We start from the raw sequence: 218,460 nt of genomic DNA, 5'->3' as shown, positions 1-218,460 counted from the left end.
GAATATTCAATAGATGAACTCAATGAGATAGCCACAATGGCATTAGGTATCTCATAGATGTGTAGATACCTATGCCTAAAAGGAGAGGGAATGTCTATTCATAAATTTATGTCAGCATTTAAATAGTAATGAATGCTCCCTCTCCCATTGGGAGAGGGTCGGGGTGAGGGATTTTGTAAAGTAAATATGAGGTTTGCAGTTCTATCGGCAAAAGCCAATTTTAAATTACATCGTGAATTTTTACTGTCCTGCTGTGAATTTGGTGATTGAGTGCGATGGCAGTCAACACTTTACAAATGAAGGCTTAGAAGCGGATCGGGTCCGAGATGAAGCCTTGGCTCAACTCGGATTGAAAGTGCTTAGGTTTGATAACGGGCAGGTGATCGAACAGTTGGATAATGTGGTAGAAGTGATTTATCGATTTATTCAACAAGAATCTCCCTAAATCCCTCTTTGAGAAAGAGGGACTTCATGCGAATTTTATGATGGTTTTGGATTCGTGCTGTTCCTCCCTTTTCAAAAGGGAGGTTAGGAGGGATTATATTTGCCCTTCATACATTTTTTTAGCTTCAATTACTTTGTCTAATTTTCTATGAATTAAAGATACTGTTGATAATATATCTAAGGCATCTTGTTCATCTATACTCCATGTAATTTTGGGAGCATGGGCTGTAGTATTTCTAAATGTTCCAAATATGCCTTTGAGTAAATGCATAAAACCATTCTGTTCACTCTGATAGCTCGGTGTGGTTAAATTATTTAAGGCTAAATAAGGCACTTTATTTTTATACGAAAAAGCTTGATCAACTAATTCAGCTCCATCAGAAGTTAGATTCGTTTTAAGTCTGATTTTCTCAGCAATACTTTTAGTAGCTTCAAATACTGCATGAAAATAGTTATCTACAAGTAATTCTGCTTTGCAGAAAGTAAGTACATCAGGATGAATTTTTCTATCTAATAATGATTTTCTTAAATTTTGTGCTCGTGCTTCAGCCTCACTGAAAGTTTGAACTTTTTCAGCGTACTTGATTTCCCCACTTTCTGTTAATTCAAAACCTTCGAAAGATAAAGCAAAATTTAAATCATTTTTTATGTATTCAAACCACTCTTTCCTATTTATGTGTCTTGATGGGCGCATAACGTGCTTTATAAAAGCTAAAATATGATTTGAGCAACGGTCATTGTGTTGTTTGCTATTTAAAGCTTCGTATAGACGTTTCCATTTGGTGATATTCGGTTGAAGGTCAGGGATATGACATTCTGCTAGATATTTGCCTATCTCAGTTCCAGAAAGTCCATCATTCGTTTCACCGAGAATTTTACATATTGACTCTAAACTTCCTGAATCTAGAATTTTTATGATAGCCATTATTTAATGTTCAATTTTTAGTATTTATTCATTTTAAGTAATTGTTTTATTTATATCAATTAATCCCTCCCAATCTCCCTTTAAAAAGGGAGGAGTTGTCACGTAAATAATTTGATACGTGGAAGTCCCTCTTTAACCTAGCGACATATATGGCTCAGGATTTAGGGGGATTAAAAGATTAAAAACAAAAATCCCCTCGATTGAGGGGGATTTTTTATTCGATACGAATGGATTCTTCCCCCTTTATCAAAGGTGAGAAGCATCGCTTCGCAAGGAGGGGGATTACACCACAGAATCATCCAAATTCGGTGCTAACCAACGTTTCGCTTCATCTAACGTCCAACCTTTACGCTTCGCATAATCTTCCAACTGGTCGCCAGAGATTTTACCCACGTTAAAGTATTCAGTTTCAGGGTTTGCATAATAGAAACCGCTCACTGATGAAGGTGGCCACATCGCAAAGCTCGTCGTCAAGTACGTACCAATCTTGTCGGTTGTACCTAACCAATCAAAGAGTGGTGCTTTTTCAGAATGCTCAGGACAAGCAGGGTAGCCCGGTGCAGGACGAATACCGACATACTTCTCTTTGATCAATTCTTCATTTGAAAGCTGCTCATCTGCTTGGTAGCCCCAGAACTCTTTACGAATACGCTCATGTAAGTGCTCCGCAAATGCTTCTGCAAAACGGTCACCCAAGGCTTGAACCATAATTGCGTTATAGTCATCGCCTTTGGCTTTGTATTCTTGAGATAACTCTTCCGCACCGAAGATTGACACGGCAAAGCCACCCAAGTAATCCTGAGCTACATCTTTTGGCGCAATAAAGTCAGCCAGAGAGTAGTTTGCTTTGCCAGTGACTTTGTCAGACTGCTGACGTAAGTGTTCGAAGCTGTGCGTTATATTGCCTGATTCATCAGCAACGGCAACTGTATCTGCTGCTACACGGTTTGCAGGATAAATACTAAACGTCGCACGCGCATCGAAACGTTTATTCTCGATGATGTCTTTCAGCATTGCTTGCGCTTGTTCATACAAGTCACGCGCTGCTTCACCAACAACTTCATCTTCAAGGATTTTCGGGAATTTACCCGCCAAGCTCCATGAAATAAAGAACGGCGTCCAGTCAAAATATTCCACCAAAGCTTCAAGCGGATAATTTGTGAAAGTTTCTGAACCGATGAAGTTCGGCTTAACCGGTGCATTCTTGTCGAAGTCGATCTTGAAGCCGTTTTCAACCGATTCTTGATAAGACAATTTAGCCGCTTTCGGTTGCTTGTTCGCAAGACGGGTACGGATTTTTTCATAATCCGCTGCATAGTCAGCCAAAAGCTTAGGTTTCATCTCAGGAGAGAGCAACTGCGTGGCTACACCCACGGCACGCGAAGCATCCGCGGTATAAAGCACGCCATCATTATGATATTGCGGTGAGATTTTCACTGCGGTATGCGCTTTAGAAGTCGTTGCACCACCAATCATCAGTGGAATGTTAAAGCCTTTACGTTGCATTTCTTTGGCAACAAAGACCATTTCATCCAATGACGGCGTGATCAGACCAGACAAACCGATGATATCAACTTTTTCATCAATCGCAGTTTGCAGAATCTTCTCGCAAGGTACCATCACGCCAAGGTCAACGATGTCATAACCGTTACAGCCCAATACTACGCCAACGATGTTCTTACCGATGTCGTGTACATCGCCTTTCACCGTAGCCAGCAGGATTTTACCTTTGGCCTCAGCTTGAGTTTTCTCGGCTTCAATGAACGGGTTCAACCAAGCAACAGCCTGTTTCATTACACGTGCAGATTTCACCACTTGCGGCAAGAACATTTTACCGGCACCGAACAAGTCACCGACCACGTTCATACCGGCCATCAATGGACCTTCAATCACATCCAGTGGGCGTGTAGAGTTTAAACGCGCTTCTTCGGTATCCTGGTCAATATAAGTCGTGATGCCTTTTACCAATGCATATTCAAGACGTTTCTCAACAGACTCATTACGCCATTCCAGGTTTTCTTCGGCTTTTTGCGTACCACTTTGACCACGGTATTTTTCAGCAACAGCAAGCAGTTTTTCTGTCGCTTCCTGACCACTTTCACCTTGGTTCTGGTTTAAAACAACATCTTCAACGGCTTCTTTCAGTTCTTTATCGATGTCATCGTAAATCGCCATCTGACCGGCATTTACAATACCCATAGTCATGCCTTGCTGAATGGCATGGTACAGGAACACTGAGTGAATCGCTTCACGTACCGGTTCGTTACCACGGAACGAGAATGATACGTTCGACACACCACCAGAAATCATCGCATTTGGCAGGTTCTGTTTAATCCAGCCAGTCGCTTCAATAAAGTCCACGCCATAGTTGTTGTGTTCTTCAATACCGGTCGCAATCGCAAAGACGTTCGGGTCAAAGATAATATCTTCAGACGGGAAGCCCACTTCATTCACGAGAACATCATATGAACGCTTACAGATTTCTTTTTTGCGCGCAGCTGTATCGGCCTGACCATCTTCATCAAATGCCATCACGATAACCGCAGCACCATATTGACGGCAGAGGCGGGCACGTTCGACAAACTCGTCATGACCTTCTTTCAGGGAAATCGAGTTCACCACAGCTTTACCTTGCACACATTTCAGGCCCGCTTCGATAATCTCCCATTTAGAAGAATCCAGCATGATTGGCACGCGTGAAATATCCGGCTCAGAAGCAATCAGATTCAGGAAATGCACCATCGCACCTTGCGAATCGAGCATGCCTTCATCCATGTTGATGTCGATGACCTGCGCACCAGCTTCAACCTGTTGACGGGCAACATCAAGCGCTTCGGCGAAGTTTTCTTCACGAATCAGACGCAGGAATTTTTTCGAACCGGTGACGTTGGTACGTTCACCGACGTTCACGAACAGTGAATCTTTGGTGATGTTAAATGGCTCTAAACCACTTAAACGACACGCAGGCTCAATTTCAGGAATTTGACGAGGGGTAATGCCTGCAACAGCATTTGCAATCGCACGTATATGATCCGGCGTAGTACCACAGCAACCACCGGTAATATTAATTAAGCCGCTTTCTGCAAATTCTTTAATAAATGCTGCGGTTTCTTCCGGCGTTTCATCATAACCACCGAAGGCATTTGGCAAACCAGCGTTTGGATGCGCTGAAACAAAGGTATCAGCAACGTCAGACACGGTTTTCACGTGTGGACGCATCGCATCTGCACCTAGGGCACAGTTAAAGCCGATAGATAACGGCTCTGCATGACGCATTGAGTTCCAGAAGGCTTCAGCGGTTTGACCAGTCAATGTACGACCTGATGCATCCGTGATCGTACCTGAAATCATGATTGGCAGTTCATAGCCCAATTCTTTAAAGACTTCTTTCACCGCAAAGATCGCGGCCTTGGCATTCAAGGTATCGAACACAGTTTCGATCAGGATGATATCTGCACCACCTTCAATCAATGCTTTGGTTGATTCGATATAGTCAACTTTTAAAGCATCAAAGGTGATGTTACGGAACGCCGGGTCATTCACGTTTGGAGAAATAGATGTTGTGCGTGATGTTGGTCCGATCACACCGGCTACAAAACGCGGTTTTTCAGGCGTTGAATATTTGGCACAGGCTTCTTTGGCCAGACGCGCTGCTTCACGGTTAATTTCAGGAACCAGATCTTCCATGTGGTAATCCGACATTGAAACGCGGGTACCGTTAAAGGTGTTGGTTTCAATAATGTCGGCGCCAGCTTCCAAGTAAGCTTCATGAATGCCTTGAATGATCTGTGGCTGAGTCAGTACCAGCAAATCATTATTACCTTTGAGATCATAGGCCCAGTCAGCAAAACGCTCACCACGATAATCGGCTTCTTCCAGTTTATGGCGCTGGATCATGGTACCCATCGCACCATCGATAATTAAAATTCTTTTGGCAAGAAGTTCTTTTAAAGTGGTAAGTGTAGACATTCAAACTTTCTCAGCAGAAATCAAAAAAAACGATGCTAATCTTAGCAGATTAGTTGGCTGATTTCTGCTGGCATTGCTCAGAATGATGGATAAGCATGATATGAAAATTTGATAAGTCATCTAGATAAACAACAAGTTTTAAAATCCGGATCAGAAAATATTGCAATTTCGAATCTGATTCGATGTCTTTGAGGCAGTAAACAAAATCAAAAAATTAAGCTGATGCTTTCATTCATGAAATTGTCATATTGATGGCTTATGCTGTGTAACTGAAACTTTTACTCAGCTTGATGACAAGCAGGGTGTGAATCGTTTTAGTAGCAAATTATGTGCGGTTTTTAAGCTTAAATAAGCTGGAATCTTATCTTAAGTAAATGATTTATAAAATCAAAATCTAGTGTTTTAGTCGGAATTAAACAGGACGAATAGCAGCAAGAAAATCCAAATAATTGCTTCATATGACAGCAGTTTGTCATATAATTGTCACAATTTAACTGAACAATATGGGGATTCTTGAATCCTCTATTCCTGCTTGCATGAATCCTAATCAAACTCCCGTAGATTCAGCACACGGGTCGGCTTCCCAAAAGTCGACCAATGTTCATGTGCCAACACCGAAATTTTTTATGCCGGTGTTCCTGACTCTTATTATCACTACGCTGATTTATATCGGCTTCCAGTTGTCTGCAGATTTAGCGCATGTACCGGCCTTGGGCTTGTATTCAGTTATTTTGTTAGCGACGGCACTTTTTATTGCGTTGAGCTTTGAGTTCGTCAATGGCTTCCACGATACCGCCAATGCAGTTGCCACGGTCATTTATACCAATGCACTTTCAGCTCCTGTCGCAGTGATGTGGGCCGGCTTCTGTAACTTCCTTGGGGTTATGGTCGCCAGTGGTGCGGTCGCTTACGGTATTATTGCGTTATTGCCGGTCGAGCTGATCATGAATGTTGGCTCCGGAGCAGGCTTTGCCATGGTCTTTGCCATGCTGATCGCGGCTATTCTCTGGAATCTGGGAACCTGGTTCCTCGGTATTCCGGCATCCAGTTCACATACCCTGATCGGTTCGATTCTGGGTGTGGGCATCATGAACTATATTCTGAATGCCGGTACTGGCGCTTCAGGGATAGACATGGAGCAGGTAATGAAAGTCGGTAAGGCGCTGTTATTCTCGCCTTTAATCGGTTTTGCATTTGCTGCGATTGTGTTCCTGCTGGTGAAAAAAATCTTCAAGCGTCAACTGGAACTGTTCCAGCCACCTGAAGGTAACAAGCCACCACCACCATTGATTCGTGCCATGCTGATCTTTACCTGTACTGGGGTGAGCTTTGCCCATGGTTCAAATGACGGTCAAAAAGGTATGGGCCTGATCATGCTGATCCTGATCGGCTGTGTGCCTTTGGCGTACTCGCTGAACAAGAATCTGGATGCACAACATATTCAGTCTTTTGGTCAGTTATCTGCACAAACAGCGGATGTGATCTATCCAAATCATCAGGATATTCCGGATGAGCAAGCTCGTGATGTCATCACCAAGTACATTCAGACCAAGGAAATTACCCCTGAAGTCGTGCCTGCCTTGGCAAGCTTGACGGATCATCTGGGTGAAAAAGTTGGTAGCTATACCAGTATTAAGGATGTTCCTGAAGCTCAAGTTTCTGAATTCCGTAATGACATGTATCTGAGCACTACAGCATTTAAACGTCTGGATAAAGCAGAAGCTTTACCGGCAATGAGTGCTGCGCAGGAAAAAACAGTGGATGAATACCGTGACAATCTGGATTCATTCCTGCAATACATTCCGACCTGGGTGAAGGTGGCAACAGCCTTGGCACTTGGTCTGGGTACGATGGTCGGCTGGAAGCGTATTGTCGTGACGGTTGGTGAGCGTATTGGTAAACAGCATATGACTTATGGTCAGGGTATGTCTGCCGAGCTTGTTGCGATGTCGACCATTGCTGCAGCAGATGGTTTCGGTATGCCGGTATCAACCACCCATGTATTGAACTCTGCAGTAGCAGGTACCATGGTGGCGAACAAGTCCGGCTTGAACTTCCAAATGGTGAAAACCATTCTGTCTGCCTGGATCTTTACTTTACCAGCAACGATCTGTCTTTCAGGTGGTTTGTACTGGGTACTGTTAAAAGTGTTCTAAAAAGATGTGATGTAAAAAAACGCTGCTACGGCAGCGTTTTTTTATTGGATTTTTAAAGTCCTTTCCCTTTGGGAGAGGATTTAGGAGAGAGAAAATGCTTATGTGGGGCTTCTGTCATTTGCAAAAATGACCTCTGCCTAACCCTCACTTGCGCTTCGTTTTAAAAGCGGTGCTTTAAAACTTGCTCAGGAGAGGGAACTACATTAATTATTCAAATAGACAGTTTAAGTTAAATAGTATTCATTTTATTAAAAAACGTTTCTTTAGATGCTTAATACTAATTTGAATCCATTGGGGAAGCTCCCTCTCCCTTTGGGAGAGGGCTGGGGTGAGGGGATAAACATTAAATAAAAGTTTATCTAACGTAGAAGAAGTCTCGAAAGAAGGAAATAAATTACTTCTTTAACTTACTCAACAATCCCTTTGGTAACTTCTCCATCGTAAAACCATACAGCGCAGCAAAAGGCAATGCAGTACGCGCCAGATAAGCAACCCGCCACAAACCACCATGATTCGCACCATGCATCATTAACTCAAGCGGATGGTTAAGTTTTACTTCAGGATTGGCCACTGATTCTGGATTACGCAGATCATGAATCCATAGTGCTGCCATAATTGCATTGGTGGTTTCAGGCGCGAAAGCTTCAACATCAAACAGGCTGGCGCCATTGAACGCAGCTTTTAATAGCGGATTCTTGGTGACTGAATAAGTGGTCGTAGAAGGCGCAATATTGATGCTAACTCGTTGGCCTTGAGCACGCGCTAAGGTAGCACGCCATTGCTGGATACGTTTTGCCAGCGCGTAGTTTGGGCCTTGTTCAACGACCAGGCAGTCACAGATACCATAAGCCTGATCACCAGACTGAATCAGCTCATGGCCATTTTTCTGGAAAAAGTGTTGACGGCTTAAAGTCGAAACACCTTTGGAAATCAGGGTTTGTACCTTAGAGCGTTCCGCATATTTTTCTTTTGAGGCTTCGATCACTTCAGCTGGAACAGCATATACATCGGTCGGCGTACACATGTACATCAGGCTGGTATTGGCTTTGTGCTGGCTGACATGCTGCATAATGGCATCCATTGCCATCGAAACACGGACATGCTTTTCACCATCAAGATAAGCAATTGCAGCCAGATCCAGATCCTGTTCGAATTGTAATAACCATTTGGCAATTTCGGGAATCTGGGTCAGCAAATTTGCGCCCAATTTTTCTTTTAAAGTATCAAGTGAAGTGTCAGCAGGCAGGTCTTCAGTACATGGCGCATACAGTGTGGCATTGCCTTGGCTAATGGTATCGACAATCTTGCCCCAAACCCGGGTGTTCGGCAGATCAATCGCCACAATATTGGCTTTCCATTTCGCCAGCCAGGTCAAAGGGCCGGCTTCAGATGCTGCACCAAACAGCACAGTGGTCCGATCGGAAAGATCAAACCATTCAGGATGCACGACACATTCACGTAGGGCATTGGCATGACTGGTTTCCACGATGCCTTGGCTTTCCCAGCGCTCAATTTGCTCCAATAAGGCGTCACCTTGCAGTTTTTGACCGTGGTAGGGCACATACCATTCTGATGTCGATTTGCTATTACCTGTCAGCTTGACGGTATGCAACTGACCTGCGGGCAGAGTTAAAGCATCTTGCAATACATACTTTTGACCATCACGGTAAAATTCAAAAGTCTGATGAGCCTTTGCCAATCCATCTTCGGCAATTTTCAAGCTGGCTTCAGGGGAACTTAATCCTTGCTCGACCAGCTGCTTAAAATGCACAGTATACTGTTTGCGCCAGTTTTTTCCTGATTGTGCCTGTTGAGAACTGCGTGAATCGACATTGGCTAAGGCGGCTGCGATGATCGCGCGTCCTGCTTTGGAGCTACTCGGTTTTTGTTGCGGAGACTGAAGAGGAAATTGAAGACCGTCTGGTGTAATGGACATGCAAAATATCTCGTAATTGACAGTAATTAATATACAGATGTATACATTATCGCTGCAAAATTCACTCCAAGATTGGCATTAAGTGACATCATCACTTTCTAATATATTACGAGATGTTTCAAACAAATAAGAGAGCAGTAGCTCTCTTATCAATTTTTAGCAGAAATATAAGGCTTAACTCATATGTAGCTTTATTCCCTCAGTATTTAAAAAACCTAATTAAAACGGAACCTGCATCAGTTTATTCAGGAAATGCGGAATCAGGCGTGGTTCCAGAATAATCGTCATGACCACCCCGTAAGCCGCTCCCCATAAATGCGCGCTGTGATTAATATTGCTATTGCCTTTTTTGCCTGACCAGATGCTATAGGCCACATACAGCACAGCAAAAATAATTGCAGGAACCGGAATGAAAAACACAAAGATCAACTTCCAAGGTTCAAACAGAATATAGGCAAACAGTACAGCCGACACTGCACCGGAAGCGCCTAGACTGGCCCAGCGCGCATCATTTTTATGCTTTAGGTAACTTGGCAGAATCGCTGCGATCAGACCACCGAGGTAAAACAGGATAAAACCCAAGTCATACAGATATTGACGATAAAAGCTTTCAATCACGCTGCCAAAAAAGAACAGGGTAATCATATTGAACAAGAGATGCGCTCCATCCGCATGGATAAAGCCATGCGTAATAAAGCGATCATATTGTCCACGTTGCAGTGCCGGTGGCCAGAAAATCAGGCGATTCATCACCGTCTCTTTGGAGAAAGCAATAAATGACACAATACAGGTGATCAGAATAATGGTAACGGTATGATTAAAAGGTAAATCAAGCATATAAATGATTCTAATGGTGCCTATTTGCCAATTATCATGCCATTAAAATTGAGCTAAAGTTGTACTTTTATAATAAATCCGACAATTTTAGTTGATTTTTAAAAATTACCCCGCATCTTCAGTTAAAATGGCCGCTTGAGCTTGAGGAAATTATTGTTATGTCGACTGAGAACAGCAGCACTCCAGTTGTTGGTGAAATTCCCAACTTATTGATTACACCAACAGCACAAGAGTATTTAAAGGATCTACTGGATAAACAGAACACCCCGGGTATTGGTGTGCGTGTTTTTGTAGAGCATCCGGGTACTCCTCGCGCTGAATGTTGCATGGCCTATAGTGCACCTGATGAAGTTGTACCGACAGATTATAAGCAGGAATATCCTGATTTCCCTGCTTTTATCGACTCGCCATCTATTCCGTATTTACTCGATGCCGTGATTGACTACAACAAAGACCGTTTTGGTGGTCAGTTGACATTCCGTGCACCGAATTCCAAAGTACCACGTGTAGGTCCAGATGCATCGGTAGAAGAGCGTATTACCTATGTATTACAGTCTGAAATCAACCCGGGCCTGGCAGGTCATGGTGGTAACTGTGCACTGGTTGAAGTCAAAGAAGACCCTGAAAAAGGTTTAACCGCTGTACTTAAATTTGGTGGTGGTTGCCAGGGCTGTTCAGCGATTGATATCACTTTAAAACAAGGTGTTGAAACCACATTAAAACAACATGTACCAGAGTTAATGCATGTCGTTGATGAAACGGATCATAGTCAGTCTGAAGGTGCGTATATGAAATAAGCTGTTCTATATAACAGTTTATTTATCGCATTTTAAAAAACCTCGAAATTTCGAGGTTTTTTTATATCTGGCTTAAAAACCAGTGAATGTTAATGATAATAATTATCAATATTAATTGCATTCAATTGAAAAGATGTTACACTTCGCAACCGAATAAACATGATCTCTTCATAAATATTGGGGCGTACAAAGTATGAATAAGCCATTCTTAAAAACAACTTTAGCTTTTGCCGTATTCACAGCAATGACTGTTTCAGTACAAGCGCAGGACCAAGTTACTGAAGAAAAAGAAGGCGTAGTGCAATCTGAGACGACCAAGTTACAAACGATTGTGGTGACTGCGAGTGGGCAGGCGGTGGATGTTAAATCTGCCCCAGCTTCAATTAGTGTCATTACTGCCGAAGAAATTCAAAAACAACCCGTTTCAAGTCTGGCAGATATTTTAAAACGTGTACCTGGTGTAACAGGGGGACTTAGTTCAAATGGGGCTGGCTCAAAAATTCAATTACGTGGCATGCCTGAAAATTACACACTTATCTTAATTGATGGAAAACGTGTAGGTTCATCCAGAGATACCAACTATCGTGCAAACTTGGGTCATCAAGATCTAAACTGGGTTAGACCAGAAATGATTGAACGCATTGAGGTCGTACGTGGGCCAATGTCTTCTTTATATGGTTCTGATGCGATGGGTGGCGTGATCAATATCATTACCAAAAAAATCCCTTCAGAATGGGGAGGGTCTTTTACCTTAAATCATACTGTGCCGACTACATCTTCTGATTTGGGCCGAACGATACAATCAGGACTAGTCGGATATGGCCCTTTAACAGATACGCTCGGCATGCGTGCCACAGTCGGGATCACTGAACAGGAAGCAGATCAAGGCTATCAAATTTCTGATCGTAATATTCCTGGAATGGTGGGCAGTAAGGCAACAGGACAATCGGGTAGCCGTGATCAAAATGCGAATTTAAAATTTGATTATACGCCGAATGATATTCATAGCCTGTCTTTAGAACTGGGCTATGGGTTGCAGCAAGATAACCCGTCTACCACATCACAGGTGGTAGATGGCCAAGAACAGGCTGTATTATCTTGGGGTCCGTCAGAGTTAGAACACCGTTCAATTTCCTTGTCACATGATGCCAAGTTGGCTTTTGGTGATTCAAAAATTACTGCTTACTATAATGATTATGATCAAAGTCAGGTGACAGAGACGGGGCCGACCACACAAAAATCCAAGGAAAGCATTGTAGAGGGTAATCTCAATATTCCGTTTCAGTTAGGGGTTGAGCATATCGCTACAGTGGGAGGCCAGTGGAAATCAGAAGAGTTGATCAATACACGTAATATTGGGCTTTCTATTCCAAGTTATGATGGAAATGAATATGGTTCAGAGCTAGAAGGAGATACTTGGGCGCTGTTTATTGAAGATAAAATTATTTTTAATGATCAAGTACATTTAACACTGGGGAACCGTTTTGATCATCACGATAAATTTGGCACACATAATAGTCCCCGTGCTTATCTGGTGCTGCAACCAAATGAAGCCTTGACTGTCAAAGGGGGTGTTGCTCAGGGCTTTAGAGCACCTTCATTAAAAGAGAATACTGCAGGTGCCGCGACTCGTTCAGGGGGGAATGGATGTACATCACTTAAGCCTTTGGGTTATGTATCGGGCGGATGTTATATGGCTGGTAATGCAGACTTGCAGCCTGAAGAAAGTACTAACTATGAAATTGGATTTAATTTTGCTCAAAATGACTTTGATCTCGGTTTAACCTATTTCCACACAGATTTTAAAAATAAAATTGAATATCGTGCTTTAGGCGAAATTAATGGTGTCTGGTGGACACAATATCAAAATGCTGAAAAAGCGCGTGTACGAGGCTTGGAGGCAAGTGTAGCATTACCACTTTTAGATAGTTTGAGCTAGAAAACCAATGCAACCTATTATTTTGAGTCAAAAAATTTAGTGACAGGCAAAAATCTCTCAACGATTCCAGAGTTGTCAGTTTATAGTGCACTCAACTGGACGCCCACTGATCCACTTTCCTTGGAACTTGCAGCGCAATATACTGGTGAGCAATATACAGCAAGTGCTGAAGATACAGTGGTGATGCAAAAGCCACATACCGTATTTAATCTGTCTGCAAATTATGAAGTGAATGATCAAGTCACTGTTCGAGCCGGATTAAATAATTTATTTGATAAAAAACTGTCAAATGCTTCAAATGATTATTATCTGGATCGTCAGCAAGTATTTGCCGGATTAACCTATAATTTCTAATTTAAGCAGATAAAAAAGCCGCTATAAAGCGGCTTTTTTATCTAAATTTTAAGGATTTTTAAAGTATCTTCATGATAATAAAATTGTTCCAGATATTTGCGTGCACGTTCACGTAAATGACCCTGTGAAACCATCTGCTGGATTACCGGACTGAGCAGTTGCTGCAATTCATTCTGAATTAGCGCTTCATCAATATTCAAATCACGTAATAATTGATCAAAAGTATGTTCCTGATTGCGGACATACCAAGTATGAATTCCGTCATGCACTTGCTGCTGTAAATAGTCTGTCTGACGTATGTGATCCCAGATGTCATGACCTAAGCCGACCGTCTGATTCAGGTCCTGCAACTCAATATAATTCTTCAAGACAGATACTGGCATGTCCTTGATTTTATGCCAGAGATTGGCCTGAAAATGATAGAGTTTCTCGTCGTCAAAATGTTGGTTCAGCACATGCTCACTCATCTGGCTAAGCTTCAGAATGTTCTTTTGCAGATAACGTGCAATGGTGCTATCGAGGTTGGTATCGGTGACATTTTCCAGTACCGATTTGCCCATTTTCATAAAGCGGGAAACCCCGGGTACACTTTTGGCAATCATGGAGTTATCCAGATAATCCTGAATGGAATGCTGGATCAATTGGGTAATCATGGCTGAAAATGCCGGATTATTGACTACGGTTTTAATCAGACGCTGCCGATGGCCACTTTTGCTGGCCACATACTGGGCGATCTTGTCTACGGTCAGGACTGGGATCAGATCGGCAATTGTGGTGGAATCATTGGCCGGATGCACCAGGGCAAAACGGATATGTTCGGCAATCTGTTCAATCAGAAAGCTGCTGGCAGCAGTACCCAGAATCTGTTTTTGCAACAGCTGATTGATCAGTTCACAGTTCCACAGCTCTTTTAGAGTTTGTTTACGCAGCCACAAATAAAACGCATGAAACTCGCTTTGAATCGTTTCAGATTGAGAAAATGCCTGATCGAGAAAATCAAGTTGAGCATCGATCAACTGCTCAATCATCGGGTGTTTCTGCATAGCATCTCTGAAACTTAATTTAAAGGAATGAGTTTATCAGCAAGCGGGTTTTTTAGGGTCTGTGTCTTGGCCAGAAAAGGCAAATAATGTTGTGCGACCTGTTTTTCTGCTTCCAGAATCGGCATATGCCCGACATTATTTAGAATCACCGGTTTTTCGGCACGTTTCAGCAGGGCATGTAGTTCTTTGACCACTTCGACATTAATGATCCGATCCTGTCTGCCCCATAAAATCAAGGTTGGCGCTTCGACCGTGCGGGTCAGGCGGGCGAAGGTTTCCGGTGTATAAATCCGGTTTAGCATCACCACCTGATCAATTGATTTACTGGTTTGTTCAGCGCGTGAAATCAGCAGTTTTTCCTGTGCATGTCGCAACTGATAAGGAATCACTGGCGGGTTCTGCATCAGCTGTTTGGAAACATCTTGAAGATCACCGGGTTTGCTGACGATCAGATCTTTTAAGGCCTGTGGATCTTTGGTATAGGGCGTATTCCCCATTTTATACAGGCCAGCGCTATTGATTAAAAAAAGACTTTGCGTATCGAAAGGGTATTGCGAGGCATAGACTGTGGCAATCGAACCACCCAAGGAATGTCCAGCAATATGTAAATTCTCGTCCACATTTAAGGTTTCAATAAATAAACGTAGCTGAGAGGTCACATTGGGCACAGAAACATCAAAATTGTCCGGAACTTTGGTGTCGCCGTTGCTCGGCAGATCCGGAATAATGACATGATAATAGGGCGTCAGAAACTGCGCGACCCGGTTCCAGTTGTCACGGGTGCCGGCCAGACCATGAATCAGTAGAATGGATGGTTTGTTCTTGGCACCGCCTTCGCTATAGCTCCAGGTGACCTCGCCAATTTTGAGGGTCTTGGATTTGAGTCCGGCAAGATTACGTTCTTGCAACAGATGCTGCTGCAAGACTTTGGCAGAAGTTTCATTTTTCTGGCTAAACAGTATTTGAGCCTGTGTCAGGCCCGGTAATGCCATGCTTAAGGCAACCAAGGCTGAACAGATCATTTTCGAGCGCAATTTTATTATTTTCTTCATTGGCCATTCCCCAAAACAAACCCAGTGAGCAAATTGCTCAATCAAAATACTTCCATGTTATAAATTTGCAATTTTCATTCAAATAAAAACATTATTCTTCACCCTATTTTAAATCAATCCTTGCGCTTGTCACCCATTAGTTTTTTGCTAGATTGCATTAAATGGCTGGAAAGTGTGATGTATTGCGCATAATTTCCCTGCGGAAATGAAATTAAATAAATGCTAAAAATTTAATCAGCTAAGATTTTTTGCAAGTGACATTCAAAAAAACTGGCAGTAAGATATTGCAACTAAAACCATCGGTGATAGAAAAGAATGCTCACAGCTCAAGAAGCTTTAGAACGTCTTAGACAGGGTAACCAACGTTTTGTCAGTGGCGATACCACGCATCCAAAACAACTTAGCCACCAACAGCGCGCAGAAATGGCAGAGGATCAGAATCCGTTTGCGATTGTTTTGGGATGTTCAGATTCGCGCGTTCCAGCCGAAATGGTTTTTGATCAGGGTCTCGGCGATCTTTTTGTGATTCGTGTTGCAGGTAATATTGTTGCACCCTCACAGGTCGGCAGTGTTGAATTTGCTGCGGCACGTTATGATTGCGCGATTGTGGTGGTGTTAGGTCACAGTCACTGTGGTGCGATTAAAGCCACTATTGATACCTTGATGTGCCCAGATTGCCCGCCATCGGCAAACCTGATGTCGATTGTGAACCGCGTACGTCCTTCCGTGGAAACTTTAATGCAAACTGAACTGAAAAATGACTTGGCAAAATTATCCAAGCATGCAGTACGTTCCAACGTATTTGCTTCGGTAAATCAGTTGCGTCATGGTTCAGCCGTTCTGGAAAACCTGATCGGACAAGGAAAATTAAAAGTCGTGGGTGCTGAATATTCATTGGAAACTGGTGAAGTGATATTCTTCGACTTCTAATCACGATTCATCTGAATACATTCTAAAATAAGTTAAAGGCGCTTTATAAAGCGCCTTTAATATACGGATAAGCATTATTTAACAGGATCGTCTGTGCTTTGGCATTCGGATGAATCAGATCCTTTTGCATCAATATTTTATTACCGGCGACACCTTGCATAAAGAAGGGCAATAACTTCACCTTATATTGCTGACTCACCACTTTATAATTATTTTCAAAAGCCTTGCTATAGGCCTGCCCGTAATTAGGCGGCATTTTCATACCAAATACGATGACCTTGGCTTTGGTTTTCTGACTCTGTTGAATCAGGCTGGCTAAATTTTTTTGAATCATTTGCGGTGGTTGTCCACGCAAGCCATCATTGCCACCTAACTCAATGACCACAAGGTCTGGACGATGCGTCTGCAGCAATTTTGGTAGTCTGGCCAGTGCTCCGCTGGTGGTTTCGCCACTGACACTTGCATTGACCACTTTATGCTGTTTCGGATACTGTTGCTCTAAACGCTTTTGTAATAAATGTACCCAGCCTTGCTGGGGCTGGATACCATAACCTGCACTTAAACTATCACCTAAAATCATAATCGTCTTTGCTGAAACCCCAAGAGGTAACAGGCACAGACTGAGCAAAAAAAAGTAAGGCAATAGCCGAGTTTTCTGATTAAGATCTTTCATATAGGACACGTATGATTCAAAGCAGCAACGATTCGACCATCATGCCACAGGCTATTATTTCTGCCCAGAAATTGACACAAAAGATACAACTTTCACAAAAACAGCTCACCATTTTTGAGGATCTTGATCTGGAGATTCAGGCCGGGGAGCAGGTGGCAATTACCGGTCGTTCCGGTTCCGGAAAATCCACATTACTGGGTATTCTGGCGACACTGGATCAGGCAAGTTCAGGTCAGCTTATGGTCTGTGGCGAATCAGTGTCTAACTTGAATGAAGAACAACGTGCACTGGTACGTTTAAGAAATATCGGGTTTGTCTTTCAGTCTTTTCAGCTCTTACCGCACCTGACTGCACTTGAAAATGTAATGCTGCCATTACGTTTGCAACCTGGTTTTAAATATGCAGAAGCTGAGCAAAAGGCGTTGGCATTACTACATAAAGTCGGTCTGGATCGACAGGCGCAGCAAACGCCGAAAGTACTGTCTGGCGGTGAACAACAGCGTGTAGCCATCGCTCGTGCACTGGTCAGTGAACCAAAAATCATTTTTGCCGATGAACCTACAGGCAATCTCGATGGTGAAACGGCCAGAGAAATTGAACAACTACTCTTTCAACTAAACCAGGAACTGGGGACGACTTTGGTGCTGGTCACGCATGATCGCAAACTGGCACAGCAGTGTCAGCGGCATTTTGAACTGCTGAATAGCGAGCTGATTGAACATCCGAGTGGAGGATGAAATGAATCCATTATTTCGTCCTTTACTGACGCAAAGCTTTAAAACCACCGGGATTTATCTGCTGATTATTGCCTTAACACTGGCGATCAGTGCGACTACTGCACTCAAGTTTAGTAACGAGCAGATCCAAAATGCAGTCGCCTTGCAGGCAGCAGAAATGTTGGCTGGTGATCTGGTGCTTTCAGATAATGAGCCGTTGCCAAAGCAGTGGCGTGATCAGGCCAAGCAGCTGGATTTAAAGCAGTCAGAAGTCACTTTCTTTAGCAGTATGGCCTATACCGATGCGCAGTTTGTCATGGTCAATGTCAAAGCCATTGATCAGGCTTTTCCTTTGCGTGGCGAACTGCGGGTGCAACCGGCAAAAAAGTCGATTCAGTCTGGTGAAATCTGGCTCAGTCCACGAGCCATGGATTTGCTCAAAGTCAAATTGGGGGATCAGCTCAATATTGCCGATGCAGCATTCAAAGTCACCGCCAAGATTGAACAGGACTCCAATCAGGAGCTTGGATTTTCCGGATTTTCACCAACGGTGATTATCTCCCAGGCGGATGTGTCACGAACTAATGCCATTCAGGTAGGGAGCCGGATTGAATATCGCTTACTCATGGCTGGCCGTCCGGATGATACCCAACAATATGAAGCCCTGTTCAAGCAGCAGGTCAAGTCAGCAAACGGCTCGGCTGAAACGCCAGCGGAAGTACAAGGGCAGGAGTTTGAGGAGCAAAGCAGTCTCAGGTTACGCAATGCCAGTGAAGGCAATACCCGCTTGATGAAGCCAATCGCCAATCTGGACACTTTCCTGCAACTGGCCAATATTCTGACCATTCTATTATGCGGGATTGCTATAGCCTTAACCGCGCAGCGCTATGTGCAGCAGAATCAGGATCATATTGCCTTGATGCGTTGTATCGGTGCCACCAAGCAGCAGATTCTGTCGGCTTATCTGGCTTTACTCGGGATGGTGCTGTTGATTGCGATGCTAATTGGTACCGTGGTCGGGATCAGTCTGGGTTATGGCCTGTTACAGTTGATGTTGCAGCTGATTCCGAATTTGCAGATTGAGTTTTCCGCTATCGCAATGTTGCTCGGCCCATTGCCGGTCGCGATGCTGACCAGTGCTGTAGTGTTACTCGGTTTTGTGATGCCAAGCTTATTGCAACTGCTGAATACGCCACCGATTCGGGTGATCCGCCAGCAGGAAAAATCAGTGCAATCTATGCTGTGGATGCTGCTGACCGGAACGCTCAGCCTGATTATTTTTAGTGTGATTTTGACTGAAAATCTTTTGCTGACCGCCTGGGTGATTGGCGCGATTATTGTGTTATGTGCGGTGTTGTATCTGACGGTATGGGGGGTGTTGAAACTGCTGCGGAATATGAAGCTGAATCTGTCAGCCTATGTACGCACACCTTCTCAGACCGCCTTGCAGATTACGGCTTTAGCCTTGGGCTTGAGCCTGATTACAGTATTGGCAGTCTTGCGTACCGATCTGCTAGATCGTTGGCAGCAACAGTTACCGGAAGGTACGCCGAACCAGTTTGTTTATGGCTTACCGCCTTTTGATATGCCGGATCTCAAAGCCCAACTTGAGCAGAATGGCTGGAAAAGCACACCGCTATATCCAAATGTCCGTGGGCGTCTGGTCGCCAAAAATGATCAGCCATTTGCCGAAGAGTTGGTTAAAAGTAGCAATACTTTAAGACGTGAGCTGAATCTGACCCAGTCAAACCGCTATCCTCAGGATAATGTGATTGTCAGTGGTGACGCGGTATTAAAACAAGTCGGCACCGTATCGGTCGAAGCCAATACTGCTGAAGAGTTAGGGATCAAGATTGGAGATAAACTCAGTTTCAGCCTGCCGGAAGGGATACTGGAAGCTAAAGTCGTTAATCTAAGAACCGTCGAATGGGAAAGTTTTAGTCCCAACTTTTTCTTTATCTTTGCACCCAATACCATGGATGCCAATGCCGGCAGTTATCTGGGCAGTTTTTATGTCCCGGAGGTAGATAAGGGCAAACTGGTGTCTGTGATCCAGCAATTTTCCAACACGGTGTTTATTGATGTCAGCCTGATTCTGGAAGAGATCAAACGCATTGTGAATGTGCTAGTGCAAATCGTGACCATTCTGGCAGTACTGGTCAGCATTTCCGGTTTTCTGGTGCTGATGGCCTGTTTGAACCTGTTGATGGACGAACGCAAACGTGAAGTAGCTTTGCTCCGATCATTCGGTAGTTCCAAGCAGAAACTGAAAACCATGATGAGTCTGGAAATTGGTTTTATTGGGCTGTTTGCCGGAATAGTTTCCTGCCTGTTTGCCGAAGTGATCAGTGCGATTGCCAGTTATAAAATGGATTTAATGATTCAGCCGCATTGGGAAATCTGGATTATCCTGCCGATCTTTATGACCGCTTTATGTGCGCTGATTGGCCGATATCGTCTGAGTTATCTGTCGGATATTCCGCCTTTACAAAGCTTGCGCGAGATGAATCAATAAGATTCATCTCCGCGGTTTTAAACTGACTGAAAGTTAAAGTTTTAGTTGCTGTTGCATCATTTCCAGAATCTCTTGCCACAGTGGACGAATGGGTTCGAGTAAGGCCAAGTTATGTTGATAAAGCATCACACAAAGGCCGAAACCGACAAGCAGGGCAATCAGATTGAACAGGTGGCTACGCTGCATTTTTTGCCCGATGTACCAGAGCAAGGTGAGAAAAGCCCCCATCAGCATGCCGCCAATATGTGCGGCATTGTTGATTCCGCTGATCATAAAGCCCAGCGCGAGGTTTAGACCCATCACCGTCACCAGGGTTTTTTTATCCAGAATAAAACGTTGCTGTGGCAGCATTGGCAATAAGGCCAGCACCGTAAGTGAAGCCCCGAGTCCCATCACAGCACCAGATGCGCCGGCACTGACTGCAGGCAATAAATCGGGATTAGCCACACCGCCTTCGATCAGGCTATAGCTGTCCTGAATGTTCATATAGCCACTGAGCAGGCTGCCCATCAGTCCGGCACACACATACAGGCCAATAAAATACATCCGGCCAAACAGTTGTTCGGCAACACTACCAAAAATATACAAGGCCCACATATTCAACATCAGGTGAATCAGGCCAAAATGAAAAAACATGCTGCTAAACAAGCGCATGGGTTCCGCTAAATAGGTTAAAGGTGCATAATCGGCACCCCAGAGAATAGCGTCTCGGGTACTCGGCTGGCTAACATCCATGCCATTGATGGCTTGCCAGCCAAATAATCCAACATTGATCCCGATTAAGATGGCGGTGATCCACCAGAGATGCATTTCAAGTTTGCGATGTTCGACAGGGGGAGAGTATTCAGACATGCTATTTTTTTGCTGTGATTGTATATTTCGAATAAGCTTAACACGAAAAATTAAATTTTCAGGAGTAACGCACTGACATGAAAGCCTTTCTGATCCGCACGATGCTCGTCATCGTCAGTGTGATTCTGCTGGTTCAATTGTGGATCTTTGCCAGTCTGGCCTGGTGGCGAACCAATCCGGTGAACACTACCATGATGATGCGGATTGATTACTGGACAGAACCTTCCAAAGCGATTCAGCATCAGTGGCGTCCCTATGACGAAATCAGCCTGAATCTGAAACGTGCCATCGTCACTGCAGAAGATGGAAAATTTATTCATCACCATGGTTTTGACTGGGACGGAATTCAAACTGCGCTGAATAAGAACAGAAATCAGGGCCGTGTAGTGGCCGGTGGTTCGACAATCTCCCAGCAATTGGCGAAAAACCTCTTCCTTGTCAACAAGCGTTCATTTGTACGTAAAGGACAAGAAGCTGTCGCGACCTGGATGATGGAACGCATGTGGTCGAAAGAACGGATTCTGGAAGTCTATTTAAACTCGATTGAGTTCGGGGAAAATATCTACGGCGTTGAAGCGGCGGCCAAACATTATTTTGGTAAAACTGCGCAAAGCCTGACCCGGGATCAAGCCATCTTTCTGGCTGCCATTTTGACCAATCCGAAATATTTCCAGGATCATCGCAATTCCTCTGCATTAAATGCACGTAAGCGGATGATTCAGCGCTATATGCGCTATGCAGAATTACCTTAATTGATGATTTGAAGAGAAAGCCCAATTATTTGGGCTTTTTTTTATGAAATTGTCATCAATTTGAAGCATACTTGGAGCGATAAGCACAATTTTAAATCCGCATAGGTTTGATATGAATACGGCAGCCAGCACAACTTCAGCACAGCCCGAATATACATATAATGATCGTTATATTAATCGTGAACTGTCTATCCTAGACTTCCATTTACGTGTCCTGGAACAGGCTGTCGATCCTTTACATCCATTGCTCGAACGCATGAATTTCCTGTTGATTTTCTCGCGTAATCTGGACGAGTTTTTTGAAATCCGGGTCGCCGGGATGATGGAACAACTGGATCTGGACAATGAAAGCCGGAGTCCGGATGGCTTGACTCCAAAGCAGGTTTTAGAACAGATTTCTAAAACGGCGCATGCCGCCATTGAACGTCAATACCGTATTTTAAATGAAGAAATTTTGCCAAAATTGCGTGAGGAAGATATTTGCTTCTTGCGCCGTGGTGAATTGACCCCAGCACAATCTGCCTGGGTCAAAAAATATTTTCAGGAGCAGGTGGCTCCCGTCCTCACGCCAATCAGCCTAGACCCAGCGCATCCATTCCCGCGACTGGTGAATAAATCACTGAACTTTATTGTCACGCTGGAAGGGAAAGATGCCTTTGGCCGTCAGATTGATCTGGCTGTGGTACCTGCACCGCGTTCACTGCCACGCGTGGTGCGTTTACCGGATGAACTGACCGATGGAAAAGAACATCATGTGATGCTGTCGGCGATTATTCATGAGCATGTGTCTGATCTGTTCCCGGGGATGACGGCGACTGGCTGTTATCAGTTCCGTGTCACTCGAAATGCCGATTTGGCCTTGAATGAAGATGTCGAAGATCTGGCCAAGGCGCTCAAAGGCGAGCTCAGTTCACGCCGTTTTGGTCGTGCGGTACGTCTCGAAGTGACAGAAAATTGTCCGCAGCATATTTATGAATATCTGCTCAATGAATTTGATCTGGACGACGAGCAGCTTTATAAAGTTGCTGGCCCGGTCAATCTGGCACGTTTGCTGTCTAACTTTAAGCGTCCACATTTACGTTATGACTCGCATACGCCGATCATTCCCAAAGTACTGAAAAAATCTGAAAATATTTTTAGTGCGATGCAGAAGCAGGATATTTTGCTGCATCATCCCTTTGAATCTTTTGCGCCGGTGATTTCATTATTACGTGAAGCGGCACGCGATCCGCAAGTGCTGGCGATCAAGCAGACCTTATACCGTAGTGGGCCAGATTCTGAAATTGTCCAGGTGCTGGCTGAAGCTGCTCGTAATGGCAAGGAAGTCACCGCAGTCATTGAATTGCGTGCGCGTTTCGATGAGGAATCCAATATTGAAGTCGCCAATGTACTGCAAGAAGCGGGTGCGGTCGTGGTCTACGGCATTGTCGGTTACAAAACTCACGCCAAGATGATTCTGGTCGTGCGCCGGGAAAATAACAAACTGGTGCGTTATGTGCATCTGGGCACCGGTAATTATCACGCCGGCAATGCGCGAATCTATACCGATTATGGTCTGTTAACGACGGATAAGGATCTGTGTGAAGATGTGCATCGTATTTTCCAGGAACTGACCGGTATGGGGAAAATGGCCAAGCTGAAAAAGCTGCTACATGCGCCATTTACCTTGCATGCCCAGTTACTGAACTATATCGATAATGAAATTGCCTATGCTCAAGCAGGGAAACCGGCGCAGATTATTGTCAAAGTCAATGCGCTGACCGAAATGCAGTTGATTAACAAACTCTATGAAGCCTCTCAGGCGGGGGTGCAGATTGACCTGATTATTCGCTCGATTTGCAGTTTGCGTCCGGGGTTGCCTGGTCTGTCGGAAAATATCAGGGTGCGTTCAATTGTCGGACGTTTCCTGGAACATACCCGCGTGTATTATTTCAGCAATAATGGCAATTCACGTATTTACTGTTCAAGTGCAGACTGGATGGATCGTAACCTGTTTAATCGGGTCGAAGCCTGTTTCCCGGTCGAAGATGAAGCCTTGAAAAAACGTATCTATCAACAAGGTCTGTTGAATTACCTGAAAGACAATCAGCAATCCTGGTTATTGCAAGGTGATGGCACCTGGCTGCGGGCACAGCCAAAAGAAGGTAACAAACCGCATAATGCACAACGTATTCTGTTAGAGCTGTTTAAATAAGTTTAAGTATTTAAAGGGGCTGAATATTCAGCCCCTTTTTTATTCCAAACATAGAATTTAACTGTTCAAGCTGAGTCTGAACAGTTTTCGATAGATGTGTTTGACCCGACTATACATCTGATAATCTTTCATCTCGAGCTGATCTTGTCGCTCGGCTTGCAATTTATGTTGACTCAATAATTTTAATAACTGCAATTCAGCGAGGTTAAGACAGGTTTTAGCAATGGGCTGGTGCAGGATATAGTCTGCCAGTTCAGTATGAATGTAGGCTCCGCCGCGTAAGACAATTTTTAGACTCTCAGCGAACTGCTGTAATGAATCATGATGCTGCATATAGCTATCTGCTCCGGATAATAAAGCAGAATAGATCGTTGCTATGGAATCCGTATTGAATATGGCAATAACAGGCGGGTACGGGCTTTGCTGTTTCAGCTGAAGGATCAAACTGATCTCTGAAGTTGTTGCTGCATGATAAAGAATCAGGTTGGGCAGATGTTCAGTAATCATGGATTGTGCGGACAGCATATTGTCCGCATACAGCAGCATATCTGGCTGATAGCCGAGTTGCTGTAGCACGGTCTGGATTTTTGACAGGTCGAGTCCAGTCGGTGAACGAATCACTAAAACCGGTGCAGGCAAAAGGCTAGCCAATAAAACGCGATCCTGTAGATGCGATAGAGAGCTATACTGTGAATCAGGCAGATGCAAATGCCTATCCCAAAGAATAGTGATTTAGCTGAAATGTAGAGATTCTAAGTTTCTAGGCGGACTGGATGCATTCAATTCAAGATATAAAAAAGGAGCAACATGTGCTCCTTTTTATTATCTATAGATCAGGCAGCATCGTGCTGAGTGATTTTCTGGAAAATCTGTAATAGCACATCAAACTCGCTTTGCAGCGGTGTGCTTTTACGGGTTACCAATGCCAGGGTACGACTTGGGGCTGAATCGATCGCTTTTACCTGAATCTCAGGATTGGCTTTCACCATATTGGTATGAATCGCAATTTCAGGCAGCAGGGTAAAGCCCAGATTTGCAGACACCATTTCGATTAAAGTCGGCAGTGAGCTGGCTTTTAAACGGTGATCATTTTTACGCTCACCAATCGGGCAGGCACTCAAGGCATGATCACGCAGGCAATGACCTTCTTCAAGTAACATCAGGCGAGACAGATCCAGATCTTCTAAAGAGTTTGCTTGTGCAGCATGCTGATCAGATTTTTGGTAAACCAGATACAGATTCTCTTTGGCAATTTCAGCAACTTTCAGACCACGGGTGTCGAAAGGCAATGCCAAAGCCACCATATCCAGGTTGCCATGTTCCAGCTTTTCTACAATCTTTTCACTTTGCGCTTCATGCAGATGCAACTGGATTTTTGGTAATTGCTTATGCACTTCATCCAGCAGCTGGGACAATAGGAAAGGTGCAATTGTTGGAATGACGCCGAGATGTAGATCACCGGTTAAAGGTTCACTCATCTCACGACTTAAACGCATTAGGTCCTGAGCATCGGCCAGTAGAACACGTGCGCGTGCAACCACTTGTTCACCAAGAGGCGTTAAACGAACATTCTGGCGGTCGCGTTCAACAAGTACGCCACCGAGTAAACGCTCCAGCTCCATGATGCCGCCAGACAAGGTAGACTGGGTGACAAAGGAGCGGCGAGCAGCTTCTGTAAAATGTAGCGTCTCTGACAGTGTTACGAGGTATGACAGCTGTCTTAGGGATGGTAATGCAGCCATAGTGTCCTAATGTTTATGATTTAAAATGATCAGCAAATAATTCGCTAAGATATGGAATAAAATGCGGTGGGATATCATGCCCCATTCCATCAATTAATTCAAATTTAGCCCCTGAAATTGCTTTCGCAACGGCCTTGCCATGGCTAGGAGGCAGCAATCGATCTCGAGAACCATGGACCACCAGGGTTTCTTGTTTGATTTGCTTGTCCAGTTGCAGCAATGAGCCTGTACATAATATTGCTAAAAACTGTTGAAGTACACCAGCAGGATAGTAACTTCGCTTATATAATTTACGGGCGGTCTGCACCGCTTCCAGATGATTGACATAACCTGGTGAGCCGATGATCTTAAACAGTTTCAAACTATGATCAACAATGCCATCTTCATCTGTTGAAGCCGGTTTGTCAATCAAACTAAAGAGTTGCTTAGGGAAGGGCGGTGGCAACATCGGCTGGTTATTACTGGTAAACAGTAAGCCCAGTTTTTTGACTTTGTCCGGATAACGCGCGGCCAGAATCTGGGCAATCATACCGCCCATCGAAGCACCCAGCACATAGACTTGTTCCAGCTGCATTTTTTCAATCAACAGACTGACATCTTCGGCCATATCATACAGATCATAAGGTGCACCCTGATTACCCAGACCCAGCACAAACCGGCTCATCATTTTCAGAGTATTCAGGCGTGGACCTTTGTGATGAACTTTTGAAGACAGGCCAATATCACGATTATCAAAACGGATGATGTGATAACCATTGTCAATCAGTGACTTACAGAAAAAGTCAGGCCAGTACAGCATTTGCCCACCCAGCCCCATAATCAGCAAAATGGTGGGATGTTCCGGATTTCCACCAACCTCGACATGTAGTTGGATCCCATTGCCAAGATCAACCTTGGTTTCATGCATGAACGAGGTATAAGGGGAAAGATTAAACTGTGCTGCGCTGTACATAGTCGCTGTCCTAATTAAAGGATATTTCGTTTAAAAAATATCCTTGCTATTAAACCTCTAAACCGCAGCAGGAATCAAGTCAGGAACCTGTTTGGTCAAGGCCAGACGCTGTTTGGCTGCAGTGGCGCCCAAAAGCACGAAACCACGTAAGGTGCCGTTAGCATCGAACGCTTTAGCCAGCATGCCATCGTCAAACTCTTCAGTTTCCCAGGTGACATCAACATCAACTGGTGCAGGTAATACCGTTAAAGGTGCAGCAGGCGTTTTGACTGCCACTGGCATAGCCGGATAATGTACAGCGGTATGTTCACCGTTTAAGGTTTTTGCCAAAGCGCGGGCTTGTTGCATGATCGGCATGACATAAGGCAATAAAGTTCCATTGACCTCGGCACAGTCACCTACAGCATAGATGTCGGCCTGGTTGGTTTCCAGTTGTGCGGTGGTCAAAACTCCGCGACTGGTATGTACGTCTGCCTGTTTCGCCAAAGAAATATTCGGCTGTAAGCCCACCGCAGATAACACTACATCAGCGACCAAAGACTGACCGTTGGCCAGCGTGACCAGATAATCACCATTGTCCGCACGAGAGACTTTTTCGACTGTTGTGCCCAGGACAAAGTGAATGCCGGTTTCTTCAAGATTCTTCTGGAATGCTGTGGCAACATGTTCTGGCAATAAACGGCCAAGCGGCTGAGGCGCCAAATCAATGACCGTAACCTGATGATCGGTATTTTGCAGGTCATTGGCAAATTCACAGCCAATCAGGCCTGCACCTAAAATCACTACACGTTTGTCTTCACGTGCTGCCAGGTTGCTACGGAAAGCTTTATAGTCACTCAAATTATTGACGACATGAATGTCATCGCTGGCATCACCAGCAATCGCCAGACGTACCGGATTGGCACCGACGGCTAATACCAGTTTGCTATAATGTTGCGTGCTTTCCTGACCATCTTTTTCCACAACCAGCTGATGATCTTCCGGATGAATCGCTTTGACCCAAGTATGCTGTTCAATGTGCATATTCAGCTGTGCTGACATTTTAGCTGCATCGCCCAGTGGAATTTGTTCAGGTGCTTTATTGCCGGCCAGAGCGTTGGAAAGCGTCGGTTTGGCATAATTGACCGCATCATCCGCACAGATCATCAGCAATTCATGTTCTGGATTGAGTTTACGAAATTCACGTGCTACGGCATAACCCGCCATACCTGAACCAATAATGACGATAGGATGCATAGTTGTTTCCATATGGTAGAGCTCCATGCTGTATAAATGATTGAAAGGCATAAAAAAAGACCATATGGATATGGTCTTTAACTGGACGTGATTAGACTTCGATCATTTCGAAATCGACTTTAGACACGCCGCAATCCGGACAGGTCCAGTCATCCGGGATATCTTCCCATTTGGTGCCTGCCACGATCCCGTCTTGAGGCCAACCTTCTGCCTCATCATAAATCCATCCACATACGATGCATTGAAACTTTCTCATGTAACTCTCCAAAACTGAGCAACTGTAGGCGTCAGCTTAAAATCCATAAAAGGCAAGACTCTAAAAGAATATGACTTTTTAACAGTGAACATATTTGGCTAAATTTTTACGCAGTTCTATTCAGAAAGTAAAGTGAATAAAAGCTTAATCAGCGAAATTAGCAGCAGAATTGCCCCGAGATAGCCGATTTATGTGGTAATCCGTCTCAGTCCTCGCGCTGGTACAGTTTATTGCAGGATTTGGTGTCGAGACAATGACCAAATTCAGCACAAATAAGCGGCTATAGACCAAAGTCGTGCAGTAAAAATCTCAATATTTAGATATTTTAAGATAAGAAAAATCTATATTAAATATTTTTAAAATAAATCAATATAATAAAATCAATAGCTTGTGATTAAATTTCGGGTTTTTATTAGACAGCTTGGCTTGTCCGCTCTACTCAAATAGGTTTAAAATTCCCATATTCCTTTTCTTTTTTTAAGATCTCCCATGAGCAATTTGTCTACTTCTTTGTGGTCTCACATTCGTACGGTCCAAGATTTTCCAAAACCAGGAATTTGCTTCTTTGATTTGACCCCACTTTTCATGAGCAATATTGGTCCATTGACTGACGCTTTGATTGCCAGCATTCCTGCTGACAAACTGGCAGAAGTAGAAAGCTTTATTGCGGTTGAAGCGCGTGGTTTTGTGTTGGCAAGCTTGTTGGCACAACGTACAGGCAAAGGCTTATTGTTGGTGCGTAAAGCAGGTAAATTGCCACCTCCAGTGGTCGGTGTGGGTTATAGCCTGGAATATGGTCTGGATCGTTTAGAAATGTCTGCGGAAGTTCAGTCCCAGAAAGTAATTATTGTGGATGATGTTCTGGCAAGTGGCGGAACCTTAAAAGCAGTGAATGAACTGGCTCAAAAATGTCAACATGAAGTACTTGGTGCAAGTATCTTCCTTGATCTTCCTGACCTGCATGCTGAATTAGGCCTGGATATCTGGTCAGTATTGGATGACAAATCTCAGCCTGAAGCTGCAGTTGCTTAAGTCATAATTTTTTGTAAAAAAGCCCCGAAATTGTGGGGCTTTTTTATTGCCTGATAAAATGATCTTCGATTTCCTGAATCAGCGTATTAATTTGCTCAGGATGTTCCAGACGATGATGGCCGCCATCAACTGCCTGAATTTGCATATAGTCTTCAAGTTGTGTCTGAACCGCATGCATATCCAGAATTTCATCGCCCAGTTCAAGATAGGCAAATTGAGGAATGTCATGCTGTAAATCGTGATGCCCAATCGGCGGATAATCATCGCGGAAGTTAGGCTGCAAAATGGGATTAGCCACTACACAGGGAATTTGATACGCCTGTGACATTTTCAGTGCCCAATAACCGCCAAGACTGTGGCCGACCAGAATATCTGGTTTGATGGTTTCAATCATCTCATGATAAAACTCGGCGACCGAACTATAGCTCAGATTTCGGTAATCGACATCGATACAGTACTTGTGTACCACATCAATGGCATGGAACTTGGTGGATTCTCTGGAGGAATCTAAGCCATGTATAAACAAAATCTTAGACATAGTACATTACTCATTTTTATGGGACATGCCATATTGGTTATTTGTTGATTGGCACATCATCTTGAAGCTGAGCGTCATTGTAGAACGTCTGGGTATACAAGGCAGTTAGCTATTGGTCTAAGCCGCAGATTTGTAGTGCGATGATTTTATATAAGACCTGTCTGGTTTAGACTTTAATCCCAACAGAGAGCAGCTGGGTGCTGCAAAAGGTTGAAGAAAGGCAATTTAAAAGAGTGACAGAAGGGCTGAACCGAATGGTGTAAATAGCAGGATAGTGGATTTTTCCAAAGAAAAGCCGGTTCCTGAGAGTGTTTACGCTACGATTTGAGAAGGATTTCTGCTATTCTATGCAACTTCTATTTTTTAACTAATCTTATTCGAGGCAGAGATGACGCAAACTAACGCTCAATCGACTTCTGAACAAATCATTTCCGAAAACGATTTAATTGCACAGCGTCATGCCAAGTTAAAGCAAATCGAAGCTCAGGCACAAGAAACAGGTAAGAGCCCATGGCCGAATACCTTTAAGCGTGAGCATTATGCCCAAGATTTACAAGACCAGTTCGCTGATAAATCTAAAGAAGAAATTGAAGCAGGCGAAAAGGTCTACGTCAAAGTTGCCGGTCGTGTGATGTTGAACCGTGGTTCATTTATCGTGATCCAGGACATGACAGGTCGTATCCAGCTTTATGTTGCGCGTAAAGAACTCGCTGAAGATGTACTGGCTACCATTAAAGGTCTGGACCTTGGCGATATCATCGCAGTCGAAGGTTATATCGGTCGTTCGGGTAAAGGCGATCTGTATGTACACATCGAACATTTTGAATTACTGACCAAATCATTACGTCCGCTTCCAGACAAGTTCCATGGTTTGAACGATACTGAAGTAAAGTATCGTAAACGTTATCTTGATCTGATTGTTAACGAAGAAACACGTAAAACTTTTGAGATTCGTGCCAAAGTCGTAGCGGGTATCCGTGCCTTCCTGACCGAAAAACGCTATATGGAAGTTGAAACGCCAATGATGCATGTGATTCCAGGCGGTGCATCGGCACGTCCTTTCGAAACACATCATAATGCACTGGACATGTCATTGTTCCTGCGTATTGCGCCAGAACTCTACTTAAAGCGTTTAGTGGTGGGCGGTTTTGAACGTGTGTTTGAAATTAACCGTAACTTCCGTAACGAAGGTGTTTCTACGCGTCATAACCCTGAATTCACCATGATCGAATTCTACCAAGCTTATGCAGATTACAAAGACTTGATGGAATTGACCGAACAGATGCTAGAGCGTCTGGCGATTGATATCTTGGGTACCACTGATGTGCCTTATGGCGATGAAGTGTATAGCTTCAAAGGGCCATTCAAGAAAATTTCAATGTTCGATGCAATTCTGGAAAATAACCCGCAATTTACCCCTGAAAATGTCAATGACCGTGAGTTCCTGGCAAAATTCCTTCAGGAAGAATTGAAAGAGCCGGTGAAACCAGGTTTTGGTCTGGGCAAACTGCAAACCATGGTATTTGAAGAAACCGTAGAAACCAAATTGCGTCAGCCGACGTTCATTACAGAATATCCAGCGGAAACTTCTCCATTGGCACGCCGTAATGATCACAATCCACACATTACCGACCGTTTTGAATTCTTTATTGGTGGCCGTGAGTTGGCCAATGGCTTCTCGGAGTTAAATGATCCAATCGATCAGGCTGAGCGTTTCCAGGCACAGGTTGCGGAAAAAGATGCGGGTGATGATGAAGCCATGCACTACGATGCAGACTTTGTAGAAGCATTGGAATACGGTCTTCCTCCAACAGCAGGTGAGGGTATTGGTATTGACCGTTTGGTGATGATCTTTGCTAATGCAGCAAGTATCCGCGATGTGATCTTGTTCCCGCATATGCGTCATAAAAATGCTTAAATGCTAAATTCAAAATAACCCGCTCTGGCGGGTTTTTTTATACTTGAAATAAAATAGATTCAAAAATTAAAGACAAAAAAAACGCAATGATTGGGGTTGTCATTGCGTAGAAAAAGGAATGTCTTTCAAACTACTTCATTAACTGTGGAGAAAGTTAAATCTGATTCCTTACTGGATATGACCATAATAGGACGCATTCTCATATGACTCATCAGTATTCATGTTAATACATGTTAAATAAGGTTAAAACTATGGAGATTATGTGGGGATATTTGCATTATTACTGCGCATTTTCAACTTAAATAAAAAAGCTCTTCATCAGAAGAGCTTTTAAAAGCAATTTTTTATATTTAAAAATGGAATACGCCGAGTCCAGATTTAACTTCATCCAGAGTCGCCTGAGTAATATCGCGACATTTATCAGTTCCGGTTTTCAGAATATCCATGATGTAGTCTGGATCTTTAGCCAGTTCAATACGACGCTCACGAATCGGACCGATCAATTCTTTTAAAATGCCTTCCAGACGTTTTTTCACTGTACCATCGCCTAAACCACCACGACGATAATGGGCTTTAAGTTCTTCCAGCTCTTCTTTATTTGGATCAAAAGCATCTAGATAAGTGAATACCACGTTGCCTTCGACCTGACCTGGATCTTCAATACGCAGGTGATTTGGATCGGTATACATGGCGTTGACAGCTTTCTTGATATCTTTATCTGTCGCATCCAGCACAATGGTATTGCCCAAAGATTTCGACATCTTTGCTTTACCATCAAAACCAGGTAAACGGCCTACATTGGAAAGCAATGCTTTACATTCTGGTAGCAGGTCATGACCAATTTGACGGTTTAAACGACGCACGATTTCGTTGGTCTGTTCGATCATTGGAATTTGATCTTCACCCACAGGAACAACCGTTGCCTTAAATGCTGTAATGTCAGCAGCTTGAGCCACCGGGTAGCACAAGAAACCGGCTGGAATATCACGCTCAAAACCACGCATCTGGATTTCAGATTTAATGGTCGGGTTACGCTCAAGACGTGAAACAGTCACAAAGTTGAGATATAGCATGGTCAGTTCATTTAAGGCAGGTAAGCATGACTGAACACAAATTGTGGTTTTAGTTGGATCAATACCGACAGCCAGATAATCCGTCGCCACTTCAATAATGTTACGACGTACTTTTTCAAAATTATCGGCATTATCGGTGAGTGCTTGAGCATCAGCAAGTAACAAGTGTTGATGGTGAGAATCTTGCAGGCCTACACGAGAGCGTAATGAACCGACAAAGTGGCCGAGGTGAAGTTGTCCGGTAGGACGGTCGCCCGTCAAGATCACTGGACGATTATCTTGATTACTCATTATTTATTCCAAAGGGTAGTCAGTACTACAGCTGTATTTTAACGAATGGCAACATTGTACGGTATTCTGTTTTTGATTGTCAGCCAGAAAAAAAGCTGTATTAAAAAAATCTTATTAATTAAACAAGTGAATACAATATTTTTAAGAATTTTGATTAAAATAAACTGAAATATGATAAGGATAATAAATATGGCGAGCAGTTTATTACTATTATTAGATGATATTGCGACGGTCTTGGATGATGTGGCTGTGATGAGTAAAATGGCAGCCAAAAAAACAGCAGGCGTCCTCGGTGATGATCTGGCTTTAAATGCACAGCAAGTGTCAGGCGTACGGGCAGATCGTGAATTGCCGGTAGTCTGGAAAGTGGCCAAAGGTTCTTTTGTCAATAAGCTGATTTTAGTGCCGCTGGCCTTGTTAATCAGCTTTATTGCCGGCTGGCTGATTAACCCCTTATTGGTGCTGGGTGGTTTGTTTCTGTGTTATGAAGGCGTGGAAAAAATCGTACACACCTTGTATACACCGAAGGCCAAGGATGCTGAACAGGCCCGTGAGCAACTGATCCAGACTGAAACAGATTTGCACCAGTTTGAAAATGAAAAAGTCAAAGGCGCGATTCGCACCGACTTTATCCTTTCGGCTGAAATTATCGTGATTACCTTGGGGACGGTGGCAGCAGCCTCTATGCTGACCAAAGTTACCGTTTTAAGCCTGATCGCGATCGTGATGACCATCGGGGTCTATGGTTTTGTTGCCCTGATTGTCAAACTGGATGATATCGGTCTGCATCTGACCGAGCAGCAGTCCGATTTTAAACAACAAATAGGACGCGGCTTGTTGGCATTTGCCCCGATTCTGATGAAAATTTTATCAGTTGTTGGAACTGCTGCGATGTTCCTGGTCGGTGGGGGAATTATTAATCATGCTATTCCTGTTATTCACCACTTTACTGAAGATAGTGTTAGCTATGTACAGGATATTCCCAGTATCGGAAATATTGTAGGTGCCCTGACACCGACCTTGATTAATTTCGCCGTGGGAATTTTAGCGGGTCTGCTGGTGATGCTGGTCATCAGCCTGATTAAAAAAATCTGGCCCAAATCATCAAAAGCTTAAGATGCAAAAATATCTGCAAATTGAGCAGATGAAGAAAAGGAAAAAACTATGCGTTGGAAAGGTCGTCGTGTCAGTAGTAATGTAGAAGACCGTCGCGGTGGTGGTGCCAAAGCTGGCGGAATCAGTATTATTGGGTTGATTGTGGCTTTTGTGGCCTGGAAATTCTTCGGCGTCGATCCACAGCAAGCTTATCAAACCACCAAACAGGTCACCCAAGGCGTATCGGGTACGGCGGAAACACGGGGGCTGGAAAATCCGACACCGGAACAGCAGGAGTCGATTGATTTTGTCGGCACCGTACTGGCAGATACTGAAGATACCTGGACTCAGGTGTTTCAGCAGCAGTTAAATCAGCAGTATGTTCCCCCGAAACTGGTTTTGTTCAATGGCATTGTGAATTCGGGTTGTGGTACGGCTCAGGCGGCGATGGGACCTTTCTACTGTCCGGCAGACCAGAAAGTTTATATCGATACGGCATTCTTTAAAGATATGCGCAGTCAAATGGGCATCACTGGAGAACAGAATGCGACTGAACTTTCTCGTAATGATCAGGCTGGGGATTTCGCGCTGGCCTATGTCGTGGCCCATGAAGTGGGGCATCATATCCAGACGATTTTAGGTATTTCTTCTCAAGTACAGCAAGCACGTCAGCAAGCAAGCGAAGTGCAAAGTAATCAGCTTTCAGTGCGTCAGGAATTGCAGGCAGACTGTCTGGCCGGCGTCTGGGCTTACCATAATCATGAGCGAACCCAATTTTTGGAACAGGGTGATGTGCAGGAAGCGATGGATGCCGCCCATAAAATTGGCGATGACTATTTACAGAAACGTGCTCGCGGACAGGTGGTGCCGGACAGCTTTACTCATGGCAGCAGCGCGCAGCGGGTACAATGGTTTAATACCGGCTTGAAATCCGGTCAGGTTGCGAATTGTGATACCTTCAATCAAAATATTTAAATGACTTCGATAAAAAAAAAGGAGCAGATGCTCCTTTTTTTATTTATTCAGAAAACGCTGGAAGTTTCTTAATATTTTTATACTGACAAATAAGGCAGCCAAAGCAAACAGGGCAATTGCAAAGACTGTATATTTGAGGTTGCTCATGTCATTTTGATAAAATTGCTGAATATCTTGTTTGTTATATTCTAAAGCAGTTGCTTTGCCGGTCCGGCTATCTCTGAACTGGATTTTTTCAATATAGAACAGATTTCCCGCTTTGATTAAGTCAACGCTCTGGATTTGTCGGGTATGCGATTGATTGTCTTCATCGCTACATAAAGCGCTGTAATGCTCACAATTGATTTTGGCCACATAACCATTTCCTGCAATCAGAATAAAAATGGCATTATCTGGTCGCTGGTTATTGGACACCAATACATACTGCTCGCCGGCTGTACTTTTTAAGGGAATGCTGGTGGCTTGCTGATAATGCTGTTCTGCTTGCAGAATTTCCTGAATTTTAGCAAAGCAGGTAAAACATAAGGACAACGTGATCAGAAAAATCACGCTGGCAAAACAGAGACGAAAAATGGTTTTGACAGTTTGATGCATGGGAGAAAAATTCAAAATAGAATGATGGGAAAGCAAAAGCCGAGTGCTGATCTGTATGTTAAATCATCATTCGAAAATACTGAAAAGAAACTTAACTCAATTCGATAAAAAAGCGGACTAAACTTGTTTTGCCAGAATACCTTGCTATTTAAATCTCTATTTTAACAACGCCTCTCGGCGCATAGTGCTCCATATCGCCCGATTTTAGGAAACCGAATGGGAAATTTCTTTTTTCTTCAGCTACTCACGGTGGTCTTTGCTCTGTCTATTGCCACGACCATGTTTAATAAGCGCGTTTTAGGCTTTCCGCAAGCGATCGGTGTCCCTATTGTCTCTGCAATCTTTGTTTTTATTTTGCAGTGGGGCGCCAGTTTACTGCATGGTAATCCATTCTTTAGCATCAATATTGACAATATCGAGCAGGCTGTTCGTCACGTCGATTTCTATGATTTTCTGATCAATGGTGTGATCTGTTTTATCCTGACTTCATCTGCGCTGAAGTTTAAGGTCTCAGATTTGCGTAACCACTGGCGGCCGATCAGTATTCTGGCCGGTCTGGCTTTAGTATTCTGTGCCGTGTTCTTTGGCGTGGTGTTATATGGTTATCAGTTCCTGATTGGTAAGCATGTTGACTTGCTGGTTTTGCTGTTACTTGGGGCGGCCTTGGGCGCCACAGATCCGATCGGCATCAAAGGTGTATTGAGTTCGGTTCGCGCACCGCATCATTTGATCGTCAAGCTTGAAGGCGAATCACTGTTTAATGATGCAATGTGTATTGCCTTATTTATGACCTTGCTCAATGTCCTGCAAGGTGAAAACTTTACGGTACTGGCAGTGCTGCAAACCTTGCTTTATGAAATTGTCGTGGCGGTGCTGATTGGTCTCGGATTCGGTTTTGCGATCTTGCGGATTTTGCGCGGCAAACATGAAATGGAATCTCTGATTCTGACCACGGCCTTGCTGGCTTGTGGTTCCTATCTGGTGGCTTTGCTGGCACATGCTTCCGCGCCAATTGCCTGTGTGATTGGTGGCTTGATTGTTGGCAATAAATGGAAAGAAATTCTGGCAGATGCCGAAATTGGTGACGTTAATCATTTCTGGCATACGGTTGAGGGAATTATCAATTCATTCCTGTTTACCCTGATCGGTCTGGAGTTGTTTATTCTAGACTTGAGCACCAGTCTGGTTCTGGGCGGGATGGTGGCCTTTGTGATTCTGCATTTGGCTCGTTTTGCAGCCAACTATCTGGCCTTTGCCATGTTCCCAAAAGTCAGCAAGAAAAGCTATAACGGTAGTTTGACCATCCTGTCTTGGGGCGGAGTACGTGGCGGGATTTCTTTGGCCTTAATTCTGGCGGTCGCCAATATTCCTCAGCTGGAAGCCTATAGCAGTATTCTGGTGGGCTATACCTTTATTGTGGTGCTATTATCCGGTGTGGTATGTGGCTTGGGTCTGCCTGCGGTGATGAATGCATTTTATTATAATCCCAATGAAGAAACGCAGGGCTTTAAAGGCTGGTATCAACGTATGTGCCACAAGTTGAACCGTAAGGGCTTTCGCTATATTGTCGGGGAAGATGCCAAAGGAAATGAGACCATCACTATCTTTCAGCCAGAGATTCTGATTGATCAGAAAGATGCAGATGGCGTCGCCACGGTGCATCATCCAGATAAGGTTCAGGAAGTAAAACGCTTAGAAAATCCGGATAATTTCTAAAGTTAAAACTTAGAATCTCAATATGCTATGGATTTGTTGTTAGTGAGCTGAGATCGCTTGGGTTAGCGTATTTCATCAGGCTTGATTATTTTCATCTAGCTTTTTGTGGATAGGTTGAGGTGTGATCTTTTATTTAAATGAGCTATTAATGAGATGAAAATGACCCAGACAAGTTCAGCCAATCAGGAAATGACAGAAATGATTTTGGTTGTGGTCAATCAGATTCCATATGCCAAAGTCGCCACCTACGGACAGATTGCCAGACTGGCAGGTTTACCCAAACATGCGCGATTGGTCGGGCGAGTATTAAGTCATCTAGATTCGGACACTAATATTCCCTGGTATCGGGTGATCAATGCCCAAGCGAAAATCAGTCTGAAGCAACTGGACGAACATGGCCAGAATATTCAGCAGCAAAAACTCATGCAGGAAGGAATTTGTTTTAGAGGTGATCGAGTGGATTTAAAACGCTATCAATGGGATGGTCGAGTAGAGATATAAAAATCCCCACTTGGTGAAAAGTGGGGATTTTAAAGATGATTTAGTTGCGAATCACCATTACTGGAATATCCGCTTGGCCGAGAATGCTTTGCGCTACGCTGCCAAGGAACAGTTTTTTGAAGCCAGTACGGCCATGAGAACCAATCACGATCAGGTCAGAATTTAAATCTTTAGCTGCTTTGACAATCTCGCTATAAATTACCTGACCCTCAAGGAGCTGTGTATCCACTTCAACACCGGCACCGGAGAATTTTGCTTTGGCTTCATCCAGCGTTTTCAGGATAGAAGTGCGGGCACGTTCAATCAGGTCATTGGTTTGTGCCGCAGAGATATATTCCGCAGCGATATAAGGGTCCAGCGCCAGCACCTGAACCACTGTGACTTTACTGTTAAATGCTTTGGCAATTTCTACAGCTTTATCCACTGCAGCATACGATGTTTCTGAACCGTCAACAGGTACTAAAATATGTTCAAAAGGCATTAGAATTCTCCTAAGGGGAATTTAGAGTTATAAAATTATGACGCGTTAAACCGGGTACGAATAGTTGTTTATACTTTGATCATAGCCTGTATTGTATAAAAATAAAACCAAGTAAATACATAGGTATAATATCTAATAGATTAAAGAATCAAGCACCTGTTTAGAGCTATTGAACCGAGTTGTTTATTTAGACTAAGTTAATCATTTATATGTAATTAATAAGTTTATTCAAAATGCCAGTTAATCACATCGAATAGAGGTGGAGTCTAATTTTATTTGCGGTGACGGCTGTTCATAGCGATTTAAAATTGTTTGAGTTTCACCTGCATAAATTTTTTGCTGTAGCTGCTGGATTTTATGTTCTGTCACATGCAAGCGCGCACAATGTAATGCAATCTGATTTTCCCAGGTTACCGCCAGTCGTTGAGGCTGCTCATATTCCGGATAGCGCTCGATTTTCTGCTGTGCTCTGCTGAGTTGTGCCAAAGACCTTTTCTGCTGCATGCTCATCAGTTGCTGCTGATTAATCCACTGTGCCACATCACGTCTGACGCCATTATAATCTACGAAAATAGGCGAGATGGTCTGGCAGGCACTCAGACTTGAAAGGCCAATGAGTAAAATAAATATTTTGATTTTATACATCTAATGATTCCTCGAAGAATTAAATGGTGCTATGAATGCGTGAATTACATACTAAAAAAATCTTTTTTGTTTAAAATTTAAAAGTTTATTCGGTATTTGCATAAAGACTGAACATTTGTGTTTTAAAATGCTTGACGATAGAAGCTGAAATTACGATAATGCGCACACAGTTTACGGCTATGTAGCTCAGTTGGTTAGAGCACCGCACTCATAATGCGGGGGTCACAAGTTCAAGTCTCGTCATAGCCACCATTTTAAAAGACCAAGCTCTCAGCTTGGTCTCTTTTTTTGTCTTTTAAAAAGCACTGCAAACCACAAAAAAATATTTGAAGCATCCACTAATTTTTAGTTTCCACAAAACATTATTTTTCCTTCTTGATGTTGGGGCTATTCTTTATTTTACTGCCGCATAAAAAAAATCGTCCAAGCATTCACTTGGACGATTCGAATCTAAATGGTAAAGAAGAAGTCTTAGCTACCTGCTTTCCAGCCATTCACGATTGGATAACGACGCTCACGGCCATAAGAACGTGAACTGATTCGTGGCCCAATGGCACCTTGACGGCGCTTGTACTCATTGATATCGACCAGACGAATCACTTTTTTCACGACTTCAGCATCAAAGCCTTTGGCAATGATATCGTCTTGACTCATATCTTCTTCAATATAAGAGTACAAGATCGCATCTAGAATGTCATAGGCAGGTAAAGAGTCTTGATCGACCTGATCTGGACGCAGTTCTGCTGAAGGTGGACGGGTAATCACACGTTCCGGAATCACTGGAGTTTCTGAAATGCTGTTACGATATTTCGCCAGTTCAAACACAATGGTTTTATACACATCTTTCAGAACTGCATAACCACCGACCATATCGCCATACAGGGTGCAATAACCGACAGCTAGTTCAGATTTATTACCGGTTGCCAGCACCAGATTACCGAATTTGTTAGACAGAGCCATCAACAAGGTGCCACGTGAACGTGCTTGCAGGTTTTCCTCGGTGGCATCGACTGGAGCATTACCAAAGAATGGGAATAGCACCTGCATAAAGCCGCTTACCACAGGGTTAATTTCAGCAATACCGAAAGTCACGCCCATATTTTTGGCTTGAGCTGCTGCATCTTCTACACTGATTTGTGCAGTATAGGTATAAGGCATCATCACAGCCTGAACTTTGTCTGCGCCAAGCGCATCTACAGCAATCGCTAGGGTCAGGGCAGAGTCAATGCCGCCAGACAGTCCCAGAATCACACCTGGGAAGCCAGAACGCTGTACATAATCACGTGTAGCCATGACCAGGCTTTGATAAATCTCAGCCATGGTGTCTAAAGCAGGTGCAATTGCACCTTTACTGAATTGCAGTTGTTCAGCATTAAATTCTGCAATTGCCAGATTTTCCTGGAAAGTTGGTGCCTGTAAAGCCACCTCGCCAGATTTGTTGAGCACAAAACTGGTACCGTCAAAGATCAGATCATCCTGGCCACCGACCTGGTTGCAGTACACCAGATTGATATTTAGCTGTTTGACCAAGGCCGCCATGGTTTCAATGCGATGTTGTGGTTTACCCACTTCATATGGCGATGCATTCAGCACCAAAGCTGTGTCGATATTCAATTTTGCCAGTTGCTGAACAGTGGCTAAAGACCAGACATCTTCACAGATCAGTACGCCAAATTTATGTCCAAGATACTCAAATACCAAGTGCTGATGACCTTCGCCAAAATAACGCTTTTCATCAAATACGCCATAGTTTGGCAATACTTGCTTGTTATAAACACCCAGTACTTCGCCATCTTTCATGACAGCAGCCGAGTTATAACGCTGACCATCTTCAGTCTGATTAACAAAACCAAAGACCATGACAATATCTTTTACTTCAGTCAGTTTTTCAAAAGTAGCTTTGGTGCGTTTCACCAGACTTGGGCGAATTAATAAGTCTTCTGCAGGATAGCCCAATGTTGAAAGTTCAGGAAAGATAATCAGATCTGCTTTATCTTTTTTAGCCTGATTGGCCAGATCAATCATTTTTTGCGTATTTGCATCCAGATTGCCCACATGTGGAGAGAATTGAGCAATCGCAATTTTAAAACTTTTCATTCCAAGTAAATCCTATTCCTATAGGTTGATACACTAAATTACTGATTTTTATAATTATAATTATTCAGTTGAGTGCACTTCGATATTCATAAAATGCCAAATGGCTTAAATAAAAAACTTTTTATCGCATGATCATTGAATCTTAATCTGCGATGCAAAATAATCATACCGGCTTATTTTATCGAAATTTTATCGATAAGCTAGAGCTGATTTAGCAGAACAGGCATTGAGTGAAAAAAGTTATTATATAAACTTAGAAAATATGCTGATTTTTTATGCATCTAGGCGTATATAAATTTAAAGGCTGAAGTCGAAATTTGGGCTTTTAAAATATGCCTTAGCTATATTGCTTAGAATTAAACTGATTAAATATCATCTGTTTATTTGGGGATTTAAAATAATATTCGGGATTTTTTTTAGAAAAATATCCCGGGCAATATCGCCTTGTTGTTCAATATTATAGGTTGAAAATGATTTGTTGGGATTAAATTGATATTTGTACGGATTATATTTTCCCAAGCTGAGAAAATAGGCACTTTGTAAAAATGCCCCTTTTAAAAGCACATTGATCCGGCATTGATGTTGATAAATATGCGCCATCTCATGAATAAATAGCGCCTGATAAGATAAACTCTCGCGCGAATAATCTTCCCGATAATTTAAATTGCGCACATGTATGTAGCCACTGGGCGCCATAATGACATGTTTGGATTGCCAGGGCAGGTAGGGATGATTCATGATTTTAACGCGGGAATAATCGATCAGGTTGCCAAATACTTGTTGGGAAATTTTGATTTCACCAAGCGTTAAACTGCGGCACTTAAACTGTTCAAAATGAACCAATCTCAAAATAAAGGGCAGAAAATACAACAGCATTCAATATACGTCCTGTTTTTAGGTGACTTAATCCGTGAATATGATTTTGATATATTCATTTTAAAACGTTTCAGGTCAATTTTTTGTAGGCTTTTGTCAGCACTAAAAAAACCACCCAAGAGGGTGGTTTTTTTAAGTCTTTCGACGCGGTTCGAATTAACGAACGATATCGCGTTGAACTTCGCCAGTGTAAAGCTGACGAGGACGACCGATCTTGTAAGGACCGCTGTGCATTTCTAACCAGTGGCTGATCCAGCCAACAGTACGTGCAAGCGCGAAGATTACAGTAAACATTTCAGTCGGGATACCAATCGCTTTAAGGATGATACCTGAGTAGAAGTCTACGTTCGGGTAAAGGTTACGCTTGATGAAGTATTCGTCAGAAAGGGCGATACGTTCAAGTTCCATAGCCAATGCAAGCTGTGGATCATTGATGCCAAGTGCACCAAGAACTTCGTCACAAGTTTCTTTCATTACTTTCGCACGTGGATCGAAGTTTTTATAAACTCGGTGACCGAAGCCCATCAGTTTAACTTCTTTAGTTTTCACTTTTTCCATGAAGCCAGCAACGTTTTCTACAGTGCCGATTTCGTCAAGCATCTTAAGAACAGCTTCGTTCGCGCCGCCGTGAGCAGGGCCCCAAAGTGCAGAGATACCAGCAGCGATACATGCATACGGATTCGCACCGGTAGAACCAGCTAAACGTACTGTAGAAGTAGACGCGTTTTGTTCGTGGTCAGCATGAAGCGTGAAGATACGGTCCATTGCTTTTGCAAGGATTGGATCAACTTTGTAATCACGGTCTGCAGGCGTAGCAAACATCATGTGCAGGAAGTTTTCTGCATAACCAAGGTCGTTACGTGGGTAAACGAATGGTTGACCGATGGTGTACTTGTAGCTCCAAGCTGCCAGCGTAGGAATCTTCGCGATTAAACGAATCGCAGTGATTTCACGGTGGTTCACATCTTCGATGTCAAGGTTGTTGTGATAGAACGCAGACAACGCACCAACCACACCTACCATGATCGCCATAGGATGCGCATCACGACGGAAACCATTGTAGAAACGGCTAACTTGATCGTGAACCATTGTATGGTTACGTACTTTAGCGTCAAATTCTTCTTTTTGCTCAGCAGTTGGAAGTTCGCCATTTAACAATAAATAGCAAGTTTCCAGGTAATCAGCTTTAGTCGCCAATTGATCGATTGGGTAGCCACGGTGTAAAAGTACACCTTTGTTACCATCGATGAACGTGATTTTAGACTCGCACGCAGCTGTCGCCATAAAACCAGGATCAAAAGTAAAGTGACCTGCAGCCAACACATCTTTAACGTCGATTACATCTGGGCCCAATGTGCCGCTGTAAATTGGTAGTTCAATTTCTTTGCCATCAAGCTGTAAAACGGCTTTCTTGCCAGTTGCTTCAGACATTCAATAGATCTCCTGTCCTGGTGAATGTATATCCGCTTTGTCTATCAATCTTTTAATGCACAAAACGGACGGATCAAAAATTTGCTATAAGATTAGTGAGTACTGAAATTTTGTCAATTATACTTATGGATGAAAAAATGAAGGCCGCACAGCGGTTAGTCACATTCGCTCAGTATAAAAAGTTCAGTAAAATCACAGCATCAAACCTCTATAATAAGTCAAATTGATGCAGAGGTGCAGAAAAAAATAGACTGCCTGGGGCATTTGTAAGCGTTTTTTCGTAGTAAGAAATGCGGGCGGAAATGGTGAGAGATTAAGGTGAATATGCTTAAAACTATATAAATCTCATAACTTACATCGTTTTTACCAAGCTGAATTTCACAGGTGGAATTATAAATAAAAGCAATTAATTGAATTTTGAATCCGGTTTAATTGATTAAAAAATAGCTTAATAAATGCCCAACTTTGCAGCAAAGGTAGTCAGTATAAAAATAAATGAATGATTTTTTGAATCTAAATGCTTCAAATCGATTGAAAAACCCATCGTCTGATGCACTAAGTCACTATTTAACATCAGGTTATTTGAATCACTGTGCTGCTGATGAATTGGGGTGATTGGTCTGTTAAATATAGGCGCTTGATTTAAATCTGAATTAAAAAGAGATTTAAATAATATTTGTGATGGAACTGTGCGTCTTTAGTCTAAAACTCAAACATGAACTTGCAGGCTGAAAACCGAGTGAATTGATCATCTTAATTATTTAAAAACAATCATATAGATAGGAATTGAAAGGGCGGAATAATATATTAAGCCTGACTTATTTTTGTTAATGATTCTTATTTAATGGTTTTTTCTCCAAAAAGCCAAATTCAGCCGTTTGTATTTTAATAGTTCACGTTTTATAATTCAGTGTCGTTTTGATTTTAGGCATGTATTTGCCTGAGAATGCCAGCTTTCCTTCGAATTAATTCCAACAAACTCCGGATGGAGTTTTTACTTACAGGATGCCCGCTGTGAAAAGCAACAGACCTGTCAATTTGTCCATGGGTCAAGTTTTAGAAGTAAACTTAAAATCACCCGTGGCTATTGCATCAATTCTACACCGTCTTTCAGGTGTTATCGTATTCTTACTCGTACCGGTCCTTCTATGGATTTTAGACAAGTCATTGTCTTCGCCTGAAGGTTTTGCGCAAGTTCAAGAAATCTTTAACGGTTTCATTGTTCGTTTCATTGTATGGGTATTTGTCGCCGGCTTGATTTTTCACTTTATTGCGGGTGTTAAGCATTTACTTGCTGACATTGGCGTTGCTGAAGAACTAGAAAGTGGCCGTGTTGCATCTACTATCGCATTAATCTTGTCTGCAATCGGTATTGTTGCAGCATTTGTATGGATCGTACTCTAATGAAAAGCGCTACTGGTTTAACAGGTTCAGGTTCTCGCGATTGGTTTCTCCAACGTGTCAGTGCTGTAGTTCTAGCTGTTTATACCGTTGTTGTATTGGGTTGGATTCTACTGAATGGTGGTTTCAACTTTGAACAGTGGTACGGCTTTATGATGACAGTTCCAATGAAGATCATGTCTTTGTTGGCGGTCTTATCTCTTGTTGCACACGCATGGATCGGCATGTGGCAGGTATTCACGGATTATGTGACTACTCGTCAAATGGGTCCTTCAGCTTCAGGTTTACGCCTTGTACTGACTTCAGCAGTGATCATTGCTGTACTTGCATATGCAATCTGGGCGATCCAGATTTTTTGGGCGAATTGATAGGAAACAATCATGGGCGCTATAAACCCTAAAGAAGATTACACAAATATTCCGCATGAAACTTTCGATGCTGTCATCGTTGGTGGTGGTGGTTCAGGTATGCGTGCATCTTACCAACTTGCTCAAGCTGGTTTGAAAGTTGCGGTTCTGACTAAAGTATTCCCAACTCGTTCGCACACTGTTGCAGCGCAGGGTGGTATTGGTGCATCTCTTGGTAACATGCAAGAAGATAACTGGCACTACCACTTCTACGACACAGTAAAAGGTTCGGACTGGTTAGGTGACCAAGACGCAATCGAGTTCATGACTCGTGAAGCGCCTCAAGTGGTTTATGAGCTTGAACACCTAGGTATGCCATTCGACCGTAACGCTGATGGTACAATTTACCAACGTCCATTCGGTGGTCACTCAGCAAACTACGGTGAAAAAGCTGTGCCACGTGCATGTGCTGCTGCCGACCGTACCGGTCACGCACTTCTTCACACGCTTTATCAAAGCAACGTGAAAATGGGTACTCAGTTCTTCGTTGAATGGATTGCGCTTGACCTGATCCGTAACGAAAAAGGCGACGTTTTAGGTGTTACAGCAATTGACCAGGAAACTGGTAAAATTGCGGTATTCCAAGCAAAAGCTACATTGTTTGCTACTGGTGGTGCTGGTCGTGTTTACCGTGCATCTACAAACGCTTATATCAACACTGGTGACGGTCTTGGTATGGCAGCTCGTGCAGGTATTCCATTACAAGATATGGAATTCTGGCAATTCCACCCAACGGGTGTTGCGGGCGCAGGCGTATTGTTGACTGAAGGTTGTCGTGGTGAAGGTGCAATCCTTCGTAACAAAGACGGCGAACCGTTCATGGAACGTTATGCTCCAACTTTGAAAGACTTGGCACCACGTGACTTCGTATCACGTTCTATGGACCAAGAGATCAAAGAAGGTCGTGGTTGTGGGCCTAAGGGCGATTACATCCTGCTTGATATGACGCACCTGGGTGCTGACACAATCATGAAACGTCTTCCATCTGTATTCGAGATTGGTAAGAAATTCGCGAACGTTGACATCACTAAAGAGCCAATTCCTGTAGTACCAACAATCCATTACCAAATGGGTGGTATTCCAACGAATATTCATGGTCAGGTGGTTGTTCCTGAGTCTCCTGAAACTGAAACGCTGGTTACTCACTACGACAAAGAAAATGATGTTTATTCAACCAATCAAGAAGGTCGTGACTTCACTAAACCAGTGAAAGGCTTCTATGCAATCGGTGAGTGTTCATGTGTATCTGTACACGGTGCAAACCGTCTAGGTACCAACTCACTGCTTGACTTGGTGGTATTTGGTAAGGCTGCTGGTCAGCACATCATCGATTATGTGACTAAACATCACGGTGATGAATACGAACCGCTTCCAACAACCGTGCTTCAAGAAACTGTTGAACGTATTCGTAAACTTGACGAATCAACTACAGGTGAGAATGCGCAAGACGTTGCTGATGCAATCCGTGACATCGTTCAAGACCACGCTGGTGTATTCCGTACATCTGCGCTTCTAGACGAAGGTGTGAAACAGATTCTTGCAATTGAACCGCGCGTACGCAATATTCACTTGAAAGACAAATCTAAAGTATTCAACACTGCACGTATTGAAGCACTTGAAGTTGAAAACTTGTATGAAGTTGCGAAAGCAACGCTTATTTCAGCTGCTGCTCGTAAAGAATGCCGTGGTGCACATACGGTTGTAGACTTTGAGGAGTCTCCAGACCATGCTGAATACCCATATGGTCGTCGTGATGATGAGTGGATGAAGCACACTTTATGGTTCTCTGCGGACAACCGTTTAGAGTACAAGCCAGTTCGTTACCGTCCATTGTCGGTTGACGCGATTCCACCTAAACCACGTACATTCTAATCAGGAGAATTCAGATGAGTAGAGGTACTCGTACATTTCATATCTACCGCTACGATCCTGACAAGGATAAAGCACCGTACATGCAAACTTTCAAACTTGAACTGACTGATAAGCACCGTATGTTGCTTGATGCACTTCTTGCATTGAAAGTACAGGACGAAACTTTAACGTTCCGTCGTTCATGTCGTGAAGGTATTTGTGGTTCTGATGGCGTGAACATCAATGGTAAAAATGGTTTGGCGTGTCTTTGGAACCTGAACGATTTACCAAATGAAATTACTGTTCGTCCATTGCCTGGTCTTCCTGTAGTGAAAGATCTGGTGGTTGATATGAACCAGTTCTATGATCAGTACAACAAGATCCATCCATTCTTGATCAACAACCAGCCTGCGCCTCCTAAGGAACGTTTACAGTCTCCTGAAGAGCGTGAGCATCTTGATGGTCTATATGAATGTATTCTATGTGCATGCTGTTCAACTTCATGCCCGTCATTCTGGTGGAACCCGGACAAGTTCTTGGGTCCTTCAGCATTGTTGAATGCTTACCGCTTCATCATTGACTCGCGTGATACTGGAACACAAGAGCGTTTGGCTCGTCTAGACGACCCGTTCTCGCTCTTCCGTTGTAAAGGCATCATGAACTGTGTATCTGTATGTCCTAAAGGCTTGAACCCAACGAAAGCAATCGGTCACATCCGTAATATGCTTTTAGATATGGCAGGCTAATAGGCTGCTCTTGGCAGTTTAGAAAAAAGCACACCTTCAGGTGTGCTTTTTTTATGCAAGCTATTGGAAAAATTAAAAAATCATAAGATAAAAATAAAGATACTATACTTAAAATGTATAAAGTTGAGTGAAATAGTGGGGAAGTGGATATTGGCTTTGAGCGCCATATAAGAAGAACATGTGATTATTTTGGGTATTTATGATTTTTAGATGTAAAACTGACCTGAAAAATAGCAAGAACGATGTTATTATATAACGGAAATTTAGGGAGGGAGTGGATTGAAAGGTTTGCTCTCTTTTTATTTATCGGAAATGCTTAGGACTTAAGTCTACATTGAATCTATTTTTGAGATAAAGCACCATATATTAGAGTAAAATATCAGAACTGTATTTAGCCAATTTATGGAAGGTATGTGTCAAAAAAATCAATTGAAAAGTTGAGATCATGTTAGCATTTAGCCCATGACTATGTTTAAAAAATGCCACGTCAGGTACATTTTTTAAACACTGCATAATCAGGGACTGGTATATAAAGGTAGACCCGAGTCGCTTTAGAAAAAATCTTTGTTAATGCTTGCTTTTTTCTAAGTCGATTTGCAAAAAAATTGCCCGGTTTCGATCGGGTATTCAATGAGTGATGATGCCGCTGAGGGGCGTTATTGTTCATTAAACATATCAAGATTTTCTTGGTGTGGTGATAACGCCTCATGGCTTATGCCTTATGGGGGACTAGTATCATATTACCAATTTGATGCTAATAATCCTGGGTTTTGCTTAAAAAGCATCCTGAAAATGTTTTTGCAATAGGAAATGGGTCCACAAATGCAAGAAGTTGCTGACGCTCTGCGTCTTGACACTGAACTTTCCGCTGATAGTGCAGCGTATATTGAAGAACTTTATGAGCAGTATCTGACTGCTCCAGACTCAGTGGGTGCTGACTGGAGAGCGTACTTCGATAAATTCCCAAAAGGTGATCAACCACACAGTAATGTACGTGAGCAATTCCTACTTTTAGGTCGCAATTCAAGCCGTATTCAGCCTATTGTTCAGTCGACAGTCAGCTCAGAGCATGAACGTCGTCAAATTGGCGTGCTACAGCTGATTGCTGCGTACCGTAACCGTGGCCACCAGAAAGCAAAACTGGATCCATTAGGTTTGGCGAAGCGTGAAGTTGTGCCTGATCTAGATCTTGCTGCGCATGGTTTGACTCAGTCTGACCTGGATACAGTATTCAATACTGGCAACCTGGCGATCGGTAAAGAAGAGGCGACTTTGGCTGAAATGGTTCAGTCAATGGAAGCCACTTACTGTGGTTCAATCGGTGCTGAATACATGCACATCGTGGACACCAAAGAAAAACGTTGGATTCAACAACGTCTAGAAAGTGCACGCGGTCAATATGGCTTCAATGCTGATCAAAAGAAACATGTCCTTGAGCGTTTAACTGCAGCTGAAGGCCTAGAAAAATATCTTGGTAATAAATTCGTTGGTGCCAAACGTTTCGGCGTTGAAGGTGGTGAAGCATTCATCCCAATGGTCAACGAAATTATTCAGCGTGCAGGTTCTGTAGGCTGTAAAGAAGTTGTGATCGGTATGCCTCACCGCGGCCGTTTAAACCTTCTTGTTAACATCATGGGTAAAAACCCGGCTGACCTGTTTGGTGAGTTCGAAGGTAAATCTATTCACAAGAAAGGTTCCGGTGACGTTAAGTATCACCAAGGCTTCTCTTCAAACGTCATGACTCCGGGTGGCGAAGTTCACTTGGCATTGGCGTTTAACCCGTCACACCTGGAAATCGTTGGCCCTGTGGTTGAAGGTTCGGTACGTGCACGTCAAGTACGTCGTAAAGACATTGGCGGCGATGACGTATTGCCACTAATCGTACACGGTGATGCTGCATTTGCAGGTCAGGGCGTCAATCAGGAAACTTTCCAGATGTCACAAACTCGCGGTTATACCGTGGGTGGTACAGTGCACATTGTGATTAACAACCAGGTTGGTTTCACGACGTCTGATCCACGTGACGCGCGTTCTACAGAATACTGTACTGACATCGCTAAAATGATTCAGGCCCCGATCTTCCATGTCAATGGTGATGATCCTGAAGCTGTGGTGTTCATTTCACAACTGGCACATGACTTCCGTCATACATTCCGTAAAGACGTTGTGATTGACATGTTCTGCTACCGTCGTCGTGGTCATAACGAAGCAGATGAGCCGGCTGCAACTCAACCAATGATGTATCAAGTGATTAACAAGAAAGCGACCACGCGTACGCTTTATGCGGATCAGCTGGTACAACAGGGTGTTCTTGATCGTGCAAGTGCAGATCAGATGGTTGAAAACTACCGTGCAGACCTGGAAGCGGGTAATCATGTTGCCAATGCACTGGTACTTGAACCAAACAAAAAAATGTTTGTGGACTGGACGCCTTACTTAGGTCATGAGTACACAGATGAGTGGGATACAACTTTCCCAATCGAACGTCTAAAAGAGCTTGGCACGAAAATGCGTGAGCTTCCTGAAGGCTTCGTGATGCAGCGTCAAGTTGCGAAAGTGATCGATGATCGTCTGAAAATGCAAACGGGTGAAATGCCACTGAACTGGGGTGCTGCTGAAACTCTGGCGTATGCAACTGTACTAGATGATGGTTACTTGCTTCGTTTAACGGGTGAAGACGTAGGTCGTGGTACTTTCTCACACCGTCATGCAAAACTGCATAACCAAGTAGATGGTTCAACTTATCTTCCCCTATGTAACCTGAAAGAAAACCAGCCGCGTACTGCAATCTATGACTCTTTATTGTCAGAGATGGCTGTATTGGCATTTGAATATGGTTATGCGACGACTCTTCCTAAGAGTTTGATCATCTGGGAAGCGCAATTCGGTGACTTCGCAAACTGTGCACAGGTTGTAATTGATCAGTTTATCTCATCTGGTGAAACCAAATGGGAACGTGTATGTGGCTTAACCATGCTTCTTCCACACGGTTTTGAAGGTCAAGGTCCAGAGCATTCATCTGCACGTTTGGAACGTTTCTTGCAGCTATGTGCTGAAGACAACATGCAAGTCATCACACCGACCACGCCTGCACAGATTTATCATGCACTTCGTCGTCAAGCACTTCGTCCAATCCGTAAACCATTGATCGTGACTTCACCGAAGTCGCTTCTTCGTCATAAACTTGCAACGTCTACACTTGAAGAACTTGCAACTGGTTCATTCCAAACTGTGATTGATGAAGTCGATAACATCAACAAGTCAGACGTGACTCGTCTTGTACTTTGTGGTGGTAAGGTCTACTACGATTTAGTTGAAAAACGTCGTGAAAAAGAATTGAACAACACTGCAATTGTACGTATTGAACAACTATATCCATACCCAGAAAAACGCCTGGCAGAAGTGCTTGCGCAATATCCAAACGTTAAAGAACTTGTTTGGGCGCAAGAAGAACCGAAGAACCAAGGCGCTTGGTTGTTCATCGCACCGCGTCTATATGACGACGTGATGAAAGCGGGTAAACAAGTACGTATTAGCTATGCAGGCCGTGAAGCTTCTGCTGCACCGGCATGTGGTTCACCATATTTGCATGCAAAACAACAAGCTCAGCTCATCAACGACGCGCTTGCGATCGACGCTGAATAATCCAGGAGATTCTAAGTAATGGCAACCGAAATTAAAGCACCGGTATTCCCAGAGTCAGTTGCGGACGGTACGATCGCAACTTGGCACAAACAACCAGGTGAAGCAGTGTCACGTGATGAAGTGATCTGCGATATTGAGACTGATAAAGTTGTTTTAGAAGTTGTTGCTCCTGCAGACGGTACACTTGCATCTATTATTAAAGGTGAAGGCGATACTGTTCTTTCAGCTGAAGTCATTGCACAGTTTGAAGAAGGTGCTGTTTCTGGCGCTACGCAAACTCAAGCAGTTCAGTCTGAAGAGAAAGTTGAACAAGCTGCTGCGCAAACTGAAGCAGGTAATGCACCGATCGTTGAACGTCAACAAGTACAGGACCAGGCTCCAGCAGTGCGTAAAGCATTGACTGAATCTGGTGTTGCAGCTGCTGATGTTGCAGGTACTGGCCGTGGCGGTCGCATCACGAAAGAAGATGTGGCAAATCATCAAGCGAAACCAGCAGCACCTGCAGCGCAACCATTAAGCGTTGCAGTGGGCGAGCGTATCGAAAAACGTGTTCCTATGACTCGTCTTCGTAAGCGTGTTGCTGAACGTTTACTTGCAGCGACTCAAGAAACTGCAATGTTGACCACGTTCAACGAAGTGAACATGAAACCAATCATGGAAATGCGTGCTCAATACAAAGATGCATTCGAGAAGCGTCATGGTGCGCGTCTTGGCTTCATGTCATTCTTCGTTAAAGCAGCGACTGAAGCACTTAAACGTTACCCAGCGGTAAATGCTTCAATTGATGGTGATGACATTGTTTATCACGGTTACTATGACATCGGTGTTGCAGTTTCATCTGAGCGTGGTTTAGTGGTTCCTGTACTTCGTGATACAGACCGCATGAACTATGCTGAAGTTGAAAACGGCATCCGTGCATATGCTGGCAAGGCACGTGACGGTAAACTGGGTATTGAAGATATGACTGGCGGTACATTCACTATTACTAATGGTGGTACTTTCGGTTCATTGCTTTCTACACCAATTCTAAATACGCCACAAACTGCGATTCTGGGTATGCACAAAATCCAGGAACGTCCGATGGCGGTGAATGGTCAAGTAGAAATCTTGCCAATGATGTACCTTGCACTGTCTTATGACCACCGTTTAATCGATGGTAAAGAAGCAGTCGGTTTCCTTGTAACAATCAAAGAATTGTTAGAAGAGCCAGCGCGTCTTATCCTTGATCTGTAATTTATTCATTAAAAATCTCCCCTAACCCCTCTTTAAAAAGAGGGGAAGGTCCCTCTTTGGAAAAGGGGGATTAAAGGGGGATTAATTGGAGATAAACATGTCTCAATTCGATTTAGTCGTAATTGGTGGTGGCCCGGGCGGCTACGAAGCAGCAATTCGTGCAGCTCAACTTGGTTACAAAGTTGCGTGTATTGAAAAACGTATTCATAAAGGTAAACCATCTTTAGGCGGTACTTGTTTAAACGTGGGTTGTATCCCGTCTAAAGCTTTACTTGATTCTTCACATCGTTATGAAGATACCGTTCAGCATCTAGATGACCATGGTATTACGACCGGTGAAGTGAAGTTTGATCTTGCTAAAATGCTGGCTCGTAAAGACAAAGTTGTAGATCAATTGACTGGCGGTATCGATCAATTACTTAAAGGTAATGGCATCGAGTGGTTAAAAGGTACGGGTAAACTGCTTGCAGGTAAAAAAGTAGAATTTGTTTCTCACGAAGGTGAAACTCAAGTTTTAGAGCCTAAATACGTGATTCTTGCGACGGGTTCTGTGCCTGTAAATATTCCAGTGGCTCCTGTAGATCAAGACTTAATCGTTGATTCTACTGGCGCACTTGAATTCCCAGAAGTACCTAAGCGTTTAGGTGTGATTGGTGCTGGTGTAATCGGCCTTGAGCTTGGTTCAGTATGGCGTCGTTTAGGTGCAGAAGTTGTTGTATTTGAAGCAATGGATGCATTCTTGCCAATGGCTGATAAAGCTTTGGCAAAAGACTTCCAAAAACTATTAACTAAGCAAGGTATGGATATCCGTATCGGTGCGAAAGTTGCAGGTACTGAAATCAATGGTCGTGAAGTAACGGTTAAATATAACCAAGCTGGCGAAGACAAAACTGAAACTTTCGATAAATTAATCGTTTGTGTTGGTCGCCGCGCATATGCTGAAGGTTTATTGGCTGAAGATTCAGGCATTAAGTTGACTGAACGTGGTTTGGTTGAAGTAAATGATTGGTGTGCAACTTCTGTTGAAGGTGTATACGCGATTGGTGACTTGGTACGTGGTCCAATGCTTGCGCATAAAGCAATGGAAGAAGGCGTAATGGCAGTGGAGCGTATTCACGGTCATGCTGCACAAGTGAACTATGACACGATTATTTCTGTAATTTACACACACCCGGAAGCGGCGTGGGTAGGTTTAACAGAACAGCAAGCGGCTGAAAAAGGTCATGAAGTTAAAACCGGCCAATTCGGTTTTGCTGTGAACGGTCGTGCTTTAGCTGCGGGTGAAGGTGCTGGTTTCGTAAAGTTTGTTGCTGATGCGAAAACAGATCGTTTACTTGGTATGCACGTGATTGGACCTGCTGCGTCTGATATCGTACACCAAGGTATGATTGCACTTGAGTTCGTATCTTCAGTAGAAGATCTTCAGTTGATGACTTTCGGTCACCCGACATTCTCTGAAGTGGTACATGAAGCTGCACTTGCGGTTGATGGTCGTGCGATTCACGCGATCCAACGTAAGCGTAAGTAATTCGAAAAAAGAGCGACTTAGGTCGCTCTTTTTACATTTCATGGTTGTTTTTATTGGAACAATCATCTAAAAATAAAGATAACGATTTTAAGAAATGCTGGTACTGCTTTGACGGACGTCTGGGTGCTGGTGGGTTATAACAAGGCAAAGAAGTAATAAAAGGTTATTCAATGAATTTACATGAGTATCAAGCAAAAGCGCTATTAAAAAAATATGGTATGCCTGTACAGGAAGGGATACTTGCCACCAATGCCGATGAAACGGTGCATGCTTTTGAGCAGCTTGGTGGAAAGTTCGCAGTATTGAAAGCACAGGTGCATGCGGGCGGCCGGGGTAAGGCTGGTGGGGTAAAAGTGGTAAAATCGGCTGCCGAGGCTGCTGAATATGCCAACCAGATTATTGGTTCACGCTTGGTGACTTATCAGACTGATGCCAATGGTCAGCCGGTAAATAGCATTTTAGTCTCTGAGGACGTTTATCCGGTTGAGCGCGAGCTGTACTTGGGCGCTGTCGTAGATCGCTCGACTCGCCGCATCACTTTTATGGCGTCGACTGAGGGAGGTGTTGAAATTGAGAAAGTGGCCGAAGAAACCCCTGAAAAAATTATTAAAGTTGAAGTTGATCCTTTAGTCGGTCTAATGCCATTTCAGGCGCGTGAAGTTGCTTTTGCACTTAAACTCAAAGATGGACAAATCAATCAGTTTGTTAAAGTCATGACGGCTGCCTATCAGGCATTTGTAGACAATGATTTTGCACTTTTCGAAATCAATCCGCTGTCTGTGCGTGAAAATGGCGACATTCTGTGTGTTGATGCCAAAATCGGAATTGATTCAAATGCGCTGTACCGCTTGCCTGAAGTGGCGGCACTACGTGATAAGTCTCAAGAAAATGAACGTGAGTTAAAAGCGTCTGAGTTCGATCTGAACTATGTCGCGCTGGAAGGTAACATTGGTTGTATGGTCAATGGTGCTGGTCTTGCCATGGCAACCATGGATATTATCAAACTTTATGGCGGTCAACCAGCCAACTTCCTGGATGTGGGTGGTGGTGCAACCAAAGAGCGTGTAATTGAAGCTTTTAAAATTATCCTTGCCGATACTTCTGTGCAGGGTGTATTGATTAATATTTTTGGTGGAATTGTACGTTGTGACATGATTGCTGAAGCAATTATTGCAGCGGTTCAGGAAGTAAATGTGACCGTTCCTGTGGTTGTTCGCCTCGAAGGCAACAATGCGGAACTGGGTGCAAAATTACTAGATGAATCAGGTTTGAAATTGATTTCTGCACACGGTCTTGCTGATGCTGCAGAAAAAATCGTTGCTGCTGTAAAAGCTTAAAGGGGTATTGATCATGAGCGTATTAGTTAATAAAGACACTAAAGTATTGGTACAGGGCTTTACAGGCAAAAACGGTACATTCCATTCTGAACAGGCTCTGGCCTACGGTACTAAAGTCGTGGGTGGTGTAACCCCGGGTAAAGGTGGTCAAACTCATCTGGAACTGCCTGTATTTAATACCATGCGTGAAGCGGTAAAAGAAACAGGTGCAGATGCTTCGGTGATTTATGTTCCGGCACCCTTTGTACTGGATTCTATTGTTGAAGCGGTTGATTCTGGCATTGAGTTAATTGTGGTGATCACTGAAGGTGTACCGACCATCGACATGCTCAAAGCCAAACGTTATCTGGAAACCAATGGTAATGGCACACGTCTGATCGGGCCGAACTGTCCGGGTATTATTACGCCAGGTGAATGTAAGATCGGGATTATGCCGGGTCATATCCATCAACTAGGTAAAATCGGGATTATCTCGCGTTCAGGCACACTGACTTATGAGGCTGTGGCACAAACCACGAAACTGGGTCTGGGTCAGTCGACCTGTATTGGTATTGGTGGGGATCCAATTCCAGGTATGAACCAGATTGACTGCTTGAAACTGTTCCAGGAAGATCCGAAAACTGAAGCCATCATCATGATTGGTGAGATTGGTGGTACGGCGGAAGAAGAAGCAGCTGAATATATTCAATCGAATGTGACTAAGCCAGTTGTTGGTTATATTGCGGGTGTAACTGCACCTAAAGGCAAACGTATGGGTCACGCAGGTGCGATTATTTCAGGCGGTAAGGGTACAGCAGAAGAAAAGTTTGCTGCCTTTGAGCGTGCGGGTATGGCCTATACGCGTAGTCCTGCCGAACTTGGTTCAACCATGCTGCAAGTACTAAAAGATAAAGGTTTGGTTTGATATCCACATTAGACCTTCAATAAAAAAGCTCCCATCTGGGAGCTTTTTTATATCTCATTCTATTTTCAGGTTTTAGCTTTAAGGCTCTGAGTCATACCGTTGATGTCACCACCCTGAATACCAAGCTCACTCATCAGACTGTCAATAAGCGGTGCCTGGCTACGATAACGCAGGGCACTATTGACTACCTGATCTGACAGGGCAACATTGCTACCTTCATGATGGGCATCCGCCTGACAGGCACCGGGATGACCGCCATGTAGTCCATTAACCTGGAGAATCTTGATATCATCAATATTTTCCATTGGCTTGACACTTTCCCGGATAATTTCAGGCAAGTATTTCAGCATAGCCAGACGAATCTGCATTTCGACCTGTTCAGGTGACAGGACGTTATTGGCTTCATTGACCGCACGGGTACCTTCAGCATCGACTTGATACTGTTTCTCCATTGCCTGAGCCAGTAGAATTTTCGCATCCGCTTCGCCCTTGGCCTTCAGGCGGACTTTTTCTGCTTCGGCCTCAGCCGCAATTCGCACTGCTTCTGCGTCATCTGCTGCCGCCTGTTTGCCAGCTTCAGCGGCAACTGTAATGGCAATCGCATCTTTTTCAGCATGTTCTTTGGCTGCGACTAGTTCAACTGCCTTTTGACGCTCTGCTTGCTGGATTTGACGTACGGTGATGACTTCTTCTTCTGCTTTTACCGCTTGTGCACGTGCCTGATCGGCTTGGGCTTTGGCTTCAGATTCAGCACGTGATTTTTCCGCAATGGCAATGGCGCGATCCTGTTCAGCCAGTTCAATGGTTTTCTTTTGCTCGACCTGTGCTTTTTGAATCAGCTGGGCCTTTTGAATATTTTCATTTTCGACATCACGGGCGGCCAAAATACGCTTGAGTTCGACTTCTCGTTCAGCGGCAATTTGTGCTTCTTCTGCTTCACGTTTTTTGCCGGCTTCCTGAGCGGCAATTTCAGCCAGTTGTTCAGCTCGGCGAATGGCAATTTCACGTTCTTGCTGCAGTTTGGCATATTCTTCTTCACGAATAATTTGCAGGCGCGCCTGTTCAGCTTCCAGATTTTTAGTTTTGATCGCCAGATCGGTATCCTGTTCGATGTGGTTACGCTTGCGACGGCGGTCTTCAATGGTTTCAGTGAGCTTGGTCAGACCTTCGGCATCAAACGCATTTTGTGGATTAAAGTATTTAAATCCGGTCTGATCCAGTCCGGTTAGGGAAACCGTTTCAAGCTCCAGACCGTTTTTGTGCAAATCTTCTGAAACCACTTGTTGGACTTTTTGTACAAAATCGACCCGTTTTTCATGCAATTCTTCCATGGCCATTTCTGCAGCCACTGCGCGCAGTGAATCAACAAATTTACCTTCCACCAGATTTTTTAATTCATTGGGTGACATGGTTTTTTGACCAAGGGTTTGTGCTGCGGTGGCAATTGAATCTGCTGTAGGTTTGACTCGGACATAGAATTCGGCCATGACATCGACCCGCATCCGGTCACGGGTAATCAGTGCCTGATCATCAGCACGGCGGACTTCAAGGCGTAGGGTGTTCATATTTACTGGAATAATTTCATGTAACACCGGAAGCACGATTGCGCCTCCACCTAAAATCACTTTTTCTCCACCCCAACCGGTACGCACAAAGGAAATTTCTTTGCTTGAACGACGGTATAAGCGTGCAATGATGAGACCGAAAGTCACCAGTGCCACAAAAATAATTCCCGCAATAATTAAAATATTATATAAATCAAATGTTAACATTGTTATAAAGTCTCAATTGAGTGCTAGCTAAATAAAATTAAAGTGCAATGGCTTGAAAGCCGTTCTTGGTTTTGTGGGTTAGAACTACATTCTGACCTTGATTTAAAATTTGATTGTTTTCTGGTTCAACTAGAACATAATGAGTCTGGCCATGTTGATCCCGGACTTTGGCTTGTGCGGGAGAATTCACTTTGGCATCTCCGAGAATAATGGTCGCGGTACGTCCGATGAGTTCATCACTATGAATCGCAGAGGTTTCATCTTGAGGCAGGAGCTTGCTGGCGGCCATGGCAAGAAAGCGCACCACAGGCATACACAGAAATAGGCAGGCTGGAGAAATCAGCCAGACGTTAAATAGTTGGCTGGTCAGGCGCTCAAATATTCCCTGAATCAATAAACCGCTTAACCCATAACTGGTCAGGAAAATAATCAGCCAGATAAATAAAGGCAGACGCCCCAGATATAACCAGTCAAATACTTTGCTAAAAACACCGGGAGACTGATCCGGGCTTATTTCCGGTTGCAGGGGATCTTCAGGTAAAAACTGTTCGAAGATATGCTGAGAGCCGCCGAGCAGCAATAGAATACATTCTAGAGCAGCAAACATCAGCATTAGGCTAAGGCTAATACTAAATACGATATTTGATGGATGCGTAAACAGTTCCCACATTTTTTTTATCTCTATAATTATGTTTTTAGGAAAAGTGTCTGAAAGTTTTTATTGATATAACGATAACAGTAATTGTTGATTTTGTATGCAAAAAAATAACAAAAAACCTTATAAACAAGGATTGAATATATTGATTATTTAATAATTATTGAACTATTAAAATTAATAATAAACTATAAGTTAACTGGATGTTTGAGCAAGTAATGTCATAACGGCAATAGGAATTTGGCATTCTGTCTAAGCTTGTCTGAGAGTTTGATAGAGATACATCGAACTGAGTATCTCTAAATTTTTTTGTTCAAGCCTAAAGCAGGGCAGTCTGAATCCGGACTTTCATATCTAAAGTCTGTTGCAGAATATAGTGTTGCATCCATTTAACCTGTTCACCCATAGGATTGACCTTGACTGCAGTATTCAGGAAATCGAGATCAGGCTGCTTAAAAAGCTGCTGTTGCAAGGTTTGCTCCAAAATCTGGCTGTTGGTCGTCAAAGGTAATGCCACCAGATAGAACGCTTTAGGATAATTATAAAAGGCATATAATAAGTTAAAGGCTTTTTGATCACCTTTGAGGTTGCCAGCACCGATTTCGTAAGCTGCGTTCTGGTTGCTATAAGTAACGCCGACTAGAAATTCCCAATGACCTTCTTGCAAACGCAGACCAAACTGTAATCCGATTTGATCCGCGGTCAGCTCGTGTTGCAGATAAATATTTAGAGGCTTGCCATCATCACTGAAGGGTTCTTGCAAGACTAAAATATGTTGCTGATGCTGATAAATATAACCGGCAAGCTGAGCCTGTTCCAGACGGGTTTTTACAGTGATGAGATCAAAAGCGCTATAGGGCATAAACGAAGTATATATAAAGGGGAGAATTGAACTTACTCTAGTAATTTTTCAACTATTTGAGAACCACTACTTTAGATTATTTTTCTAGGATTTTATTGGCTTAGCGACAGGTTAATATATACCTCTACCATACAATATCCTCGCTTGAATTGTGCAAATCATTGATTCATAAAAACTGATATTCATTATTGATGAATTTTTATATGAGCTTTTGATATATCAATATCATAAAACAAGCAATGGATAGGATAAGTAAATCATTATAATGAATATAAATTTTCAAAAGTGTCATAAGTACACGTTTTTCTAAGCTGGTGTTGTCCATGTCGTTAAATGAGGAAAGACTTACTCATCTCAAACAGCTTGAAGCTGAGAGTATTCATATCATCCGCGAAGTTGCTGCCGAGTTTGAAAATCCGGTCATGCTGTATTCGATTGGTAAAGATTCAGCGGTCATGCTGCATCTTGCGCTAAAAGCGTTTTACCCAGCAAAACTTCCATTTCCATTATTACATGTCGATACAGGCTGGAAGTTTAAAGACATGATCACTTTCCGGGACAATATGGCGAAAACCCATGGTTTCGATTTGATCGTGCATCAGAATAAAGAAGGGGTTGAGGCAGGTATTAACCCGTTCGACCACGGTAGTTCTAAATATACCGACATCATGAAAACTCAGGGCTTAAAACAGGCCCTGGATAAATACGGTTTTGATGCTGCTTTTGGTGGCGCGCGCCGTGATGAAGAAAAATCACGTGCCAAGGAACGTGTTTATTCATTCCGTGATTCGAAACATCGTTGGGATCCGAAAAACCAACGTCCAGAACTTTGGAATCTTTATAACGGTAAAGTGAACAAGGGCGAAAGTATTCGTGTATTCCCATTATCTAACTGGACTGAGCTGGATATCTGGCAATACATCTATTTAGAAAGTATTCCATTAGTACCACTTTATTTGGCTGCAGAACGTCCTGTGGTTGAACGTAGTGGCACACTTATTATGGTTGATGATGAACGTATGCCTTTAAAAGAAGGTGAAGTTCCACAAATGAAATCGGTACGTTTCCGTACGTTGGGTTGTTATCCATTAACAGGTGCTGTGGAATCTACAGCCAATACCTTGCCGGAAATTATTCAGGAAATGTTGCTGGCAACCAGTTCTGAGCGTCAAGGTCGTATGATTGACCATGATGAAGCAGGCTCGATGGAGAAGAAGAAGCAGGAAGGCTACTTCTAATTTAATCTCCCCCCCTTGCGCAGCAATGCTGCTCACCTCTTTAAAAAGAGGGGGAACTCCTAAATCAGAACGGAGATAAAGTCCCTCTTTATTAAAGAGGGATTTAGGGAGATTAAAAAAAGATTCAAAACAACCGATTTCTAAAGAATATGTGGAGCTTTGAGCGATGTCTCATCAATCTGATTTAATCAGCCAAGATATCTTGGGCTATCTGAAACAACATGAAAATAAAGACCTGTTGCGTTTCCTGACTTGCGGTAACGTGGACGATGGTAAATCGACGTTAATCGGTCGTCTGCTGTACGATTCAAAATTGATTTATGAAGATCAATTACAGGCTGTGACCCGTGACTCGAAAAAAGTCGGTACGACAGGTGATGCACCTGACTTGGCACTTCTGGTTGATGGTTTACAAGCGGAGCGTGAGCAAGGCATTACCATTGATGTGGCATATCGTTATTTCTCGACAGAAAAACGTAAATTCATCATCGCGGACACGCCGGGACACGAACAGTACACCCGTAACATGGCAACCGGTGCGTCGACGTGTGACCTTGCGATCATTTTGATTGATGCGCGTTATGGCGTGCAAACCCAGACGCGTCGTCATACCTTTATTGCGAGTTTGCTCGGGATCAAGAACATCATTGTTGCAATCAATAAGATGGACTTGGTGGAATTCTCTGAAACGCGTTTCAATGAAATCCAGGCTGAATATGCGGCATTCGTTGCACAATTGGGCGACCGTAAACCAAGCAATATCATCTTTACGCCTATTTCTGCATTGAATGGCGATAACGTGGTGAACAAGTCAGCCAATACGCCATGGTACACTGGTGAAACGCTGATGGGTACACTTGAATCGGTGGAAATTAACCGTAGTTCAGCGAAGCAGGATTTCCGTTTCCCTGTGCAATACGTGAACCGTCCAAACCTCGACTTCCGTGGTTTCTGCGGTACGATCGCACTTGGCGATATCAATGTTGGCGATACCGTAACAGCATTACCTTCTGGTAAATCATCGACTGTCAAAGAAATTGTCACTTTTGATGGCAATCTTGAGCATGCAGTTGCAGGTCAGGCAGTGACTTTAACGCTTAACGATGAAATTGATATTTCACGTGGTAACGTGTTAATTCGTGCGGATCAAGCTGTTCCAAATATTTCCCGTTCAGTTCAAGCGACTGTTGTGTGGATGGCAGATCAACCACTTGTACTGGGTAAGCTGTACAACATCAAGATTGGTACGCAAACCGTTCCGGCAAAAGTAACGGCAATTCATTACCGTACCAACGTTAACACATTGGAAAAAGTTCAGGTGGATAAACTTGAGCTAAATGCAATCGCCAATGTGACTGTTGAATTTGATGCACCAGTGGTCTTTGACCGTTATCAAGACAGCCGTTTCACCGGTTCGTTTATCTTCATCGATCGTTTGAATAACGTGACGATTGGTGCTGGTATGGTGGAAGAATCAGTTGAATGGTCTGCACACGATGAGCCTGTCACTGCAGAAGCACGTGCGGCACGTTTGGGTCAAAAACCTGCTGCGGTGACTGTATCTGGTAAAGCTTTGGAAAATGCTCAGGCGCTAGAAAGCTTGCTGATTCAGCAAGGGATCGTTGCTATTGCTAAAGCAGGTTTGAATGCGGAGCAGGTTGCACTGGTTCGTGAAACTGGTGTGGTTGTGATTACTGATGCTGCTGAAGGTACAGACACGACTTTAACCGTAGATACAGTTGAAGAACTTGCTGAGAAGATTGTGGAATTGGTTCGTCTATAAGACTGGACTGATTTGAAGAAACCCGCTGAAAAGCGGGTTTTTTATTGCCTAAATTTTGATTGCATGAAAATCATTCGATTAGTCAAAATGTGATCTTTCAATTTACTAGTCAATTAATACAATACTCCCTAGATTTGGGGAATATATGAAAAAATTAATATTGCTGGCTGGCTTGTGTGTGGCTTTTGGAGCTGAAGCCAAACAGAGCAGCCAAAGCGTTGAAGCAATCAAGCAAAAAATAATCCAGCAGTCGATTGAGAATTATCCGGGAAATTGTCCGTGTCCTTACAATACTGCAAGTAATGGTAGTCGTTGTGGTAAGCGTAGTGCTTATAATCGTGCAGGCGGATATGCGCCGCTGTGTTATCCGGAAGATGTGAGTGATCGAATGGTAAAGGAATATAAAGGGCGTAGTTAATTAAAGGCTCCGTATTTAGATAGTGAACTAAAAGAAATATTTTTGTTAGATTTGGCTTCACATGGGTAATTATTCATAAGAATCATTGAGGACTAAGGCCAGAATTGCTTTCATTTCGGTTAAACTTTTCACGCCTGCAATCCTTTTAATAATTTCTCCATTTCTAAAAATAAGCGTAGAAGGCAAACCATAGGCATTATAGCGCAAGGTTAAAATCGGAGACTGATCCACATTGATCTTGCCAAATTTAACTTCAGGATTTACCTCAGCATAGTATGTCGCCAGTTCGGCAAAGATCGGAAAATTCTGAACACAGGGCTTGCACCAGTCTGCATAAAAGCGAATCACGGCAAAACCTTCAAACCACTCAAAATCACTGTAATTGTTTTCGTTATATTCGATCACTTGGGTCATGGTTGGCCTATTATCAATTTCCTGAATAGTCCCCCGATTATACATAAGTCCGATGTAGCTTCATTCCTCATGCTAACTATGTTCAAATAAGTCCAAGATATATAAAATGCATAGATTAGGGAAAGAAATCATGTCGCAACAAACCATGCAGCAAGTCATTATTACAGAACCAGGTGGTGTCGATAAACTCGCTTATGAAACGGTGACTGTACCTGAACCTAAAGCAGATGAAGTTCTGGTGAAAGTTCATGCCTTTGGTATTAACCGTCCAGATATCCTGCAGCGTCAAGGCTTATATCCGATGCCGAAAGGGGTAACGCCAGTTCCTGGCCTGGAAGTGGCAGGTGAGGTGGTTGCGGTTGGTAGCGATGTGAGTCAGTTTAAAATCGGTGACAAGGTTTGTGGCCTGACCAATGGTGGCGGTTATGCTGAATATTGCGTCGTACCTGAAAGCCAGACCTTGAATATTCCTGAAGGTGTAAGTTTTGTACAGGCAGCGGCCATTCCTGAAACTTTCTTTACTGTATGGGCGAACGTGTTCCAGATGGGTAAGGCCAAAGCAGGAGAAACTGTACTGGTACATGGTGGAACGAGCGGGATTGGTACGACTGCTTTAATGTTGTGTAAACCACTCGGAATCAAAACTTTTGCAACTGTCGGTTCAGATGAAAAAGTTGCGGCTATTTCTGATTTAACCACGGCTATTAATTATAAAACTCAGGACTTTGAGCAAGTTATTAATGAAGCCACTGACAATGGTGGTGTCGATGTCATTTTAGATATGGTCGGTGCACCATATTTAGAGCGTAATTTGAATTTGTTGCGCCGTGATGGACGTCTGGTCTATATCGCTTTCTTGGGTGGTGCCAAGGCCAAAGAAGTCAAACTGGGTCAAATCATGATGAAACGTCTGACCATTACCGGTTCGACCATGCGTGCACGCAGCACGGCTGAAAAAGCGGAAATTGCACAAGGCCTGAAAGAGCAGATTGCACCATTGTGGGCAAAAGGCGAATGTCTCCCGATGATCTATAAAACGTTTAAGTTCGATCAGATTCAGGATGCTCATGCCACAATGGATACTGGAGAGCATGTGGGTAAAGTTGTAGTTGAAATTATTTAATACGAGATAAGTGATTCAAAAAAAGCCAGTAATTTTACTGGCTTTTTTTAATTTTAAGTAAAATATTATTACAAATAAATATATAAAATCTTGAATAAAAATTAAAAAATGTTAACCGTTCGACACAACCTGTCAATTATGACACGTAAATTGCATGTATAGATAATTCCGACCAAATGGTTAAACATTCACATGAATGTGAGAGGGAAAATAAGATGAAAATTATTTCAACAGCATATAGTTCAAAACATAGTTTAAGAGCATTACGACGTATTCATAAAATGATTATTCGCGGAACCATCAGTTGGGTAGAGTTACATAAAATGTATCGGGCGATGCTGCATCTGGAGCGTTATATAGAAAGATTAACAATACAAAATCGTCATTCAAGCAAGAAAGCATCCAGAAAATCCAAATAAGATCTTGTATTTTTAGGGTGAATAAAGGATCAAGATCTGATGCAAAAAAAATATCTTAGACTTTGTCCTAATATTATTCATTGATCGGCATTCAGTATAATCATTCAACATCTAGCGATAAATAAGTACATGAGAATGTATTAAGTGGGGATTTATGAAGCGCCCAGCTTCAACACATGAGCGTCTTGCAGAGCGTTTAGCCAGAATTTTGACCAAATTAAACGTCGGATATCAACTCCGGGCTGCAGAGCTAGCTGCAGAATTTCAGGTCAGCACCCGCACCATTGAGCGCGATTTTGATCGTCTAGGCTCTTACTTACCCTTACTTCAAGATGAACAGAAACGATATTATCTGGAACCCTCTTATTTAGGGCGGTTTAAATTGCAGGATATCCAGACTTTTGCCCAGCTTTCGGGGATCAGTGAGTTGTATCCGGCGTTGGATATGTCTTTTATGCGTGAACTGCTGGATGAGCGGGCAAATCAGGTATTTTCGGCAAAAGGCTATTATTTTGAAGATGCCAAACAGTTTGCCGAGCATTTCAAGCTGCTTGCAGGTGCAATCTATAAACGTCAGCAGGTTGAGTTGCAATATTCAGATCAATTGCGAATCATTAAGCCTTATCGCTTGATTCACCATCATGGTATCTGGTATCTGGTGGGCGTAGATCAGGACAAGTTGCGCACTTATCGCTTAAGTCAGGTGCAACAGCTCAAGCTGGTTTCTAAGGCGGAGAGCTTTGCGCATGATCCTGAAATACTGAAAATGCTGGCAGATGAAGACAGCATCTGGTTTGGGCAGCAAAAGCAGCAAGTCTTAATCAGGGTACAACCTGAAGTCACGGTCTTTTTTAAAGAGCGCCGTTTATTTCCAGAACAGCAGATCGAGCAGGAAGCCGAGACTGGAGAGTTAGTGATCAGTTGCCAGATTCGTCACGAAATGCAGTTGTTGCCTTTGGTGCGTTACTGGTTGCCCTATGTGAAAATTATTGAGCCGATTCATTTTCAGCAGAAACTGGAACAGGATTTGCAAGGATATTTACGTTCTGCTGGATGATATTGAGAAAGCAGAGCAGGAGGGCCTGATTAATGATGACACTTTAAATGGGAATTTAATTTACTTATTTTTTGACTAACTAAATTACAGACATAAAAAAACCAGCTTTCGCTGGGTTCTTTATTTGCACCATCTTTCTATAGTAGAAGAATGGTGCCCGAGGCCAGACTCGAACTGGCACGCTTTGTGGGCGGGGGATTTTAAATCCCCTGTGTCTACCGATTTCACCACTCGGGCTTTAACAAGATGGAGGCGGAGGTCGGAATCGAACCGGCGTCCACGGAGTTGCAGTCCGCTGCATGACCACTCTGCCACCCCGCCGCGTCTTGTTGATGCGTATATTAGCAAGCTCAGAAAAAAAAACAATAGTGTATTCATCTGTATGCGCATAAAAACATCATCTGGCGGAAAATATTTAAATTATTCATGTAGAATGTGCAAAATTGATTCATATCAACACTTGGGAGAAGTGCCGTGGCATTAGTTCTAGACGGTCGTGCATTGGCGAAGCAAATTGAAGCTGACTTGTTTACTCGCGTAGAAGCGCTGAAAGCAAAATCAGGTCGTACTCCAATTCTTGCGACGATTTTGGTAGGTGACGATGGTGCATCTGCAACTTATGTTCGCATGAAAGGCAATGCCTGCCGCCGTGTTGGTATGGATTCATTCAAAGTGGAACTTCCTAAAGAAACCACAACTGAAGAATTATTGGCTGAAATTGAAAAATTAAATGCAAATCCTGATGTGCACGGTATTCTGCTTCAGCACCCGGTTCCTGCGCAAATTGATGAGCGTGCCTGTTTCGATGCAATCTCGCTTGAAAAAGACGTAGATGGTGTCACTTGCCTGGGCTATGGTCGTATGGCAATGGGTGAGGCAGCCTATGGTTCAGCGACGCCTGCGGGTATTATGACTATCCTGAAAGAGAACAACATTGAAATCGCTGGTAAACATGCGGTAGTTGTAGGTCGTTCTGCAATTTTGGGTAAACCAATGGCTGCGATGCTGCTAGAAGCGAATGCAACCGTAACCATTTGCCATTCACGTACTCAAGATCTTGCAAGCTTTGTTAAGCAAGCAGATATCATTGTCGGTGCGGTAGGTAAAGCAGAATTAATTCAAAAAGACTGGATCAAACAAGGTGCAGTGGTTGTTGATGCTGGTTTCCATCCACGTGATGGCGGTGGTGTTGGTGATATCCAACTTGTTGGCATTGAAGAAATTGCTTCTGCTTACACACCAGTTCCGGGTGGTGTAGGTCCAATGACGATTACCACTTTAATCCGTCAAACGGTTGAAGCTGCTGAGAAAGCGCTAGGTTAATAAACAGACCTCTCCCTGACCCTCTCCTGAAAGGAGAGGGGGAAGTTCATTGTGAAAATAATGGATGCTCCTTCTCCCTGTGGGAGAAGGTTGGGATGAGGGTAATATCTAAAATATAAGAGTTCTTCTGACACATATAACGAATAAAAATCCAATGAGCTGTACTTTCCAATTCTCCAAAGCCCCAGAACATCTACTAGAAGCCTTGCATGATGTGATTCCATGCTGTGAGCTGCATGCACAGCAATTGCCGGATACACCAATTTCCCTGTGGCTGATTCCGCCAGTATTCCCAACAGATAAGCTGGATGATGAAGTCATCCGTCGCATCTGGAACGATACACCGTATTGGATCTTTTGCTGGGCCTCAGGCTTGGCGATGGCTCAATGGCTATTGGCAGAGCCGCATCATGTCAAAGATAAAGTTGTACTGGATTTTGGCGCAGGTTCAGGTGTAGTGGCGATTGCAGCGAAAATGGCAGGTGCAAAACGCGTTATTTGCTGTGACATCGATCAAGTGAGCTTAGATGCTTGTCGTGCCAATGCAGAGCTAAATGATGTCGAGCTTGAATATCTGGATGATCTGTATAAGGCAGAGCAGGTGGATATTCTGTTAGCCGCAGATGTGCTTTATGATCAGTGCAACCGTTTCTTCCTGGATGAGTTTTTAAAATTTGCACCTGAAGTCTGGGTTGCAGATAGTCGAGTAAAAAACTTTAGTCATCCTCAATATGAAAAACTGGATGAGCGTAGTGCTACGACCTGGCCGGATCTGGATGAATCACCAGAATTTCGTAATGTCAGTTTCTATAAAACACGTTAAAGTTGAAAAATCAAAAAGGGTGGTTAGCCCTTTTTGATTGTCTTGCTCTGATTAAGTAACTAAGTATCAGATATTAAGAACAAGTATAACGAATAACGCGCATGGTCGTTGGGCGGGCTTCTAAGGCTTCGCGTGCACCCGGGTTCTCGCTATTATGTAAATCAGGCGTATTGCTCAAGCTGATTTGCGTGCGGCTATTACCCAGTTGACGGCCATAGTTTTCCTGTTCCACAGTTGGATTAAAAATTTCATTGGTGCTTAAAATCTGGATATTGTAAGTTTTGGAATTTCCTAATACGTGTCTGCAGGCAGCTTGCAAGCGGTTTTCATCCTGGCTTGGTCGTCCTGAAAGGGTGTAGCTCAGGGTTGCTGTATTGCCTGAACGTTCCAGAATTTCATAGCCACTTTGTCCATTGAATTGATGGGGTGTGGTCTGACATGCACTCAGTACAAAACTGCTTGCAACCACAGCCAAAATTACTGTTGTTCTTTTCATATTTATAGTTCCTGAAGTCTTGGTTTAAGTATGCCATATTTTGCTTAAGCAGCTGCTCTAGTCAATTGTGATCAATTGTTTAAACAGTCAATAAAAAAGGCCGCTTACGCGACCTTTTTTAAATTAAATCAGCAATTAAGCAGATTTAACCGCAGCAATAAGTTCTGCTTGACGAGTTTTTAACGCTTCTGGTAAACGCTCACCTAGCTTGTCGAACAATTCAGTATGGCTTTCAAGCTCTTTGATCCATTGATCTTTGTCTTGAGAAGTTACTAGGTCAAACTGTTCTTTAGTGAAGTCAGAACCAGTCCAGTTCAGCTGTTCGTAAGTAGGAACTAGGCCGATTGGTGTTTCAACAGCATCAGCACGACCTTCACAACGGTCAATGATCCACTCAAGAACACGCATATTTTGACCGAAACCAGGCCATACGAAGTTGCCTTCAGCATCACGACGGAACCAGTTCACGTTGTAGATACCTGGAAGTTTGTTGCCAGCAGCAGCAGCTTTCGCACCCACTTGCTCACCCATTTCTAACCAGTGCGTGAAGTAATCTGCCATGTTGTAGCCCGCGAATGGAAGCATCGCGAACGGGTCACGACGAACAACACCTTGTTGACCAACAGCAGCAGCAGTTGTTTCAGAGCCCATCGTTGCAGCTTTGTAAACACCGTCAACCCAGTCAAATGCTTCTGAAATTAGAGGCACAGTGTCTGCACGGCGACCACCGAAGATGAACGCAGAAATTGGCACGCCAGCTGGATTTTCCCAGTCAGCGTCAATAGAAGGGCATTGACCAGCTGCAACTGTGAAACGAGCATTTGGATGCGCTGCTTTTTCTTCGCCAGTGTGTGGTTGACCTTTCCAGTTAGTCAGGTTGGCAGGCGCTTCTTTAGTCAGACCTTCCCACCATACTTCACCGTTGTCAGTCACAGCGACGTTTGTATAAATCACGTCTTTGTGCATGGTTGCCATACAGTTCGGGTTGGTCTTGGTGTTGGTACCAGGCGCTACACCGAAGAAGCCAGCTTCAGGGTTGATTGCATATAAGCGACCGTCTTCACCTGGTTTGATCCAGGCAATATCATCACCTACAGTTTCAATCTTCCAGCCTTCATAGCCTGCTGGTGGAATCAACATAGCGAAGTTTGTTTTACCACATGCAGATGGGAATGCAGCTGCGATGTAGTGTTTTTCGCCTTGTGGATTGGTCACGCCAAGGATCAGCATGTGTTCAGCTAACCAGCCTTGTTGACGACCCATAAATGATGCAATACGTAATGCCAGGCATTTTTTACCCAACAATGCGTTACCGCCATAACCAGAACCATAAGACCAGATCTCACGAGTTTCTGGGTAATGCACGATGTATTTTTCTTTGTTGCAAGGCCATGCAACATCTTTTTCGCCGTTCGCAAGCGGAGCACCTACAGTGTGTACGCAAGGAACGTATTCACCGTCAGTACCAAGAACGTCATAAACAGCTTTACCCATACGAGCCATTTTAGACATGCTTACTGCAACGTAAGGAGAGTCAGTTAACTCGATACCGATATGAGCGATATGAGAACCCAATGGACCCATTGAGAATGGAACCACATAAAGTGTACGACCTGCCATTGAACCGTCAAATAAACCGTTCAATTTTTCGCGCATGACAGCAGGTGCTTCCCAGTTGTTGGTCGCGCCAGCATCGTCTTTGTTTTCAGAACAGATGTAAGTACGATCTTCAACACGTGCTACGTCAGAAGGATCAGAATTTGCAAGATAAGAACCAGGATGAGTTTCTTGATTCAGCGCTTGCATTGTGCCGTTAGCGATCATCAAGTCGATATAACGTTGATATTCTTCTGCGCTACCGTCACACCATTCAATTTTTGCTGGTTTTGTTAATTTAGCAATCTCTTCCACCCAAGCAATAAGCTTAGGGTGACGAACGAATTCTGGTGCGTTCACTTGGGTCATGGTGAGGCCTATCTCAAATGTGTACAAATTAGATGTACAAAGTACAATCCGAGCAATAAAAAATATCGCCCAGATGAAATATGAAAAAAAGTGGCTGTATTAAAGCATAAAATGATAAAAAAAATAAGACCAAAGAAGTGCTAGATTTCTTTTGGAATATAATGCTATTTTATTTATAAATACAAGTAAAACAACAAGATAAAATTAAATATTTGAATTATTGATTCTATTTATTTAAATGATGAATGGTATTTATTTTAAAAATTAATATTAAAATCATTATCTTAATTTTATAAGATCTCTAATATTCATTATTGATTAAATAAATGGTTGCCATTTGAATTTTACATAAAGCCACTGTTAATTGTCTATGAATTGGACAAAATGCCAATAGGCTTCAATGAAATTGCGCGAAAAATGTCTAATCAATCTAAACCCTTATCGCTGATTTTTAATCACAAAGCTGGTTTTCGCATACAGGGGCCAGAAGGCATTTATGAACAGCTGATCGATATATTTTCAGCGCAGGGTTATCAAACTAAAGCTTATGAAATCAATGATTCACAGCAATTTGATAAAATTATGGTTGAGGTGCTTGAACAGCATTTGGCATCTAGCGAGTCAGGAATCATCGTTGCGGCAGGCGGAGATGGCACTTTAAATACAGTCGCCAAACATGTGTTGAATACGCAAATTCCTGTCGGTATTTTGCCTTTAGGGACTTTTAACTATGTGGCCAGATTATTGGGGATTCCGCTGGATTTGCTTGAAGCGGCAAAAGTGATTGCGACAGGACAGCCACAACGTATGAATGTTGCTCGTATCAATCAGGAAATTTATCTGAATAATGCCAGTTTAGGTCTATATCCTTTATTTATTAAAAAACGTGAAGACTATAATCGTATTTTTGGTCGCTTACCGCTACATGCCTATACTTCTGCACTGGATGTTTTAATTCGCGACCGTAAAGAATTAAAACTAAAAATCTGGGTGGATCAAAAGAAATATCCGGTAAAAACACCACTGATTTTTTTTGGCAATAATCCCTTGCAACTGGCGGATATGAAAATGCGCATTGCAGAAGCGGCTGAAAAAGGCAAAGTGGCGGGAGTTGTAGTTTCTAAAAGTGATAAGCTTACTTTATTTAAGCTAGTGTATCAGCTGATTCGTGGCAAGATTGACCAGGCATCGGATGTTTATAGTTTTGCAGCCGATCAAGTTCGAATCGAATCCCGAGCCAAGAAACTGATGGTAGCGATTGATGGGGAAATTGTGGAAATGGCCCCGCCACTCAATATTTCTGTATTAAAAGATAGCCTAAACGTAATGGTGCCACATGATCCTGCATCTATCTGATCTGCATTTTGGAACAGAGAAGCCGGAGTGTTTAGAAGCGATTCGGCATTTCTGTCAGACCCATCCACTTGAAGCCGTCGTCATCAGTGGTGACCTGACTCAGCGCGCACGTTTGGGTCAATTCTTTGCCTGCAAAAAATTTTTAGATCAGCTCAATACGCCTTATATGGTGATCCCGGGGAATCATGATATTCCGCTCTATCATTTGTGGAATCGGCTTTTCAATCCATTTACCCGTTACCAGATTTTTTTTGGTGAATTGGAGCCAATATTTGAAACTGAAAATTTTTATCTGATTGGGGTGAATTCGATCCGACGTCGATATCATACCAAAGGGCATTTATCCCTTGAGCAGATTCAGCGTATTGACCTGACGCTGGCGCAGGCGCCTGCTTCCAAATTAAAAATCATTGTCAGCCATCAGCCTTTTTATGTGCCTTTTCAAAATAAGCGCGGTTTCAAGGACAGCCCATTGATGGCCAAAATTGCTTTAGAGGCCTGGGCAGAGCATGGTCTGTTTGGGGTGTTGCATGGGCATCTGCATCAACCGGCGATTTATGATTTGAATCAGATGTTCGGATTGGGGATGGATCATCCTGTATATGATGTACATGCAGGGACTTCTGCGTCAAATCGTCTACATAAAGATGAACCGAACAGCTTTAATCTGATTGATGCCACAGGAAAAATTTCTCAATATTTATTCGATGAAGTGGCACAAGCCTTTATGTTGAAGGCTGATCTGCCGAATAAATAGACGAAAACCTATGATTCGTTAAAAAAAACCAATTTTTTTTCATTTTTGCCCTTGAAGCGTTTTATTCCATCTCCATAAAAGTGACATCAAAAATTTTTGATGATGACCCATGGAATAATTAAGTCGTCATCAGTGACCTAAAAAAGACTTAGTCTGATGGAGTTATTTATGAGCAACATTCGTCCATTACATGACCGCGTTGTTATTCGTCGTGTTGAAGAAGAAACTAAAACAGCTGGGGGCATTTTACTTCCAGGTTCGGCTGCTGAAAAACCTGCTCAAGGTGAAATCATTGCAGTTGGTAATGGTCAAATCACTGACAATGGCGTACGCGCGTTAGACGTAAAAGTTGGCGACAAAGTATTGTTCGGTACTTATGCAGGCACTACTGTAAAAGTAAACGGCGAAGAGCTTTTAATCATGAAAGAATCTGACATTTTAGCGGTATTAGAAGCTTAATCTGCGCTAAAAAAGTTTTATTCATTCCAAATCAGATTTTGTAAAGATACAACAATATTCGGAGTCAAATATGTCAGCTAAAGACGTAAAATTTGGTGATTCAGCTCGTTCAAAAATGATTGCTGGTGTAAACACCCTTGCAGATGCAGTAAAGGTTACTTTGGGTCCTAAGGGCCGTAACGTTGTTATCGACCGTTCTTTTGGTGCACCGCACATCACTAAAGATGGTGTCACTGTTGCCAAAGAAATTACGCTGAAAGACAAGTTCGAGAACATGGGTGCTCAACTGGTTCGTGAAGTTTCTTCAAAAACCAATGACATCGCAGGTGATGGTACAACGACTGCAACTGTATTGGCACAAGCAATTTTGAATGAAGGCATCAAGTCAGTAACAGCGGGTATGAACCCAATGGACTTGAAACGCGGTATCGATATTGCGGTACGTTCTGTTGTTGAGAATATCAAGGCAACTGCAAAACCAGCATCAGACTCTAAAGCGATTGAGCAAGTAGGTTCGATTTCTGCTAACTCTGACACGACTGTAGGTCAGCTGATTGCGCAAGCAATGGAAAAAGTGGGCAAAGAAGGCGTAATCACGGTTGAAGAAGGTTCAGGCTTCGAAGATTCGCTTGACGTAGTTGAAGGTATGCAGTTTGACCGCGGTTATATTTCTCCGTACTTCGCGAACAAGCAAGATACTTTAACAGCTGAACTTGAAAATCCATTCATTCTTCTTGTTGATAAAAAAATCAGCAATATTCGTGAGTTGATTACAGTACTTGAAGCTGTTGCTAAAACTGGCAAACCGCTTTTAATCATTTCTGAAGATGTTGAAGGCGAAGCGCTTGCGACACTTGTTGTCAACAACATGCGCGGTATTATCAAAGTATGTGCGGTGAAAGCACCTGGTTTTGGTGATCGTCGTAAAGCTATGCTTCAAGACATCGCGATCTTGACTGGCGGTACTGTGATTTCTGAAGAAATCGGCATGCAGCTGGATCAAACGACGCTTGATCACTTGGGTACAGCACATAAAGTAACTGTATCTAAAGAAAATACTGTAATTGTAGATGGTGCTGGTAATGCTGGCCAAATCGCTGACCGTGTACAGCAAATCCGTGCACAGATCGAAGAATCTACTTCAGAATATGACAAAGAAAAACTTCAAGAGCGTGTAGCGAAACTTGCTGGCGGTGTTGCTGTCATCAAAATCGGTGCTGCAACTGAAGTTGCAATGAAAGAGAAAAAAGACCGTGTAGATGACGCGCTTCATGCGACTCGCGCTGCGGTTGAAGAAGGTGTCGTTGCGGGTGGTGGTGTTGCACTAGTACGTGCTGCATCTGCACTTGAAGGCGTAACAGGCGCGAATGATGACCAAAACGTAGGTATCAACATTCTTCGTCGTGCGATTGAAGCACCGCTTCGTCAAATCGTATCTAACGCAGGTGATGAGCCTTCTGTAGTGATCAACGCTGTGAAGAATGGCGAAGGTAACTTCGGTTATAACGCTGCAACTGGCGAATATGGCGATATGCTGGAAATGGGTATTCTTGACCCTGCTAAAGTAACGCGTTCTGCACTTGAGCACGCCGCTTCTGTTGCTGGCTTGATGCTGACCACTGAATGCATGATCACTGAAATCCCAGAAGACAAACCTGCAATGCCTGATATGGGTGGCATGGGTGGTATGGGCGGCATGATGTAATTCATCATCCGAGCATTTCATAAAAAATCCCCGCAATAGCGGGGATTTTTTTATGCGTTTACAAAATTATGATGCGGACTTTTTAACTAATTTATAATTTAAATTACTGTCGATTTTTTTACCTGATTTCATCTCGCGTGCTTCAACAAAATTTTCACCAACAAAGAATTTACGGTTTTCAGCTTTGTTATCTAATGTGATGATTGAAGGATCTTGAGGGTCAAAACTGAAACTACCTTTAGTTTCCGTCTCATTATTTCCAGCTTTACCTAAATATTCCTCATTTAGCTCATAGGTTTTATCCGGATTGAGATCTAACTCGACCTTAATCCCTTCACAGTCAGCACAAGGAAAAACACCTTCGTATTCACCTGCCCAATCTAGCGAAGTTTCTGCGCTATCAGCACGGTTCACACTAGTATCCGCGTTATTTTGCTCCATCATGGCTGGGCTGGGTTGAGCATTATTACTCATCGGCTCATTATCATTGGGCTTTGAACAGGCGGTTAAAGCTCCTGCAAGAACGACTGCTATCGCAGCAGTAAGCGTTAATTTTTTCATTGTTTTAACCCTATTAAATTATTTGTTATGAATTACATTAAAAGTAGTCAGTACAGATAAATAGGGCAATCTTGTTAAAGTTTGATTCATTAGGTGAATGAGGCCAGAGTTATTGATAAGTGAGCAGGATTTAAGAATTTTTAGCCAAGTTTAAAGTCACTTTATGCTGTTTCGTTAACCAATTCTGAACGCTATGATTAGAAAATAATGATAATGCGGAGGGGATAATGAAATTAGAACAAGAAAATAATCTGATTGCAAAAATTTATGATGCTGCTGTATTGCCATCTTTGTGGCTGGACGTGATCAAAGATATCGTGAGCTATACTAAAAGTAAGAGTGCAATTTTTACCGGTCTGGATCAGCTTAATCCAGGCTATGATTTTGTCTATACGCACAATATCCCGAATGAAAGTTTGGCCGCTTATCAAGATGAGCGTATCAGAGTGATTGATATGAAACTGCATATGCCATTATGGAATGCGATCGAGATGGGCGATGCATTGAGTCATAACTGTCAGCACTATGCAGAACAGCCGGGTACGGATCATTATGTTTTCTATGAGAAGTGTTTAAAGCCTGGTGGTGTATCTTATCTGGCGGGCGTATTGCTGGATCGGGGAAATTATCGTTGGGCAGTACTGGGTATTCATCGTGCACCTGAAGTACAGCCTTTTGAACAGCCTGAGCTGGATTTTCTAAGACGTATCAGTATCCATTTACGCCGGGCTTTGCAAATTCACCGGCAAATCAACTTGATTCAACAAGATAATTTAAGCTTGTATACCGTATTGGATAGTTTAAAAACCGGGATTGTACTGCTCGATCAAAACCTGTGTTTAAGTTATTCCAATCCTGTTGCGCAAAAGATGCTTGATCAAAGTTCATGTCTGGATCTGGATATACATAACCGTCTAAAAACCAATTATAGTCAGCAGATACGTTTTGATCAGCTTCTGGAAAGTGCTTTGCTGGAAGATACGACCATTCAAACTGAAGTGGGTGGAGTCCTGGCGTTGAGTGATGGGGCAGGCTCGCAATTCATGCTGACGGTAGTGCCCTTTAAGAAATTAAGAAATATGCAACATTTACAGTCTGCTCAGCATCAGATTGCATTATTTATGACGGATAAAAACCAGCATTATTCCCTGTCAAGAACTTACCTACAACAGTGTTACCAACTTTCCAAACGAGAGTTTGATTTATGTGAGTTGTTAATTAATGGTTATAAAATAGAAGATATTGCAGAACAGTGTGGCATTACGCTGAGTTCGGTACGGACGTATTTTAAAAATATTTATGAAAAAACCCAATGTTGTTCGCAAATCGAACTGATGCATTTATTGATGGGCTGTACCATTCAATTTGAACATATTGATTAAAATGATCCGGTTTAAAGTGAAAATTTAAGATAGTTTCTCCAAATCAATTGACCCGTTCTCAGTTAGACGGGGTTTTGGAGTTTAAGCTAAAGGCAAGAAGGTTATGAGAATATTAATGTCCGTAATCAATTTTCGGCAAGTCTATATTGGGCACATTTAGAGTCCGAATATTCTCATCTTTTGCTTCACCTCAAATAATTAAGACAATAAAGCCATTTGATGGTTTATTTATCAGTGTAATTAAAATATGGGAACTGAAAATTAACTTTTCATTTGAAAAATATAATTATACAAATATAGATTAATTGTTTATTTATTGATCGCTGGCCACTATCTATATTTGTCGAGGTTGCTAAAATTCGCGCAATTTTGAATAGAATTGGTGCGTGACGTGTTTGAGAAGTTGGCAGAACAAAGCCTGAACCTGATGGGTTGGGAAATTGATAACCATTGGCCCCTAGATTTAGACCAATGTGTCATGATTGCTGCTCCTCATACCAGTAATTGGGATGCACTGTATGCGCGATTGGCCTTAAAAGCATTAGGCGTGAATGTTCGCTTAACCATTAAAGACAGTTACATGAAATTGCCATTTGGGCCTTTTGTGCGTGCTATGGGCGGTATCGGGATTGATCGCCGTCCTAAACAGCCGGGTGAGCCTCGTCCGAGTATGGTTCAGGTGATGACGGAATTATTCAAGACCCATCCTAAACTGGTCATGCTAGTCACGCCAGAAGCGACTCGTGCCAAACAGGAACAGTGGAAGACAGGTTTTTACCATGTGGCGATCAATGCAGGTGTGCCGATTGCATTGGCTTATATGGACTATGAAAAGAAGAAAACTGGCGTAGGTAAAATTGTTTATCCGACAGGGGATTATGAAAAAGACATGGCAGAAATCATGGCATTTTATGCAGAGATTCAGCCAAAATTCCCTGAATGCTTCAGCGTAGATCAGCGCTATTATCAGAATTAAAATTGAGTTGAAAAAAAGCAGGAAAATTCTCCTGCTTTTTTATTGCCTAATCATCATGAAGATTGACAGACTTAAGATGCATTTTCAGAAGCGGGTAAAATTCCACCCAGATTTTGGCAGGCATCTTTATAAAGATCATATTGTTGCTCCACCACTTCATGCAGTGGCAGGTCAAACAGCTCTTCACTTTGATGATACTGTTTGATATAAGACTCGACTTTGGATTTGCTGCTATACAACATCTGCTGATAATAGTCGGTCATACTGCTATGTGGCATTTGGGCGGTATCTACCTTGGCACAATGGAAATTTTGCAGTAATTGTTCTGATTTTTTCAAATCGCTGGACATACAACCTGCCAGTAGCAAGGTACTGAGCAATGTCGTGATAAATTTCATGGAAAGTAGACTAAAGGCTTTATGGGAGCGCACTATTGTAGAAGTAAAACCCGGTCACAAAACCTTTTTAATCTACCAAATGGTTAAAAAATAGAACAACAGAATTTGAAAATTCAAGTCCATTCTCTAAACATTTAACCTTTGACCAAGCCACCATCTACAATCAGGTTTTGTCCTGTGACGGCACGTGAATAAGGTGACAAAAACATCAGGATTGCAGCAGCAAATTCTTCTGGTGTAATTACGCGGCGTAAAGGCGTCGATTGAGCAATCAGGTCAAAGACAATGTCAGGTGTGGCCTTACTGGCATCCGTGGTTTGTAACAGGCCACCAGAGAGCATATTCACATTGATGCCATATTGTCCCAAGTCCTGCGCCGTGGTGCGGGTAAAGGCCAATAATGCAGCTTTGGCGGTGGTATAGTCATGATAAGGAACCACCGGATTTTGCACCAGGTTTGTACCAATATTCACGATCCGGCCAAACCCTGCCTGTTTCATATCATCCAGTGCGGCTTGTGTAGTATTTAAGGCAGCCTGTACTGCACCGCTAAATTGCCGTTGCAACATATCCCAAGTCAGCGTTTCTACTTTAGGGCGTGCATCACCATTAAATTCAAATTGAATCAGTGCGTTATTGATTACAGCATGAATCGCTTCCCCGAAATGGGTTTTAGCTGCGGCAAATAAAGCGCGGACCTGATCAGTTTGAGTGACATCTGCCTGATAAATAAATACCTGTTCAGGATACTGCTGGGCCAGCTGTTCAGCTTGCTGCTGACTGCTATGATAATTGACGACCGCGCGCGCGCCCTCAGCCAGTAAAGCCTGAGTAATGGCTAAACCCAAACCACGTGCACCACCAGTAACAAGAACAATCTGATCACGAATCTGCATAATGATGATCTATATTTACAAAGATTGGCCTTAACATAGCAGTTATTTCACCGGATTCAAGCTTTAGCGGGGAAGACAGACTCGGCTTGATCTTGTGTTTAAATGAATTGGGACGCTAATAGAAAACAGCCTGCACTAAAGAGTAAACTTAAGATCATGCGTTTGAACAGTAATTCCGAAATTTTATAAAATAGTTTTGCGCCTAAAATTGCCGGAATACTCACAAAAACAATCAGCAAGGCCATATAGGGTAAATGGCTTTGATTGATCAGGCCTTGCCATACATAAGTACCCAGCGTGAAAAGCTGAATTGCAAAATTAAAGTGCCGTAAAATATAGCGCTGCTGGGTTTTGGGTAATTGTTTTAACATCACCCAGGCCGAAGGAATGGCACCGCAAAAACCGCCCAGTCCTCCTAAAATTCCGCCAATAAAACCGATGCAGCTATCAGTCAATTTTCCTGAATGCTGAATTGTTTTGAATTGCGGATTGAATAGCATCACCGGACACCACAGTACCAGAAAAAATCCCAAGATCATCTTAAAGGTATCTGCTTGAATGATCTGCAACAGATAAGTACCCAGCGGCACGCCAATCAGACCAGCAATCAGATAAGGCAGCACCAACTGCCTGGATAAAACTAGCTGCTTTTTTTCCTGACTGAGTGAAATCACATGACTCCAGATCGAGGCAAATACCAGCAAGGGCGCGGCCAGTTGCGGAGGCAGCACCCAGACCCAGAAAGACATGGCGATCAGGGCAAAGGCAAAGCCGGTCAGCCCCTGGACAAAACCTGCGACCATTGCACCAAGAATAAATAACAGCCAAGTCATAAGGATCAGGTCATAAGCAAAGGCAGCAGTATTCTCAAGATTTAAACAAAAGCCAAGCTTCCATTTAGCTGGATTTATGCAAATGAAAGTTCAAATTCTCATAAAAGCATGAATGCTAAGTAAGAAAAAAGAGGTTTACGGCCATGCATAAAACATGCATAAATCTCTACAAGAGTGCAACAATGGCTCCGTTCACTCTCCATGAACTCGCCTGATACTGACAGAGTGCAGTAAGAGGTGATGGACATGATGAAAAAAGTGATATTACTTTCTGTATTGGCTGTGTCATTGACCGGTTGTGTGGTTGATCCTTGGGATGATGATTATCGTGGCAACAGAGATCGTAATGGACATTATGATCGAGACCACAGAAATCATGACTGGAAAAATAAGGACCATAAAGATCATCGGGATTGGAAACGTGACCGAGATAACCGCGACTGGCGCCGTGATCGTTAATCACAGTCTTTAAATTTGACTGACTACAATGACAAAAAGGATTCCACTGAGGAATCCTTTTTTAATGGCTCTTCAAAACAATTTAAATCAAGAAATACTTTTTTGATAAAGCCCCGCACGAACTGTACCGGCTTTGGTATTTTTAATTAAACGCCATGAGGACGGTAATTTAAGTAATTGTAAATCACGATCTGCTTCTACATAAATATAGGCATTGTCCTTGATCAGAGGATCTGCCTTTAGCGCTAGTTCTTCCCATAAATCCAGGCTATATGGCGGATCTAGAAAAACCAGATCAAACTGTGCCTGAAGGGTAGACAAAGCTTGCTGCGCCGTAGCCACTTTTAATTGTGCACGTGCTTTGGTGACTTTTAAAAGTTCCAGATTTTGGGTCAGAAATTGTGCCTGAGTACGATCCGGCTCAATCATCACCACTGATGCAGCACCACGCGATAATGCCTCAAACGCCAATGCCCCAGAACCGGCACAAATATCCAACACCTGGGCATTTTGTACATCCCACATCAGCCAATTAAACAGTGTTTCCCGAACACGGTCAGGCGTCGGGCGCAAACCCTCAATGCTGGCAAAAGGCAGTTGGCGGCGTTTCCAGTCACCACCAATAATTCGAAGCTGGTTTTTCATCTTTAATCTCGCTCTACCGGTGTCGGAGCAGGTGTTGCTGCGGGAGATGCAGCCGTATTTGCAGAAGTCGGAGCAGCATTGTCGGGCTGGTCACTGGCTGGAACGGCACTAGATGCTGCATCCTGACTCAACATGCCTGCACCACTTGGTAATTCAGCTGGCTTGATTCCGGCCGTCATCAGACCACCACTTAATTGGTGACCTTGTGGGCGGATCGGATTTTTATCTTTATGCAGTAGCCAATAATCAAAAATTGGACGGGCCAAAGCTGTTGCAGCACTACCACCGCGACCATTTTCCAGAATAACTGCAATCGCGATTTCAGGATGTTCAGCAGGTGCAAAACCGACAAACAGACCATGATCCAGCTGACGATCGGTCAATAAGGATTCATTATAGCGCTTGCCCTGAGCAATACTTTTCACCTGTGCCGTACCGGTTTTTCCGGCAATAGAATATTGTAAGCCGCTTTTGATGCTTCGACCTGTACCGGATTGAATCACGTCCACCATCGCATCACGCATCTTGATCCAGTCTTCTTCCTGACCGTTAAAATCGATCTTGCCATGCGTGCCATTATGCACCTTGAACGGTTTGGCACCGCGACTTTCACGCAAAACATGAGGAATGACTTTATTGCCATGATTGGCAGTAATTGCAGTGGCCATAGCCAGCTGTAATGGGGTTGAAGTAAAAGCACCCTGACCAATACTGACGGAAATGGTTTCACCGCGTGACCATTTGGCCTTACGGGTACGCATCTTCCATTCGGGGTTTGGATACAGTCCTGAGCTTTCACTTGGTAAATCCACCCCGGTTTTTTCACCAAAGCCGAACTGACGCATCCAGGTGTTCATTTTTTCAATGCCCATCCGGTAAGACATCACATAGAAATAGGTGTCACAGGAGACGACTTGGGCCTTATGCATATTCACTGCACCATGCCCGGATTTTTTATGGTCACGGAAACGGTGACTGTCTCCCGGCAGGCTAAAATAACCCGGATCGGAAATCGTGGTATCCCAGTCGACCAAACCATGATGCAGACCACCAAGCGCAAACATTGGTTTAATAGTAGAGCCAGGTGGATAAACCCCTTGCACGGCACGATTATATAAAGGTTGATCCAGATTATCACGCAGGAATGAATAATCTTTGGTGCTGATCCCGGTCACAAACAGGTTCGGGTTAAAACTTGGACTGGAGACCAGCGCCAGAATTTCCCCAGTTTTGGGATTCATCGCCACAATCGCGCCACGACGCCCGGCCAGTTGCTCCGAAGCGACTACCTGTAAACCGTAATCCAGTGACAGGAATAGGTCATTACCACGCACCGGGTCTTTACGGCCCAAATGACGCAGCACATTACCAAAGGCATCTGCTTCTACCGATTCATTACCCGGCACACCATGTAAAAGTTCTTCATAGGATTTTTCCACCCCGATTTTTCCGATCAGGTTGGTTCCAGCATAGAGATCCTTATCAATGGCTTTCAGTTCTTTGTCATTAATCCGACCGACATAACCAATCACATGTGCGAACAGGTCACCATGCGGGTAATAGCGGGTCATCTGGGTTTCAATATTCACGCCCGGAAATTGATATTTCACTTCACTGAAACGGGCAATATCATTTTCATTCAGGTTGAGCTTGATTGAAACCCGTTCGGTTTTACGCGCTGTTTTAATCCGGGTTTGAAAGCGTTCTAGGTCTTCTTCGGTCAGTTCCAGAATCGGTTTCAGACGTTCGAGCGTTTGATCGATATCCTGTACGTCGGCACGACTTAAAGTGGCAGTAAATACTGGGTAATTATCGGCCAGTAAGACGCCGTTACGGTCATAAATATAACCGCGCGCTGGCGGTAGGGGTTGCAGACGAATCCGGTTCTCATCAGAAGCTGTAGTAAAGCTTTCAAAGTTGAACAGTTGCAAATAGGCATAGCGGCTGACCAGCAGCAGCATAAAGAAAATGACAATACCCATGGAAATCAAGACTCGACTGCGATAGATGCGCTTTTCTTGTTGTGCATTTTTTAAAGGAAAGTGCTGCTTCATACGCGATCGACTTAAGACCTGAGAGTGGTAGAAAAGAATCAAAGTGGAGTATTCTAACGCAACTACACTTGATTTGATAATGAAAAACTGACCTTGCAATCAGTTCCTTTAAGCTTTGACTTTGCAGACATTAAAATTGTAAAGTGCTGTATATAAGAGTTGTGATAATTTTGCTAGAGTAAAATCTAATAAAAATAGGACTATACCAAAAACTATAATTAAGGAAGATGGTGAAGGAATGAACAAGGTTTACCCTTTGTTAGCGTTTGCATTGTGGGCGAACGGGGCTTATGCACATGATCAAATGAGTACTACTACAACTAAAATAGAGCCTGATCAGGCAAAAGCCTTTAATGTGGGTGTTGGTTTTACCCAGAAATTACTGCATTTAAATACCGAATGGGTGAACCCTTATGGGATTGCTTATGTGAAAGGTGGCGTTTTTCTCGATGATGATCGTACGATTGGCGGTCAGGCGGGCTTTCGTTATCCTGCACATCTCACCGGTAAAGATAAAAATGGTTATTATGTCGGGGTTTATGCCGGTCATATCGATAGCAAACAGGTTGATGGCGAGTATGAAGGCCGTTTAGGTGCTGGCGTTGATTTGGCCTATGTTTTGCTTAGTTCAGAACGGATCAGCAGTTTTAGTATCGGGATCGGTGCCGGAGAGAAACTCGAAGACCAAAATGGTCGTGCTGTGGCTGAAACAGAACCTCGGCTACAATTTTCCTATACTTTAAGTATCGGTTTATAGACAAAATATTCGACCTTATTAATATGTGTATTCTGTGAACAAAAAATTAAATATGGAAGTTATGCATGCTTGAGTACGTCAACGAGTTGTGGCAAACCTTTGTAAACCGCCCGGATTTTTGGGCTGTGCTCAGCATTATTCCAGTGACTGCATTTGTAACCTGGGCTCACGTCTGGATGGCGCTGAAAATGGTCTTTTATCCGATCAATTTTTGGGGTTTTCATCTCGGGCCTTTACCTGTGGGCTGGCAGGGGATTGTGCCACGCAAAGCTGGACGTATTTCAGGCATTATTACCGATAACACGCTGTCAAAATTAGGCTCTATCCGCGAATTTTTACAGGCGATGGATCCGGATGATATGGCACGGATCATTGGCGAGCAGGTCGGTTTCGAGCTGGAACATCTGATTGATGAAGTCATGATGGATCGCAATGCGGTGCTTTGGGAAAACCTACCTTTTGCCATCAAACGCAGGATTTATGCACAAGCGCAAAAACAAATGCCGGCAATTTTGCGTGAATTAGTGACTGAACTGACCATGAACGTCGAGTCACTTGTAGATATGCGTGAAATGGTGGTCAGTCAGATGGAAGGTGACCGCCGGTTAATGGTGCGGATGTTCCTGAAAGTGGGTCAAAAAGAGATCAACTTTATCTGGCATATCAGTGCACTCATCGGGATGTTCTTTGGTATTTTTCAGATGATTGTCTGGTTTGTGGTGCCGTGGCACTGGACTGTACCGTTTTGGGCTGCGATCTGGGGCTTTTTGACCAACTGGATCGCGATCTGGATGGTATTCAACCCGCTCTATCCACATCCGGTGAAGTACCCGCAATTCTTTGCCCGTACCACAAATCGCAAGTTTCCATGGATCAAACCGGTCATTCCGCGTATTGGCACCTATAACATACAAGGTGCATTTATGAAACGTCAGGATGAAGTCTCTGACGTCTTCGCAAGTGTAGTCACAGAAGATCTGATTACGTTAAAATCGATCATGACCGAGATGATGTATGGTGGTAAAAAAGACAAAACCCGCCGCATTGTCAAACGTCATATTAATGAAATTATGGAAACACCCCTGGTTCGGACCTCTTTACAGCTGTCTTTAGGACCAAAAGAGTATGCAAAACTCAAGACGGACTTGATCGATCGCTCGATTGAAATTACGATGGTACCTGTATGCGACCCAGCATTTAATGCGAGCCGTGCACAGAAAATCTATCAAATGTTTAGAGACCGCATACGTGAGTTGACTCCGAAGGAGTTTCAGAATCTTTTACGTCCTGCATTTCAGGAAGATGAATGGATTCTGATTTTATTGGGTGGGGTAACCGGTTTTGTCGCGGGTTTAATCCATTTGTTTGTGGCTTTCTTATAATGAGATGTCGGGGGACACAATCGGGTGATTGTGGTCGTGGCGTCATACATATTGTTTAAATGAGGATGTTTATATATGCGCATTATCTTACTCGGACCACCTGGAGCAGGTAAAGGTACACAAGCTCAGTTGATCTGTAAGCGCTACAATATCCCACAAATTTCAACCGGTGATATGCTCCGTGCTGCAATTCGTGAAGGAACTGAATTAGGTCTACAAGCTAAAAGTGTCATGGACAATGGCGGTTTGGTTTCTGATGAGTTGATCATTGGTCTGGTAAAAGAGCGTATTGCGCAACCTGACTGTGTAAATGGCTGCATTTTTGATGGTTTCCCGCGTACTATTCCTCAAGCAGAAGCTTTGGAAAATGAAGGCATCACTATTGATCACGTGATTGAAATTGATGTACCGGATGAAGAGATCGTACAACGTCTTTCTGGCCGTCGTCAGCACCCGGCATCTGGCCGTGTGTATCACATCGTTTACAATCCGCCAAAAGTGGAAGGTAAGGATGACGAAACGGGTGAAGATCTGGTTCAGCGTCCTGATGACCAGGAAGCAACCATTCGTAAGCGTCTAGGTTCTTACCATACTGAAACCGAGCAACTGGTTGGTTTCTACCAAGGCCGTGCAGCGTCTGGTGAAAATGCACCAACTTATGACAAGCTAAATGGTTTACGTCCAATCGATGAAGTTCAAACTGATCTTTTCGCGATTCTGGATCAGGCAAAATAATCGGCTGACGATGATTTTGACAATCGGAGAGCCCTAAGTCATATTAGGGCTCTTTTTTATTGCGTATTTGAACAGGGTACTTGTTGCTATGAAATTTGGCGTATTGGTGTTGATGGTAGTCTTTCTGGCAGTATTGGTAGGTCTGTTCTATTTCAGTTTTAAAATGCTCAACAAAGTACGTCAGGAAGAACGTGCTGAAAATGCAGCAAAGCGACCTGAGCGCCAGCTCCATCCAAGATTACAAGCCGAACTTGAACAGCGCAAGCAGCAGGAAAAGGCTGAACAAGATCAGGATAAATAATCCATAATAGTTCAGCTCAGCTAAGAATTTGGTTTGAACGAAAAGCACTCTTCTCATAGTCGATAAAAAGGTGACACATTGGTCACCTATTTTTATCCCAGCTTGATCACGCCGTTCTATTCAGCAAGCTCAATATTTTTCACTGCAATTTGGCGGGCTGTACCAAATTCAAACCGATCCGGCCAGTTACATACATCGGATACTACACATTCATGACATTTCGGTTTGCGCGCAATACACGTATAACGACCGTGTAAAATCAGCCAGTGATGTGAATCAATGATAAATTCCTTGGGAATGACTTTGACCAGACGGTGTTCAACTTCCAACACATTTTTGCCAACCGCTAGTCCGGTACGGTTACCGACCCGGAAAATATGCGTATCAACTGCCATGGTCGGCTGACCAAAGGCCGTATTTAGCACCACATTCGCGGTTTTACGACCTACACCCGGCAGGGCTTCTAAGTCTGCACGATTGTCCGGTACCACGCTGTTGTGCTTCTGAATCAGTATCTCGCAGGCTTTAATCACGTTGACCGCTTTCGAGTTATATAAACCAATGGTCTTGATATATTCCTTCAAACCGTCCACACCTAGCGCATAAATTGATTCCGGCGTATTGGCGACTGGAAAGAGTCTGTCCGTGGCTTTGTTAACGCTGACATCGGTGGCTTGAGCAGAGAGCGTGACCGCGACCAGCAATTCAAAAGGACTAGAATAATTTAGTTCGGTTTTCGGATGGGGACGCTGTTCACGCAGGCGTTCAAAAAAGGTCTGAATCTGCTTTTTGGTCATGTTTTTAACAGGCTTGGCCTTTGCTGTGGTCATGTTCTATCCCTGTAAAGCCTGTAATTGCTGTGTCAGTTCTTCCAGTTGGGTACGCTTTCGTACATCTTCACGAACCGAAAGCTGTTTTTCCAGTTTTTTAATTTGGGTACGTAGTTTTGCCAGTTCAATCGTGGTTTTGGAGTCGAGGGCTACAGGTACATGCTCTGGCTTGCTCGCGACTTCAATCACGGGAAGTTGCTCATTTAAAGCTGAGAAACGGGCAAACAGGGCAGTATCGATTTCTGCACGGACCACAGGTCCCTTACGATCGGTACGCCGTTTTTCTTCACGCTGGATGTGCGCATAGTAGCGTTGACGTAAATCCTCCTGTTCCGCTATGCGCTGTGCTTCATTTGGTAAAGGCTGATCATCTTCGACTAGGTCAATACAATCTACCGGACAGGGTGGAATACACAGTTCGCAACCGGTACACAGGTCAGTCAGAATGGTATGCATCAGTTTACCGGAACCAATAATCGCATCGACCGGGCAGGCACTAATGCATTTGGTACAGCCAATACATTCATCTTCACGAATTACGGCTTTGATGCGCTGAGGTCGACCATCGGCTTGAACTGGCCAGACACTTTCTTCTGCCACAAGTTTAGGACGATTTAATAATGCAGCCAAAGCATCGGCAACAGGCTGTCCGCCCGGCACACATTTATTGGCATTTTCCCCCTCAGTAATCGACTGGGCATAAGGTAAACATCCGTCACGGTGACCGCAGAGTCCACATTGGGTTTGAGGGAGTAAAGCGTCAATCGATTGGACCAGAGAAATGGGCGAATTCATGTATAACCAGCGTTACTCATGGCAAGCATGAGAGAGTAAGTGAAACAAAATATGTCGATTCATTAATTTTAACATATTTTTAAACTCCTAAGTCGTGCGCAATTAAGGGTCAACTTGTGCCTTATTATTAGGCATAAATCTGAATGTAAGCCTTGATTCGATTGGCATTTCCTGACATAGAAAAAATTTTCATAATCAATATAAATATTTGTTATCGAATTAATTTTAAAGTATTTTCAAAAAAAGTATTGTAGATTAGTTACAAAAGATATTTAATATTTTGCGCCAAAATTTAACATTGATTGTAAATTTGACCAATTTTGATCCATTTTCTGCTGAGGATTAAGCGTTGAAATACAACACACTTAATGAGTTCCTAGATTACGTAAAATCACGTGATGCACATCAACCAGAATTTCTTCAAGCTGTAGAAGAAGTGATGACCAGTTTGTGGCCGTTCATTGAAAAGAATCCACAATACGCAGCACATGGTTTACTAGAGCGTCTAGTTGAGCCAGAACGTGCGATCCAGTTCCGAGTTTCTTGGGTAGATGACCAAGGTCAGACTCAAGTAAACCGTGCGTTCCGCGTACAATACAACTCAGCGATCGGTCCATTTAAAGGTGGTATGCGTTTCCACCCTTCAGTGAATCTTTCAATCCTAAAATTCTTAGGCTTTGAGCAAACATTTAAAAATGCTTTAACCACACTTCCTATGGGTGGCGGTAAAGGCGGTTCTGATTTTGACCCTAAAGGCAAATCAGAAGGCGAAATCATGCGTTTCTGCCAGGCTTTAATGATCGAGCTGTATCGTCACCTTGGTGCGAACACAGATATCCCTGCAGGTGATATTGGTGTAGGCGGTCGTGAAGTGGGCTACATGGCCGGCATGATGAAAAAATTAAGTAACGATACGGCATGTGTATTCACTGGTAAAGGTTTAACTTTCGGTGGTTCATTGGCACGTCCGGAAGCAACGGGTTACGGTACTGTGTATTTCGCTGAGGAAATGCTCAAGTCTCGTGGCGAAAGTTTCCAAGATAAAGTCGTTGCGATTTCAGGTTCTGGTAACGTTGCGCAATATGCTGCTGAAAAAGCAATGTACCTCGGTGCGAAAGTAGTTTCACTTTCTGACTCTGCGGGTACAGTTCACGTTAAAGACGGTTTCACTGATGCGCTTCTTGCTGAAGTGATGGAACTTAAAAATGTAAAACGTGGCCGTATTTCAGAATTCGCTTCTACACACGGTTTCGAATATCTTGAAGGACAACGTCCTTGGGGTATCAAGTGTGATATCGCATTGCCATGTGCGACTCAAAACGAACTTGATGCAGACGACGCTGCTAAGCTTCTTGCAAACGGTGTAATCTGTGTGGCTGAAGGCGCGAACATGCCTTCTACACTTGAAGCAGTTGAGAAGTTCGTTGAAGCGAAAATTCTTTATGCGCCAGGTAAAGCATCAAATGCAGGTGGTGTGGCAACTTCTGGTCTTGAAATGTCTCAAAACGCATTGCGTTTAGGCTGGACTTTCGAAGAAGTTGACGAGCGCTTACACGCAATCATGAAAGAAATTCACCGCAACTGCGTAAAATTCGGTACTAAAGAAGACGGTACTGTGAACTATGTAGACGGTGCAAACATTGCTGGCTTCGTAAAAGTTGCTGATGCGATGCTTGCTCAAGGTGTATTCTAAGTCTGACTTAGTCTAAGCTGAAAAGAACCGGGGCTGTTGCCCCGGTTCTTTTATGGATAAATCTTTTAGAGGGTGCCTTTCACAGCTTCACGTTCGACTGCCATGTCATAAATATAAGCATATTTGGACTGGTCGGCCGCAGGGTTGTTAATTTCAAAACGTTTGACCCGAATAATCTGGCGTTCATTTGGGGAATGCTGAAAACCTTCAATCTGGTCATAGAATAAAGTCCAGTCTTTATCGACCTGAGTTTTCAGGCCATTCTGATCATATTTCACTTGTTTTACTTGTAAGCAGCTTTGTTGGGCCACGCCGGTACATTGTTTAGTATCAGGGGAAATTTCCAGAAAAATTGTTTCAGCCTGACCTTGATATTTGGTTTCCGCAGTCATTTTCCCGATAAATTCATAGGTTTGACCATTTGCGGCCATCAACGTTAGGGTTGGTTTGTTAGGATCTGTGGCATTGAGCGTAAAAGAAATGTCACGTTTCTGTAAAAGCTGGCTGACAAAACGTTCTTGCTCCATCAATGCTGCATCACAGGCCATTTCAGTGCCTACCACTTCACTGGTGGTGATAATATTATTTTTGACTGACCAGGTCGTCCCGAGTCCATTACAGCCCGTCACCGCGCTCAGACGGCCTTGAGCATCAAAACTGAGTACGATTGGTCGTTCTAGTCCACGATTCAGTTCCCAGTAATAGGCTGGAAGAATCTGATCTGCATTTTTTAGTTGTATGGTGGCCATTGCAAGATCTCCAGCTCGTTGAATATCACTGGACTGACAGGCTGCAAAAGTTAAAGGCAATAATGCCAGCACAATAAATTTTAATTTCATGGACTTATAATGAAGTATATAAAGTTCAAACAATAATAATGGATAGATTGCAAAAAAATATGGATACATTTCGCAGCTTTGAGTTGCAAAATGTATCCATCATTAAGATTTTAGCGCTGAAGCAAGATTAATCGAAGCGGTAAATATCCATACCGAGTGAACCCATGGTGAAACTGCTATGTACCAGACTAAAACGCTGACCTGTGCCCATCGCAAAGAAAATCGGAGCAAAATGTTCCAGCGTTGGATGATTCCGTGCCATATGCGGAATATTGGACCAGTCCAGTACAGCATCATAATCATTGTGCGTCAGTTTATGCACCACAAAATTACGGAAGCCTGAGGCCCATTCGGGTACATCAGCAGCCGATCCATCCCAAGACAGTTCACGTAAATTATGGGTAATACTGCCCGAACCAATCAGCAGGATTTGCTGTTCACGTAAAGGTGCGAGACTTTGACCAATCTGATAAATCTCATCCGCACTCATCGACATGGGTAAGGAAATTTCTACCACGGGAATGTTGGCATCTGGATACATATGTAGCAGCGGCATCCATACACCATGATCACGCGGACGAGTACTGTTGGCATGAGCAGAAAAGCCGGCATTGGCCAGCAAGCCTAAGACTTTCTCGGCCAATTCAGGATTTCCCGGTGCAGGGTAGCGTAATTGATAAAGTTCAGGCGGGAAACCACGAAAATCATGCCAAGTTTCTGGGCGAATTGCGCTACTGACTTCCAACGCATCACTTTCCCAATGCGCAGACATCACAATAATCGCTTCCGGGCGTGGCAGATTTTCACTCAAACGATGCAAGGCAGGACCCACTTGCTCAGGATTCAGCGCCAGCATAGGAGAGCCATGAGAAATAAATAAGCCGGGCAACGTTTGTAAGTTCATAAGTCAAACCACATCTGGAAGATGCCTCAATAATGCATGAAAAATAGAAATAAGAGCAGAAGAGATTATTCAACAAAACGTTGCATATAAAGAACGCTTCAGCAAAATCATTAGCCTGCTCGGTGATAAGGATGGTTGTTATTGATGCTCATGGCACGATAAAGCTGCTCGATCAGCATCACACGTACCAGAGGATGCGGCAGAGTTAACTTGGAAAGTGACCAGTGCCATGCAGCAGCTTTACGCACGGCTTCTGAGTGACCATCCGGTCCACCAATTGCAAGTGCTACATCATTGCCTTCCAGCATCCAGCCTTTCATGGTTTCAGCCAGTTTCTCGGTACTGAATTCGCGTCCGCCCACTTCTAGTGCAATCAGGGTTTCATTCTGCTTGAGCGCATTTAAAATGCTGTCGCCCTCAATATTGCGGTATTTCAGAATATCCGCTTCAGAATCATTTTTCCCGCGCTTGGCCATCGGCAGTTCAATAATCTGGGTCTGTACAAAAGGCTGAATACGTTTGAAATAATCTTCAAAACCAGTCAGCACCCACGCTGGCATTTTTTGACCAATGGTCAGGATACGGATTTTCATACAGACAGATCAATAATTGGATACCTCATTATAACGATCAAACAACATGAAGTTGAGCAGGGAAACAAATTGAAATTGAAATGAGAGATTTAGTGTTGCTTTAATGTCCTTAGTTCAAGTATCCGCTTGATAAAGGAATGGAATAATAATAAATGCGGAACAGTGTCATGATAAAAGGATGTTGTACTGTGCTGCTGTTACTGATAGGCCTCATGGGGCCTAGTCTCTGTGCAGCCAATTCGAGCAAAAATGCTCAGGTCTCTCATCTGGAATTATTTTTTAGCCAGATCATGAGTGTCGATGAATACCGAAATTATAAAAATCTAAAAGAGCTGAATCGGGTATCTGCCTGGATCAAAGGGCAGATGCAGCGCTTTGGTATTCCATGCCAGTTTCAGGTTTATGTGGTCAATAACCTGAGTTACCGAAATGTCATCTGTAGCTTGGATACTCAAGCCAAAACCAAGATGGTGATGGGGGCACATTATGATGTCTTTAGTGCCCGAAACGGTGCTGATAATAATGCCTCAGGGGTAGCGGGTTTACTGGAAACTGCAAGATTACTGGCCCTGCAAAAATCCAAGCTCAAACATGATGTCGAATTTGCTTTCTATACGCTTGAAGAGCCGCCTTTTTTCAAGACAGAACATATGGGCAGTTATATGCATGCCAAGTCTTTAAAAAAGCAGAAGCAGAAAATTGAGGGCGTGGTGATTCTGGATTCGATTGGTTATTTTGATGAACATCAGGTGCAGAGCTATCCGGTGGGATTAAAATGGATTTATCCACGACATGGCAATTTCATTGCAGCCATTGGGCATTTAGCCTCAACTGGCCTGACTGGAGATTATTGTGATGCCATGCAGCGTTTTAACCGTCTGGAATGTCAACGCTTTGTCAGCCCAAGTTTTGCTCAGGATATGAATTTCTCGGGCTATCTGAATTATGCCAAATTCAACTATTCGACCATGCTGATTACCGATACTGCGAGTTATCGTAATCCTTATTACAATACCGAATTGGATACCCTCGACAAGCTTGATCTGAACAAGATGACTCATGTGATTGATGGATTGGTTACGATGGCACTACAGCCATAATTCAGTTGTTTTATTCAATAACTCAATAAAAAACCCTGCCGAAGCAGGGTTTTTTATACGAAACATCAAGTCTTAATGACGCGCTGCTTTCGCTTCTTCTTTGGTTTTCACAATTGGTGCTTTAACCAAGGCTTTTGGCAAAGAGGTCAGTGCCAGCGGTAAAATCTCATCAATCGATTTTACGGCTTTAATCTCTAGACCTTCTTTGACATTCTCTGGAATTTCTGCCAGGTCACGTACGTTTTCCTGTGGAATGAACACCAGTTTGATGCCACCACGATGGGCTGCAAGCAGTTTTTCTTTCAAACCACCGATACGCAGTGCACGGCCGCCCAGACTGGTTTCACCTGTCATCGCGATATCCGGACGAATCGGGATACCCGTGAAAGCAGATACTAATGCTGTAGTCAAAGCCAATCCTGCCGATGGACCATCTTTCGGTGTTGCGCCTTCAGGTAAATGCACATGCACATCGGTTTCTTCAAAGCGCGAGGCTTCGATGCCGAGTTCATCCGCACGGGTACGCACTACAGTCATCGCAGCGGTAATCGATTCTTTCATGACATCGCCAAGAGAACCAGTGGTAATGAACTTGCCTTTACCTGGTACTGCTGCAACTTCAATGGTCAGTAATTCGCCACCGACAGAAGTCCAAGCCAGACCATTTACACGGCCGATTTGCGCTTCTTCTTCCGCCATACCGTAGTCAAATTTATGTGGACCCAAGTAATCTGGAAGATTTCCTGCTGTCACTTCAACCTGAAGATTTTTAGCTTTCTTGCTAACTGCTTCTTTCACCACCTTACGTGCAATTTTTGAAACTTCACGTTCAAGGTTACGTACACCGGCTTCACGGGTATAACGGCGCACGATGTCACGAATCGCTTCTTCATGCACGGTCAATTCTTTGGCACGTAGACCATTGTTCTTGATGGCTTTAGGAACAAGGTAGCGGTCCGCAATATTGACTTTCTCTTCTTCGGTATACCCCGGAAGACGAATCACTTCCATACGGTCTAGCAGGGCCTCAGGAATGTTCATGCTGTTTGCGGTACAGATAAACATTACTTCAGACAGGTCTAGATCCAGATCCAGATAGTGATCGCTGAACTTGTTGTTCTGTGATGGATCAAGTACCTCAAGCATTGCAGAAGCCGGATCGCCACGGTAGTCTTGCGCCATCTTGTCGATTTCATCGAGCAAGAATAACGGGTTTTTTACGCCCACTTTAGTCAATGACTGCACAATTTTACCTGGCATCGCACCGATATAGGTACGACGGTGACCGCGAATTTCCGCTTCATCACGTACGCCGCCCAGCGCCATACGCACGAACTCACGACCAGTCGCCTTGGCAATTGATTCACCGAGTGAAGTTTTCCCCACACCTGGAGGACCAACCAAGCATAGAATCGGACCACGCAATTTTTTCACACGTGACTGAACTGCCAGATATTCCACAATACGATCTTTGACATCGTCTAGACCATAGTGGTCTGCATCCAGAATTTCCTGTGCTTTGTTCAGGTTAATACTGACTTTGCTGGCTTTATTCCACGGTGTATCTAGAATGACTTCCAGATAGTTACGTACCACAGCAGCTTCACTTGAAGCAGGCTGCATCGCTTTCAGTTTACGGAATTCAGCTTCTGCTTTTTTGCGTACATGCTCAGGCAAATCTGCTTCAGCAAGACGTTTTTCAATTTCAGCGACATCATCTTCCGCGCCGCCGTTCATATCAGAAAGCTCGCGCTGAATGACTTTCATTTTTTCATTCAGGAAGTATTCGCGCTGGTTCTTTTCCATCTGACGTTTAACAGAATCATGCAGGGTTTGCTCAATCTGTTGTTCTTCAGACTGTTGCAATAGATAAGTCATCAACTCAGTCAAATGCGCTTCGAATTCGTCATGTTCCAGGAATTTCTGTTTGACATCAATATTCAATGGAACACGGGTTGCGACGAAGAACAATAACTGTAATAGATCTTCAATTTTGTTGGCTGCGGTGATCATTTCACGCGCATTACGAAGTTTCGCTTCTGCATATTGAGCGAAAAGCGCACGTAATTCCTGCAAGCGCACAGCTTGGGTGTCTGCATCGACGCTCACCGTCATTGGGCTGAGTTCATGCTCTGCTGTCAGATACTCAGTTTCGTCAATGATGGTTTTCAGCTTGGCACGGTGTAGGCCTTCGATCAGGACTTTAATACAGTTTTCATCATTTTCGTGATTCACAACTTGCACAATCTTCGCGACAGTACCGTATTGATATAAATTGTCGTGATCAATTTCTTCTGTAAGCGAATCTTTTTGCGCAACTACAAATACTAGATTGTCACTGTTACGAGCCACATCAACTGCATTGATCGATTTTTCACGACCGACAAACAGCGCAATTTGCATATGCGGATAAACCACCACATCACGCAACGCCAAAAGGGGTAGTACACTTGGAACCTGAGGCTCTAAGGTTTCTTGATTCATAATAATTTCAGACATGAGCACTCCTAATGAGTGACAACGGTGTTGCCATGCTTTTAATAGTGATGGGTAATTTTAAAAATACAAGGGCAGTTAAGATTAAATTGTATGAAAAATGACTAATTATGTGATTTTAAAGTAGTTAGCAAGGGTAAAATTGCAAAATTAACGTTTGAACTTTATAAAAACTGTCGGGGTGATTAAAGCATCAAGGGGCTGATCCCATGTTTCACGTTTTAACGGCTGTGCCAGCAGTTGAAAGTCATGCGCCAGCCCCAGACGGAATGGACGCCCAGGTGCAGAAGCCAAGGTACGATCATAAAAACCGCCGCCCATACCAATCCGTGTGCCCGAAGTATCACAGGCCAATAGTGGCATGAGCAATAAATCCAGTTTGGAAACATGTACACCACGGGTGCTCATGGGCTCTCGCATACCCAGCCGATGATGGGCAAAGCGCTTGTTATGGTATTGGTGCTGGCTGATTCGAATCCAGACCAGCTGCTGATTCATGTCGCAAATCGCTGGGAGATACACCTGTTTGCCCAGTTTAAAGCAGCGTTCAATAATTGCCTGGGTCTGAATCTCCCCAAAAGCATGCAAATACAGGCCAATACGTTGGGCATGAATAAATTCTGGACTGCGGATCAGACGGTTCAAGACTTTTTGTGCGGACTGCCTTTGCTCAAATTTAGAGAGATGACGACGCGTTTTACGAAGGTATCTTCTTAATTCCTGAATGGTCATAGGTCAAAAAGCATAGGCAACAAAATTGTGCTCTAGTCTAAGTGGGAATTCTGGAAAAGTAAAAAATAATTATGAGCTGTAATTTTATATGATTCCATATCTGTTTATTTAAATTCGGCTAATTTTGCCACCAGTCTCAAAGCTCAAAAGCTCAAAAGCTAGAAAGCAGTTGCATTACTGGTTTTTAAATTGTCATGAGAAAGGATATTCAATCTGGTTGATTCACGATTTTCCAAGCAACCCATCGTTCAGTGACAAACTCTGGAAACGCATCAATTTAAGCACTTTGAAACAGCTTTCGATCAATAAAAATACAATTCTAAAGTAGGTTTATTCTGTTTTTTGGTGAAAGATAGACAAGGGATCATATGACTATTCTCGACCGATATATGAGACACATTGTACTTAGGCAGAGCGCGTAAGACCTAAATCAATGGAGATTGAACATGATGAATATTGCGAAGAACACCATCTGCCTCTGGTACGATGACGATGCCGAAGGTGCAGCACGATTTTATGCAGAAACCTTTCCAGACTCCTCAATTGGCGCGATCAACTTTGCACCCGGAGATTATCCCTCCGGAAAAGAAGGCGATGTTATCACCGTTGAATTTACGGTGATGGGCGTTGCCTGCATTGGACTGAATGGTGGCCCTGACTTTCAACACAATGAAGCATTTTCATTTCAGGTGGCGACTGAAGACCAGGAAGAAACAGACCGTTACTGGAATGCCATTATTGGCAATGGTGGTCAGGAAAGTGAGTGTGGATGGTGTAAAGACAAGTGGGGCATTTCCTGGCAGATTACGCCAGTGGTCCTCATCAACGCCTGTAACAGTCCTGACCGCGCTGCGGCCAAGCGCGCATTTAATGCGATGATGACCATGAAGAAAATTGACATCACCGTGATCGAAGCAGCATTTCGTGGTTAAGCGCCAAAGATATTGTCTTTCATTGCAGTCGATATTGCTGTGTAGCGCAATTTCACTGCAATAGTTAAATCTTCTCCTTTCTTTTGATCAACTCAAATTATCCCTCAACTCTATAAGGATACGTTACAAAAATTACAGATTAATCCAACTTGATCTGAACCTAAATCCAATTTCTTCATGATGGTTCAAGCCAGGCCGCTCGGATGCCAGTAATATTGATCTCTAGGCCAAGAAAGCGACTACTAGAAATATTGGGGTCCAGACGGGTCACATGTCATGTGGTCTGGGACACTTTATCAGTACTTAATATAATGCTTGTGAAATAGTGAATTATCACCAAGACCAATGTGTCTGGGTTAAACCTTTCAATGAAGGCATTTACTGCACTGAATTGAAAACAGGCTGAACCAAAAACAACCATCCAATGAAATTCTCCCTAATTTATACATCTTAAATTTTATTAAGACATTGAAAATAAAATAAAAATTAAACTGGCATAAGTTCTGCATAACTGTATTCAAACTTGGATACAAGATTGGATACAGAATGCTTCATCAGAAAATGATCGGCTGGACAGTCCCAGCATGCCGCGATGCCGATCAGCAAAAAATGCTTCCACTGAATAACTTGGCTCAATTCATTGCCCGACTTGAGGGGAATGAACCTGCCTGGATTTCGGTTAGGACTGCTGCATATCTTATTCAAACAAAAATTGATGTATTCAAAAAACTGTATTTCGGACTGTATGTATCAGAGGCTGCCAGAGATCAGTGACGGCGGTAGGCTTATATGCAGCAGCTTAATCAAAAAAAATAGATCAATTCGGCAGATTCAGAAAATAGATAAAATAACAGAGGATTCATATGTTTAAGACTGTATTGATTGCAAACCGCGGCGAAATTGCTGTTCGCGCCATTCGCACATTAAAAAAAATGGGTGTAACCAGTGTCGCCGTTTATTCAGAAACAGATCGTTATGCACAGCATGTGATTGATGCAGATATTGCAGTGTCCTTAGAAGGGACCAAACCTGGCGATACCTATTTGAGTATCGAAAAATTGATTGCTGCAGCCAAAAATACCGGAGCCGAAGCAATTTTCCCGGGTTATGGGTTTCTGTCAGAAAGTGCTGACTTTGCCCGTGCCTGCGAAGCAAATAATATTGCTTTCATGGGGCCAACACCGGAGCAGATTCTGGAATTCGGCTTAAAACACAGGGCGCGTGAACTTGCCGCAGCTGTCAATGTACCCATGACTCCCGGTACAGGTCTGCTAAATAGTCTGGATGAAGCCTTAACTGAAGCTGAAAAAATTGGCTATCCGGTTATGCTTAAAAGCACAGCAGGCGGTGGCGGAATTGGCTTGACCCGTTGTGATAATGCAGAAGCACTTCAGGAGGCCTATGAAAGTGTAAAACGTCTGGGCGAACAGTTCTTTAAAGATGCCGGAGTATTTTTAGAGTGCTTTATCGATCGGGCCCGTCATGTCGAAGTTCAGATTTTCGGAGATGGACAGGGACAGGTAGTGGCTTTGGGCGAACGCGACTGTTCACTGCAGCGCCGTAATCAGAAGGTTGTGGAAGAAACACCAGCGGCACAGTTACCTGAAGCAACCCGTCAAAAATTGTATCAGGCGGCAGTTGAACTGGGCAAATCGGTGGAATATCGCAGTGCCGGTACGGTTGAGTTTATTTACGATGCAGCACGTGACGAGTTTTATTTCCTTGAAGTGAATACCCGTTTGCAGGTGGAGCATCCGGTGACTGAAATGGTGACCGGTTTAGACCTGATTGAATGCATGTTGAAAGTTGCAGCAGGTGATACTCTGGATTGGAAGCATCTAAGCAGTATTCAGCCTCAAGGTGCAGCGATTGAAGTACGCATCTATGCCGAAGATCCAGTTAAGAATTTCCAGCCGAGTCCAGGGATTTTGACCGATGTCTTTTTTCCGGAAAATGTCCGGGTTGATACCTGGGTGAGTACCGGAACTGAAATTTCCCAATACTTTGACCCGATGATTGCCAAGATTATTGTGCATGCTGAAGATCGTGATACTGCCATTCATATGCTTAAATCAGCTTTAGCTGAAACTCGCCTGAATGGTATTAGTACCAATCTGGATTATGTGCATACTGTTATTTCAGATCCACGTTTTGAACAGATGCAGATCTGGACACGCATGCTGGATGATTTCAAATATGTGCCGAATGTGATTGAGGTGATTCAGCCGGGTACACAAAGTTCGATTCAGGATTATCCGGGTCGTGTCGGGTATTGGGATATTGGTGTACCGCCTTCAGGCCCAATGGATGATTATGCCTTCCGGCTGGCCAATAAAATTGTTGGGAATGTCGAGGCCGCCGCCGGGTTTGAATTTACCCTGCAAGGTCCAATCCTCAAATTTCATGCAGAAAATATCATTGCTTTAACTGGCGCACCTTGTCCGGTAAGTCTGGATGATGAAGCAGTAAATTTCTGGCAGCCTATTCAGGTAAAAGCAGGCCAAACCCTAAAAATTGGACAGGTTGAATCTGGATGCCGGACCTACCTGGCTGTACGAAATGGTCTGAATGTGCCGGAATATCTGGGTAGCCGTTCTACCTTTGCTTTAGGTAATTTTGGTGGACATGCAGGCCGAGTGTTACGGGCTGGTGACATGATTAAGATGGTGAATCCTGAGCTGCCGGCCGATGGTCTACCTTTAGCGATTGCAGAACCTGAAGTTTTGGCAACAGATCTGATTCCAAGTTATGGCAAGGAATGGAAAATTGGTGTGCTCTATGGTCCGCATGGCGCTCCTGATTTCTTTAAAGCTGAATATATTGAGGAGTTTTTTGCATCAAGCTGGAAAGTGCATTTTAACTCGAACCGATTGGGTATCCGTTTAACCGGACCGACGCCAAGCTGGGCGCGTGAAAATGGCGGTGAAGCGGGTCTGCATCCATCCAATGTACATGACTGTGAATATGCCATTGGTGCGATTAACTTTACCGGTGATTTCCCCGTAATTCTTGCCAAAGATGGTCCGAGCCTGGGTGGCTTTGTCTGTCCGGTGACCATTGCCAAAGCTGAACTCTGGAAAATTGGTCAACTGAAAGCCGATGACACGATTAGCTTCTATCCAATTTCGGTAGAACAGGCCAATGCGCTGGAGCGGCAGCAAATTCAAACCCTCCAAAACTTTGCCAAGGCAGAGATGCCCTACGAGGCTGAAGTCGTGGCAGTTCAAGCAGAAAGTATTCTTGCATTGCGTGAAGCTACACCAGATGCACCAAAAGCTGTATATCGTCAGGCAGGTGACAGTTATATCTTGCTGGAATACGGTGATAACGTACTGGATTTGGCTCTGCGCCTACGCGTACACCGATTGGTGCAACTGATCCGTGAAGCTGATCTTGACGGTATCCTGGAATTATCACCTGGTGTGCGATCCTTGCAGATTAAATATGATGGTCTGCAGTGTAGCCAGCAGCAACTGATTCACTTCCTGCTTGGTCTTGAAGAACAGATGGGCGATTTACGTGACATTAAAATTCCTTCAAGAATTATCCATTTGCCTATGGCCTTTGAGGACTCAGCGACTCTAGGTGCGGTGGAACGTTATCAGGAAAGCGTTTGTGCCAAAGCGCCATGGTTACCGAATAATGTAGATTTTATTCAGCGGATTAATGGCTTAAGTCACCGCCAACAGGTCAAGGACATTATTTTTGATGCCAATTATCTAGTTTTGGGGCTAGGAGATGTGTATCTGACTGCACCTTGTGCAGTGCCCATTGATCCGCGCCACCGTTTACTGAGTTCCAAATATAATCCCGCGCGTACTTTTACCGCTGAAGGTACAGTCGGGATTGGTGGCATGTATATGTGTATTTATGGCATGGACTCACCGGGTGGCTATCAGTTAATTGGCCGTACCGTGCCGATCTGGAACAAGTTTAAAAAGAACAAGCAGTTTGGCGATCAGCAATGGTTCTTACGCTTTTTTGACCAGATTAAATATTATGAGGTCACTGAGGCCGAACTGGATCAGTTCCGTGCTGATTTCGCCCATGGTCTGGCAGAAATTAAAATTGAGGAATGCGAGTTTGACTTTGCGGCATATCAGGATTTTCTTGCTGCAGAACAGGACAGTATTGCTGCTTTTAAAGCACAGCAGCAAGCTGCTTTTAGTGCCGAGGTAGAGCGCTGGAAAGACGAGTTTGATGCACCTGTAGAAATAGAAGTGCTGCAGGATGATACCGATTACAGCCAGTATGTCCCTCTCAACGCCTCTATGACCGGCAATATCTGGAAGATTTTTGTAGAAGCGGGGCAGATTGTGAAAAAAGGTGACACGGTGGCCATCATTGAAGCCATGAAAATGGAACTGCCGGTCTATGCTGACGATGATGGTATTGTTAAAGCGATTATCTGCCGTTCAGGTCAGACCGTGCATAGCGGTGAGCCACTGGTCTATATGGAGTAATGGATTCCACTTATGACACTTGTCCGCAATCCAGCCACTAAAGCGACAGGAAAAAGCTCAGACAATCTGTCTGAGCTGGTTTTCCAGAAAATTAAAAATGATATTTTTGACTTTAAGTTGATGCCGGGAGAACGGTTTACCGAATCAGAAATTGCTGAAAGCTATGCCGTCAGCCGTACACCCATTCGGCAAGCCTTATATCGTCTGCAGCAGGAAGGTTATGTCGAGGTGCAGTTTAGAAGTGGCTGGCAGGTCCGGCCGCTGAATTTTAAAGCCTATGAAGAGTTATATGATCTGCGAATCTTGCTTGAGTGTTATGCAGTCGAACAACTGTGTCAGATGCCCAAAGACCAGTTGCAGGTTACTCTGGCTGTTTTGATTCAAACCTGGTGTATTCAACCAGAACAGTATGTCTATGACCTCAGAAAGTTATCCGCACAAGATGAAGCATTTCATTGTCATTTGGTATTTGCAGCCGGCAATACAGAAATAGCGAAAATTCACAGTGAGATCAGCGAGAAAATTCGCATCATACGCCGTCTGGATTTTTCCAAGGATTATCGGGTTACCGCGACTTATGCTGAACATCAACAGATTTTAAAGGCACTGCTTGCCCAAGATGCAGCGTTCTGTCTCTCTATATTGGATGCCCATATTCGGCACAGCCGTAATGAGGTGAAAAAAATTACACTGGAAATGTTGTCCTCTAGTCCTGCGTAAGTTAATCAGGATAAATTTATTTTTATAGCAAGAAAAATATCAGACCTAACTCAAAATTGATAACCAATTCATAACCAGAAAAAACAAGAACCCGCTAGTGGCATCTCAAATTGTTTTTTAAAGTAAGTTAAGGATGATAATAACAAGAGATAAAAATGCTTCATCAGCCTATTCAACTTTTACTTACGGGTGCCAGCTGTGCACTTCTCCTAACCATGACTGGATGTACCATGCCTTCCAAGTCACCTATGAATGACAGTTATGGTTCCCAGCCAAATTTGCCCAAACCAAAATCAAGCTTGCTGCCTACGGTCAATATTGCGCCTGCTAAAGGTTGGCCTGAAGGTAAAATGCCGACACCCGCGACAGGTTTAAAAGTTCAGGCATTTGCCAAAGGGTTGCAGCATCCGCGCTGGCTATATGTATTGCCGAATGGTGATGTACTGGTGGCCGAAACGGATGCGCCGCCTAAGCCCGATGACAGTAAAGGGATCAAAGGAAAAATTATGAAATGGGTGATGCAGCGTACCGGCTCATCGCATCCCAGTGCCAACCGCATCAGTCTGCTTCGCGATAGCAATGGAGATGGGGTAGCTGAACAAAAAACCGTATTTTTACAGAATCTCAATTCTCCATTTGGCATGGCGCTAGTTGGTAATATGTTGTATGTAGCGAATACTGATGCCTTAATGCGCTTTCCTTATCAGAATGGTGCGACTCAAATTACAGCAACTGGTACCAAGGTACTGGACTTACCGGCAGGTCGTTTAAACCATCACTGGACCAAAAATGTCATTGCCAATCCTGCCGGCAGCAAACTCTATATCACGGTGGGTTCTAACAGCAATGTCGCTGAAAATGGCCTGGATCAAGAGCAAGGCCGGGCACTGATCATGGAATTTGACATCACCAGTGCTCAAGCGCGACCTTTTGCTACCGGACTGCGTAATCCGAATGGCATGGATTGGCAACCCCAGAGCGGTACACTTTGGACAGTGGTGAATGAACGTGATGAGCTCGGCAATGATCTGGTTCCTGATTACCTGACCTCTGTCAAAGAAGGCGCTTTTTATGGCTGGCCCTATAGCTATTATGGCCAACATGTAGATACCCGGGTCAAACCGCAAAATCCTGCCTTAGTTGCGCGAGCAATTCCACCGGATTATGCATTGGGCAATCATACTGCATCATTGGGCTTGGCTTTCTATAGGGCGGATCTGATGCCTCAATATCGAAATGGGGCGCTGATTGGCCAGCATGGTTCATGGAACCGCAAACCGCATAGTGGCTATAAAGTGATTTTTGTTCCCTTTCAAAATGGACAACCGATGGACCCACCTCAAGATGTCTTGACTGGATTTTTAAGCGATCAGGGCGATGCATATGGGCGACCGGTCGGTGTGGCGGTAGATTCTTCAGGTGCCATTTTGGTTGCTGATGATGTCGGTGATGTGATTTGGCGAGTATCACCCTTGAGTACAAGACCAAAAAAATAAATCTATAAATATAAATAGGCTAAGTGCCTTATTTGGATATAAGCCTGTTGCATAGCAAAAATTAAGCGAAAACTTTTTTTATTAAAACGTCAACACTCTGGCTGAAAAGATACAAGAGCTGAGTGGATGTAAAGTAACTTTTAAGCTTCATTTAAGCTGGCTGAATTAGGCTTTCAGGATATTTTTACGCGTGATTACAGCATGTACAGAGATTCTGCTGATCCTATTAAAAATATCTAAATCTAAGTGCCAGTTTTAAGTGCCAATAAAAACTGGATATAAAAGTTAGAACGTTGCAAAAAAGAGGGTTTTAAGAATGAAATCAATTGTTGCATTTATTTTCCCTTGGTCATTATTTATGACCCTTCATCGACCAGCCGAAGCGACAGTATGCTTAATGCTTCAGATTTCGATTTTAGGCTGGATTCCTGCTGCAATCTGGGCGATGCATACTTTATATCGAGATAAAATAGCCTAAAAATAGGAAAATAAGTTACTGAAAGATTGTTTGATTTTGACGGAAGTAATTAAAGCTCTATATTTTTTATAGCTAAAGATTTTTTTCGCATTCCAGATGATGAATACATCGATAATATGAATCTAGAGGAATGTTCGAGAGAAATACTGCACAATTCAAATAAGAGGAAATTCAGGAAAAATTATCATTATATTTTGAAAAAGAAATTGAAGTACTCCGAAGATGCCGCTGCATGTGTCGTTACCCTGAACCCGATGAGTTCAAGGAGGATGCGACGTATACTTGCTGGGTTTCCCATACGAAGATGGGCATACACTCTAAATATACAGAACACACCCATAAGTGTTAGTATCGGCAGGGGAATAGACCCGCTGGCGAACACCTCAGAGTTAAGTTAATTATAAACAATAATCCCGGTGTGGCAACTCTATGCTGTTCATGAAATGTAAACAGTTCGGTCGAATGTCCGAAGTTTAAACAGAATTCGAGATTATTCAGTCAGTTCTTCAACTTCTTCTAAAATAGTTTGTAACAAACGTTCGCAATGTGCATATTGTTGCAGGGATCTGTTCATATTCAAGACCTCCTGCATCAGCTCAAGTGCCACCATAATAATCAGCTTGCTAGGTTCCATGCGTGGCGCTTTACGGCGAAATTCATCATATTTGTCATTTAATAACTGTGCTGCACGTTCTAATTCTTCCTGCTTGTCAGGGGTAGAAGCCAGACGGAAACTATGCCCCAATACTCTGAGATCAATTGCAATTTGTTCACTCATGATGAGGCTTCCTCAGTCGCTTCAGTCGGATGGGCCAGTTGTTGAATTTCCTGTGCGTGATGATCCTGCGCAGTGCCAAGAATGGCCAGACGTTGAATAATCGCTTCAACCTTGGCTTTGGCATTTTCATTTTTCTGGGTTAAACGTTCAGATTCCTGAGTCAGACGCTGAATTTCCTGCTGGGCATGACGCTGTTCAATGATCATCTTTTCCTTAACTACGCGCAGTTCATTCCGTTCAGCCAGAATTTCCTGAAAACGGTTTTTCAGATCGGTACAGCTTTTTTCCAGACGGCCATAACGGTCTGCCAGTGCAGTTGCATCATTATTGAGCAGTTGAAATTGGGCACGAGAATCCGTCAATTGTTCTGTCAGATTTTCATTTTCTTGTTGTTTTTGCGCAATCACGCTGTTTTTTTGTTCAATTTGCTGTTGATGTTGCATCATTGAAGAGTCTTGCTCTTCGCGCAAACTGGAATTTTCACTTTCAAGCCGTGCAAGTCGCGTTTTTAACACGCCGATCTGCACTTGTAGATGCTGTAATTCTTCTAACATATCGAGGTCGCACAGTGTTGCAAACAAAGGTAATATATAAGCAGTATAAAGATTGGATAAACGAATGCAAGACGATATTTCAGGTTGGACCGAATGGTACCGCAATTTTTCTTCAATTGAGGAAATTTCTAGCCCTAGCGAACTACATGGTTTGCTCACGGGCATTGTTTGTGTCACCCAGGCGCCAAGCAGTGAAGAGTGGTTACAGATTTTAGAAACACTGGATGTACCTGAACTGGATGCCGAAGCATTAGAGTTATTAACGGGCGAAGCTGAAGATGTGTTCCATGCATTGTCTGAAGATGAGCTGGATTATTTACCTTTGCTGCCTGATGATGAGCATGTGCTTTCAGAACGCGTACAGGCTCTGGCGGACTGGTGTGCCGGCGTGGTCTTAGGTTTTGGACTGGCTTCAGGACATATCCGTCAGGATGAAGTTGAACTGATTGAACATTTACAAGATGTAGCCGCAGTTGAATTTGAAGACTCGGACGATGATGCCGAAGGTGAAGAAAGCTATCAGGAATTGTACGAATTTGTGCGCCTGATTCCTGTCAGCCTGTCTTTAGGGCGTAAAAAGGTCGAAGTTGAAGAAACACCACTCTTACAGCAATTTAGTCAAAAAAATCAGCCTAAAGCCGCTGCTACAGAAGCGCAAAGTGTGGTCGAGATTTTCTCGCCTAAACGTCCAAGCTGATGAAATGCTGAGGTGAACCATCACCTGCTTGAAATCAGGCATATATTTTGCTGTTTACAGTGAAATCTATAGTCTGATTTCAAGACTATATTCTAAATACAAGTATTGATTGATAAGAAGTAAGGTGTAATGAAGAAATTGACACAGGCAGTTTTTGAGGAACGTCGCGCAATCCTCGCAGGGGAAATTGGTTTACGCAGTATCGCTATTATCGCGACCAGTCCGGTAGCCATGCGTAACCGTGATGCAGATTATAAATATCGCGCCGACAGTAGTTTCTTCTATTTAACCGGATTCGCGGAACCTGAAGCTGTGGCTGTGATTGAAACCTTTGACACTGAAGAAGAAGGCTATAGCTACAGTTTGTTCTGTCGTGAACGCAACCGTGAAATGGAAATCTGGAATGGCTACCGTGCGGGTATTGATGGAGCTATTCAGGATTATGATGCAGATGAAGCCTATGCGATTGATCTGCTAGATGAAGAAATCTTAGAAAAGTTACAAAATAAAGATCAGTTATTTTATCGCATTGGACAGCATGCAGAGTTTGATGCGCGTGTCGCCAAATGGATTGCAACTGCAAGTGGTGAAAGCCGTCGTGGTACTTCTGCACCAGCGCAAGTAATTCAGCTGGATCGTATTGTCGATGAAATGCGTCTGCATAAAGATGCAAATGAAATTGAATTGATGCAGATTGCTTCCGATATTTCTGCTGATGCACATACGCAAGCGATGCTAGCAGTACGCCCGGGCATGATGGAATATGCACTGGAAGCTGAGCTGAATTATATCTTTGGCAAAAATGGCGGTGTTCCGGCCTACAACAGTATTGTCGGTGGCGGTGAGAATGCCTGCATCCTGCATTATGTAGAAAATGACAAAGAACTGAAAGATGGCGATTTGGTCCTGATTGATGCTGCGGCTGAATATCAGCTTTATGCTTCAGACATTACCCGTACCTTTCCAGTGAATGGTAAATTTAGCCCGGAACAGAAAGCTTTATATAATGTAGTGCTGGATGCTCAAATTGCTGCAATTAATGCTGTGCAAATTGGTAACTCGTATAAAGAACCACATAATGTTGCAGTGCGTATTTTGGTGCAGGGTTTGCTCGATCTTGGCTTGATGCAGGGGAATATTGACGACATTATAGAAAAAGAAGCTTTCCGCCAGTTCTACATGCATGGTACCGGACACTGGCTCGGTATGGATGTGCATGATGTCGGTGCTTATAAGGTGGACGGTGAATGGCGCTCGTATGAAGAGGGTATGGTCGTGACCGTTGAGCCGGGTCTTTATATCGCGCCTGATGATGAAACAGTAGATGCTAAATGGCGTGGAATTGGCATTAGGATTGAAGATGATGTGGTGGCCACTGCAAATGGCCCGCTAGTTTTAACCGCGAAAGTCGTCAAAACGGTAGAGGAGATTGAGGCATTAATGGCGAAAGCGTGCGCTGCTTAATTTGAGAAAAAATACAGCAAGCCGGTCGCAAGATTGGCTTTTTTTATGACATTTCTATGCCGTTTCAAACAAGAATTCCTAGCTATATCGCATCGAGCAAAAAGTGATTTAGCTTATGTTTATATCGAACAAGTCAAATAAAACTCACCTAAGTAAAATTTACAGCTTAAAAATTGACAGGAAGTCAACACAGAAGATCCGTTTTTAGCATCAAAGCTACATATTAAATGCGCTGAGATTCTCATACTTTCTCTGATCCTTAAATAAACTTAAATAAGAGTAGGAGAACACTTATGAGATTAAATACGATTGATTGGATTGCTTATGCTTTAACAATCATTGGTGGCATCAATTGGGGCTTAATTGGTGCATTCGATTTTAATTTGGTCGCTGCGATCTTTGGTGATATGAGCGCCTTATCTCGAATTATTTATGTCTTGGTTGGTTTGTCGGCACTGTATCTGATTTATACAGGAACGAAGCTTGGCAAAACAGTACACCATACAGATCATCATACCAATATTGTGCGTTAAGCTAATCCTTCTGCGCGAGTTTCTTGCAAGATAGGATTCATGTCTTCGAGTAGCTTGTCGAGAGGATAAAATAGTGTGGAAGATAAAGAAACCTCGGTAGATTTCCGGGGTTTTTTATATAGGATACAGGTGTTTATACGTTATTAATAAAATCATCCTCAGATCTATAACAATGCCTGGCTAAAGATTAATGATCACTATCATACAAATAAGATTAGGTTATACATGGTTGGATAAATTTTTTCTAAAAAATATCTGTTAGCGAAAAGATCGAGTTATATTTATATAACTCTCTCAAAATAAGAAATAATATTGATTATAAAATGGGCCTCCTGCTACTGAAAGTGAATCTCAGCTCATTTATAAATGGCTTGATTCACAATTTTATTATTCAGCATTTACCAGCATCAGTATGTATTCAAAACTGTGCGAAGCGAGTAGATCGAGTTATACCAGTTTGACTAAGTTTGCGATCGAATCGTGTAAGTGCTAAATGAAATTACAACATTCCGTTTTTTAAGGCCGAGTTGACAAAAGTGAGTATGAATATTTTAGTTGCTAAATTAAAGACAACTCGGTTGGAGTTAAGAGCATATAAAGTCGGAGATGAAATCTCATTATTCCAAGAATATTGTGGCGACATTGAAGCATCAAAATATTTACAACGGCAGGTGCATACAACAGTCAGTCAAACTCAACAAATGTTGCAGAAATGGTCGTTAAGCTATTGGCAGCATCCGAGTGAAGGATTTTCATGGGTGATTGCTGAGCGCAAAAGTCATCTGCCAATCGGATTACTAACGATCATTCAACAGCAAAATAGCAGCCTTGAAGTTCATTTCGGACTTGGTCCTCGATTTCAGGGTCAGGGCTATATGCTTGAGGCGATGAAAGCGGTGATTTAGTATTTTAGACAATATCTTACATTTAAATCACTGGATACTTTCTGTGATGCAGAACATATACAGGCACACCAAGTGCTGTTAAAGACAGGGTTTGAAGTCGTTGAACGGATCAATGCCTATACTGTATTGCCGAAGTTGGGTACTGAAAAGCGTGATGTCTTGGTTTTTCAATATAGGCTGGATCATCATGAAGAAAACTAAATAAAACGAATCATTATAAAAATTTAAAGCCTTGAGGTAAGATAAAACCAGTATACGTTTTATGTAATTCGCCATAGATGCGAATAAACAAATAAGGAAGTAAGCATGCAACAAGAAGTCATCATTGTCGGTGGTGGTATGGTCGGCTTAAGCCTCGCATTAATGTTGGCGAAAACCAATATTGCAGTCAAACTTTTGGAAGCCATCAAATACCCAAATTATGATGATGAAAATCTTGCGCCATATCATTCCAGTTTTGATGCACGTAACAGTGCCTTGTCACGTCGTAGCGTACAAATCTATCAGGAGCTTGGACTTTGGAATGCCTTGCAAGAACATGCTACCCCAATTCTGGAAGTGAATATTACCGAACAGGGCAGTTTTGGTAAGGCCCGACTGAAAGCCGAGCAGGAAAAAGTTGAAAGCTTTGGTCAGGTCATTGAAAATGCCTGGCTTGGTCGTGTACTGCTCACCCAAGTCAAAAAAGAGCCATTGATTGAACTGATTGATGGTGTGCAGGTGACATCCCTTACCCAAGATACAGACTTTGCTTATATCCAAGCGCAGCGTGGCGAATCTGAACTGAAATTACAGTCAAAACTGGTTATTGCCGCCGATGGCCGTGATTCTTTCTGTCGTAAGGCTTTGGGTATTGGTGCGTCAGAACACGATTATGATCAGGTTGCAATTGTAACCACAGTGCAAACGTCTAAGCCACATGGTCATGTGGGCTTTGAGCGTTTCAGTCATTTAGGGCCTTTGGCACTGTTGCCATTGCCGGGCGAATATCGCCGTTCCGTGGTCTGGCCAGTGAAAAAAGGTACTGAAGGAGAATGGCTGGGAGATGAAAATGACCAGCATTTTCTGGATGCCTTGCAGGACACGTATGGCGATCGTGCCGGAAAATTCCAGAAAACCGGAAAACGGTTCAGTTTTCCCTTATCTCAAGTGTTAGCTGAAAAACAGGCTGTTGGTCGTGTAGTGCTCATGGGTAATGCAGCACATACGATTCATCCAGTCGCCGGGCAGGGTTTTAACTTGTGTATGCGTGATGCGCATGTATTGGTGCGTTACCTGAAAGAGCAACAGGCACAAGGCACAGACTTGGGCGATGCTGCAATATTGCTAGACTATGAGAAATCCCGTCTCAGTGACCAGCAACGTGTGATCAAGTTCTGTGATTCAGTGGTGCGCGGTTTCAGTAACCAGAATCCGTTTTTAAAATTGATGCGTAATACAGGTTTAGTCGCATTTGATACGATTCCAGGCATCAAGCCACTCGTTGCAAATTATGCCATGGGGTTAAAAGCATGAGCTTAAATCAAACTAACGAAATATTAGACGTCGTCATTATTGGCGGTGGGCTGGTGGGTGGACTTACAGCGCTTCTGTTAGCCCAAGGTGGCGTGCAGCCTACAGTTCTGGATGCAGCGCCAATTCTGGATACAGATAAAACCTTAAGGGTGGCTAATCCGCGTGTCCTGGCTCTAAGTCAGGCAACCATTCACCTATTAAAAACGGTGGGTGTCTGGGAAAATTTAGCACGTCAGCAGCCTTATACCGGTATGCAGGTCTGGAATAAGAATGGCTATGGCGAAATCAATTTTGGCCAGCCTTCAGAAAAAATGCCCTCGGTAGAACAGGCTTTAGGTTCGATGGTGGAGCCCAGCATTCTGAATCTGGCCATTCAGCAAAAGATGCTTGCGGAGGTGCAGGATTATCGTACCCAAGTTAAAGTCAGTCGCGTCGAACGTGGAGTCGGTGTGTGGATCATTCATCTGGCCGATGGGAGTCAGCTGAAAACCAAAATGGTCATTGGCGCAGATGGCGCAAACTCCTTTGTCCGTGAGCAAGCGTTTATCGATATTGATGTACTGGACTATAAACAGGCGGGCATCAGTTGTGCCATTAAAACTGCACAACCTCATCAGCATATGGCACGTCAGATTTTTCTCGAAACCGGCCCTCTGGCTTTTTTACCCATGGCCAGCCTTAGTCCGGAAGAGCAGGGACATTGGCAATCGATTGTTTGGACTTTGCCAGAGGATTATGCTGAAGAATATGCAGCGTTGTCAGATGCTGAGTTTACCCAGCTATTAACCCGTGAAAGCCAGCATATGCTGGGTGAAGTATTGCAGGCGACACCACGTGCCACTTTCCCTTTAAAAGCCCGCGCCGCCCAGCAATACGTTCAAGATGGTTTAGCACTGATTGGAGATGCCGCACATGTCATTCATCCACTAGCAGGTCAAGGGGTGAATATTGGCTGTCTGGATGCTGCGGTACTTTGTGATGTATTGTTACATGACCAAGCGCGTGGCGTATGGGCACATGAGCAGACCTTGAAGCGTTATGAACATCAGCGTAAAGGCCAGAACGATGCCATGATGCACAGCATGTCTGCGATTGGCTGGATGGAAACCACATTATTCTTCACGATGGTTTGGGCACGTAATTTCGGCCTGAAACAGGTAGAAAATCAGCCCATGTTGAAAGATGCATTTATGGCGCAGGCCAATGGTCTGAGTTTACTTAAAGACACACGCTACACAGCTTAGGACAGAAATGTAAATTTTTTAAACAAACACCAATAAAGAGTAACGATTTTGTTTAAAAAAGATACGATTTTTTGATGTTTGGTACTAGGCGAAGCCCAAAGAGATTGCTAAATTTCACTTAATTCGACACCTGGCTTGGAATACCAAGCAAGCGCCATTTTTGGGGAGATGCAAATGACAGACATGAATGATTATGATGACGACGTTGAAGATTCAATCGTTGACGATGATGAAGCAAAAGCAGCTGAAAAAGGCGCAGCAGATAGCACAGAGGTCGTGAATGATACCGATCTTGCAGAAGCTGAAACCTTAACCGTCACTGCAAAGTTAAAGAAACGTCAGGCACTTGAAGACGAAATTGCGGCTTTCCTTGCCAATGGTGGTCGTATTGTTGAAGTCCCGGCAGATGAATCAGTAGCCAAAGAATAAGTTATTGATTAACTTGCCTCTTATAAAAAACACCACATCAATTGTGGTGTTTTTTTTGTAAACCAAAATGAGATAGAAATATCTAGAGCAATTAGTCGTTTGCTGAAGTCAGTTCTAAAGCACGTTGATAAGCGATTTTCTTTTTGATACCTGTTAAATCTGCAGCCAGTTGTGAAGCAGCTTTGACCGAAAGGTCCTGTAATAGGCGATTCAATAATTTATCCAGCTTTTCCTGATCCAGATCTTTTTCTTCGGTGGCACCGCCAATCACCAAAACAATTTCGCCTTTTTCCTGATTGTGATCATTGACAATGAATTCGACCAGCTCACCCAAGGTCATTTTCTTGATAGTTTCAAAAGTCTTGGTAATTTCACGCGCAAAACCGACCGGGCGATCTGCACCGAATACGCTGGCCATATCTTTAACGCAATCTAGAATCCGGTGCGGTGCTTCATAGAAAATCAGGGTCTGGGTTTCATCTTTCAGTTTTTCCAGATTCTGCAGGCGCTGACTTTGTCTGGATGGCAGAAAACCCTCAAAACTGAAACGGTCACTTGGCAACCCAACTGCACTTAAGGCGGCAATCGCAGCACAAGCACCCGGTACAGGAATTACGCGAATATTATTCGCTTGTGCAGCACGGACAAATTTAAAACCAGGATCGCTGATCAGGGGAGTACCAGCATCACTGATCAGGGCCATATCTTCGCCATTGAGCAGGCGCTGGATCAGCTGATCAAGCTTGTTGCTTTCATTATGTTCATGGCAAGCGGTCAGAGGTGTTTGAATATTAAAGTGTTTAAGCAACTGTGCTGAAGTTCGTGTATCCTCAGCAGCAATAAGACTCACCGACCTCAACACCTGAATTGCACGATAACTAATATCATCTAAGTGCCCGATTGGAGTCGCAACAACAAATAACTGAGCACTCATAGGTTTCTCCATGTGGAATAAATTGAATAATAAAAAATGGAAGATTAAAAATAAAATATTGGGCTTGTGTTTAGTCAGCTACATCGGCAGCGTACAAGCAGAAGTGCTGATCATTCTACCCGAATCCGGGCCTTTGGCGCGAGCTGCATCGAGTATCAAACAGGGTTTTCTCAGCGCCTATGCTACTTCCGGGCAGAAAGTTCCATTAAAATGGGTCAATTCCAATCAGAAAAATATCTCCCAGCTACTGAAACAGCATGTCAATAAAAAGACCAAAATGGTGGTGGGTCCATTGGCACGTAGCGATGTGGAACAACTACTCAAGAGCAAACCTAAAGTACGTACCCTCAGCCTGAATGATGTAGCAGGGTCATTACCCCAAGTCTGGCAATTCAGCCTGTCCAAAAAAGAAGATGCTGCTGCCTTAAAAACCTTATTGCACAAAGATGGAATTCAACAGCTGCTGATTTTACGCCAGCCGGGCAGTGAAGCTGAGCATGAACTGTTGCTGATGTCATTGTTCAGTCAGAGTGATCTGAAATTTAAGATCGTGAACAAGGCACCCATTTTTTTAATGCCGAAGCAGGGGCTGTTATTCCTCGGCAATGCTGAAGGGCTGGCTACTATACCGGAATTAAGCCGTAAACGGATGTATACCGTAGCCAATGCGATCAGCGAGCAGCACAAGCTGCCACAAGGGATCAAGTTCTGTGATGTTCCGGTACTTTATCTGGCTGACTGGCCGGATGTTCTACAGGCCTATGCCAAAGAGCCGGTGGATATGTCCTATCAGCGCCTGATTGCCTTCGGTGGCGATGCCTGGCAGATCACCCAGAAGTACCTGTCACAACCGCGTTCACAGAATATTGAATTTCAGGGCAGAACTGGCTGGATACAGATCACTGAGTACGGCATTCAGCGCAGTCCACAATGTTTTCAATATAGCGGCACAGGTGTCAAGCTACTGTGAGAACGGATGAATGATACCACAACAATTAGGTGCATGGGCGGAGCAGCGAGCGGCTCAGGTGATGCAGCAACAGGGCTTTCAGCTGCTGGCAAGCAATTATCACAGTCGTTATGGCGAGCTGGATCTGATTCTGGTGCGAGAGCTGGAGTTGGTCTTTGTTGAGGTCAAAGCCCGTGCATTAACACGATATGCCCAAGCGATTGAATCAGTTTCCAGAGCGAAACAGGCCAAGATGCTCAAGACCGCGATGTGTTTTATTCAAAAAAATCCACAATTTGCACACTATTACTATCGTTTTGACGTGATTTGTTTTGATTTTAAACAGCAATTTGCAAAAACCATACAGCATGACTTTTCGCAATACCCTTATGATCTGGAGTGGATTGAAAATGCTTTTACTTTTGATCAAGAGTTTATTAACCTTTGAACAGAATAAGGTCTAAAGATGATTATATTTGCGTCTAGATCATTGTAAAGTTCAAGCAGAATTGACATGATCTGAGCATGAAACAGATGATTAGATTGAAAAAGACGTAATAAAATGAAGGAGTCTTGCTGAGTGGTTAAGCGTATTGCAATAACAATGCTGTGTGTCGCAAGTTTATCTGGTTGTGCCAGTTTTATTTCCAGCGGCACCGGTACGGCTCCTGTAGGAACGGAAAGTGGGGCGCGTACCTTGGGGCAGGTATTTATTGATTCCTCGATTGTCCGTACTGCAAAAATTAATCTTTATAAATTGGATTCGCGCTTTAAGCAGGCCCGGGTTAATATTGAAAGTTTTCATGGCAATGTCTTGCTGACCGGTCAGGTGCCGGATGCACACTTAAAACAATTGGCAGAAGACAATGTCAAATCAATGAGTGATGTCAAGGCCGTGCATAATTTTATCACTGTGGGTAATCAGATCAGTTATAGCACGATCATGCAGGATACTGCGGTGACTGCCAATACCCGTGGCCTGATCATGAAAGCCACAGTCGTTTCGGACAGTAAAGTCCATGTGCATACGGAAGATGGCGTACTGTATGTGATGGGGCGTTTAAACAGTGCCGAGATTGCAGACCTGAATCAGGTCTTACAACAGGTCGGCAATGTGACCAAAATCGTGACCTTGATCGATAATATTGAACAGTCTGCAAATCTAAACAATCAGAATTTTGCTGCACCAGCTTATGCACAGCCAGCTATTGAACAGACACCGGTAGCTATTGATCCTGATACGGTTGAACCGACCAATGAACCATAAGGTCGGCCAGTTTAAAACCCAACTGTCACAACGTATTCTTCAGCTGCAACAACAGTATCAAGATTTCAGGTTATATGATTTTGGCAGTTATGCGCTCAATCGTTTAACCCCAAGACAGGGTTATACAGTTGAAACCCAATTGGCTTATGGCCTGAAATCTCGGCAACGCTTTGACTTGTTCCGCAGCCAGCAGCCTTTGCCACATCGTCCGCTGATTGTTTTTGTGCATGGCGGGGCGTGGTTGCATGGCGATAAAAAGGATTACCGCTTTATTGGTGAGGCCTTTGCCAGAGAAGGTTATGATGTGGTGGTGATGAACTATCATCTCGCGCCACAGCATATTTTTCCGGCCTATATTCATGATCTGCATCTGTTGCTGGAACATTTGCAGCAGTCGGCTGCGCAGCTACAAATCTGTGCTGAAAATCTGGTCTTGATGGGACATTCTGCCGGGGCATTCAATGTCATGTCTGCTTTGTACCATCCGCAATCTGTCAATATTGATCACAATCAGATTCGTGCGATTATTGGTTTGGCGGGGCCTTATCATTTTGATTATAAAGATGACCCGATCTGTGCCGATGCATTTGATCAGGCCGTGCCTTATCAGCAGGTAATGCCTTATTATTTTGTGAGAAATAGCTCAACCCGGCATTATCTGTTTATTGCTGAAAAAGACAAGATTGTGGGGCATTTCAATAGTCAGGATCTGGATCGCGTACTGAAAGAGAAGGGCAATCACAGTCATTTGATTCGTATCCCGAAACTCGGCCATATTACCATCGTCGGTTCGCTCTCCAGTCTGTTTAGCCGCTATTTCCAGACCAAGGAACAAGTACTTTGGGCATTGGAAGATGCATTTAAAGGCTAATAGGACGATCTAAATAAAATGAAGTGCAATAAAAAAATCCAGCAAAGCTCATTTGCTGAATTCTTTTTATGTGCGAGTGGAGCACGTAATCAATCAAGACTTAGAGCCAGGCTTTAGTATCATCCGCGACGGCCGTACCTTGAGTGACATGCTTGATCATGGCATGGGCAATACTGCCTTTAAACGGAATTTCAGGCAGCTGATCGAATTTAAAGAATTGCGCATCGCTAATTTCTTCTTCCTGCAGCTGTAGCTCACCGCCAGCATATTCTGCCTTGAAGGCAATCATCAGATTGCTTGGGAAAGGCCAGGGCTGGCTGGCCAGATACTGAATATTCTTGAGTTGTAAGCCAACTTCTTCTAGCGTTTCACGACGTACTGCATCTTCCAGCGTTTCACCCACTTCAACGAAACCGGCAATCAGTCCATACATCTGGCTTTTAGTATTACGTGCATTTTTGGCCAGCAGAATCTCGTCTTTGCCTCGGGTAATGACGGTAATAACGCAAGGCTGTACCCGTGGATATTGCCGGTAGTTGCAGGATGGGCAGACCATGGCATATTCAACAGCATGCGCTTCAGTCGCTGTACCGCAATGACTACAGAACTTATGGTTACGACGCCATTCTAAAAGTTGTACTGCGCGGCTGGCCTGTTCGAATTGCTGGGTATTCCAGAACTGTAACAGCTGACGGATGGGAACTAGTTGCAAGCCTGCAGGAATCGGCTCATCGGGAAGAAGATCACGGGCAATCACCTGATCACCCGTGTGGAGTAGCAAATCACTTGCTAAGGCTTCAACCCGTGGAAGTTGAAAGTGTTGATCGACCAGCAGTTGCTGTTGTTGAAAAATATAAGCAAGTGATAATTTGGACATTAGGCAACTATTTTGAGTTTCTCACTACTGTCCAATGCTACCTGAAACATCGCCTGTAATACAGGCTGTTTGTTCTTTAAGTTATCAATCATCATGTCGGCACTGGCCAGGGTGTCTAAAGCACGATGAATTTCTTCCGGACTTAATGCAATCGACAGATCAATACGGTTCTTGATGAATTCTGCAGTGGTGGTGAACGCAGTACGAACATGTTCTGCATTCAGGAACAGCATCGCGCCGCCAATCTCGCAAAACTGTACAGGAACAGGTTCGAGGGCAGTCAAGTCATGATCTTGCAGGTAATTGCTGAGAATCTGGCTAGAAAGCTCGATCAGGGCCTTGGTTTCTGTGAGTAAAGCAGCGTGTGCTTCATCCAGACGGTCCAGAGAAATATTCATGTTGTTGACGCGCAGCTGCAAGCGGCTCGAAGTGTGATGACGTTCCAGTACGCCAATCGAGTTCATGGCAGACAGAATGACATTCATCAACTGCTGGGCAAAGCTGGCATCCTGCATAATCTCGGGCTGGCTCAGTGAAGCAGCCTGACGGGTCAGGTCATGATAGGCTTCATTCAGGTTCAACACCTTGAAGATATTGGCCAAACTATTCAGTTGAGCCTGCAATTCCTGAGTCTTTTCAGGCGTCATATTCTGATAGTTGAACTCGATGTCATTACGAATTTGCGCCATTTCCGTGGTCACCAACTCGCTAATGGTATGCATGGTTTCAAAGTCAGGCCCATACAGATGGCGACTAAAGACCTGTAATTGCATATCGGTCAGCAGGTCATCGCCCACATTGAGCTGGCTACGGATAGATTGCGCGGTTTCATCTTCCTGACTGATACACAGGCTGAGCACATTAGCTAAATCTGACAACGAAGCCTTGAAGCTGTCAGCCGAGCTAAAATACTGTGCCATGTTACGCTCAATGCTCACCAGTGTGCGTAGACGTGGCTCATTAATCAGCAGGTGCTCAATATTGTTAAATGCCACATAGACCAGATTCCAGTACTGCTTGCTGTCATGTTGTTCTGCAAGTCCTGCCAGATAAGCACCTACCAGTTTGATGGCTTGCAAATCCAGTTCACTTTCTTCCTGATTGATCAGCTTGTTGAGTGACAGCTTATACAGGCGATGTACATATTGGGATTTTTCCAGACTTGGTGCCTGTGGCAACGAAAAATCAGGGGTGACGCAATCCAATAAACCTTCTACATGCTGGCCTTCAGTCGTCAGTGGCTTACCCAAAGCCAGTTCCAGACGGTTCAGGGTATCCAGCAAAAACTGTGGAATTTTCACTTCACGCAGACAGATAAATTCGATATAGCGTTTCAGCATAGTGGTGCCTTCACTCAAGGCGATCACTTCTTGAGTATTGACCTGCGCCGGATTCCCCATAATCTTGCGCATCAGTTCTGCTGAATATTGAGCGACTTTTGCTAGACTGGACATGTCGATGAGTGCCAGAACCTGGGCGCATTGTTCGAACTGATTTAATGCATCATCAATACCAAAAGGTAAAGTCTGGTCTTCTACCAAGGTGCTTACTGCTGATTCGACTAACTTGATCGAGTTATCAACCTCATTTTTTATTATCAGTAAAGCTGTTGGATCAAAATGTATAGAGGTTTGGTAAGACATGATCTGCACCTTTCCTGGAGTATTATCTATATATGAGCCCCGCTTTAAACTACGGGGCCTCTTTGTATTTACTATAACTGAAGAACGATAGTTTTAAACCTAAAGTATCCCCGGAAATGTAGATTTTATTTCGCGAAAAGGCAAGCAGTTCCATGTTTTTCTTCGAATTGTTTGACCCAATTCTCATGTTCTTGCAGTTCCTGTTCTGACGGAAGAATTACCGGTAATTCAATTTCAACTCTGGCCATCCCTGAGCGGCTGTTCTGGTCTTCAGACTGAGACAGGGCATCGATATCAAAAGACACCTGTCCACCGGTCATCGCCAGATAAACATCCGACAGGATTTCCGCATCAAGCAAGGCACCGTGGAAAGTACGGTCGCGTTGTGGAATCTCGTAACGGCGCACTAAGGCATCTAGCGAGTTTTTCTGACCGGGATGCTTGGACTTGGCCAGTGCCAGGGTATCGGTGACGTCACAGACTTCGGAGAGCGTTTTAAAACCTGCGCGTTTGAATTCCATATCCAGAAAGTTCATATCGAAGGTCGCGTTATGCGCAATAATTTCCGCGCCGTGTAAATAGTCAAACAGCACTTGAGAAATTTCTTCAAACAGCGGTTTGTCTTGCAGGAATTCGTCGGTGATCCCGTGGACATTGACAGAATCACCGACCGGTGTTTTCGGATTGATATAGATATGAATCGAGCTGCCGGTCAGTTTGCGGTTAATCATTTCCAGCGCGCCGACTTCAATAATCCGGTCACCATCCTGATAATAAAAACCGGTGGTTTCAGTATCCAGAATCAGTTGTCGTGGGCCATGCAGCTGTAACTTGGCCGGTGTAATGACAATTTGCGGATGTATCTCAGTCGAGGCAGATGCGTCTGAAGATGAAGCATCTTCATTGCTGTCCGTTGCTAAAACTTCAGTCTGTACAATTTCTTCAACAGTCACTTCGATGATTTCTTCCGGCAGGTCTTCCAGCTCTTCTTCACTCTCAGCCAGATCCAGACCGAAAGGATCATCTAGCAACCAGTCGGGTTCAGATTTTTTTTTATCTTCAGATATTGAAAGGCTTTGCTTGGATTTTTTCAGGGTTTCATCAGCACCCAGATTGGCCAGCTGATCGGCCATTTCATTGCCCGGATGTCCAGCATGACCTTTGACCCAGTGCCATTCAATATCGCGTCCTTGACAGACTTCATCGAGTTTTTGCCACAGATCCGGATTTTTGACGTCTTTCCAGTTTTTCTTTTTCCAGCCGTGAATCCATTCGGTAATGCCTTGTTTGACGTACTTAGAATCGGTATAGATCACCAGTTTATCTTGCTTGTCACAGAACAGAATCCCTTCAATCGCAGCCGTCAGTTCCATACGGTTATTGGTGGTATGATCTTCACCGCCATAAATTTTGTGTTCTTGTTGGCCATTAACAATGTACGCACCCCAACCCCCTAAACCCGGGTTGCCGCGGCAGGCGCCATCAACATAAAGTGTGATAGTGTGTGACATAGATTAAATCCGATCAAAATAGAACAAGCTGGAAGGCTTATTGTATAGCGCAAATGCAGTCGATCAATCTATATGTCCGGGATTTTTTAATTTCTTGTAACATTTAACGTGAAATCGCGGTAAATTATTGGCTTGAGTCTTCGACATGCTTCACTACAATGGCATATCTAAAAAATAAATTTATATACGAGTTGTTTGGATTTCTTTATGTATAAACCAACCGCAATTTTGTGGCAGCCGACATTACCTACATTTTTAAAATATTCTGTACTGGGAACTGCGCTTGCTTCTCTAGGACTGACGGGCTGTTCATCTACACAAAGTGCGACCCAAACAGCATCAAGCAAGCAGGTTGGATCACAATATCTGGATGCCAGCAGTCTGGATGGACTCGAAGATTTACTTTCTGCAACGGATATGCGTGCAGTCGAAGGTGACCGTTTACAGATTCTGAAACATGGTGATGTCTGGAAACGCATGACCGTGGGTTTCAAGATGGACTTAAGTGTCTGGAATCCGCGGATTGATGCTCAGCGTGGCTGGTTTATTTCACGTCAGCCTTATCTGGATCGCTTAAGTGCGCGTGCATCACGTTATTTATATTACACGGTAAAAGAAGCAGAACGCCGTGGTATGCCGACCGAGTTGGCGCTGTTACCGATTATCGAAAGTTCTTATGATCCGGCTGCGACCAGTAGTGCGGCGGCGGCAGGTTTATGGCAATTTATTCCAAGTACCGGCCGTATTTATGGTTTAAAGCAGACCTCATTATACGATGGTCGCCGTGATGTAGTGGAATCGACCCGTGCAGCCTATGAATTTTTAGGCAGTCTGTATAACCAGTTTGGTTCCTGGGAATTGGCGCTCGCTTCTTATAATGCCGGCCCAGGCCGTATCCAGCAGGCAATTAACCGTAACAAAGCCGCAGGTCTGCCCACCGATTATTGGTCCTTGAAACTGCCACAAGAAACCATGAGTTACGTGCCACGTTTCTTGGCGGTTGCACAAATTATTAAAAATCCCGGCAGCTATGGGGTGAGCTTGCCACCGATTGCCAACCGTCCGCATTTCCGTGAAGTGCCAGTGGGCGTTGCCAGTTTAAATGAAATTGCAGCCATCACTGGTCTAAGCCGTGCAGAACTGTATCAATTAAACCCGGGTCATCGTGGTGATCATATTGATCCTGCAAGTCCGCGCCGTATTCTGATTCCAGCTGACTTAAGTCCTTCAGTGGATGAGAAGCTGAAAAAATTATCCGGTTCAGGTGGTTTATGGGCGAGTAACACGAACAGCTTGCCGCGAAATACGACGACAGTGGTGCCCACCAGAGCTGCACCGCCAGAATTAAATACCAAAACGATTACACCTTCTAAACAGACTCCGCCAGCGGTTGTTAGTAATCAGCCTGCAACGACTGTTGCCAAAACGACGACTCCGGCGAAAGCTGCAAGTACGCCACCTGTCGTCACAGCAGCGGTAAGTACCGCGACAACGGCCAATACTGTAACGAAGACTACGAAAAAGATTTCGACACCTAAAGGCTCATCTGCCTTGGCCAGTTTTGCGGCACAAAGTGATTTGCCAATTCCAAGTGCGCCGCGTATTCCGGTAGCTGTGACACCTGCGGCGCCAGCGAAACAGATTCAGGTCGAACCACCGATTTCGGCAGCTGAGCGTCAGCAAGTTCAGCAGGCGGTCATCGCACAGGATATTCAGAAAACTGTGGATGAAATTCTGCAGCCTGTTGCAACACCGGCAGAACAGGCCCAAGTGGTTGAGGAGCTGAAAGCGTTGGCGCCGGCAGGTACAGAAATTGTTGATCCTTATGATGGCAAAATCAAGCTGACTGCCATTCAAACCAGCCTGTCGGTGGCTGAGCAGCAAGGTAAGGAGCTGACCAAAGGCTTCTCTTATCCAAAAGAAGTTGCTGACAATACCACTGCGAACTCGGTTGAAGCCAAGCTAAATCAGGGCAAAAATTACGTCAAGACGGATTCTGAAGTGGTGGTAGTGGCTCCAAAAGGCAAACGCAGTACCTATAAGGTATTACCAGGTGATAATCTGGCAATGATTGCGGCCAAAAATGGCGTGAACTGGCGTGATGTGGCGAAATGGAACCAGATTGATCCAAATTCTCCGCTGTATGTGGGTACCACCATTTATCTATATGATGCCAAACCTGTACAGGAAGCCAGCAAAGCCAAAGAAAAGCCGGAAACTTATGTCGTTCAGGCCAATGACTCTCTGACCAGTGTAGCGAATCAGTTTGGTTTTAGCGTGAAACAACTGGCTGATTTTAATGGACTGAGTACCAATAGCGGTCTGTTTGTTGGGCAAAAGCTGTCACTGAAAGAAACGGTTGCCTCTAAATCCAAAGCTGAAGAGATTAAAAAAGCTGAAACTGCCAAGGTTCAGACTAAATCCTATACAGTGAAACGCGGTGAGTATCTGAAACTGATTGCCGATCGTTACGGGCTTTCAAATGCTGAACTGGCATCCTTGACTTCAGGTCTGACTGCCGGTAGCAGTCTGATGGTGGGACAGAAAATCAATGTACCACTTCAGGAAGTTGAAGGGCTAACGGCATCTAGCCAGAAAACTGAGCAGAAGTTTGAAAATGTCAAAGTCGATCAGACTGCGACTGAAAACTATCAGGTCAAACGCGGTGAAACCCTGTATAGCATTGCCAGTCAAAGCAAGCTGAGTGTCTCTGAACTAGCTGCACTGAATGGGTTGTCTGCCAATAGTGGTTTACGTATAGGTCAGACCATCAAGATTCCAGCCGGTAGTCAGATCCCTGAAACCTATACGGTTCAATCGGGTGATACGTTGACCGGCATTGCCGCAAGATACAATCTGTCAATGGACCAGGTGGCGAGCCTGAATGGCATGTCACGTAATGCCGGCTTGCGTGTAGGACAGCGTCTGAAACTGAGTGGTGAAGTCGCAGAACCGGTACGTGAAGTGGTCGCGGAAACTGCGGCCAAGAATACAAAATCGGATTCGCATGTGGTGAAATCAGGTGAAACCTTAAGCTCTATTGCGCGTCAGTATCATTTACAACTGAAATATCTGGCAGATTTAAACGGTCTGAATACCAATAGCTCAGTGCGTATTGGCCAGCGTTTAAAAATTGAGGGTGACTTTCCGGCAGATAAAAAAGTTGAAGGCGTGAAAGTGGCAGCTAAGCCTGTAGCTTCTAAGGCAACTGAATCCTATACGGTAAAATCCGGTGAATCCTTGAATGTAATTGCCAGCCGTTTAGGCATAAGCGTGACCGACCTGGCTCAGTTAAATAATCTGAGTCCACGCGCAGGATTGCGTGTCAGTCAAACGATCCAGATTCCAAAACTGGTGACGGATTATAAAGTCAAACGCGGTGATACCTTAATCGGTCTGGCTTCACGTTATGGTCTGAACAGCAATGAACTGGCGGAAATGAATGATCTCAAACCAAATACACAATTGCGTATTGGCGATGTGATTAAAGTACCGAATTAATGAATGGATCATGAGATTCGCTCATTTATTTAAAACTTTCAGGTTTATCTGGCTAGCCCCGCTGCTCGTGAGTAGCAGTTGGGCAGCCCTGATCACCACCCCATATATCGCGCTATATAACCAGCCGAAATATGCCCAGACCAAATCCCTGCCTTATGCCAATCCGCAAGCAACGAAAGGCGGTACGCTGATTCTAGCAGCTGATGGCAGTTTCGATAATTTAAACAGCATGAATGGCAAGGGCAATGTCACTGAAGGGGGCAACTATATTTTTGACAGTTTGCTGTCCAAGTCACTGGATGAGCCCGGTGTGTACTATCCCTTGCTGGCGGAAAAAGTCAGTTTTGACCCCAAGAAAACCGCCTTTATTATTTTTCATTTAAATCCGAAAGCACGGTTTAGTAATGGCCAGCCGGTAACTGCACAAGATGTCAAATACAGTTTTGAACTGTTTCAGACCCAGTCCAATTTTGGCCTGCAGATGTATTTGGCTGATTTAAACCGGCTGGAAGTCCTGTCACCTTTACAGGTCAAAATGCATTTTAAATCCGGACATAATCCGGAAATGGCGATGATTGTCGCGCAGATGCCCATTTATTCTAAACAGGAATGGCAAAAGCGTAATTTTAAAGAATTGACGCTGAAACCGATGCTGGGTTCAGGGCCTTATGTCATTGAACACATAGATGCTGGACGTAGTATTAGCTACAAACGTAATCCCGGATACTGGGGAAAAGACTTGATGGTCAACCGCGGGCGTTATAATTTTGACCGGATCAAGTATCGTTATTATCGTAGTCCTGAAATCAAGTTCGAAGCTTTCAAGTCGGGCCAATTTACCTTGCATGAGGAAAAACAGGTCAACCGCTGGGTGAAAGACTACCAGTTTCCCGCCGTTCGGCAAGGACAGGTGCAGCGTTACCGCTTTCAGCATCACAACCCGATTCCGACCCATAGTCTGATATTCAATACCCGCCGTCAGCCTTTTGCCGATATCCGTTTCCGCCAAGCCTTGAGTTTTGCCTATGACTTTGAATGGCTGAATAAAGCCATGTTCTATGGTGAATATCAGCGCCTGAACAGCTTTTTTTCCAATAGCGAGCTTGCATCTCATAGACGGCCAAGTGTTCAAGAACTGCACATTTTGAAACCCCATTTAAAGCAGCTTGATCCGGTTCAACGTCAGGCGGTACTTGAGGACTGGAAATATCCTCAGTCAGATGCCTCCGGTTTTAACCGGAACAATCTGTTAAAGGCCCGTCAATTGCTATTAAAGGCAGGCTATCGTTATCAACAGGGGAAGTTGGTCAATGCTGCGGGTCAACCGGTACAGATTGAGTTCCTGTTACATCAGGCGGAACAGCAGCGTGATCTGATGCCATATCTGCGTCATTTAAAACGCTTGGGCATTCAGGCCAGCATTCGTATGGTAGAAACCGCGCAATATTATGAACGGCTGCGGAATTATCAGTTTGATATGATTGTCGATACCATGCCGCAATCCCTGACACCGGGGCAGGAGCAGAAACAGTTCTGGGGCAGTCAGGCCGCCACGCAGCCAGGTAATTATAATTATGCCGGCATTCGAAATCCGGCCATTGATGCCGTCATTCAGCAGGTGACACAGGCTCAAAACCGTGAACAGCTGGTGAATAGTACCCGAGCATTAGACCGTTTACTGCGTGCAGGCTATTATCATATTCTGACTTATGGTACGGGCGAATACTGGTATGCTTACTGGAATATGTATCAGCAGCCGCAACGAAAACCTAAACTCTCCGCCGGGATTGACTACTGGTGGGTCGATACGGCAAAGGCCAGACATGTGGCTGATTATTTCAAACAGCATTAAGCTCCAAGCCTATCAGGGAGTGCCATGAGCACTTATATTCTCAAACGTCTGTTGCTGATGATTCCAACCTTGCTGATCATTTTGCTGATCAATTTCATGGTGATCCAGCTGGCACCCGGTGGTCCGGTGGAGCAGGCGATTTATCAGGCGCAACAGGTCAATGGTTTGGCGCATACCGGATTGCAGTATCAGGGAAAGCAAGGCCTCACACCGGAGATGCTTGAGCAGATTAATATCCAGTACGGCTTTGACCAGCCGCTGCATATCCGCTTTTGGGAAATGGTAACGCGTTATGCGCAGTTTGATCTGGGGCAGAGTTTTTTCAAAGACAAGCCTGTGACCGAGCTCATCTGGGAGAAATTGCCAGTATCCCTTTCTTTAGGCCTGTGGAGTACCTTGCTGATTTATCTGGTCTCCATTCCTTTAGGGATCAGAAAAGCCCGAAAACATGGCAGTCTGTTTGATCAGACCACCTCTCTAGTGTTGGCCGTAGGCTATGCCATTCCAGCCTTTATTTTTGCCATTTTACTGATCGTCTTTTTTGCTGGCGGGTCTTATCTGCACTGGTTTCCCTTGCAGGGCATTCGCTCTGAAAATTTTGCTGAACTCTCATTCTTTGCGAAAATTCAGGATTATTTCTGGCATATGGCCTTGCCGCTGTTGGCCATGGTGCTTGGCGGATTTGCCAGTTTGACCTATCTGGTGAAATTTTCTTTTGTGGAAGAACTGAGCAAGCAATATGTCCTGGCTGCGCGGGCCAAAGGTTTAACTGAACATGCAGTGCTGTATCGGCATGTATTCCGGAATGCCATTTTAGTGCTTATCGCAGGTTTGCCCGAAGTCCTGATCGGGGTGTTTTTTGTGGGAAACCTGTTTATCGAGATTATCTTTAATCTGGATGGGTTAGGTGTTTTAGGTTTTGAGGCGATTATCCAGCGCGACTATCCGGTGATTTTCGGTACTTTGTTTATTTTTACCTTGCTCGGCCTGCTGCTGCGTTTACTCAGCGATTTGCTGTATCAGCTGATAGATCCACGGATTCATTTCAGTTCACGTCGAGGATCACAATAATGTCTTCCTTGATGCAAGCACGCTGGCAACGTTTTAAGCAGCATAAGCTGGGCTTTAGCTGCTTTATTATTTTCAGTGCTATTTTCATCATTTCCTTGGGTGCAGAACTGATTGCTAACGATAAGCCCTTACTGGTGAAATATGATCATGCTTTTTATCTGCCCATCCTGAAATCCTATCCAGAAACCACATTTGGCGGAGTATTTGAGACAGAAGCAGAATATAAAGATCCGGCTGTACAGCAACTGATTGCAGAAAAAGGCTGGGCGATCTGGCCCATCATTCCGTTTTCCTATCAAACGCCAAATTTTGAACTGGCTGAACCGGTGCCTTCGCCCCCGAGTGCGCAAAACTGGCTGGGAACAGATGACCAGGGCCGTGACGTTCTGGCACGGATTCTATATGGTTTAAGGATTTCATTACTGTTTGGTTTTGCTTTGACGCTATTGTCTGCGGCGTTGGGAATTTTAGCAGGGGCAATTCAGGGTTATTATGGTGGATGGATTGACCTGATCGGGCAACGCATACTCGAAGTCTGGAGCGGTTTGCCGATGCTGTTTATGGTGATGGTACTGGTCAGTCTTTTTACCCCGAGTATTTACTGGCTATTTCTGATCATGCTGTTATTTGGCTGGACCACATTGGTGAGTATGGTACGCGCTGAGTTTTTGCGCGCCAGAAATCTGGAATATGTCTGGGCAGCAAGAAGTATTGGGGCCGGGGATGGACGGATCATGTTCAAACATATTCTCCCCAATGTGATAGGTTCTAGCCTGTCACAGTTACCTTTTATGCTAACCGCCAATATTACTGCACTGACAGCGCTGGATTTTTTAGGGTATGGTTTGCCACCCGATTCGGCATCCCTAGGGGAACTCTTGCTTCAGGCCAAAAACAACTTAAATGCGCCGTGGCTGGCATTGTCGGGATTCTTTAGTTTGGCGATTGTACTGAGTTTGCTGATCTATATGGGAGAAGCGGTACGGGATGCTTTTGATCCAAGAAACTAAATCACAAAAATCTTTAACCATGAAAAAAAATAAGCAGATAAAAATTGTGTAAATTTGACAAGACTGATTGTCAATTGTTCTGGCTTACGTTATAAACGAGTACAAAATAAAAGTAACGTATCAGGACAGATCATGACTCAATTGGCCGATTCCATTCAAATTCGCAATACCACTTTTAAAAACCGCATCATCAAAGGTGCCATGAGTGAAGCACTGGCCAATGATGCCGGCCAACCCAATCCGGCGCATTTCAAGTTGTATGAAGCATGGGCCGAAGGTGGCTTGGGTTGTGCTATTACGGGTAATGTCATGGTGGATTATCGTGCCAAGAATGAACCGGGCGTCGTAGTGGTAGAAACAGAACGCAATCTGGCGCAGCTCAAAGTCTGGGCCGACGTAGGCAAACAGCATGGCATGGTACAACTGGTCCAGTTGTCGCATCCGGGTCGCCAGTGTCCTAAAGGTCTAAATAAAGAAACGGTTGCACCGTCCGCAGTACCCTTTAGTCCGGCTTTGGCAATGAGCTTTGGAACCCCACGGGAACTGCGTGAAGATGAAATCCTGGATATTATCCAGCGCTTTGCCACTTCGGCTGCTATCTGTGAAAAAGCAGGATTTGAGGGGGTGCAGTTGCATGGGGCACATGGTTATCTGATTAGCCAGTTTCTGTCACCGCTGACCAATAAGCGTCAGGATCAATGGGGTGGTAGTATTGAGAATCGTACCCGTTTCTTGCTGCAAACCTATCAGGCTGTTCGTGCTGCGACTTCGGAAAATTTTATTATTTCGGTCAAGCTGAATTCAGCTGATTTCCAGCGTGGCGGTATTAGCGAAGAAGATGTCATTTATGTCTTTAAGGCGATGGACGCTGCAGGCATTGATATCATTGAAGTGTCAGGTGGTAGCTATGAAGCACCTGCGATGGCCGGCGTGAAAGCAGACAAGCGCAAGGCCTCGACCATTGCTCGTGAAGCCTATTTCCTCGATTTTGCCGAAAAAATCCGTCAGGAAGTGAAGTGCCATATCATGGTCACTGGTGGATTCCGAACTGTTGAAGGCATGAATGCCGCGCTTGACAGTGGTGCTTGTGATTTTGTCGGGATTGCACGTCCCTTTGCGGTAGAACCTGACTTGGGCAATCGTCTGGTTGCAGGGCATGATGTACGTTATGCGGTTGAGAAAATTAAAACCGGTATTCCAATGGTCGACAAAATGGCGATTATGGAAATCATCTGGTATGCCGCGCAGTTTAAAGAAATTGCCAAAGGCAAGCAGCCTAATCCAAAGCTGTCACCACTAAAGGTCTTTTTGCAGTATCTGAAAGGCAATGTCAAAGCGGTGATCAAGGGACAATTAAACTCGCGAAAATCGGCTTAATCTTTATTAAAAAACCGGACACTGCAAATGTCCGGTTTTTTAATTTCTGGCACTTAGGGGTGCTTTAGGAATAATGCATCGCCTGGGTCTGAAAAGGAAATAATAACTGGCTTAACTGACGAGTCGCCCATAAACCAATTTCAGTATGATGCATATGCGGTGCAGTATAAGGAATCAGTAAATCAATTTTCTGTTCCGCACCTTCACAGCGCATGAAGCGACTTTTTAACTGATTCAAGCGCTGCTGGTCCATACGGCTCATTGCAGGTTCAATTTTTGCCTGTGATGGGGTTGCACTACGTGAGGACAGGCGAGTTGCCAAGCCTGCCCCCTGAATCCAGTCTTTAATAATCTGTTTTTCAGTCGCATTAAAGACCCCAAACATTTTACCCTCCGGTTGATCGATCATTTTCCAGAAGCGGCTTTGTTCTATTGGCGCATCTTTCACTATCCAGCCTTTTTCAATCATGACCTGCAAAAACTCGGCAATCTGGGCAGGATCGGACAACCAGTCATTGATGGTCTTGCCACTAAACTGGCATTTCTGATTATGAATATATTGACCAATCAGCGCTTTATTCTGGAAAACTTTTAAAGCCATCTGCCCAATATCCAGTTCCTTGATGATTTGGGAAGAACTTCTACCAAGGTCATTCAGGACATAGCCTTTTTTAATCAGTTCCAGATAAGTTTCTGGGTTTTCTGCATGATTAAAATGCTGGATAAATGCTTGCAGGGATTTCTGCGCATGGCCATTGTGAGCATTATCAATAGTAATGTGCACATTGAAATAATGCGGATCGATACCCAGTTCAGCCAGTTCATAATTGGTGATTAACAGATGCAGCGGTAACTGTTCATAACCGAGATTAAAGCCAATGACCAAAGGTAGATACTTGGCCGGGGCATAAGCCAGTACCAACTGTACGGCAGCCTGTTCGTAGTAACTATCATCTAAATACTCGGCATAACTGTTCAGCTCATAATGACTCAACAGGTCCTGATACATGGTGACATGGTTGGCACGCGGATGCCCTAAACCAAGCTCTTCGAGATAGATGTAAATCAAATCTTTCAACTCGGGCTGATTACAGTTTGGCACGGTTGAATACAACCAAGCACCATCGACCAGTTTAACCGGTGCAACTTTCGCCAGGAATTCGAAAGCCTGAGAAACCGTCGGAAAATATTCCCGGGGCTGCTGCTGTTTCCGGCGATTGACATAGGTCTGGAAAGTCGCACAAACCTGATGATGTTGTTCTAAAAGATGCTGTTCAACCTGTGCAGGCTGATCCAACCATCCGAGAGTATCAATATTTAAATTTTTAATCAGATCGCTCAAATAAGATTCGGCTTTTTCGGTTTTGGTATATGTCGAAATTTCAGTATCTTGAAAAAAGTCGACCCAATCCTTAAAGCTTTTAATTTGATAATTATGATTTTTATTTGGCGATAAAGGTAAACTTAGCTCTGTGCTGACGAACATAATCTGATCCTTGCAGATTTCTCTTGATTTACCTTAACGTGCCCTCTAAAAGCAGGGTGTTGAATTTTTGTTCTAATTTATTGATGTATTGCTTTAAATGAAAATGAACGGATATTTCTATGAATAGAAATGTTAAAACAATACAAATTGTAAAATTAAGAATGGGATGGCAGCCGAAAGAGTGAGGGAGTAATTTGAACAAATGATAAAAACTGGGTTTAAAGATTCGAGAAATAAAATTTGCAAGATAAAAAAAGCCCGAGTCGCAATGCTCGGGCTTTTTGTTGAGATGTTGCCATCTCGAATATGGCGTCCCTACGGGGATTCGAACCCCGGTTACCGCCGTGAAAGGGCGATGTCCTAGGCCTCTAGACGATAGGGACAGTACAGAAGATAAATTTTAAAACCGCTACTTTTAGCTTGAAGTAATGGCGTCCCTACGGGGATTCGAACCCCGGTTACCGCCGTGAAAGGGCGATGTCCTAGGCCTCTAGACGATAGGGACTTAATAAAATGTACTTCTGAAAATTGGCGTCCCTACGGGGATTCGAACCCCGGTTACCGCCGTGAAAGGGCGATGTCCTAGGCCTCTAGACGATAGGGACGTTTCAGAGGTGGGCGTATAATAGGGTGAAAACAGGGGGGTGTCAAACGCATTTCCATAAAAAAAATGATTTTCTGGATTGAGTGCGTAAATTTAAAACAATCTTGTGGAAATACTTGAAAATTACATGGTTTAAGCCGGATTTTTAAGCAATTCCAGAATTGCTTCTACTACCTGCGGATGGAGTAAATAGCCGGTAATATCATGCGGACGGTGAATATGCGTACGAATGCCGTGGTTAATAATTGCGGGTTGAAACTGAAATGGCGGTTGTGTAAGAGGAAAGGCGGTAAGAAAATCATCAGTTGAATAGAAATTTATCCAGTCGCCTGTAATTGCAGCAGGTCGTACAATGGGTTGCGGTAAATGTGACTGGATCACCTGGAAGGCTAATGGCGATCCTAAAGTAATAAAACGCTGTACATTCAGTTCAGGATGCTGAATGAGATAATTATAGGCAATCACACTGCCCAGGGAGTGAGCAATCACAATACAAGGTTTACGACCATTCAATTGCCGGGCAATCCGCTCATGAACTTCCTTCATGAAATCAGGATTGTCGAGATACAGATAGGTTTCAATTAGAAATTTCTGAAGCAGGCTACGATGCAGACTGGGAAAATAATTCAGCAATAATACAACGTCTCGCAGTGCAACATTTTTGCTTAGCGTGGTAATAAATTTGAATTTCTGTTTGAAATCCATCGGGTCATTCAGATGAAGCTGGGGAAGATCGGAAATCACGGGCTTGCGCCAGCCAGGACGTGGAAGGGGTGCAGGAAGCTGAGGATGGACAGGTTGACGGAAACGAAAGCTGGGCCATTGCTGGAGCATCAAGGTGCCAGCCTTCAGGATGTTGCGAACGTTATAGCGTGAAAGTAAGTCTCCATAAAATGGAATGTGAATGTGACGTCGTAAATAACTGAATCTGGCATCATGACGGTGTTTGCGAATGCCTTTTTGAAGTATATGCAGCCAGCGCTGGCGGATCGATGCAGCACTATGATGTTGCTGGTTCATTCCATGAATAAAAATAAATTTCATCGATACCTCACGGAGGTCGATCTATATATTCACAGTATAGAGAAAATTGCGGCAAGCCAAGCTGCACTTTTTGTGGCGTTAATGTGTAAATTATCTTTGATAAAACAACCATTAACAGACATCTGTATATTTATAAAAAAGCAGAAAATTGGTAGGTCCGGATGAAAGATTTCACTGAATAGAAAAAGAATATGAATGGAACGGTAAAAGTTGAATTTAGAGTTTGGCGTGAGTCTTATAGTAATTCCAGTAGCGCTTTAATGACGTCTGGATGCTGAATATAACCATCAATATCATGAGGATGATAGATGGAGGTATGAATCTCCTGATTAATAATCGCTGGCTGAAGCTGGAAGGGTGGTTCTGATAGTGGAAAAGCAGTCAGAAAGTCATCACTACAATAGAAATTTATCCAGTCACCTGAAATTGCAGTAGGTCGTACAATTGGTTGCGGCAGATGAGCCTGAATGACCCGAAATGCCAACGGTGATCCGAGAGTAATAAAACGCTTGATATTTAGCTCTGGATGCTGAATCAACTAATTATAGGCAATCACGCTGCCAAGCGAATGTGCCACCAGAATCTGTGGCCTGCTGCTATAGAGTTGATCATGAATGCGGCAGTGAACTTCCTGCATAAAATGTGGGTTGGCCAAATAAAGATAAGCTTCTAGCAAAAATTTATGTAAAAAGCTGGCGTGTAAGCTGGGAAAATAATTGATGAGTACCGCAAAATCCCGCAAGGCAATATCTTTGCTTAATGCTGTGATGAACTTCAGTTTCTGATTGAAATTCAGGGCATCATCAAGATTTAACTGCGGGACGTCACAAATTTGATAGGTGCACTGGTCTAGTGGCGGTGCCGGTTGTAGCTGTGCGGGATGTAAAAAAGGGAAATGCGGCCACTGTTGCGGCATCAGGGTGCTGGCATTCAAGACATTATGAAAATGATGCCGAGAAAGTAAATCACCATAAAAAGGGATACGGATATGCCGCTTTAAATAAGTAAACCGGGCTTGCTGTTGTGGGTTTTTCCGGAGGCCTGTTTTGAGGAGATGCAGCCAATGTTGACGTAATGAAGTCGCCGTATACTGTTGCTTGTTCATGCCGTGAATAAACACAATTTTCATCGACGCACCCTTAAGGCTGCCCATTATAGTTATAGTATAGATAAAAAAAAGAGCGGCCGAAGCCGCTCTTTTAAGCATGATGATTAAGACTTGTTGTGATAAAAGGCATAATAACTTGCATAACACGCTGCAATAAACAGCAGACATCCTACGAAGCTGATGCGCATTGATGGATCAAAGACCATACTGATACAGGTAATAAAACAGAACACAAAGCCCAGGATTGGTACAATCGGGAACAATGGTGCAGCAAAGCCCAGTTCTTTGGCCGTATGACCCTGTTTATACCATTGACGACGGAAGTTGAACTGGCTTAAGCAAATACTCATCCAGACCACCACCATGGTAAACGCTGCAACGCCCAGCAAGTTGGTAAAGATCGTCTCTGGCGCAAACTGTTCAGACAATAAACCTGGCAATGCACCTAGCATAGTCACCATGACTGCAATATACGGTACACCGCGAGCATTCAGTCTTGAGAATACGGCAGGCAACTGTTTGCTGTATGACAATGACCACATCATACGAGAAGCAGCAAATAAGCCCGAGTTGGCGGCAGACAACAATGCAGTGATAATTACAAAGCGGATGATGTCTTCAGCATATGGGATACCAATGTGTTGGAATACTGTTACGAATGGACTGCTACTCACGCCTTCAGCAGCTAAGCCTGCTTCCTGATGCGGAAGTAAGGCTGTTACCACGATAATGGTACCTACAAAGAAAATTAATAAGCGGAAAATCGCAGTATTAATTGCTTTAGGAACATTTTTCGCAGGATCTTCAGTTTCACCGGCAGCCACACCAATCAGCTCGGTACCAGAGAAGGCAAAGTTCACAATCAGCATCGTAGCAAAAATCGGGAATAGACCTTCAGGGAACCAGCCTTGTGCAGTTAGATTGGTAAATAAAGGCGCAGCTTCATAGCCTTGATAGCCCAGAACACCAAAGATGGCCAATAGACCTAAAAGAATAAAAGCAACAACCGTGACCACTTTTACCAGTGCCAGCCAGAATTCGGATTCGGCAAACCAGCGGGTCGAAATCATATTGAGACTAAATACGAATACACCAAAGATAATGGTCCATAACCACATGGAAATATCCGGGAACCATTCCTGCATCAGCAAGGCCGCTGCAGTAAATTCAGTTCCGAGAGTGACCGACCACGTCAGCCAGTATAACCAGGTGATGGTATAGCCTGTGCCTGGTCCAATATAACGTTTGGCATAAGCACCAAATGAACCAGATTCTGGCATATGAACGGCAAGTTCGCCCAAACATAGCATCACCATGTACGCGATAATACCGCCCAGGAGATAAGCGAGAATGGCACCTACAGGCCCCGTTTGTGCAATGACTTCACCCGACCCTAAGAATAGGCCTGTTCCGATTGCGCCACCAAGCGAAATCATGACCAGATGTCGAGTACTCATAGCGCGTTTTAAAGGCGCAGAATTGCCCTGATGCGTAGCATCATTCGGAGATGAGTGCATAGGAAATAAGAAATACTTCAAAGGAATGAAGCGAGCTATTGTAGTGAAAAACTACAAATCTGCAATCGAATAATGGTAATTTCGAATAAGGTCTGATCGTATGAGATCAATAGATGGCGTCCCTACGGGGATTCGAACCCCGGTTACCGCCGTGAAAGGGCGATGTCCTAGGCCTCTAGACGATAGGGACGTTGCGAGGTGATGCGTATATTAAGGATTAAGCCGGGGTTTGTCAAAAGGGTTTTTACTAAAATTCATTTAACAGTTTAAACATTAGGCAAAACAAAAACTTTATTTTATTAAAATGTTATTTTCTGAACAGATTTCAGGACTATAAAAAATAAATATTTGAAAAGATCACTAAAACTTAGTGATCTGGAGTTTGATATTGCTCAGGCTGAGAGTTTTCAGTTGGCGTTGACACTGTTTCAGTCTCCGCAGTGTGGTTATCATCACGGTTGACGATATAGAGATATAGTGCGGATGGGGCTAAAATCAGTAAAACCAGTAAGATTTTTTTTAACATGATACAAAGGCAAAATATGAAATCGCATTAATTATAGCCTAAGCAAATTAAAAAGAGCAGCAGCATGTACCTATTCAGGCTCTAGAATTTAAAAGTAACATCCGCAATAAATTGGCGGCCGATTTCAGTCATCACACGTGGTCTATCATTTGAGGTCGAGCCTGTTGTATAGGAATTCACGCGGTTGGTGACGTTGTTAATGGTTAAACCAAAAATTGCCCTTAAATCTTTTGAAATTTCCCAATCATAGGTGGTGCGCATATCCCATTTAAATTTGGGTTTAATTTCAGAGGCTAAATAGGTGTCAAGCAGTTCACCTTTATACTCGACTTTGTCATTTTTATTGGAGACTACAACCATATCATCGTAACTGTTTTTATAGCTAAAGAAGTTTGAAATACGTACAGGCAGTGTATCGAATGTAATATCCCAGTTTACTCGTGCGGTCCATGGTTGGTTAAAGTTTGGGGCAGGGCGGTCTGACCAACGGATAATTTGACCATCATAAGAGACCCATTCATCTTGAGTGGCTTGATCATAGGCTGAAGTGTAATCTACATAACTGCGGAAGACTTCACTGTAGTCAAATCCCAAGGCAAATAAATGTTGGCTATCCCCCAGTGCGATCGGTTGACGATTTTTAAGTGTTAAGGTGTAGATGTCAGCTTTGCCACTTCCATCATTGTTATATTCGTAGAAGAATTTTGATCCATCTAGAGGAGTAACTTTAGTTTTTGATATTTCATCCTGATATTTACGATTGACCCATTTTAGCCCTAGATCCCAATTCTGGATTTGTGTATTCAGGCCTAAAACAGTCTCGTCACTGAAAGGGGTATTGAGCGCTGAACTACGCGCACCGCTGGATAGTGCAGTTTGTGTTTCTACCCAAGTCGCATGTGGGTTTTCACGTGACAGTTTGTAGAGCAAATCATTTTGAATTTCATTCAGCTCTGTACCTAAAGTTTGCTGACCATAGTAGCGATTCCACCCAGCGGATAAATGCAATTGATCATTACTAAAGGGTTTGTAAGAGAGACGACTGCGAGGGGAAATATTGATATTACTACTCAAAGAGTCATAATCAGCACGAACACCAAGGCGTGTTGAAAATTGATCATTCCACTGAATATTATCTTCAATAAATATATTTAGGCGATCTTGCTGAGCTTTGATATCACCAGCTTTGTACAGAGTCCCACCAGCGATATATTGTCCATTCCAACCATTTATAGTTAGTTTCTCATCACAATATGGGTCACTTTGAAGGCAGGTAGTATCTTTGCCAAGTTCTTTTAAGTTGATCTTTGTCGCGAGTAAAACATCCTCGACTCGTTTCCACGCAACATGAGCATGGCTATAACCCGTACCTATAGTCATGTTGTGTTGGGATTGACCAAGTTTAAAAGGGTCTATATTCGCTTGTAGGTCATAGGAAAGGACGTCTTGGCGTTGTTCAATCTCTCCCATGATGGCGCCCTCTCGAACTACATCGGTATTATTCCAATCTTTACTTCCTTTGGCGTAGTACCAATGCATACTGTAGTTATTGTCAGCAATACGTTGTGTCGCCGAGTTTTGGAAATTAAGTTTGTGTACGAGAGTACCTAAGTTGAAGCGATGTTCAAGTTCCGAGAACAGAGTAAGTGTTTCGGTTTCAGTAGTACTACCTGAATCACGATTGCTGTCCACATAACTTAAGCTATCGAGCAAACCATAATCGAAACCAAACTTCGCTTTGGTTGAGGCGTTTGGTGTATAAAATAATGTTGCACCAAGATTTGAGATATGTCGTTCTTGATCAATTGTTTTAGGTGTTTCAAAGCCACTTTTGACTGGAATAATGGACTCTCTTTGAGAAGCATAAGCATTAAAGCCCCAATCATTCGAGAGCTTCCCATAAATATTGGTGCTTACACCTTGTTTGGTATATTCCTTTTGGTAGTCATCTGTAGGTTCTTCAAATTTACTTTCTTCTAAAGGTAAAATTGAGTTGTAGCGAGCCCAATCACTTTCAGTGTAATCGTAAGTGATAGAACCGTGAATTTTCCCTATCTCTGTTTGCGGTGCACATGTTTTAGCATTTACAACACCACCTGTGAATTGACCATAAGCGGCAGACACATTGCTATCTAATACTTCAAGCTCACAAAGTAGGTCAGTGTTCACTGCCATAGCTTGTGCGCCAGTCCCAATATCTTGAAACGTATTTGTGTTTGAATTTGCTGGATTAATAAGTAGGTTGTTGGAAACACCATTCACAATGAAATTGTTTTGGAAGGTTTGTGCACCATTAATTGAGATTTCGGCAGGTTTAATTTCACCTTGAGAACCTGCTGCAAGTTGTGACTGACTAAACTGCACATTCGGATTCACTTTTAAAAAATCGGTAATGTTCTTTGAGCTATTTGGCGTACTTTCTAAATCTTCTTTTGAATAAACTGTTTTTCCCACTTCATTTGCTTGCTGAGCTTCGATAATAATCGTGCTGAACTTAACCGTAGCTTCCTTGAGGATGGATTCTTGATAATTTGATTCTTCTGCAAAACTAGATGTTGATAAAGCTGTTAGAACCGCAATAGAAAGTGGGGAATAAGCAAAACGCATGAGAAGGGTTAAATCTGCGAAAGATAATGGAAGTGATTATCATTAACTTAGAGTAGGTAATCAATAGTAATGAGAATTATTTTCATTAATTAATTGATAAAAGTGTAGGACTTGAGCAGCTTAAGATGCTGATCAAAGAAATATAAAGAAGAGAAAAAATAGATGGCGTCCCTACGGGGATTCGAACCCCGGTTACCGCCGTGAAAGGGCGATGTCCTAGGCCTCTAGACGATAGGGACGTTTAGAAGATGGCGGTATCTTATTGATCCGCCACCAGAGTGTCAAGCAGGTGAGGTGCGAGTTTGTTTAAAATATAGCAAAACAGTTCAGCGGTCTTCTGCGTATCATATAATGCAGAATGGGCTTCTTTACCATCAAACTCGATTCCAGCTTGGATACAGGACTTCGCCAGTACAGTCTGACCAAACATCACCGCACTTAAAGTCACTGTATCGAAGACAGAAAAACTATGAAACGGGTTCTGGTTTTTGGTCCCGGTACGGGCAATCGCGGCCTGAAGAAAACCTAAATCGAAATGTGCATTGTGTCCGACTAAAACTGCATGGGTACAATTTTGCTGGCGACGCACTTCATTCACCGATTTAAAAATGCGCTTGAGTGCAGTTTTCTCATCTTCGGCCATGGCGATTCGCATTGGATTAGAAGGATCGATCCCAATAAACTCCAGCGAACGTCGGTCGAGGTTTGCCCCTTCGAAAGGATTGATATGTGCATGGTAAGCTTGACCCGGCACAAATTGACCCTCCTCATTATAAACAATCGGAATGGCCGCAATTTCCAGCAATGCATCAGTCTGCGCATTAAAACCTGCAGTCTCGACATCGACAACTACAGGTAAGAATCCACGAAAACGTTGACCAATGATTGGGAGCGTTTCATTTGTCACACTTTTCTCCATTGAATGGTTTTACCAGCATACAGTGGGATAATCTGTTCACCATCCAGATAGTCTAAACTTTCAGGGATTACTTGATCTTCTTTAACCAGGGTAATGGTATTGGTATTACGTGGCAGGCCATAGAAGTCTGCACCAAAATGGCTGGCAAAACCTTCCAGGCGTTCAATTTTACCCACCTGATCAAATGCCTGAGCATACAGCTCAATGGCAGTCGGCGCACTATAACATCCTGCACAGCCACACGCATTTTCTTTTGCATTTTTTGAATGCGGCGCGCTATCTGTTCCCAGGAAAAATTTAGGATTACCGCTGGTTGCGACTTCCAGCAAAGTTTGCTGATGCGTTTGACGTTTTAAAATCGGCAAGCAGTAGAAATGCGGCTTGATCCCACCAACCAGCATGTCATTGCGGTTAAACAATAAATGTTGCGGCGTAATGGTTGCAGCGACATTACGGTCTTGCTCAAGTACAAAGTTTGCTGCTTCGCTGGTGGTGATGTGTTCGAGCACCAGTTTCAGCTTGGGAAATTGTCTGAGTAAGGGAGCCAGCACTTCATCCAGGAAACGCTTTTCACGGTCAAAAATATCGACATGATTATGCGTCACTTCACCATGTAGCAATAAAGGCACTTGGTGTTCTTCAAGCTGTTCAATTACGCCGTAGACTTTGCTCATATCGCTCACACCACTATCGGAGTTGGTGGTCGCACCCGCAGGATAGAGCTTGATGGCATTGATATGCGCAGATTCTTTGATCTTTTTAACTTCGCTTGCCGGGGTGTTATCAGTGAAATACAGCACCATACGTGGGTCGAAATTTACCCCTTCAGGCACATGTGCCATGATACGTTCACGATAGGCATTGGCTTCCTCCACGGTTTTAACGGGTGGCACCAGATTTGGCATGCAAATGGCGCGAGAAAAGTGCTTGGCTAAATCGGGAACGGTACGTTGAAGTGCTAAACCATCACGCAGGTGAACGTGCCAATCATCTGGCTGGAGAATCGTAATCGTATTCAAGGCAAATTCAGTCGAACAAATAAAACAAATGATAATCCATCTATAGTAAAAATGGTAACGAGAAAGCGCTACAAAATAAGGGATATGTATAAATTAATTTTAAAAAGTATGTTATTTTAAAATTAATAAAAAAATTACATAAATACTTGGCAATGGAATACAAGTACAATCTAGCGAAATTGCAAGATGATAAAGAAGACATAGAACAACTGATTACACGGCAAAGCCAGCGTGTAGGCCCGGTCTTCCCTCAAAATCTGGAACAAGAATTCTGGACCAAAAATCTGGAACGCGCCCGCAAACATGTCGAAAAATATGTGTGGGCTGGAGTACTAGCCTATTTCCTTTTTTTAGTGGTGATGATTCCTACAGATTACTGGAGTATCAGTAAAGAATATTTCGTGCATGATTTTGTCCTGTGTATGCTGGGCCTGCTCAATGGCGGCGTGTCGCTAATTATCTTTTATATGTTCTCCTGTTTACCCAAGATGAAGCGCTTTTTTCCTCAGGCTTCGATGCTGTTGGTGTTCTGGATACAGGTCTCAATTTCATGCATCACCATGTCGATTAAAACTGATGCCTTGCAGCATCAATCCATGGCCATAGTCACGATCGTGTATATCCTGGGTTATATTCTGACTGGCATTAAACCGATTCAGATGCTGGTCACCGGATTACTCGCTGCGGCAACTACTATTCTTGTATTGTTTAACCTTTCAGTTGAATTTAATCCTATGGTTTTTGGCCGGATTTTAATTGGAAGTTGCTTGCTGGGTTATGTGATTAGCCATATGATTTTTGCCCGTGAGCGTGTGATTTTTCTCTATAGCATTCGCGCCAGAATCAGTGAGCAGATCCAGCGTATTCATACCAACGAATTATTGCATTTGAGTCAGTATGATGAGCTGACCAAGATTTCCAATCGACGTACCTTTGATGAGACACTGGAGGTTCATTTCGAAAGTGCACGCCGTGAAGAAACGGCTTTGGCGATTCTGTTTATCGATGTGGATTTCTTTAAAAATTACAACGATTTTTATGGGCATCAGAAAGGTGATGACGTTATTTCAAGCATTGCTAAAACAATCAAGAATGCGATCCGACATATGGACTTTGTCGCGCGTTATGGCGGGGAGGAGTTTGTGGTGCTCTTGCCAGAAACGGATGCACATGGTGCTTATGCAGTGGCTTCAAATATTTTTAAGGCGATTGACCGTCTGGAAATCCCGCATGAAAAATCCTCGGTTGCGAAACATATCACCATCAGTTTAGGCATTACCGTCTATCGTGGTGAGGAAGATATTGATAAGGATGCATTGTTGGGAATCGCGGATCAGGCGCTATATCGTGCCAAACAGCTTGGACGCAACCAGATTTATTATCAGTCTATTCGATCAGTCAATTCAGATATTGCAAATGGCTAGAGATTATTAAAATGAATAAAACAATCATCAATAAAAAACCGCGCTCAGGGCGCGGTTTTTTGCTTAAGACAAAACTTAGTTTTTGTCTTTCAGTTGTGGCACTGCAGATGCAGAACCGACTGCCAGTAAACCAGTTTCTGTATAGATGCCCAGTTTCGCACGTGTATCCGTGATATCCAGGTTACGCATAGTCAACTGACCGATACGATCCATCGGCGAGAACATAGAATCACCTTTCTCCATAGTTAAACGCTCAGCTTCATAAGTGAGGTTAGGAGATTCAGTGTTCATAATGGTGTAATCATTACCACGACGAAGTTCGATTGTTACTGTGCCAGTAACTGCTTTAGCGACCCAACGCTGTGCAGTTTCACGTAGCATAAGCGCTTGAGAATCGAACCAGCGACCTTGGTACAGCAAACGACCTAAACGTAAACCGTTAATGCGGTATTGTTCAATCGTATCTTCGTTATGAATACCCGTTACCAGACGCTCATAAGCAATGTGAAGCAGCGCCATACCCGGAGCTTCATAGATACCGCGAGATTTCGCTTCGATGATACGGTTTTCGATTTGATCCGACATACCTAGACCGTGACGGCCACCGATGCGGTTCGCTTCAAGAATAAATTCAACTGGATCTTCAATGCGTTGACCGTTAATCGCAACCGGGAAGCCTTCTTCAAAAGTAATCGATACTTCTTCAGCTTTCACTTCTACGTCATCTTTCCAGAACGCAACGCCCATGATTGGCTCAACGATTTTGATGCCTGCATTCAGGTATTCAAGATCTTTGGCTTCGTGCGTCGCACCCAGCATGTTTGAGTCAGTTGAATAAGCTTTTTCTTTTGACATTTTATAGTCAAAACCATTGTCGATCAGGAACTGTGACATTTCTGCACGGCCGCCCAGCTCGTCAATGAAGGTTTGGTCTAACCAAGGCTTGTAAATTTTAAGCGCAGGATTGGTCAACAAACCATAACGATAGAAACGCTCAATGTCGTTACCTTTATAAGTAGAGCCGTCACCCCAGATGTTAACGTCATCTTCTTTCATTGCAGTAACCAGCATGGTGCCAGTTACTGCACGACCCAATGGCGTCGTGTTGAAATAAGGCATACCACCTGTAGAAATATGGAACGCGCCACATTGAATTGCAGCAATACCTTCTAATGCAAGCTGTAAACGGCAGTCGATTAAACGTGCTTTTACTGCGCCATAAGCTTCAGCTTTTTTTGGAATCGCATCGTAATCGTCTTCGTCTGGCTGACCCAAGTTAGCTGTGTAAGCATAAGGTTCAGCGCCTTTTTGTTTCATCCACAAAAGAGCAGCAGAAGTATCTAGACCACCAGAGAAGGCAATACCAACTTTTTTACCTACTGGGACATTCTGCAAGATAGTTGCATTATCAGACATTGTTCATCCTAATGATATGAAATAGGCACGCCAGAATTGGTGGCCTGAAAAAATACATATTGCATCAATTGTATCATTAATTTATTTAGGTTTGCTTTAGAAAAGAAAAACTCGTTTTAAAATCTCTATTCAATAGGCTTAAATAATCATAAATCGCACGATTTTCACCAGAATCCTGCTGAAAACGGAAGAAATTGGTTATATTCACCCGAATAAAGTTAAAAACCAGATAAAACAGGAATAAAAGCATGGCGACTCATATCCCACCTTTACCTAATTTAAATCCTAAAACCAAGAATGAAACACTGGCACTGTTGCATGGGATTTATGCTGGTCTGATTGGTTTTAGTACAGTGCTGTTTTTATATCTTGAATATCAGCAATCTAGTATTTCCATGCTGAGTTTAGGTGTGGTGCTGCTGCTTTTAGGCTTGTTGATGTTTTTTAATATACAGGCCAGTATCAAGGTGAAGCAGGGCAATGGTTCAGGACGGACTTTATCCAGAGTTATGTCAATCCTGATGTTGCTGAGTTTTCCAATTGGTACAGTATTGGGCGTGATTGCATTATGGAAATCCAGCGCCCGACAATGGCAGAACTAATTCGTCATGTATAGAGCGAGCTGGTGTTGAAGATTGATGTTTGTGCCTGAAAATGCTGAACTCCGGGTCATAAAAAGTCTCTGAAAATCAGTTAAAGTAAGGAAATGACTTGCTCAACCAAATATAATCAGGGATTTGTTATGACCACCACGCGCTATGCCAACATTTTAAAGCCACTGCATTTGGGTTTTACCACCATTAAAAACCGGGTGGTGATGGGGTCGATGCATACTGGTCTGGAAGACCGCTTCTATAATTATCCTAAACTGGCAGCGTATTTTGGCGAACGTGCAAAGGGTGGCGTAGGACTGCTGATTACGGGTGGAATATCGCCAAACCGTCAAGGCTGGTTATTGCCGGCGGGTGGCACCATGAATACCTTGGGGGATATTGCACCACATCGTCTGGTGACGCATGCAGTGCATAAGCATGGCGCCAAAATTCTTTTACAGATTCTGCATGCCGGACGTTATGGCTATCAGCCTTTTGTGGTTTCGGCCAGCCCGATCAAATCACCAATTTCTCCTTTTAAACCGCGTGAAATGTCAGATAAACAGATCCTGAATACCATTCAGGATTATGTGAAAACTGCCAGCATTGCCAAAAAGGCTGGCTATGATGGCGTGGAAATCATGGGTTCTGAAGGCTATTTGCTGAATCAGTTTTTAAGTCGTCATGTCAATCAGCGTACTGACCGTTGGGGCGGCCCGATTGAAAACCGGATGCGTTTTGCCGTAGAAATTGTTAAAGCGATTCGTGCTGAAATTGGCGAAAAATTTATTATCTGTTTCCGTTTGTCACTTCTCGATTTGGTGCATGATGGCAATACCATGCAGGAAGTGATTACCGTAGCTAAAGCATTGGAAAAGGCCGGAATTACTTTACTTAATACCGGTATTGGCTGGCATGAAGCGCGTATTCCGACTATCGTCACTTCTGTGCCGCGAGCAGCTTTTGTTGATTACACCGCTGAAGTCAAGAAACATGTTTCAGTACCGGTGATTGCGTCCAACCGGATCAATATGCCAGATACTGCCGAAGCGATTCTGGCTTCTGGTCAGGCAGATATGGTACAGATGGCACGTCCACTTTTAGCGGATGCATTCTGGGTCAATAAAACAGCAACCAATCGTGTTGATGAAATTAATACCTGTATTGCCTGTAATCAGGCCTGTCTGGATCATACCTTTAAAAACCAGCGGGCAACCTGTCTGGTCAATCCGCGTGCCGGTTATGAAACTGAACTGGTCTATGTCAAAACCAAAAAACCAAAAAGTATTGCAGTGATTGGCGGAGGAGTTGCGGGTTTATCAGCAGCCACAGTCGCTGCCAGCCGTGGCCATGATGTGACGCTATTTGAAGCCAGTCACGAAGTAGGCGGGCAGTTTAACCTGGCTAAAGTGATTCCGGGGAAAGAGGAATTTCACGAAACAATTCGCTATTTTAAGGTGCAACTGGAAAAAACCGGAGTAGATGTACGTTTAAATACGCGGGTAAACCGCGAGCAGTTGGAGCGTGAAGGTTTTGATGAAGTGATTGTGGCTACAGGTGTCGTGCCACGTGCCTTGAATATCGAAGGCAGTCAGGCACCACAAGTCTTGTCTTATGCAGAAGTGCTACGTGGCGCTCCTGTCGGTGATCGTGTTGCGGTCATTGGTGCTGGCGGGATCGGTTTTGATGTGTCCGAGTTTTTATTAAAGCCACCGCATCAAATACAGCCGCAACCTGTGGATGAGTGGAAACGTGAATGGGGTGTGGATTCTCATCCAGATTATGTGACTGAAGGCGGGTTACAGCGTGCTGAAGTAGAACCTCCAGTACGGGAAATTTATCTATTGCAGCGTAAGAAGACACCGCTTGGCGCAGGACTAGGCAAGACTTCAGGCTGGGTACATCGTGCCCAGTTAAAAAAACATGCCGTGCGGATGTTGCGCGGTGTGCAATATAAATCTGTCACGGATGAAGGCTTATGGATTGAGGTAGATGGCCATGCTCAATTATTGCGTGTGGATACCATTGTGGTATGTGCAGGTCAGGAATCGGTAAAAGACCTGATGCCGAGTGCTGGGGAAAATACCTTGGCGCAGTATCATATTATTGGCGGTGCAAAACTGGCTGCTGAACTCGATGCCAAGCGCGCCATTCGTGAGGGAGCGGAATTAGCAGCAAAACTGTAAGGATTTGATGAAACTATATGCAGTTGATTGCATTCACTGTAATTTTCACTTGTCAGTCGGACAAAAGCTCCGTATTATTGCGCCCATGGAAGCGTGGCAGAGCGGTTTAATGCACCGGTCTTGAAAACCGACGAGGGTGTGAGTCCTCCGTGAGTTCGAATCTCACCGCTTCCGCCAAATTTTAAAAACCTCAGTCGAAAGATTGGGGTTTTTTTTATTCCTATAATTTTATTTTAATAAAACGATTTAAAATAAACTGATAGCCAACAAAGTCGAAATTTAAAAATTCCATAATTGATAAATAAACATTCTTTAATTGCCTACTTCAATTTTGATTAATGTCAATGCAATTCTTTCCACATGTTGGTAAGCCGGTTGTTCCAGTTCTTCACCAAAAATATCCGGGTCAATTTCTTCATATGACCAGATTATATTTTGATGCTGTTTCATCAAATCTTGCAGATGCTGCAAAAACAGATTGCCATGCTTAGTTACAGTTACTCCAGTATAGAGGAATAAACGTCCACCAACATTCAGCCGCTGTAAACCTTCTTTTATAATCCTGAATGATAAATCACAGCCATCCAGCGCATTACCGCCATGACGATATTGACGTTGTTCGGGATCAATTAAATACGGCGGATTAGCAAAAATCAGATCAAATTTTCCATCAAGATTGGAAAATAAATTACTTTGAACCGGATGAATATGGTTTAAGCCGGCAAAACTGATATTAATCTGGCTATAGAGCAAGGCTTTGGGATTCAGGTCTGCAACCATAATTTCATTAACATATGGAAAATGTCTGGCAATACTGATTGCGGCTGCTGAAGTGCCACAGCATATTTCCATAGCCCGTTTGAAAGGGCGAGGCTGAGCAGCTAGATATTGCTTGAGATTATAGACAAATCGATAAGTATCCGGACCAAAAAATACCGCATCTTGCTGAGTAGTTGGAAAAGTTGAATGAATAAAGAGTTCGCCATCGAGTGAAGAAACCCGAACTTGACTCAAGTATTGATCTTCCTGAACCTGTAGAAGCTGATGTTCTTGCAATAATACAAAAAGGGCAGAATCAAGATCGGTTTTTTTAAAGTTTAGATTCCAGCCAAAGATATCCTGAAGGGTTCTGTGCTTATAAATTTCATTCTTTTTCCGATTCAGAATTCGCTGGTGGGAAAGTGGTGTAATGGTCGTGAACTGATAATCTTGTTGTTTTAAAAAGGCTAATAAATAAAGCAAAGCTTGTTGCTGGCTGCTTTGCATCTCTAAAATCTGGTTCATACGGATATGCTCTTCTATTTATTTAACCTACATGAAAAGGTCAATTCACTTTATGCCTGCAAAAGATAATATAAAGCCAATCGTGAATGATCACAGCTATACAGCACTGGATTCTATGGAAATGGATCAGTTTATATTCACCTAAATAATGCATTGCTTAGGTAAAAATGTGATGAGAATTGGTTGGATTTGTATAGGTAGTAGGCATAATTTTATTAGCTAAGAAACCTTATTATGATCCTGCAAACTATAATTTCTTATTCATGATTATATGTATAAAAAATGGCTATTAATCACTGGGATCAATAGCCATTAGGGTTGAGAGCTTTAAAAGCTTAGTTTGGTACTTCCGGCAAATCAAACCAGATCACTTGCACATCTTCGCTTGCTTTAATTTCTGTGTCATCCAGAAAAGCAATTGCGCCGCCAGCTTCAACCATATGCTCAGCGATCTGGACAATACCAGAAACAACATGGACATAATTAATATGCTGGGTCGCTTTCACTTCCAGACTTTGGCCTTGGTGAATCACCGCAGTTTTGACTTCGGCATTCTGACGAATATGCATCGGTGCATTGTCATTCGGACCACAAATCAAATGCCATTGATTCGGCTGCTCATGTGGATCAAGACGAATTTGCTGATAGTTCGGTTTGGCATCACGTTCATTTGGCATAATCCAGATTTGCAGTAAATGAACCTGTTCATCGCCTTGGTTCATTTCACTGTGTCGCACACCTGTTCCTGCGCTCATCAGTTGCCATTCACCCGCAGCAATTCCGCCATGATTGCCCATACTGTCCTGATGGGTAATGGTTCCTTTTAGCACACAGGTCAGGATTTCCATATTGTCATGTGGATGCGTTCCAAAACCCTGATGTCCATCAATCAGGTCATCATTAATGACACGTAAAGCACTGACACCCATATACTTTGGGTTATACCAGTTACCAAATGAGAAGCTGTGTTTAGACTCCAGCCAGCCCATTTTTACATGACCACGATTTTCGCTAGGATGTAGAAAAGCATTCATAATTTCATCTCGACATTATTTTTAACTTGAGATCATCATACTGTCGTTTTATAACTGAAAAAATCTCAAATAGGCGACAGATCATTGCATTTTTGCAACGACATAGCTGAAAGTAAACATAAGGAATAAAAAAGCCCGCTCAAAAGCAGGCTATTTTATTCAAATCGGCAGACCGATCATCATTCTAAGAAACGAACCGTTACCCCAGATTTGACTTTACGGCCAAGATCATTGGCATCCCAGTTAGTCAAACGAATACAACCATGTGATGCTGTTTTCGAAATGGTAGACGGGTTTGGTGTCCCGTGAATACCAAATGATTTCTTGCTTAAACCAATCCAGATATTCCCGACAGGACCGTTAGGACCCGGTGGTAAAGATAGTGGTTTTAAGTTTTTACCTTGTACAAAGTTAGAAGGTGAGTAGCTGTACCAAGGGTTTGGTGCAACACCTGTTACTTTATAGGTTCCGGTCGGAGATGGTGTATCTGCACTACCAATAGTGGCAGGGAATGACGCGATCATTTGATTTTTACTGTTAAATAAGTACAGTTGTTTCGCACCTTTATGTGCAACAATCAAGTGAATACCTTCAGGCAAGTCATTACGTACATTACTGACCAGTAATTTTTCACCAACTTTATTAAAGTTAGCATTTGGATTGAGTTTCTTTAAGAAATTCTCATCCATATGGAATTTTTCACTCAACATTTCACTGACACGTGTGTAGTACAAGCCTTTCATTTTCGCCTGTAACGCATAATCTGAAGGAATAGACTTGGCAAATGGGCCTGCCAGATCTTTTTCAGTAATGGTGTATTCAACAAAGGCTGGCTTAGAACCCTGACGTGCAACTAGTTTATCCCAGGTTTCCTGAGTCAAAACACCGGTTGGCTTGATGCCATTCATTTGCTGGAAAGACGCAATCGCTTTCAGTGTGTTTTTACCGCTGGTTCCGTCAATCGCACCTGGTGATGCATGGGCATTATTCAGCATGACATGCGCACGTGCGTAAACTGGGAATTGACCTGCACCGATATTTTCATACCATTGGGCATTATTTAAGCCGTCTAAAGTCCACGAAGCTTTGGTCGCTGCAGAGTTAGTCGGTGCTTTGGTATTTGGTGCTGCGCCAATAGAAGCAGTCTGATCTTCGGTATCCTGTAGCTCATTCAGCGCTTCAGATGCCTGTTTTAAGTCTTGTTGTTCTTGTGCGGTAATTTGCGCTTCTGCAGGTGCTGCTTGGGCCGCTGAAGCTTCAGTTGCTAATGGATCAATTGGATCTTGCACTGCAACATCAGTCACCACTTGGGGTTTTAATGGTTGTTCAGCAGTAGACGCGGCAAAAACTTGACCTGCGAAAATGCAACCTAGACTCACAGCGAGCATTGTGCGAACGAACATGTAACTCAACCTTAAGAATTATTTCTTTAACTATGTGAAAAAACACTATAAGTATTACAGAAAAAATGTGGAGATGCAGTAGTTGTTTTGTTTAAATCACTAGGTCGCCGTTCAATCCGATCGGTTTTTAAAGTTGTCAGAAGTTATTAAAACTGCGGCCTTTTTGCTATGATGTTGGCAATGTCAAAGAAAGATGGGAATGTGAATGACGACCTTAAAAAATGATCGTTTTCTGCGCGCATTGTTGCGTGAGCCTGTAGATGCTACGCCAGTATGGATGATGCGTCAGGCTGGCCGTTATTTGCCTGAGTACCGCGAAACGCGTGCCAAGGCAGGAGATTTCCTTTCGCTTTGCAAGAATACTGAACTGGCCTGTGAAGTAACTTTGCAGCCTTTGCGCCGTTATGATCTTGATGCCGCGATTTTATTCTCGGATATCTTGACGGTTCCAGATGCTTTGGGACTGGGGCTGTATTTTGAAGCCGGTGAAGGCCCAAAATTTCACAAGACCATCCGTACCGAACAGGATGTAGCTAATCTGCCTGCATTTAATGCCAAGTCGGATCTGGATTATGTGATGAATGCCGTTTCGACCATTCGTTCAGCCCTGGGCGGTCAGGTTCCTCTGATTGGTTTCTCGGGCAGTCCATGGACTCTGGCAACGTATATGGTCGAAGGTGGTTCAAGCAAAGATTTCCGATTTACCAAACAGATGATGTACGCGCAGCCTGAAGTTTTGCATGCTTTACTGGATCGTCTGGCTGATGCAGTGACTGAATATTTGAATGCGCAGATTGATGCGGGTGCACAAGCGGTACAGATCTTTGATAGTTGGGGTGGGGCATTAGCACATCGTGAATATATCGAGTTCTCGCTGAACTATATGCAGAAGATTGTCGCTGGTTTACAACGTGAGAAAGACGGCCGCAAGATTCCGGTGATTCTGTTTACCAAAGGTGGAGGTCAATGGCTGGAACCGATGATTACTACCGGTGCAGATGCGTTTGGACTGGACTGGACCACACCATTGAATGTCGCTCGTCAAACGGTTGCTGGTCGTGCAGCACTTCAAGGTAACCTGGATCCTGCAACTTTATATGGTTCATCAGACACCATCATTAAAGCGACCAAGGCCATGCTGGATGATGCCTATGCCAATGGTGAGAAAACCGGTTATGTCGCCAATCTGGGCCATGGTATTACCCAGTGGGTTGATCCGGCGAATCCAAAAGCATTTATTGATACCGTACATGAGTATAGTGCCAAATATCTTTAGGATGTAAACCTTGATCGATCTATTCAAATCAGGGTTTGAATTTACTTATAAGGCAGCTTCGGCTGCCTTATTTGGGATTTTACTCCTGCTCGCTTTTGCGCTGACTGCTTCTATGGGCAGCGATCTCTTCTTCGGTTTTTACCGGTATGACTATCTGCTGTTTTTTGCTTTGCTGATTCAGGTGATATTGCTCTATACCAAACTGGAATCCTGGGCTGAAGCCAAAGTCATTGCCCTGTTTCATCTCATGGCCATGGTGATGGAAATCTTCCTGACCCATCCGGCAATTGCTTCCTGGCATTACCCACAACCCGCAGTATTTAAAATCCTGACCGTACCTTTATTTGCTGGCTTTATGTATTCGGCAGTCGGCAGCTTTTTTGCACGTTCTTTACGTCTATATCAGGTTTCATTTGAAAAATTGCCGCGTTTCAGCCATATGCTGGCTTTGGCAGTCTTGTCTTATATCAACTTTATGAGCAAGTTTTTTATTCCCGACTATCGTTTGATTCTATTTGTCTGGAGCGTACTGATGTTCTGGAAAACTAAAATCCGCTTTCAGTTGAATCAGCATGCTTTTCAGTTGCCGATGTTACCCGTACTGCTGATTCTGGCGTTTATTATCTGGATTGCCGAGAATATCAGTACCTTTTACCAAATCTGGCTCTATCCAAGCCAGATTGAGCAATGGCATATGGTGGGATGGGGCAAACTGGGCTCCTGGTATTTGTTGTTATTGCTGAGTCTGGTGTTGGTGCTGAAAATTTTGGGACAGCGTAATTCACAAGGCGATTGGGCGCTCAAAGAACAGTAAAATCAATCAGGTTATGTTTATGTAAAGCATACATTTTTTCAATTGCGCCAAACTTGACTTGTCGCTACTCTGCTGAGTATGTAATTTAAATTACATTATTAGAGTAATAACAAAGATTGCATGAGAATAATTGGAGAATAACTATGTTGAAAAAAATTATGCTGGCGGCGGTATTGGCGACAGGTTCAAGCATGGCGATGGCTGACCGAGATGTCGGTTGTGGTATCGGAAGTCAGGTGTGGGCGGGTCAGTCTGGTATTATTCCTAAACTCTTTGCAGGTACGACCAACGTTCTGTTCACGAATCAGTGGCTTGGGATCACTTTTGGTACTTTGGGTTGTAGCCAGGGCGGTACCGTAACCGCTCAAGTGGTGACCTTTACCAATGAAAACGCTGAAGCACTGGCGCGTGATATGGCAGTTGGTGAGGGTGAAAGCCTGAATGTTCTGGCTGAACTTCTGAATATTAAATCTGAAGATAAAGCTCGTTTCTTTAGTGTTTCCAAGCAGAATTTCTCTGAAATTTATTCCGAAGAAAACCAGAATACATTACAAGTTTTAAGCACCTTACAAACTGTGATGGCCAAAGATGAAGTATTGAAATCCTACATCTGATCCGCACCTCAAAAACCCTGCTGTTCTGGCAGGGTTTTCTTATGACTAAAAGAAATTGATGAGAATAAGTTAACTGAATGAAATATGCGTTCTTCATGTTGGGCCTGACATTCAGCCCTTTAAGTTTTTCTAGCGAGATTAATCCAGACATCCAGCATTATCTAGCTCAGGCCGAAATCCAGCGTCTGGATCAGAGCACCACCTGGCAACGTCTCATGTATGCCAACCCCCAAGGTCATAGCGAGGTTAACTATTCGGGCTATTTCCTGGCAGAGCAGGGAAGAACTGATCTAAAAAAGGAAATGCAGCATAACATTCAGGCTTTATTTATGAGCGCAGAGCCGAATCAGTCTGTTCGCTGCAAGTTTCCGGCACGCAGCAGCTGGTTAATGCAGCAATTGAATATTTCCGAGCAACAATTGCCTGCGGTCAGTTGCCCTGATTTGGATAAATGGATTGGCGAGGTCAAGCCCTATCAGGCGACGCTGATTTATGCCACGGATTTTATGGGTAATCCCAGCTCCATGTTCGGGCATACCTTATTGCGGCTGGACCCTAAAGACCAGCAACAACTCAATCTGATTTCTTATGCAGTCAACTATGCCGCAACGGTCGATGGCAATGACAACTGGTCCTTTGCCTGGAAAGGGCTGACCGGACAATATCCGGGTGAATATTCCCTGATGCCGTATTACCGCAAGGTCAAAGAGTATGGTGACTTTGAAAGCCGGGACTTATGGGAATATCAATTAAACTTAAGCCCGCAAGAAACCAGGTTTCTGGTACAGCATCTCTGGGAAATGCAAAATGTAAGTTTCCCTTATTATTTTATCAATGATAATTGTGCATATCGTTTACTCGGGCTATTTGATCTGGTACGTCCCGAGCTGAATCTACAGAAACAGTTTAATTCGACTGCGATTCCGATTGAAACACTAAAAGTAGTAGAACAGCAGGGCTTGATCAAACAGAAAGTTTATCGTCCGGCGCTTGAAACTCAATTGCTGGCACAGTCCAGACAGCATGGCAAAGCGCTGGCAAAAACTGCGCATCAGCTGGCTTATGCAGAAACAGGTGTAATGCCTTCAATCTTGCAGCCTTATCCGGTAAAGGATCAGGCCAAAATTCTGGAAATGGCCTATGATCATTTATATCTGGATTTCCTCCGGCAGAAAGTCGATGAATCATTTTCCCAGCCACGTTTCCGCAAGTTACTGGGCTTAAGAAGCCAGCTGGATATCGAGAAACAGCGTAAAGTGCCTGAACGTCCAAAAATAGACCCAGTACAAAGCCATCATGCACGCAATATCAATCTTCAGGCCGGACAGGTTCAGGGTGAATCCTTTGTCCAGCTTGGACATCGGCAGGCCTATCATGATCTCATCGACCCGCAAGGTGGTTTTCGAACCGGCACACAATTACTGTTTCTGGATGGGGCTTTGCAATATCGTGACAGTGAACTCAAGCTGGAACATCTGAATCTATTTGCCGTCAATTCCTATAACCCGGTCAATCCGTTTAATACCCCATTATCTTGGGGTTTCAATCTGGGCTGGAAACAGGAGGCACTGGATACGCATGGCCAGTTTAGTGAAGATGAACAGCATGGCGTCGCCAGCTTAAAAACTCAGGGCGGTTATAGCTGGGCAAATGCCAGCCGTGAACATCTATGTTATGCACAAATGCAAACTCAGCTACAGGCAGGCAAGGCACTTGATCAAGGCTGGCGCGTAGGTGCAGGCCCCACTGTGGGATGCCAGAATATCTGGAGTGATCAGATCAACAGTCTGGTACAGGTAGAGCTGCCGTATTGGGAAGATTCGCATCGCTGGCAGCTGAAACTGAATACTGAACTCCAATATGCATTCAATCCACAACATGCACTTCGGCTGTCTTGGGAATATCAGCAACAACAGTCCAAAGACTGGGATCAATGGAGTCTTGGTTTGATCCGGTATTTTTAAGATTTAGTTAAAACTATTGATAAAGTGCTGTGTATCCATGAGGCTACTGTTCGGTTTTCCCGTGTATAAAAAGATTGGCTTGGTTGGGTGCAAATAAGCTGGTCGATATTTTAGGAAAAATACCTGATATTTGTTATATTTGTCACATAATGTGAGTGAAAATTGCAAGGTTTTGGGGAACAGACAGTATGAATAATGAATGCATAGCAAGACTGGCCGAGCAGTGGGAACAGATCTGTCAAAATTATTCATCTGATGACTTATTGCATGCCTTTCACTTTATTCAAGATCATTCCCTGATTCTGGTGGAAGAATTCTATAAAAACATGCTCCTTGAAAAGGAATCTGCAGAATTCTTTTCCGATGACTTGATTCAACAGCGCTTGCGTGACACTTTAAATGCCTGGCTACTTGAAAGCTTTAGTGTGGGGATTAATAAACGCTATGCCGATGCCGTGCAGAAACAGGCGATGGTGGGGCATGTGCATGCGCGTGTCGGAATTCCATCCTGGCTGATCATGCGCGGTGTGCGTGAAATTGAGCGTAAAATGTTTGAACTGCTGGATGAGAATCCTCACCACAGTATGTTGACCACCTGCAGTTATATTGTCCAAATCATGGGATTTGCCACAGAAGTCATGTGCCGATCTTATGAAGCCAAAACAGCCATGAATCAGGAAATTAAACACAGTTATCGTGTTTTTTCAGCGATGCAGGATGTGGCCGTACAAAAAGATAAACAGCGCAGCTCATTGCTGGACTGGGAAAATGAGCTCATGTTCAAGGTCTTTTCTGAGCATGAGAAATTGAATCATCCGATGCTGTCCAAGTCTGAGTTCGGTTTATGGTTTATCCATAAAGCCTCTTATGCTTTTACCGGTTCTGACCAGGTCGATTTAATCATTGAACGAATTTATCAAGTCGATGAACTTAATCAAGAGATCATGGACTGTACGGACAAAAACAATATGCTGGGACTGATCCAGCGAATCCGTGACTTGAACCGTGAGATTCAGTTGTTGGTAGATCAGTTATTTCAGGTGGCCGAATATATTGAATCAGGTAATGATTCATTGACCCAGTTATTGAATCGTCGTTATTTGAATACGATTATTTCACGTGAAATCACTTTTTCCCGTAAGAATCATACGCCTTTGTCTTTACTTGCCATTGATGCTGATTATTTCAAAAGTATTAATGATAAATTCGGACATGCAGCAGGTGATCTGGCTTTGAAATTTCTGGCCGAAGCATTGCAAAAATACAGTCAGGGCAGTGATTATGCTTTCCGGGTCGGCGGTGAAGAGTTTTTGCTGTTACTGGTGGATACTGATGAAAAACGTGCCCTGAATATTGCCGAAAGTGTGCGTAAATATATTGAAAATGGCATGATTAATTCGGCACAAGGCCAGCAGTTTAAATTTACGGTCAGTATTGGTTGTGTGCTTTATGATGGACATCCGGATTATCAGCGCTTCCTGAACGCGGCAGATTCTGCTTTGTATATGGCGAAGAATAACTGGCGTAACAAGGTCTATATGGCTCATCAGTCCTTGAACCCAACCGCACAGCCGCTCTCGGTTTAAATAAAAGGTTTTTATCCAGTTGCAGACTGCTGCTCTATAAATTCCTGAAATTTTTGTTTTTGCTGAAGATATGCGGGATGATTTTTAGCTTCATCCCATTTCTGTTTAAAAATTTTGGCAGCAGCGGCTTTAACAGGATCTTGCTGATTGCGTGGCAGCTCGGAACGGCCATGCGCGCCACTTAAACCTTTTTTGTCTTCCGGAACCGGACCGTCATACTTTTTGCCACCTTTATGATTGGCATAACGCCGGGCACGGGTAAAACCCATCTGTAAAAACTTGCGTGCCATGTCCGCACCAATAAAATCTTCTTGTTTTAAATAGTCCAAGAAAAGCTGATAGATTTTCTCGCTACTGGCTTGGGCTTTTTCTTCATCTGCAAAGCGCCAGTGTGGCAGGATTTCTGATTTATAAGGCTCAACCAGTAATACACCTTGTTCACCACGGCCAATCCGGTAGAGCTCGGGTCGTTTACGAAAATTAATCTTTGCAAAGTCCAGAGAATAATCAAAACTATTCGAAACTACACGTGACGGACGTTTTGGTGGCGCTATTTTGGCAGATGGCTTCATATTCGGCCTTTTCTGAAATTTAAAATGACTCAATATTTCAGCTAATACAAATTATAAAAACGAAAGGGAAGGATACAGAAAAGCCCCTGTCATTTAGAACTAGGGGCTTTCATTTTACTTCGATTTTTTCGAACTGGTCTTCGAGGTTTTAGCCTTGGTCTTAGAGGAGCTACTCGACTGCTTTTTAGCAGGTGCCGATTTTTTTGAAGAAGACTTTTTCACTTTAGTGTCGTCTTTACTCTTGTTACTGCTTTTCGCTTTAGCCGGTTTTTTCGCGGAAGAGGTCTTTTGGTCTTTCGCTTTATCACTGGCTTTTGAACTTGAATTTTTCTTCGCCTTCACTTTTTCATCTTTGCTGGCATTGTCTTTTTTAGAAGATGCCGCTTTAGATTTACTGCTCGCCGCTTTTTTAGTGACTTTGAGATTACTGTCTTTGTCACTGCTCTTATTCGACTTTTTCAGTTTCTCATCTTGAGTCTTTTTAGCAGTTTTTGCTGATTTTTTGCTGTCTTTCGCCTGGTTATTTTTGCTATTCGCCATGGTTACTTTCCTTATCATTAAAAATCAATCAGAAAGATATAAAGCGCTTTGCTGTATATCAACTTCAAATTACTTTAATGGGAGAGCGGCAGGATTAAAACTTTATCGTGTATCCAAGTGTAGGCTTGTTGCAAACACAAGGAGGAATTGTTTGAGTTCTAGACTGAAACATAGCAAGTTTTGGGACAGGTCTTTAAACCCTGTTACCAGGTGTTATTTATAGCAAGTGAGCTTTTGAATTAAGTATTGATATCCTCTTCCTTCAAAAGCAAAAAACCCCGAATGATCGAGGCTTTGAGTAACTTATTTTTAAGCTTTAATAATTAATAGCTTTCTGGAACCGCACTTAAAAATTCACGACGTGTTTCTTTGTCGGTTTTAAAATCACCAATAAATGATACCGTACGTGTGGTTGATTCCTGCTTGCCTACACCGCGCATCATCATGCACATGTGCGCAGAATCAATCATTACTGCAACACCGCGTGCTTTGGTGACTTCAGCCACGGCTTCTGCAATTTGCTGAGTCAGATTTTCCTGAATCTGCAAACGGCGTGCAAACATTTCAGTAATACGGGCAAATTTAGACAGGCCTAAAACATGACCTTCTGGCAAATAGGCGATATGTACGCGGCCATAAAATGGCAATAAGTGATGCTCACATAGCGAATAAAATTCGATGTTTTTGACCAGTACCATTTCACGGTTATCGGAAGGGAAGACCGCCTTGTTGGTCACTTCTTCAAGTGTCTGGCTATAACCCGAGGTTAAATATGAAAATGCTTTCGCAGCGCGCACAGGCGTATCTTTGAGACCAGGGCGATTTAGATCTTCGCCAACGGCAGTAAGAATGTTTGCGTAGGATTGCTGCATAGTCATATGACGTATTCACTTAAACTGAGAATGAACAAGGACGGCATTGTAGCAGAAAACTTTTACAATGCCTTGTTTTGAGGCTAAAACCGTTTACTGTTTGAACTTTGGATTCTTTTCTGCACGTTTGAGCAGAACCAATACCGCACCGGTACCACCTTGCTTTTCAGGTGCACTGACAAAAGCCAAAACATCGCGATGCTGACGCAGCCAGCCGTTGACATAGGTTTTTAAAATCGCTTCTGGACCTTTACCATGTACGATTTTAATCACGTTCTGGTTTTCATCTTTGGCGATCTGGATAATTTGCAGCACGGCTTGACGCGCTTCTTCTACGGTACAGCCATGCAGATCCACAGCCTCAAACCAGCGCAAGTTACCGGCTTTCAAGTCTTCAAAAACTTTATGCTGCAAGGTGGCAATGCGGTAACTCAAGTTGGCCTGACTCCCGACAGGATTGAGCATGGCCTGAGTATCTGATAAAGCCATTGCCTCTGTTTCCAGCGGGCCAGTAGCCGCTGCACGCTTTGCCAAGATTTGTGCATCCGGCTTTTTCTTGCGTGGTTTGTCCAGTTGAACCGTATTGCCCGATTCAATTTTTTGCACGCCCTGCATTTGCTTGCGGAATAATTCCAGTTCTTCTAACGCTTCTTGCTCGACAGTCTTTTCAACAGGTGCAGCAACGACCGCAGGCGTTTGCGGCTGTGTAATTTGCTTCTTAAAAGATTTCAGCAGGTTGTACTGATCTTTAGATAATGAAGAATCGTGTTTACTCATAATGTAAAAACAAGGGAGATGCGGAATTTACAAGAATTATAGTCTGAAAATAGACAAAGGAGAACTGAATTGCGTTCATGACATTGCTGAGGATTTTAAATACGCTCGAGAATCTATGATCTACTTTTCAATATTGAAAATAAAAAAGCCCAATCCTGAGATTGGGCTTTTTTAATGCTTAGGTGAGCATTTACATTTTAAACCGCTTCAGGCTCACCAAACAGATCGCGGAAAGCATGATCCGGACGTGGTTGTTTCATGAAGCTTTCGCCGACCAGAAAGGCGTGAATATCATTTTTCTGCATCATCGCAACATCCGCAGGTGTGGCAATACCACTTTCAGTCACCAGCAGGCGTGAAGGGTCTAGTAATTTTTTCAAACGTAATGATGTGTTTAAATCCACATCAAAGGTTTTTAAATTACGGTTATTTACACCGAGCAGACAACGATCAGAAAGTTTTAAAGCACGGGATAGTTCTTCTTCATCGTGAACTTCAACCAGTACATCCAGATGATGTTCAAATGCAGTTTTAGACATTTCTTCTAACTGCTGATCAGACAGGCAAGCCACAATTAGCAAGATACAGTCTGCATGCAGAGCACGTGCTTCGATAACTCCATAAGGATCGATCAGAAAGTCTTTGCGCAGTGCAGGCAGGTCGCAATGTGAACGGGCAATCTGAATGTTGTCATCGTGACCCTGGAAAAAGTCTACATCGGTCAGCACCGATAAACAGGCTGCACCTGCCTCCTGATACTGTGCTGCAATTTCCGCAGGGTTAAAGTTCTCGCGAATAATGCCCTTAGATGGCGAAGCTTTCTTAATTTCAGCAATGACACCCGGACGTTTCGACACTAAAGACTGGGCAAAACCACGCACAGGTGATGCACCTTGTGCCAGTTCTTCCAGATCTTTATAGCTTTTCTGCTTTAAACGTAGGGCAAATTCTTCTTTTTTACGGTCAACAATTTTGCCTAAAATTGTATTTGCGATATCCACCATGATCAAAATCCCTGACCGAATTAAGCTTCGTAATGTTTAATAGTTTTGGTAAATTCAGACAGTACACTCATTTTCTCAAGTGCCTGACCGCCATAGATAATGTCATGTGCCAGCGCAACACCTTGCTTATAGCTGCTGGTCAAACCGGAGACATAAATACCTGCGCCGGCATTCAGCGCGATCATATTGGCGGCTTTATCGCCGATGTCTGATTTTTTCTTGCCCAGTGCATCTTTGATTAAAGCCAGACTTTGCGCAGAATCTTCCACAATCAGTCCGGTCAGAGTTTGCGATTCAATATCGACCGATTCAGGAATAATTTCCCATTCGGTGACTTCGCCATTTTTCAGTTCAGCAACATGAGTTGAAGAGGCTATACTGATTTCATCCAGACCATCACGTGAATGTACTACCATCACATGTTCAGCACCGAGCTGTTTCATAACTTCGGCAATTGGACGGCAGAGTTCATTGGAAAATACGCCAATGACCAGACGTTGTACGCCAGCCGGATTGGTTAAAGGACCGAGCAGGTTGAAAATACTGCGAATCCCCAATTCTTTACGTGGGCCGATTGCATATTTCATGGCTTGATGATGATTCGGTGCAAAGAGGAAGCCGACACCGACATCACGGATACAGCGTTCAGTCTGCTGCATATTCAGGTCCAGATTAATCTCGGCCTGTTCCAGCAAATCTGACGAACCTGATTTGGTCGAAACGCCGCGGTTACCATGTTTGGCTATAGTTGCACCGGCTGCTGCGATCACGAATGCAGAGGCAGTAGAAACGTTAAACAGGTTTTGACCGTCACCGCCTGTGCCGACGATATCGACCAGATAAGGAATGTCACTGACATCAATTTTAGTGGCAAGTTCACGCATGACACGTGCAGCTGCGGTAATCTCATCAATGCTTTCGCCTTTAAGGCGTAAGCCCATCAGCAGGGCACCAATCTGGGCATCGGTCGCTTCACCTGACATGATGGCATGCATCACGTCTTGCATTTGATCCTGAGTCAGGTGAATGTTTTTAGTAATATTGCTTAAAGCTTGTTGAATATTCATAAGATGTTCTTAGGCATAAATTTCGAGAAAGTTTTTAAAGATTTGATGACCATGCTGGCTCAGAATCGATTCAGGATGGAACTGCACGCCTTCGACCGGCAATGTCTTATGTTTCACACCCATAATTTCTTCCATAGAGCCATCCGCTTCATTGGTCCAGCAGGTGACTTCCAGACATTCGGGCAAGGTAGCTTGATCAATCACCAGTGAATGATAGCGCGTTGCAGGAAATGGAGAAGGAAGATTGCTGAAAATCCCGGTATCACTGTGGTACATATCAGACAGACGGCCATGCATGACACGTTTGGCACGCACGATATCACCGCCAAATGCCTGCCCAATACTTTGATGACCAAGACAAACGCCCAGTAAAGGAATTTTGCCAGCAAAATGCTGAATGGCAGGAATAGAAATTCCTGCCTCACTTGGCGAGCACGGGCCGGGGCCAATCACTAAATACTTAGGTTGCCATCGCTCTATATCTTCCAATGTCACGGCATCATTACGGACTACTTTTACTTCTTGATTCAGTTCGCCAAAATATTGGACGATGTTATAAGTAAAGGAGTCATAGTTGTCGATCATTAAAAGCATGAGCTTAACCTATTGAAATTAATGCACTTAACTGTGCTAATGTTGTCCAGATCGTACTTTATTTATACGTGTTGCAAGCACTTGCCTGACACAACTAAATCATTGATTTCATTGTGTGAAAATAAAGCACGCTTCATCATAGCAAAAAATAGCTGCATTCGGCGCAACAATTTTGCTCAATTTATTGGCTTTAAAAACCTGTAGAAAATTAAATAAAATTTTTTATAATGATTTAAAGTAATAGGCTTACTCATAGAAAGTTTTGAATGAGTATTTTTTAGAGTAAAACTCAAAAATGAAATCAAAGAGAGGCTAAAAGTTTGATGAAAAAAACATCACTTGAATAATTAAGCTTTGTATAAACTTTTCTATTGAAAGTAGATTTAAAGAAAATGCCTCATAATGGGCATACATCCCTAAATGAATCACAAAATTTTCTTTACTGATATCTACTAAAAAACGCTCAATTTTTAGCTAAAAACAAGTAAAAACTTAACAAAAGTAAGAAAAAGCAGCATATTTGCTATAAAAAGCTATGTTTCTCATACATTTTTATAGACCCATGCACTATTTAGGTGCGCTAAAAAATAAAGCTGAAATAAAATAAATGAAGAATGCTTGAATATAGTGCATTTAGTTTTGCAGCTAGTATAATAGCCGCAAAGTATTTTTGTCACTTCATGATTTCTTATAAAGATTTCAAGATTTTATCTATGCTTTTAAAAGTTGGTACGGTAATTGCTTAATAACTATCAACTGCTAACACGCACTTCACGGGTGCAACAAAAACATCGGAGCAAAATGAGCATGGCGAACAAGGTCCTTCAACTCATACAAGAAAGTGGCGCAAAATGGGTCGATTTTCGCTTTACTGATACCAAGGGTAAAGAGCAACACGTCACTTACCCAGCAGACAGTATTGATGAAGATACATTTGAAGACGGCAAAATGTTTGACGGTTCTTCAATTGCAGGTTGGAAAGGCATCGAAGCATCGGACATGATTTTACGTCCGGATGCGGCAACAGGTTTTATCGACCCGTTCTTTGCAGAGCCAACAGTTGTTGTAACTTGTGACGTAATCGAGCCATCAACTGGTCAAGGTTATGATCGTGACCCACGTTCGATTGCGCGCCGTGCAGAAGAATATTTGAAATCTACCGGTATCGGTGACACTGCATTCTTTGGCCCAGAACCAGAATTCTTCGTATTTGACGAAGTAAAATGGGAAATCGACATGTCTGGCGCGCGCCATACATTGATCGCTGAAGAAGCTGCTTGGTCAACTAACAAAGACTACGAAGGCGGTAACTCTGGTCACCGTCCACGCGTAAAAGGCGGTTACTTCCCAGTTCCTCCTGTAGATTCTTCACATGACATGCGTGCAGACATGTGTGCGCGTATCGAAGACATCATGGGTCCAGGTCGTGTAGAAGTACATCACCACGAAGTTGCTTCTTGCCAGTTAGAAATTGGTGTGAGCTTCAACACTATGGTGCGTAAAGCAGACGAAGTTCAACAGTTCAAATATGCGGTTTGGAACGTTGCGCATCAATATGCAAAAACAGCAACCTTTATGCCTAAACCAATGGTTGGCGATAATGGTTCTGGTATGCACGTGCATATGTCGATCTCTAAAGACGGCAAAAACCTGTTTGCAGGTGATGAATATGCAGGCCTTTCAGAAATGGCGTTGTACTTCATCGGTGGTGTAATTAAACATGCTCGTTCTTTAAATGCGATTACTAACCCTTCTACAAACTCGTACAAGCGTTTGGTTCCACATTTCGAAGCACCGATTATGCTTGCTTACTCAGCGCGTAACCGTTCTGCATCTATCCGTATTCCTTACGTGTCTAGCCCGAAAGGCAAGCGTATTGAAGCACGTTTCCCAGATCCAATGATGAACCCGTACCTAGGTTTCGCGGCATTGTTGATGGCTGGTCTTGACGGTATCCAAAACAAGATCCACCCGGGTGAAGCTGCTGACAAGAACTTGTACGATCTTCCACCGGAAGAAGAAGCGAAAATCCCTACAGTGGCGCATAGCCTGGATATGGCGCTTGAAGCACTTCAAGCGGATCATGATTACCTGTTAAAAGGTGGCGTGTTCACGAAAGAAATGCTTGATGCCTACATCGAGCTTAAAACTGAAGAAGTTCGTCGTCTTAACACGACTACTCACCCAGTTGAATTTGATATGTACTACAGCTTGTAATTCATCACGAATTAAAGCAAAGAAAACCCGCGCATGTCGCGGGTTTTTTTGTATCATCTATTTATAATTTTAAATGATTGATGGGCTTAAATGGCACAACGTAAAAAGCACACCAGCTTTTATCCATGGATTGATCCAAAAGATCATGACAAAGGTTTTAAGTTGAACTTCTCTGAAGTGACTTATCTTGAAGTGGGGCGGACTTCCGAGGGTTATAAGCAGGCTCAATTTGTGGCGCTGAAAAATCCTGAAATGGCGCTGGATTATGCTTATCCAGAATCATTTTATTTGAGTACTGAAGGTTTTATTTTAATTAAAACCCCACAAGGCAAATATGAAATCATTGCAAAAACAGATAACTGTTAATAATGAATAGTCGTTCTAGAAATCAAAATCAGCGTGTGTTGCTGTCAACTCTGCCTGTTGAGTTAAAACCGTGGCTGTATGCATCGGGTTCACTCACGCAACAACTGACCGATTTGGCGCAAGGACAATTCCATGTCGAGCCAATTCAAGAGCATTTTCAGCGTTTAAGCTTTGCCAATGCCAAATGGATGCAGATGTCACATCAGCATACTTCCTGGGTGCGTGAAAGTTATCTCTACGGCTCGGAACAGTCTCCTTGGGTGAAAGCCAAAAGCATCTTTCCGATTTTAAGCCTGCAAAAAAAAGCCCGAATTTTTCAGCATATTGGCACCAAACCGATTGGCTGGTTTCTGTTTCAGCGCACTAATCCACTGTGCCAGCGCCGGGTGGTACTTTTAGATGAGGGCTGGACCCGTCAGAGCTGCTATACTTGGCACGGCTGTAAATTTATCGTACAAGAAACATTTTTACCGGCATTTGAACACTTTATACAAAATTCACGGGCTTGATTTTTATGGCAACCGCACAAGCAATCACCTGGCGTGAGCGTCTTAGCGCCTATTATTATCTTTGTCGTTTTGATAAACCGATTGGGACTGAACTGGTTTTTTGGCCTACCATGTGGGCGCTGTGGATTGCAGCTCAGGGAATGCCACGTATTGAAATTTTAATTCCCATGATTTTGGGTGTGATTTTTATGCGGGCGGCAGGCTGTGCCATTAATGATTTTGCTGACCGTAAAGTCGATGCACATGTGGAGCGTACTAAAAACCGTCCGCTAGCGACTGGGATTATCAGTGCCAAAGAAGCTGTGATGGTATTTCTGGTTTTGGTGTCTGCCAGTGCCTGCCTACTATTTTTTCTGCCAATCGAAACTTTTTACTGGTCATTTGGGGCTTTATTTTTAGCGTTTATTTATCCTTTTATGAAGCGCTATACCCATTTACCTCAAGTCTTTTTGGGTGCAGCATTTTCCTGGTCGATTCCGATGGCTTATACCGCAGTTGGACAAACGCCGGATTTAACCTGCTGGCTTCTATATTTTGGTAATCTGGCCTGGACCGTAGCCTATGATACCCAATATGCAATTGCAGATCGTGAATACGATTTAAAGATTGGGGTGAAATCAACCGCGATCTTATTTGGTCGATATGATATTCAGATCATTAGCGCTTTGCAGGCCATTAGTATTCTTTTGATTGCTGTAGCACTTTGGCTAGAAAATTTACTGCTTCCATTTGGTTTGGCTGCATTAATTGTTGTCGCTCTCGATTTTATTTACCAAGGGTTTAAAACTCGAGATAAAAATCCACATTTGTGTTTCTGGGCGTTTAGGCATAACCGCTGGATTGGACTGATTATTTTTGCAGGAATACTACTGGCTTTGAGGTAGTGACTGTCTATCGACTGAGAAAAAAGCGTCCTATAAGGATGCTTTTGTTATTGCCTAATCTATAAGGCTTGAGCTATGACTTTATTTTGTTATATTGGGCAGTGTAATTAAATGACGAAATTAAAGCAGGTTTGTTATGTCCGAGCAGTCACAGCCCCGCAGTGTCAAAAAGCTATTGATCTTCGGTACGCTTGCACTTTGTATTCCGGTATTTTTAATTAGTATGGCATTTCTTGCAGTGAATAGTGATGCTAAAAATCAGGAAAAATACAAGCAGCAGCAGGCAGATATGATTGCGCGTATTGAAGCACGAGAAGCTGCGGAAAAGCTCAAAGCAGAGCAGGATGTTAAGGCAGATTCAACTCAAGCTGCGTCTGAAAGTAGTGCAACAGCACCTTAATCTATCTAGAATCCCTTTGCACTTGTCTAATACTGCAAATGTCTGTGTAGTAGATAGTTGCATGGGTTTCTGCAAACGATGATTTGACTGTAGATATTCGATACTTAGTAATTAGGCAAGCCGTATTCTAGAATGGAAAAATATAGCCACCCATCATCCGATCGGTGGCTATATTTAAATCATCTTAAAGCAATTCTTTGCGCAATTGTTCTGAAGATTTAATTGAAAGTAGGGCAGGTGCTACATCTAGGGCTGTTTTGGCACCATATTGCTGAGTTTGATTCAGACGGTAGCAGGCACGGGCATAAGCCACTAGAACACTTGCAGTAAACTCTGGATTGCTATTCAGCTTTAAAGAAAACTCAATCACCTGTTTTTGTGCATCACTGGTATTACCACTACGAATGACAAAACCGCCATGTGGCATATCTTGGTGATCTTTCAGTAAAGTTTCCTCACTGATAAAATTCACAGTCGTATTATAATCTGCAAAATAATCAGGCATGCTGACAATGGTTTGTTCAACTGTTGCTGCATCAGCTCCTTGTTCCAAGACCACATAACAGTCACGATGATGTTTATCTTTGGTGCTTAACTCAGGTCGTGCGCCACTGCGGACTTGTTCAATAGCATCAGTGGATGGAATAGTATATTGCACACCGGCTTTTACACCCGGTACACGGCGGATCGCATCTGAATGGCCTTGACTTAAGCCTTTACCCCAAAAGGTATAAGTTTCGCCATCTGGTAATAGCGCTTCACCAAATAAACGGTTAATCGAGAACATGCCAGGATCCCAGCCAATAGAAATCATGGCTGTTTTTTTGTTAGCAAGGGCGGGTGCATCGACTGCAGCATAGTATTCCGGAATACGTGCATGCGTATCAAAACTATCTACAGTATTGAATTTACTTGCAAAGATAGGCGCCTGTTGTGGCAAGTCATCTTTAGAGCCGCCACAAAGAATCAGCACATCAATTTTATCGCTAAACTCATTTAATAGTGCATCCATGCTATACACTTGAGTTTCTGCAAAGCAAGGAGAGACGCTGCTTGGTGAGCGGCGAGTAAAAATACCGACAAGCTGCATATCAGGATTTTTCTGGATGGCAGTTTCAACACCGCGGCCAAGATTACCGTAACCCGCGATACCAATACGAATAGAATTTTGCATAAATAAACGATCACTGAATAAAAAAACAACGCCAAAAATAAGCAAGGTGATGATGGCCAGAAATGGAACAGGCCAATCAGGTCATCTGACTTATATTTTGTTTTCGAAAGGATTATAGAGCGATAATTTAAACTTTATCACCCTAATCCTGCAGAAAGGCAGGTTTAACTGAGAATGCTTGTGATGAGACGCTAAATTGGACGAGGATAGGTTAGTTTTGAAGCATGAAAAGCTGCCGAGAAATTAAAAGCGGAGCAGGAGGCTTTGATTAATCCAATTCAAGCTGTAGCGAGAAATATCGAAATTGCAGCTTAATTTATTTTAAATCCCTTTGCAGTTGTCTGATAGTTGGAATCTGAGTGTATCGAATCACGGTATAGCCTGCTGCAATCAGCATCGCATCACGTTCAGCATCTTCCTGCTCTTTGCCAATATGGCTCGGATCATCCAGTTCGACAATCGCCACTACATTATATTCACGATCAAGTACTACGAAGTCTGTAACTTTACGATTAAATTGATTACGCATTTTCATCTGATCGTGCGTGATCAAAGCGCTAAATGCGACTTGTGCAAGAATGTGATGATGGGGAAAGGCATCTTTCAGACGTGTAAACATCCTGCTTTCAAAAGCAGTAATGACGCGCTTTGGATAGAATTTCTTTTGACGGGTGAAGAGATGCGGCAAGAGCAGGCAAACTAATGCAAAAGTTGCCAGGCAGCCAATCACAAAAAATATAAACTGACTCAAATTAAACACAGATCACAAAAGGGGAGAATAAAAAAACCCACTTCGCAATGAGTGGGTTTTTTAGAATCTTGGCTCTCCCACCTGGGCTCGAACCAGGGACCTGCGGATTAACAGTCCGTCGCTCTACCGACTGAGCTATGGGAGAATAGATTGGCTCTCCAACCTGGGCTCGAACCAGGGACCTGCGGATTAACAGTCCGTCGCTCTACCGACTGAGCTATTGGAGAATCTGACAGCGATTATAGAGAGATTTAAAAAGGGGTCAAGGCACTTTTAGAAAAAAGCTGCAGAAATTGAATCAAGTGTTTTAAAAATAGTCGAAAAGGTTTGTAGTTCAAACTGTTATGTTTATGTAAACCGATCCTAACAGCAAAATCGCGATCAGCCTAAATTTTGATAAGTGATCTGGATCATAAGAAATGAGCGGTTGATCGCGCATACAAATCAATATGCTCTCAATTTAAAAAATACAGCTATAAAAAAACCCACTTCGCAATGAGTGGGTTTCTTCAGAATCTTGGCTCTTCCACCTGGGCTCGAACCAGGGACCTGCGGATTAACAGTCCGTCGCTCTACCGACTGAGCTATGGAAGAATAGATGGCTCTCCAACCTGGGCTCGAACCAGGGACCTGCGGATTAACAGTCCGTCGCTCTACCGACTGAGCTATTGGAGAATCTGATCGGCATTTTAGGGATGAATAACCAGGTCGTCAATCAATTAATGTAAAGAAATGAATTGTTTGCTTTATTAATATTCATTTAGTGCCTAAAAATAAAAAAAATCACCCAAAATGGGTGATTTTTTTAGCAAAGAAATAAAAAATTATTTCTCAACACCTGCAGGCTGACCTGCATATTTCGCATTTGCATAATCCCAGTTTACTAGGCTTTCTAGGAAAGTAGAGATGTACTTAGGACGAGCATTACGGAAATCGATGTAGTAAGCGTGTTCCCAAACGTCAATCGTCAACACTGCAATTTTACCGTGCGCCATTGGCGTATCAGCATTTGAAGTTTTCATGATTGAAAGCTGACCGTTTACTTCATCAGCCACTAACCATGCCCAACCTGAACCAAATTGAGTAGTTGCAGCAGCAGCAAATTCTTCAGCAAATTTTTCATAAGAACCGAAAGCTTCGTCAATTTTTGCAGCCAAAGTACCAGTTGCTTTACCGCCGCCGTTCTTAGCCATACAGTTCCAGTAGAACGTGTGGTTCCAAACTTGAGCCGCGTTATTGAAAACACCTGCTTTAGAAGCATCACCAGCAGTTGCTGTAATAATTTCTTCTAGAGTTTTGCCTTCAAGCTCAGTACCAGCGATCAGGTTATTCAGGTTAACCACATACGTATTGTGGTGTTTGTCGTGATGGTATTCTAAAGTTTCTTTGCTGATGTGTGGAGCAAGATCTTCGTAGCCATAAGGTAATGCGGGTAAAGTAATGGTTGTCATGTTTTCAATTCCTTGCATTTTGCTGGGTTTTAACAATAAGTGGCTTTATTGTAATAGATAATCGGGCAGAAATGGGCATCGTGTATAAATAACAATACAGAATAAAGCCTGAAAATATATGAATAAAGCCACTGATCATAACCGTCAGTCGAATTAAATCGGATTGTTTAATTCGAAATAATCATACTCAATATTAAACTGTTCTGAAATAGCCTTGGCCAGGCGCTGTACACCGTATTTTTCAGTCGCATGATGACCACAGGCATAATAATGCACATTCATTTCCTGAGCTTCATAAAAGGTCCGTTCGCTTACTTCACCTGAAATATAGGCATCACAGTCTTGTAGTGCTGCCTTGTGAATATAGTCTTGCGCACCGCCGGTACAGAAGCCGACTTTATGGATTTGAGTTTTGTCAGCGGAAAGATGAATCGCATCAAAGCTCAGCTTTTCTGAAACATAATTTTTAAAATCTTCCGGACTCATTGGCTGTTTTAAATAGCCAATATTGCCAATTGGACGTTTTTCACTCGGATCAAGCTGTTCGATATTTTCGAGTTCCAATAAATCCGCAATGGCGGCATTATTTCCCAGTGTTGGATGACTGTCTAAAGGCAGGTGATAGCCAACCAGTGAGATATCATTTTGAATCAGGGTTTTAATGCGCTTACCACGCATCCCGGTAATCGGATAGGGTTCTCCTTTCCAGAAATAGCCGTGATGCACCAGCAGTAAATCTGCGCCTTGCTCAATTGCGGCTTCAATTGCACTTTGGGAGGCGGTCACGGCACAGAGGATTTTATGCACCTCGGATTTGCCTTCAATCTGCAAACCATTCGGTGCATAATCCTTAAATTCACGTGATGCCAAAGTCTGGTCACACCATTGAATAATATCGTTCAAATTCGCCATAAAATTCCTATAAGTTTAAAAACTTGCCCTTATTTATCTATAGGTCTAATTGTAACTAAAGCTGCACAAATCTCTGTGGAATTTTTTGTGTTTAGTTATGTGTTTAGCATTACAATAGGACACAAATTACTTAGTCATCAACGAATTAAAATATTTTAGAGGATAGCAACGTGCGCCGCACCTTTACATGGTTACCCTGGGTGTTACTGATTTTAGTCATTATCGGTTTTTTGGGGTGGCAACAACTACAAAAACCAAAGGCACCAGTTGCGCCAGATGGCGTTAAAATGCCTGCTGAAAAAGTAGAGCCGTTGATTGATACGTCGCGCTCAGGAGGCGTGGTCTCCTACAGTGCTGCTGTAAAAGTGGCAGCACCCGCTGTCGTGAATATTTTTACTACCCAAAAAGTCAAGCAACAGGCGCATCCTTTACTGACTGATCCTGTATTTCGTGAATTTTTTGGCGATCAATTACCTGACCAGTATGGACAAAGCCCGAATGAAAACAGTTTAGGTTCGGGTGTAATTGTACGTCCAGACGGTTATATCCTGACCAATAACCACGTGATTGCGCAGGCCGATCAGATTGTAGTGGCTTTGCAGGATGGACGTCGTGCCGAAGCTAAAGTGGTCGGAACTGACCCGGATACCGATCTGGCCGTGATCAAGATTGAACTGACGCAATTGCCAGTTTTGCCATTTAAACTCAGTGGCAATGAAGTCGGTGATGTGGTTCTGGCCATTGGTAATCCTTTTGGTGTTGGGCAAACCGTGACGCAGGGGATTATCTCGGCAACGGGCCGTTCAGATTTGGGTATCAATACCTATGAAGACTTTGTACAGACCGATGCTGCAATTAACCCGGGTAACTCGGGCGGTGCACTTATTGATGTCGCCGGTAATTTAATTGGCGTCAATACCGCAATTTTCTCGCAGTCTGGTGGTTCGCTGGGGATTGGTTTTGCCATTCCGGCCAAAATTTGTCAGCAGGTGATGAATGCCATTTTGAAAGATGGCCGTGTGGTTCGTGGCTGGTTAGGTATCAGCTTATTGCCAGCAGAACGTGATGATGTCCTGCAGCCTAAAGAAAAAGGTGTAACGGTCGCAGAAGTGTTACCAGACGGACCTGCTGCCAAAGCGGGAATCCAGCGTGGCGATAAGATTATGAAAGTAAATGAGGAAGAGATTAGTTCTGCCTCACATTTGATTAATTTTGTGGCTTTGCAAAAGCCAAACAGTACCATTCAGATTGAAATTGAGCGGGCAGGGAAAACCATGATGCTAGAAGTTGTGGTGACTGAACGTAAGGCACAAGACAGTGCTTCACAATATATTCCTCTCCCAGGCCAATAAGTTTGATTAAAAAAATCCCTCATCATGAGGGATTTTTTTATGCTTTCTTTCAGCATGTTCTGATACAAAAGTGAAATATTAAGCGCTTTATAAATCATTTAGCTTAGTGAAATAAGATTAAAAGAGAAAATAAAAATGACTTTTATGACGGCAGATCAGGCCAAAATTTTATCCAATGTTGCTAACTTGGATATTGAAATGTACAAGCCACGTCTGGCGCAACTGATTGAAGATAATGCTCGGCAAGGCAATACAGCGGTACTGACAGTTTTTCCCAAACATCTGCCTTTGGAAGATATCCGTGCCTTGTCTGCCGAGTTAACAGATCTGGGCTATAACGTGCGCTTTGAAGTACAGGAATTTTATTACAGCTTTAATGTGTACTGGCTATAATTTTAACAATTGTTCAAAAGCGGTTCTGTTCAGGCATGTATTTTGCTGCACTCATCTCATAGCGAAACTATGAGAATTTTATGTCTTTATTTATTTATCCTGCAGCACGGGCCGATGCGCATTATATAGTGCTTTCTTCTGGGCTAGGCGGACATGCCAGTTTCTGGCATCCACAAATTGAGGCTTTGCAGCAATACTTTCATGTGGTGACTTATGATCAGGAGGGGTGTCATTCGGATTCTGAACTGTTACCAATACCTTATTCCGTAGATCATATGGCCCGGCAGATTCTGGATTTATTGATCAATGAGGATATCCGCGAGTTTCATTTTATTGGACATGCACTGGGTGGGCATATTGGCATGCAGCTCGCGACTTATCAGATTGATAAAGCGTTTAAGTTACTTAGCCTGACTATGTTGAATGCCTGGGGGGAACTGGATGTGCATACCCAAAAATGTTTTCAGGCAAGGACTTCTTTATTGCTGAATAGCGGAGCAGAAGCCTATGTGCAGGCACAAGCTTTATTTCTGTACCCCCCGCAATGGATCTCTACACATATTGAACAGTTGACTGATGCAGAAAATAAACAGCTACTAGACTTTCCACCGACTCAAAATGTCTTGGCTCGTATACAGGCGGTACAAGCTTTTCAACTAGAAGAAGTGCATCAGCAGGCACTCAAAAATGTTCCTGTACATCTGATTGCCAATCAAGATGATTTTCTGGTGCCTTATCAACGCTCGAAACAACTTCAGCAATTATTGCCGCATAGTCAGCTCAGTCTGTTTGCAACAGGAGCGCATGCTTCTACAGTGACTGAAACTGCCCAGATCAACCAAAGCATGCTGCAATTTTTAAAATCTGCCTGATATTTTCAGCCAATAAACCTGTTTATTTAAGTCAGACCTTGGGTCTGACTTTTTATTTTTTCTAATGAATCATTTCTATGATATGAGCAGGAATTTTACTGCGAATTTATACAGGGTCTGCACACGCATGAATTTTTATAAATGCACTTGAATGAAACATAGTGAGCGAAATTGATTCATGGTTAAAAATAGTTATTTTACTAAAAATTCAAAAAACTAAATATTAAGCTATTGAAATAAAATGAATAAATATATTTGGCACACGGTTTGCAATGTTTATATTGTAAATAAGACTCCCGTAGGGGATTCAAGATTTTGAATAAATGTTAAAAAATAATGAGGTGTGAAAATGAAAATAGGTGTCTTCTGTCCAATTGGAAACAACGGCTGGTTACTCTCTGAAAATGCACCACAATATATGCCGACTTTTGAGTTAAACAAACAAATCGTGCAGCGCGCTGAACACTATGGTTTCGATTTCGCACTTTCCATGATCAAGTTGCGTGGCTTTGGTGGCAAGACTGAATTCTGGGAACATAACCTGGAAACTTTCACCCTGATGGCCGGCCTTGCTGCTGTTACCAGCAAAATTCAAATTTATGCAACAGCTGCAACTCTAGTCATGCCACCTGCAATTGTAGCGCGCATGGCATCTACCATTGACTCGATTTCTAATGGCCGATTTGGGCTAAATGTCGTGACGGGCTGGCAGCCGCCTGAATACACCCAGATGGGCATGTGGCCAGGCAATGAGTATTTTGGCAAACGCTATGAATATCTGTCTGAATATGTACAAATTTTGCGTGAGCTTTGGGCAACAGGTAAATCCGACTTTAAAGGTGAGCATTTCCAGATGGAAGACTGCCGTGTTAGCCCGCGCCCGCAAGCCGATATGAAAATTATCTGTGCAGGTCAGTCTGATGCAGGACTCGAATTTTCTGCGCAATATGCTGACTACAACTTTGTATTTGGTAAAGGGCTGAATACTCCAACGGCTTATGCAGAAATTAATGACCGCTTAAAAGAGAAAACTGACCTTACTGGCCGTGATGTGCAGACGTATGTGCTGTTTATGGTGATTGCGGCAGAAACTGACGAAGAAGCTCAAGCGAAATGGCAGCATTATAACGATGGTGCCGACATGGAAGCGATTAACTGGTTGATGAATCAGGGTGGGAAAGACACGACTTCCGGTACAGATACCAATATCCGTCAAATGGCGTCTAGTGTATCTCCTGTAAATATCAATATGGGGACTCTGGTAGGTTCTTATAAAAATGTGGCACGAATGTTGGATGAAATTGGCGAAATCAAGGGTACAGAAGGTGTGCTGCTGACTTTTGATGATTTCGTTCAGGGTGTAGAAGATTTCGGTCAGAGAATCCAGCCATTGATGAAATGTCGTGACCATATTGTGATTGAGGGTGAAGCACCTGTACTGGAGAAAAGCGCATGAGTGAGTCAGTGGTAAGAGCCGGTTTTACAGAAAAATTGGGTACCGGAAAATCGCTTAAAGCTGAGCCTGAAGCAATCTGCCTTGCACCTGAACAGACTGCCCTGATTGTGATCGACATGCAGAATGCCTATACCTCGCAGGGTGGCTATCTGGATCTGGCTGGTTTTGATATCTCAAAAACCAAACCCGTGGTCGAAAATATAAAAAAAGCAGTCGATGCTGCGCATGCGGCCAGTATTCAGGTCATCTATTTTAAAAATGGCTGGGATGCAGAATATAAGGAAGCGGGTGGTACGGATTCTCCGAATTTCCATAAATCCAATGCCTTAAAGACTATGCGTAAACAGCCTGAATTACAGGGGAAATTACTGGCCAAGGGCGGTTGGGATTTTGAATTGATTGATGAATTAAAGCCATTGCCACAAGATCTGGTCATTGAAAAACCTCGCTATAGCGGTTTCTTTAATACTGCACTGGACAGCATGTTGCGTGTGCGTGGTATTCGCAATCTGGTGTTTGTGGGAATTGCCACTAATGTCTGCGTGGAATCGACCCTGCGTGATGGTTTCTTTCTGGAATATTTCGGCGTGGCGCTGGCAGATGCCTGCCATCAGGCCGGGCCAGTCGAGGCCCACGAAGCCAGTTTGTACAACATCAAGACCTTCTTTGGTTGGGTATCCGATACTGCAAATTTTGTCGAAACCTTTCAAAAAGAAAGTGAATCACTTAAAGAAACTAAATTGGCTGAAAGTGCCTAAAGAATTAAAGATCAAGATTAAGGAAAACAGTATGCCTAAAGAAGTCATTATTCCAGCAGGAACTTCAAAACCGTTAGCGCCGTTTGTACCGGCAACCAAGGCCGACAATATTGTCTATGTATCAGGCACGCTGGCCTTTGATGAAAATAATAACGTGGTGCATGTCGGTGATGCCGCGGCCCAGACCCGTCATATTCTGGAAACCATCAAGCGTATCATTGAAGAAGCCGGTGGCAGCATGGATGACGTCACTTTCAATCATGTGTTTGTCAAAGACTGGGCAGATTATGCAGCAATTAATACCGTTTATGCAGAGTATTTTCCGGGAGATAAACCGGCACGATATTGCGTACAGACGGGCTTAGTCAAACCTGAGGCGCTGGTCGAAATCGCCTCGATTGCTCATGTATAAGCCGAACCACCTGATTCAATTTCATCTATATCAGCCCTAAGTCTGTCACTGAAAACTGACTTGGAGCGGAGGAGAACAGCATGAATGCCAAATTGTCTAAAATCATCGACGAAGCAGTTGCAGAAAACAGTGCATTAAATAAGGTGGTAAAGACTGAAAACGCAGCTGAAGTATTTACTCAGGTCGATCAGCAGATTTTCCGTCAAGGCATGTCCAATCTGGGTACGGCAGTGAATGTGATTACTACACAAGGTCGTTCAGGCATGGCTGGATTTACCGCATCCGCCGTGTGTAGTGTGACTGATACGCCACCGACTTTGTTGGTCTGTCTGAACCGTTCAGCATCAGTTTACGAAACTTTTAAAAATAATCAGGTGTTGTGTGTGAATACCTTAGCATCACATCAGCAACATCTATCCAATCTGTTCGGTGGAAAAACGCCGATGGCAGAGCGTTTCAGTCAGGGGAACTGGAAAACGTTGGTGACCCAGTCACCTGTACTTGAGTATGCCTTGGTCAGTTTCGACTGCGAGGTAGTCCAATGTTTATCTGTAGGCAGTCATGACGTGCTGTTCTGTGAAGTGAAAGCCATGTGCCAGCGTCAAGGTAATGCGCTGATGTACTTTAACCGTTCTTACTGTGAGCCACACAAAATGTGCTAAATCAATTCAGTCCTAATCAAGGAGGGGAAGCCCATGCAAGAAAAAGAAACGTGGTTTCCAAAATTTAAGCCTTACCAAGGCAATATCGATACAACCCCAGTCCAAACAGATGAATATCTGCCGGCTGGGAAAAGTATTATTCTCGGGTTACAGCATGTGTTTGCGATGTTTGGGGCAACCGTGCTGGCGCCACTTTTAATGGGGTTTGATCCCAATCTCACGATTTTTATTACCGGGATTGGCACCATTTTATTTTTCCTGATCACTGGCGGTCGATTGCCAAGTTATCTGGGGTCTAGTTTTGCCTTTATTGGCGCCGTGGTGGCGGTCACAGGCTACTCCGGAGCAGGGGCGAATCCCAATATCGGGCTGGCACTCGGGGGAACCATTGCCTGCGGTATTGTCTATGCCTTGATTGGGCTGCTAGTCATGAAAACCGGTACTGCATGGATTGAAAAGCTGATGCCACCGGTAGTCACGGGCGTCATCGTGATGATTATCGGCTTGAATCTCGCACCGGTCGCGATCAAAAGTGTATCTGCCAACCAGTTTGATTCCTGGATGGCATTAATCACCATTCTCTGTATCAGTGTGATTGCTGTATTTACCCGTGGGATGGTACGCCGTCTGCTGCTGTTACTCGGCTTATTGTCTTCCTATCTGCTTTATTTTCTTTTCACCAATATTATGGGCTTCGGACCTGCGATTGATTTCAGCAAAGTCAGTGAAGCAGCATGGTTTGGTCTGCCAAATTTCCAGAGTCCGGTCTTTGAAATGAATGCGATGCTGATGATTGCACCGGTAGCCATTATTCTGGTTGCGGAAAATTTGGGACACTTTAAAGCGGTATCCGCGATGACTGGTAAAAATCTGTCGCCATATATGGGACGCGGTTTCTTTGCAGATGGGGTTTGTACTTCATTATCCGCTTCTGTCGGCGGTACCGGGATGACCACTTATGCTGAAAATATCGGTGTGATGGCAGTGACCAAAGTGTATGCAACCACCGTGTTTATCTTTGCCGGGATCTTCGCTATTTTGCTGGGTCTTTCACCAAAATTTGGTGCAGTGATCAGTACCATTCCAGTGGCCTTATTGGGTGGTGCATCGATTGTGGTCTTCGGGTTGATTACCGTGGCTGGTGCCAAAATCTGGGTAGACAACCATGTTGATTTTACCAAGAACAGTACCCTGATTATTGGTGCGGTGTGTTTGATTATGGGTACAGGTAACTATAGCTTGCAGATCGGTGGTTTTGATTTGGGTGGTATCGGTACTGCGACATTGGCAGCGATTTTACTCAATCTGTTCCTGAATCGTGGTGAAGATAAAGAAATGCCTGAATCTGCATCGACCGCAACAGAAGTTGAGGTTAAGCCAGTCGCTTAATATGAGGAGTATTTTTTGAGTCATACAGTTGCATTTTTAGGACTCGGGGCAATGGGCTGGCATATGGCTTCCCATTTGCCAAAACTCGGACACTCGGTGTGGGTCTGGAACCGGACTGAACAGAAAGCGCTAGATCATGCGAAATGTTTCAGGACTCAGGCAGTGGGTATTGAACAGGCGGTTCAGGCAGATTTTATCTTTTCCTGTTTGCCGACCAGTCAGGATGTGGAAGCATTAATTGAGGCACATCCACCTAAATCCGGTGCAATCTGGATTGACTGTACCAGCGGTGTACCGGAATCGGCACAAAAACTGGCAAAGCGATTGGAGCAGCAGAGAAGCTATTACCTGGATGCTCCGGTATCGGGTCAGACTGTTGGGGCAGAAAAAGGCACTTTAACCGTGATGGTGGGAGGAAATGAAGCTGCCTTTGAACAAGCCAAACCGGTCATTGCTGCTTTTGCTGGCTTGATTGAATATGTCGGAGAAAGCGGTTCTGGTTTTGCGGTGAAAGCTGTTAATAATACCTTGATGGCTACGCATTTATGGGCTTTGGCTGAAGGGTTGACTGTGTTGAAAGGGCAGGGAGTTGATTTAAGCAGTGCGTTGAACTGTATTAATCATTCCAGTGGTAAAAGCAGCATGTCGGAAAATATCATGGCACAGCGGGTTTTAAGCCGTGAGTTTCATAAAACCTTTGCGCTGGATTTATTACAAAAGGATATCGGCATTGCTTTAGAGCTTGTACAGCAACAGCAACTGGATTTATCAGTGATGTCTTTAGTTCAGCAGCAGTTTCAGCAGATTGCTAAGCCACAGGCCAGCCAGCTGGATTTCTCCGCTGCGGTGCAAGGCTTAGAACAACGTACGCAAATTGAATTAAGGGGATAAAGTTTTTATTAAAACCTGTTATTAAGAGAAATAATTAATTTTCAATTAAGTTCATCGCAATAGATTTCTTTATCTAAAATATAAAAATCCGGGGATTTAAAATTCCCGGATTTTTATTTCAATTGCTTTAAATAGCCTAAGCTAATTTTAATATGACAAGCTCAAACAATTTAAATAAATATCTTAATTTTGTTGATTCGCTTCATATTCCTGAATCACTTCAAGTGCAGCACGAAAGGCTTCCTGGGTTGCCGGTGCGCCGCAGTAAGGCAGACTATGCAGCAGCACTTCCTGAATTTCCTCAACCGTTGCGCCGTTATTTAGGGCACCTCGCACATGGCCTTTTAGTTCAGTTGGGCTTTTTTGAGCCGTAAGGAAGGCAATGGTAATTAAGGAGCGGTATTTACGCGGTAAAACACCTTCACGTTGCCAGGTCGAACCCCAGGCATGTTCATTAATCCAGTCCTGTAAGGGCTGTGTAAATGGAACAGTATTTTCCTGAGCACGCTTCACAAAGCTTGCACCCATCACTTCAGTACGGACTTTCAGGCCATTTTCATAATCTTGTTGTGACATCGTCTACCCTCAATTTTCTTATAGGGCTAGCTTAGTACTTTCCATCCGAAATACCATCGTGCAATAGTCGTAAAAAAGTGGCTGAAAAACCACTTGTAAAGCTTCCAGAGTAAAGTAATAAAATGACTTCACTCTGGATTTATGACACCTTAAATTCAAGTTTTATTTAAGGTGATACTGAGTGTGAAGGATCAGTTTGCACTGAAGTATCCGTTCCTTTGGCATCTTCCTTGATGAGATACGGATTCTCAAGCTCTAATACCTCATTCAAATGCAGATCAAATACATCGGTCAACATGCTGTCATAACGGCGAGCATTGTAGTGCAGCAGTTTTTCTGCTTCCTCATCATTAATAAAGCCTTGTAGCTGTGCATCTGCCACATGCTCAGCAAAACTGAGTCCTTTAAATTGTCCTTTATTTTCAGCTTTTTTAAAACGATCCCACAGCTGTTCAATGTCCAGCAACATGGTGAAAGTAGATTCCATACGGCCGGTGACATCATTTTCATGAGTATTATAATAGACATGCTTTTTCAGGACCTGACGGAAAGCATTGTCTTCCATCATACTATTCGCTACCTGTTGTTTCAGCTGGTCTGATGGTTTCTGTACCGGACGGCCAAATGGGAAACATAATAGTTTGACCATGCCTGCTGCTACGCCTACCGGGAAGTTGGCAAACAGATCAAAAAATGCTTCTTGCGCCGTATAGAGAGATTTTTCTACCGCAAGCTGTGCATGCAAACGCTCATCTTCAGTCTTTTTGCTATGTTCAAAATATTTCAGAATCGAGGAAGCAATAAACAGATGTGCATGAATATCGGCCAGACGACCCGAAAGCATTTCCTTACGCTTGATATCACCTGCAAGTAAACCTAGGCACATATCCGCAGTTAAAGCAAAGTTGGCACTCAGCCGGTTAATGATCTTGTAATAAGGACGGGTAAAGTCAACAGCACTTTGCGGCGCAGCATTGGAGCCACCTGTAAAGGCATAGGCAAAGGAGCGAGCAGTCCGGTTCAAGGTGTAACCCAAATGCTTAAACAGCAAGTTATCAAAAGGATTTAGAGCCGCTGCCGAGTCTTCTGCTTGTAAGAGCTGTAATTCTTCATAAAGATAAGGATGGCAACGCATTGAACCCTGACCGAAAATCATCAGGGAACGACTAAGAATATTGGCGCCTTCAACCGTAATGGAGACTGGAATTGCCTGATAATAAGGCGCCAGAAAGTTACGCGGACCCATCTGAATGGCGCGGCCACCGACCACATCCATACCGTGATTGACCACTTTACGCATGCCTTCTGTCGCATAATATTTGGCAATCGCTGTCATTACGGCAGGCTTGCCGCCCTGATTCAGACCACAGGTGACCAGATAACGGAAAGCCTCCAGCATATAGGTATCACTGGCGATTTCACTGGTGGCTTCCTGAACACCCTCAAACTTACCAACTGAAATTTTGAACTGCTGACGGATGCGAGAGAAAGCGCCGACATTTAAATAAGTCATTTCTGAAGTAGAAGTAGACAGCGCTGGTAGGGAAATACCACGACCAACCGCCAGACATTCCATTAGCATGCGCCATCCTTTACCGGCATTTTTGACGCCACCAATAATCCAGTCCAGAGGAATAAACACATCTTTACCTTCAACCGTACCATTCATAAATGGTGGTCCGGGGTTATGCCGTGGTCCCACTATTACGCCTTCATGACTGGCAGGAAGCAGGGCACAGGTAATGCCATATTCAGTCTGTTCACCCAAAAGATGATCCGGATCATACATTTTAAAGGCCAGACCCACCACTGTCGCAATTGGTGCCAAAGTAATCCAGCGTTTGGAAAAATTCATTCTCAGGCCTAAGACTTCCTGACCTTCAAACTGGCCATAGCAGACTACACCGGTATCAGGAATCGCACCAGCATCGGAACCGGCCTCCGGACTGGTCAAACCGAAACAGGGAATTTCTTCGCCTCGCGCCAGACCCGGCAGATAACGGTCTTTCTGTTCTTCGGTACCATAATGCAGTAACAGCTCGCCTGGTCCGAGTGAGTTCGGTACCATACAACTCACGGCTGTGGTCAGAGATCGCGAAGCAATCTTGCTCATCACCCGACTTTGGGCAAAGGAGCTAAAGGCACGACCGCCGTATTCTTTGGGAATAATCAGGCCTAAGAAACCATGTTCCTTAATATATTGCCAGACATGATCAGGCAGCGCTTTCTGCTCATGGATTTCCCATTCATCCAGCATGCTGCACAAGGTCTCAACCTCATTGTCCAGAAAAGCTTGTTCTTCTAGCGATAATTTGGGATAGGGATAACTGTTAAAGGTTTCCCAGTTCGGTGCACCCATAAACAGTTCTTTTTCCCACCAGCTGGTTCCGGAGTCCAGTGCTTCACGTTCTGTCGGGCTGATACTCGGCATGGCATTGGCCAGTGCTTTATAGGCCGGTTTAGAAATGAACGACATACGTAAAGGGTCGATCATCACCACAAGGCTAATCAGGATCAGCGGAATGCCGAGAATAAGTGACCATGGGCTAATAAAGGCACAGACTACTGACATGACAATTAGTGCAATTGCACCCGCGCTACGGGAGAGCTGAAAATAGAAAACCGCCCATAAACTAAGTAATAGCAGTAGTACAGCAAATATAAATAGCATTGTTATAGTTCTCCAGATTTATACAACGCTGCCTGTGCCGAGATCTCATAGAATTTTTGTCACAGTTCATTCATTTTTTTTGTCGCTTGAGGATCGGACAGGTTCAGCATTGCACGTGTGAGAATGATCGTTTTCAAGTCTTGCAACGATATTTTTAAATCTTTCATCTATTTTTGAGATTGTTTGAAAAATGCTCAGTCTTCAAGTGAGAACGCGCAAAGAAATGTGAAGATAAGTAATGACTTAATCTTATCTAAAATAAAAAATGGGGTTTAACACTCAGTAAAGATTTAAATTGAAGAGATAAAAAAGCCCTCTACAAGAGAGGGCTTTTATTTCATTAGTTTAAACAGGATTAAGCTTCAATGGCCTGAACTGCAATTTTTTTGGCAGGATCCACTTTACGACGCACTGCTGGTACAGGTTCGCCGTAGTATTGGCGGTCGGCAAAGTAGCTTGAACGAACCATTGGTGCTGCCCAGATATTACGGAAGCCCAGTTTTTGGCCATGTTCGGTATAACGCTCGAATTCTTCAGGTGTTACGAAGCGGTCAATCGCTGCATGTTCTTTTGAAGGCTGCAAATACTGACCAATCGTCACATAATCCACGCCATGCGCATGTAAATCATCAAGCAGAGCAAGCACTTCTTCTTCAGTTTCACCAATACCGACCATGAGACCACATTTGGTTGGTACGTCCGGGCAGTATTCTTTAAACATTTTTAGCAGGTTTAAAGAGTGCTGATAGTCAGAACCTGGACGCATGGCTTTATATAAACGCGGTACAGTTTCGATATTGTGGTTAAACACATCTGGCGGACATTCAGTCATGATACGCAGCGCGATATCCATACGGCCACGGAAGTCCGGCACCAGAATTTCGAGTAAGGTATTTGGGCTTAGAGCACGTGCTTCTTTAATACAATCGACAAAATGCTGTGCACCGCCATCCAGTAAATCATCACGGTCTACCGAAGTGATTACCGCATATTTCAAACCCAGGTTGGCAATGGTCTCAGCCATATGACGCGGTTCATCTGCATCCAGTGCATTTGGACGGCCATGAGCCACATCACAGAATGGACAGCGACGGGTACAGATATCACCCATAATCATGAAAGTCGCAGTACCGCCACCAAAACATTCAGGCAGGTTTGGACAGGCGGCTTCTTCGCACACCGTATGTAATTTTTGCTGACGTAATGTGGTTTTAATACGTTGAACTTCTTCAGGTGCCGCCATTTTCACCCGGATCCAGTCCGGCTTGCGTGGCGTTTCAACCGTAGGAACAACTTTTACAGGAATGCGGGCAACTTTTTCCGCACCGCGAAGTTTGACGCCCTGTTCAGGTTTACGGTTTTCAGACATATTCAACTTTTCCACTGTTTTTGAAGGGGGAGATACTCAAAGATAGCGCAGTTATTATAACGGACTTCGTTCTAAATAGGGCAAAAAGGGGTATTCATTTAAAAAATGTTCTTATCAAGCAATATATGTGAGTTAAATACACCAAATCAACAGGATTTACGTCATAATAAGAGTGTAGATTAAAGTGAATTTTTTAATTTTGAGGAGCGTTGAATGCCACGTAAAAAAGAGGTCGTTAGTGGGACTTTCGTTAAATATGATGCGGTAGTTCTAGGTTCGGGCCCTGCGGGCGAAGGCGCGGCAATGAAACTTGCCAAATCTGGTAAGCGTGTTGCAATCGTTGAGATGCGTGAACAGCTGGGTGGTAACTGTACCCATGTCGGTACGATTCCAAGTAAAGCATTGCGTCAAACAGTATCCAGTATTATCCGTTATCAACGTGATCCACTGTTTCAAAAAGTTGGGGACTGGAAGCAGTTCACTATGAAGCAAGTGTTGCGTCATGCACATAAAGTTATTCAACAACAAGTAGATACACATTCACGTTTCTACGACCGCAATAAAATTGATATTTATCATGGTCGTGCCTACATTCAGGATCAAAATACCATTTTTGTATTTAACCCAGATGGCATTAAAGAAACGCTGATGTTTAAGCAACTGGTCATTGCCAGCGGCTCGCGTCCATATCGTCCAGACATTCTTGATTTTAATCATCCACGTGTATTTGATTCAGACAAAATTCTGGATCTGGACTATTCCATCCAGAAAATCATCATTTATGGCGCAGGTGTAATCGGTTGTGAATATGCCTCGATCTTTATTGGTTTGGGACATAAAGTTGACCTGATCAACACCCAACACAAACTTTTAAGCTATCTGGATGATGAAATCTCTGATGCGCTGTCTTATCACTTGCGTGAACAGGGTGTGCTGATTCGTCATAATGAACAGATCGACTTTTTAGAAACATTTGACGACCATGTGGTGATGCACACGCAAAGCGGCAAGAAAATTAAAGCCGACGCGATTTTGTGGTGTAATGGCCGTTCAGGCAATACCGATGGTCTAGGCCTTGAAAATGTCGGCCTGAAACCGAACAGCCGTGGTCAATTGACTGTGAATGATCAATATCAGACTGAAGTAGAAAATATCTACGCTGCCGGTGATGTAATCGGTTGGCCTTCGCTAGCCTCTGCTGCCTATGACCAAGGTCGTTGCGCAGGTGCCAACATGAGCGGCGAGAAAGACGTTGCGCCGGTGACTGATATTCCAACTGGGATTTATACCATTCCTGAGATTTCTTCGATTGGTAAGACTGAACAGCAGTTGACGGAAGAAAAGATTCCGTATGAAGTCGGTCAGGCATCGTTCCGTCATTTGGCACGTGCACAGATTACCGGTGATACTATGGGCGAATTAAAGATTCTGTTCCATCGCGAAACACTGGAAGTTTTGGGGGTACATTGCTTCGGTAATAATGCCTCTGAAATTATCCATATTGGTCAGGCAGTCATGAACAGCCCGAACAATACGATCAAGTACTTTGTAGAAACCACGTTTAACTATCCGACCATGGCGGAAGCTTACCGTGTAGCAACGTTAAATGGTATGAATCGTTTATTCTAAGTGAGATATTTGACTTAGATAGAAAACCGCAAGTCTTCACTTGCGGTTTTTTATTGGAAGTGATTAAGTCAGTCAAGTTGATCAAATTGAATTTTTAAGCCGCCATTTTTCGGCATTCTTCAGCACAGCGGCGGCATGCTTCGGCACATTGCTGACAATGTTCATGTTGGTGTTGGCCACATTCTTCTGCACAGTAGTCACATGCTTTTGCGCAAAGTTCACATATCTCATGCATGAATGGAGACTGCTTTTGTTCCATACGGGCACACAACTGACAGATATCTGCACAGTCCAGACAGCGCTGGATACACTCCCGCATCATCTCCAGATCTTCTTCTTTAAGACAGGCACTGGCACAGTTGGCACAGGCCAGGGAACAGTTCATACAGGTTTGAACACAATCTGAAAATTGAAGCTGATTCATTGTCGTTTCCTCTTTCCATAGGTTTGTTGCTGATTTTCTAATAAGCTAAGCAGAAAAAGGAAAATACACTAGGTAGATTAGGTGAGGAAAAGTAAACAGCTACTTTGTTTTGTTAGAGATCTACTGGATCATGAACGATAGTTGGAATTAATTTTTTTTATTTGAAAATAAAAAACCATTGAGGCGGTCAAAGTCTCAATGGTGGAAGATCGACATGATGAATCGTAATTTTTGAAGGGTTAAACTAGCTCTACCTTTCTCGTTATTCTTGTTTTTATTATTAAAACGGACGGCTACCCGCCAGACTGATGCGTTTTAATAAACGGCGCTGATCAGCCGGGAATGGACGGCGTGAGTGCAAAGTCACCTGATTATCCCAGAACACGATATCGCCAATTTCCCAGTGATGTTCATAAGCGAACTCAGGTTTTGAAATATGCTCACGTAATTTTGCGATCAGTTGACTGCCAGCCTGATCATCATAATTGACCAGTTCGACTTCGGTATGCGTATTCAGCCAAAGTGCTTTACGACCGGATTCAGGATGAGTGCGCACCAGTGGATGTGGATAGGCATGACTTAATATGGGCTGATCTTTAAAGCGATACAGCGGGCTATTGCCATAACCTTGATCATCAGCCTGATCTCTGGTTTTTTGACGGCGCACGAAAGGGTTATAAGTAATCAGTTGCAGCTGATCAATCTGTGCTTTGGTTTCTTTATTGAATGCATCATAGGCTTTAATGGTGTTGATCCAGCTAGTCTGCCCGCCGTCCTGAGGCAGTTCAATTGCATACAGAAGGGAACCAAAAGAAGGTAGGGGTGTCCATTGATGATCGGCATGTGGAGTCAGTTCACCATGCCCGGTGTAATCTCCCTGACCAACAGCATTGGAAACCGGCACGACATCGGGTGGAACACCACTATCGGACTGCGTAGCCAATACCGGCGTATCTGCACCTGGGCGGAAAATGGAACCGAAATAAGTTGAAAACGCCAGATACTGTAAATCATCCAGACTTTGCTGCTTAAAGATCAAAATCAGATACTTGGCCAGTGCCTGTTTTAATTTCAGAATGGTTTCGGATGATTGGGCTTTACGGGCATCCAGACCATAGACCACTGCGCCTAAGGCCTGACCGGTTTGCGGTACAATCTTGATTTCAGCCGGATGTTGAAATTGATCTTGCTGATGCCAGCGTGGAGCATCATGAATGGCTTGTGAAAGTTGGGTTAAGCTGGTCATTATCAAGTCTCAGAATTTTCTTGTTGATGAGAATCTAAGAAAATTCCGGACTGAAATAAAATCAAAAGAAGTGATAAGTTTATGAATAATCTTATATTTTTACTATTCATTTGATTTTAAAACATTTAACTTATTCTGCGATGGATTGCGCATTTTCTGCTGAGGATATTTCAACAGTTTAGTGTGCGCAGAAAGCCTGATTAAAATATTCAAACAGCTGAGGGGTTTGAAACCACAGTCCAATCGACAAAGCCAGTAAAAGTAGGATTGCCACAGCAATCGAGAGTTTGAGTTTCAGTAGAGAATCAGTCATGGACGATTTGCTCCTCATTGACCCAGAAATGCACCAGTACGCCAAAAATGCTGAGGACAATTGATAGCATCCACACCGCATTATAATTGCCGCTCAAATCATGGTTGACTCCACCGAGCCAGCCACCAAAAAATGAGCCAACCTGATGGGTAAAGAACACGATGCCACTGAGCATGGTCAGATATTTCACCCCGAACATATTCGCCACAATGCCATTGGTCAGCGGAACGGTCGATAACCAGAGTAACCCCATAATGACACCAAAGGTATAGACTGTCCATGTGCTGAGAGGCAGCATGAGAAAGGCAATAATCGCAATTCCACGCAAGGCATATAATCCCATTAGCAGATGCGGTTTGGAATATTTGCCACCGAGCCAACCGGCGGTATAGGTGCCTACTACATTAAACAAACCTACTAAGGCTAAGAAAATCGTACCGGTTGTGGCATTAAAGCCATGATCAATCAGATAGCCTGGCAGGTGGATGCCAATAAAAACTACCTGAAAACCACACACAAAAAAGCCCATGGCCAGAAACCAAAAAGGTTTATGATTTTTCACCACCACCAGAATCTGTTTAAAACTAAGTGAGACTTTATTGGGGGTAGAGGATGCGTTGGGATTAACATACATCGGTGCTTTCAGCATCCAAGCCAATGGCACAATCAATGCAATTAAAATGGCACTGACCACCAGCGCCGCTGACCAGCCAACATTCTGTAATAGTAACAGGGTCGAAGGCAGCATGATAAACTGACCAAAAGACCCGGCCGCACTGGCAATTCCCATCGCCAAACTGCGCTTTTCTGGTGGGGCAGCACGCCCGACCGCAGATAATAAGACCGGAAATGAGGTGGCAGACAGGGCTAGACCTAAAATTAAACCGACACTCAGATTAAGCAATAATCCGGTCGAGCTGACTGCCATCAAGAGTAGACCGATTGCATATAAGGCGCCGCCTACAGCCACCACAATCTTGCTGCCATATTTATCGGCAAATGCCCCGGTGATCGGCTGCACTGCACCCCAGATCAGGTTTTGCATGGCAATGGCCAGACTAAAAACATTATGACCCCAGCCAAACTCTTCGCTCATCGGTACCAGATACAGACCAAAGGCATGACGTACACCCAGTGACAGTGCCAAAATTATGGCGGAGCCAATCAGCATAAAAATAAGAGCTTTGGAAAATTGACTGTCAGCCATACGTCATTCATGCCTATAAAGTTGATATGTATAGTATTCGATTCAAGCAATAGAGGCGATTAAATAAATATTGATCAAAAGATAAATTTTTTTTATCAATATTTTAAGCCTAAAAAAACGGCCGAAGCCGTTTAATCAAATATCGGGTTTCAAACTTAGAAACGCATCCCGATCCCAGCATAGGCCAGAATCGGATTGACTTCAATATCGGCTTTAGAGCGAATCAGCTCACCTAGATTTGCATCTGTCACTGTAATTGTCGTGTCATTTTTTAGATATGCATAAGATACTGAACCGACTGCAAACCAGGTGTCATTAAAGTCATAGCTAAAGCCGACCGTGGCCACAGGCGCGAAAGCATCGGATGCTTCCAGATCAACTTTCGGGTTGGCTGAACTTGGCGTGCCATCCAGAGAAGCACCTGCTTTTCCTTCCTTGATATTGGCAATCATATGTCCTGCAGCAATTAGGTCTTGCTCGGTACGTGAGTTAATTTCCAGTTCATTGAAATAGGCATACATCACACCTAAGCCGACATAAGGCCGGAATTTATTCACTCCGGTTTTACCAAAGTGATACTGGAATTCAAAGGCAGGTGTCCAGGCGCGGGCAGAGGCGGCCGGCCCATAAGCTTCCAGATCAGTAATGAGAATATCATTTTTTAACTCAATGCCGGGTAAATCGATCGAACCTAAACTTGGGGTAGCAAGCGCAGAAAAAGGGGCATAAATTTTACCACTGCCTTGCAAGTCTACTTTGGGGGGAATGCCGGCTTTCATTTCAAAAGAAATATTATCGGTAAAATAGTAATTGGTCATAATGCCTAAAGTGGTGACATCATCTGCTTCCAGGCCAGTACCAGGATTATTCCAGCTTTCCAGTCCATAAATTTCAGCTCGTCCACTGAGCGTTGCGGGCAGTGTTTCTGTACCAAGTCGATCGAGAATATTAACAAAAACAGAGGAAAGGTTTGGGTCCATGTCTGGATCAAGATTATTTTTCACAGAGTCAATTGAGATATCACCTACTTGTGATGTTTCACCTTCTTTGACAGCAGTATTCACTTTAAATGGTTGGGCCTTGCCTTGCGGCATCACATGCAATGCACCGACTGATACCGAAAAGCGCTTAAAGCCATCTCCATCTTGCAAGCTAAAATAAGGGGAATCTGCATGCGCGACCATAGGTAAAGTGGCTAGGCCTGCCATACATGCCAGCAATGTTTTCATTGATTTGGAACTCCATGTCCAGTTTGTTTATTCGTTTTTCTAGTTAACTAATTATGTGAATTACATTAAAAAATTCAGTTATAGAACAACAGGTCAAAAGTTAATCGATGGTTAATATTGGTAACTGCTGTATATTTTTTGTTTGTATCTCTTGAGTTTTAAGAAATGTATAGTGTGTAAAAATAATTACTTTTACCTTAATAGCTTAAGTATAAAAGTGAAGGAAATTTGCTCTTGAGAGCGTTAAAATTTCAATTGAATGAATTTTTATCATGGAAGATATAGATGAGAGTTTAGGTAAATTTTAGGCTGCATTGATGCAAGCATTTATCATTATGGGATGATTTTTTATTTTTAAAAAACAATAGTATATGAATTTATCCAAGATCCTGCTACCCAGTCGACTGAGTTTTTTTGTACAATAGCTGCATATATTATTGAGTGAATCACATGAGCACCCAAACTCCTCCCAAAAAAAAGCCCCTGGTTAATTTACCTTTCCCGATCAAACAAGCAGAGCAAAATGCTGCAGAAGAAGTTCTGGAAGATTTAAGACCAAGACCACAGCGTTATGCTGACCGTACTTGGATGCCACCACGTGGCACTCGCCGTTCAATGGGCAAACGCTAATTGATCAGACTCAAAAAGCTATGATAAATCATGGCTTTTTTGTGGAAGTTTTTAGGGAGTTGGTGAGCAATATTTGATTTATTTTTCGAGCAAATAGAAAATAGTGCTCTAATTTATCCAAATCTTTTTCAATTCTATTTTTAATAAAGTAAACGAAATATTTAAGCTCTCTAAATGCCAATCAAAATAAAATCCAGACCTGATGGATTTCATATTCAACATATTAGCCGTCCAGAAAAAAAGTCAATTCAAACATTGGCTTTTTTTTGAAAGATATTTTGATAGCACTAACGAATGCTTTTACGCGCTTTATTTTCCGGTTTCGGTGGCGCAATTTCTCGCTCACCTTGCCAGACATCGATAAAATCTTTCTCGTTAATATTATAAAGTTCTAGTAGTGCTAAAATCACGCCTCCAAACAACATGGCACCTTCTGAATGGCTTTGAAAATCGACCAGCTTGGTATTCAGATTATGCAGGATATCTTCAATTTCAAAGACACGTTCCCGTCCATTGCTGTCGGTCGGATAGATCTGGGTATTTAAAATAATTCTTGCCAGGCTTTTTTCATTTTCGCTCAAAGGCAGTTCCTCAATCAACTCATCGCTGGCCGGAGTTAAAATCACGGAATCGCGGAATATGGTATGTAAGAAATTTGCGCTTAATTTTGGCAGCGGCTTTTCGACAAAAGGACGGAAAGATTGCGGGAAAATGACATTGCGTGAGATGCCTTTAAACATCGGTGCAATTTCCTCGACCTTATAACCTGCGATCCCACAACCCAAGGAAGTAATAAAATATTTATTTTTAGGATGATTTTTGGTGTAAATCTTAAAGTCATCAATATAGTGCTGGATTTGTGAGAGCGGCATTTGTTGCAAATGCTCGTTCATGGTGGGAATAGCATAGCTCTGACCCGCCCAGCCACGACCCACGCCCATGACTGCACCAAAATGCTCAAGTGCCGTTCTGGCTGCTCCACCACCATGCTGTCCAGCCAAGTTGCTGCCAAAAACAAAAACCGTATTTTCCGGAAGGGATTTAACAATACTTTCATCGTGATAGTAGTAAGTCATAATTGTCTATTCTAGGCCATCCTGATCTTCATGTTGCCCGTGAAATGCATAGGGGTCAAGGCATTATTCTGCAGCGATATCCAAACAGAGAGAGTAATATTTCACCCATAAGGCAAAACATGATGCCGAGTATGCACAAATAAAGCTGCTGGCTGAAAATGCTTGGTTTTTTCTGTATTTATTCGCTTTGTAACTGTATATTTTATTGATGATTTTTCAAACTAGAGAATGAGTCAAGCGCTAACAAATAATGAATACTAATATTGTTTTATTTTACCAAACAGAAACCTAAGCAGGGATTGAGTAATTCCAATTTACCCTCATAATAAATCAAATCTATATCCGCAGCGAAGTCAGCGAAAGCTATGAGTGATAAAAAACCCTTTGAATTAGTGACCAGTTATCAACCAGCAGGCGATCAGCCACAGGCCATTGAAAAACTTGTCAAAGGCATTGAACAGGGTTTTCATGATCAGCTTTTACTGGGGGTTACTGGGTCTGGTAAAACCTATACTATGGCCAATGTCATTGCACAGACACAGCGTCCGACCATTGTCATGGCACATAACAAAACTTTGGCTGCGCAGCTCTACGGCGAATTTAAAGCATTTTTCCCCAATAATGCCGTCGAATATTTTGTCAGTTATTATGATTATTATCAGCCGGAAGCCTATGTGCCATCTTCAGATACTTTTATCGAGAAAGATGCTGCAATTAATGACCATATTGACCAGATGCGCCTTTCTGCAACCCGTTCACTCCTAGAGCGACGTGATGCGATTATTGTCGCATCGGTATCTGCGATTTATGGTTTGGGTGATCCAAATGCCTATATGAGCATGTTGCTGCATGTGGTGGAGGGTGACCGCATTGGCCGTGATGATATTATTCGCCGTCTGGTCGAGATGCAGTATTCGCGTAACGAACTGGAATTTCTGCGTGGTACTTATCGTATTCGCGGTGAAATTATTGATATTTTTCCGGCTGAATCGGATCAGGATGCCATCCGGATTGAACTGTTTGATGATGAAGTTGACTCTATTCGCTGGTTTGATCCGCTGACCGGGAAGATGGTTCGCAAAGTACCTCGCGTGACCATTTATCCTAAAAGCCATTATGTTACGCCTAAAGACAATTTATCCCGCGCGATTGAAACCATCCGAGACGAACTCAAAGAGCGACTGGTGTTCTTCCGTGAAAATGACAAACTGCTGGAAGCACAGCGCATCGAGCAGCGTACACGCTATGATCTGGAAATGATGCAGCAATTGGGTTATACCAATGGCATTGAAAACTATTCACGCCATTTATCTGGCCGTCCTGCGGGTGAAGCGCCGCCGACCTTGTTTGATTATATTCCGGATGATGCCTTGCTAATTATTGATGAGTCGCATGTGACGGTGCCGCAGATTGGTGCCATGTATAAGGGCGACCGTTCGCGTAAAGAAAATCTGGTGAATTACGGATTCCGTTTGCCAAGCGCGCTGGATAACCGGCCGATGAAATTTGAGGAATGGGAACATATTGTGCCGACGACCGTTTATGTCAGCGCAACGCCCGCACGTTACGAGCTGGAAAAGTCCCAGCAGATTGTCGAGCAGGTGGTACGTCCGACTGGTCTGATCGATCCGGAAATTGAAATTCGTCCAGTTCTGACGCAGGTCGATGATGTGCTTTCAGAAATTAATCTACGTAAAGACATTAATGAGCGGGTGCTGGTTACGACCTTGACTAAGCGCATGGCTGAAGACTTAACCTCTTATTTGAAAGAATACGGGATTAAGGTCGCTTATTTACACTCGGATATCGATACGGTTGAGCGGGTCAAAATCATTCATGAACTGCGTACTGGGGTGCATGATGTACTGGTTGGGATTAACCTGCTGCGTGAAGGGCTGGATATGCCGGAAGTGTCACTGGTGGCCATTCTGGATGCGGATAAAGAAGGTTTCCTGCGTTCCGAGCGCTCTCTCATTCAGACCATTGGCCGCGCTGCACGTAACTTGAAAGGTAAGGCGATTCTGTATGCAGACCGAATCACTGATTCGATGCAGAAAGCCATTGATGAGACGGACCGTCGTCGTGCCAAGCAGATTCAGTTTAATGAAGAACATGGCATTACCCCGCGCAGTGCAGTGCGTCAGGTGATCAAGGAAATTGATACCGGTGAAGTATTGGATGATGATTCAATTGAATTGAAAGCCTCGGATCAGGCACGTGCGATCAGTGCAGATGAGCGGCATATCATGGCAGATCCGAAAATGTTTGCGAAACACATTAACAAGCTTGAAAAAGAAATGTTGAAAGCTTCCAAAGAGCTGCAGTTTGAGCAGGCTGCGCGTATGCGTGATGAAATTGTGCGTTTAAAAGCCCAGATGTTTGATTGATTTTTGTTGCATTAAATCTTATTTAAATGACGTAAAATCAATCACAAACCAAACATAATGTAACAAATTTAGGAATTGGATAAAGCTATTGTATGAACAGAAATTTTTAAATAAATATTTTGTGAACATGCAATAGGTATCTTTATGACAACTCAAAAATCTTCACGTACTGGATTAAAGCTGGCAAAAATTGCGGTGGGTAGTGCGGTTCTTCTCGGTTTGGGCGCCGCTACCATGGCTTATGCGAAAGACCAGTCATTACCGACCATTGAGAAAGTTGAACTGGACCGTTATTTGGGGACATGGTACGAAGTAGCACGCAAACCTTTATATTTTCAAAACAAGTGTGATCGTGATGTCACAGCGACTTATACTTTAAATGAAAATGGCAATATCGTGGTGGATAACCGCTGCATTAAAAAAGATGGTGGACAAACCCAGTCATTGGGCGAGGCATTTGTGCAAAATCCACCGCAGAACACCAAGCTAAAAGTCAGTTTCTTACCAGACTTTATTCGCTGGATTCCGGTCGCTCGTGGCGATTATTGGGTCTTAAAACTGGATGAAAATTATCAAACTGTTCTGGTTGGTGAGCCTAAACGCAAATATATGTGGATACTCTCACGTGATCCTCAATTGGATAAAAATGTGGTAAATGAATATTTACAATATGCACAGTCTGTCGGTTATGACCTGAGTGATGTGATTCATACCAAACAAACTCAAAGATAAAAATATCGTCTTAATGGAAACCATGCTACGGCATGGTTTTTTATTTTACGTGTCGAAAAACAATCTAAAATCGAGAGATGACTACATTTTAAATAGATGAAGCATCAAGCTTTCTATTGTACTAATCGTTATAATGTCGGCGAATGAAAGTAGAGTTTGACTATGTATAAAGGCATCGCGTTATCTGTCTTGGCCTCTGTGGTTTTTGGAGTGCTCTATGTATTTACGCCTTTTTTACAGCCTTTAGATAGTGAACAGACCTTTGCCTGGCGTATGCTGGCGACCTTGCCATTCCTGACTGCCTTCATGTGGTGGTCGGGTGATCTGAAACATATTAGCAATATCTTTAAGCGGGTGTTGCAACAGCCTTCATTCTTGATCTGGTTGCTGATCAGTTCACTGTTGTGTACCACGCAATTGTGGTTATTTTTATGGGGGCCTATCAATGGGCGTGGCCTCGAAGTCTCGCTCGGTTATTTTCTCCTGCCTCTGGTGATGGTGCTGGTCGGTTGTGCGCTTTACAAAGAAAAATTGTCATCTTTCCAGATGGTCGCCGTTGCTCTGGCAGTGTTGGGAGTAGGACATGAAATCTGGCGGATCGGTTCGATCGCATGGGAAACGGTCTATGTCGCTTTAGCTTATCCACTTTATTTCTTTATGCGGCGTAAATTCGCGACCGATCATCTTGGGGGATTCTGGTGGGATCTATTTCTGATTTTGCCTGTGGCATGTTATTTGGGCTTTATCTATAGCGATTCCATGCCGCTCATGTTGAATCACTCCCACTTGATCTTGGCAGTTCTTGGATTAGGCTTTTTAAGTGCGCTCGGTTTGGGTAGCTATATTTTGGCCAGCCGATATTTACCTTTTGTCATCTTTGGGCTGTTGAGTTATCTGGAGCCGGTACTGCTGGCTTTTGCCTCGATGGCACTTGGGGAGCGCGTGGAATCAGGTGAATGGTTGACCTATATTCCAATCTGGTTGGCTGTTTTATTACTGGTTGTGGAAGGAATATTGCATTTGCTGAAGCAGCGTAAACAGCAATTAGCCCTTAAGAAAAATCTGGAAAACTATCAGGACCGGCTCAACTCTTAAAATTAAAAAGAGATTGAATGAATAAACAACATTTAACAAATTTATGCTCGGTACTGAAAAATAGTGGTCTTTAGAATTTTCGGATGCAAAATCATTTAGCTAATTACAACTATTTTTGAAATTTATAGTGAATATACGTTAAAAACTACCCGTCTCAATGAGCTTTTGATTCAAACTTGCGGCCAATTCCATTACAATTGTCGGGTTTAGAAATTTATGCTTAGATTTACAATTAATTAGAGGACGTATCTGTGAGCAAAGACACTATTGTTGCCCTCCATGCAGAACACCAAGGTCGCTGGAAAAACCGTGAAGAAATTGCGGAACGTATGATTGCCCTTGTTGGCCAGTTATATCGTGAAAAAAATATTGTAGCTACAGTTTATGGTCGCTCTTTAATTAACCGTTCTGTAATTCAGATTTTGAAAGCACACCGTCGTACTCGCGTACTAGACGTTGAACTTTCTGTAGTTGATACTTTCCCAATTCTTGAAGCATTGGTGAAAGTAGACAACATCGGTTCTGCTGAAGTTGATCTGGGTAAACTTGCTGTTGAATTTAAAGAAAAAGGCGGCGACATCGATGCATTTGTTGCAGACGCTGTTAAATCGATCGAAGGTAATGCTGCTGCTGTAGAACATAAAGATGTGGTTCTTTATGGTTTCGGTCGTATTGGTCGTATCCTGGCGCGTTTGATGATTGGTCAATCAGGTCTGGGTCGTGGTCTTAGCTTAAAAGCAATCGTTGTTCGTAAATCATCTGATGGTGATTTGGAAAAACGTGCTTCTTTACTTCGTCGTGACTCTATTCACGGTCCATTTGCAGGCACAATTTCTGTAGATGAAGAAAACGAAGCAATCATTGCCAACGGTAACTTCATCAAAGTGATTTATGCTTCTAATCCTTCTGAAGTAGATTACACTGCATACGGTATCAACAATGCACTTGTGATCGACAACACAGGTAAATGGCGTGATGCTGAAGGTCTTGCTCAACATCTTAAATGCCCGGGCGCTGCTCGTGTGATTCTGACTGCACCTGGTAAAGGTGACATGAAGAACGTAGTTTACGGTGTAAACCAAGCGGATATCCTTGATGAAGATACGATTATCTCTGCTGCAAGCTGTACGACTAACGCGATTACACCTACACTGAAAGTATTGCATGACAAATACACAGTGTTGAATGGTCATGTTGAAACAGTTCACTCGTTCACGAACGACCAGAACTTGATCGATAACTACCATAAAGCAGACCGTCGTGGTCGTGCTGCAACATTGAACATGGTCATTACTGAAACTGGTGCAGCGAAAGCAGTAGCGAAAGCGCTTCCAGCTCTTCAAGGTAAATTGACAGGTAACTCTGTACGTGTACCTACACCAAACGTATCTCTTGCGATTCTTAACCTGACTTTAGGTCAAGACGTTGATCGTGATGAAGTGAATGAATACATTCGTCAGATTTCAATCGGTTCTAGCCTGCAAGGTCAAATCGGTTATACCAACTCGACTGAAGTGGTATCTTCTGACTTTATCGGTTCACGCACTGCAGGTGTATTCGACGCGCAAGCAACGATCACTTCAGGCAACCGTTTAACTGCTTATGTTTGGTATGATAACGAAGTGGGTTATAGCTGCCAGGTATTGCGTATTGCTGAACAAATGGGCGGTGTAAGCTATCCAAAAGTTCCTGCTGAAACTAATGCATAATTAGTATTTAGCAAAAAAAGAGTCTCATTTGAGGCTCTTTTTTTATGATTTTTATTTACAGCGGATTGTTCCCAATCTAGTAAGAATCAAGAAATCTACTTGCTGGTGAAATATTAATCTGATAACTTACAAAGAGTAAGTATATTAAAATGAGTAAGTAATAAAAATATTGTGAGAATAGTATGACAAATTATGCAATCAGCCCGTTACTGGGGCAGGTTTTATCAACTGAATGTCCATCACGTGAAATATTGGAACACCTTGCCAATAAATGGTCGATCTTGGTTTTGCGTTGCCTGAGTGAAGGGGTGCATCGTTTCAGTGAACTGAAACAGAGGATTGAAGGGGTAAGTGAAAAAATGTTGTCCCAGACTTTAAAAATGCTGGAGCAGGATGGTTTTATTCTCAGAACGGTTTATCCGGTGGTGCCGCCAAAAGTGGAATATCAATTAACCATTACCGGTTCGCAAGCATCTGAAAAAATCATGTATTTAATTGGCTGGATTGAAAAAAGTCTGCCAGATATTTTAGAACATAAACAAAGTGTTATTAAATAGTTATCGTTAAATGGTAGCAAGGAAGTTTGCATAAAAATACAAAATTTAGACTTATCTTGGTTTATATAAAATACAGATTTTAAAAGGTATCCGCATCAGAATATTTTCTTGTGAATACGGTATTTGAAAATTTACTCCTCTATAAATTATTTTAAAAATCATCAAGAAGTTCACAAAAAGAATTTCCAGAATAGGGAATGGTACTAAGGCAAAAGCGCTTCATTTCCTGCCACTTCTTTTCCATCTTTTAAGCCTTCTGTTTCTAAATCTATGCCTTGAAAAGATCAAATAGGCTCGGAGAGAAAACGACTAACTAAGATTTATGGGATTGCTGCATAATTCTATTCGAGAAATTCTTTAAAATATGGCAGAATATGGGGTTTTAAAGTTTTTAGAGGATTGGCAATATGCGCTTTGTTGATGAAGCAGTCATTACCGTAGAGGCTGGCGACGGTGGCAATGGCGTAGCCAGTTTTCGCCGTGAAAAATTCGTGCCATTTGGTGGTCCAGATGGTGGTGATGGTGGTCGTGGCGGCAGCATTTATATTCAGGCTGACGACGACACCAGTACGCTAGTTGATTATCGTTATACACGTAAATATCGTGCAGAACGAGCAAAAAATGGCCGTGGGGCGAACTGTGCTGGTCGTGGCGGTGAAGATACCGTATTAAAAGTTCCGGTAGGAACAACAATTGTAGATGTTGAGTCTGGTGACATTATTGGCGACTTGATCGAAGACGGTCAACGCGTGAAAGTTGCAGCAGGCGGTGATGGTGGTTTAGGTAATACCCACTTTAAATCATCGACCAACCGTTCACCACGTAAGTGTACGCATGGTCAAAAAGGCGAATTCCGTGAAATCCGTCTAGAGCTTAAAGTTCTGGCAGATGTCGGCTTGCTGGGTATGCCAAATGCGGGTAAATCAACCTTCATTCGTGCTGTATCAGCGGCAAAACCAAAAGTTGCAGATTATCCATTTACCACCATGGTGCCAAACCTGGGTGTGGTCGATGCTGACAGTCACCGTTCATTCGTGATGGCGGATATTCCAGGTCTGATCGAAGGTGCATCTGAAGGTGCAGGTCTCGGGATTCGCTTTCTGAAGCATTTGGCGCGTACCCGTATCTTGTTGCATATAGTTGACGTACAACCGATTGATGGCTCAGATCCGGCACATAATGCCAAAGCAATTATGAAAGAGTTAGAAAACTTCTCCCCAACGCTTTCAAAACTGCCGATCGTATTGGTGCTGAACAAAGTCGATCAGTTGGCCGAAGAAACCCGTGAAGAATGGTGTACCCATATTCTTGAAGAATTGCAGTGGGAAGGGCCGGTTTTTGAAACTTCTGGCTTAACGGCTGAAGGCACCAAAGACGTGGTTTACTACCTGATGGATCAGATCGAAGAGCAACGTGAACGCGAAACTGAAGATCCAGAATATGCAGCAGAAATGAAAGCATTCCGTGATCAGCTTGAAGCTGAAACACGAGAACAAACCATCGCTGCAAAAGAAGCGTATCGTGAGATGCGTCGTCAGCAACGTCTTGCCGGTATTCTGGGCGATGATGAAGATGATGAAGATGGCGATGATGATAGTGATGTGGAAGTGTACTACGTACGCTAATCTCTGAGAGAAGAGTCTGAGGACAAGATGATAGAAGTGGTAGATGGGCAGCGTCAGCTCAAGGGTTGTAAACGAATCGTTGTTAAAATCGGATCATCTTTACTCACAGCAAATGGACAAGGTTTAGATTTAGATGCTATCTCGCATTGGGCGGGACAAATCGCAGATCTACACAATGCAGGACACGAGATTATTCTGGTGTCTTCCGGTGCTGTGGCTGAAGGTATGGTTCGAATGAAACTTGAGAATCGACCCACCGATCTACCCAGTCTTCAGGCTTGTGCTGCCATCGGTCAGATGGGCCTGATTCATACTTGGTCAAGCGTACTTGAGAAGCATCAGATTCGAACTGCGCAAGTATTGTTAACCCATGATGATCTGGCAGATCGTCGTCGCTACCTCAACTCATGTGATGCCTTGCAGAACCTGATTGATTGGCGCGTGATTCCGGTGATCAATGAAAATGACACGGTTTCGACTGACGAAATTCGCTTTGGTGACAACGACACGCTTGCGGCCATGGTCGCAGGTCAGGTTCATGCAGACCTTCTGATTATCTTAACGGATCAGGAAGGGATGTTTGACTCAGACCCACGGTCTAATCCAGATGCCAAACTGTTCCATACCGTACGTGCGATGGATGAAAGTCTGTTTGATATGGCCGGTGGAGGCGGTAAATTTGGTCGTGGTGGCATGCTGACCAAAGTTCGTGCTGCACGTCTGGCTGCAAAGTCGGGCTGTCCGACCTTAATTGCAAGTGGTGATAGTGATGGTGTTCTATCACGTCTAATGTCTGGCGAATTGTTAGGTACTTTATTTGTGACTGATAAAGACCGGATGACAGCGCATCAGCAATGGTTGGCTGCTCACTTGCAAACCGCAGGTCGTTTAGTGATTGATGATGGCGCAGTGAAAGCCATTAAAGACAATCATCGCAGCTTATTGCCTGTAGGGGTGAAAGCGGTTGAGGGTCATTTCGAACGCGGTGATGTGGTGGAATGTGTCGATACACAAGGTCACCGGATTGCGGTCGGTCGTGTCAACTTCAGTTCACGTTCAGCAGATATCGTTCGTGGTCTGGCATCAGATAAAGTGCATCAGGTGTTAGGTGAAGCGCGTTCGCTGGAAATGATTCATCGCAATCATATGGCGATTTACTAAATTATTCAGATTCAAGTTTAGAGATTCAAAAAATCCCGCTTTCGAGCGGGTTTTTTATGACATTTTAATTAGATTTATTTGATCCAGCCCATTCGAATTAAAGGCGAAAATACCCAATAATGAATACCCAAAATAAAGTTTATGATTTGATTCTCATATTTCCACCACAGCGGCAAGCCAGCTAAATTTACTATTATTGCCATCAGGAATGCACCCAGCATATCAATTGGAAAATGCACACCGACATAAACACGCGACCATGCCACCAGCCAAGCTGTCCAGATTAGAATTCGTCCCAAGTCTCGCTGCGGTGAAAAATAATAGGCGAAGGCAATCCCACTAAAAATACTCATATGGTTGCTGGGAAAAGAACCAGTCGGTGCATGTTCAATCAGGGTGCGACCAACATCCATCACAAACGGGCGTGGGGTATTGAGTACCGCAGACAATACTTCACTCATCAATAATGTAATAGCTGTAAAGATGAAGGCTTTAATAATCCCTGTTTTTACTTCGTAACTACCACGGAACCAAGCAATAGCAAAAATCAGCAAAAAGAGATAAACCAGGTCATGCGCAATCAGGGAGACATAGTTGATCATCCAGATTGAGGCTTGGTCGGGTACATTTAAGATATGAAACAGGTAAAGATTCAGTTGGTCAAGGGACATGAGCAGAGAGGACTGGAACAAATGTCCGTTACTCTAAACCGGTCAAACCTCAATTCCTACCTGAGTTTGTATGAATTTGTAGCCTCGCTTTTTAAAGAATATTCACATGATAAAAAACCACTCAAAAGAGTGGTTCTTAAAAGTCTGAATAATATAATGAGGTCTTATTTAAACTGAATCGCTCCATTCGCGCTGACGGCCATTTGCGATTCGCCTGCTGCAACTTCCTGCTCAGGAACCGCCATATCAGCCGATGCAGATTTCATCATGGCCATACGCGGTACTGGCTGTGGTGAATAATTGTTAGTATTCAGGTTTAAGTTCACCAGTTGATAACTCGGTTTGTTCCAGGTCTGGGTGAGTGCCTGTGCGCGTTGCTGGAAGTTTTTGGTGGCTTCAATCATCAGCTCGCTTTCAACTTTTTTACGCTTTTCGTCAGATACCTTGAAATTAATCGACTGGGTCTGGAAGTGCTGTTGTAATTCAGCAATCAATTGAGATGTCGCTTTAAAATCTTTTGATTCCAGACGAATCTGGGCACGACCACGCCATTCTTTTAATTTGCGGTTGTCATTGTCATAAATAGGGTAAGTACTTTGTGCCCCAGTCTCGATTTTCACAGTTGGATATTTGCGTGCTGTGGCAATTGCTTGATTCATCAGCTGGTTAATTTGAGTGGCCAGTTCAGCTGGTTGTTTGTTGGATTTTTCAATATAAAGCACAGCATGCATTTCATCATTTGAGATTTCACGGCTAGCCTCTGCTGAAAGATTAACAACATTATAATTCAGAGATTCAGCAGGAGCTGCAAATGCGCCTGTGGCGAGGGTGCTGGCAAGGATCAAACTGGTAAGTGCTAAGAGACGCATGAAATTGTCCTGTTTTTCTTAAAATTGGCCATCTAAGCCGTTGTTAAAATATTAAATCTCAATTGTGATCTTTTTACGAAATATTTGTCGTAAGAGTGTTAAATTTTCTTTAATTTTATCTCATTATTTGATTTATATTTATTATTAATAATTAAACACTTAGTAGATAATTTTAAGATTGATTACCGGAATGTCGCCTGCGCTACAAAAAAGCATAAAAGAACACGCTTTTCTTTCTGCTGTCACACTGTAAGATGATGATTTAGGGGATGGATTAGCATGATGTTTTTTTTCGATAAAGATTAGGACAAAATGTGACTGAAAGTTGTTTATTTTCCTGAAAAATTCGGTATCATCCGCCTCCTAGTTATTCGAATACAAAACTGCTAGCTAGAACCTTATAAAGCGCCGAGTCAAAGGACCAAACGTCACCAGACTTATTTCTTTCACCCATATCAGAGATGGTAATTCGATATGAGCGTTACTTCTGTAAACCCTGCCACCAATTCCACAAACGAATACTACTTGACTCGCCAAAGTCAGATGGAATCGAATGTGCGTAGTTATCCACGTAAATTACCGTTAGCGATAGCGAAAGCACAAGGTTGCTGGGTTACCGATGTTGAAGGTACTGAGTACCTTGATTGTTTAGCTGGGGCAGGGACGTTGGCATTAGGCCATAATCATCCTGCAGTCATTCAAAGTATCCAGGACACAATTGCAAGTGGTTTGCCATTGCATACACTGGATCTTACTACTCCTTTAAAAGATGCTTTTACTGAAGCGCTTCTTTCTTATCTTCCAGGTGGCCAAGAAGAGTACTGCTTGCAGTTCTGTGGTCCATCCGGTGCAGATGCAACCGAAGCCGCGATTAAACTAGCAAAAACCTTTACTGGGCGTAGCTCAGTGATCAGCTTCTCTGGTGGCTACCATGGTATGACTCATGGTGCATTGGCAATGACAGGTAACCTGTCTGCGAAAAATGCAGTGAACGGCTTGATGCCGGGCGTACAGTTCATGCCATACCCGCATGAATACCGTTGCCCATTGGGTCTTGGCGGTGAAGCCGGTGTAGATGCCCTGACTTACTACTTTGAAAACTTCATTGAAGATGTCGAAAGCGGTGTGACCAAACCTGCAGCTGTAATTCTTGAAGCGATTCAGGGTGAAGGCGGTGTGGTGACTGCGCCAGTAAAATGGTTGCAAAAAATCCGTGAAGTGACTGAAAAACACAACATCGTGTTGATTCTTGATGAAGTTCAGGCTGGTTTTGCACGTTCAGGCAAAATGTTTGCGTTCGAACATGCAGGGATTGAACCTGATGTCGTGGTAATGTCTAAAGCCGTAGGTGGTAGCTTGCCACTTGCAGTATTAGGTATTAAACGCAAGTTTGATGCATGGCAACCTGCTGGTCACACCGGTACATTCCGTGGTAACCAATTGGCGATGGGTACAGGTCTTGCAACGATCAATACCATTAAAGAGCAGAACCTGGCTCAAAATGCGCAAGAGCGTGGTGATTTCCTGCAAGCTGAATTGAAAAAACTGGCTGCTGAATTCCCATGTATCGGTAACGTGCGTGGCCGTGGTCTGATGATCGGCGTTGAAATCGTAGATGAGCGCAAAGATGCGGATCATATGGGGTCTTTACCTGCTGATGGTCAATTGGCTGCAGCGATCCAGACTGCATGTTTCAACAATAAATTATTGCTTGAGAAAGGTGGTCGTAATGGTACAGTGATTCGTTTACTTTGCCCGTTGATCATTACTCAAGACGAATGTGTTGAAGTAATTGCTCGTTTCAAAAAATCGGTTGCTGAAGCACTAGTTGCAGTTCGAGGCGCATAATTCATGGTAGATTTCGCAGAACATCGTAAAGCGTTACTCTGCAATGATGCTGCATCCATTGCTGACTATCAGGCTGGCATGGACCAAGCGACCAAAGCGGTTGCGGCATGGTTGCAAAATGACAAAATGTATACTGGCGGCAGCATTAAAGAGCTACGCAGCGCGATTGGGTTCAATCCTTCTAAAGAAGGCTTGGGTGTAGAAAAATCTTTAGAGCGTATGGTTGAGTTATTTCTCAATAAGAGCTTGAAAGTTCATCATCCGCATTCTTTAGCGCATCTGCACTGTCCAACGATGGTGACTAGCCAGATCGCGGAAGTGCTGATTAACGCAACCAACCAGTCAATGGACTCATGGGATCAAAGCCCGGCCGGTTCATTGATGGAAGTTCAGTTAATTGACTGGTTACGTCAAAAAGTGGGCTATGGTGCAGGTCAGGCCGGTGTGTTTACCTCTGGCGGTACGCAGTCTAACTTGATGGGCGTCTTGCTTGCGCGTGATGCATGCATCGCGAAAAACTGGAAAGACGAAAACGGCAATCCGTGGTCGGTTCAGCGTGATGGTATCCCTGCGGATGCGATGCGTAATGTCAAAGTCATCTGTTCTGAAAATGCACACTTCTCTGTGCAAAAGAACATGGCGATGATGGGCATGGGCTTCCAGTCAGTGGTCACTGTTCCTGTGAATGAAAATGCTCAAATGGACGTAGACGCGCTGGAAAAAACCATGGCACATCTTCAGTCTGAAGGCAAAATCGTGGCATGTATAGTAGCGACTGCAGGTACAACAGATGCTGGTGCGATTGATCCATTGAAAGCCATTCGTGAAATCACCAATAAATATGGCGCGTGGATGCATATCGATGCGGCATGGGGTGGTGCACTGATTCTTTCGAATGACTATCGTTCTATGCTGGACGGGATTGAGCTATCTGATTCAATCACGCTTGATTTCCATAAGCATTATTTCCAGACCATTTCTTGTGGTGCGTTCCTGCTCAAAGATGAAGCGAACTACCGTTTCATGCATTATGAAGCTGAGTACCTAAACTCTGCTTATGATGAAGAGCATGGTGTTCCTAACCTGGTGTCGAAGTCGCTACAAACCACGCGTCGTTTTGATGCATTGAAATTGTGGATGACGGTAGAAGCATTGGGCGAAGAGCTTTATGGTTCAATGATCGATCATGGGGTTGGCTTAACGCGTGATGTGGCAGACTACATTAAAGCGACTGACGGTCTCGAGCTTCTGCTTGAGCCTCAATTCGCGTCTGTCTTGTTCCGTGTGGTTCCAGCGGGCTATCCGGTTGAATTGCTGGATACGCTCAACCAAAACGTAGCAGACGAACTGTTTGCACGTGGTGAAGCGAACATTGGTGTGACGAAAGTGGGTCAGGTTCAGTCTCTGAAAATGACCACTTTAAGCCCGGTGGCAACGCTTGATAACGTGAAGAACTTGCTGGCGCTAGTGCTTGCAGAAGCGGATCGTATCAAAGATTCAATCGCTGATGGGACTTATACACCGCCAATCGCATAAGCGGTTAAGTGTGAAAAAAAGGAGATCGAAAGATCTCTTTTTTTTTATAATCAAATTTTAGTTTTAGATGCCAGGAGGCTTTGTTGCACAAACCTAGCATCAAAAGCTTATTCAGCAATATAATTTCAAAATGAATAAGCCTGCCTCTAAAATCTACCGTACAACCAATTGGTCATCCTATAACCGAGCCTTAATTAACCGAGGTAATATTTCCATTTGGTTTGATCCAAAGACTCAGTGGTATGCACAATCACAAGGCAAGCAAGGTCGAAATCAAACCTACTCCGATACAGCGATTCAATGCTGCTTAATGATCAAATTACTATTCCGACTCTCTTTACGTATGGTCACAGGTTTTGTTCAAAGTCTGATTAAACTCTCTGGATTAGATTGGACAGCTCCGGATTATTCCACCCTTTGTCGTAGACAAAAGCATATTGATATTGCGATTAGCTATCAAAAAAGTAGTGATGGACTGCATCTACTCGTAGACTCTACTGGTTTGAAGTTTCTTGGTGAAGGTGAATGGAAACGCAAGAAACATGGGGCTGAATATCGTCGCCAATGGCGTAAGCTTCACATTGCTATAGATGCTAAAACCCTGCAAATACGTGCAGTACAACTCACCACAAATAATGTCAGTGATTCTCAAGTACTCGAAGATTTACTTGCTCAAATTCCCTTGGATGAACCAATTGATTCTGTTTATACAGATGGTGCTTATGACACAAAGCACTGCCGACAAGTCATTTTAGATCGAGATGCACATGCGATCATTCCACCTAGAAAGAATGCAAAGCCTTGGAAGGATCAGCAAGCGAGGTCTATAGAGCGGAACGAATTATTAAAGACAGTCAAACGGCTAGGCAGATCGCTTTGGAAAAAGTGGTCTGGTTATCACCGTCGAAGTTTGGTTGAAACCAAGATGCATTGCATCAAATTATTAGGCGATAAATTAACAGCGCGGAGTTTTCCAAGTCAGGTGAATGAGATCCATGCACGCATGGCAGTCTTGAATAAATTCACAGAATTAGGTCGCCCTCATACCCAAGTTGTCTCTTAAATTTGAGTAGCTTAAGGGAACTCAGCCTTTCAAACCTTTATGCAACAAAGCCGCTAAAATTCTCACTTTTATGCTAATTACAGGATTAGTGATCGTCGCTGGTTTAGGTTTATTTATTGAAAGTAATCAGTGGGGCTATATCTTCGCTTTGATTGCATTGGCAGGATTTGGAATTGGCGGTCAGCAGTTGGCTTTGAATTACCTGGTGGTCGCTGCATATCCAACTCAAGTTCGCGCAACTGCAACAGGATGGGCAATTGGAATGGGGCGTATGGGTGCAATTTTAGGATCAGCCATTGGCGGAATTGTACTCACGCAATATGGTGTTTCAGGTTATTTTTATGCGCTTGGCGTACCTTTAGTATTTGCTCTTTGCTGCGTATTCCTGATTAAATATCGTATTCCACAGGTTCAGGTAGATGCATAATATTTTTGTATGTAGTTAGATTGAAATTCTGTATTTAAATAAAAAGGAGATCGAAAGATCTCCTTTTTTTTTGTGGGCTTAAAAAACAAAATGGTCATTTCCCAGATCGAAATTCACAACAAAAACACGGAAGATCTGAATCCCGTTTAGCCTGTTATTTATTTGTCATAGGCTTATGTAAAACTGGGGAGCAGGATTTATCTTGAGTTCAGGTTTATAAAAATTGTTACATGTCATTGGTCTAAAATTTTTTATTGAAGTGAATGACAAAAAGAACTTAATCATTGAAATCCATAAAAATTTAATCAAGAAAAAACCGCTAGATTAAAAATCACTAAATCGTAATAAAGCTGTAACTTATCTGTCATATTCTAAAATCAAAATGCAGGTATCGAAAGAAGTACAAAACTGAATAAAAAGTGGTGTACTCCAAATTTGCATAAATGAGAGAGATACTAGAATGCGCTTTACAAATATAGCTTTAGCATTAGCAGTAACCGGGGCAGCTGCTGTAACGACTGCACACGCAGCTCGTGACACCATTCAAATTGCAGGTTCTTCAACTGTACTTCCATATGCCAGTATCGTGGCGGAAGAATTCGGTAATACTTTTCCACAGTTTAAAACACCAGTTGTCGGTTCTGGCGGTTCTTCAGGTGGTTTAAAGCAGTTCTGTAATGGCGTGGGTGATAACACGATTGATATCGCTAACTCTTCGCGTCAAATCAAAAGTACTGAACTAGCAGAATGTAAAAAGAATGGTGTTAACCAAGTACTAGAAATCAAAATTGGTTATGACGGTATTGTATTTGCATCGAATGCCAATAAAGCGGCTTATAAACTGCGTCCACAACATGTCTTCGCTGCACTTGCTGCACAACTTCCATCAAATGGCAAAATGGTCGCTAACCCGTACACGCGTTGGAACCAAATTGACAAAGCACTTCCAAATGAACCAATCACCCTGGTAATTCCTGCGTCGAATCATGGTACGCGCGAAGTCTTCCAGGAGAAAATGGTGGATGCAGGTTGTGAAACATACGCTGCAATTAAGTCTCTAGACAAAGATGCCAAGAAAAAAGCCTGTACGACATTCCGTAAAGATGGCCGTGTGGTTGAGATTGCCGGTGACTATACCGAAACATTGGCACGTTTGAAGACTTCTCCAAGTGCGGTAGGTGTGTTTGGCCTAGGTTTCTATGATCAGAACCGTGACCGTCTACGTGTTGCTACGGTGAACAATGTAGCACCTTCTGAAAAGACCATTTTGAATGGTGCTTATCCAGTATCACGCCCATTGTTCTTCTACGTAAAAGGCGAACACTTGAAATCGATCAAAGGCTTACCGCAGTTCACAGAATACTTCCTGAACAAGAAAGTATCTGGCAAAGGCTCTAAGCTGGAAAAAGCAGGTTTGATTTCAATGTCTGATAAAGAACGTGCAGCAGTCCTGGCAAATTTCAAGGCTGGTAAAGCGGTTGTTGTGAAGTAATAAATGATTTTGAAAACGCTGGTGGTAGGGTCAACCTACCATCGGCTTTTTGCGATAAACAAGTTTTTTCAAACCATGAAAATTGAAAAAACAGTGGAGAATACATGAATCTGCTACTTATAGGTGTGTTATTGGCCATCATGGCCATAGCCTATCAAATCGGATTAAGTAAAAGCCGTAGCTTAGCAGGTAAGGGAAGCAATTCTGCAAACTTACACTCGCGTCCCGGATATTATGGTGCCCTGGTTGCACTATGGTGTGGTATCCCTGCGTTTTTAATTTTGATTGTTTGGAATATGGTGGAACCCACTTTTCTGGAGCAGGTGGTACTCAACCATTTGCCAGAAAATGTTTCGGCCAGTCTGGATCCGGCAAGTTTGAGTGTTGTGATTGATCGCGTTCAGGCACTTGCCTCAGGTTTTGGGGTTAGTGATACACCTGCAGCCTATGAAGTTGCAGCGGCAGAGCAGTTGGCTAAATTCTCGACCATTGGTACGTTTGCGAAACTGGCAGTGGTAATTTCGGCTGCACTAGCTGGTCTGGTCTGGGCAAAGAAACATATTAGCCAAGAATTCCGTGCGCGTAACCAAGTCGAAAAAATGATGAATATCGGCCTGGCATTATGTTCGGGTGTGGCGATTCTGACCACTCTCGGGATTGTGATGTCGATGTTTGGCGAGGCAATGCGTTTCTTCAGCTTCGTCAGCCCACTGGATTTCTTTTTTGGTACTGAATGGAACCCCGGTTTTAGTACCTCGGGTAGTGCCGAAGGCAGTTATGGTTTATTGCCTCTGCTATGGGGTACGCTCATGGTCAGCGGGATCGCACTTTTGGTCGCGGTTCCAGTTGGCCTGATGATTGCGATCTATCTGGCGGAATACGCCTCCCCGCGATTCCGCTCTTGGGCAAAACCTACGATTGAAGTGCTGGCGGGTATTCCTACGATTGTCTATGGTGTCTTTGCCTTGATGATCATCGGTCCATTCCTTAAAAGCATGGGTGCTCTGGTCGGACTCGAAATTAATGCCACCAGCGCACTGACCGCCGGTCTGGTCATGGGCATCATGATTATCCCGTTCGTATCTTCTTTGTCAGATGACATCATTACTCAAGTGCCGCGTGCCTTACGTGACGGCTCTTTGGGTCTGGGTGCGACCAAATCTGAAACGATACGTCAGGTGGTTTTACCCGCAGCTCTACCAGGTATTATCGGTGCGTTCCTGTTGGCGGCATCACGTGCGATTGGTGAAACCATGATTGTGGTTCTTGCAGCCGGGAACAGTCCGCAGTTGCATGCCAATCCGCTTGAAGCCGTATCTACGGTCACGATTACTATCGTGAATCAGCTAACTGGCGATACCGATTTTGCAAGTCCGCAAGCACTGGTGGCCTTTGCGCTAGGACTGACGCTATTCGTCATTACCTTAGGTTTGAACATTGTTGCACTGATCATCGTGCGTAAATATCGTGAGCAATACGACTAATGAGTACTTCAAATACAACGCCTGTGGATCAGCGTATTGATCCATCCATCGCCGCCGAGCTGCGTGAAAAGCGTAAGAAGACCATTCAAAGCTCTTTGGCACGACGTCATCGTAAAGAAAAAACCTTCCGTTTATTTGGTTTCTCTGCGGTACTGGCAGGTCTGTTCTTTGTGGTATTGCTGTTCGGGAGTATTTTATCCAAAGGTTTGCCTGCATTCTGGCAAAGCAGCATGAGTTTGCCGATTCATTTCGATCCAGCCATTGTGGATATTGGTCCAAAACCAAAGCCAGCTGCAGGAGAATCTCCAGCACAGTTTGAAGATCGCTTTATCGCATGGCAGACCGAAGTCGGAATGGTGGATTGGGATGCGTTGATTATCAACGGTATGATCGCCAAAGACAGCAAGCTGGAAAGCCAGCGTGATGAACTGGGTTTTTTATATACCAGTTCAGAAGCTTACCGCTTGCGTGACATGGTCATGAATGATCCGAGTCTGGTTGGTCAAAGTAAGGAAGTGAAAATTCTGGCGGATGCCAATATCGATGTCTGGTTGGCGGGAAATATTGACCGTGATCTCCCTGATGAACAGCAGCAGCTCAGTCCTGAAGTACGTCAGGTGGCGGACGAGATGAAAGCCTCAGGTGTAATCGAAAACAGTTTCAATACTAATATTTTTACCAGTCCTGACTCGCGTAGTTCACCGGCAACGTCAGGTTTGGCAGGCGCTTTCATGGGCTCGCTGTTCATGATGATGATCGTGATCTTTATCTCGATTCCAATCGGGGTGGCCTCAGCGATCTATCTGGAAGAATTTGCACCGAAAAACTGGATCACCGATGTGGTCGAAGTCAATATCAACAACCTGGCAGCCGTTCCCTCAATTGTCTTCGGTCTATTGGGTGCAGCGATCTTCATTGGCTGGATGCATTTGCCACTGTCAGCACCATTGGTGGGTGGTCTGGTACTGAGTCTGATGACCTTGCCAACCGTGATCATTACCACACGTGCATCACTTAAAGCGGTTCCACCTTCGATTCGTCAGGCAGCTTTAGGACTCGGTGCTTCCCGCATCCAGACAGTATTCCATCATGTCTTGCCTTTGGCTTTACCGGGTATTTTGACGGGTGCAATTATCGGGGTTGCACAGGCTTTGGGTGAAACTGCACCATTGTTATTAATCGGGATGAGTGCTTTTGTTGCCAGCGTTCCAGCCACACCATTTGACCAATCAACGGCTTTACCTGTACAGATTTTCTTATGGCAAGGCAATGAATTGCGTAACTTCTTTGAAGGGCGTACCGCAGCAGCAATTATTGTACTTCTGGCCATGATGATCAGCTTGAACAGTCTGGCCATCTGGTTACGTAAGAAATTTGAAGTCCGTTGGTAATAGGGGCAGAATCATGAACACAACTGTTATTCAAAATTCCTTAAAAAAGGATCAAATCGTGAATCCACAACAGACACAATTCACCTCGGATGAGGCGACACAAAAGCCGGCAACCCCGTTTGTTTCCCAGTTCGATACGCAAAGCAGCAGCAAAAAAGATGCGAAGTCGACGAATGTGAAACTTAGTACTTCTGATGTGCATGTGTACTATGGTGAAGCGGAAGCGATTAAAGGCATTGACCTGAACATTTATGAAAATGAAGTGATTGCTTTTATTGGGCCATCAGGCTGTGGTAAATCGACCTTTCTGCGTACCTTAAACCGCATGAACGATACCATTGATAGCTGCCGTGTGACCGGTAAAGTCATGCTGGACAATCAGGATATTTATGATCCAAACCTAGATGTGGTCTTGCTACGTGCACAGGTTGGTATGGTTTTCCAGAAGCCGAACCCATTCCCGAAATCAATCTTCGATAATGTCTCCTATGGTCCAAAACTGCATGGTTTGGCGCGTGACAAGTACGATCTTGAAGAAATTGTAGAAGGCAGTTTGCGTAAAGCTGGTTTGTGGGAAGAAGTGAAAGATCGTTTAAACCAGCCGGGAACAGGTTTATCGGGTGGTCAGCAGCAACGTCTGTGTATCGCGCGTACCATTGCAGTCAGCCCGGAAGTGATCCTGATGGATGAACCATGTTCAGCACTTGATCCCATTGCAACCGCTAAAGTAGAAGAGCTGATTTCTGAGCTTTCTACCCAATACACGATTGCGATTGTAACTCACTCCATGCAACAGGCAGCACGTGTATCGGATCGTACTGCTTATTTCCATTTGGGTGATCTGATTGAAGTCAACTCGACCGAGAAAGTCTTTACCCAGCCAGATCATCAGTTGACTGAAGCCTATATTACCGGGCGTTTTGGTTAATCCGATATATAAAAAAAGAGCCGTAAGGCTCTTTTTTATAGGTGAAATAGATGGTGATAATCGTAATAATTCTCGAAATAAAGTTGAAAAAAACCGAAATTGACCTAATCTAAAGGGATAAATCCGAATTAAATAGAGAATAGATTTTTTATGTTATTTCATACTCCGAAACTGTCCGCTGAAATCCGTATTAGTCATCTCAATGCGCGCATCAATGAACAACGAAAAAAAATAGCGCAAACTACTGGGTCTAAACTGGAACTTTTACAGTTATCGCAACAACTGTCAAAAGAAGCGCGTGCACGTAAGAAAACCAATCAAAAAATCTATGTACTCGATTTTAAAGGTGATATGGCGGCTTCTGCGGTAGAAGGTTTGCGTGAAGAAATCACTTTGATTCTGGCTACAGCTAAAGCTGGCCGTGACCGTGTTGTAGTGCGTCTGGAAAGTCCGGGCGGCATGGTGCATGGTTATGGACTTGCAGCAGCACAACTGGTACGTTTACGTGAGGCAGGTTTTCATTTGACCATCTGTGTCGATAAAGTGGCGGCCAGTGGCGGTTATATGATGGCGTGTATTGCCAATGAAATTATTTCTGCACCATTCGCGATTGTCGGCTCAATTGGTGTAGTTGCTCAAGTCCCCAATTTTAACCGTTTGCTAAAAGACAATAAAATCGACTTTGAGCTTTATACTGCTGGTCAGTACAAACGTACTGTGACTATGTTTGGTGAAAATACCGAAGAAGGTAAGGCCAAGTTTGAAGAAGAATTACAGCAAACCCATGCTTTATTCAAACATTTCGTTGAGAAGTATCGTCCGCAGCTAAATGTTGAAAAAGTGGCCACTGGTGAGCATTGGTATGGTCGGGATGCGCTAGATCTAAATCTGGTGGATAAACTGCAAACCTCAGATGAATACCTGCTCAACTTGTTAACCCAACATGATATCTATTCCATCCAGACCCGAAAAAAACCAACTTTGGGTGAAAAGCTGGGCCTGCAAGCAGCGCAAATTGCTGATTCACTGGTACCCACTGTCATGAATAAAGTCATGGAAAGCTTAAGTAAAGCCAATGCAAACTTGGTACAAATGCGTGATCCAAAACTTTAATTCAGTTGATCTTGAATGAATTTTAGAGCTCACTTCGGTGAGCTTTTTTATTTTTTGAAATCATATTATTATGATATAAGTGGAGTACTCTGATTGAGTCTAGGCTCATATGCTCACGTTTATTTTGTTGCTTGGTTTTTTTAGTATCGTATTTATTCCGATGTTATGTATGCTTTATTCTGAAGCAAAATTAACTCAGGATAATTCTAAGAAGGTTTTGTTTTGGCTGAGTTTTCTACCCGGCGTTTGTATCTTTCTGCTGTATAGCTTTCTAAAGCCCAATGATCCACCTGTTATTCCATCGAAGGAATGTGGTGTTGTGCAGTTTTATCAGATGCATAAAGTTCGAGGTGGTAATGAATTTGAACGTGTGAGTATTCGCTTTGATGGCGCTCAATATAGTCGGCATTTATTTTTCGATAAGCATCTGGATAAAATTCCTCAAGGCCAAAAGGCCTGTTTTGAATATCTAGATAAGTTCAAATATCCACATTTGTCAGAATCTAAGTTTGTTCAATGGATTGAACCGAATGAAATGTAAACCATCATTGAAACTAATCAGATAATATAAAGCATATTTCATTGTTAGAGCAGAAACATGGCTATAGCTGAAGCATTTCTTGCGACGCAAAATTGTTATTTTAATTATGAATTTGAAGAACTTTATTTAGAGGATGATTTTCCTGAGGAGTTATCTGTGTCACTGCGTGGCATGATGTTCCGTCATGAGATTCAATATCCTGATGCAACCTATTTCATTTATTACAGTGAGATGTTGACGGGTAATGAACTGCAAAAAATGAAAGATGATTGGATGCGATATTGCCCACATTCATAATTGAAAATATGAATGTAATTAAATGCGTGATCCAAAACTTTAATTCAATTGATCTTGAATGAATTTTAAAGCTCACTTCGGTGAGCTTTTCTATTGGACGGTATCAACTGCAGACCGCCTGTTATCGCCGCGCCAATCGTAGCAAGCAAGACGTCTTTGTGCGCATCCCACATATCCCCTTGTTGTCCATTATAGTTTTCAGCTTCCTCAGGAGATAAACCAATGGCAATCAGCCATTCCAGCCATTCATAGATCATGCTACTGGCCACTACAAACTGAATCACCAGCAGGAAAATGACCACGGGTTTTTGCTGCGGCAACCAGACCTGAAACAGGCGATAGAAAATAGGATAAAGTAATAATCCGTAAGCCAGATGGACAAATCGGTCGAACATATTGCGTGACCAGTGCATGGCTTCATTCAGATTAAAGCCAAAAATCTGTTCGATCCACTGGTTATAAGGCACATAAGAATATAGATAGTGCGCAGCAATCACATGAACAATCAGAAAAAGAATATATAAATTAAAACTTAAAAAATTCAGGCCGATTTTATACAGGCAGATGAGCAGCATGATGATCATGAAAACTGTGCCTGCCTGATGCAAGAGATAAGCTTCCAGTTCTAGAGGACGAATACTGGCAAGCAAAATCGCTAGAATTAAAATACCCAGGCTCGCGTAATGTTTGGCAGAAAGTCGATGATCAATCATGTCGTTATTATGAAATATCTTTTTTAGAATAAAACACATTATAAATAAAAAGGCGAAGCCTGAGCTTCGCCTTTTCGTCTTATTGCAAATTAGATTTTAGCAATTAGCTCAGCCACTTGTTTGGCTTGGTCAGCAGCATTACCTGTATATGATGCAGGGGTCATTTCTGCTAAACGCGCACGGTCAGCAGCAGGAACAGCTTCTAACTCGTTACCGTTTACGAAATCAACCATCATGTCGCGAGTCATGGCTTGACCACGAGTCAGGGCTTTTAGTTTTTCGTATGGTTTTTCAACGTTGTAACGACGCATTACAGTTTGAATTGGTTCAGCCAATACTTCTTGCGCATTGTCCAAGTCTTCATTGATACGCGCAGCGTTCAACTCAAGTTTGCCAATACCTTTAGAGCAAGCTTCAAAAGCAATTAAGCTTTGCGCAAAACCAACACCCATGTTGCGAAGCACAGTCGAGTCAGTCAGGTCACGCTGCCAGCGAGAAATTGGCAGTTTTTCACCTAAGTGGGCAAGTACCGCGTTTGCAATACCCAAGTTACCTTCAGAGTTTTCGAAGTCGATCGGGTTAACTTTATGCGGCATGGTTGAAGAACCGACTTCACCTTCTTTCAGTTTTTGCTTGAAGAAACCAAGAGAGATATAGCCCCAAACGTCACGGTTAAAATCGATCAGAATAGTGTTGAAACGACGCAGCGCATCAAACAGTTCTGCCATGTAATCGTGTGGCTCGATCTGAGTAGTGTACGGGTTGAAGTCTAGACCCAAAGACTCTACAAATGCTTGTGAATGCGCAGGCCAGTTGATGTCTGGGTAAGCAGAGTAGTGCGCATTGTAGTTACCAACTGCACCATTGATTTTGCCTAGTAACTCAACATTTTTGAACTGTTTAATTTGACGTGCAAGGCGATAGGCCACGTTCGCCATTTCTTTACCCAAAGTCGTCGGGCTGGCAGTTTGACCATGAGTACGAGACAGCATTGGCTGGTCTGCATGCTTTTCAGAAAGCGCAACGATCGAATCAATGATTTGCTGCATAGATGCAACCAGTACATCACGACCGCTTTTCAGCATCAAGGCATGTGACAGGTTGTTGATATCTTCAGACGTACATGCAAAGTGAATAAATTCACCGGCATTTTTAAGTTCATCGATATTAGCGATTTTTTCTTTCAGGAAATATTCAACCGCTTTAACGTCGTGGTTGGTGGTGCGTTCGATCTCTTTGATGCGATTAGCATCATCTTCAGAAAAATCGCTCACAATCGCATCAAGCGCTGCATTAGTTTCGCTTGAAAATGCCGGAACTTCAGTAATTTCCGGGTGGTTTGCAAGCGCTTGTAACCAACGCACTTCAACAGTCACACGAGCATGGATTAAACCAAACTCAGAAAGAAAAGGACGTAGAGCATCACATTTGCTCGCGTAACGTCCATCTAATGGAGAAAGTGCAGTTAAAGCGTTCATATCGATTCCTTAGATTTTGGAATTAAACGTAAAACGAAACACGTGCAGCATCAGTTAAACCACCTGAAACTGTAAACGCGCTAGATTCTGAATATCTTGTAGCAACTTGCGTTTGCCAAATACCATGCCCCAAGAACTGCCACCGAGCTGGCGCCACAGATGTGCCATTTGCAAACCGGTAAATAAGGACGCACGAATGCGGTTGGTGTGTCCGGCATCTTTAAAGGCTTCGGCATTACCACGTACCATAATGCGCGGATTAATCTGTCCGGCCGTATCGACATAGGTTTGAGCGAGATTGGCAATGATGCTGGGGTGCAGGTAATTATTATCGAAGAAGGAGAGCTGTCTGAGAATTTTCTGTTGGGACTGTTCAATAATTTCAACAAATTTGGGATTGCTGTAGACCTTCTTTTCTAACTGAAGAAGTGCCATTGCATAGGTCATTGGAAGTTTTGTACTGGAAAGTTTTGGAATTCTGGATTTTGGAGAAGTATTAAAGGGTTGAATAATGCTGCTTTCTAATGTTTTTAAACCTAAGGAAACATCGGCCAGCTGATTAAAAAAGTCGAGTGTCTGGGCATTCTGATTGCTGCCGGAACGAATATTGAGACTGGCTCTAATCAACTGTTCAAAATAAAAGTTACCACTTTCACCAATGCTTTGCTGACCCGTCAATGCGGTCATATGGGTCAGCTGGGTGGCCTGAAACACACCCGCTAATGCCAAAGCACGATTTTGACGAGTATTCAACGTTGTGGCTGGTTGAAATGGTAACTCCGTCATGCCGAATTCATCCTTTTATAAAATCAGGTTTAGGTGCATTGGTATGATGAATCACACCCCCCCCTAAACAAACTTCACCTGAATAGAACACCACGCTTTGACCCGGGGTCACTGCACGTTGAGGTTCATCAAACTCAACACGAACACCATTCGGTGATTCTGAATCTTGATACACAGTACATGCTTGATCAGTCTGACGGTAACGGGTTTTGGCCGTACAGCGGAAACCTGTTTCAGGAATATCCTGCTCACCTGCCACCCAGTCAATTGCCTCAGACCAGAGCATCGTGCTCTGCATGAGTGGGTGTTCATGGCCTTGACCGACCACCAGACGATTGCCTTCGATATCTTTATGCAATACGAACCAGGCACCTTCAGCAACACCCTTCATACCGCCAATACCAATACCACCGCGTTGACCGAGCGTATAGTACATTAAGCCGTGATGATCACCAACCTCTTTACCGTCTTCCAGCACGATTTTTCCGGGTTGAGCGGGTAAATATTGCTTCAAGAAGTCATTAAAACGACGTTCACCAATGAAACAGATCCCGGTCGAGTCTTTTTTCTTGGCCGTGACCAGATCTAATTCTTCTGCAATTTTACGGACTTGTGGCTTTTCAATTTCACCAACAGGGAACAGGGTCTTATTAATTTCACGACCATGAACCGCATGCAGGAAATAAGTCTGGTCTTTGTTATTGTCCACACCACGCAATAAAGGTGCATATTCTTCACCACGTGAGTTGGTCATGGTTTCACCACGACGGCAATAATGACCCGTCGCAATAAAATCTGCACCCAGATTTACTGCGTGATCGAGAAAGGCACGAAATTTAATTTCTTTATTACATAAAATGTCTGGGTTTGGCGTACGGCCAGCTGCATATTCCGCCAGGAAATGTTCGAATACGCGATCCCAATATTCCATGGCAAAGTTTGCGGTATGCAGTTTAATGCCGATTTTGTCGCAAACGGCTTGTGCATCGGCAAGATCCTCCATCGCCGTGCAATATTCTGTGCCGTCATCTTCTTCCCAGTTTTTCATGAAAAGACCTTCAACCTGATAACCTTGTTGAAGTAAAAGGGCGGCAGAAACAGATGAATCTACACCACCTGACATACCGACGATGACACGTTGTTGCATAGGATTAGGCATCCAAATTTGAAAGTAAGGGAGAATTCTGGTGCTCGTAAATGAGCGATAAAGGATATTTTTGACCTGAAAGCGCATCTTGCACGGCTTTAATCACCAATGGACTACGCGCGCGAGCAGATCCAATCAGTTCATCGAGCGTCATCCAGACTGCGCCGACAATATCTGTATCTAAAGTGGCATTTGGGTCATAGTCAATGGATTTGGCTAGAAAGCAGAAACGAAAATAAGTACGATCCGGGAACATCGGTGGGGTATAGGTATAAATACCTAGCAGTGATTCAATACTCACTGTATGTCCGGTTTCTTCCATGGTTTCGCGAATGGCAGCTTCAATAATAGTTTCGCCACATTCGATATGACCTGCTGGCTGATTAAATACCGTGTGTGTCACACCTTCTGTATGTTCTTCTACAAACAAGAATTTTCCGTCTTTTTCAACGATAGTTGCGACAGTGACATGAGCAGTCCAAGCGGTCATAAAGCAGCACCATGGAAAAGGATGCACTATTGTATAAAATTTTAGGGTGTGTGGCTATGTTGAATGGGGAATTCTTTAAAGGAGTTCTTTTAAAGATTAACGGCTTTGTTGCACAAACCTATCTGTAAAGGGTTTTTCAGCGATATAATTTTCAAATGAAGAAGCCTACACACAAAATCTACCGCACAACCAATTGGCCCGCATATAAC

192 protein-coding genes, 13 tRNA genes, 1 other RNA gene and 3 pseudogenes are annotated in these 218,460 nt (G+C 43.4%); 112 read left to right on the top strand and 97 right to left on the bottom strand.

The window, feature by feature from the left end:
* Positions 1-190: 190 nt before the first annotated feature.
* Positions 191-445: pseudogene (locus tag PV763_RS01045) on the top strand (endonuclease domain-containing protein); the annotation flags it as partial.
* A 93-nt stretch (positions 446-538) separates the two neighbouring features.
* Here the strand turns inward: PV763_RS01045 and PV763_RS01040 are convergent.
* Both PV763_RS01040 and metH read right to left on the bottom strand, forming a co-directional pair.
* A complete protein-coding gene (locus tag PV763_RS01040) occupies positions 539-1,369 on the bottom strand; it encodes a TIGR02391 family protein (RefSeq protein WP_420937230.1) in 831 nt (276 codons plus the stop codon).
* Positions 1,370-1,651: 282 nt separating this feature from the next.
* The gene (metH, locus tag PV763_RS01035) at positions 1,652-5,338 is read right to left on the bottom strand and encodes a methionine synthase (RefSeq protein ID WP_420937229.1); all 3,687 of its coding nucleotides are present in this window, start codon (positions 5,336-5,338) and stop codon (positions 1,652-1,654) included.
* 536 nt (positions 5,339-5,874) lie between these two features.
* On the opposite strand from metH, the gene PV763_RS01030 reads away from it, so the two are divergent.
* Positions 5,875-7,494 (top strand): inorganic phosphate transporter, encoded by a 1,620-nt coding sequence (locus tag PV763_RS01030; RefSeq protein WP_044111639.1) that lies wholly within the window; start codon positions 5,875-5,877, stop codon positions 7,492-7,494.
* A 394-nt stretch (positions 7,495-7,888) separates the two neighbouring features.
* On the opposite strand, the gene PV763_RS01025 is transcribed toward PV763_RS01030, so the two are convergent.
* Positions 7,889-9,430, bottom strand: coding sequence for a hypothetical protein (locus PV763_RS01025; RefSeq protein WP_420937228.1), 1,542 nt, complete (start codon positions 9,428-9,430; stop codon positions 7,889-7,891).
* Positions 9,431-9,649: 219 nt separating this feature from the next.
* A complete protein-coding gene (locus tag PV763_RS01020; RefSeq protein ID WP_004646259.1) occupies positions 9,650-10,267 on the bottom strand; it encodes a rhomboid family intramembrane serine protease in 618 nt (205 codons plus the stop codon).
* A gap of 158 nt (positions 10,268-10,425) precedes the next feature.
* Between PV763_RS01020 and nfuA the strand changes: the two genes are divergently transcribed.
* Together nfuA and PV763_RS01010 are read left to right on the top strand one after the other, a co-directional pair.
* The gene (gene nfuA, locus PV763_RS01015) at positions 10,426-11,064 is read left to right on the top strand and encodes a Fe-S biogenesis protein NfuA (RefSeq protein WP_004279400.1); all 639 of its coding nucleotides are present in this window, start codon (positions 10,426-10,428) and stop codon (positions 11,062-11,064) included.
* 193 nt (positions 11,065-11,257) lie between these two features.
* Positions 11,258-13,357 (top strand): annotated as a pseudogene (locus tag PV763_RS01010) (TonB-dependent receptor domain-containing protein).
* A 41-nt stretch (positions 13,358-13,398) separates the two neighbouring features.
* Here PV763_RS01010 and PV763_RS01005 read toward each other — a convergent pair.
* Together PV763_RS01005 and PV763_RS01000 are read right to left on the bottom strand one after the other, a co-directional pair.
* On the bottom strand, positions 13,399-14,400 hold the full coding sequence (locus tag PV763_RS01005; RefSeq protein ID WP_420937227.1) for a hypothetical protein: 1,002 nt from the start codon (positions 14,398-14,400) through the stop codon (positions 13,399-13,401).
* Positions 14,401-14,414: 14 nt separating this feature from the next.
* Positions 14,415-15,452, bottom strand: a complete 1,038-nt coding sequence (locus PV763_RS01000; RefSeq protein WP_420937226.1) for an alpha/beta fold hydrolase — start codon at positions 15,450-15,452, stop codon at positions 14,415-14,417.
* 315 nt (positions 15,453-15,767) lie between these two features.
* Here PV763_RS01000 and PV763_RS00995 point away from each other — a divergent pair, with 315 nt between their 5' ends.
* On the top strand, positions 15,768-16,382 hold the full coding sequence (locus tag PV763_RS00995) for a carbonic anhydrase (protein WP_420937225.1): 615 nt from the start codon (positions 15,768-15,770) through the stop codon (positions 16,380-16,382).
* A gap of 43 nt (positions 16,383-16,425) precedes the next feature.
* On the opposite strand, the gene PV763_RS00990 is transcribed toward PV763_RS00995, so the two are convergent.
* A complete protein-coding gene (locus tag PV763_RS00990; RefSeq protein ID WP_420937224.1) occupies positions 16,426-17,055 on the bottom strand; it encodes an arylesterase in 630 nt (209 codons plus the stop codon).
* An 11-nt stretch (positions 17,056-17,066) separates the two neighbouring features.
* Here PV763_RS00990 and PV763_RS00985 point away from each other — a divergent pair, with 11 nt between their 5' ends.
* Both PV763_RS00985 and PV763_RS00980 read left to right on the top strand, forming a co-directional pair.
* The gene (locus tag PV763_RS00985; protein WP_420937223.1) at positions 17,067-17,792 is read left to right on the top strand and encodes an ABC transporter ATP-binding protein; all 726 of its coding nucleotides are present in this window, start codon (positions 17,067-17,069) and stop codon (positions 17,790-17,792) included.
* A 1-nt stretch (position 17,793) separates the two neighbouring features.
* The gene (locus PV763_RS00980) at positions 17,794-20,286 is read left to right on the top strand and encodes an ABC transporter permease (protein ID WP_420937222.1); all 2,493 of its coding nucleotides are present in this window, start codon (positions 17,794-17,796) and stop codon (positions 20,284-20,286) included.
* A 33-nt stretch (positions 20,287-20,319) separates the two neighbouring features.
* Here PV763_RS00980 and PV763_RS00975 read toward each other — a convergent pair whose 3' ends face one another.
* Positions 20,320-21,138, bottom strand: coding sequence for a rhomboid family intramembrane serine protease (locus PV763_RS00975; RefSeq protein ID WP_168386777.1), 819 nt, complete (start codon positions 21,136-21,138; stop codon positions 20,320-20,322).
* A gap of 77 nt (positions 21,139-21,215) precedes the next feature.
* Between PV763_RS00975 and mtgA the strand changes: the two genes are divergently transcribed.
* On the top strand, positions 21,216-21,890 hold the full coding sequence (gene mtgA, locus PV763_RS00970; RefSeq protein WP_155861858.1) for a monofunctional biosynthetic peptidoglycan transglycosylase: 675 nt from the start codon (positions 21,216-21,218) through the stop codon (positions 21,888-21,890).
* Between the two features lie 112 nt (positions 21,891-22,002).
* The gene (ppk1, locus tag PV763_RS00965) at positions 22,003-24,084 is read left to right on the top strand and encodes a polyphosphate kinase 1 (protein WP_420937221.1); all 2,082 of its coding nucleotides are present in this window, start codon (positions 22,003-22,005) and stop codon (positions 24,082-24,084) included.
* A 57-nt stretch (positions 24,085-24,141) separates the two neighbouring features.
* Here the strand turns inward: ppk1 and PV763_RS00960 are convergent, their stop codons facing one another.
* From PV763_RS00960 to rubA, 5 genes are all read right to left on the bottom strand, one after another.
* Positions 24,142-24,735, bottom strand: coding sequence for a DNA-binding response regulator (locus PV763_RS00960; RefSeq protein ID WP_420937220.1), 594 nt, complete (start codon positions 24,733-24,735; stop codon positions 24,142-24,144).
* Positions 24,736-24,917: 182 nt separating this feature from the next.
* A complete protein-coding gene (gene oxyR / locus PV763_RS00955; RefSeq protein WP_005096255.1) occupies positions 24,918-25,826 on the bottom strand; it encodes a LysR family transcriptional regulator OxyR in 909 nt (302 codons plus the stop codon).
* A 13-nt stretch (positions 25,827-25,839) separates the two neighbouring features.
* On the bottom strand, positions 25,840-26,778 hold the full coding sequence (gene estB / locus PV763_RS00950; RefSeq protein ID WP_004646272.1) for an esterase EstB: 939 nt from the start codon (positions 26,776-26,778) through the stop codon (positions 25,840-25,842).
* A gap of 57 nt (positions 26,779-26,835) precedes the next feature.
* Entirely contained in the window at positions 26,836-28,014 is a 1,179-nt protein-coding gene (gene rubB, locus PV763_RS00945) for a rubredoxin reductase RubB (RefSeq protein ID WP_420937235.1), read from the bottom strand.
* 91 nt (positions 28,015-28,105) lie between these two features.
* Positions 28,106-28,270, bottom strand: coding sequence for a rubredoxin RubA (gene rubA / locus PV763_RS00940; protein ID WP_004279415.1), 165 nt, complete (start codon positions 28,268-28,270; stop codon positions 28,106-28,108).
* 489 nt (positions 28,271-28,759) lie between these two features.
* Between rubA and PV763_RS00935 the strand changes: the two genes are divergently transcribed.
* Positions 28,760-29,302 (top strand): adenine phosphoribosyltransferase, encoded by a 543-nt coding sequence (locus tag PV763_RS00935; protein WP_004279416.1) that lies wholly within the window; start codon positions 28,760-28,762, stop codon positions 29,300-29,302.
* Positions 29,303-29,345: 43 nt separating this feature from the next.
* On the opposite strand, the gene PV763_RS00930 is transcribed toward PV763_RS00935, so the two are convergent.
* Entirely contained in the window at positions 29,346-29,840 is a 495-nt protein-coding gene (locus PV763_RS00930) for a YqiA/YcfP family alpha/beta fold hydrolase (protein WP_004730287.1), read from the bottom strand.
* A 388-nt stretch (positions 29,841-30,228) separates the two neighbouring features.
* On the opposite strand from PV763_RS00930, the gene lysS reads away from it, so the two are divergent.
* Positions 30,229-31,758, top strand: a complete 1,530-nt coding sequence (gene lysS / locus PV763_RS00925; protein WP_155861861.1) for a lysine--tRNA ligase — start codon at positions 30,229-30,231, stop codon at positions 31,756-31,758.
* A 350-nt stretch (positions 31,759-32,108) separates the two neighbouring features.
* On the opposite strand, the gene trpS is transcribed toward lysS, so the two are convergent.
* The gene (gene trpS / locus PV763_RS00920; protein ID WP_064095663.1) at positions 32,109-33,122 is read right to left on the bottom strand and encodes a tryptophan--tRNA ligase; all 1,014 of its coding nucleotides are present in this window, start codon (positions 33,120-33,122) and stop codon (positions 32,109-32,111) included.
* 189 nt (positions 33,123-33,311) lie between these two features.
* Here trpS and PV763_RS00915 point away from each other — a divergent pair, with 189 nt between their 5' ends.
* On the top strand, positions 33,312-34,238 hold the full coding sequence (locus PV763_RS00915; protein WP_086044017.1) for a DUF808 domain-containing protein: 927 nt from the start codon (positions 33,312-33,314) through the stop codon (positions 34,236-34,238).
* A gap of 48 nt (positions 34,239-34,286) precedes the next feature.
* Entirely contained in the window at positions 34,287-35,192 is a 906-nt protein-coding gene (locus tag PV763_RS00910; RefSeq protein WP_086044016.1) for a neutral zinc metallopeptidase, read from the top strand.
* Between the two features lie 39 nt (positions 35,193-35,231).
* Here PV763_RS00910 and PV763_RS00905 read toward each other — a convergent pair whose 3' ends face one another.
* Entirely contained in the window at positions 35,232-35,786 is a 555-nt protein-coding gene (locus PV763_RS00905; protein WP_004279422.1) for a hypothetical protein, read from the bottom strand.
* Between the two features lie 216 nt (positions 35,787-36,002).
* Between PV763_RS00905 and PV763_RS00900 the strand changes: the two genes are divergently transcribed.
* Positions 36,003-37,502 (top strand): cation:proton antiporter, encoded by a 1,500-nt coding sequence (locus tag PV763_RS00900; protein ID WP_004279423.1) that lies wholly within the window; start codon positions 36,003-36,005, stop codon positions 37,500-37,502.
* 159 nt (positions 37,503-37,661) lie between these two features.
* On the top strand, positions 37,662-38,003 hold the full coding sequence (locus PV763_RS00895; RefSeq protein ID WP_180086571.1) for an MGMT family protein: 342 nt from the start codon (positions 37,662-37,664) through the stop codon (positions 38,001-38,003).
* Positions 38,004-38,043: 40 nt separating this feature from the next.
* Here the strand turns inward: PV763_RS00895 and PV763_RS00890 are convergent, their stop codons facing one another.
* Together PV763_RS00890 and PV763_RS00885 are read right to left on the bottom strand one after the other, a co-directional pair.
* The gene (locus PV763_RS00890; RefSeq protein ID WP_004279425.1) at positions 38,044-38,484 is read right to left on the bottom strand and encodes a universal stress protein; all 441 of its coding nucleotides are present in this window, start codon (positions 38,482-38,484) and stop codon (positions 38,044-38,046) included.
* 240 nt (positions 38,485-38,724) lie between these two features.
* Complete coding sequence (locus PV763_RS00885) at positions 38,725-39,129, bottom strand: hypothetical protein (RefSeq protein ID WP_420937219.1); 405 nt, start codon at positions 39,127-39,129, stop codon at positions 38,725-38,727.
* A gap of 175 nt (positions 39,130-39,304) precedes the next feature.
* Between PV763_RS00885 and PV763_RS00880 the strand changes: the two genes are divergently transcribed.
* Positions 39,305-39,381, top strand: a tRNA-Met gene (locus PV763_RS00880).
* Between the two features lie 219 nt (positions 39,382-39,600).
* Here the strand turns inward: PV763_RS00880 and PV763_RS00875 are convergent.
* From PV763_RS00875 to gltA, 3 genes are all read right to left on the bottom strand, one after another.
* On the bottom strand, positions 39,601-41,226 hold the full coding sequence (locus tag PV763_RS00875; protein WP_420937218.1) for an NAD+ synthase: 1,626 nt from the start codon (positions 41,224-41,226) through the stop codon (positions 39,601-39,603).
* A 372-nt stretch (positions 41,227-41,598) separates the two neighbouring features.
* Positions 41,599-42,102 (bottom strand): hypothetical protein, encoded by a 504-nt coding sequence (locus PV763_RS00870; protein WP_420937217.1) that lies wholly within the window; start codon positions 42,100-42,102, stop codon positions 41,599-41,601.
* A 156-nt stretch (positions 42,103-42,258) separates the two neighbouring features.
* Positions 42,259-43,533: a citrate synthase gene (gene gltA, locus PV763_RS00865; protein ID WP_004279429.1), complete on the bottom strand. Its 1,275-nt coding sequence runs from the start codon at positions 43,531-43,533 to the stop codon at positions 42,259-42,261.
* 1,005 nt (positions 43,534-44,538) lie between these two features.
* On the opposite strand from gltA, the gene sdhC reads away from it, so the two are divergent.
* The 9 genes from sdhC (at position 44,539) to sucD (ending at position 56,585) form a co-directional block, all read left to right on the top strand.
* The gene (sdhC, locus tag PV763_RS00860; RefSeq protein ID WP_085064488.1) at positions 44,539-44,937 is read left to right on the top strand and encodes a succinate dehydrogenase, cytochrome b556 subunit; all 399 of its coding nucleotides are present in this window, start codon (positions 44,539-44,541) and stop codon (positions 44,935-44,937) included.
* Positions 44,937-45,302: a succinate dehydrogenase, hydrophobic membrane anchor protein gene (sdhD, locus tag PV763_RS00855; RefSeq protein WP_004279431.1), complete on the top strand. Its 366-nt coding sequence runs from the start codon at positions 44,937-44,939 to the stop codon at positions 45,300-45,302. The genes sdhC and sdhD overlap by 1 nt, the downstream gene beginning before the upstream one ends.
* Before the next feature lie 12 nt (positions 45,303-45,314).
* Positions 45,315-47,213, top strand: a complete 1,899-nt coding sequence (locus PV763_RS00850; RefSeq protein ID WP_278357727.1) for an FAD-binding protein — start codon at positions 45,315-45,317, stop codon at positions 47,211-47,213.
* Between the two features lie 14 nt (positions 47,214-47,227).
* Positions 47,228-47,938 carry a succinate dehydrogenase iron-sulfur subunit gene (locus tag PV763_RS00845; protein WP_004279433.1) on the top strand — a complete coding sequence of 237 codons (711 nt, stop codon included), beginning with the start codon at positions 47,228-47,230 and terminating at the stop codon, positions 47,936-47,938.
* Between the two features lie 822 nt (positions 47,939-48,760).
* The gene (locus tag PV763_RS00840; RefSeq protein ID WP_278357726.1) at positions 48,761-51,583 is read left to right on the top strand and encodes a 2-oxoglutarate dehydrogenase E1 component; all 2,823 of its coding nucleotides are present in this window, start codon (positions 48,761-48,763) and stop codon (positions 51,581-51,583) included.
* An 18-nt stretch (positions 51,584-51,601) separates the two neighbouring features.
* Positions 51,602-52,816: a 2-oxoglutarate dehydrogenase complex dihydrolipoyllysine-residue succinyltransferase gene (gene odhB / locus PV763_RS00835; protein ID WP_004279435.1), complete on the top strand. Its 1,215-nt coding sequence runs from the start codon at positions 51,602-51,604 to the stop codon at positions 52,814-52,816.
* A 97-nt stretch (positions 52,817-52,913) separates the two neighbouring features.
* Positions 52,914-54,344: a dihydrolipoyl dehydrogenase gene (lpdA, locus tag PV763_RS00830; RefSeq protein WP_121980221.1), complete on the top strand. Its 1,431-nt coding sequence runs from the start codon at positions 52,914-52,916 to the stop codon at positions 54,342-54,344.
* A 170-nt stretch (positions 54,345-54,514) separates the two neighbouring features.
* Complete coding sequence (gene sucC, locus PV763_RS00825; protein WP_253159194.1) at positions 54,515-55,681, top strand: ADP-forming succinate--CoA ligase subunit beta; 1,167 nt, start codon at positions 54,515-54,517, stop codon at positions 55,679-55,681.
* A 13-nt stretch (positions 55,682-55,694) separates the two neighbouring features.
* On the top strand, positions 55,695-56,585 hold the full coding sequence (sucD, locus tag PV763_RS00820) for a succinate--CoA ligase subunit alpha (protein WP_278357723.1): 891 nt from the start codon (positions 55,695-55,697) through the stop codon (positions 56,583-56,585).
* Between the two features lie 65 nt (positions 56,586-56,650).
* Here the strand turns inward: sucD and PV763_RS00815 are convergent, their stop codons facing one another.
* From PV763_RS00815 to PV763_RS00805, 3 genes are all read right to left on the bottom strand, one after another.
* A complete protein-coding gene (locus PV763_RS00815; protein ID WP_278357722.1) occupies positions 56,651-58,357 on the bottom strand; it encodes a flotillin family protein in 1,707 nt (568 codons plus the stop codon).
* A 37-nt stretch (positions 58,358-58,394) separates the two neighbouring features.
* A complete protein-coding gene (locus tag PV763_RS00810) occupies positions 58,395-59,027 on the bottom strand; it encodes a YqiJ family protein (protein WP_420937216.1) in 633 nt (210 codons plus the stop codon).
* A gap of 304 nt (positions 59,028-59,331) precedes the next feature.
* Entirely contained in the window at positions 59,332-59,874 is a 543-nt protein-coding gene (locus PV763_RS00805; protein WP_086044008.1) for a hypothetical protein, read from the bottom strand.
* A 323-nt stretch (positions 59,875-60,197) separates the two neighbouring features.
* Between PV763_RS00805 and cysD the strand changes: the two genes are divergently transcribed.
* From cysD to PV763_RS00790, 3 genes are all read left to right on the top strand, one after another.
* Complete coding sequence (gene cysD, locus PV763_RS00800; RefSeq protein ID WP_004730252.1) at positions 60,198-61,112, top strand: sulfate adenylyltransferase subunit CysD; 915 nt, start codon at positions 60,198-60,200, stop codon at positions 61,110-61,112.
* A gap of 166 nt (positions 61,113-61,278) precedes the next feature.
* A complete protein-coding gene (gene cysN, locus PV763_RS00795) occupies positions 61,279-62,895 on the top strand; it encodes a sulfate adenylyltransferase subunit CysN (RefSeq protein WP_004279461.1) in 1,617 nt (538 codons plus the stop codon).
* 145 nt (positions 62,896-63,040) lie between these two features.
* Positions 63,041-63,313 carry a hypothetical protein gene (locus PV763_RS00790; RefSeq protein WP_004279462.1) on the top strand — a complete coding sequence of 91 codons (273 nt, stop codon included), beginning with the start codon at positions 63,041-63,043 and terminating at the stop codon, positions 63,311-63,313.
* Positions 63,314-63,382: 69 nt separating this feature from the next.
* Here the strand turns inward: PV763_RS00790 and PV763_RS00785 are convergent, their stop codons facing one another.
* Positions 63,383-63,727, bottom strand: a complete 345-nt coding sequence (locus PV763_RS00785) for a thioredoxin family protein (RefSeq protein WP_005107508.1) — start codon at positions 63,725-63,727, stop codon at positions 63,383-63,385.
* A gap of 130 nt (positions 63,728-63,857) precedes the next feature.
* On the opposite strand from PV763_RS00785, the gene PV763_RS00780 reads away from it, so the two are divergent.
* The 3 genes from PV763_RS00780 to PV763_RS00770 all read left to right on the top strand — a co-directional run bounded on the left by PV763_RS00780 (position 63,858) and on the right by PV763_RS00770 (position 66,326).
* Positions 63,858-64,850, top strand: a complete 993-nt coding sequence (locus tag PV763_RS00780; protein ID WP_420937215.1) for an NAD(P)H-quinone oxidoreductase — start codon at positions 63,858-63,860, stop codon at positions 64,848-64,850.
* 215 nt (positions 64,851-65,065) lie between these two features.
* Positions 65,066-65,269 carry a hypothetical protein gene (locus tag PV763_RS00775; RefSeq protein ID WP_004646307.1) on the top strand — a complete coding sequence of 68 codons (204 nt, stop codon included), beginning with the start codon at positions 65,066-65,068 and terminating at the stop codon, positions 65,267-65,269.
* A gap of 154 nt (positions 65,270-65,423) precedes the next feature.
* Positions 65,424-66,326: a helix-turn-helix transcriptional regulator gene (locus PV763_RS00770; protein WP_420937214.1), complete on the top strand. Its 903-nt coding sequence runs from the start codon at positions 65,424-65,426 to the stop codon at positions 66,324-66,326.
* Positions 66,327-66,477: 151 nt separating this feature from the next.
* Here PV763_RS00770 and PV763_RS00765 read toward each other — a convergent pair.
* A tRNA-Leu gene (locus PV763_RS00765) sits at positions 66,478-66,563 on the bottom strand.
* A gap of 10 nt (positions 66,564-66,573) precedes the next feature.
* Positions 66,574-66,647 (bottom strand) — tRNA-Cys (locus tag PV763_RS00760).
* A 153-nt stretch (positions 66,648-66,800) separates the two neighbouring features.
* On the opposite strand from PV763_RS00760, the gene folD reads away from it, so the two are divergent.
* Positions 66,801-67,649 (top strand): bifunctional methylenetetrahydrofolate dehydrogenase/methenyltetrahydrofolate cyclohydrolase FolD, encoded by an 849-nt coding sequence (folD, locus tag PV763_RS00755; RefSeq protein ID WP_420937213.1) that lies wholly within the window; start codon positions 66,801-66,803, stop codon positions 67,647-67,649.
* Positions 67,650-67,803: 154 nt separating this feature from the next.
* Positions 67,804-68,472, top strand: coding sequence for a 50S ribosomal protein L11 methyltransferase (locus PV763_RS00750; RefSeq protein WP_278356797.1), 669 nt, complete (start codon positions 67,804-67,806; stop codon positions 68,470-68,472).
* Positions 68,473-68,545: 73 nt separating this feature from the next.
* Here the strand turns inward: PV763_RS00750 and PV763_RS00745 are convergent, their stop codons facing one another.
* Positions 68,546-68,968, bottom strand: a complete 423-nt coding sequence (locus PV763_RS00745) for a hypothetical protein (RefSeq protein WP_420937212.1) — start codon at positions 68,966-68,968, stop codon at positions 68,546-68,548.
* 135 nt (positions 68,969-69,103) lie between these two features.
* Complete coding sequence (locus PV763_RS00740) at positions 69,104-70,933, bottom strand: phosphoenolpyruvate carboxykinase (GTP) (RefSeq protein WP_004279470.1); 1,830 nt, start codon at positions 70,931-70,933, stop codon at positions 69,104-69,106.
* 417 nt (positions 70,934-71,350) lie between these two features.
* Here PV763_RS00740 and PV763_RS00735 point away from each other — a divergent pair, with 417 nt between their 5' ends.
* The 4 genes from PV763_RS00735 (at position 71,351) to groL (ending at position 75,210) form a co-directional block, all read left to right on the top strand.
* Positions 71,351-72,289, top strand: coding sequence for a diacylglycerol/lipid kinase family protein (locus PV763_RS00735; RefSeq protein ID WP_420937211.1), 939 nt, complete (start codon positions 71,351-71,353; stop codon positions 72,287-72,289).
* Positions 72,270-73,046 (top strand): metallophosphoesterase family protein, encoded by a 777-nt coding sequence (locus PV763_RS00730; RefSeq protein WP_420937210.1) that lies wholly within the window; start codon positions 72,270-72,272, stop codon positions 73,044-73,046. The genes PV763_RS00735 and PV763_RS00730 overlap by 20 nt, the downstream gene beginning before the upstream one ends.
* 168 nt (positions 73,047-73,214) lie before the next feature.
* Positions 73,215-73,505, top strand: a complete 291-nt coding sequence (locus PV763_RS00725; RefSeq protein WP_004646315.1) for a co-chaperone GroES — start codon at positions 73,215-73,217, stop codon at positions 73,503-73,505.
* A gap of 70 nt (positions 73,506-73,575) precedes the next feature.
* Complete coding sequence (gene groL, locus PV763_RS00720; RefSeq protein WP_004279474.1) at positions 73,576-75,210, top strand: chaperonin GroEL; 1,635 nt, start codon at positions 73,576-73,578, stop codon at positions 75,208-75,210.
* Between the two features lie 66 nt (positions 75,211-75,276).
* On the opposite strand, the gene PV763_RS00715 is transcribed toward groL, so the two are convergent.
* Positions 75,277-75,771: a copper resistance protein NlpE gene (locus tag PV763_RS00715; protein WP_004279475.1), complete on the bottom strand. Its 495-nt coding sequence runs from the start codon at positions 75,769-75,771 to the stop codon at positions 75,277-75,279.
* Positions 75,772-75,998: 227 nt separating this feature from the next.
* Here PV763_RS00715 and PV763_RS00710 point away from each other — a divergent pair, with 227 nt between their 5' ends.
* Together PV763_RS00710 and PV763_RS00705 are read left to right on the top strand one after the other, a co-directional pair.
* Positions 75,999-77,153 (top strand): LuxR C-terminal-related transcriptional regulator, encoded by a 1,155-nt coding sequence (locus PV763_RS00710; RefSeq protein ID WP_420937209.1) that lies wholly within the window; start codon positions 75,999-76,001, stop codon positions 77,151-77,153.
* Positions 77,154-77,580: 427 nt separating this feature from the next.
* The gene (locus PV763_RS00705; protein WP_004730226.1) at positions 77,581-78,129 is read left to right on the top strand and encodes a 1-acyl-sn-glycerol-3-phosphate acyltransferase; all 549 of its coding nucleotides are present in this window, start codon (positions 77,581-77,583) and stop codon (positions 78,127-78,129) included.
* Positions 78,130-78,200: 71 nt separating this feature from the next.
* Here the strand turns inward: PV763_RS00705 and PV763_RS00700 are convergent, their stop codons facing one another.
* From PV763_RS00700 to PV763_RS00690, 3 genes are all read right to left on the bottom strand, one after another.
* Complete coding sequence (locus tag PV763_RS00700) at positions 78,201-78,527, bottom strand: hypothetical protein (protein ID WP_420937208.1); 327 nt, start codon at positions 78,525-78,527, stop codon at positions 78,201-78,203.
* Positions 78,528-78,661: 134 nt separating this feature from the next.
* Entirely contained in the window at positions 78,662-79,423 is a 762-nt protein-coding gene (locus PV763_RS00695) for a 3-oxoacyl-ACP reductase (protein WP_278357768.1), read from the bottom strand.
* Between the two features lie 98 nt (positions 79,424-79,521).
* Complete coding sequence (locus tag PV763_RS00690) at positions 79,522-80,256, bottom strand: sulfite exporter TauE/SafE family protein (protein ID WP_004730222.1); 735 nt, start codon at positions 80,254-80,256, stop codon at positions 79,522-79,524.
* A gap of 246 nt (positions 80,257-80,502) precedes the next feature.
* Between PV763_RS00690 and PV763_RS00685 the strand changes: the two genes are divergently transcribed.
* Complete coding sequence (locus tag PV763_RS00685) at positions 80,503-80,715, top strand: hypothetical protein (protein WP_004646324.1); 213 nt, start codon at positions 80,503-80,505, stop codon at positions 80,713-80,715.
* A gap of 87 nt (positions 80,716-80,802) precedes the next feature.
* Here PV763_RS00685 and rsmD read toward each other — a convergent pair whose 3' ends face one another.
* Both rsmD and mrdA read right to left on the bottom strand, forming a co-directional pair.
* Positions 80,803-81,360 carry a 16S rRNA (guanine(966)-N(2))-methyltransferase RsmD gene (gene rsmD / locus PV763_RS00680; protein WP_004279484.1) on the bottom strand — a complete coding sequence of 186 codons (558 nt, stop codon included), beginning with the start codon at positions 81,358-81,360 and terminating at the stop codon, positions 80,803-80,805.
* A gap of 2 nt (positions 81,361-81,362) precedes the next feature.
* On the bottom strand, positions 81,363-83,414 hold the full coding sequence (gene mrdA, locus PV763_RS00675) for a penicillin-binding protein 2 (RefSeq protein ID WP_420937207.1): 2,052 nt from the start codon (positions 83,412-83,414) through the stop codon (positions 81,363-81,365).
* A gap of 238 nt (positions 83,415-83,652) precedes the next feature.
* On the opposite strand from mrdA, the gene PV763_RS00670 reads away from it, so the two are divergent.
* From PV763_RS00670 to PV763_RS00655, 4 genes are all read left to right on the top strand, one after another.
* A complete protein-coding gene (locus PV763_RS00670; RefSeq protein ID WP_420937206.1) occupies positions 83,653-84,171 on the top strand; it encodes a hypothetical protein in 519 nt (172 codons plus the stop codon).
* A gap of 65 nt (positions 84,172-84,236) precedes the next feature.
* Positions 84,237-85,553, top strand: coding sequence for a hypothetical protein (locus PV763_RS00665; RefSeq protein WP_420937205.1), 1,317 nt, complete (start codon positions 84,237-84,239; stop codon positions 85,551-85,553).
* Between the two features lie 75 nt (positions 85,554-85,628).
* On the top strand, positions 85,629-86,288 hold the full coding sequence (gene adk / locus PV763_RS00660) for an adenylate kinase (protein WP_005262314.1): 660 nt from the start codon (positions 85,629-85,631) through the stop codon (positions 86,286-86,288).
* An 88-nt stretch (positions 86,289-86,376) separates the two neighbouring features.
* The gene (locus PV763_RS00655) at positions 86,377-86,589 is read left to right on the top strand and encodes a hypothetical protein (protein ID WP_180180372.1); all 213 of its coding nucleotides are present in this window, start codon (positions 86,377-86,379) and stop codon (positions 86,587-86,589) included.
* A 116-nt stretch (positions 86,590-86,705) separates the two neighbouring features.
* Here PV763_RS00655 and nth read toward each other — a convergent pair whose 3' ends face one another.
* Positions 86,706-87,419 carry an endonuclease III gene (nth, locus tag PV763_RS00650; RefSeq protein WP_420937204.1) on the bottom strand — a complete coding sequence of 238 codons (714 nt, stop codon included), beginning with the start codon at positions 87,417-87,419 and terminating at the stop codon, positions 86,706-86,708.
* A gap of 3 nt (positions 87,420-87,422) precedes the next feature.
* Positions 87,423-88,214: an RnfABCDGE type electron transport complex subunit B gene (locus PV763_RS00645; protein WP_420937203.1), complete on the bottom strand. Its 792-nt coding sequence runs from the start codon at positions 88,212-88,214 to the stop codon at positions 87,423-87,425.
* A 349-nt stretch (positions 88,215-88,563) separates the two neighbouring features.
* On the opposite strand from PV763_RS00645, the gene gdhA reads away from it, so the two are divergent.
* A complete protein-coding gene (gdhA, locus tag PV763_RS00640) occupies positions 88,564-89,907 on the top strand; it encodes an NADP-specific glutamate dehydrogenase (RefSeq protein WP_420937202.1) in 1,344 nt (447 codons plus the stop codon).
* A 65-nt stretch (positions 89,908-89,972) separates the two neighbouring features.
* Here the strand turns inward: gdhA and PV763_RS00635 are convergent, their stop codons facing one another.
* The 3 genes from PV763_RS00635 to rlmH form a co-directional block, all read right to left on the bottom strand.
* A complete protein-coding gene (locus PV763_RS00635; RefSeq protein ID WP_420937201.1) occupies positions 89,973-90,746 on the bottom strand; it encodes a DUF4377 domain-containing protein in 774 nt (257 codons plus the stop codon).
* A gap of 127 nt (positions 90,747-90,873) precedes the next feature.
* A complete protein-coding gene (locus tag PV763_RS00630; protein WP_004646334.1) occupies positions 90,874-91,650 on the bottom strand; it encodes a DODA-type extradiol aromatic ring-opening family dioxygenase in 777 nt (258 codons plus the stop codon).
* Positions 91,651-91,760: 110 nt separating this feature from the next.
* Positions 91,761-92,243 (bottom strand): 23S rRNA (pseudouridine(1915)-N(3))-methyltransferase RlmH, encoded by a 483-nt coding sequence (gene rlmH / locus PV763_RS00625; RefSeq protein ID WP_004646335.1) that lies wholly within the window; start codon positions 92,241-92,243, stop codon positions 91,761-91,763.
* Between the two features lie 167 nt (positions 92,244-92,410).
* Here rlmH and PV763_RS00620 point away from each other — a divergent pair, with 167 nt between their 5' ends.
* Positions 92,411-93,343, top strand: coding sequence for a M28 family peptidase (locus PV763_RS00620; protein ID WP_086043997.1), 933 nt, complete (start codon positions 92,411-92,413; stop codon positions 93,341-93,343).
* Between the two features lie 72 nt (positions 93,344-93,415).
* Here the strand turns inward: PV763_RS00620 and lon are convergent, their stop codons facing one another.
* Both lon and PV763_RS00610 read right to left on the bottom strand, forming a co-directional pair.
* A complete protein-coding gene (lon, locus tag PV763_RS00615) occupies positions 93,416-95,842 on the bottom strand; it encodes an endopeptidase La (protein WP_420937200.1) in 2,427 nt (808 codons plus the stop codon).
* Positions 95,843-95,989: 147 nt separating this feature from the next.
* Positions 95,990-96,571: a 5-formyltetrahydrofolate cyclo-ligase gene (locus PV763_RS00610; protein WP_253174577.1), complete on the bottom strand. Its 582-nt coding sequence runs from the start codon at positions 96,569-96,571 to the stop codon at positions 95,990-95,992.
* 449 nt (positions 96,572-97,020) lie between these two features.
* On the opposite strand from PV763_RS00610, the gene PV763_RS00605 reads away from it, so the two are divergent.
* The 6 genes from PV763_RS00605 to PV763_RS00580 all read left to right on the top strand — a co-directional run bounded on the left by PV763_RS00605 (position 97,021) and on the right by PV763_RS00580 (position 104,660).
* On the top strand, positions 97,021-97,503 hold the full coding sequence (locus tag PV763_RS00605; protein WP_420937234.1) for a VOC family protein: 483 nt from the start codon (positions 97,021-97,023) through the stop codon (positions 97,501-97,503).
* 546 nt (positions 97,504-98,049) lie between these two features.
* On the top strand, positions 98,050-98,277 hold the full coding sequence (locus tag PV763_RS00600) for a hypothetical protein (protein WP_129716794.1): 228 nt from the start codon (positions 98,050-98,052) through the stop codon (positions 98,275-98,277).
* A gap of 89 nt (positions 98,278-98,366) precedes the next feature.
* Positions 98,367-101,966, top strand: coding sequence for an urea carboxylase (gene uca, locus PV763_RS00595; protein WP_420937199.1), 3,600 nt, complete (start codon positions 98,367-98,369; stop codon positions 101,964-101,966).
* 12 nt (positions 101,967-101,978) lie between these two features.
* Positions 101,979-102,686, top strand: a complete 708-nt coding sequence (locus PV763_RS00590; protein WP_420937198.1) for a GntR family transcriptional regulator — start codon at positions 101,979-101,981, stop codon at positions 102,684-102,686.
* Between the two features lie 215 nt (positions 102,687-102,901).
* On the top strand, positions 102,902-104,182 hold the full coding sequence (locus tag PV763_RS00585; RefSeq protein WP_420937233.1) for a PQQ-dependent sugar dehydrogenase: 1,281 nt from the start codon (positions 102,902-102,904) through the stop codon (positions 104,180-104,182).
* 316 nt (positions 104,183-104,498) lie between these two features.
* Positions 104,499-104,660 (top strand): YqaE/Pmp3 family membrane protein, encoded by a 162-nt coding sequence (locus tag PV763_RS00580; RefSeq protein ID WP_005267030.1) that lies wholly within the window; start codon positions 104,499-104,501, stop codon positions 104,658-104,660.
* A gap of 209 nt (positions 104,661-104,869) precedes the next feature.
* On the opposite strand, the gene ssrS is transcribed toward PV763_RS00580, so the two are convergent.
* From ssrS to PV763_RS00565, 3 genes are all read right to left on the bottom strand, one after another.
* A non-coding RNA gene (gene ssrS / locus PV763_RS00575) (6S RNA) lies at positions 104,870-105,053 on the bottom strand.
* Between the two features lie 97 nt (positions 105,054-105,150).
* A complete protein-coding gene (locus tag PV763_RS00570; RefSeq protein ID WP_004279505.1) occupies positions 105,151-105,438 on the bottom strand; it encodes a cell division protein ZapA in 288 nt (95 codons plus the stop codon).
* Entirely contained in the window at positions 105,435-105,992 is a 558-nt protein-coding gene (locus PV763_RS00565) for a hypothetical protein (protein ID WP_420937197.1), read from the bottom strand. Before PV763_RS00565 ends, PV763_RS00570 begins: the two co-directional genes overlap by 4 nt.
* Positions 105,993-106,056: 64 nt before the next feature.
* Here PV763_RS00565 and PV763_RS00560 point away from each other — a divergent pair, with 64 nt between their 5' ends.
* The 8 genes from PV763_RS00560 (at position 106,057) to PV763_RS00525 (ending at position 112,779) form a co-directional block, all read left to right on the top strand.
* Positions 106,057-106,689, top strand: a complete 633-nt coding sequence (locus PV763_RS00560; protein WP_420937196.1) for a UPF0149 family protein — start codon at positions 106,057-106,059, stop codon at positions 106,687-106,689.
* A 129-nt stretch (positions 106,690-106,818) separates the two neighbouring features.
* Positions 106,819-108,153: a Xaa-Pro aminopeptidase gene (gene pepP / locus PV763_RS00555; protein ID WP_005107469.1), complete on the top strand. Its 1,335-nt coding sequence runs from the start codon at positions 106,819-106,821 to the stop codon at positions 108,151-108,153.
* 293 nt (positions 108,154-108,446) lie between these two features.
* Positions 108,447-108,686: a DUF378 domain-containing protein gene (locus PV763_RS00550; protein ID WP_005107468.1), complete on the top strand. Its 240-nt coding sequence runs from the start codon at positions 108,447-108,449 to the stop codon at positions 108,684-108,686.
* A gap of 542 nt (positions 108,687-109,228) precedes the next feature.
* The gene (locus PV763_RS00545; protein ID WP_420937195.1) at positions 109,229-109,591 is read left to right on the top strand and encodes a GNAT family N-acetyltransferase; all 363 of its coding nucleotides are present in this window, start codon (positions 109,229-109,231) and stop codon (positions 109,589-109,591) included.
* Between the two features lie 72 nt (positions 109,592-109,663).
* Positions 109,664-109,792 carry a hypothetical protein gene (locus tag PV763_RS00540; RefSeq protein ID WP_420937194.1) on the top strand — a complete coding sequence of 43 codons (129 nt, stop codon included), beginning with the start codon at positions 109,664-109,666 and terminating at the stop codon, positions 109,790-109,792.
* A gap of 105 nt (positions 109,793-109,897) precedes the next feature.
* Positions 109,898-111,106 (top strand): 2-octaprenyl-6-methoxyphenyl hydroxylase, encoded by a 1,209-nt coding sequence (gene ubiH / locus PV763_RS00535; protein ID WP_420937193.1) that lies wholly within the window; start codon positions 109,898-109,900, stop codon positions 111,104-111,106.
* Positions 111,103-112,350 carry an FAD-dependent monooxygenase gene (locus tag PV763_RS00530; RefSeq protein ID WP_420937192.1) on the top strand — a complete coding sequence of 416 codons (1,248 nt, stop codon included), beginning with the start codon at positions 111,103-111,105 and terminating at the stop codon, positions 112,348-112,350. Before ubiH ends, PV763_RS00530 begins: the two co-directional genes overlap by 4 nt.
* Before the next feature lie 174 nt (positions 112,351-112,524).
* Positions 112,525-112,779, top strand: a complete 255-nt coding sequence (locus PV763_RS00525; protein ID WP_005246889.1) for a hypothetical protein — start codon at positions 112,525-112,527, stop codon at positions 112,777-112,779.
* A 91-nt stretch (positions 112,780-112,870) separates the two neighbouring features.
* On the opposite strand, the gene rsmI is transcribed toward PV763_RS00525, so the two are convergent.
* The gene (gene rsmI, locus PV763_RS00520) at positions 112,871-113,713 is read right to left on the bottom strand and encodes a 16S rRNA (cytidine(1402)-2'-O)-methyltransferase (RefSeq protein ID WP_420937191.1); all 843 of its coding nucleotides are present in this window, start codon (positions 113,711-113,713) and stop codon (positions 112,871-112,873) included.
* Between the two features lie 10 nt (positions 113,714-113,723).
* On the opposite strand from rsmI, the gene PV763_RS00515 reads away from it, so the two are divergent.
* The 4 genes from PV763_RS00515 (at position 113,724) to PV763_RS00500 (ending at position 116,800) form a co-directional block, all read left to right on the top strand.
* Positions 113,724-114,683: a penicillin-binding protein activator gene (locus PV763_RS00515; RefSeq protein ID WP_420937190.1), complete on the top strand. Its 960-nt coding sequence runs from the start codon at positions 113,724-113,726 to the stop codon at positions 114,681-114,683.
* Between the two features lie 10 nt (positions 114,684-114,693).
* Positions 114,694-115,110, top strand: coding sequence for a YraN family protein (locus PV763_RS00510; protein ID WP_420937189.1), 417 nt, complete (start codon positions 114,694-114,696; stop codon positions 115,108-115,110).
* Positions 115,111-115,242: 132 nt separating this feature from the next.
* Positions 115,243-115,929: a BON domain-containing protein gene (locus PV763_RS00505; RefSeq protein WP_420937188.1), complete on the top strand. Its 687-nt coding sequence runs from the start codon at positions 115,243-115,245 to the stop codon at positions 115,927-115,929.
* Positions 115,919-116,800, top strand: a complete 882-nt coding sequence (locus tag PV763_RS00500; RefSeq protein WP_420937187.1) for an alpha/beta hydrolase — start codon at positions 115,919-115,921, stop codon at positions 116,798-116,800. Before PV763_RS00505 ends, PV763_RS00500 begins: the two co-directional genes overlap by 11 nt.
* A gap of 100 nt (positions 116,801-116,900) precedes the next feature.
* Here the strand turns inward: PV763_RS00500 and nudC are convergent, their stop codons facing one another.
* From nudC to dnaQ, 3 genes are all read right to left on the bottom strand, one after another.
* Positions 116,901-117,677 (bottom strand): NAD(+) diphosphatase, encoded by a 777-nt coding sequence (nudC, locus tag PV763_RS00495; RefSeq protein WP_420937186.1) that lies wholly within the window; start codon positions 117,675-117,677, stop codon positions 116,901-116,903.
* Entirely contained in the window at positions 117,677-119,320 is a 1,644-nt protein-coding gene (locus PV763_RS00490) for a chemotaxis protein (protein WP_253174588.1), read from the bottom strand. The genes nudC and PV763_RS00490 overlap by 1 nt, the downstream gene beginning before the upstream one ends.
* A 125-nt stretch (positions 119,321-119,445) precedes the next feature.
* Positions 119,446-120,831, bottom strand: coding sequence for a DNA polymerase III subunit epsilon (dnaQ, locus tag PV763_RS00485; protein WP_420937185.1), 1,386 nt, complete (start codon positions 120,829-120,831; stop codon positions 119,446-119,448).
* Between the two features lie 207 nt (positions 120,832-121,038).
* On the opposite strand from dnaQ, the gene PV763_RS00480 reads away from it, so the two are divergent.
* From PV763_RS00480 to PV763_RS00460, 5 genes are all read left to right on the top strand, one after another.
* On the top strand, positions 121,039-124,332 hold the full coding sequence (locus PV763_RS00480) for a LysM peptidoglycan-binding domain-containing protein (RefSeq protein ID WP_420937184.1): 3,294 nt from the start codon (positions 121,039-121,041) through the stop codon (positions 124,330-124,332).
* 10 nt (positions 124,333-124,342) lie between these two features.
* Positions 124,343-126,184 (top strand): extracellular solute-binding protein, encoded by a 1,842-nt coding sequence (locus tag PV763_RS00475; RefSeq protein WP_420937183.1) that lies wholly within the window; start codon positions 124,343-124,345, stop codon positions 126,182-126,184.
* A 24-nt stretch (positions 126,185-126,208) separates the two neighbouring features.
* Positions 126,209-127,255 (top strand): microcin C ABC transporter permease YejB, encoded by a 1,047-nt coding sequence (yejB, locus tag PV763_RS00470; protein WP_420937182.1) that lies wholly within the window; start codon positions 126,209-126,211, stop codon positions 127,253-127,255.
* Entirely contained in the window at positions 127,255-128,265 is a 1,011-nt protein-coding gene (locus PV763_RS00465) for an ABC transporter permease (protein WP_420937181.1), read from the top strand. The genes yejB and PV763_RS00465 overlap by 1 nt, the downstream gene beginning before the upstream one ends.
* Before the next feature lie 132 nt (positions 128,266-128,397).
* Complete coding sequence (locus tag PV763_RS00460) at positions 128,398-129,642, top strand: NADH:flavin oxidoreductase/NADH oxidase family protein (protein WP_420937180.1); 1,245 nt, start codon at positions 128,398-128,400, stop codon at positions 129,640-129,642.
* 64 nt (positions 129,643-129,706) lie between these two features.
* Here PV763_RS00460 and PV763_RS00455 read toward each other — a convergent pair whose 3' ends face one another.
* The 13 genes and pseudogenes from PV763_RS00455 to pyrC form a co-directional block, all read right to left on the bottom strand.
* Positions 129,707-131,128, bottom strand: coding sequence for an iron-containing redox enzyme family protein (locus tag PV763_RS00455; RefSeq protein ID WP_420937179.1), 1,422 nt, complete (start codon positions 131,126-131,128; stop codon positions 129,707-129,709).
* Positions 131,129-131,435: 307 nt separating this feature from the next.
* Positions 131,436-131,511, bottom strand: a tRNA-Glu gene (locus PV763_RS00450).
* Between the two features lie 46 nt (positions 131,512-131,557).
* Positions 131,558-131,633 (bottom strand) — tRNA-Glu (locus PV763_RS00445).
* Between the two features lie 24 nt (positions 131,634-131,657).
* A tRNA-Glu gene (locus PV763_RS00440) sits at positions 131,658-131,733 on the bottom strand.
* Between the two features lie 131 nt (positions 131,734-131,864).
* Complete coding sequence (locus PV763_RS00435; RefSeq protein ID WP_420937178.1) at positions 131,865-132,776, bottom strand: alpha/beta fold hydrolase; 912 nt, start codon at positions 132,774-132,776, stop codon at positions 131,865-131,867.
* Between the two features lie 235 nt (positions 132,777-133,011).
* A pseudogene (locus PV763_RS00430) lies at positions 133,012-133,905 on the bottom strand (alpha/beta hydrolase).
* Between the two features lie 83 nt (positions 133,906-133,988).
* Positions 133,989-135,401, bottom strand: a complete 1,413-nt coding sequence (locus PV763_RS00425; protein ID WP_005107442.1) for an amino acid permease — start codon at positions 135,399-135,401, stop codon at positions 133,989-133,991.
* Between the two features lie 114 nt (positions 135,402-135,515).
* Positions 135,516-135,591 (bottom strand) — tRNA-Glu (locus tag PV763_RS00420).
* Positions 135,592-135,768: 177 nt separating this feature from the next.
* Positions 135,769-135,927, bottom strand: coding sequence for a hypothetical protein (locus tag PV763_RS00415; RefSeq protein ID WP_004279546.1), 159 nt, complete (start codon positions 135,925-135,927; stop codon positions 135,769-135,771).
* Positions 135,928-136,008: 81 nt separating this feature from the next.
* Positions 136,009-138,534: a TonB-dependent receptor plug domain-containing protein gene (locus PV763_RS00410; RefSeq protein WP_420937177.1), complete on the bottom strand. Its 2,526-nt coding sequence runs from the start codon at positions 138,532-138,534 to the stop codon at positions 136,009-136,011.
* A 163-nt stretch (positions 138,535-138,697) separates the two neighbouring features.
* Positions 138,698-138,773: transfer RNA gene (locus PV763_RS00405), tRNA-Glu, on the bottom strand.
* Between the two features lie 20 nt (positions 138,774-138,793).
* Positions 138,794-139,453 (bottom strand): ribonuclease T, encoded by a 660-nt coding sequence (rnt, locus tag PV763_RS00400; RefSeq protein ID WP_004279557.1) that lies wholly within the window; start codon positions 139,451-139,453, stop codon positions 138,794-138,796.
* Positions 139,438-140,472: a dihydroorotase gene (gene pyrC, locus PV763_RS00395; protein WP_420937176.1), complete on the bottom strand. Its 1,035-nt coding sequence runs from the start codon at positions 140,470-140,472 to the stop codon at positions 139,438-139,440. The genes rnt and pyrC overlap by 16 nt, the downstream gene beginning before the upstream one ends.
* A 152-nt stretch (positions 140,473-140,624) precedes the next feature.
* Here pyrC and PV763_RS00390 point away from each other — a divergent pair, with 152 nt between their 5' ends.
* Positions 140,625-141,896, top strand: a complete 1,272-nt coding sequence (locus PV763_RS00390) for a GGDEF domain-containing protein (protein ID WP_420937175.1) — start codon at positions 140,625-140,627, stop codon at positions 141,894-141,896.
* 75 nt (positions 141,897-141,971) lie between these two features.
* Here the strand turns inward: PV763_RS00390 and argG are convergent, their stop codons facing one another.
* Complete coding sequence (gene argG / locus PV763_RS00385; RefSeq protein ID WP_004279561.1) at positions 141,972-143,312, bottom strand: argininosuccinate synthase; 1,341 nt, start codon at positions 143,310-143,312, stop codon at positions 141,972-141,974.
* 248 nt (positions 143,313-143,560) lie between these two features.
* Between argG and PV763_RS00380 the strand changes: the two genes are divergently transcribed.
* The 3 genes from PV763_RS00380 to PV763_RS00370 all read left to right on the top strand — a co-directional run bounded on the left by PV763_RS00380 (position 143,561) and on the right by PV763_RS00370 (position 146,268).
* The gene (locus tag PV763_RS00380) at positions 143,561-143,914 is read left to right on the top strand and encodes a hypothetical protein (RefSeq protein ID WP_420937174.1); all 354 of its coding nucleotides are present in this window, start codon (positions 143,561-143,563) and stop codon (positions 143,912-143,914) included.
* Between the two features lie 140 nt (positions 143,915-144,054).
* On the top strand, positions 144,055-146,091 hold the full coding sequence (locus PV763_RS00375; protein ID WP_420937173.1) for an FAD-dependent oxidoreductase: 2,037 nt from the start codon (positions 144,055-144,057) through the stop codon (positions 146,089-146,091).
* Positions 146,092-146,178: 87 nt separating this feature from the next.
* A tRNA-Ser gene (locus PV763_RS00370) sits at positions 146,179-146,268 on the top strand.
* 135 nt (positions 146,269-146,403) lie between these two features.
* Here PV763_RS00370 and PV763_RS00365 read toward each other — a convergent pair.
* From PV763_RS00365 to PV763_RS00355, 3 genes are all read right to left on the bottom strand, one after another.
* Complete coding sequence (locus PV763_RS00365; protein WP_420937172.1) at positions 146,404-147,375, bottom strand: methyltransferase; 972 nt, start codon at positions 147,373-147,375, stop codon at positions 146,404-146,406.
* A gap of 335 nt (positions 147,376-147,710) precedes the next feature.
* Positions 147,711-148,409 carry a pirin family protein gene (locus tag PV763_RS00360; RefSeq protein WP_420937171.1) on the bottom strand — a complete coding sequence of 233 codons (699 nt, stop codon included), beginning with the start codon at positions 148,407-148,409 and terminating at the stop codon, positions 147,711-147,713.
* Between the two features lie 179 nt (positions 148,410-148,588).
* Complete coding sequence (locus PV763_RS00355; protein WP_044110271.1) at positions 148,589-149,812, bottom strand: L,D-transpeptidase family protein; 1,224 nt, start codon at positions 149,810-149,812, stop codon at positions 148,589-148,591.
* A gap of 205 nt (positions 149,813-150,017) precedes the next feature.
* Here PV763_RS00355 and hemE point away from each other — a divergent pair, with 205 nt between their 5' ends.
* From hemE to PV763_RS00330, 5 genes are all read left to right on the top strand, one after another.
* Complete coding sequence (gene hemE, locus PV763_RS00350) at positions 150,018-151,088, top strand: uroporphyrinogen decarboxylase (RefSeq protein WP_219309790.1); 1,071 nt, start codon at positions 150,018-150,020, stop codon at positions 151,086-151,088.
* A 10-nt stretch (positions 151,089-151,098) separates the two neighbouring features.
* The gene (locus PV763_RS00345) at positions 151,099-151,902 is read left to right on the top strand and encodes a DUF817 family protein (RefSeq protein WP_420937170.1); all 804 of its coding nucleotides are present in this window, start codon (positions 151,099-151,101) and stop codon (positions 151,900-151,902) included.
* Positions 151,903-152,045: 143 nt separating this feature from the next.
* Positions 152,046-152,516: a DUF3015 family protein gene (locus PV763_RS00340; RefSeq protein WP_004279577.1), complete on the top strand. Its 471-nt coding sequence runs from the start codon at positions 152,046-152,048 to the stop codon at positions 152,514-152,516.
* Positions 152,517-152,593: 77 nt separating this feature from the next.
* On the top strand, positions 152,594-154,480 hold the full coding sequence (locus tag PV763_RS00335; protein ID WP_420937169.1) for a DUF4105 domain-containing protein: 1,887 nt from the start codon (positions 152,594-152,596) through the stop codon (positions 154,478-154,480).
* Between the two features lie 188 nt (positions 154,481-154,668).
* Complete coding sequence (locus tag PV763_RS00330; RefSeq protein ID WP_420937168.1) at positions 154,669-156,066, top strand: diguanylate cyclase; 1,398 nt, start codon at positions 154,669-154,671, stop codon at positions 156,064-156,066.
* 11 nt (positions 156,067-156,077) lie between these two features.
* Here the strand turns inward: PV763_RS00330 and PV763_RS00325 are convergent, their stop codons facing one another.
* From PV763_RS00325 to PV763_RS00295, 7 genes are all read right to left on the bottom strand, one after another.
* Positions 156,078-156,638, bottom strand: coding sequence for a DUF4385 domain-containing protein (locus tag PV763_RS00325; RefSeq protein ID WP_278357795.1), 561 nt, complete (start codon positions 156,636-156,638; stop codon positions 156,078-156,080).
* A gap of 114 nt (positions 156,639-156,752) precedes the next feature.
* Positions 156,753-157,178, bottom strand: coding sequence for a hypothetical protein (locus PV763_RS00320; protein WP_278357796.1), 426 nt, complete (start codon positions 157,176-157,178; stop codon positions 156,753-156,755).
* A 323-nt stretch (positions 157,179-157,501) separates the two neighbouring features.
* A complete protein-coding gene (gene folE / locus PV763_RS00315; protein WP_004730181.1) occupies positions 157,502-158,050 on the bottom strand; it encodes a GTP cyclohydrolase I FolE in 549 nt (182 codons plus the stop codon).
* A gap of 93 nt (positions 158,051-158,143) precedes the next feature.
* On the bottom strand, positions 158,144-158,827 hold the full coding sequence (locus PV763_RS00310) for a Smr/MutS family protein (protein ID WP_005246851.1): 684 nt from the start codon (positions 158,825-158,827) through the stop codon (positions 158,144-158,146).
* 197 nt (positions 158,828-159,024) lie between these two features.
* Positions 159,025-159,831: an indole-3-glycerol phosphate synthase TrpC gene (gene trpC / locus PV763_RS00305; RefSeq protein ID WP_004279588.1), complete on the bottom strand. Its 807-nt coding sequence runs from the start codon at positions 159,829-159,831 to the stop codon at positions 159,025-159,027.
* A gap of 20 nt (positions 159,832-159,851) precedes the next feature.
* Positions 159,852-160,898 carry an anthranilate phosphoribosyltransferase gene (gene trpD / locus PV763_RS00300; RefSeq protein ID WP_278357798.1) on the bottom strand — a complete coding sequence of 349 codons (1,047 nt, stop codon included), beginning with the start codon at positions 160,896-160,898 and terminating at the stop codon, positions 159,852-159,854.
* Positions 160,899-160,907: 9 nt separating this feature from the next.
* Positions 160,908-161,492 (bottom strand): anthranilate synthase component II, encoded by a 585-nt coding sequence (locus PV763_RS00295; protein WP_004646400.1) that lies wholly within the window; start codon positions 161,490-161,492, stop codon positions 160,908-160,910.
* 801 nt (positions 161,493-162,293) lie between these two features.
* Between PV763_RS00295 and glnA the strand changes: the two genes are divergently transcribed.
* The 5 genes from glnA to PV763_RS00270 all read left to right on the top strand — a co-directional run bounded on the left by glnA (position 162,294) and on the right by PV763_RS00270 (position 165,868).
* Positions 162,294-163,709: a type I glutamate--ammonia ligase gene (gene glnA / locus PV763_RS00290; RefSeq protein WP_004279641.1), complete on the top strand. Its 1,416-nt coding sequence runs from the start codon at positions 162,294-162,296 to the stop codon at positions 163,707-163,709.
* Positions 163,710-163,799: 90 nt separating this feature from the next.
* Positions 163,800-164,075 (top strand): hypothetical protein, encoded by a 276-nt coding sequence (locus PV763_RS00285; protein WP_278357799.1) that lies wholly within the window; start codon positions 163,800-163,802, stop codon positions 164,073-164,075.
* A 2-nt stretch (positions 164,076-164,077) separates the two neighbouring features.
* Entirely contained in the window at positions 164,078-164,584 is a 507-nt protein-coding gene (locus tag PV763_RS00280; RefSeq protein WP_004279643.1) for a chorismate--pyruvate lyase family protein, read from the top strand.
* Between the two features lie 5 nt (positions 164,585-164,589).
* Positions 164,590-165,468, top strand: coding sequence for a 4-hydroxybenzoate octaprenyltransferase (ubiA, locus tag PV763_RS00275; protein WP_420937167.1), 879 nt, complete (start codon positions 164,590-164,592; stop codon positions 165,466-165,468).
* Positions 165,469-165,604: 136 nt separating this feature from the next.
* On the top strand, positions 165,605-165,868 hold the full coding sequence (locus PV763_RS00270) for a hypothetical protein (protein WP_278357800.1): 264 nt from the start codon (positions 165,605-165,607) through the stop codon (positions 165,866-165,868).
* A 184-nt stretch (positions 165,869-166,052) separates the two neighbouring features.
* On the opposite strand, the gene PV763_RS00265 is transcribed toward PV763_RS00270, so the two are convergent.
* The 8 genes from PV763_RS00265 to PV763_RS00230 all read right to left on the bottom strand — a co-directional run bounded on the left by PV763_RS00265 (position 166,053) and on the right by PV763_RS00230 (position 170,156).
* Positions 166,053-167,042 carry a diaminopimelate dehydrogenase gene (locus PV763_RS00265; RefSeq protein ID WP_004279649.1) on the bottom strand — a complete coding sequence of 330 codons (990 nt, stop codon included), beginning with the start codon at positions 167,040-167,042 and terminating at the stop codon, positions 166,053-166,055.
* A 316-nt stretch (positions 167,043-167,358) separates the two neighbouring features.
* The gene (locus PV763_RS00260; RefSeq protein WP_168730734.1) at positions 167,359-167,802 is read right to left on the bottom strand and encodes a DUF2726 domain-containing protein; all 444 of its coding nucleotides are present in this window, start codon (positions 167,800-167,802) and stop codon (positions 167,359-167,361) included.
* Positions 167,803-167,862: 60 nt separating this feature from the next.
* Positions 167,863-167,938, bottom strand: a tRNA-Asn gene (locus tag PV763_RS00255).
* A 6-nt stretch (positions 167,939-167,944) separates the two neighbouring features.
* Positions 167,945-168,020 (bottom strand) — tRNA-Asn (locus PV763_RS00250).
* Between the two features lie 291 nt (positions 168,021-168,311).
* A tRNA-Asn gene (locus PV763_RS00245) sits at positions 168,312-168,387 on the bottom strand.
* A gap of 5 nt (positions 168,388-168,392) precedes the next feature.
* Positions 168,393-168,468, bottom strand: a tRNA-Asn gene (locus PV763_RS00240).
* Positions 168,469-168,617: 149 nt separating this feature from the next.
* On the bottom strand, positions 168,618-169,244 hold the full coding sequence (locus PV763_RS00235) for a superoxide dismutase (RefSeq protein WP_004646486.1): 627 nt from the start codon (positions 169,242-169,244) through the stop codon (positions 168,618-168,620).
* Between the two features lie 153 nt (positions 169,245-169,397).
* Positions 169,398-170,156, bottom strand: a complete 759-nt coding sequence (locus PV763_RS00230) for a Nif3-like dinuclear metal center hexameric protein (protein WP_420937166.1) — start codon at positions 170,154-170,156, stop codon at positions 169,398-169,400.
* A gap of 170 nt (positions 170,157-170,326) precedes the next feature.
* Here PV763_RS00230 and PV763_RS00225 point away from each other — a divergent pair, with 170 nt between their 5' ends.
* The 9 genes from PV763_RS00225 to PV763_RS00185 all read left to right on the top strand — a co-directional run bounded on the left by PV763_RS00225 (position 170,327) and on the right by PV763_RS00185 (position 178,341).
* Positions 170,327-171,508 carry a S1C family serine protease gene (locus PV763_RS00225; protein ID WP_148334389.1) on the top strand — a complete coding sequence of 394 codons (1,182 nt, stop codon included), beginning with the start codon at positions 170,327-170,329 and terminating at the stop codon, positions 171,506-171,508.
* 135 nt (positions 171,509-171,643) lie between these two features.
* Complete coding sequence (locus PV763_RS00220) at positions 171,644-171,901, top strand: hypothetical protein (protein ID WP_278357802.1); 258 nt, start codon at positions 171,644-171,646, stop codon at positions 171,899-171,901.
* 80 nt (positions 171,902-171,981) lie between these two features.
* On the top strand, positions 171,982-172,773 hold the full coding sequence (gene rutD / locus PV763_RS00215) for a pyrimidine utilization protein D (RefSeq protein WP_420937165.1): 792 nt from the start codon (positions 171,982-171,984) through the stop codon (positions 172,771-172,773).
* A gap of 349 nt (positions 172,774-173,122) precedes the next feature.
* Positions 173,123-174,229, top strand: a complete 1,107-nt coding sequence (rutA, locus tag PV763_RS00210; protein ID WP_420937164.1) for a pyrimidine utilization protein A — start codon at positions 173,123-173,125, stop codon at positions 174,227-174,229.
* On the top strand, positions 174,226-174,987 hold the full coding sequence (gene rutB, locus PV763_RS00205) for a pyrimidine utilization protein B (protein ID WP_420937163.1): 762 nt from the start codon (positions 174,226-174,228) through the stop codon (positions 174,985-174,987). The genes rutA and rutB overlap by 4 nt, the downstream gene beginning before the upstream one ends.
* A 31-nt stretch (positions 174,988-175,018) precedes the next feature.
* Positions 175,019-175,399: a pyrimidine utilization protein C gene (rutC, locus tag PV763_RS00200; RefSeq protein ID WP_420937162.1), complete on the top strand. Its 381-nt coding sequence runs from the start codon at positions 175,019-175,021 to the stop codon at positions 175,397-175,399.
* Between the two features lie 143 nt (positions 175,400-175,542).
* Positions 175,543-176,061: an NADH-dependent FMN reductase RutF gene (rutF, locus tag PV763_RS00195; protein ID WP_420937232.1), complete on the top strand. Its 519-nt coding sequence runs from the start codon at positions 175,543-175,545 to the stop codon at positions 176,059-176,061.
* A 33-nt stretch (positions 176,062-176,094) separates the two neighbouring features.
* Positions 176,095-177,450, top strand: a complete 1,356-nt coding sequence (gene rutG / locus PV763_RS00190; RefSeq protein ID WP_420937161.1) for a pyrimidine utilization transport protein G — start codon at positions 176,095-176,097, stop codon at positions 177,448-177,450.
* 51 nt (positions 177,451-177,501) lie between these two features.
* The gene (locus PV763_RS00185) at positions 177,502-178,341 is read left to right on the top strand and encodes an NAD(P)-dependent oxidoreductase (protein WP_420937231.1); all 840 of its coding nucleotides are present in this window, start codon (positions 177,502-177,504) and stop codon (positions 178,339-178,341) included.
* A gap of 183 nt (positions 178,342-178,524) precedes the next feature.
* Here PV763_RS00185 and PV763_RS00180 read toward each other — a convergent pair whose 3' ends face one another.
* The 3 genes from PV763_RS00180 to lipA form a co-directional block, all read right to left on the bottom strand.
* Entirely contained in the window at positions 178,525-178,917 is a 393-nt protein-coding gene (locus tag PV763_RS00180; protein ID WP_420937160.1) for a carboxymuconolactone decarboxylase family protein, read from the bottom strand.
* 166 nt (positions 178,918-179,083) lie between these two features.
* Positions 179,084-181,588 (bottom strand): acyl-CoA dehydrogenase, encoded by a 2,505-nt coding sequence (locus tag PV763_RS00175; RefSeq protein WP_420937159.1) that lies wholly within the window; start codon positions 181,586-181,588, stop codon positions 179,084-179,086.
* 355 nt (positions 181,589-181,943) lie between these two features.
* Entirely contained in the window at positions 181,944-182,957 is a 1,014-nt protein-coding gene (gene lipA, locus PV763_RS00170) for a lipoyl synthase (RefSeq protein WP_005246834.1), read from the bottom strand.
* 213 nt (positions 182,958-183,170) lie between these two features.
* Here lipA and sthA point away from each other — a divergent pair, with 213 nt between their 5' ends.
* Entirely contained in the window at positions 183,171-184,586 is a 1,416-nt protein-coding gene (sthA, locus tag PV763_RS00165; protein ID WP_004646501.1) for a Si-specific NAD(P)(+) transhydrogenase, read from the top strand.
* 94 nt (positions 184,587-184,680) lie between these two features.
* Here sthA and PV763_RS00160 read toward each other — a convergent pair whose 3' ends face one another.
* The 5 genes from PV763_RS00160 to PV763_RS00140 form a co-directional block, all read right to left on the bottom strand.
* Complete coding sequence (locus tag PV763_RS00160) at positions 184,681-185,010, bottom strand: four-helix bundle copper-binding protein (RefSeq protein ID WP_153566495.1); 330 nt, start codon at positions 185,008-185,010, stop codon at positions 184,681-184,683.
* A gap of 280 nt (positions 185,011-185,290) precedes the next feature.
* Positions 185,291-186,256, bottom strand: a complete 966-nt coding sequence (locus PV763_RS00155) for a TauD/TfdA dioxygenase family protein (protein WP_420937158.1) — start codon at positions 186,254-186,256, stop codon at positions 185,291-185,293.
* A gap of 178 nt (positions 186,257-186,434) precedes the next feature.
* Positions 186,435-186,569 (bottom strand): hypothetical protein, encoded by a 135-nt coding sequence (locus PV763_RS00150; protein WP_420937157.1) that lies wholly within the window; start codon positions 186,567-186,569, stop codon positions 186,435-186,437.
* Positions 186,562-187,776: an MFS transporter gene (locus PV763_RS00145; protein WP_420937156.1), complete on the bottom strand. Its 1,215-nt coding sequence runs from the start codon at positions 187,774-187,776 to the stop codon at positions 186,562-186,564. Before PV763_RS00145 ends, PV763_RS00150 begins: the two co-directional genes overlap by 8 nt.
* Before the next feature lie 155 nt (positions 187,777-187,931).
* Entirely contained in the window at positions 187,932-189,005 is a 1,074-nt protein-coding gene (locus PV763_RS00140) for an OmpW/AlkL family protein (RefSeq protein WP_420937155.1), read from the bottom strand.
* Positions 189,006-189,455: 450 nt separating this feature from the next.
* Between PV763_RS00140 and PV763_RS00135 the strand changes: the two genes are divergently transcribed.
* Positions 189,456-189,635 carry a hypothetical protein gene (locus PV763_RS00135; RefSeq protein WP_004646507.1) on the top strand — a complete coding sequence of 60 codons (180 nt, stop codon included), beginning with the start codon at positions 189,456-189,458 and terminating at the stop codon, positions 189,633-189,635.
* Between the two features lie 287 nt (positions 189,636-189,922).
* Here the strand turns inward: PV763_RS00135 and PV763_RS00130 are convergent, their stop codons facing one another.
* Positions 189,923-190,711 (bottom strand): hypothetical protein, encoded by a 789-nt coding sequence (locus PV763_RS00130; protein ID WP_420937154.1) that lies wholly within the window; start codon positions 190,709-190,711, stop codon positions 189,923-189,925.
* A gap of 365 nt (positions 190,712-191,076) precedes the next feature.
* Here PV763_RS00130 and uvrB point away from each other — a divergent pair, with 365 nt between their 5' ends.
* From uvrB to proB, 7 genes are all read left to right on the top strand, one after another.
* On the top strand, positions 191,077-193,098 hold the full coding sequence (gene uvrB / locus PV763_RS00125) for an excinuclease ABC subunit UvrB (protein WP_420937153.1): 2,022 nt from the start codon (positions 191,077-191,079) through the stop codon (positions 193,096-193,098).
* 144 nt (positions 193,099-193,242) lie between these two features.
* The gene (locus PV763_RS00120; protein ID WP_420937152.1) at positions 193,243-193,830 is read left to right on the top strand and encodes a lipocalin family protein; all 588 of its coding nucleotides are present in this window, start codon (positions 193,243-193,245) and stop codon (positions 193,828-193,830) included.
* Positions 193,831-193,992: 162 nt separating this feature from the next.
* Entirely contained in the window at positions 193,993-194,925 is a 933-nt protein-coding gene (rarD, locus tag PV763_RS00115) for an EamA family transporter RarD (protein WP_420937151.1), read from the top strand.
* 251 nt (positions 194,926-195,176) lie between these two features.
* Positions 195,177-196,634 (top strand): glyceraldehyde-3-phosphate dehydrogenase, encoded by a 1,458-nt coding sequence (locus PV763_RS00110; protein WP_420937150.1) that lies wholly within the window; start codon positions 195,177-195,179, stop codon positions 196,632-196,634.
* Between the two features lie 182 nt (positions 196,635-196,816).
* Complete coding sequence (locus PV763_RS00105) at positions 196,817-197,191, top strand: winged helix-turn-helix transcriptional regulator (protein WP_420937149.1); 375 nt, start codon at positions 196,817-196,819, stop codon at positions 197,189-197,191.
* Between the two features lie 407 nt (positions 197,192-197,598).
* Complete coding sequence (cgtA, locus tag PV763_RS00100; protein ID WP_005107385.1) at positions 197,599-198,816, top strand: Obg family GTPase CgtA; 1,218 nt, start codon at positions 197,599-197,601, stop codon at positions 198,814-198,816.
* A 27-nt stretch (positions 198,817-198,843) separates the two neighbouring features.
* The gene (gene proB, locus PV763_RS00095) at positions 198,844-199,977 is read left to right on the top strand and encodes a glutamate 5-kinase (protein ID WP_004279682.1); all 1,134 of its coding nucleotides are present in this window, start codon (positions 198,844-198,846) and stop codon (positions 199,975-199,977) included.
* 74 nt (positions 199,978-200,051) lie between these two features.
* Here the strand turns inward: proB and PV763_RS00090 are convergent, their stop codons facing one another.
* Together PV763_RS00090 and PV763_RS00085 are read right to left on the bottom strand one after the other, a co-directional pair.
* Entirely contained in the window at positions 200,052-200,648 is a 597-nt protein-coding gene (locus tag PV763_RS00090) for a phosphatase PAP2 family protein (RefSeq protein WP_420937148.1), read from the bottom strand.
* Positions 200,649-200,812: 164 nt separating this feature from the next.
* Positions 200,813-201,517, bottom strand: coding sequence for an SIMPL domain-containing protein (locus PV763_RS00085; RefSeq protein WP_004279706.1), 705 nt, complete (start codon positions 201,515-201,517; stop codon positions 200,813-200,815).
* A 474-nt stretch (positions 201,518-201,991) separates the two neighbouring features.
* Here PV763_RS00085 and PV763_RS00080 point away from each other — a divergent pair, with 474 nt between their 5' ends.
* The 11 genes from PV763_RS00080 to PV763_RS00030 all read left to right on the top strand — a co-directional run bounded on the left by PV763_RS00080 (position 201,992) and on the right by PV763_RS00030 (position 213,637).
* Positions 201,992-203,365: a diaminobutyrate--2-oxoglutarate transaminase gene (locus tag PV763_RS00080; protein WP_005246815.1), complete on the top strand. Its 1,374-nt coding sequence runs from the start codon at positions 201,992-201,994 to the stop codon at positions 203,363-203,365.
* A gap of 3 nt (positions 203,366-203,368) precedes the next feature.
* A complete protein-coding gene (locus tag PV763_RS00075; protein WP_420937147.1) occupies positions 203,369-204,901 on the top strand; it encodes a pyridoxal phosphate-dependent decarboxylase family protein in 1,533 nt (510 codons plus the stop codon).
* A gap of 130 nt (positions 204,902-205,031) precedes the next feature.
* Positions 205,032-205,964, top strand: a complete 933-nt coding sequence (locus PV763_RS00070) for an IS5 family transposase (RefSeq protein ID WP_005103080.1) — start codon at positions 205,032-205,034, stop codon at positions 205,962-205,964.
* A 70-nt stretch (positions 205,965-206,034) separates the two neighbouring features.
* Positions 206,035-206,391, top strand: a complete 357-nt coding sequence (locus PV763_RS00065; RefSeq protein WP_420937146.1) for an MFS transporter — start codon at positions 206,035-206,037, stop codon at positions 206,389-206,391.
* Between the two features lie 460 nt (positions 206,392-206,851).
* Entirely contained in the window at positions 206,852-207,883 is a 1,032-nt protein-coding gene (locus tag PV763_RS00060) for a substrate-binding domain-containing protein (protein WP_420937145.1), read from the top strand.
* 104 nt (positions 207,884-207,987) lie between these two features.
* Positions 207,988-209,367 (top strand): phosphate ABC transporter permease subunit PstC, encoded by a 1,380-nt coding sequence (pstC, locus tag PV763_RS00055; protein ID WP_219309720.1) that lies wholly within the window; start codon positions 207,988-207,990, stop codon positions 209,365-209,367.
* Positions 209,367-210,758 (top strand): phosphate ABC transporter permease PstA, encoded by a 1,392-nt coding sequence (pstA, locus tag PV763_RS00050; RefSeq protein ID WP_420937144.1) that lies wholly within the window; start codon positions 209,367-209,369, stop codon positions 210,756-210,758. Before pstC ends, pstA begins: the two co-directional genes overlap by 1 nt.
* Positions 210,759-210,771: 13 nt before the next feature.
* A complete protein-coding gene (pstB, locus tag PV763_RS00045; protein ID WP_004279716.1) occupies positions 210,772-211,686 on the top strand; it encodes a phosphate ABC transporter ATP-binding protein PstB in 915 nt (304 codons plus the stop codon).
* A gap of 150 nt (positions 211,687-211,836) precedes the next feature.
* Positions 211,837-212,799 carry a protease SohB gene (gene sohB, locus PV763_RS00040; protein ID WP_085064276.1) on the top strand — a complete coding sequence of 321 codons (963 nt, stop codon included), beginning with the start codon at positions 211,837-211,839 and terminating at the stop codon, positions 212,797-212,799.
* A 109-nt stretch (positions 212,800-212,908) separates the two neighbouring features.
* Entirely contained in the window at positions 212,909-213,340 is a 432-nt protein-coding gene (locus PV763_RS00035) for a hypothetical protein (protein ID WP_004279718.1), read from the top strand.
* Between the two features lie 57 nt (positions 213,341-213,397).
* Complete coding sequence (locus PV763_RS00030; protein WP_004646529.1) at positions 213,398-213,637, top strand: hypothetical protein; 240 nt, start codon at positions 213,398-213,400, stop codon at positions 213,635-213,637.
* A gap of 65 nt (positions 213,638-213,702) precedes the next feature.
* Here the strand turns inward: PV763_RS00030 and PV763_RS00025 are convergent, their stop codons facing one another.
* The 5 genes from PV763_RS00025 to PV763_RS00005 form a co-directional block, all read right to left on the bottom strand.
* Positions 213,703-214,350 carry a DUF2238 domain-containing protein gene (locus PV763_RS00025; RefSeq protein WP_420937143.1) on the bottom strand — a complete coding sequence of 216 codons (648 nt, stop codon included), beginning with the start codon at positions 214,348-214,350 and terminating at the stop codon, positions 213,703-213,705.
* 89 nt (positions 214,351-214,439) lie between these two features.
* Positions 214,440-215,828, bottom strand: a complete 1,389-nt coding sequence (gene purB, locus PV763_RS00020; RefSeq protein ID WP_420937142.1) for an adenylosuccinate lyase — start codon at positions 215,826-215,828, stop codon at positions 214,440-214,442.
* A gap of 54 nt (positions 215,829-215,882) precedes the next feature.
* Positions 215,883-216,614, bottom strand: coding sequence for a high frequency lysogenization protein HflD (hflD, locus tag PV763_RS00015; protein WP_420937141.1), 732 nt, complete (start codon positions 216,612-216,614; stop codon positions 215,883-215,885).
* Between the two features lie 7 nt (positions 216,615-216,621).
* Positions 216,622-217,761, bottom strand: a complete 1,140-nt coding sequence (gene mnmA, locus PV763_RS00010) for a tRNA 2-thiouridine(34) synthase MnmA (RefSeq protein ID WP_004730087.1) — start codon at positions 217,759-217,761, stop codon at positions 216,622-216,624.
* A gap of 4 nt (positions 217,762-217,765) precedes the next feature.
* On the bottom strand, positions 217,766-218,251 hold the full coding sequence (locus tag PV763_RS00005) for an NUDIX hydrolase (protein ID WP_420937140.1): 486 nt from the start codon (positions 218,249-218,251) through the stop codon (positions 217,766-217,768).
* Positions 218,252-218,460: the final 209 nt, after the last annotated feature.

The sequence above is a fragment of the Acinetobacter sp. AS5 genome, assembly GCF_048957595.1.
Classification (GTDB): domain Bacteria; phylum Pseudomonadota; class Gammaproteobacteria; order Pseudomonadales; family Moraxellaceae; genus Acinetobacter.
This window is presented reverse-complemented; position numbering and strand designations above follow the sequence as displayed.

Excerpts from the sequence above, each read along its gene's own strand:
- PV763_RS01040 (WP_420937230.1), bottom strand. The coding sequence starts at position 1,369 with ATGGCTATCATAAAAATTCTAGATTCAGGAAGTTTAGAGTCAATATGT.
- metH (WP_420937229.1), bottom strand. The coding sequence starts at position 5,338 with ATGTCTACACTTACCACTTTAAAAGAACTTCTTGCCAAAAGAATTTTA.
- PV763_RS01030 (WP_044111639.1), top strand. The coding sequence starts at position 5,875 with ATGAATCCTAATCAAACTCCCGTAGATTCAGCACACGGGTCGGCTTCC.
- PV763_RS01025 (WP_420937228.1), bottom strand. The coding sequence starts at position 9,430 with ATGTCCATTACACCAGACGGTCTTCAATTTCCTCTTCAGTCTCCGCAA.
- PV763_RS01020 (WP_004646259.1), bottom strand. The coding sequence starts at position 10,267 with ATGCTTGATTTACCTTTTAATCATACCGTTACCATTATTCTGATCACC.
- nfuA (WP_004279400.1), top strand. The coding sequence starts at position 10,426 with ATGTCGACTGAGAACAGCAGCACTCCAGTTGTTGGTGAAATTCCCAAC.
- PV763_RS01005 (WP_420937227.1), bottom strand. The coding sequence starts at position 14,400 with ATGCAGAAACACCCGATGATTGAGCAGTTGATCGATGCTCAACTTGAT.
- PV763_RS01000 (WP_420937226.1), bottom strand. The coding sequence starts at position 15,452 with ATGAAGAAAATAATAAAATTGCGCTCGAAAATGATCTGTTCAGCCTTG.
- PV763_RS00995 (WP_420937225.1), top strand. The coding sequence starts at position 15,768 with ATGCTCACAGCTCAAGAAGCTTTAGAACGTCTTAGACAGGGTAACCAA.
- PV763_RS00990 (WP_420937224.1), bottom strand. The coding sequence starts at position 17,055 with ATGAAAGATCTTAATCAGAAAACTCGGCTATTGCCTTACTTTTTTTTG.
- PV763_RS00985 (WP_420937223.1), top strand. The coding sequence starts at position 17,067 with ATGATTCAAAGCAGCAACGATTCGACCATCATGCCACAGGCTATTATT.
- PV763_RS00980 (WP_420937222.1), top strand. The coding sequence starts at position 17,794 with ATGAATCCATTATTTCGTCCTTTACTGACGCAAAGCTTTAAAACCACC.
- PV763_RS00975 (WP_168386777.1), bottom strand. The coding sequence starts at position 21,138 with ATGTCTGAATACTCTCCCCCTGTCGAACATCGCAAACTTGAAATGCAT.
- mtgA (WP_155861858.1), top strand. The coding sequence starts at position 21,216 with ATGAAAGCCTTTCTGATCCGCACGATGCTCGTCATCGTCAGTGTGATT.
- ppk1 (WP_420937221.1), top strand. The coding sequence starts at position 22,003 with ATGAATACGGCAGCCAGCACAACTTCAGCACAGCCCGAATATACATAT.
- oxyR (WP_005096255.1), bottom strand. The coding sequence starts at position 25,826 with ATGGCTGCATTACCATCCCTAAGACAGCTGTCATACCTCGTAACACTG.
- estB (WP_004646272.1), bottom strand. The coding sequence starts at position 26,778 with ATGTACAGCGCAGCACAGTTTAATCTTTCCCCTTATACCTCGTTCATG.
- rubB (WP_420937235.1), bottom strand. The coding sequence starts at position 28,014 with ATGCATCCTATCGTCATTATTGGTTCAGGTATGGCGGGTTATGCCGTA.
- rubA (WP_004279415.1), bottom strand. The coding sequence starts at position 28,270 with ATGAGAAAGTTTCAATGCATCGTATGTGGATGGATTTATGATGAGGCA.
- PV763_RS00935 (WP_004279416.1), top strand. The coding sequence starts at position 28,760 with ATGAGCAATTTGTCTACTTCTTTGTGGTCTCACATTCGTACGGTCCAA.
- PV763_RS00930 (WP_004730287.1), bottom strand. The coding sequence starts at position 29,840 with ATGTCTAAGATTTTGTTTATACATGGCTTAGATTCCTCCAGAGAATCC.
- lysS (WP_155861861.1), top strand. The coding sequence starts at position 30,229 with ATGACGCAAACTAACGCTCAATCGACTTCTGAACAAATCATTTCCGAA.
- trpS (WP_064095663.1), bottom strand. The coding sequence starts at position 33,122 with ATGAGTAATCAAGATAATCGTCCAGTGATCTTGACGGGCGACCGTCCT.
- PV763_RS00915 (WP_086044017.1), top strand. The coding sequence starts at position 33,312 with ATGGCGAGCAGTTTATTACTATTATTAGATGATATTGCGACGGTCTTG.
- PV763_RS00910 (WP_086044016.1), top strand. The coding sequence starts at position 34,287 with ATGCGTTGGAAAGGTCGTCGTGTCAGTAGTAATGTAGAAGACCGTCGC.
- PV763_RS00905 (WP_004279422.1), bottom strand. The coding sequence starts at position 35,786 with ATGCATCAAACTGTCAAAACCATTTTTCGTCTCTGTTTTGCCAGCGTG.
- PV763_RS00900 (WP_004279423.1), top strand. The coding sequence starts at position 36,003 with ATGGGAAATTTCTTTTTTCTTCAGCTACTCACGGTGGTCTTTGCTCTG.
- PV763_RS00895 (WP_180086571.1), top strand. The coding sequence starts at position 37,662 with ATGACCCAGACAAGTTCAGCCAATCAGGAAATGACAGAAATGATTTTG.
- PV763_RS00890 (WP_004279425.1), bottom strand. The coding sequence starts at position 38,484 with ATGCCTTTTGAACATATTTTAGTACCTGTTGACGGTTCAGAAACATCG.
- PV763_RS00885 (WP_420937219.1), bottom strand. The coding sequence starts at position 39,129 with ATGTATAAAATCAAAATATTTATTTTACTCATTGGCCTTTCAAGTCTG.
- PV763_RS00875 (WP_420937218.1), bottom strand. The coding sequence starts at position 41,226 with ATGAAAAGTTTTAAAATTGCGATTGCTCAATTCTCTCCACATGTGGGC.
- PV763_RS00870 (WP_420937217.1), bottom strand. The coding sequence starts at position 42,102 with ATGCTGTTGTATTTTCTGCCCTTTATTTTGAGATTGGTTCATTTTGAA.
- gltA (WP_004279429.1), bottom strand. The coding sequence starts at position 43,533 with ATGTCTGAAGCAACTGGCAAGAAAGCCGTTTTACAGCTTGATGGCAAA.
- sdhC (WP_085064488.1), top strand. The coding sequence starts at position 44,539 with ATGCCCGCTGTGAAAAGCAACAGACCTGTCAATTTGTCCATGGGTCAA.
- sdhD (WP_004279431.1), top strand. The coding sequence starts at position 44,937 with ATGAAAAGCGCTACTGGTTTAACAGGTTCAGGTTCTCGCGATTGGTTT.
- PV763_RS00850 (WP_278357727.1), top strand. The coding sequence starts at position 45,315 with ATGGGCGCTATAAACCCTAAAGAAGATTACACAAATATTCCGCATGAA.
- PV763_RS00845 (WP_004279433.1), top strand. The coding sequence starts at position 47,228 with ATGAGTAGAGGTACTCGTACATTTCATATCTACCGCTACGATCCTGAC.
- PV763_RS00840 (WP_278357726.1), top strand. The coding sequence starts at position 48,761 with ATGCAAGAAGTTGCTGACGCTCTGCGTCTTGACACTGAACTTTCCGCT.
- odhB (WP_004279435.1), top strand. The coding sequence starts at position 51,602 with ATGGCAACCGAAATTAAAGCACCGGTATTCCCAGAGTCAGTTGCGGAC.
- lpdA (WP_121980221.1), top strand. The coding sequence starts at position 52,914 with ATGTCTCAATTCGATTTAGTCGTAATTGGTGGTGGCCCGGGCGGCTAC.
- sucC (WP_253159194.1), top strand. The coding sequence starts at position 54,515 with ATGAATTTACATGAGTATCAAGCAAAAGCGCTATTAAAAAAATATGGT.
- sucD (WP_278357723.1), top strand. The coding sequence starts at position 55,695 with ATGAGCGTATTAGTTAATAAAGACACTAAAGTATTGGTACAGGGCTTT.
- PV763_RS00815 (WP_278357722.1), bottom strand. The coding sequence starts at position 58,357 with ATGTTAACATTTGATTTATATAATATTTTAATTATTGCGGGAATTATT.
- PV763_RS00810 (WP_420937216.1), bottom strand. The coding sequence starts at position 59,027 with ATGTGGGAACTGTTTACGCATCCATCAAATATCGTATTTAGTATTAGC.
- PV763_RS00805 (WP_086044008.1), bottom strand. The coding sequence starts at position 59,874 with ATGCCCTATAGCGCTTTTGATCTCATCACTGTAAAAACCCGTCTGGAA.
- cysD (WP_004730252.1), top strand. The coding sequence starts at position 60,198 with ATGTCGTTAAATGAGGAAAGACTTACTCATCTCAAACAGCTTGAAGCT.
- cysN (WP_004279461.1), top strand. The coding sequence starts at position 61,279 with ATGTCTCATCAATCTGATTTAATCAGCCAAGATATCTTGGGCTATCTG.
- PV763_RS00790 (WP_004279462.1), top strand. The coding sequence starts at position 63,041 with ATGAAAAAATTAATATTGCTGGCTGGCTTGTGTGTGGCTTTTGGAGCT.
- PV763_RS00785 (WP_005107508.1), bottom strand. The coding sequence starts at position 63,727 with ATGACCCAAGTGATCGAATATAACGAAAACAATTACAGTGATTTTGAG.
- PV763_RS00780 (WP_420937215.1), top strand. The coding sequence starts at position 63,858 with ATGTCGCAACAAACCATGCAGCAAGTCATTATTACAGAACCAGGTGGT.
- PV763_RS00775 (WP_004646307.1), top strand. The coding sequence starts at position 65,066 with ATGAAAATTATTTCAACAGCATATAGTTCAAAACATAGTTTAAGAGCA.
- PV763_RS00770 (WP_420937214.1), top strand. The coding sequence starts at position 65,424 with ATGAAGCGCCCAGCTTCAACACATGAGCGTCTTGCAGAGCGTTTAGCC.
- PV763_RS00750 (WP_278356797.1), top strand. The coding sequence starts at position 67,804 with ATGAGCTGTACTTTCCAATTCTCCAAAGCCCCAGAACATCTACTAGAA.
- PV763_RS00745 (WP_420937212.1), bottom strand. The coding sequence starts at position 68,968 with ATGAAAAGAACAACAGTAATTTTGGCTGTGGTTGCAAGCAGTTTTGTA.
- PV763_RS00740 (WP_004279470.1), bottom strand. The coding sequence starts at position 70,933 with ATGACCCAAGTGAACGCACCAGAATTCGTTCGTCACCCTAAGCTTATT.
- PV763_RS00735 (WP_420937211.1), top strand. The coding sequence starts at position 71,351 with ATGTCTAATCAATCTAAACCCTTATCGCTGATTTTTAATCACAAAGCT.
- PV763_RS00730 (WP_420937210.1), top strand. The coding sequence starts at position 72,270 with ATGATCCTGCATCTATCTGATCTGCATTTTGGAACAGAGAAGCCGGAG.
- PV763_RS00725 (WP_004646315.1), top strand. The coding sequence starts at position 73,215 with ATGAGCAACATTCGTCCATTACATGACCGCGTTGTTATTCGTCGTGTT.
- groL (WP_004279474.1), top strand. The coding sequence starts at position 73,576 with ATGTCAGCTAAAGACGTAAAATTTGGTGATTCAGCTCGTTCAAAAATG.
- PV763_RS00715 (WP_004279475.1), bottom strand. The coding sequence starts at position 75,771 with ATGAAAAAATTAACGCTTACTGCTGCGATAGCAGTCGTTCTTGCAGGA.
- PV763_RS00710 (WP_420937209.1), top strand. The coding sequence starts at position 75,999 with ATGAAATTAGAACAAGAAAATAATCTGATTGCAAAAATTTATGATGCT.
- PV763_RS00705 (WP_004730226.1), top strand. The coding sequence starts at position 77,581 with ATGGGTTGGGAAATTGATAACCATTGGCCCCTAGATTTAGACCAATGT.
- PV763_RS00700 (WP_420937208.1), bottom strand. The coding sequence starts at position 78,527 with ATGAAATTTATCACGACATTGCTCAGTACCTTGCTACTGGCAGGTTGT.
- PV763_RS00695 (WP_278357768.1), bottom strand. The coding sequence starts at position 79,423 with ATGCAGATTCGTGATCAGATTGTTCTTGTTACTGGTGGTGCACGTGGT.
- PV763_RS00690 (WP_004730222.1), bottom strand. The coding sequence starts at position 80,256 with ATGACTTGGCTGTTATTTATTCTTGGTGCAATGGTCGCAGGTTTTGTC.
- PV763_RS00685 (WP_004646324.1), top strand. The coding sequence starts at position 80,503 with ATGATGAAAAAAGTGATATTACTTTCTGTATTGGCTGTGTCATTGACC.
- rsmD (WP_004279484.1), bottom strand. The coding sequence starts at position 81,360 with ATGAAAAACCAGCTTCGAATTATTGGTGGTGACTGGAAACGCCGCCAA.
- mrdA (WP_420937207.1), bottom strand. The coding sequence starts at position 83,414 with ATGAAGCAGCACTTTCCTTTAAAAAATGCACAACAAGAAAAGCGCATC.
- PV763_RS00670 (WP_420937206.1), top strand. The coding sequence starts at position 83,653 with ATGAACAAGGTTTACCCTTTGTTAGCGTTTGCATTGTGGGCGAACGGG.
- PV763_RS00665 (WP_420937205.1), top strand. The coding sequence starts at position 84,237 with ATGCTTGAGTACGTCAACGAGTTGTGGCAAACCTTTGTAAACCGCCCG.
- adk (WP_005262314.1), top strand. The coding sequence starts at position 85,629 with ATGCGCATTATCTTACTCGGACCACCTGGAGCAGGTAAAGGTACACAA.
- PV763_RS00655 (WP_180180372.1), top strand. The coding sequence starts at position 86,377 with ATGAAATTTGGCGTATTGGTGTTGATGGTAGTCTTTCTGGCAGTATTG.
- nth (WP_420937204.1), bottom strand. The coding sequence starts at position 87,419 with ATGACCACAGCAAAGGCCAAGCCTGTTAAAAACATGACCAAAAAGCAG.
- PV763_RS00645 (WP_420937203.1), bottom strand. The coding sequence starts at position 88,214 with ATGAATTCGCCCATTTCTCTGGTCCAATCGATTGACGCTTTACTCCCT.
- PV763_RS00635 (WP_420937201.1), bottom strand. The coding sequence starts at position 90,746 with ATGAAATTAAAATTTATTGTGCTGGCATTATTGCCTTTAACTTTTGCA.
- PV763_RS00630 (WP_004646334.1), bottom strand. The coding sequence starts at position 91,650 with ATGAACTTACAAACGTTGCCCGGCTTATTTATTTCTCATGGCTCTCCT.
- rlmH (WP_004646335.1), bottom strand. The coding sequence starts at position 92,243 with ATGAAAATCCGTATCCTGACCATTGGTCAAAAAATGCCAGCGTGGGTG.
- PV763_RS00620 (WP_086043997.1), top strand. The coding sequence starts at position 92,411 with ATGATAAAAGGATGTTGTACTGTGCTGCTGTTACTGATAGGCCTCATG.
- lon (WP_420937200.1), bottom strand. The coding sequence starts at position 95,842 with ATGTCTGAAATTATTATGAATCAAGAAACCTTAGAGCCTCAGGTTCCA.
- PV763_RS00610 (WP_253174577.1), bottom strand. The coding sequence starts at position 96,571 with ATGACCATTCAGGAATTAAGAAGATACCTTCGTAAAACGCGTCGTCAT.
- PV763_RS00605 (WP_420937234.1), top strand. The coding sequence starts at position 97,021 with ATGAATATTGCGAAGAACACCATCTGCCTCTGGTACGATGACGATGCC.
- PV763_RS00600 (WP_129716794.1), top strand. The coding sequence starts at position 98,050 with ATGCTTCATCAGAAAATGATCGGCTGGACAGTCCCAGCATGCCGCGAT.
- uca (WP_420937199.1), top strand. The coding sequence starts at position 98,367 with ATGTTTAAGACTGTATTGATTGCAAACCGCGGCGAAATTGCTGTTCGC.
- PV763_RS00590 (WP_420937198.1), top strand. The coding sequence starts at position 101,979 with ATGACACTTGTCCGCAATCCAGCCACTAAAGCGACAGGAAAAAGCTCA.
- PV763_RS00585 (WP_420937233.1), top strand. The coding sequence starts at position 102,902 with ATGACTGGATGTACCATGCCTTCCAAGTCACCTATGAATGACAGTTAT.
- PV763_RS00580 (WP_005267030.1), top strand. The coding sequence starts at position 104,499 with ATGAAATCAATTGTTGCATTTATTTTCCCTTGGTCATTATTTATGACC.
- PV763_RS00570 (WP_004279505.1), bottom strand. The coding sequence starts at position 105,438 with ATGAGTGAACAAATTGCAATTGATCTCAGAGTATTGGGGCATAGTTTC.
- PV763_RS00565 (WP_420937197.1), bottom strand. The coding sequence starts at position 105,992 with ATGTTAGAAGAATTACAGCATCTACAAGTGCAGATCGGCGTGTTAAAA.
- PV763_RS00560 (WP_420937196.1), top strand. The coding sequence starts at position 106,057 with ATGCAAGACGATATTTCAGGTTGGACCGAATGGTACCGCAATTTTTCT.
- pepP (WP_005107469.1), top strand. The coding sequence starts at position 106,819 with ATGAAGAAATTGACACAGGCAGTTTTTGAGGAACGTCGCGCAATCCTC.
- PV763_RS00550 (WP_005107468.1), top strand. The coding sequence starts at position 108,447 with ATGAGATTAAATACGATTGATTGGATTGCTTATGCTTTAACAATCATT.
- PV763_RS00545 (WP_420937195.1), top strand. The coding sequence starts at position 109,229 with ATGAATATTTTAGTTGCTAAATTAAAGACAACTCGGTTGGAGTTAAGA.
- ubiH (WP_420937193.1), top strand. The coding sequence starts at position 109,898 with ATGCAACAAGAAGTCATCATTGTCGGTGGTGGTATGGTCGGCTTAAGC.
- PV763_RS00530 (WP_420937192.1), top strand. The coding sequence starts at position 111,103 with ATGAGCTTAAATCAAACTAACGAAATATTAGACGTCGTCATTATTGGC.
- PV763_RS00525 (WP_005246889.1), top strand. The coding sequence starts at position 112,525 with ATGACAGACATGAATGATTATGATGACGACGTTGAAGATTCAATCGTT.
- rsmI (WP_420937191.1), bottom strand. The coding sequence starts at position 113,713 with ATGAGTGCTCAGTTATTTGTTGTTGCGACTCCAATCGGGCACTTAGAT.
- PV763_RS00515 (WP_420937190.1), top strand. The coding sequence starts at position 113,724 with ATGTGGAATAAATTGAATAATAAAAAATGGAAGATTAAAAATAAAATA.
- PV763_RS00510 (WP_420937189.1), top strand. The coding sequence starts at position 114,694 with ATGATACCACAACAATTAGGTGCATGGGCGGAGCAGCGAGCGGCTCAG.
- PV763_RS00500 (WP_420937187.1), top strand. The coding sequence starts at position 115,919 with ATGAACCATAAGGTCGGCCAGTTTAAAACCCAACTGTCACAACGTATT.
- nudC (WP_420937186.1), bottom strand. The coding sequence starts at position 117,677 with ATGTCCAAATTATCACTTGCTTATATTTTTCAACAACAGCAACTGCTG.
- PV763_RS00490 (WP_253174588.1), bottom strand. The coding sequence starts at position 119,320 with ATGTCTTACCAAACCTCTATACATTTTGATCCAACAGCTTTACTGATA.
- dnaQ (WP_420937185.1), bottom strand. The coding sequence starts at position 120,831 with ATGTCACACACTATCACACTTTATGTTGATGGCGCCTGCCGCGGCAAC.
- PV763_RS00480 (WP_420937184.1), top strand. The coding sequence starts at position 121,039 with ATGTATAAACCAACCGCAATTTTGTGGCAGCCGACATTACCTACATTT.
- PV763_RS00475 (WP_420937183.1), top strand. The coding sequence starts at position 124,343 with ATGAGATTCGCTCATTTATTTAAAACTTTCAGGTTTATCTGGCTAGCC.
- yejB (WP_420937182.1), top strand. The coding sequence starts at position 126,209 with ATGAGCACTTATATTCTCAAACGTCTGTTGCTGATGATTCCAACCTTG.
- PV763_RS00465 (WP_420937181.1), top strand. The coding sequence starts at position 127,255 with ATGTCTTCCTTGATGCAAGCACGCTGGCAACGTTTTAAGCAGCATAAG.
- PV763_RS00460 (WP_420937180.1), top strand. The coding sequence starts at position 128,398 with ATGACTCAATTGGCCGATTCCATTCAAATTCGCAATACCACTTTTAAA.
- PV763_RS00455 (WP_420937179.1), bottom strand. The coding sequence starts at position 131,128 with ATGTTCGTCAGCACAGAGCTAAGTTTACCTTTATCGCCAAATAAAAAT.
- PV763_RS00435 (WP_420937178.1), bottom strand. The coding sequence starts at position 132,776 with ATGAAATTTATTTTTATTCATGGAATGAACCAGCAACATCATAGTGCT.
- PV763_RS00425 (WP_005107442.1), bottom strand. The coding sequence starts at position 135,401 with ATGCACTCATCTCCGAATGATGCTACGCATCAGGGCAATTCTGCGCCT.
- PV763_RS00415 (WP_004279546.1), bottom strand. The coding sequence starts at position 135,927 with ATGTTAAAAAAAATCTTACTGGTTTTACTGATTTTAGCCCCATCCGCA.
- PV763_RS00410 (WP_420937177.1), bottom strand. The coding sequence starts at position 138,534 with ATGCGTTTTGCTTATTCCCCACTTTCTATTGCGGTTCTAACAGCTTTA.
- rnt (WP_004279557.1), bottom strand. The coding sequence starts at position 139,453 with ATGGAGAAAAGTGTGACAAATGAAACGCTCCCAATCATTGGTCAACGT.
- PV763_RS00390 (WP_420937175.1), top strand. The coding sequence starts at position 140,625 with ATGGAATACAAGTACAATCTAGCGAAATTGCAAGATGATAAAGAAGAC.
- argG (WP_004279561.1), bottom strand. The coding sequence starts at position 143,312 with ATGTCTGATAATGCAACTATCTTGCAGAATGTCCCAGTAGGTAAAAAA.
- PV763_RS00380 (WP_420937174.1), top strand. The coding sequence starts at position 143,561 with ATGGCGACTCATATCCCACCTTTACCTAATTTAAATCCTAAAACCAAG.
- PV763_RS00375 (WP_420937173.1), top strand. The coding sequence starts at position 144,055 with ATGACCACCACGCGCTATGCCAACATTTTAAAGCCACTGCATTTGGGT.
- PV763_RS00365 (WP_420937172.1), bottom strand. The coding sequence starts at position 147,375 with ATGAACCAGATTTTAGAGATGCAAAGCAGCCAGCAACAAGCTTTGCTT.
- PV763_RS00360 (WP_420937171.1), bottom strand. The coding sequence starts at position 148,409 with ATGAATGCTTTTCTACATCCTAGCGAAAATCGTGGTCATGTAAAAATG.
- PV763_RS00355 (WP_044110271.1), bottom strand. The coding sequence starts at position 149,812 with ATGTTCGTTCGCACAATGCTCGCTGTGAGTCTAGGTTGCATTTTCGCA.
- hemE (WP_219309790.1), top strand. The coding sequence starts at position 150,018 with ATGACGACCTTAAAAAATGATCGTTTTCTGCGCGCATTGTTGCGTGAG.
- PV763_RS00340 (WP_004279577.1), top strand. The coding sequence starts at position 152,046 with ATGTTGAAAAAAATTATGCTGGCGGCGGTATTGGCGACAGGTTCAAGC.
- PV763_RS00335 (WP_420937169.1), top strand. The coding sequence starts at position 152,594 with ATGAAATATGCGTTCTTCATGTTGGGCCTGACATTCAGCCCTTTAAGT.
- PV763_RS00330 (WP_420937168.1), top strand. The coding sequence starts at position 154,669 with ATGAATAATGAATGCATAGCAAGACTGGCCGAGCAGTGGGAACAGATC.
- PV763_RS00325 (WP_278357795.1), bottom strand. The coding sequence starts at position 156,638 with ATGAAGCCATCTGCCAAAATAGCGCCACCAAAACGTCCGTCACGTGTA.
- PV763_RS00320 (WP_278357796.1), bottom strand. The coding sequence starts at position 157,178 with ATGGCGAATAGCAAAAATAACCAGGCGAAAGACAGCAAAAAATCAGCA.
- folE (WP_004730181.1), bottom strand. The coding sequence starts at position 158,050 with ATGCAGCAATCCTACGCAAACATTCTTACTGCCGTTGGCGAAGATCTA.
- PV763_RS00310 (WP_005246851.1), bottom strand. The coding sequence starts at position 158,827 with ATGAGTAAACACGATTCTTCATTATCTAAAGATCAGTACAACCTGCTG.
- trpC (WP_004279588.1), bottom strand. The coding sequence starts at position 159,831 with ATGGTGGATATCGCAAATACAATTTTAGGCAAAATTGTTGACCGTAAA.
- trpD (WP_278357798.1), bottom strand. The coding sequence starts at position 160,898 with ATGAATATTCAACAAGCTTTAAGCAATATTACTAAAAACATTCACCTG.
- PV763_RS00295 (WP_004646400.1), bottom strand. The coding sequence starts at position 161,492 with ATGCTTTTAATGATCGACAACTATGACTCCTTTACTTATAACATCGTC.
- glnA (WP_004279641.1), top strand. The coding sequence starts at position 162,294 with ATGAGCATGGCGAACAAGGTCCTTCAACTCATACAAGAAAGTGGCGCA.
- PV763_RS00285 (WP_278357799.1), top strand. The coding sequence starts at position 163,800 with ATGGCACAACGTAAAAAGCACACCAGCTTTTATCCATGGATTGATCCA.
- PV763_RS00280 (WP_004279643.1), top strand. The coding sequence starts at position 164,078 with ATGAATAGTCGTTCTAGAAATCAAAATCAGCGTGTGTTGCTGTCAACT.
- ubiA (WP_420937167.1), top strand. The coding sequence starts at position 164,590 with ATGGCAACCGCACAAGCAATCACCTGGCGTGAGCGTCTTAGCGCCTAT.
- PV763_RS00270 (WP_278357800.1), top strand. The coding sequence starts at position 165,605 with ATGTCCGAGCAGTCACAGCCCCGCAGTGTCAAAAAGCTATTGATCTTC.
- PV763_RS00265 (WP_004279649.1), bottom strand. The coding sequence starts at position 167,042 with ATGCAAAATTCTATTCGTATTGGTATCGCGGGTTACGGTAATCTTGGC.
- PV763_RS00235 (WP_004646486.1), bottom strand. The coding sequence starts at position 169,244 with ATGACAACCATTACTTTACCCGCATTACCTTATGGCTACGAAGATCTT.
- PV763_RS00230 (WP_420937166.1), bottom strand. The coding sequence starts at position 170,156 with ATGGCGAATTTGAACGATATTATTCAATGGTGTGACCAGACTTTGGCA.
- PV763_RS00220 (WP_278357802.1), top strand. The coding sequence starts at position 171,644 with ATGACTTTTATGACGGCAGATCAGGCCAAAATTTTATCCAATGTTGCT.
- rutD (WP_420937165.1), top strand. The coding sequence starts at position 171,982 with ATGTCTTTATTTATTTATCCTGCAGCACGGGCCGATGCGCATTATATA.
- rutA (WP_420937164.1), top strand. The coding sequence starts at position 173,123 with ATGAAAATAGGTGTCTTCTGTCCAATTGGAAACAACGGCTGGTTACTC.
- rutB (WP_420937163.1), top strand. The coding sequence starts at position 174,226 with ATGAGTGAGTCAGTGGTAAGAGCCGGTTTTACAGAAAAATTGGGTACC.
- rutC (WP_420937162.1), top strand. The coding sequence starts at position 175,019 with ATGCCTAAAGAAGTCATTATTCCAGCAGGAACTTCAAAACCGTTAGCG.
- rutG (WP_420937161.1), top strand. The coding sequence starts at position 176,095 with ATGCAAGAAAAAGAAACGTGGTTTCCAAAATTTAAGCCTTACCAAGGC.
- PV763_RS00185 (WP_420937231.1), top strand. The coding sequence starts at position 177,502 with ATGGGCTGGCATATGGCTTCCCATTTGCCAAAACTCGGACACTCGGTG.
- PV763_RS00180 (WP_420937160.1), bottom strand. The coding sequence starts at position 178,917 with ATGTCACAACAAGATTATGAAAATGGCCTGAAAGTCCGTACTGAAGTG.
- PV763_RS00175 (WP_420937159.1), bottom strand. The coding sequence starts at position 181,588 with ATGCTATTTATATTTGCTGTACTACTGCTATTACTTAGTTTATGGGCG.
- lipA (WP_005246834.1), bottom strand. The coding sequence starts at position 182,957 with ATGTCTGAAAACCGTAAACCTGAACAGGGCGTCAAACTTCGCGGTGCG.
- sthA (WP_004646501.1), top strand. The coding sequence starts at position 183,171 with ATGCCACGTAAAAAAGAGGTCGTTAGTGGGACTTTCGTTAAATATGAT.
- PV763_RS00160 (WP_153566495.1), bottom strand. The coding sequence starts at position 185,010 with ATGAATCAGCTTCAATTTTCAGATTGTGTTCAAACCTGTATGAACTGT.
- PV763_RS00155 (WP_420937158.1), bottom strand. The coding sequence starts at position 186,256 with ATGACCAGCTTAACCCAACTTTCACAAGCCATTCATGATGCTCCACGC.
- PV763_RS00150 (WP_420937157.1), bottom strand. The coding sequence starts at position 186,569 with ATGACTGATTCTCTACTGAAACTCAAACTCTCGATTGCTGTGGCAATC.
- PV763_RS00145 (WP_420937156.1), bottom strand. The coding sequence starts at position 187,776 with ATGGCTGACAGTCAATTTTCCAAAGCTCTTATTTTTATGCTGATTGGC.
- PV763_RS00140 (WP_420937155.1), bottom strand. The coding sequence starts at position 189,005 with ATGAAAACATTGCTGGCATGTATGGCAGGCCTAGCCACTTTACCTATG.
- PV763_RS00135 (WP_004646507.1), top strand. The coding sequence starts at position 189,456 with ATGAGCACCCAAACTCCTCCCAAAAAAAAGCCCCTGGTTAATTTACCT.
- PV763_RS00130 (WP_420937154.1), bottom strand. The coding sequence starts at position 190,711 with ATGACTTACTACTATCACGATGAAAGTATTGTTAAATCCCTTCCGGAA.
- uvrB (WP_420937153.1), top strand. The coding sequence starts at position 191,077 with ATGAGTGATAAAAAACCCTTTGAATTAGTGACCAGTTATCAACCAGCA.
- PV763_RS00120 (WP_420937152.1), top strand. The coding sequence starts at position 193,243 with ATGACAACTCAAAAATCTTCACGTACTGGATTAAAGCTGGCAAAAATT.
- rarD (WP_420937151.1), top strand. The coding sequence starts at position 193,993 with ATGTATAAAGGCATCGCGTTATCTGTCTTGGCCTCTGTGGTTTTTGGA.
- PV763_RS00105 (WP_420937149.1), top strand. The coding sequence starts at position 196,817 with ATGACAAATTATGCAATCAGCCCGTTACTGGGGCAGGTTTTATCAACT.
- cgtA (WP_005107385.1), top strand. The coding sequence starts at position 197,599 with ATGCGCTTTGTTGATGAAGCAGTCATTACCGTAGAGGCTGGCGACGGT.
- proB (WP_004279682.1), top strand. The coding sequence starts at position 198,844 with ATGATAGAAGTGGTAGATGGGCAGCGTCAGCTCAAGGGTTGTAAACGA.
- PV763_RS00090 (WP_420937148.1), bottom strand. The coding sequence starts at position 200,648 with ATGTCCCTTGACCAACTGAATCTTTACCTGTTTCATATCTTAAATGTA.
- PV763_RS00085 (WP_004279706.1), bottom strand. The coding sequence starts at position 201,517 with ATGCGTCTCTTAGCACTTACCAGTTTGATCCTTGCCAGCACCCTCGCC.
- PV763_RS00080 (WP_005246815.1), top strand. The coding sequence starts at position 201,992 with ATGAGCGTTACTTCTGTAAACCCTGCCACCAATTCCACAAACGAATAC.
- PV763_RS00075 (WP_420937147.1), top strand. The coding sequence starts at position 203,369 with ATGGTAGATTTCGCAGAACATCGTAAAGCGTTACTCTGCAATGATGCT.
- PV763_RS00070 (WP_005103080.1), top strand. The coding sequence starts at position 205,032 with ATGAATAAGCCTGCCTCTAAAATCTACCGTACAACCAATTGGTCATCC.
- PV763_RS00065 (WP_420937146.1), top strand. The coding sequence starts at position 206,035 with ATGCTAATTACAGGATTAGTGATCGTCGCTGGTTTAGGTTTATTTATT.
- PV763_RS00060 (WP_420937145.1), top strand. The coding sequence starts at position 206,852 with ATGCGCTTTACAAATATAGCTTTAGCATTAGCAGTAACCGGGGCAGCT.
- pstC (WP_219309720.1), top strand. The coding sequence starts at position 207,988 with ATGAATCTGCTACTTATAGGTGTGTTATTGGCCATCATGGCCATAGCC.
- pstA (WP_420937144.1), top strand. The coding sequence starts at position 209,367 with ATGAGTACTTCAAATACAACGCCTGTGGATCAGCGTATTGATCCATCC.
- pstB (WP_004279716.1), top strand. The coding sequence starts at position 210,772 with ATGAACACAACTGTTATTCAAAATTCCTTAAAAAAGGATCAAATCGTG.
- sohB (WP_085064276.1), top strand. The coding sequence starts at position 211,837 with ATGTTATTTCATACTCCGAAACTGTCCGCTGAAATCCGTATTAGTCAT.
- PV763_RS00035 (WP_004279718.1), top strand. The coding sequence starts at position 212,909 with ATGCTCACGTTTATTTTGTTGCTTGGTTTTTTTAGTATCGTATTTATT.
- PV763_RS00030 (WP_004646529.1), top strand. The coding sequence starts at position 213,398 with ATGGCTATAGCTGAAGCATTTCTTGCGACGCAAAATTGTTATTTTAAT.
- PV763_RS00025 (WP_420937143.1), bottom strand. The coding sequence starts at position 214,350 with ATGATTGATCATCGACTTTCTGCCAAACATTACGCGAGCCTGGGTATT.
- purB (WP_420937142.1), bottom strand. The coding sequence starts at position 215,828 with ATGAACGCTTTAACTGCACTTTCTCCATTAGATGGACGTTACGCGAGC.
- hflD (WP_420937141.1), bottom strand. The coding sequence starts at position 216,614 with ATGACGGAGTTACCATTTCAACCAGCCACAACGTTGAATACTCGTCAA.
- mnmA (WP_004730087.1), bottom strand. The coding sequence starts at position 217,761 with ATGCAACAACGTGTCATCGTCGGTATGTCAGGTGGTGTAGATTCATCT.
- PV763_RS00005 (WP_420937140.1), bottom strand. The coding sequence starts at position 218,251 with ATGACCGCTTGGACTGCTCATGTCACTGTCGCAACTATCGTTGAAAAA.